The 185,631-nt window shown below is 69.8% G+C and carries 183 protein-coding genes and 1 riboswitch (1 of these 184 only partly in view); of the genes, 95 read left to right on the top strand and 88 right to left on the bottom strand.

Annotation, left to right across the window (positions count from 1 at the left end):
- Nucleotides 1–661 precede the first annotated feature (661 nt).
- From Pmi06nite_RS08650 to Pmi06nite_RS08640, 3 genes are all read left to right on the top strand, one after another.
- On the top strand, nt 662–1,267 hold the full coding sequence (locus Pmi06nite_RS08650; protein WP_239113760.1) for an RNA polymerase sigma factor: 606 nt from the start codon (nt 662–664) through the stop codon (nt 1,265–1,267).
- Nucleotides 1,260–2,390 (top strand): CU044_5270 family protein, encoded by a 1,131-nt coding sequence (locus Pmi06nite_RS08645; RefSeq protein ID WP_203952363.1) that lies wholly within the window; start codon nt 1,260–1,262, stop codon nt 2,388–2,390. Before Pmi06nite_RS08650 ends, Pmi06nite_RS08645 begins: the two co-directional genes overlap by 8 nt.
- Before the next feature lie 204 nt (nt 2,391–2,594).
- Nucleotides 2,595–3,029: a GNAT family N-acetyltransferase gene (locus tag Pmi06nite_RS08640; RefSeq protein WP_203952362.1), complete on the top strand. Its 435-nt coding sequence runs from the start codon at nt 2,595–2,597 to the stop codon at nt 3,027–3,029.
- A gap of 67 nt (nt 3,030–3,096) precedes the next feature.
- Here the strand turns inward: Pmi06nite_RS08640 and Pmi06nite_RS08635 are convergent, their stop codons facing one another.
- Nucleotides 3,097–3,321, bottom strand: a complete 225-nt coding sequence (locus Pmi06nite_RS08635) for a hypothetical protein (protein WP_203952361.1) — start codon at nt 3,319–3,321, stop codon at nt 3,097–3,099.
- Nucleotides 3,322–3,421: 100 nt separating this feature from the next.
- Nucleotides 3,422–4,369 (bottom strand): phosphoglycerate dehydrogenase, encoded by a 948-nt coding sequence (locus tag Pmi06nite_RS08630; protein ID WP_203952360.1) that lies wholly within the window; start codon nt 4,367–4,369, stop codon nt 3,422–3,424.
- Nucleotides 4,370–4,957: 588 nt separating this feature from the next.
- On the opposite strand from Pmi06nite_RS08630, the gene Pmi06nite_RS08625 reads away from it, so the two are divergent.
- The 7 genes from Pmi06nite_RS08625 (at nt 4,958) to Pmi06nite_RS08595 (ending at nt 13,253) form a co-directional block, all read left to right on the top strand.
- Nucleotides 4,958–6,064, top strand: coding sequence for an alcohol dehydrogenase catalytic domain-containing protein (locus Pmi06nite_RS08625; protein WP_203952359.1), 1,107 nt, complete (start codon nt 4,958–4,960; stop codon nt 6,062–6,064).
- Nucleotides 6,061–6,861 carry an SDR family NAD(P)-dependent oxidoreductase gene (locus Pmi06nite_RS08620; RefSeq protein WP_203952358.1) on the top strand — a complete coding sequence of 267 codons (801 nt, stop codon included), beginning with the start codon at nt 6,061–6,063 and terminating at the stop codon, nt 6,859–6,861. The genes Pmi06nite_RS08625 and Pmi06nite_RS08620 overlap by 4 nt, the downstream gene beginning before the upstream one ends.
- A 2-nt stretch (nt 6,862–6,863) precedes the next feature.
- Nucleotides 6,864–8,669 carry an IlvD/Edd family dehydratase gene (locus Pmi06nite_RS08615; RefSeq protein WP_203952357.1) on the top strand — a complete coding sequence of 602 codons (1,806 nt, stop codon included), beginning with the start codon at nt 6,864–6,866 and terminating at the stop codon, nt 8,667–8,669.
- Between the two features lie 87 nt (nt 8,670–8,756).
- Complete coding sequence (locus tag Pmi06nite_RS08610; RefSeq protein ID WP_203952356.1) at nt 8,757–9,665, top strand: fumarylacetoacetate hydrolase family protein; 909 nt, start codon at nt 8,757–8,759, stop codon at nt 9,663–9,665.
- Nucleotides 9,662–11,182 carry an aldehyde dehydrogenase (NADP(+)) gene (locus Pmi06nite_RS08605; protein ID WP_203952355.1) on the top strand — a complete coding sequence of 507 codons (1,521 nt, stop codon included), beginning with the start codon at nt 9,662–9,664 and terminating at the stop codon, nt 11,180–11,182. Before Pmi06nite_RS08610 ends, Pmi06nite_RS08605 begins: the two co-directional genes overlap by 4 nt.
- Before the next feature lie 60 nt (nt 11,183–11,242).
- A complete protein-coding gene (locus Pmi06nite_RS08600; RefSeq protein WP_203952354.1) occupies nt 11,243–12,244 on the top strand; it encodes a Gfo/Idh/MocA family protein in 1,002 nt (333 codons plus the stop codon).
- Between the two features lie 136 nt (nt 12,245–12,380).
- Nucleotides 12,381–13,253: an LLM class F420-dependent oxidoreductase gene (locus Pmi06nite_RS08595; RefSeq protein ID WP_203952353.1), complete on the top strand. Its 873-nt coding sequence runs from the start codon at nt 12,381–12,383 to the stop codon at nt 13,251–13,253.
- A 72-nt stretch (nt 13,254–13,325) separates the two neighbouring features.
- Here the strand turns inward: Pmi06nite_RS08595 and Pmi06nite_RS08590 are convergent, their stop codons facing one another.
- From Pmi06nite_RS08590 to Pmi06nite_RS08570, 5 genes are read right to left on the bottom strand one after another with little or no spacing between them, the layout of a single operon-like run.
- Nucleotides 13,326–15,689, bottom strand: coding sequence for a beta-xylosidase/alpha-l-arabinosidase (locus Pmi06nite_RS08590; RefSeq protein ID WP_239113759.1), 2,364 nt, complete (start codon nt 15,687–15,689; stop codon nt 13,326–13,328).
- Between the two features lie 48 nt (nt 15,690–15,737).
- Nucleotides 15,738–16,733, bottom strand: coding sequence for an aldo/keto reductase (locus Pmi06nite_RS08585; protein WP_203952352.1), 996 nt, complete (start codon nt 16,731–16,733; stop codon nt 15,738–15,740).
- A 1-nt stretch (nt 16,734) separates the two neighbouring features.
- Entirely contained in the window at nt 16,735–17,652 is a 918-nt protein-coding gene (locus Pmi06nite_RS08580; protein ID WP_203952351.1) for an SMP-30/gluconolactonase/LRE family protein, read from the bottom strand.
- Nucleotides 17,652–18,671, bottom strand: coding sequence for an NAD-dependent epimerase/dehydratase family protein (locus Pmi06nite_RS08575; RefSeq protein WP_203952350.1), 1,020 nt, complete (start codon nt 18,669–18,671; stop codon nt 17,652–17,654). The genes Pmi06nite_RS08580 and Pmi06nite_RS08575 overlap by 1 nt, the downstream gene beginning before the upstream one ends.
- Nucleotides 18,672–18,714: 43 nt before the next feature.
- Entirely contained in the window at nt 18,715–19,071 is a 357-nt protein-coding gene (locus Pmi06nite_RS08570; RefSeq protein ID WP_239113763.1) for a tautomerase family protein, read from the bottom strand.
- Nucleotides 19,072–19,595: 524 nt separating this feature from the next.
- Here Pmi06nite_RS08570 and Pmi06nite_RS08565 point away from each other — a divergent pair.
- Complete coding sequence (locus tag Pmi06nite_RS08565; protein WP_203952348.1) at nt 19,596–20,465, top strand: NAD-dependent epimerase/dehydratase family protein; 870 nt, start codon at nt 19,596–19,598, stop codon at nt 20,463–20,465.
- A gap of 51 nt (nt 20,466–20,516) precedes the next feature.
- Here Pmi06nite_RS08565 and Pmi06nite_RS08560 read toward each other — a convergent pair whose 3' ends face one another.
- Nucleotides 20,517–21,608 carry a LacI family DNA-binding transcriptional regulator gene (locus tag Pmi06nite_RS08560; protein WP_239113758.1) on the bottom strand — a complete coding sequence of 364 codons (1,092 nt, stop codon included), beginning with the start codon at nt 21,606–21,608 and terminating at the stop codon, nt 20,517–20,519.
- A gap of 613 nt (nt 21,609–22,221) precedes the next feature.
- On the opposite strand from Pmi06nite_RS08560, the gene Pmi06nite_RS08555 reads away from it, so the two are divergent.
- The 4 genes from Pmi06nite_RS08555 to Pmi06nite_RS08540 all read left to right on the top strand — a co-directional run bounded on the left by Pmi06nite_RS08555 (nt 22,222) and on the right by Pmi06nite_RS08540 (nt 26,824).
- Complete coding sequence (locus tag Pmi06nite_RS08555; protein ID WP_203952347.1) at nt 22,222–23,598, top strand: ABC transporter substrate-binding protein; 1,377 nt, start codon at nt 22,222–22,224, stop codon at nt 23,596–23,598.
- 43 nt (nt 23,599–23,641) lie between these two features.
- The gene (locus Pmi06nite_RS08550) at nt 23,642–24,592 is read left to right on the top strand and encodes a carbohydrate ABC transporter permease (protein ID WP_203952346.1); all 951 of its coding nucleotides are present in this window, start codon (nt 23,642–23,644) and stop codon (nt 24,590–24,592) included.
- Entirely contained in the window at nt 24,576–25,373 is a 798-nt protein-coding gene (locus Pmi06nite_RS08545) for a carbohydrate ABC transporter permease (RefSeq protein WP_203952345.1), read from the top strand. Before Pmi06nite_RS08550 ends, Pmi06nite_RS08545 begins: the two co-directional genes overlap by 17 nt.
- A 65-nt stretch (nt 25,374–25,438) precedes the next feature.
- Complete coding sequence (locus tag Pmi06nite_RS08540) at nt 25,439–26,824, top strand: glycoside hydrolase family 5 protein (protein ID WP_203952344.1); 1,386 nt, start codon at nt 25,439–25,441, stop codon at nt 26,822–26,824.
- Between the two features lie 144 nt (nt 26,825–26,968).
- On the opposite strand, the gene Pmi06nite_RS08535 is transcribed toward Pmi06nite_RS08540, so the two are convergent.
- From Pmi06nite_RS08535 to Pmi06nite_RS08525, 3 genes are all read right to left on the bottom strand, one after another.
- Complete coding sequence (locus Pmi06nite_RS08535) at nt 26,969–28,213, bottom strand: FG-GAP-like repeat-containing protein (RefSeq protein WP_203952343.1); 1,245 nt, start codon at nt 28,211–28,213, stop codon at nt 26,969–26,971.
- Nucleotides 28,214–28,454: 241 nt separating this feature from the next.
- Nucleotides 28,455–28,982, bottom strand: a complete 528-nt coding sequence (locus Pmi06nite_RS08530; RefSeq protein ID WP_203952342.1) for a DUF1697 domain-containing protein — start codon at nt 28,980–28,982, stop codon at nt 28,455–28,457.
- Between the two features lie 234 nt (nt 28,983–29,216).
- Nucleotides 29,217–30,092 (bottom strand): phytanoyl-CoA dioxygenase family protein, encoded by an 876-nt coding sequence (locus tag Pmi06nite_RS08525; RefSeq protein ID WP_203952341.1) that lies wholly within the window; start codon nt 30,090–30,092, stop codon nt 29,217–29,219.
- A gap of 226 nt (nt 30,093–30,318) precedes the next feature.
- Here Pmi06nite_RS08525 and Pmi06nite_RS08520 point away from each other — a divergent pair, with 226 nt between their 5' ends.
- Complete coding sequence (locus tag Pmi06nite_RS08520) at nt 30,319–31,233, top strand: cyclase family protein (protein ID WP_308442485.1); 915 nt, start codon at nt 30,319–30,321, stop codon at nt 31,231–31,233.
- A gap of 72 nt (nt 31,234–31,305) precedes the next feature.
- Here the strand turns inward: Pmi06nite_RS08520 and Pmi06nite_RS08515 are convergent, their stop codons facing one another.
- Together Pmi06nite_RS08515 and Pmi06nite_RS08510 are read right to left on the bottom strand one after the other, a co-directional pair.
- The gene (locus tag Pmi06nite_RS08515; RefSeq protein ID WP_203952340.1) at nt 31,306–32,040 is read right to left on the bottom strand and encodes an NPCBM/NEW2 domain-containing protein; all 735 of its coding nucleotides are present in this window, start codon (nt 32,038–32,040) and stop codon (nt 31,306–31,308) included.
- A 513-nt stretch (nt 32,041–32,553) separates the two neighbouring features.
- Nucleotides 32,554–33,420: an NAD-dependent epimerase/dehydratase family protein gene (locus tag Pmi06nite_RS08510; RefSeq protein WP_203952339.1), complete on the bottom strand. Its 867-nt coding sequence runs from the start codon at nt 33,418–33,420 to the stop codon at nt 32,554–32,556.
- 156 nt (nt 33,421–33,576) lie between these two features.
- Here Pmi06nite_RS08510 and Pmi06nite_RS08505 point away from each other — a divergent pair, with 156 nt between their 5' ends.
- Entirely contained in the window at nt 33,577–34,446 is an 870-nt protein-coding gene (locus Pmi06nite_RS08505) for a LysR family transcriptional regulator (RefSeq protein ID WP_203952338.1), read from the top strand.
- Nucleotides 34,447–34,469: 23 nt separating this feature from the next.
- Here the strand turns inward: Pmi06nite_RS08505 and Pmi06nite_RS08500 are convergent, their stop codons facing one another.
- Together Pmi06nite_RS08500 and Pmi06nite_RS08495 are read right to left on the bottom strand one after the other, a co-directional pair.
- Complete coding sequence (locus Pmi06nite_RS08500; protein WP_203952337.1) at nt 34,470–34,979, bottom strand: HIT family protein; 510 nt, start codon at nt 34,977–34,979, stop codon at nt 34,470–34,472.
- Nucleotides 34,976–37,234, bottom strand: coding sequence for an NACHT domain-containing protein (locus Pmi06nite_RS08495; RefSeq protein WP_203952336.1), 2,259 nt, complete (start codon nt 37,232–37,234; stop codon nt 34,976–34,978). The genes Pmi06nite_RS08500 and Pmi06nite_RS08495 overlap by 4 nt, the downstream gene beginning before the upstream one ends.
- Nucleotides 37,235–37,365: 131 nt before the next feature.
- Here Pmi06nite_RS08495 and Pmi06nite_RS08490 point away from each other — a divergent pair, with 131 nt between their 5' ends.
- Together Pmi06nite_RS08490 and wrbA are read left to right on the top strand one after the other, a co-directional pair.
- A complete protein-coding gene (locus tag Pmi06nite_RS08490) occupies nt 37,366–40,068 on the top strand; it encodes an ATP-binding protein (RefSeq protein ID WP_203952335.1) in 2,703 nt (900 codons plus the stop codon).
- 184 nt (nt 40,069–40,252) lie between these two features.
- On the top strand, nt 40,253–40,885 hold the full coding sequence (gene wrbA, locus Pmi06nite_RS08485) for an NAD(P)H:quinone oxidoreductase (protein WP_203952334.1): 633 nt from the start codon (nt 40,253–40,255) through the stop codon (nt 40,883–40,885).
- A gap of 123 nt (nt 40,886–41,008) precedes the next feature.
- Here wrbA and Pmi06nite_RS08480 read toward each other — a convergent pair whose 3' ends face one another.
- The 4 genes from Pmi06nite_RS08480 to Pmi06nite_RS08465 all read right to left on the bottom strand — a co-directional run bounded on the left by Pmi06nite_RS08480 (nt 41,009) and on the right by Pmi06nite_RS08465 (nt 44,919).
- Nucleotides 41,009–41,722 (bottom strand): ferritin-like domain-containing protein, encoded by a 714-nt coding sequence (locus tag Pmi06nite_RS08480; RefSeq protein WP_203952333.1) that lies wholly within the window; start codon nt 41,720–41,722, stop codon nt 41,009–41,011.
- A 434-nt stretch (nt 41,723–42,156) separates the two neighbouring features.
- Nucleotides 42,157–43,575, bottom strand: a complete 1,419-nt coding sequence (locus tag Pmi06nite_RS08475; protein WP_203952332.1) for a B12-binding domain-containing radical SAM protein — start codon at nt 43,573–43,575, stop codon at nt 42,157–42,159.
- Nucleotides 43,562–44,131 (bottom strand): AAA family ATPase, encoded by a 570-nt coding sequence (locus Pmi06nite_RS42950; RefSeq protein ID WP_203952331.1) that lies wholly within the window; start codon nt 44,129–44,131, stop codon nt 43,562–43,564. The genes Pmi06nite_RS08475 and Pmi06nite_RS42950 overlap by 14 nt, the downstream gene beginning before the upstream one ends.
- Entirely contained in the window at nt 44,128–44,919 is a 792-nt protein-coding gene (locus Pmi06nite_RS08465) for a hypothetical protein (protein ID WP_203952330.1), read from the bottom strand. The genes Pmi06nite_RS42950 and Pmi06nite_RS08465 overlap by 4 nt, the downstream gene beginning before the upstream one ends.
- A 1,254-nt stretch (nt 44,920–46,173) precedes the next feature.
- Here Pmi06nite_RS08465 and Pmi06nite_RS42945 point away from each other — a divergent pair.
- Nucleotides 46,174–46,359, top strand: a complete 186-nt coding sequence (locus Pmi06nite_RS42945; RefSeq protein ID WP_203952329.1) for a winged helix-turn-helix transcriptional regulator — start codon at nt 46,174–46,176, stop codon at nt 46,357–46,359.
- Between the two features lie 49 nt (nt 46,360–46,408).
- Here the strand turns inward: Pmi06nite_RS42945 and Pmi06nite_RS08455 are convergent, their stop codons facing one another.
- The gene (locus Pmi06nite_RS08455; protein WP_203952328.1) at nt 46,409–46,993 is read right to left on the bottom strand and encodes a hypothetical protein; all 585 of its coding nucleotides are present in this window, start codon (nt 46,991–46,993) and stop codon (nt 46,409–46,411) included.
- 189 nt (nt 46,994–47,182) lie between these two features.
- Complete coding sequence (locus tag Pmi06nite_RS08450) at nt 47,183–47,377, bottom strand: TenA family protein (RefSeq protein WP_203952327.1); 195 nt, start codon at nt 47,375–47,377, stop codon at nt 47,183–47,185.
- Nucleotides 47,378–47,558: 181 nt separating this feature from the next.
- On the opposite strand from Pmi06nite_RS08450, the gene Pmi06nite_RS08445 reads away from it, so the two are divergent.
- The 8 genes from Pmi06nite_RS08445 (at nt 47,559) to Pmi06nite_RS42940 (ending at nt 58,418) form a co-directional block, all read left to right on the top strand.
- Nucleotides 47,559–48,329, top strand: a complete 771-nt coding sequence (locus tag Pmi06nite_RS08445; protein ID WP_203952326.1) for a FadR/GntR family transcriptional regulator — start codon at nt 47,559–47,561, stop codon at nt 48,327–48,329.
- Between the two features lie 112 nt (nt 48,330–48,441).
- On the top strand, nt 48,442–51,729 hold the full coding sequence (locus Pmi06nite_RS08440; protein ID WP_203952325.1) for a discoidin domain-containing protein: 3,288 nt from the start codon (nt 48,442–48,444) through the stop codon (nt 51,727–51,729).
- 43 nt (nt 51,730–51,772) lie between these two features.
- The gene (locus Pmi06nite_RS08435; protein ID WP_203952324.1) at nt 51,773–52,870 is read left to right on the top strand and encodes an enolase C-terminal domain-like protein; all 1,098 of its coding nucleotides are present in this window, start codon (nt 51,773–51,775) and stop codon (nt 52,868–52,870) included.
- Nucleotides 52,871–52,899: 29 nt separating this feature from the next.
- Complete coding sequence (locus Pmi06nite_RS08430; RefSeq protein ID WP_203952323.1) at nt 52,900–54,288, top strand: ABC transporter substrate-binding protein; 1,389 nt, start codon at nt 52,900–52,902, stop codon at nt 54,286–54,288.
- 26 nt (nt 54,289–54,314) lie between these two features.
- On the top strand, nt 54,315–55,223 hold the full coding sequence (locus tag Pmi06nite_RS08425) for a carbohydrate ABC transporter permease (protein ID WP_203952322.1): 909 nt from the start codon (nt 54,315–54,317) through the stop codon (nt 55,221–55,223).
- 47 nt (nt 55,224–55,270) lie between these two features.
- Complete coding sequence (locus Pmi06nite_RS08420; RefSeq protein WP_203952321.1) at nt 55,271–56,125, top strand: carbohydrate ABC transporter permease; 855 nt, start codon at nt 55,271–55,273, stop codon at nt 56,123–56,125.
- Between the two features lie 437 nt (nt 56,126–56,562).
- Nucleotides 56,563–58,173: a GMC family oxidoreductase gene (locus Pmi06nite_RS08415; RefSeq protein ID WP_203952320.1), complete on the top strand. Its 1,611-nt coding sequence runs from the start codon at nt 56,563–56,565 to the stop codon at nt 58,171–58,173.
- A gap of 32 nt (nt 58,174–58,205) precedes the next feature.
- Nucleotides 58,206–58,418 (top strand): ketopantoate reductase family protein, encoded by a 213-nt coding sequence (locus Pmi06nite_RS42940; RefSeq protein WP_203952319.1) that lies wholly within the window; start codon nt 58,206–58,208, stop codon nt 58,416–58,418.
- 352 nt (nt 58,419–58,770) lie between these two features.
- Here the strand turns inward: Pmi06nite_RS42940 and Pmi06nite_RS08405 are convergent, their stop codons facing one another.
- Nucleotides 58,771–59,073: a hypothetical protein gene (locus Pmi06nite_RS08405; RefSeq protein ID WP_203952318.1), complete on the bottom strand. Its 303-nt coding sequence runs from the start codon at nt 59,071–59,073 to the stop codon at nt 58,771–58,773.
- A 69-nt stretch (nt 59,074–59,142) separates the two neighbouring features.
- Between Pmi06nite_RS08405 and Pmi06nite_RS08400 the strand changes: the two genes are divergently transcribed.
- Nucleotides 59,143–59,592, top strand: a complete 450-nt coding sequence (locus Pmi06nite_RS08400) for a DUF5131 family protein (RefSeq protein WP_203952317.1) — start codon at nt 59,143–59,145, stop codon at nt 59,590–59,592.
- Nucleotides 59,593–59,785: 193 nt separating this feature from the next.
- On the opposite strand, the gene Pmi06nite_RS08395 is transcribed toward Pmi06nite_RS08400, so the two are convergent.
- On the bottom strand, nt 59,786–60,541 hold the full coding sequence (locus Pmi06nite_RS08395; RefSeq protein WP_203952316.1) for an SDR family NAD(P)-dependent oxidoreductase: 756 nt from the start codon (nt 60,539–60,541) through the stop codon (nt 59,786–59,788).
- A gap of 240 nt (nt 60,542–60,781) precedes the next feature.
- On the opposite strand from Pmi06nite_RS08395, the gene Pmi06nite_RS08390 reads away from it, so the two are divergent.
- Nucleotides 60,782–61,609, top strand: coding sequence for a helix-turn-helix transcriptional regulator (locus Pmi06nite_RS08390; protein WP_203952315.1), 828 nt, complete (start codon nt 60,782–60,784; stop codon nt 61,607–61,609).
- Nucleotides 61,610–61,712: 103 nt separating this feature from the next.
- On the opposite strand, the gene Pmi06nite_RS42935 is transcribed toward Pmi06nite_RS08390, so the two are convergent.
- On the bottom strand, nt 61,713–62,117 hold the full coding sequence (locus Pmi06nite_RS42935; protein WP_373317276.1) for an RNase H family protein: 405 nt from the start codon (nt 62,115–62,117) through the stop codon (nt 61,713–61,715).
- Between Pmi06nite_RS42935 and Pmi06nite_RS08380 the strand changes: the two genes are divergently transcribed.
- Complete coding sequence (locus Pmi06nite_RS08380; protein ID WP_203952313.1) at nt 62,029–62,607, top strand: hypothetical protein; 579 nt, start codon at nt 62,029–62,031, stop codon at nt 62,605–62,607. The genes Pmi06nite_RS42935 and Pmi06nite_RS08380 overlap by 89 nt on opposite strands.
- A 373-nt stretch (nt 62,608–62,980) precedes the next feature.
- On the opposite strand, the gene Pmi06nite_RS08375 is transcribed toward Pmi06nite_RS08380, so the two are convergent.
- Nucleotides 62,981–63,484, bottom strand: coding sequence for a DinB family protein (locus Pmi06nite_RS08375; RefSeq protein WP_239113757.1), 504 nt, complete (start codon nt 63,482–63,484; stop codon nt 62,981–62,983).
- Nucleotides 63,485–63,765: 281 nt separating this feature from the next.
- Here Pmi06nite_RS08375 and ltaE point away from each other — a divergent pair, with 281 nt between their 5' ends.
- Nucleotides 63,766–64,770, top strand: a complete 1,005-nt coding sequence (gene ltaE, locus Pmi06nite_RS08370; RefSeq protein WP_203952312.1) for a low-specificity L-threonine aldolase — start codon at nt 63,766–63,768, stop codon at nt 64,768–64,770.
- Nucleotides 64,771–64,832: 62 nt separating this feature from the next.
- Here the strand turns inward: ltaE and tenA are convergent, their stop codons facing one another.
- Nucleotides 64,833–65,528, bottom strand: a complete 696-nt coding sequence (gene tenA / locus Pmi06nite_RS08365) for a thiaminase II (protein WP_203952311.1) — start codon at nt 65,526–65,528, stop codon at nt 64,833–64,835.
- A riboswitch (TPP riboswitch) is annotated at nt 65,526–65,637 on the bottom strand. Its footprint overlaps the gene before it by 3 nt.
- Before the next feature lie 58 nt (nt 65,638–65,695).
- On the opposite strand from tenA, the gene Pmi06nite_RS08360 reads away from it, so the two are divergent.
- The 9 genes from Pmi06nite_RS08360 (at nt 65,696) to Pmi06nite_RS08320 (ending at nt 74,041) form a co-directional block, all read left to right on the top strand.
- Nucleotides 65,696–66,616, top strand: a complete 921-nt coding sequence (locus Pmi06nite_RS08360) for a hypothetical protein (protein ID WP_203952310.1) — start codon at nt 65,696–65,698, stop codon at nt 66,614–66,616.
- A 265-nt stretch (nt 66,617–66,881) separates the two neighbouring features.
- Nucleotides 66,882–66,971, top strand: a complete 90-nt coding sequence (locus Pmi06nite_RS08355) for a potassium-transporting ATPase subunit F (protein ID WP_203952309.1) — start codon at nt 66,882–66,884, stop codon at nt 66,969–66,971.
- Between the two features lie 108 nt (nt 66,972–67,079).
- Entirely contained in the window at nt 67,080–67,748 is a 669-nt protein-coding gene (locus tag Pmi06nite_RS08350; protein WP_203952308.1) for a response regulator, read from the top strand.
- Between the two features lie 355 nt (nt 67,749–68,103).
- Nucleotides 68,104–68,793 carry a hemerythrin domain-containing protein gene (locus Pmi06nite_RS08345; protein ID WP_203952307.1) on the top strand — a complete coding sequence of 230 codons (690 nt, stop codon included), beginning with the start codon at nt 68,104–68,106 and terminating at the stop codon, nt 68,791–68,793.
- A gap of 171 nt (nt 68,794–68,964) precedes the next feature.
- Nucleotides 68,965–69,963 carry a FecCD family ABC transporter permease gene (locus tag Pmi06nite_RS08340; RefSeq protein ID WP_203952306.1) on the top strand — a complete coding sequence of 333 codons (999 nt, stop codon included), beginning with the start codon at nt 68,965–68,967 and terminating at the stop codon, nt 69,961–69,963.
- Nucleotides 69,960–71,000, top strand: coding sequence for a FecCD family ABC transporter permease (locus Pmi06nite_RS08335; protein ID WP_203952305.1), 1,041 nt, complete (start codon nt 69,960–69,962; stop codon nt 70,998–71,000). Before Pmi06nite_RS08340 ends, Pmi06nite_RS08335 begins: the two co-directional genes overlap by 4 nt.
- Entirely contained in the window at nt 71,000–71,836 is an 837-nt protein-coding gene (locus tag Pmi06nite_RS08330; RefSeq protein ID WP_203952304.1) for an ABC transporter ATP-binding protein, read from the top strand. The genes Pmi06nite_RS08335 and Pmi06nite_RS08330 overlap by 1 nt, the downstream gene beginning before the upstream one ends.
- A gap of 25 nt (nt 71,837–71,861) precedes the next feature.
- Nucleotides 71,862–72,836, top strand: a complete 975-nt coding sequence (locus Pmi06nite_RS08325; protein ID WP_239113756.1) for an ABC transporter substrate-binding protein — start codon at nt 71,862–71,864, stop codon at nt 72,834–72,836.
- 209 nt (nt 72,837–73,045) lie between these two features.
- Entirely contained in the window at nt 73,046–74,041 is a 996-nt protein-coding gene (locus Pmi06nite_RS08320; RefSeq protein ID WP_203952303.1) for a helix-turn-helix transcriptional regulator, read from the top strand.
- A gap of 83 nt (nt 74,042–74,124) precedes the next feature.
- Here Pmi06nite_RS08320 and Pmi06nite_RS08315 read toward each other — a convergent pair whose 3' ends face one another.
- Entirely contained in the window at nt 74,125–74,400 is a 276-nt protein-coding gene (locus tag Pmi06nite_RS08315; protein ID WP_203952302.1) for a helix-turn-helix domain-containing protein, read from the bottom strand.
- Between the two features lie 63 nt (nt 74,401–74,463).
- On the opposite strand from Pmi06nite_RS08315, the gene map reads away from it, so the two are divergent.
- The gene (map, locus tag Pmi06nite_RS08310) at nt 74,464–75,231 is read left to right on the top strand and encodes a type I methionyl aminopeptidase (protein WP_203952301.1); all 768 of its coding nucleotides are present in this window, start codon (nt 74,464–74,466) and stop codon (nt 75,229–75,231) included.
- Between the two features lie 17 nt (nt 75,232–75,248).
- Here map and Pmi06nite_RS08305 read toward each other — a convergent pair whose 3' ends face one another.
- Nucleotides 75,249–75,761 carry a MarR family winged helix-turn-helix transcriptional regulator gene (locus Pmi06nite_RS08305; protein ID WP_203952300.1) on the bottom strand — a complete coding sequence of 171 codons (513 nt, stop codon included), beginning with the start codon at nt 75,759–75,761 and terminating at the stop codon, nt 75,249–75,251.
- Nucleotides 75,762–75,822: 61 nt separating this feature from the next.
- Here Pmi06nite_RS08305 and Pmi06nite_RS08300 point away from each other — a divergent pair, with 61 nt between their 5' ends.
- The 3 genes from Pmi06nite_RS08300 (at nt 75,823) to Pmi06nite_RS08290 (ending at nt 77,868) form a co-directional block, all read left to right on the top strand.
- On the top strand, nt 75,823–77,094 hold the full coding sequence (locus tag Pmi06nite_RS08300; RefSeq protein WP_203952299.1) for an amidohydrolase family protein: 1,272 nt from the start codon (nt 75,823–75,825) through the stop codon (nt 77,092–77,094).
- Between the two features lie 67 nt (nt 77,095–77,161).
- A complete protein-coding gene (locus Pmi06nite_RS08295) occupies nt 77,162–77,503 on the top strand; it encodes a hypothetical protein (RefSeq protein WP_203952298.1) in 342 nt (113 codons plus the stop codon).
- Nucleotides 77,500–77,868, top strand: coding sequence for a GntR family transcriptional regulator (locus Pmi06nite_RS08290; RefSeq protein ID WP_203952297.1), 369 nt, complete (start codon nt 77,500–77,502; stop codon nt 77,866–77,868). The genes Pmi06nite_RS08295 and Pmi06nite_RS08290 overlap by 4 nt, the downstream gene beginning before the upstream one ends.
- A 93-nt stretch (nt 77,869–77,961) precedes the next feature.
- On the opposite strand, the gene Pmi06nite_RS08285 is transcribed toward Pmi06nite_RS08290, so the two are convergent.
- Nucleotides 77,962–78,825, bottom strand: coding sequence for a helix-turn-helix transcriptional regulator (locus Pmi06nite_RS08285; protein WP_203952296.1), 864 nt, complete (start codon nt 78,823–78,825; stop codon nt 77,962–77,964).
- 241 nt (nt 78,826–79,066) lie between these two features.
- On the opposite strand from Pmi06nite_RS08285, the gene Pmi06nite_RS08280 reads away from it, so the two are divergent.
- The 3 genes from Pmi06nite_RS08280 (at nt 79,067) to Pmi06nite_RS08270 (ending at nt 81,503) form a co-directional block, all read left to right on the top strand.
- Complete coding sequence (locus Pmi06nite_RS08280) at nt 79,067–80,095, top strand: aldo/keto reductase (RefSeq protein WP_203952295.1); 1,029 nt, start codon at nt 79,067–79,069, stop codon at nt 80,093–80,095.
- A 192-nt stretch (nt 80,096–80,287) separates the two neighbouring features.
- Nucleotides 80,288–81,103, top strand: coding sequence for a helix-turn-helix domain-containing protein (locus tag Pmi06nite_RS08275; RefSeq protein WP_203952294.1), 816 nt, complete (start codon nt 80,288–80,290; stop codon nt 81,101–81,103).
- Between the two features lie 79 nt (nt 81,104–81,182).
- The gene (locus Pmi06nite_RS08270) at nt 81,183–81,503 is read left to right on the top strand and encodes a plasmid stabilization protein (RefSeq protein ID WP_203952293.1); all 321 of its coding nucleotides are present in this window, start codon (nt 81,183–81,185) and stop codon (nt 81,501–81,503) included.
- Nucleotides 81,504–81,508: 5 nt separating this feature from the next.
- On the opposite strand, the gene Pmi06nite_RS08265 is transcribed toward Pmi06nite_RS08270, so the two are convergent.
- Nucleotides 81,509–81,913 (bottom strand): NUDIX hydrolase, encoded by a 405-nt coding sequence (locus tag Pmi06nite_RS08265; protein ID WP_203952292.1) that lies wholly within the window; start codon nt 81,911–81,913, stop codon nt 81,509–81,511.
- A gap of 208 nt (nt 81,914–82,121) precedes the next feature.
- Here Pmi06nite_RS08265 and Pmi06nite_RS08260 point away from each other — a divergent pair, with 208 nt between their 5' ends.
- The 3 genes from Pmi06nite_RS08260 to Pmi06nite_RS08250 are packed head-to-tail and all read left to right on the top strand — an operon-like array spanning nt 82,122 to nt 85,359.
- Nucleotides 82,122–83,009, top strand: a complete 888-nt coding sequence (locus Pmi06nite_RS08260) for an alkaline phosphatase family protein (RefSeq protein ID WP_203952291.1) — start codon at nt 82,122–82,124, stop codon at nt 83,007–83,009.
- A gap of 2 nt (nt 83,010–83,011) precedes the next feature.
- Nucleotides 83,012–84,346 carry an MFS transporter gene (locus tag Pmi06nite_RS08255; RefSeq protein WP_239113755.1) on the top strand — a complete coding sequence of 445 codons (1,335 nt, stop codon included), beginning with the start codon at nt 83,012–83,014 and terminating at the stop codon, nt 84,344–84,346.
- Nucleotides 84,343–85,359, top strand: coding sequence for a TolB-like translocation protein (locus tag Pmi06nite_RS08250; protein WP_203952290.1), 1,017 nt, complete (start codon nt 84,343–84,345; stop codon nt 85,357–85,359). The genes Pmi06nite_RS08255 and Pmi06nite_RS08250 overlap by 4 nt, the downstream gene beginning before the upstream one ends.
- Before the next feature lie 37 nt (nt 85,360–85,396).
- Here Pmi06nite_RS08250 and Pmi06nite_RS08245 read toward each other — a convergent pair whose 3' ends face one another.
- Entirely contained in the window at nt 85,397–85,921 is a 525-nt protein-coding gene (locus Pmi06nite_RS08245) for a P-loop nucleotide/nucleoside kinase family protein (protein ID WP_203952289.1), read from the bottom strand.
- A gap of 124 nt (nt 85,922–86,045) precedes the next feature.
- The gene (locus Pmi06nite_RS08240; RefSeq protein ID WP_203952288.1) at nt 86,046–87,035 is read right to left on the bottom strand and encodes a quinone oxidoreductase family protein; all 990 of its coding nucleotides are present in this window, start codon (nt 87,033–87,035) and stop codon (nt 86,046–86,048) included.
- An 82-nt stretch (nt 87,036–87,117) separates the two neighbouring features.
- Between Pmi06nite_RS08240 and Pmi06nite_RS08235 the strand changes: the two genes are divergently transcribed.
- On the top strand, nt 87,118–87,453 hold the full coding sequence (locus Pmi06nite_RS08235; protein WP_203952287.1) for an ArsR/SmtB family transcription factor: 336 nt from the start codon (nt 87,118–87,120) through the stop codon (nt 87,451–87,453).
- Between the two features lie 119 nt (nt 87,454–87,572).
- On the opposite strand, the gene Pmi06nite_RS08230 is transcribed toward Pmi06nite_RS08235, so the two are convergent.
- Complete coding sequence (locus Pmi06nite_RS08230) at nt 87,573–88,061, bottom strand: hypothetical protein (protein WP_203952286.1); 489 nt, start codon at nt 88,059–88,061, stop codon at nt 87,573–87,575.
- Nucleotides 88,062–88,155: 94 nt separating this feature from the next.
- Between Pmi06nite_RS08230 and Pmi06nite_RS08225 the strand changes: the two genes are divergently transcribed.
- The 3 genes from Pmi06nite_RS08225 to Pmi06nite_RS42550 are packed head-to-tail and all read left to right on the top strand — an operon-like array spanning nt 88,156 to nt 90,792.
- Complete coding sequence (locus tag Pmi06nite_RS08225; protein WP_203952285.1) at nt 88,156–88,836, top strand: response regulator transcription factor; 681 nt, start codon at nt 88,156–88,158, stop codon at nt 88,834–88,836.
- Complete coding sequence (locus Pmi06nite_RS08220; RefSeq protein ID WP_203952284.1) at nt 88,833–90,110, top strand: sensor histidine kinase; 1,278 nt, start codon at nt 88,833–88,835, stop codon at nt 90,108–90,110. Before Pmi06nite_RS08225 ends, Pmi06nite_RS08220 begins: the two co-directional genes overlap by 4 nt.
- 46 nt (nt 90,111–90,156) lie before the next feature.
- Nucleotides 90,157–90,792, top strand: a complete 636-nt coding sequence (locus tag Pmi06nite_RS42550) for a PepSY domain-containing protein (RefSeq protein WP_275409552.1) — start codon at nt 90,157–90,159, stop codon at nt 90,790–90,792.
- Nucleotides 90,793–90,856: 64 nt separating this feature from the next.
- Here Pmi06nite_RS42550 and Pmi06nite_RS08210 read toward each other — a convergent pair whose 3' ends face one another.
- Both Pmi06nite_RS08210 and ccmA read right to left on the bottom strand, forming a co-directional pair.
- Entirely contained in the window at nt 90,857–92,401 is a 1,545-nt protein-coding gene (locus Pmi06nite_RS08210; protein ID WP_239113754.1) for a DUF6297 family protein, read from the bottom strand.
- Entirely contained in the window at nt 92,398–93,024 is a 627-nt protein-coding gene (gene ccmA / locus Pmi06nite_RS08205) for a heme ABC exporter ATP-binding protein CcmA (RefSeq protein ID WP_203952283.1), read from the bottom strand. The genes Pmi06nite_RS08210 and ccmA overlap by 4 nt, the downstream gene beginning before the upstream one ends.
- A 158-nt stretch (nt 93,025–93,182) precedes the next feature.
- Here ccmA and Pmi06nite_RS08200 point away from each other — a divergent pair, with 158 nt between their 5' ends.
- A complete protein-coding gene (locus tag Pmi06nite_RS08200) occupies nt 93,183–93,383 on the top strand; it encodes a DUF3099 domain-containing protein (protein ID WP_203952282.1) in 201 nt (66 codons plus the stop codon).
- Between the two features lie 25 nt (nt 93,384–93,408).
- Here the strand turns inward: Pmi06nite_RS08200 and Pmi06nite_RS08195 are convergent, their stop codons facing one another.
- From Pmi06nite_RS08195 to Pmi06nite_RS08170, 6 genes are all read right to left on the bottom strand, one after another.
- Nucleotides 93,409–93,909, bottom strand: a complete 501-nt coding sequence (locus Pmi06nite_RS08195; RefSeq protein WP_203952281.1) for an isochorismatase family protein — start codon at nt 93,907–93,909, stop codon at nt 93,409–93,411.
- Between the two features lie 65 nt (nt 93,910–93,974).
- Entirely contained in the window at nt 93,975–94,481 is a 507-nt protein-coding gene (locus Pmi06nite_RS08190) for an HAD domain-containing protein (RefSeq protein ID WP_203952280.1), read from the bottom strand.
- Between the two features lie 87 nt (nt 94,482–94,568).
- A complete protein-coding gene (locus Pmi06nite_RS08185; protein WP_203952279.1) occupies nt 94,569–95,786 on the bottom strand; it encodes a PP2C family protein-serine/threonine phosphatase in 1,218 nt (405 codons plus the stop codon).
- Between the two features lie 146 nt (nt 95,787–95,932).
- Nucleotides 95,933–96,256: a hypothetical protein gene (locus Pmi06nite_RS08180; protein WP_203952278.1), complete on the bottom strand. Its 324-nt coding sequence runs from the start codon at nt 96,254–96,256 to the stop codon at nt 95,933–95,935.
- Nucleotides 96,257–96,381: 125 nt separating this feature from the next.
- Nucleotides 96,382–96,792, bottom strand: coding sequence for a VOC family protein (locus Pmi06nite_RS08175; RefSeq protein WP_203952277.1), 411 nt, complete (start codon nt 96,790–96,792; stop codon nt 96,382–96,384).
- Nucleotides 96,789–97,676 carry an AraC family transcriptional regulator gene (locus tag Pmi06nite_RS08170; protein ID WP_203952276.1) on the bottom strand — a complete coding sequence of 296 codons (888 nt, stop codon included), beginning with the start codon at nt 97,674–97,676 and terminating at the stop codon, nt 96,789–96,791. Before Pmi06nite_RS08170 ends, Pmi06nite_RS08175 begins: the two co-directional genes overlap by 4 nt.
- A gap of 213 nt (nt 97,677–97,889) precedes the next feature.
- On the opposite strand from Pmi06nite_RS08170, the gene Pmi06nite_RS08165 reads away from it, so the two are divergent.
- The 3 genes from Pmi06nite_RS08165 (at nt 97,890) to Pmi06nite_RS08155 (ending at nt 100,523) form a co-directional block, all read left to right on the top strand.
- Nucleotides 97,890–98,534: a carboxymuconolactone decarboxylase family protein gene (locus Pmi06nite_RS08165; protein ID WP_203952275.1), complete on the top strand. Its 645-nt coding sequence runs from the start codon at nt 97,890–97,892 to the stop codon at nt 98,532–98,534.
- A 182-nt stretch (nt 98,535–98,716) separates the two neighbouring features.
- Nucleotides 98,717–99,481: an SDR family NAD(P)-dependent oxidoreductase gene (locus Pmi06nite_RS08160; protein WP_203952274.1), complete on the top strand. Its 765-nt coding sequence runs from the start codon at nt 98,717–98,719 to the stop codon at nt 99,479–99,481.
- A 223-nt stretch (nt 99,482–99,704) separates the two neighbouring features.
- Nucleotides 99,705–100,523 (top strand): SAM-dependent methyltransferase, encoded by an 819-nt coding sequence (locus tag Pmi06nite_RS08155; RefSeq protein ID WP_239113753.1) that lies wholly within the window; start codon nt 99,705–99,707, stop codon nt 100,521–100,523.
- Nucleotides 100,524–100,977: 454 nt separating this feature from the next.
- Here the strand turns inward: Pmi06nite_RS08155 and Pmi06nite_RS08150 are convergent, their stop codons facing one another.
- Entirely contained in the window at nt 100,978–101,367 is a 390-nt protein-coding gene (locus Pmi06nite_RS08150) for a PPOX class F420-dependent oxidoreductase (RefSeq protein ID WP_203952272.1), read from the bottom strand.
- A 242-nt stretch (nt 101,368–101,609) separates the two neighbouring features.
- Here Pmi06nite_RS08150 and Pmi06nite_RS08145 point away from each other — a divergent pair, with 242 nt between their 5' ends.
- Together Pmi06nite_RS08145 and Pmi06nite_RS08140 are read left to right on the top strand one after the other, a co-directional pair.
- Nucleotides 101,610–102,446 carry an NAD-dependent protein deacetylase gene (locus Pmi06nite_RS08145; RefSeq protein ID WP_239113752.1) on the top strand — a complete coding sequence of 279 codons (837 nt, stop codon included), beginning with the start codon at nt 101,610–101,612 and terminating at the stop codon, nt 102,444–102,446.
- Between the two features lie 314 nt (nt 102,447–102,760).
- A complete protein-coding gene (locus Pmi06nite_RS08140; RefSeq protein WP_203952270.1) occupies nt 102,761–103,594 on the top strand; it encodes an alpha/beta fold hydrolase in 834 nt (277 codons plus the stop codon).
- Between the two features lie 10 nt (nt 103,595–103,604).
- Here Pmi06nite_RS08140 and rnhB read toward each other — a convergent pair whose 3' ends face one another.
- Complete coding sequence (gene rnhB / locus Pmi06nite_RS08135) at nt 103,605–104,363, bottom strand: ribonuclease HII (protein WP_203952269.1); 759 nt, start codon at nt 104,361–104,363, stop codon at nt 103,605–103,607.
- 187 nt (nt 104,364–104,550) lie between these two features.
- Here rnhB and Pmi06nite_RS08130 point away from each other — a divergent pair, with 187 nt between their 5' ends.
- Nucleotides 104,551–105,255: a hypothetical protein gene (locus Pmi06nite_RS08130; RefSeq protein ID WP_203952268.1), complete on the top strand. Its 705-nt coding sequence runs from the start codon at nt 104,551–104,553 to the stop codon at nt 105,253–105,255.
- On the opposite strand, the gene Pmi06nite_RS08125 is transcribed toward Pmi06nite_RS08130, so the two are convergent.
- Nucleotides 105,250–105,945 (bottom strand): alpha/beta fold hydrolase, encoded by a 696-nt coding sequence (locus Pmi06nite_RS08125; RefSeq protein ID WP_203952267.1) that lies wholly within the window; start codon nt 105,943–105,945, stop codon nt 105,250–105,252. The two genes, Pmi06nite_RS08130 and Pmi06nite_RS08125, sit on opposite strands and share 6 nt — an antisense overlap.
- 119 nt (nt 105,946–106,064) lie before the next feature.
- Between Pmi06nite_RS08125 and Pmi06nite_RS08120 the strand changes: the two genes are divergently transcribed.
- On the top strand, nt 106,065–106,781 hold the full coding sequence (locus Pmi06nite_RS08120; RefSeq protein ID WP_203952266.1) for a winged helix-turn-helix transcriptional regulator: 717 nt from the start codon (nt 106,065–106,067) through the stop codon (nt 106,779–106,781).
- A gap of 72 nt (nt 106,782–106,853) precedes the next feature.
- Here the strand turns inward: Pmi06nite_RS08120 and Pmi06nite_RS08115 are convergent, their stop codons facing one another.
- Nucleotides 106,854–108,314: an MFS transporter gene (locus Pmi06nite_RS08115; RefSeq protein WP_203952265.1), complete on the bottom strand. Its 1,461-nt coding sequence runs from the start codon at nt 108,312–108,314 to the stop codon at nt 106,854–106,856.
- Between the two features lie 128 nt (nt 108,315–108,442).
- On the opposite strand from Pmi06nite_RS08115, the gene Pmi06nite_RS08110 reads away from it, so the two are divergent.
- Nucleotides 108,443–108,934, top strand: a complete 492-nt coding sequence (locus Pmi06nite_RS08110; protein ID WP_203952264.1) for a MarR family winged helix-turn-helix transcriptional regulator — start codon at nt 108,443–108,445, stop codon at nt 108,932–108,934.
- A 69-nt stretch (nt 108,935–109,003) separates the two neighbouring features.
- Here the strand turns inward: Pmi06nite_RS08110 and Pmi06nite_RS08105 are convergent, their stop codons facing one another.
- Complete coding sequence (locus tag Pmi06nite_RS08105; protein ID WP_203952263.1) at nt 109,004–109,399, bottom strand: STAS domain-containing protein; 396 nt, start codon at nt 109,397–109,399, stop codon at nt 109,004–109,006.
- A 449-nt stretch (nt 109,400–109,848) separates the two neighbouring features.
- Between Pmi06nite_RS08105 and Pmi06nite_RS08100 the strand changes: the two genes are divergently transcribed.
- From Pmi06nite_RS08100 to Pmi06nite_RS08090, 3 genes are all read left to right on the top strand, one after another.
- Entirely contained in the window at nt 109,849–110,079 is a 231-nt protein-coding gene (locus Pmi06nite_RS08100; RefSeq protein ID WP_203952262.1) for a UBP-type zinc finger domain-containing protein, read from the top strand.
- Between the two features lie 67 nt (nt 110,080–110,146).
- Complete coding sequence (locus Pmi06nite_RS08095; protein WP_239113751.1) at nt 110,147–111,103, top strand: acyl-CoA desaturase; 957 nt, start codon at nt 110,147–110,149, stop codon at nt 111,101–111,103.
- Nucleotides 111,104–111,274: 171 nt separating this feature from the next.
- Nucleotides 111,275–112,228 (top strand): LysR family transcriptional regulator, encoded by a 954-nt coding sequence (locus Pmi06nite_RS08090; RefSeq protein ID WP_203952260.1) that lies wholly within the window; start codon nt 111,275–111,277, stop codon nt 112,226–112,228.
- Here Pmi06nite_RS08090 and Pmi06nite_RS08085 read toward each other — a convergent pair.
- The 3 genes from Pmi06nite_RS08085 to Pmi06nite_RS08075 all read right to left on the bottom strand — a co-directional run bounded on the left by Pmi06nite_RS08085 (nt 112,206) and on the right by Pmi06nite_RS08075 (nt 115,372).
- The gene (locus Pmi06nite_RS08085) at nt 112,206–113,120 is read right to left on the bottom strand and encodes a helix-turn-helix domain-containing protein (protein WP_203952259.1); all 915 of its coding nucleotides are present in this window, start codon (nt 113,118–113,120) and stop codon (nt 112,206–112,208) included. The two genes, Pmi06nite_RS08090 and Pmi06nite_RS08085, sit on opposite strands and share 23 nt — an antisense overlap.
- Before the next feature lie 86 nt (nt 113,121–113,206).
- Nucleotides 113,207–114,844 (bottom strand): ABC-F family ATP-binding cassette domain-containing protein, encoded by a 1,638-nt coding sequence (locus Pmi06nite_RS08080; protein ID WP_203952258.1) that lies wholly within the window; start codon nt 114,842–114,844, stop codon nt 113,207–113,209.
- A gap of 75 nt (nt 114,845–114,919) precedes the next feature.
- Complete coding sequence (locus Pmi06nite_RS08075; protein ID WP_203952257.1) at nt 114,920–115,372, bottom strand: MarR family winged helix-turn-helix transcriptional regulator; 453 nt, start codon at nt 115,370–115,372, stop codon at nt 114,920–114,922.
- 54 nt (nt 115,373–115,426) lie between these two features.
- Between Pmi06nite_RS08075 and Pmi06nite_RS08070 the strand changes: the two genes are divergently transcribed.
- From Pmi06nite_RS08070 to Pmi06nite_RS08055, 4 genes are all read left to right on the top strand, one after another.
- On the top strand, nt 115,427–116,299 hold the full coding sequence (locus Pmi06nite_RS08070; protein ID WP_203952256.1) for an alpha/beta fold hydrolase: 873 nt from the start codon (nt 115,427–115,429) through the stop codon (nt 116,297–116,299).
- A gap of 70 nt (nt 116,300–116,369) precedes the next feature.
- On the top strand, nt 116,370–116,804 hold the full coding sequence (locus Pmi06nite_RS08065) for a DUF2809 domain-containing protein (protein ID WP_203952255.1): 435 nt from the start codon (nt 116,370–116,372) through the stop codon (nt 116,802–116,804).
- Nucleotides 116,805–116,824: 20 nt separating this feature from the next.
- Nucleotides 116,825–117,643: a PIG-L family deacetylase gene (locus Pmi06nite_RS08060; RefSeq protein ID WP_203952254.1), complete on the top strand. Its 819-nt coding sequence runs from the start codon at nt 116,825–116,827 to the stop codon at nt 117,641–117,643.
- Between the two features lie 242 nt (nt 117,644–117,885).
- Nucleotides 117,886–119,259, top strand: coding sequence for a sensor histidine kinase (locus Pmi06nite_RS08055; RefSeq protein WP_203952253.1), 1,374 nt, complete (start codon nt 117,886–117,888; stop codon nt 119,257–119,259).
- Between the two features lie 70 nt (nt 119,260–119,329).
- On the opposite strand, the gene Pmi06nite_RS08050 is transcribed toward Pmi06nite_RS08055, so the two are convergent.
- Nucleotides 119,330–120,493, bottom strand: a complete 1,164-nt coding sequence (locus tag Pmi06nite_RS08050) for a winged helix DNA-binding domain-containing protein (RefSeq protein WP_203952252.1) — start codon at nt 120,491–120,493, stop codon at nt 119,330–119,332.
- Between the two features lie 61 nt (nt 120,494–120,554).
- On the opposite strand from Pmi06nite_RS08050, the gene Pmi06nite_RS08045 reads away from it, so the two are divergent.
- Entirely contained in the window at nt 120,555–121,565 is a 1,011-nt protein-coding gene (locus Pmi06nite_RS08045) for a helix-turn-helix transcriptional regulator (protein ID WP_203952251.1), read from the top strand.
- Nucleotides 121,566–121,742: 177 nt separating this feature from the next.
- Nucleotides 121,743–122,756, top strand: a complete 1,014-nt coding sequence (locus tag Pmi06nite_RS08040; protein WP_203952250.1) for a zinc-dependent alcohol dehydrogenase — start codon at nt 121,743–121,745, stop codon at nt 122,754–122,756.
- 77 nt (nt 122,757–122,833) lie between these two features.
- Here the strand turns inward: Pmi06nite_RS08040 and Pmi06nite_RS08035 are convergent, their stop codons facing one another.
- From Pmi06nite_RS08035 to Pmi06nite_RS08025, 3 genes are all read right to left on the bottom strand, one after another.
- Nucleotides 122,834–123,931 (bottom strand): ADP-ribosylglycohydrolase family protein, encoded by a 1,098-nt coding sequence (locus Pmi06nite_RS08035; protein ID WP_203952249.1) that lies wholly within the window; start codon nt 123,929–123,931, stop codon nt 122,834–122,836.
- Between the two features lie 71 nt (nt 123,932–124,002).
- Entirely contained in the window at nt 124,003–124,638 is a 636-nt protein-coding gene (locus Pmi06nite_RS08030; protein ID WP_203952248.1) for a class I SAM-dependent methyltransferase, read from the bottom strand.
- A complete protein-coding gene (locus Pmi06nite_RS08025; RefSeq protein ID WP_203952247.1) occupies nt 124,635–125,066 on the bottom strand; it encodes a DUF6069 family protein in 432 nt (143 codons plus the stop codon). The genes Pmi06nite_RS08030 and Pmi06nite_RS08025 overlap by 4 nt, the downstream gene beginning before the upstream one ends.
- A 186-nt stretch (nt 125,067–125,252) precedes the next feature.
- Between Pmi06nite_RS08025 and Pmi06nite_RS08020 the strand changes: the two genes are divergently transcribed.
- The 7 genes from Pmi06nite_RS08020 (at nt 125,253) to Pmi06nite_RS07990 (ending at nt 133,541) form a co-directional block, all read left to right on the top strand.
- The gene (locus Pmi06nite_RS08020) at nt 125,253–126,434 is read left to right on the top strand and encodes a sensor histidine kinase (RefSeq protein WP_239113750.1); all 1,182 of its coding nucleotides are present in this window, start codon (nt 125,253–125,255) and stop codon (nt 126,432–126,434) included.
- Nucleotides 126,422–127,084, top strand: a complete 663-nt coding sequence (locus Pmi06nite_RS08015) for a response regulator (RefSeq protein ID WP_203952246.1) — start codon at nt 126,422–126,424, stop codon at nt 127,082–127,084. Before Pmi06nite_RS08020 ends, Pmi06nite_RS08015 begins: the two co-directional genes overlap by 13 nt.
- A 107-nt stretch (nt 127,085–127,191) precedes the next feature.
- Nucleotides 127,192–127,590, top strand: coding sequence for a CBS domain-containing protein (locus tag Pmi06nite_RS08010; protein WP_239113749.1), 399 nt, complete (start codon nt 127,192–127,194; stop codon nt 127,588–127,590).
- Nucleotides 127,591–127,691: 101 nt separating this feature from the next.
- Nucleotides 127,692–128,318, top strand: a complete 627-nt coding sequence (locus Pmi06nite_RS08005) for an FMN-binding negative transcriptional regulator (protein WP_203952244.1) — start codon at nt 127,692–127,694, stop codon at nt 128,316–128,318.
- Between the two features lie 99 nt (nt 128,319–128,417).
- Nucleotides 128,418–129,305, top strand: coding sequence for an ACT domain-containing protein (locus tag Pmi06nite_RS08000; RefSeq protein WP_203952243.1), 888 nt, complete (start codon nt 128,418–128,420; stop codon nt 129,303–129,305).
- A 117-nt stretch (nt 129,306–129,422) separates the two neighbouring features.
- Nucleotides 129,423–130,688 (top strand): D-arabinono-1,4-lactone oxidase, encoded by a 1,266-nt coding sequence (locus Pmi06nite_RS07995; protein ID WP_203952242.1) that lies wholly within the window; start codon nt 129,423–129,425, stop codon nt 130,686–130,688.
- Nucleotides 130,689–130,769: 81 nt separating this feature from the next.
- Entirely contained in the window at nt 130,770–133,541 is a 2,772-nt protein-coding gene (locus Pmi06nite_RS07990; RefSeq protein ID WP_203952241.1) for an AfsR/SARP family transcriptional regulator, read from the top strand.
- A gap of 54 nt (nt 133,542–133,595) precedes the next feature.
- On the opposite strand, the gene Pmi06nite_RS07985 is transcribed toward Pmi06nite_RS07990, so the two are convergent.
- Together Pmi06nite_RS07985 and Pmi06nite_RS07980 are read right to left on the bottom strand one after the other, a co-directional pair.
- The gene (locus Pmi06nite_RS07985) at nt 133,596–134,258 is read right to left on the bottom strand and encodes a response regulator (RefSeq protein WP_203952240.1); all 663 of its coding nucleotides are present in this window, start codon (nt 134,256–134,258) and stop codon (nt 133,596–133,598) included.
- On the bottom strand, nt 134,255–135,382 hold the full coding sequence (locus Pmi06nite_RS07980) for a sensor histidine kinase (protein ID WP_203952239.1): 1,128 nt from the start codon (nt 135,380–135,382) through the stop codon (nt 134,255–134,257). The genes Pmi06nite_RS07985 and Pmi06nite_RS07980 overlap by 4 nt, the downstream gene beginning before the upstream one ends.
- Nucleotides 135,383–135,600: 218 nt before the next feature.
- On the opposite strand from Pmi06nite_RS07980, the gene Pmi06nite_RS07975 reads away from it, so the two are divergent.
- The 5 genes from Pmi06nite_RS07975 (at nt 135,601) to Pmi06nite_RS07955 (ending at nt 139,438) form a co-directional block, all read left to right on the top strand.
- On the top strand, nt 135,601–136,023 hold the full coding sequence (locus Pmi06nite_RS07975) for a DUF6223 family protein (protein WP_239113748.1): 423 nt from the start codon (nt 135,601–135,603) through the stop codon (nt 136,021–136,023).
- A 308-nt stretch (nt 136,024–136,331) separates the two neighbouring features.
- Entirely contained in the window at nt 136,332–137,222 is an 891-nt protein-coding gene (locus Pmi06nite_RS07970; protein ID WP_203952238.1) for an alpha/beta fold hydrolase, read from the top strand.
- Between the two features lie 42 nt (nt 137,223–137,264).
- Complete coding sequence (locus Pmi06nite_RS07965; protein ID WP_203974998.1) at nt 137,265–137,489, top strand: hypothetical protein; 225 nt, start codon at nt 137,265–137,267, stop codon at nt 137,487–137,489.
- Between the two features lie 208 nt (nt 137,490–137,697).
- Complete coding sequence (locus tag Pmi06nite_RS07960) at nt 137,698–138,474, top strand: alpha/beta fold hydrolase (protein WP_203952237.1); 777 nt, start codon at nt 137,698–137,700, stop codon at nt 138,472–138,474.
- A gap of 136 nt (nt 138,475–138,610) precedes the next feature.
- Nucleotides 138,611–139,438: a GNAT family N-acetyltransferase gene (locus Pmi06nite_RS07955; RefSeq protein WP_203952236.1), complete on the top strand. Its 828-nt coding sequence runs from the start codon at nt 138,611–138,613 to the stop codon at nt 139,436–139,438.
- A gap of 105 nt (nt 139,439–139,543) precedes the next feature.
- Here the strand turns inward: Pmi06nite_RS07955 and Pmi06nite_RS07950 are convergent, their stop codons facing one another.
- Complete coding sequence (locus Pmi06nite_RS07950; protein WP_203952235.1) at nt 139,544–140,110, bottom strand: cysteine hydrolase family protein; 567 nt, start codon at nt 140,108–140,110, stop codon at nt 139,544–139,546.
- A complete protein-coding gene (locus Pmi06nite_RS07945; RefSeq protein WP_203952234.1) occupies nt 140,107–140,817 on the bottom strand; it encodes a TetR/AcrR family transcriptional regulator in 711 nt (236 codons plus the stop codon). The genes Pmi06nite_RS07950 and Pmi06nite_RS07945 overlap by 4 nt, the downstream gene beginning before the upstream one ends.
- A gap of 75 nt (nt 140,818–140,892) precedes the next feature.
- Between Pmi06nite_RS07945 and Pmi06nite_RS07940 the strand changes: the two genes are divergently transcribed.
- Entirely contained in the window at nt 140,893–141,159 is a 267-nt protein-coding gene (locus Pmi06nite_RS07940) for a hypothetical protein (RefSeq protein WP_203952233.1), read from the top strand.
- A complete protein-coding gene (locus tag Pmi06nite_RS07935) occupies nt 141,156–142,178 on the top strand; it encodes an aldo/keto reductase (protein ID WP_203952232.1) in 1,023 nt (340 codons plus the stop codon). The genes Pmi06nite_RS07940 and Pmi06nite_RS07935 overlap by 4 nt, the downstream gene beginning before the upstream one ends.
- 16 nt (nt 142,179–142,194) lie before the next feature.
- Here Pmi06nite_RS07935 and Pmi06nite_RS07930 read toward each other — a convergent pair whose 3' ends face one another.
- A complete protein-coding gene (locus Pmi06nite_RS07930) occupies nt 142,195–143,034 on the bottom strand; it encodes a helix-turn-helix transcriptional regulator (protein WP_203952231.1) in 840 nt (279 codons plus the stop codon).
- 102 nt (nt 143,035–143,136) lie between these two features.
- On the opposite strand from Pmi06nite_RS07930, the gene Pmi06nite_RS07925 reads away from it, so the two are divergent.
- Complete coding sequence (locus Pmi06nite_RS07925; protein ID WP_203952230.1) at nt 143,137–143,838, top strand: SDR family NAD(P)-dependent oxidoreductase; 702 nt, start codon at nt 143,137–143,139, stop codon at nt 143,836–143,838.
- An 86-nt stretch (nt 143,839–143,924) separates the two neighbouring features.
- Nucleotides 143,925–144,704, top strand: a complete 780-nt coding sequence (locus Pmi06nite_RS07920) for an SDR family NAD(P)-dependent oxidoreductase (protein WP_203952229.1) — start codon at nt 143,925–143,927, stop codon at nt 144,702–144,704.
- Nucleotides 144,705–144,807: 103 nt separating this feature from the next.
- On the opposite strand, the gene Pmi06nite_RS07915 is transcribed toward Pmi06nite_RS07920, so the two are convergent.
- The 22 genes from Pmi06nite_RS07915 to Pmi06nite_RS07815 form a co-directional block, all read right to left on the bottom strand.
- Nucleotides 144,808–145,344, bottom strand: a complete 537-nt coding sequence (locus Pmi06nite_RS07915; RefSeq protein ID WP_203952228.1) for a phage tail protein — start codon at nt 145,342–145,344, stop codon at nt 144,808–144,810.
- Entirely contained in the window at nt 145,345–147,291 is a 1,947-nt protein-coding gene (locus Pmi06nite_RS07910; protein WP_203952227.1) for a putative baseplate assembly protein, read from the bottom strand.
- On the bottom strand, nt 147,292–147,717 hold the full coding sequence (locus Pmi06nite_RS07905; RefSeq protein WP_203952226.1) for a GPW/gp25 family protein: 426 nt from the start codon (nt 147,715–147,717) through the stop codon (nt 147,292–147,294). It abuts the gene before it with no gap.
- Between the two features lie 2 nt (nt 147,718–147,719).
- A complete protein-coding gene (locus tag Pmi06nite_RS07900; protein ID WP_203952225.1) occupies nt 147,720–148,010 on the bottom strand; it encodes a PAAR domain-containing protein in 291 nt (96 codons plus the stop codon).
- A 45-nt stretch (nt 148,011–148,055) separates the two neighbouring features.
- Nucleotides 148,056–149,777, bottom strand: coding sequence for a VgrG-related protein (locus Pmi06nite_RS07895; protein WP_203952224.1), 1,722 nt, complete (start codon nt 149,775–149,777; stop codon nt 148,056–148,058).
- Nucleotides 149,767–150,498: a CIS tube protein gene (locus Pmi06nite_RS07890; RefSeq protein WP_203952223.1), complete on the bottom strand. Its 732-nt coding sequence runs from the start codon at nt 150,496–150,498 to the stop codon at nt 149,767–149,769. The genes Pmi06nite_RS07895 and Pmi06nite_RS07890 overlap by 11 nt, the downstream gene beginning before the upstream one ends.
- 3 nt (nt 150,499–150,501) lie before the next feature.
- A complete protein-coding gene (locus tag Pmi06nite_RS07885; RefSeq protein ID WP_203952222.1) occupies nt 150,502–150,942 on the bottom strand; it encodes a phage tail protein in 441 nt (146 codons plus the stop codon).
- A gap of 38 nt (nt 150,943–150,980) precedes the next feature.
- The gene (locus tag Pmi06nite_RS07880) at nt 150,981–153,143 is read right to left on the bottom strand and encodes a hypothetical protein (protein ID WP_203952221.1); all 2,163 of its coding nucleotides are present in this window, start codon (nt 153,141–153,143) and stop codon (nt 150,981–150,983) included.
- Nucleotides 153,144–153,149: 6 nt separating this feature from the next.
- The gene (locus Pmi06nite_RS42545) at nt 153,150–153,281 is read right to left on the bottom strand and encodes a DUF6760 family protein (protein WP_275409551.1); all 132 of its coding nucleotides are present in this window, start codon (nt 153,279–153,281) and stop codon (nt 153,150–153,152) included.
- Nucleotides 153,278–153,808: a hypothetical protein gene (locus Pmi06nite_RS07875; RefSeq protein WP_203952220.1), complete on the bottom strand. Its 531-nt coding sequence runs from the start codon at nt 153,806–153,808 to the stop codon at nt 153,278–153,280. Before Pmi06nite_RS07875 ends, Pmi06nite_RS42545 begins: the two co-directional genes overlap by 4 nt.
- On the bottom strand, nt 153,808–154,251 hold the full coding sequence (locus Pmi06nite_RS07870) for a phage tail protein (protein WP_203886013.1): 444 nt from the start codon (nt 154,249–154,251) through the stop codon (nt 153,808–153,810). Before Pmi06nite_RS07870 ends, Pmi06nite_RS07875 begins: the two co-directional genes overlap by 1 nt.
- A gap of 30 nt (nt 154,252–154,281) precedes the next feature.
- Complete coding sequence (locus Pmi06nite_RS07865) at nt 154,282–155,796, bottom strand: phage tail sheath family protein (RefSeq protein WP_203952219.1); 1,515 nt, start codon at nt 155,794–155,796, stop codon at nt 154,282–154,284.
- 134 nt (nt 155,797–155,930) lie between these two features.
- Nucleotides 155,931–157,898: a hypothetical protein gene (locus Pmi06nite_RS07860; protein ID WP_203952218.1), complete on the bottom strand. Its 1,968-nt coding sequence runs from the start codon at nt 157,896–157,898 to the stop codon at nt 155,931–155,933.
- 2 nt (nt 157,899–157,900) lie between these two features.
- A complete protein-coding gene (locus Pmi06nite_RS07855; RefSeq protein ID WP_203952217.1) occupies nt 157,901–158,542 on the bottom strand; it encodes an eCIS core domain-containing protein in 642 nt (213 codons plus the stop codon).
- Nucleotides 158,543–158,658: 116 nt separating this feature from the next.
- Nucleotides 158,659–160,137 carry a COG1470 family protein gene (locus Pmi06nite_RS07850; protein ID WP_203952216.1) on the bottom strand — a complete coding sequence of 493 codons (1,479 nt, stop codon included), beginning with the start codon at nt 160,135–160,137 and terminating at the stop codon, nt 158,659–158,661.
- Nucleotides 160,134–161,156 carry a zinc ribbon domain-containing protein gene (locus Pmi06nite_RS07845; protein ID WP_203952215.1) on the bottom strand — a complete coding sequence of 341 codons (1,023 nt, stop codon included), beginning with the start codon at nt 161,154–161,156 and terminating at the stop codon, nt 160,134–160,136. Before Pmi06nite_RS07845 ends, Pmi06nite_RS07850 begins: the two co-directional genes overlap by 4 nt.
- Entirely contained in the window at nt 161,153–163,027 is a 1,875-nt protein-coding gene (locus Pmi06nite_RS07840) for a zinc ribbon domain-containing protein (RefSeq protein ID WP_203952214.1), read from the bottom strand. Before Pmi06nite_RS07840 ends, Pmi06nite_RS07845 begins: the two co-directional genes overlap by 4 nt.
- On the bottom strand, nt 163,024–165,099 hold the full coding sequence (locus Pmi06nite_RS07835; RefSeq protein ID WP_203952213.1) for an ATP-binding protein: 2,076 nt from the start codon (nt 165,097–165,099) through the stop codon (nt 163,024–163,026). The genes Pmi06nite_RS07840 and Pmi06nite_RS07835 overlap by 4 nt, the downstream gene beginning before the upstream one ends.
- Nucleotides 165,096–165,713, bottom strand: a complete 618-nt coding sequence (locus tag Pmi06nite_RS07830; RefSeq protein ID WP_203952212.1) for a Pvc16 family protein — start codon at nt 165,711–165,713, stop codon at nt 165,096–165,098. The genes Pmi06nite_RS07835 and Pmi06nite_RS07830 overlap by 4 nt, the downstream gene beginning before the upstream one ends.
- Nucleotides 165,710–166,324: a helix-turn-helix transcriptional regulator gene (locus Pmi06nite_RS07825; protein WP_203952211.1), complete on the bottom strand. Its 615-nt coding sequence runs from the start codon at nt 166,322–166,324 to the stop codon at nt 165,710–165,712. The genes Pmi06nite_RS07830 and Pmi06nite_RS07825 overlap by 4 nt, the downstream gene beginning before the upstream one ends.
- 97 nt (nt 166,325–166,421) lie before the next feature.
- Complete coding sequence (locus Pmi06nite_RS07820; protein ID WP_203952210.1) at nt 166,422–167,555, bottom strand: alpha/beta hydrolase; 1,134 nt, start codon at nt 167,553–167,555, stop codon at nt 166,422–166,424.
- Between the two features lie 163 nt (nt 167,556–167,718).
- Entirely contained in the window at nt 167,719–168,975 is a 1,257-nt protein-coding gene (locus Pmi06nite_RS07815) for an epoxide hydrolase family protein (protein WP_203952209.1), read from the bottom strand.
- Nucleotides 168,976–169,027: 52 nt separating this feature from the next.
- Here Pmi06nite_RS07815 and Pmi06nite_RS07810 point away from each other — a divergent pair, with 52 nt between their 5' ends.
- Nucleotides 169,028–170,044 carry a glycosyltransferase gene (locus Pmi06nite_RS07810; RefSeq protein ID WP_203952208.1) on the top strand — a complete coding sequence of 339 codons (1,017 nt, stop codon included), beginning with the start codon at nt 169,028–169,030 and terminating at the stop codon, nt 170,042–170,044.
- 144 nt (nt 170,045–170,188) lie between these two features.
- Here the strand turns inward: Pmi06nite_RS07810 and Pmi06nite_RS07805 are convergent, their stop codons facing one another.
- On the bottom strand, nt 170,189–170,782 hold the full coding sequence (locus tag Pmi06nite_RS07805) for a hypothetical protein (protein ID WP_203952207.1): 594 nt from the start codon (nt 170,780–170,782) through the stop codon (nt 170,189–170,191).
- Between the two features lie 56 nt (nt 170,783–170,838).
- Nucleotides 170,839–171,114 (bottom strand): hypothetical protein, encoded by a 276-nt coding sequence (locus Pmi06nite_RS07800; RefSeq protein ID WP_203952206.1) that lies wholly within the window; start codon nt 171,112–171,114, stop codon nt 170,839–170,841.
- 282 nt (nt 171,115–171,396) lie between these two features.
- Between Pmi06nite_RS07800 and Pmi06nite_RS07795 the strand changes: the two genes are divergently transcribed.
- Together Pmi06nite_RS07795 and Pmi06nite_RS07790 are read left to right on the top strand one after the other, a co-directional pair.
- A complete protein-coding gene (locus tag Pmi06nite_RS07795; protein ID WP_203952205.1) occupies nt 171,397–172,056 on the top strand; it encodes a response regulator transcription factor in 660 nt (219 codons plus the stop codon).
- The gene (locus tag Pmi06nite_RS07790) at nt 172,049–174,034 is read left to right on the top strand and encodes a sensor histidine kinase (RefSeq protein WP_203952204.1); all 1,986 of its coding nucleotides are present in this window, start codon (nt 172,049–172,051) and stop codon (nt 174,032–174,034) included. Before Pmi06nite_RS07795 ends, Pmi06nite_RS07790 begins: the two co-directional genes overlap by 8 nt.
- A gap of 94 nt (nt 174,035–174,128) precedes the next feature.
- On the opposite strand, the gene Pmi06nite_RS07785 is transcribed toward Pmi06nite_RS07790, so the two are convergent.
- Nucleotides 174,129–174,497, bottom strand: a complete 369-nt coding sequence (locus Pmi06nite_RS07785) for a VOC family protein (RefSeq protein WP_203952368.1) — start codon at nt 174,495–174,497, stop codon at nt 174,129–174,131.
- Between the two features lie 76 nt (nt 174,498–174,573).
- On the opposite strand from Pmi06nite_RS07785, the gene Pmi06nite_RS07780 reads away from it, so the two are divergent.
- Together Pmi06nite_RS07780 and Pmi06nite_RS07775 are read left to right on the top strand one after the other, a co-directional pair.
- Complete coding sequence (locus Pmi06nite_RS07780) at nt 174,574–177,711, top strand: ATP-binding protein (protein WP_203952203.1); 3,138 nt, start codon at nt 174,574–174,576, stop codon at nt 177,709–177,711.
- A gap of 45 nt (nt 177,712–177,756) precedes the next feature.
- Entirely contained in the window at nt 177,757–178,974 is a 1,218-nt protein-coding gene (locus Pmi06nite_RS07775) for an FAD-dependent monooxygenase (protein WP_203952202.1), read from the top strand.
- A gap of 111 nt (nt 178,975–179,085) precedes the next feature.
- Here Pmi06nite_RS07775 and Pmi06nite_RS07770 read toward each other — a convergent pair whose 3' ends face one another.
- From Pmi06nite_RS07770 to Pmi06nite_RS07760, 3 genes are all read right to left on the bottom strand, one after another.
- Complete coding sequence (locus Pmi06nite_RS07770) at nt 179,086–179,490, bottom strand: spore-associated protein A (RefSeq protein ID WP_203952201.1); 405 nt, start codon at nt 179,488–179,490, stop codon at nt 179,086–179,088.
- Nucleotides 179,491–179,787: 297 nt separating this feature from the next.
- Entirely contained in the window at nt 179,788–182,493 is a 2,706-nt protein-coding gene (locus Pmi06nite_RS07765; RefSeq protein WP_203952200.1) for a helix-turn-helix transcriptional regulator, read from the bottom strand.
- Nucleotides 182,494–182,605: 112 nt separating this feature from the next.
- On the bottom strand, nt 182,606–183,013 hold the full coding sequence (locus tag Pmi06nite_RS07760) for a hypothetical protein (RefSeq protein WP_203952199.1): 408 nt from the start codon (nt 183,011–183,013) through the stop codon (nt 182,606–182,608).
- A gap of 400 nt (nt 183,014–183,413) precedes the next feature.
- On the opposite strand from Pmi06nite_RS07760, the gene Pmi06nite_RS07755 reads away from it, so the two are divergent.
- A complete protein-coding gene (locus tag Pmi06nite_RS07755) occupies nt 183,414–184,577 on the top strand; it encodes a lactate 2-monooxygenase (RefSeq protein ID WP_203952198.1) in 1,164 nt (387 codons plus the stop codon).
- A gap of 4 nt (nt 184,578–184,581) precedes the next feature.
- On the opposite strand, the gene Pmi06nite_RS07750 is transcribed toward Pmi06nite_RS07755, so the two are convergent.
- Both Pmi06nite_RS07750 and Pmi06nite_RS07745 read right to left on the bottom strand, forming a co-directional pair.
- Nucleotides 184,582–184,839 (bottom strand): hypothetical protein, encoded by a 258-nt coding sequence (locus Pmi06nite_RS07750; protein ID WP_203952197.1) that lies wholly within the window; start codon nt 184,837–184,839, stop codon nt 184,582–184,584.
- 194 nt (nt 184,840–185,033) lie between these two features.
- Nucleotides 185,034–185,631: the 3' portion of a fasciclin domain-containing protein gene (locus Pmi06nite_RS07745; RefSeq protein ID WP_203952196.1), read on the bottom strand. 20 nt of this gene lie beyond the right edge of the window; 598 of the gene's 618 nt are visible here — the last part of the coding sequence; its start codon lies beyond the right edge, outside the window — the gene reads right to left on this strand; its stop codon occupies nt 185,034–185,036.

Below are 185,631 nucleotides of genomic sequence, written 5' to 3'. Positions count from 1 at the left end.
AGCAGTACATAAACTCGTGACGTAAAAACAGATAATTGTCGGAATTGCGCAAGTCGTGTAAATCGCGCCCGGAAGTCACGCGGCAGAGTGGTCTGGGTGCCGGGGTGGCGACCGCGCTGGCACACGTCCTGTCAGGCGGGCCCGCGCGGCAAGGAAGAGGACACGTCGATTCCGAGCCTCGCGGCGACGGGCCCCCTTTCCCGCTGGGCCGTGATGTCCTGCACCGCGCGTCGTGCGCTCTCCATCAAGGAGACCGGCGCCGTCTCCGGTGTCCCGCTGTCGAAAGGCGGTTCGGGGGCGTAAACCACGGCGAGCCGGATGGACTGGGCGGCCGCGTCGCCCCGCAGGTCAGCCGCGACGCGCAGGGCCCCGTCGATGACGCGTCTCGTCCGGGACCATCGGAAGGGCCTCCCGTCCTTCCGGCTTTCGCCGATCCTCCCGTTGAGCCTATCCTCCGGATGAGCCGCGCCCCGGTTGAGCCGAACCTCCGTTTGACCTGGCCTGACGCATCGGGGTGCTGGTCGCGAGCACCACTGATGCGGACGTTCCCGTCCTGAGCCGGACGACTCCCACGATGAGCGTGAAAGCAGATGCGGGGATCGGGCTATACACACTGACCGCTTTCACTCGTGGAGAGGCAACTGATGACAGGGAGGCCTTCGTGACCGCCCCACCCTGGCCGGACGAGTCCACCGAGATCCGGCTCTCCCACGACGAACCTGAACGGTTCGCCGCGATATTCGACGCTCACTTCACTGAGATCCACAGGTATGTGGCGAGCAGGCTCGGGCCGAGCGTCGCGGAGGACGTCGTCTCCGACACGTTTCTCACCGCGTTCCGCAACCGGTCGCGCTACGACGCGAGCCGAGGCGGCGTACGCCCGTGGCTGTACGGCATCGCGACCAACTTGATCAGCCGGCAGCGGCGGGTGGAGTTGCGCGCGCTGCGGGCGATGGGCAGGCAGGGCCCTGAGCCCCACGCCGAAGGGCCGGAGAACCGGGTCGTCACCGACGTCACGGCGCAACGACTGCAGCCCGCGCTGGCCGCCGCGATCGCCTCGCTGAACGACGGGGACCGGGACGTGCTCCTGCTGGTGGCACTGGCCGAGCTTAGCCACGAGGAAGTCGCCGCCTCCCTCGGCATTCCGTACGGGACCGTCGGATCCCGGCTGAACCGCGCCAGGAAGAAGGTGCGCGCGGTGCTGGGCGACAGCAACCCCATGAACGACCTGACGGACTTTTCGCGAAAGAAGGACCAGCATGGATGACCTGAAGATGGTGCGTGACGCCTACGGGGAGATCACGCCCAATCCGCAGCTGGAGACCCGGCTCCGGGCGAGGCTCGCCCACGAGGTCGGTCGTCCGTCGTCCCGGCGCGGATTCCTGCGCGGCCGGGCGGGCATCGGCCTGGGGCTGCTCGCCACGGCCGCCGCCGCGGCGGTCGCCGTCGCTGCCGTCGGGATCGGCGCGGGTGGAGGATCGGGTACGGCGCCCGTGGCGGGAGCCCCGGCCACGGAGTTGTCGGCCAAGTCGATCCTGCTGGCCGCGGCCGACCAGGCCGCGACCGAGTCGGCCGGCCGGTACTGGCGGCTGCACATGCTCAGCGGCTCCTCCGGCAGAGTGGAGGGCGTCACGCCGTACACGGTCTTCGGCCCGAACGAGTTCGACGGCTGGCGTTCGCCGTCCGCGCAGGAGACCGACTACACCTTCCAGCGCGAGCTGGCCGCCTACCCGCTGACGAACGCGGACAAGGCCGCGTGGAAGGCGGACGGCTCGCCGTCGTCCGTCAAGGTGCGCAACAACGAGGACTTCTACACCTACACGTTGACCGACGGCGGGTGGACCACGAAGCGGATCACCCCGGAGATCAAAAAGTCCGCCTCCGCGTCCTTCAAGCAGCTGTGCGCCCGGGCCGACGCCGCCGCCAAGTGCCCGCCGAGCGCCCAGCTGACCTGGGCCGAGAAGGAGAAGATCGCCTCCGACCCGGCGCGGTTCCAGGAACTGCTCTTCCCCAAGGCGGCCCCGGGGACGAGCCCGGCCAACAAGCTGATGCAGGGCTTCGACTTCCTCATCGAGCAGCCGGCCTCGCCTGAGATCCGGGCCAAGGCGTTCCGCATCCTCGCCGACCTGCCGGGCGTGCGCAGCGTGGGCAAGGTGAAGTCGCTGGACGGCCGTACCGGCGTCGGCATCGCGGCCGAGGGCGAGATGATCGACGACAGCGGCGCCACGTTCGAGTACCAGGTCATCCTCGATCCGAAGACCCACAAGGTGATCGGGGACAAGCAGACCATCGTGGGCGGAACCTACCGCGGCCTCGGCGCGGGCACGGTTTTGGTCGAGCAGAGCGTCATGCAGGCGGGCTGGACCGGCGACGCCCCGCACCACAGCTGATCGATCGCCTTCTTGAGACTGGGGGCCGGAGTGACTCGCCCACTCCGGCCCCCGCAGTGTCCGGTCGACGGCCCCCGCCGTGTCCGGCCGATGACCCAGGGGCCGGCCGGAGAGGCGCGATCCGGGGGCCCGCCCGCTTACATCACCGGTGAGGCGCGTCCGCGGAAATAGGGTGGAGCACTCGACCCCCTTGGAGGACATCACATGATCGGCATCGGCGGTATCACCCCGGCGGACCGTGACGACTGGCAGACGCTGTTCCGTGGCTACAACACGTTCTACGGGCGCACGCTTCCGCCGGAGATGTACGACAGGGCCTGGGACGCCTTCCAGGAGGACACCCGGATGCACGCCTTAGGGGCGAGGGTCGACGGCAGGCTGGTGGGCATCACGCACTTCCTCGTGCACGCCAGCACGACGGCGCCGGACGTGTGTTACCTGCAGGACCTGTTCACCGCGCCTGAGGCCCGGGGAAGGGGCGTGGCGCGCGCCCTCATCGAAGCGGTGACGGAATGGGCGCGTGCCCGGGGCTGCAGCCGGGTGTACTGGTCGACCCAGGAGACCAACACCACCGCCCGCAGGCTGTACGACCAGGTCGCCGTCAACCGGGGCTTCATCCTCTACCAGATCAGCCTGTAGGCGTCCGGGTGCGCAGAAGGGTGCCGCCGGACATCGGGGGCACCCTTCTTCTACGCGTGGTGGATGCTCACTTGGCGGAGTCCGCGAGGGCGACGAGAGCGGCCGCGTAGCGGAAAAGCTGGCTGCGGCCGAGGTCGCCGATCGTGACGATGCCGAGCGTGCGGGTCAGCGCCTCGGCGCCGGCCTCACCCACGCCGGCAAGGGCGGCGACGGGGGCGTCCACGAGCTTGTCCAGGGTGTACTCCTCGTACTCGCGGTCGAGCAGCTTGTCGAGGTTGGCAGAAACCGCCATGGGGTATCTCCAATGTTTACGATCTTTAAGGCCGCTTGTACGGCTTGATCGGAATCTTTGCAGATTCCGCCTATGCGGGTGATTCGTCCGCTCAAAGTCGTCAGCGGCCGACGACGTTGCGCAGGGGAGTGCCGTCCATCAGTGCGCGCGTGTTCTCGGCGATGAGGGCGTCGGCGCCCAGCGGTCGCCCGCCGGCGGCGTGCGGACTGATGATCACATCGGGTTCGTCCCACAGGGGGGAGTCGGCGGGAAGCGGCTCGCTCTCGAACACGTCGAGCGCCGCGCCGCCGAGCCGTCCGGCCCGGATGGCGCCGAGCAGGGCGGCGGTGTCCACGGTGGAGCCGCGCCCGACGTTGACCAGCCACGCGTGCGGTGGCAGGAGGGCGATTCGCGCGGCGTCCAGGGCGTGGTGGGTGGCGTCCGTGGACGGCAGGATCATGATCAGCAGGTCGGTGGCGGGGAGTTCGCGGGGCAGCCCGTCCACGCTGATCACCGGATGGCCGCCGCGTTCGCCTGCGGTGCGCGCGACTCCGGTGACGTGGGCGCCGAGAGCCGTGAGCAGCGGCGCGAGCACACCGGCGATCGAGCCGAAGCCCCAGATCAGCACGCGGGCGTCGCGCAGCGTGCGGAAGGTTCCGCCCGTGGTGATCGGCTGGATGCCGCCGAGTTCCCCCGCCCAGCGGTGGCCGATCTGTGCCCGCGTCAGCCGATGCAGCCGCCGCGCCGCCGCCAGCACGAGGGCCAGCGCGTGCTCGGCGACGGGCCTGTCGTGCAGCGAGCGGCCGGAGGTGACGACGACATCCGGTGCGAACCCGGCCGCCAGCACCTGGTCGGGCCCGGCCGCCAGGGTCTGCACCCAGCGCAGCGAGCCGAGCCTCCGGGCGGCGTCTCGGAGCATGCCGTCGGGATTCCCCCAGGTGACGAGAGCCTCGGCGTCCGCAGCGTGTTCCGGAATCGGTTCGTGCGGATCGTAGGAGGCGACGGTGACGTCGCCGGGCAGGCGTGGATCCAGCGGGATGGTGGTCGGAAGCAGGATCTTCAGGCTCATCGGGCTCCTCGTCGACGTCCGGCCGTCCTCGCCGGTGCTCACAGTTCGGTGCTCACAGTTCGGTGCTCACAGTTCGGTGCTCACCGTTCAGTGCTCACCGTTCAGTGCTCACCGTTCAGTGCTCACCGTTCAGTGCTCACCGTCCATCGGGTGCGGTCCAGATGGTGCCACCGCGGCGTGCGCGGGACGTGAACCCCCCCGGCATCCGCTCACTGAGCGGGCTGAAGCACCCTCGGTTCTTCGATAGTTGCGATCGTGTTCGGCAAGTTTCGGAGCGTTCTGGCGTATACGAACCTCGTCGGCGTTCCTGCTGGAGATGCGCGTCGTCCAAATGTATCTGCAGGTGAAACGGGTAATCGTCGTACGCCGCACTGAGTGCGCCCGAGCGTCGCGGTTGCCCGAACCTCCTCGCGTCGACGTGGTTGGCCGCCCTGAGGATCACGAATGTTTCCGAAACTGTTGACGACATCTGTTCGTAACACCTAGCGTGGCAGCGATCGAGTTCAGGGCCTGAGCGAAGGTCGCCGGCCGAGCGCCAGAGCCTGGTACGACGGCCGCGGCGAAGGCGGTCGGGGACGGATGGGTCAGATGAGAGCCGCGCTGCTGCAGAACTTCGGAAGTCCTCTTGAAATCGGCGAGCTGGAGCTCGACGAGCCGCACGCGGGCGAGGTCCTCGTCAGAGTCGAGGCGGCCGGTGTGTGCCACAGCGACCAGCACTATCTCGCCGGAGACCTGCGGTGCCCGCTCCCTGTCGTCCCCGGGCACGAGGGCGCCGGCGTGATCGAGGCCGTGGGACCGGGCGTCACCCGGTTCTCCCCGGGGGACAGGGTCTGCCTCATGTGGCGGCCCCGCTGCGGCCAGTGCCGCTACTGCCTGGTCGGACGGCCCGCCCTGTGCGAAGCGGCCGGCATCCAGTCGAGCTCGGGCGGCCTGCTCGACGGGACCAGCCGGCTGAGCGTCGGCGGCACGAAGGTCCATCACCTGCTGGGTGTCTCCTGCTTCGCCGAATACTGCGTCGTGTCCGAGCGCGCCGTGGTGCCGGTGCCCGACGAGGTGCCGGCCGAGATCGCGGCGATCGCGGGCTGCGCGGTCATCACCGGCGTCGGCGCCGTGCTCAACGCCATCGGCCGCTGTGCCGGCGACGGCATCGTGATCTTCGGTGCGGGTGGCGTCGGGTTGTCGAGCGTGCTCGGCGCGGTGCTGGCCGGGGCGAACCCGATCGTCGTCGTCGACGTCGTCCCCGAACGCCTCGAGATGGCGGCGCGGCTGGGTGCCACGCACACCGTGGACGCCTCCCGCGAGGAAACGGCGGAGGCTCTGCGTGCGATCCGGCCCGGCGGCATGGAGTGGGCGATCGAGGCGATCGGCCGCCCCGCCACGCTGGAGACGGCCATCGAGGTGCTTCGCCCCGGAGGGACGCTCGTGGCGGTCGGCCTCGGCGCGGTCGGCACGACGTTCGACGTTCCGCTCAACGTGCTGGTACAGCGGGAGAAACGTGTGGTCGGCAGCCTGTACGGCTCGGCCAACCCGCTCGTGGACCTGCCCCGGCTGTTCGATCTCTACCTGGCCGGCCGGTTGCCGCTCGACGCACTCGTCGGCCGGCGGTACCCGCTCGACCGCATCAACGAGGCCTTCGCCGACCTGGCCGACGGTTCGGTCGGCCGGGGCGTGGTTCTCCCGTGGGAGTCGCAGTGACCATCACGCACGACGCCGCCGAGGCGGACGAGCTTCGCTATGCCACCTATCCGAGCCTCCGCGACCGGGTCGCCTTCGTCAGCGGCGGCTCGACCGGCCTGGGGTCGGAGTTCGTCTCGGCGCTCGCCGCCCAGGGCGTCCGGGTCGGCTTCGCCGACATCGACGTCGCCGGAGCCGAGCGCCTGCTCGAACGGCTGAGCCGTACGGACTGTCCTGCGCCGTTGTTCGTCGAGGCGGATGTCCGCGACGTGGGCCAGGTGCAGGCGGCCGTCGCGGAGGTGGGGGACAGGCTCGGGCCGATCTCGATCCTCGTCAACAACGCGGCCAACGACGAGCGCCACGACAGCGCGGTGGTCGACGAGGCCTACTGGGACAACGCGATCGCGGTCAACCTGAAGCACCACTTCTTCGCGATCCAGGCGGTCGTCCCCGGCATGCGCGCGCTCGGCGGCGGGTCGGTCATCAACCTGGGCTCGATCAGCGCGCACGCCGACTTCGTGGGCCTGCCGGCGTACGTGACGTCCAAGGCCGGCATCGAGGGCCTGACCCGGACGCTGGCCCGTGAGCTCGGGCCTGACCGGATCCGCGTCAACTGCCTCATACCGGGTTGGGTCTTCACCGAACGGCAACTCGCGCAACTGGTCACGCCCGAGACGCTGGCGAAACTCGACCAGGTCCAGTCGTTGAAGGACAACATCATGCCGGCCGACGTCGCACGGATGGTGTTGTGGCTCGCGGCCGACGACAGCGCCATGTGCACCGGCCAGAAGTGGATCGTCGACGGGGGATGGATGTGAACATGTCGGACAACGCAGGCAGCGCAGGCAGCGCAGGCAGCGCTGACAACGCTGACAACACGGCAGGCGGCACTCAGCACGGCGGCGGCCGTACGAGGCGGAGCGCGCACTGGTTCGGCGCCGAAGGCCGGGCAGGCATGCTGTACCGGTCCTGGATGCGCAACCAGGGATTCGGGCCGGAGGTCTTCGACGGCCGCCCGGTCATCGGCATCGCGACCACCTGGTCCGAGCTCGCGCCCTGCAACTCGCACCTGCACCGGGTGGCGGAGGCCGTGAAACGCGGCGTCTGGCAGGCCGGCGGCTTCCCGCTGGAGTTCCCCGTGCTCGCGACCGGCGAGACGCTGATGCGCCCGACGGCGATGCTCTACCGCAACCTGCTCGCCATGGAGGCCGAGGAGCTCATCCGGGCCAACCCGCTCGACGGCGTCGTGCTGCTGTCCGGCTGCGACAAGACCACCCCCGGGCTGCTGATGGGCGCGGCCAGTGTCGACCTCCCGGCCGTGATGGTGACCGGCGGCCCGATGCTCAACGGCAAGTTCCAGGGCCGTGACGTCGGCTCGGGCACGCACGTGTGGAAGTTCGAGGCGGAGATCAAGGCCGGCCGGATGACCGTGGAGGAGGGCTACGCCGCCGAGGGTTGCATGGCCCGGTCGAACGGGCACTGCATGACGATGGGCACCGCCTCGACGATGGCCTGCATGGCCGAGGCCCTCGGCATGCAGCTTCCCGGCTCGGCGACCTGGCCCGCCGTGGACATGCGCCGGATGGAGGTGGCGCAGCAGGCCGGTCGGCGGATCGTGGACATGGTCGAGCAGGATCTGCGCCCGAGCACGATCCTCACCCGCGAGGCCTTCGAGAACGCGATCAGGACCAACGCCGCCATCGGCGGGTCCACCAACGCGATCATCCACCTGACCGCCCTGGCGGGACGGCTCGGCGTCGACCTGAACCTCGACGACTTCGACACCCTCGTCAGGGACGTGCCGACGATCGTCGACCTCATGCCGTCCGGCCGGTTCCTGATGGAGGACTTCTGCTACGCCGGCGGCCTGCCGGTGGTCATGCGTGAGCTCGACGAGGCGGGTCTGCTCAACTCGGACGCCGTCACGGTCACCGGCCGCGGCATCGGGGAGAACGTCGCGGACGCCGTCTGCTGGAACACCGAGGTGATCCGCCCGCTGACCGAGCCGCTGCTGCCGTCCGGAACCGGGACCGCGATCCTGCGCGGCAACCTCTGCCCGAACGGAGCGGTTATCAAGCAGTCGGCCGCGTCGCCGTCCCTCATGCACCACGAAGGCAGGGCGCTGGTCTTCGACTCGCCCGAGGCCTACCACGCGGTGTGCGACGACGACGACCTCGACGTCACCCCCGACGACGTCCTCGTCATCCGGGGTGCGGGCCCGAAGGGCTACCCGGGCATGCCCGAGGTGGCCAACGTGCCGTTGCCCGCGAAGCTGCTGCGGGACGGGGTGAGCGACATGGTTCGCATCAGCGACGGGCGCATGAGCGGCACCGGATTCGGCACCGTGGTCCTGCACGTGTCACCGGAGGCGGCGGTCGGCGGCCCGCTCGCGCTGGTGCGCACCGGCGACCGAATCGAGCTCGACGTGCCGGGCAGGCGGCTGACGCTGCACGTGAGCGACGAGGAGCTCGACCGGAGGCGCGCCGAGTGGCAGGCCCCCGCCACGCAGGAGGACGGCGGATACCGCTGGCTCTACCGCCAGCACGTCCTGCAGGCGGACGACGGGGTGGACTTCGGGTTCCTGCGCGGCAGCCGCGGGAGCGAGGTCCCGCGCGACTCGCACTGACGTCGGGGTGGCCCCTCCGGGCCCTCGCCGTATCCACCTCCGCCCCCTCTACCCCTTCGAACCGGCGTCCAGCGCCGAGGAGTCACCGTGAACATCGTCAGGTACCGGACGCGGGAATCCGCGGAGCCCCGGATCGGTCTGCACGACGACGGCCACGTCGCCGAGGTCGGGGGAGTGGGATCGCTCGCCGAACTGTGGGCGTCGCCGCTGGCCGACCTGCGGGCCCGGCTGACCGGAGGCCCGCTCGGCGACCGGGTACCTCTCTCGGAGGTCGACCTCCTGGCACCGGTCGACGGCACGACCGAGGTGTGGGCGGCGGGCGTCACGTACGAGACGTCCCGTGAGGCCAGGGTCGAGGAGAGCGAGCGGGCCGCGACCATCTACGAACTGGTCTACGACGCCGAGCGGCCGGAGTTGTTCTTCAAGTCGGTGCCGTGGCGGGTCGTCGGCCCCGGCGGCAGCCTGGCCGTACGCGCCGACTCGGCCGTCGACGTGCCCGAGCCCGAGCTGGCCCTGGTGGTCAACCGCTTCGGGGAGACCGTCGGCTACACGGTGTGCAACGACATGTCCTCGCGCAGCATCGAGGGGGAGAACCCGCTCTACCTGCCCCAGGCCAAGATCTACTTCGGCGGGTGCGGCCTCGGCCCGTGGATCACTCCGGTGTGGGAGATCGAGGATCCGTACGACCTCACGATCGAGATGACGATCGGCAGGAACGGCGAGCGGGAGTGGAGCGGCGAGACGAGCACCTCGCGGCTGCACCGGCGGCTGGACGACCTGGTGGCGTACCTGATGCGCGGCGACGTCCACCCCGACGGGGTCGTCCTGTCGACCGGGACGTGCCTCGTGCCGGAGGCGCCGTTCACACTCGCGGACGGCGACACCGTCGAGATCGGCATCAGCGGCGTGGGAGTGCTCCGCAACACCGTCGTCCGCGGCATGCCGCCCGGCGTGAACCCCGCGGACGGACACGTCGCAGAAGGGCGGCAGGCATGATCGACAGCATCGATCCGCGTACCGGGCGCACCGTCGAGCAGATCGACGCCGCCACGTCGCAGGCGGACCTCGACGACCTCTGCGCGCGGGCCGGGGCGGCCGCGCGGGAACTCACCGCACTGGGGCGTGCCGGGCGCGCGCGGCTGCTGCGCTCGATGGCGCGCTCGATCGAGGACCGCAGGGCCGATCTCGTCGCCGTCGCCGACCGCGAGACCGCCCTCGGCGAGCAGCGGCTGAACGGCGAGCTGACCAGAACCTGCTATCAGCTCGACCTGTTCGCCGACGTCGCGGAGGACGGCGCCTACCTCGAGGCCACCATCGACCACGCCGGGGACACCCCGATGGGGCCCCGTCCCGACCTGCGCCGCATGCTGCTCCCGCTCGGGCCGGTCGCGGTGTTCGGCGCGAGCAACTTCCCGTTCGCGTTCTCCGTCCCCGGCGGCGACACGGCGTCGGCGCTGGCCGCCGGATGCCCGGTCGTCGCCAAGGTGCACGAGGCGCACCCGGCGACGTCCGTGCACGCCCACGCGGCGCTCGCCGAGGGCGCGAGGGCGGCGGGCGTGACCCCCGACGTGGTCAACCTGGTCTTCGGCCGCGAGGCGGGCGTCGACCTGGTCAGGCACCCCGCCGTCCAGGCCGTCGGCTTCACCGGCTCCCTCGGGGCCGGGCGGACGCTGTTCGACGTCGCCTCGTCCCGGCCGTCGCCGATCCCCTTCTACGGCGAGCTGGGTGCGCTCAACACGCTCGTCGTGTGCCCCGCGGCGGCTGCGGCGCGCGGTGAGGACATCGCGGCGGGACTGGCGGCCTCCTTCACGCTCGGCGTCGGGCAGTTCTGCACGAAGCCCGGCGTGGTGCTGCTCCCCGCGGGGCCGGACGGCGAGGCCGTCCGGCGTTCACTGGCGGAGCGGGTCGGGGCGATGTCCGCCGGAATCATGCTCAGTGAGCGGACGGCCGACTCCTACCGGCGCGGCACGGAGACCCTCCTCGGCATGGACGACGTCCAGGTGCTCGCCCGTGGGCACGAGGGCACGGGCGACGGCTGGACCGGCGTTCCGCTGCTCCTGCGGGCGGACGCCGGCTCGGTGACGGGCGCCCTGACCGAGGAGTGCTTCGGTCCGGTCCTGGTGGTCGTCGAGTACACCGGCGCCGAGCAACTGCTGGACCTGCTGCGATCGTTCGGGCCGGCCCTCACCGGGACGGTCCACGCCGACGCGGCGGACGGGGAGTTGTCGGCTCTCCTGCTCGCCCAGCTCGCCGGCACGGTGGGCCGCGTGGTGTGGAACGGGTTCCCGACCGGTGTCGCGGTGGCCTGGGGCATGCATCACGGAGGTCCGTTCCCGGCGACGACCAGCGCTCTCCACACCAGCGTCGGCACCACGGCGATCCGCCGCTGGCTGCGCCCGATCAGCCTGCAGAACGTCCCGCAGGAGTTGCTGCCGGACGAGCTGCGCGACGTCCCCGTCGGCGCCACCGGCCTCGTCCGTCGCGTCGACGGAGTCCTCACCCCGGTCGCATAGCCCGATCCGCCGGACGACATGCTGGACACGCTGAATTCCCTCTGAAGAGACATGGCTGCAATGACGACACATTCCCAGGGGCCCGCACCGCTCCGCTGGGCGATCATCGGCACCGGCGGGATCGCGAGCGCGTTCGCCGAAGACCTCCGGCTGTCGGACGCCGGCGAGGTGGTGGCGGTCGTTTCCCGTTCCGCCGAGCGGGCCGAGGCGTTCGCCGCGAAGACGGGCGCCGCGCGCTTCTCCGCCGACCAGGCCGAGCTGCTGGCGTCCGACGACATCGACGCCGTCTACGTCGCGGTGCCGCACAGCGGGCACCGGGACGCGGCCGTCGCCGCGATCGAGGCTGGCAAGGCCGTGCTGGTCGAGAAGCCGTTCACGATCAACCGCGCCGAGGCCGAGGAGCTCGTGAAGCTGGCCCGCGCGAAGGGCGTGTTCCTGATGGAGGCCATGTGGACGCGCTTCCTGCCCCACATGGTCCGCATCCGCGAACTGCTCGCCCAGGGGCGGCTCGGCGACCTCCGGCAGGTCAACGCCGCGCTGGGCGTCTGGTTCGAGAAGGACCCGGCGCACCGGATGTTCGACCCGCACCTGGGCGGCGGTGCCCTGCTGGACCTCGGGGTCTACCCGGTGTCGTTCGCGTCCATGGTGCTCGGCGAGCCGACGACCGTGCTCGGGGCGGCCCAGTTCGGCGACACCGGTGTGGACGCGCAGACCACGGTGGTGCTCCAGTACGGGCAGGGTCGGCAGTCGGTGCTCGCCACCTCGATGGAGGCGTGGCTGCCGAACCGGGCCTCGATCTCGGGGACGGACGCCCGCATCGAGGTGGACCACATGTTCTTCACCCCGAAGTCGTTCACCCTGACCACGCGGACCGGGGCGGTGGAGCGGTACGACTTCCCCGTGGAGGGCAGCGGCCTGCGCCTCCAGGCGGAGGAGGTCGCGCGGTGCGTCCGGGACGGTCTGCTGGAAAGCCCCGTGATGCCGCTCGACGAGACCTGCCAGATCATGGGCACGATGGACGAGGTGCGCGCCCAGATCGGCCTGCGGTACCCGAGCGAGTGACCTCGGCGGCCGGTCGATGTCCGGCTTGTCATCGAGTGCGCGTTCTGTGAGAGACTGCGCAGTCGATTTCGGCGGGGGCGGGCCAGGGCCCGGGTGTGGAACCGCGGTCCGGCCGCCCCGCCAGGCAGAGGGGTACATGAAACTCGGTTTGCACTACTGGAACTTCTCGACCCCGACGGAACCCGAGTTGATCGCGCCGACGCTGGCGCAGACGGCCCGAATCGCCGAGGACGCGGGGATGTCGTCGTTCACGCCGATGGACCACTACTTCCAGATGCGGTACCGCGGGGGAAGCGCGAACGAGCCGATGCTGGAGGGATACACGACGCTCGGGTACGTGGCCGCGCTGACCACGCGGATGACGCTCGGCCTGATGGTCACCGGCGTGATGTACCGGCATCCCGGCCTGCTGGCGAAGATCGTCACCACTCTCGACGTGCTGTCGGGTGGTCGCGCGCAGTTCGGCATCGGCGCGTCCTGGTACGAGCGCGAGCAACGCGGGCTGGGCGTGCCCGTGGTTGCGATGGCCGAGCGGTTCGAGCGGTTGGAGGAGACGATCCAGATCTGCCTGCAGATGTGGAGCGACGACGACGGCCCCTACCGGGGACGTCACTACCAGCTCGAGGAGACCCTGTGCGTGCCGGCTCCGCTGGGCCGTCGGCGCCCGGCGATCATGATCGGCGGCGGCGGGGAGAAGAAGACCCTGCGGCTGGTCGCCCGATACGGCGACGCCTGCAACCTGTTCGCCACCGGCCCGGACGAGGTGGCGCACAAGCTGGGCGTGCTCCGGGCGCACTGCGACGCCGAGGGCCGCGACTACGAGGCCATCGAGAAGACCGTGATGTACAGCCGCCCGGTCCTCGAGGAGACCGGCGTGTTCCTCGCCGAGGCGGAGGAGTACGCCAGGCTGGGGGTCAGCGAGATCCAGGTGCTGCCGGACCGGCACCCGGTCGACTTCACCGAACAGGTGGCCGAGCACGTCTCCCCACGCGTCGCCGACATCGGCTGAGGCACGGGTGACCCGCTGACACACGGGTGACCCGCCGGCGCGACCAGGCACCGGCGGGTCACCCGAGGCGTCTCAGCCCTGGCCCGCCGCGGAGGTGACCGTGGCCTCCATGACCCGGTCGAAGCCGACGTGGCGCCGCGGCCCGGTCATCGACACCGAGAGGGTCTCCCGGATGTCGGCGCTCGAGGCCCCGACCCGCAGTTCGACCTGGCCCGGATCGACCTGCCGCCGTCCGGACGCCCCCGTGTAGGAGGTCTGGTCGGCGTGCAGGGAGATCGTGACCTCCCGCGTCTCATCCGGCTCCAGGTCGACCCGGTGGGCGGTCAGCAGCGACTGCACCGGACGGGCGACCTCCGCGACCGGGTCGTGCAGGTAGACCTGGACGACCTCCGACACCGGGCCGGTCGCGCCGTTGTGGAGCGTCACCCGCACGTCGAAGGCGCCGTCGGTCGGCCACGTCGCCGCCGCGTCGGCGGTGACGCCCTTCCACGTGATCGGGGTGTACGACAGTCCGTGCCCGAAGGGGAACAGCGGAGTGGGGTCCACCGAGCTCACCTCGCTGCGCCGGGCCAGCGGAGAGGCCAGGTAGGTGGAGGGCTGGGTGGCGCCGTCGCCGGGGAAGCTCACCGGGAGCCGCCCCGCCGGGTCGGCCCGGCCGGAGAGCACGTCGGCCAGGGCCCGTGCGCCCTCCTCACCGGGGAAGAACCCGCACACGACGGCCGCCAGGCGGTCGGCCTGCCGGGCCAGTTCGTACGGCCGGCCGACCAGAAGCACGAGCACGACCGGCTTGCCGGTGGCCAGCACGGCCTCCAGCAGTTCCTCCTGCCGCCCGGGAAGGCGCAGGCTCGCCACGTCGCAGCCCTCGCCGGAGGTGCCCCGGCCGAACAGGCCCGCCTGGTCGCCGAGCACGGCCACGCAGACGTCGGCGTCGGCCGCCGCCGCGACGGCCGCCGCGATTCCCTCGTCGTCTCCGCCGAGGACCGGGACACCCTGCTCGTAACGCACGTCGTAACCCGCCGGATCGGCGCGCAGCGCCTCGACCAGGGTCGGCACCTCGAGGCCGATGGGGACGTCCGGGTGGTGCACTCCGACGTGCATCGGGAACGAGTAGCACCCCATCATGGCCTGCGCGGTGTCGGCGCGCGGCCCGACCACGGCCAGCCGCAGGCCCGCGGCCAGCGGCAGCGAGCCCCCGTCGTTGTGCAGCAGGACGACGGAGCGGCGGGCCAACTCGGCCGCCAGGGCCCGCTCCTCCGCGCCGTCCAGCACCGCGTCGGCGCCCGTCTCTTCGGGCGCCGCCTCGTCGAGCACGGAGGGCTCGGGCGTCCATTCGGCGTCGAGCAGTCCGAGCCTGCACTTTTGCAGGAGCACGCGCCGCAACGCACGGTCGATGAGGGCGATGTCGACCTCGCCGCGGTCGATCGCCTCGATCAGCGGCGGGCCGAAGGTGTTCACCGTGGGCAGTTCGACGTCGATCCCCGCCGTGAGAGCGAGCCTGGCCGCGTCGCCGGGCGAGTCGGCCACGTTGTGCAGGGTCTGCAGGAAGGCGACGGAGAAGTAGTCGGCCACGACGGTGCCGGTGAAGCCGTAGGTGTCGCGCAGCAGGTCGGTGAGCAGGGTGGGGTCGGCAGCGACCGGCACCCCGTCGATGTCGGCGTAGGAGTTCATCACCGAGTCGGCCCCGGCCCGCAGCGCCATCTCGAACGGCGGCAGCAGGACGTCGGCGATCTCACGGCGGCCCACCGACACCGGGGCGAGGTTCCGTCCCGCCTTGGACGCCGAGTAGCCGACGAAATGCTTCAAGGTGGCGACCACGCCCGCGGACTGCACACCGCGGATGTAGGCGCTGCCGATCGTGCCGACGAGGACGGGATCCTCGCCGATGGTCTCCTCGACGCGGCCCCACCGCAGGTCGCGGGCGACGTCCAGGACCGGCGCGAGCCCCTGGTGGATGCCGAGGCGCCGCATGGTGGCGCCGATCTGCGCGCCCATCCGCTCCACGAGGTCCGGATCGAAGCTGGCCCCCCAGCAGAGCGGCGACGGGTAGACGGTGGCCTTCCACGCGGCCAGGCCGGTCAGGATCTCCTCGTGCACCAGCGCGGGGATGCCCCAGCGTCCCGCCTCCGTGATCGAACGCTGCGCGTTCGCGAGCGTGGTCGCCCCCGTGAGGACGCCGACGGGCGTCGTGCCGAACGGCCGGGTCAGCTGGCCGATGCCGTCCTTCACCAGTTCGTCCCACCCGACGGGCAGCGACGTGAACTCGTGCTGGTGCGGGGCCATCTCGCCGTCTTCGTCCTTGATGCCCACCCAGACGCCGTACAGCTGCGCGACCTTCTCGGCCACGCTCATCCGGGCCATCAGTGCCTCGACCCGGTCCTCGTCGGGGACGGCGGCGTCCTTCCACACCTCTGGCGACGTTTCAGTGCTCAAAGCCACGGTGCTCTCCGTTTGTCGTTGGAATCGCTCGTACGGCCGTCGTCGGCATCAGTCCAGCCACCCGCCGTACGCCGGGGTGCACTGGTCGAGCTCGTCCCACAGTTCTGGGGGAATCGGGGTGGTGGCGAGATCGAGGGTGGTGGCGATCCGCGCGGGCTCGGAGATCCCGACGATGGTCGACGTCACCCGCGGGTCCCGCAGGGAGAACTGCAGCGCGGCGGCCGCCAGGGGGACGCCGTGGGCGGCGCACGCCCGCTGCATCGCCCGGACCGCGTCCCTGACCGACTCGTCGGTGTCCCGGTAGGCGTAGCGGGGCTGCGCGTCCGGGCCCTTGACCAGCATTCCTCCGCCGTACGGCGCGCCGTTGACGAAGGCGACCCCCCGCTCGGCGGCGTCGTCGAGCAGCTGATCGGCCTCGCGGTTCACCAGGGTCCACCGGTTGTGGTTGATCACGGCCTCGAACACGCCGGTCCCGACGAACCGGCGCATCAGCTCCACCGGCCCTCCGGCGATCCCGAGGTGGCCGACGACACCGGCGTCACGCAGCGCCACCAGCGCCTCGACCGGGCCGCCGGGAGCCATGGCCTGCTCGAACGTGACGTGGAACTCCGGGTCGTGCAGGTACATCATCGGCACGCTGTCGACGCCCAGCCGGTCCAGGCTCTCCTCGACCGAGCGGCGTACCCGCTCGCCGGAGAAGTCGCCGGAATCGGGGTCGGCGTCGGCCTTGGTGGCCAGGACGAACCCGTCAGGCATGACACGCCGCCGCAGGACGGCGCCGATGCGCCGCTCCGCGCTGCCGCCGCCGTAGTTGTTGGAGGTGTCGAGGAAGTTGAACGGGCCGTCGAGGACGGCCTCGACCGTGGCCTCCGCCCGCTCCTGGTCGACCGCATAGCCGTACAGCGTGGGCATGCTCGCCAGGGGGCTGGTCCCGATGCAGATGGGTGTCACGGAGAGCCCGGTGCGGCCGAACGCGCGGCGCTCCGCGGGGTCGGGCAGCGGGTACGCGCCGGTGTGCCGGTCGTTCGTCAGGTCATCGGCCATGTCAGATCACGAATTCGGTCGTGCGGCGGCCGCGGCAGCCGGGCTCGGCCCGGAAGATCATGCCTGCCAGGGGCTGACGCCGCAGGTCGTCGGGGGAGAGGTCCTCGGTGGAGGTGCTGATGATGAGCTGGTCCAGGTCCTTACCGGCGAAGCAGCACGACGTCACCTGCGAGACCGGAAGGGTGACCGTGCGCTCGATCCGGCCGTCGGGGCCGAATCGGCAGACGCGCGATCCGCCCCAGAAGGCCGCCCACACGGCGCCTTCGGCGTCCACCGTCAGCCCGTCGGGCATCCCGGGGACGGAGGAGGTGTCGGCGAACACGCGCCGGTTCGACAGCGCGCCCGTCGTCACGTCGTAGTCGAACACGTCGATGCGACGCAGCGGGCTGTCCACGAAGTAGCACAGGGTCGCGTCGGGCGACCAGTCCACGCCGTTGCTGATCGTGACGTCGGTGAGCACCGTGTGCAGGGAGCGGTCGGCGTCGAGGCGGTAGAGGCTCGCCGCGCCCGGCTCCAGGTCGTAGGCCATGCTTCCGGCGAAGTACCGCCCCGCGGGATCGACGCCGGCGTCGTTCATGCGGATGCGCGGCCGTCCTGCCAGCGGGGCGGCCAGCCGTACGGCCAGACCGTCCCGCGAGGCCAGCGCGATGCCCTCGCCGTCCGCGACGACGACGGTCGCCGGGTCGGTCGTGGGGTGCACGGCGGTGACCGGCGCCGGCAGGTCGAACCACCTGACGTCGGCCGTGTCGAGATCCGTGTCGACGTCCGCGTCGAACACCCGCCCGCGGGGGATGTCGACGAAGCGCACCCGACCGAGGGCGTCGTCCCACACGACGCCCTCACAGTGGACACCTGAGACGTCCAGCCAGGGCCGCGCCTCCAGGTCTCCGCCCGCCGACCCGATAGGGGACTCCGCCATCACGGCGCCAGCGGCGCCAGAGCCGCCGCCGCCAGACGGTGGCCTTCGACGAGCCGCGCGAGCACCGCGTCGGTCTCGGCGTCGGGGCGGGTCTCCTCGAGGTGGGCGGACCGCCAGCTGAGCAGCCGCCGTACGCCTTCCGACCAGGTGACCTTCGGCTGGAACGACGGGACGAACCGCTTGATCTTGGTGTTGTCGAACACGGCGCTGTGCTGCAGGTCGCCGACGATCAGATCCGACCAGAACCAGTCCGGGGCCACGACCGGCAGGAGCTCCGACGGCAGGTGGAGGAGACGGGCCGGCGTCCCGGCCGTGCGGCCGATGATGTCGTAGATCTCGTTCCAGCTCAGCGCCTCGTTGGAGGTGATGTGGAAGTCCTCGCCGACGGCCTGCCAGTTGCCGATCAGGCCGACGAGGCCGACGGCGAGATCACTCGCGTGCGTCAGGGTCCACAGGCTGGTGCCGTCACCGGGGACGACCAGTTCGTCGCCGCGCACGATCCGGTCCCACGCCGTCCAGTCGCCGGGAAGCGGGGGATGGGCGTCGTCGTAGGTGTGCGACGGCCGCACGATCGTGACGGGGAACTCCCGCTCCTCGTACGCGTGCCGCAGGACGTCCTCGGCGGCGATCTTCTCCCGGGCGTACGCCAGGTAGGGGTTGCGCCGGGTGGTCGACTCCACGAACGGCACCTGCCGTACCGGCTTGTGGTAGATCGAGGCGCTGCTGATGTGGATGTACTGGTTCGTCCGGCCCTCCAGCAGTTCCACGGCCGCCGAGGCGTCCTTGGAACCGAAGCTGAGGAAGTTGACCACGGAGTCGAACGTCGTGCCGTCGAGGGCCCGGCGCATCGACTCCGGGTCCTGGACGTCGCCTTCGATCGTCGTGACCCCGGCAGGGAGTGGCCGGCGACCGGCGGTGCGGCCGCGGTTCAGGACGTGGACGTCCTGTCCCTGACGCACCGACTCCGCGACACACGACGAGCTGATCGTGCCGGTGCCGCCGATGTAGAGAACCTTCACTGCAGGACTCCGGATCTTGGATTCAGGGATGGGCAGGATGCGATCAGCTGCGGGACTTGCCGGCGTACCAGTCTTCGAAGCCGTTCTCCACGATGCTGATGAGCAGGTCGTCCGAGCGGATGCCGATGTCTCCCAGTCGCTTGGCGATCTGGTCGAACATCGCGTACTTGGTGGTCACGTCGTACATGTGCACCATCAGGATCTGGATGCTGATCAACTGTCGCCGGTCGACGCCGTTGTAGCCCGGATCGAAGACGATCTCTTCCGGCGCGTGGGTGCGGAAGATCTGGAACTTGTCGGTCGGGTCCATGCCGAGGCCGTCGACCAGGGCCTGGTGGATGCCGTCACTGATCTGCTCGCCCAGCCGTTCGGCGAGGGAACGGTCGAGGTCGATCTGCACAAGAGGCAAGAGGGGTTCCTTTCAGCGCCGGGCGGTCGACCGGATGTCCGGGCGCCACGGCGGGACGTGCACGAAAGCAGGAAGCCGAAAACTTTCGGAAAAACTATGAAACTTAAGGTCCGCAGTGACAACGTAGAACGATCGGTTGACGAACGTCAAGGGTGAAGCAGCCTGCGAAAGCTGACACAGCGACATCTTCGCCCGTCAGGGCACCTGATCTATGATCATTTCCGGTCGGGTGAGACCGATCGGGAGCCGACCCGGCAGAGGTCGCCGGGCGCCCGGGCGACGGACTTGAGCCAACGATACTCCGCGATTGTTTTTCCTGGTAGAGCGGATGATTCCGGTATCCGGCCCCGAGCGCCGGGCAGGCGGACGGCAGCCCCTCAGGGGTGGGACGTCGCCGTCCGCCGCTGGGAGCGGGCCACCGTGTCGGCCGCTTAACAACTTTCTATAAACTTTCGCATCGCCTGGCCGGCGCGGTCTCCTCCCGCCGGAACGACACGTGAGAGTGAGGCCGACCTGTGAACATCACGGTGACGGGCGCGAGCGGCAAGACGGGGCGCGCCGTGGTCCAGGACCTGCTCGCCCACGGACACGAGGTGCGCGCGGTCGACGTGGCGGGCACGCCCGGCGACCGAGGCGAGCTGGCGGACCTGGGCGCGCCGTTGCTGCGCGCCGACCTGACGGACTTCGGCGACACGGTGGACGCGCTGACCGGGGTCGACGCCGTCGTCCACCTCGCGGCGATCCCCGCACCCGGTTTCGTCACCGACGCGCGGACGTTCACCGCGAACACCGCGATGAACAGCAACGTCTTCCTCGCCGCGGCCAAACTCGGGGTGGGCCGGGTGGTGTGGACGTCGAGCGAGACCACGCTGGGATTCCCGTTCGGCGCGGCCGCTCCGCCGCGGTACCTGCCCGTGGACGAGGATCACTACCCCCATCCCACTTCGGCCTACGCGCTGTCGAAGGTCGTCGGGGAGACACTGGCCGAGCACATCGCCGCGTGGTCGGGCATCCCGATCATCGGGCTGCGGCTGTCGAACGTCCACGACGCCGCCGACTACCCGAAGATCCCGTCCTACTGGGCCGACCCGCTGACCAGGGTCTTCAACCTGTGGGGGTACGTCGACGTGCGCGACGTCGCCCAGGCGTGCCGGCGGGCGCTGCTCGCCGAGGTCACCGGCGCCCCGTCCTACGTCATCGCCGCCGGGGACACGCTGATGGACCGGCCCTCCGCCGAACTGGCCGCGGAGGTCTTCCCCGAGGTGCGGGCCCGCCGCCCACTGGACGGCCACGAGAGCCTGCTGAGCAGCGAGAAGGCCCGTGACGAGCTGGGATACGTCCCGCTGTACTCCTGGCGTGACGTTCTCGGAACGCCGCTCACGTGACCGTCGGTCATGTGACCGCCGCGGCGCGGGGCCGCGGTGTTCGGCGGGCCGTCAGACCCGGCGGCGGGCGGCGCGCCCCTTCCACGGCGCGGTGCTGTTCCTCTCCACCAGGCTGGTGGACAGCTCGAGGTGCAGCGGCTGCTCGCCGGGGGTGTGCGTGGTCTCCAGCACGTTGCGGATGGCCAGCACGGCCATCTGGGCGAGGGGCTGCCGGATGGTGGTGAGCCGGGGGAACATCCATTCGCAGACCTCGGTGTCGTCGAACCCGACGACGCTGAGATCCTCGGGGATGCGCAGCCCCCTGGAGTGGGCCGCGTCGTACACGCCGGCCGCCTGCTGGTCGGAGCCGGCGAAGATGGCGGTGGGCGGTTCCGGCAGGTCGAGCAGCTCGAGCGCGGCCCGCCTGCCTCCCTCGGCGTAGAAGTCGCCCTGCCGCACCAGGCTCTCGTCGAGCGGCAGCCCCGCTCGCCCGAGCGCGGCGCGGTAGCCGTCGAGGCGTTCCAGGCTGCACCGGACGTCCTCCGGTCCGGTGATCACTCCGATACGGCGATGGCCGAGATCGGCCAGATGCTCGGTGGCGGCGAACCCGCCGGCCCAGTTGGTGGCGCCGATGGTCGGAACGTCGCGGTCGTATCCGCCGACCTGGTCGATGACGACGAAGGGGGTGTCGATCGGGCGCAGCGTCTCCGCGGCCACCTGCCGGGTGTTCGTGACCACCAGGACCACGCCGTCGGTGGGCCGGGAGGCGATCGTCTTGAGCCATTCGCGGGGCTGGGCCTGCCGGTCGTGTGTCACGGTCAGCACCAGGCTGGCGCCCAGCCGGTAGGCCTCCTGCTCGGCGCCGCGCAGCAGCTCACAGGCCCAGGCCGTGTCCAGCTCGGTGATGACGAAGTCGACCAGGCCGACCTTTCCCGTCTCGGATCTGGCCCTGCGCTGGTAGCCCGTCGAGATCAGCGCGTCCTGGACCCGGCGGCGGGTCTCGGGGCCGACGGCTTCCCGGCCGTTGAGCACCTTGCTCACCGTCGGCGCGGACACGCCCGCCTCACGCGCGACCATCGCGATGGTCACCCGGTCGGCGTCGGCGCCACGGGGAGTTCCCGCTGCTGCCCGCTTATGTGTCCTCGTCCCCTGCTCGGTCGCCACGACACCTCTTCACGCGCTGAGCCTGTGCTGTCGAAAGTTTCTCTAACGGTAGCACCGCCTGGTGGGGGGCCTGTAGAACGTTCGACAGGTAAGCTGCACACGGCATGAATACCGGAATGTCCGAATTGGGGCCGTAACGAGGTCCGTCGGCACGCTCCGGCACCGGCCCGCACGGTGTTCCGGGGCGCCTGCGGTGTGGCTTCATCCGGTGATTACCTGCGGATACCGCACCGATGATCTCGACATGACCGTTCCGGGCGTCCGCGGGGACGCCGCCGGCGATAGGCCGCAGGGCCCGCCCCACGTAACTGAACGGAAACAAATTCGGCCGAAGTTATTGACACTGTCGCCGGGCCGGTGTTTTTCTCTCACCAGAAGACTTTCCGAAACTTTCGGTATCCGTGAGCAGTGCAGCTTTCGTCGGCCGGTGATCCCGGCCGAGGGGAGGACGCACGCCCTGTCCCGCGACCCCGTGCCGACATCGTCGCCGCGTGTGAGCGGGACCCCCGTGCTCATACGTGAGCACAGGCCGTCATGGCCGTCCCCATGTAGTGGAGGACGGCGCGACGTCGACACGACCAGTGCGTGCGAGTCACGTGCAAGGAGAGATCACATGCTGGGATCCTCGCGAATCTGGAAGCGCCGCCTCCCCGGAGCCGCAGCCGTGTTCACGGCCGCGGTGCTGGCGCTCGCCGGATGCGCCGGCGGAGCTTCGACCGAGACCACGGACAAGGGTTCGGCCGACTCGGGCAACATCACCTGGTGGGGGTGGACGCCCGACTCAGCCCCCGCCGAGGCCTACATCAAGGCGTTCAACAAGGTCTACCCGAATATCAAGGTCACCTATAAGAAGCTGACCATCGACGGCTACGACGCCGCGATCCGCCCGGCCCTGGCCTCGTCGGTCGGCCCGGACGTCTTCGACGTCGCGCCTGGCGCCGCCAACGGCTCCGTCGAGATCTACGGTGTGAACGCCGTCGACCTCGCCCCGGCCGTCCAGAAGCTCCTCGGCACGGACTGGAAGTCGAAGCTGGCCCCGATCGGAGTGTCCAGCCTGACCAACGACGGCAAGCTCGCCGCCCTGTCGGTCGGCTCGAACTTCGCCGGTTCGGTCTGGGTCAACCAGGACCTGTTCGACAAGTACGGGCTGAAGCCGCCCACGAACAACGACGAGTGGAAGCAGGTCTGCGCGGCCTTCAAGACCCACGGGATCAAGTGCTTCGTCCAGGGCGCGGCCCAGACCGCGTTCAACGAGGACACGCTGCAGGCGATCAGCAACAACGTCAAGCCGGGCGTGTGGGCGCAGGCGCTGGACAAGAAGGTCCCGTGGACCGACCCGACGATCGTCAAGGCGCTGACCCTCTGGAAGGGCCTGTTCACCGACGGGATCATGCAGGAGGGCGCACTGGGCACCCAGCAGTACCCGGACGCCAACAACGAGTTCATGTCCGGCAAGGCCGCGATGGTCATGATGGGCACGTGGTACATGCAGTACTCCACCGTCGACGGCAGCACCGCCGCGATCTCCGGCGCGGGCGTCGGCGACCCCAAGCCGTTCACCCAGCTCCCGATCGCGTTCCCCGACCTGGCGGGCACCGGTAACGTCGGGTCACTCTACGGCGACGCGGACTTCGGCCTGGCCGTGAACAAGAAGTCCAAGTCCATCGCCGCCGCCACCACCTTCGCGACCTGGCTCGGGACCTCGGAGGCGGGACAGCAGGCCGTCGCCGACATCCTGAACGACATCCCCGCCCTGGTCAGCGTTCAGCCGGACTGGAACTCGATCAAGCTGGTCAACCCGGAGGCGCAGCGCCCGGCGCTGGAGAAGCTGATCAGCGACGCGGGCAAGTCCGCCGAGCCGCGCCTGTCGACGGTGAGCGCCGACCTCCAGACCGCCATCGGTGTGGCTTCGACCACGGTGGCGGCGGGACAGGCCACCCCCGAGCAGGCCGCCGCGACTCTGCAGAGCACCGCCGAGAAGATCAAGTAGAGCCGCAGACGGCCCGTCTCATCCCATACGCGCAGGGAGACTCATGACTTCCATCACCTCGCAGAAGACCGGGGCGCGCCGTCCATCGCCCGCCCCTCTTCCGGATCGTTCCCGGAAGAGGGGCGGGAGGCCCTCGGGCCTGCCGTGGATCATGCCGGCGTTCGTCTTCGTGGTCGGTCTGCTCTATTACTGCATCATCGAGACCGGCTACCTCTCGACACTCGACTGGGACGGCACGAGCCCCACCCCCACGTCGGTCGGGTTCGGCAACTACAGCCAGATCCTCCAGGACCCCATCTTCTGGAAGGCCATCTGGCACACGGTGGTCTTCTTCATCGTGACCTTCACCGTGCAGACCGCCATCGGGTTCGTGTTCGCGGCGCTGCTGCACTCGAAGATCAAGCTGGGCGCCGTCTACAAGGTCCTCGTGTTCACGCCGGTGGTCCTCGCGCCGGCGACGATGGCGCCGGTGTTCCGGCAGATGTTCGCCGCGGACGGCCAGCTGAACTGGGCCCTGGACCACATCGGTCTCGGTTTTCTGTCCCAGCCCTGGCTGGCACAGTCGAGCACCGCGATGCCGGTGATCATGTTCATCACCGTCTGGCAGTTCACCGGTCTCACGTTCGTGCTCTACTTCGCCGCGATGGGGCAGATCGATCCCGAGACGCTCGAGGCCGCGCGCACCGACGGGGCGAGCAACCTCCGCGTCCTGATGAGCATCGTCTGGCCCGGTGTGCGGGGGACGACGGTCGCCCTGGCGATGCTCGGTGTGATCGGGGCGCTGAAGACCTTCGACGTTCCGTACCTGGTGACCATCGGCGGGCCGAACTACAGCACGGAGTTCCTCGGGACCTACATCTACCGGATCAGCATCCCGTCGGCCCACGTCGGCTATGGGGCGGCCCTGTCGATCTTGTTGCTCATCCTGGCGTTGCTCGGCGCGATCACCGTCGCGGCCCGCGCCAACCGTAAGGACGGTGAATCCAGTGTTTGAAGCGCGCCGTCTGTCCACCAAGCTGCTGCTTCAGCTCCTCGTCACCCTGATGATCATCCCCTACCTGTTCCCCCTGGTGGTCATGGTCCAGGGGTCGCTGGCGGGTAAGGGGATCGGCAACTACCAGGCCGTGTTCGCCGTCGGCACCGTGGGGACGTTCTTCAGGAACAGCGTCATCGTCTCGGCCTCGACGATTCTGATCGTCTACGTCCTCACGATGTTCGCGGCCTTCGGGTTCTCCAAGCTGCACATCCGCGGCAAGGAGGTCTACTTCTGGATGATCCTGGCCGCCCTCACCCTGCCCGAGGTCGTGCTGCTCACCCCGCTGTTCGCGACGACCCTCAGCATCGGCGTGTACGACACGTACTGGGCGGTGGTGTTGCCGCTGGCCGCGCTCCAGATCCCCTTCGCGGTCCTGCTGGCCAGGAAGTTCATCGACGGCGTCCCCGACTCGCTCTTCGACGCGGCGCGGGTCGACGGCGCCAACATCTTCACCGCGTTCCGCTACATCGTCGTTCCGATGACCCGTCCGATCGCCGCGGCGATCGTCGTCCTCACATTGATCGGATCCTGGAACGACTACCTGCTGCCGTTGGTGCTCATCCAGGACCCGGCCAAGCAGACGATCACATTGCTGCCGCAGTTCTTCGTCAGCCAGTTCAGCAACGACCAGACCAAGGTCCTGGCCAGTGCGGTCATCACCGCGATCCCGGAGATCGTGGCCTACCTGTGCCTGCAGCGCCTCTTCGAGCGCGGTCTGGCGGCCGGCGCGCTGAAGTAGGCGTCGCGCACCCCCCGATACCACCGTGTGATTCACCGCGTTTTCAGATTTGAGGAACAGAACACATGACGTCGGACAGCACGGCCTTCCTCCGTACGGCAGGCCGGGAAATCGTCGACCAGACGGGCACCCCCGTACGCCTGCGGGGAGTCGCCGTCGGCGGCTGGCTGAACATGGAGAACTTCATCACCGGCTACTCCGCCAACGAATCACTGATGCGCAGCACGGTCCGCGAGGTCCTCGGGGACGAGAAGTACGACCTGTTCTTCGAGCGGCTGCTGACCGCGTTCTTCGGCGAGGACGACGCGAAGCTGCTGGCCGACCTGGGCATGAACTGTGTCCGGCTCCCGGTCAACTACCGGCACTTCGAGGACGACGCCAGGCCGTTCGAGTTCAAGGAGGACGGCTTCCGCCACCTCGACCGGGCCATCGAGGCCTGCGCGCGGCAGGGGATCTACTCGGTCATCGACCTGCACGCGCTGCCGGGCTCGCAGAACCACCACTGGCACTCGGACAACCCCACCCACCGGCCCGCCTTCTTCGACCACCCCCACTTCCAGGACCGAGTGGTGACCATCTGGGAGCGCATCGCCGAGCACTACAAGGACAACCCGTGGGTGGCGGGCTACAACCCGATCAACGAGCCCGCGGACGAGTCGCGCAAGGTGGTCGGGCCGTTCTACACCCGCCTGGTCGAGGCCATCCGCGCGATCGACGACCGCCACATCCTGTTCCTCGACGGCAACACCTACTCGACCGAGTTCGACGTCTTCGACGCCGAATGGGACAACACCGTCTACGTCTGTCACGACTACGCCGCCCCCGGCATGGGCAACGGCGGCGACTACCCCGGCATCACCGACGGCAAGTACTACGACAAGGCGGCGCTTGAGGCCAAGTACCTCCAGCGCACCGAGTACAGCCGCCGCACCGGGACCCCGATCTGGGTGGGGGAGTTCGCTCCGATCTACACCGGGGACGAGCGCAAGGACGCCATGCGCCGGCAGGTCCTCGAGGACCAACTCGAGATCTACCGCCGCGACGGGGCCGGCTGGTCGAGCTGGATGTACAAGGACCTCGGACGGCAGGGCGTGGCCATGGTCCGCCCCGACTCTCCGTACATGAAGCGCTTCGGTGACTTCGTGGCGAAGAAGAACCGGCTCGGCGCCGACAACTGGGGCAGCGACGGGAACGGAATCATCGAGGTGACCAAGCCGTTCCAGGACATGATCGCGCGTGAGTTCCCCGACTTCGATCCGTACCCGTGGGGGCGGTTCGACTGGGTCAGGACGCTCATCCTGAACCTCACGGTCGCCCAGCCTCTGGCCTACGAGTACGCCGAGCTGTTCCGCGGGCTGGACGACGACGAGCTGATCGCCCTGGCCGACTCGTTCGCGCTGCGCAACTGCGACGTCCGGACGACCCTCGCCGAGCAACTGCGCGCCGGCTGAGGCCGTCCGTGCGGTCACCCGAAGGGTGTGATCGCGCATCGTGAGTGAACGGGGTGGCTCCGGGAATTCATGGAGCCACCCCGTTCATGCGGCGGGGCCGCTCCCCGGACCCATGGTCCGCGCGCGCCCGTTCACGCCCTCGGATCAGAAGAAGACCTCCCTGGAGTCCATGTTGTAAATCACGTCGTAGTAGACAGGGTCGCGCCTGACGCCCTTGCCGGTCCCCGAGAAGAGGAGCAGCTCGCCGTGGCCGGCCTCGAGCGGGTCCACGGCGTAGATGTCGTTCTTCCCGTCGCCGTTGACGTCGCCGGGAGCGAAGAGCTTCCAGGTCCGCGAGACGCCGGTGACGAGCCGGACGCGCTTGCCGAAGCCGCCCTTGCCGGTGCCGGGGTAGAGCCACAGGGCTCCGGCGTTGTCGCGGCCGACGATGTCGTCCTTGCCGTCGCCGCTGAGGTCTCCCGGCCCGAGAAGGGCCGTCATGGTGTTCCAGCCGCTGGCGACCTTGGTGCGCGCGCCGAAGCCGCCCTTGCCGGTGCCGGGGTAGAGCCACAGGGCCCCGGCCTTGTCGCGGGCCATCAGGTCGTTCTTCCTGTCGCCGGTGATGTCGCCGACGGCGGCGATGGCGGTCTTGTTGTTCCAGCCGTAGGCGAGCAGCTTGCGTGCGCCGAGGGCGTACTTTCCGTTGCCGGGGTAGAGCCACAGGACGCCGGCCTTGTCGCGGGCGATGATGTCCTCGCGGCCGTCGCCGGTGTAGTCCCCGTGCCTGACGAGCACGGTCATGCCGCTCAGGCGGGTTCCGAGGTTGGGCGGCTTGCTGAAGTCGCCCGGGAGCACCCACAGCCGGCCCTGCGCGGAGCGCATCAGTACCTGGCTCTGGCCGTTGCCGAGGAAGGAGCCGAACGGCTTCGGCGTGCCCGGCGGGCTGTCCTGCACCCGGCTCCAGTCGATGTACTGCTTGCGCCATTCGCATTCGTGCCGGGTGGGTGCCAGGGTCACCGACCCGACGTGATGGCGGTACATCCTCAACATCGAAGACGACGTGGTGTCGCCGTTCACCTCCGCCGGGTTGTCGGTGATGGGGACGGGGCCGTTGAACGTCGGCTTCAGCGTGTAGTTCTTCTCGGGCCACAGGCACGCGAAGTTGTTGGTCCGGTTGATCCAGGACAGAGCGTTGCGGCCCGGAGCACCTAAGTCGGACTGCGAGGTCCGGTACTTGTAGATGCCCCCCTTGCCCTCGATGCCGGTGAACAGGCAGAAGTACCCGCGCGGGCACCTCAGGTAGTCCTCCTCCGCCGCCGTGGCCGAACCGCTCATGGTCGCGCCGGCGGCGACCACCAGCACCAAACCGGTGGCGGAGGCGCGCAGCAGCCGTCCGCGTCTCGACGACACCGACCGGATCGAACGCGACATCAACGAGCGCGACGTCGACGGACGCGACATCAACGGCCGCGACTCAGACGGTTGCGACAAGGGGGGTTCCTCTCCATCATGCCCGACCTGTACGGCAGGGCATGATCCACCCGCCCGCGGCCGCCGGTTGATCAAGGTACACCGGAAGGTCGGTCACTTAGATCGGTCTGCGGACATGCGATATCAAGGTGTGATTTATCAGGAGAAATGGAGCGCGCGCTCAGTCCTCTGCCAGGGTGAGGAGCTTGGTGACGGTGTTCCAGTTGCGCATCGTGGCGATCATCGACGACCGCTTCTCCAGCAGGGGCGGCAACTTCGGGCGCCGGAGGCCGTCGGGGAAGTACATGTAGAGCTCGCGTCGGCCGACGCGCATCTCCTCCGGGGCGTAGCTCGCCGGGTCGATGCCCTCCAGCATCTCCCTGTCGGGTGGCTCGGCCAGGAACACCACCGCGAACTTGGCCGGCTCCCGCACGTCCAGGGGATTGTCCGCGACCACCGCGCGCAGTTCCTCGGCGGTCCGGACGATGACGGGCACCTCCATGCCCAGTTCGCCGGCGATCCGCCGCTCGATGGAGGCGGCGACCTGCTCAGGCGGCTCCTCGTCACCGGTGAACAGGGCGTTCCCACTCTGCAGGTGGGTGCGCACCTCCGTGTATCCGAGCCCCTCGAGCAGCGCGCGGAGGTCGGCCATGGCCACCCGGCTACGTGGATTGACGTTGATTCCGCGCAACAGTGCCACGTATCGCATGGCATCGCCTCTTTCGTCGGGGGAGCACCGGTGACGCTACCGCCCATTCCTGCCGTCCGATGTCATGTTTGAGCGGACGGTCGCCCGCGCGGTCGAGAGCCTCGACATCGTCGTGTGAAAGGCGCTCCCGCACGAAAACACGAAAACACGGAAACACGAGAGCAGGCCCGCTGGGGACGGGCCTGCTCTCTCCTGACGAGGGGGACCTCCGGGGCAGGGAACCGCGGAGGCTCGTCAGGGGATGAGGGGCGGGTAGGCGGGGTCGAGCAGACCCTGTTCCGCGAGTGCGCCGTAAAGCGGTGTCGTCTCCGGGAAATGGCCCCAGTTGTGGTCGCCGGAACCGTCGCCGGCGTGGCCGAGAAGCTGCCGCTGAATCGGGTTGAGCGTGTCGAACCAGTTCTGGCGGGGCAGGTCGGCCACCTCGTCACGGATGGTGATCCAGCGGTAGGTGTAGCCGAAGAAGGCGACCATCCGGGTGAAGTCCGAATAGTTGTCCGACCGCGCGTGCCACAGCCTGCGGTCGAACAACAGCACGTCTCCGGGATTGACGGTGACCTCCACCGCTCCTGCCGGCCGAGGATGCGACAGGTCGCGCCTGGGCGGACCGGGAAGCCAGTCGGTCTTGTGGCTGCCGGGCAGAACGGTCAGGTTGCCCCGTCCGGGGCGGGAGACGTCCGAGAGCCAGAAGGCCAGCTTCACCGACAGTCTCGGCCGGGGATTCACCTCGATCTCCCGGTTCTGCCTGCCGCCGTCCTGGTGCCACTCCCAGCGGAACGGCCTCGGCTTGCGCAACATCGGATGCACATCGAAATGCGAGTGGTAGACGTGCACGTTCCAGCCGAGGAGGGACCACACGTAGGGGAAGACGGCCGGGTGATCCAGAAGCCCGGTCAGCTCGCTGCAATGGGTGGCGGCGCTCAGTTGGTGCAGGGCGACGCCCGCGGCGCCTTCGGGTGAGTGCATGTAGGCGCGCTGGATCGCGCCCTGATAGTGATCGACTTCTTCAGAGCTGAGCGCACCGGGGATGACCAGGTAGCCGTCCTGTTCGAACTGCTCCCGCTCGGCGGCGGTCATGGGCGTCCAGGTGTCGATCACGGAAAACTGAGTCATGGTCACGTTCTTTCGGTGGTCCCCTCGATGATCACTGGGACCCGCGGGCTTCGACCGGCCTGCGGGCCGGCCGAAGCCGTGCACGGGTCATCCTGTTATTGGCCGAAGTCCTATTTTGCGTTCACAGCAGGAAGTGGACCGAACCGCCCAAACGTTACAAACGACTTGGTTGAGGGCGCCGTCGGCCAGGCGACACGTTCGTGCTCTCGTGGTAGGTCTGACCCTCATGACCGAACATCGCGCCTCCTTCGACGCCGCCATCACCTTCGGCAACGGCGGCGATCTGACCGTGCACGGCTTCCGGGTGGACGTCCCGGGCCCGGACGTCGGCCACGGCGAGATCGCCGCCCTCTTCGTCGCCTCACTCGGTCTGCTGATGACCGACAAGGTCGAGCTCGCCAACGTCGAGATCTTCGCCGAACAGCACAAGGGCACCCGGGGAGGGCCGTCGGATCGGCAGGCCGGGCCGGCGAGGGCGGGCGGCCGGTTCGTCGAGCTCGGCCATGTCATCCGCGCCGGCATGGTGACCTATCCCGGGCTTCCCGCTCCGGAGATCGACGCCCATCTGACCAGGGAGTCCTCGCGTGAGCTGTACGCTCCCGGCACCGAGTTCGCCATCGACAGGCTCACTCTGGTCGGCAACACCGGGACCTATCTCGACGCGCCGTACCACCGCTATGGCGGCGGGGCGGATCTCGCATCGATTCCGCTGGAGGCGACCGTGGACCTCCCGGCGGTCGTCGTCAGGGTGACGGACGACCACCGGGACGGCATCGGCGTCGGCGCGCTGGCCGGACTGGACGTCCACGGGAAGGCCGTGCTCCTGCACACCGGCGGCGACGCCCGGTTCGGCACACCGGGCTACGCGGAGGACCCGCACTTCCTCACCCGGGACGGGGCCGCCCACCTCGTCGACCGGGGCGCCGCGCTGGTCGGCATCGACGCGATCAACATCGACGACGTCGCCGACCTCGAACGGCCCGCCCACACGCTGCTGCTCGCCGCCGGCATTCCCGTCGTCGAGCACCTGACCGGTCTCGGGCACCTCCCGCCCACGGGCGCCCGGTTCACCGCCGTGCCGCTGCGCATCGAGAAGTTCGGCACGATCCCCGTCCGTGCCTTCGCGCGCCTGCCCGAGTGAGCGTGCCCGAGTGGGCCCGTCCGAGTGGGCCCGCCCGAGCCCGCCCGTGTGCCGAGCCGGGCCGGCGTCTCGTCAGGCGAAGGCCGGGGACGCCCACGCGACGCGGACGAAGTGGCTCGAGTCGAGTTCCTCGGTGCTGCGGACCAGCGTCACCTGAAGGCGAACGCGGCTTCCCCCGGCGACCGGCACCTTGATCGGTTCTGGGTTCTGGTACGTCGCGGTGGCGGAGGTCAGCTTCGTGCCGTCCACGGAGAGGACGTCGAACCGGACCACGGCCGTCGTGTTCGGCGACTTCCGGTCGATGCCGGCCTGGGCCGAGAACTCGTGCGCCCCAGCGGGCACGAGATAGTCGACGTATCCGGTCGTTGCGCCCGTCCAGGCGATTCTGCAGGTGAGCGCCGGCAGTTGGGTGCCGCTGCTGTCGAGCGAGACCGACTGGTCGAACCACGGGTTCCGGCCGCGGTTCGGCACGGAGCAGTCCTGGTGAGCCACGGCGTCCGTGTAGGCGAGAGCGGATCCCTCGCCGGTGTCGATCGCAGGGGTCGCGCCGGCGGAGGACGGGGTGACCGTCACGGTGGCCGTCGGCGTCGCGGTGACCGTCACGGTCGCCGTGTGCGTGACCGCGGCGTTGGGGACGATGGCCTGCGAGACCTCGCTCGGTGCGAACCGGACACCGATGACCGCCACCACGATGGTGCCTATCACCGAGATCAGGGCGGTGATGATCGCGCTGCGTGCGCTGATCCGGGCGACCTGAACCTCGGGCCCCTGGCCGATGAGCTTGTCAGTTGGGGCTTTTCCTGCCATTGCGGGCGTCCGTTCTCGTTCGTGGTGTCGCACCTTTGATGCGATGTGTCGCGGATACCGAGAACGGGGAATTCGTGTCGCGCCGCATGGCTCGCGTCGTCCACGGCTATTCGGCCGCCCCATCGGTCAGCGCGAATGTAAGGGAGTGAAAGACGGCCCTGCCGGTGAATCGTTCCATCGTTATTGCAGCGCAACTCATTTTATTTCCGATTTAAGCTATTTTGCGTTAATGCTCCGATTTCTAATGATCGTTGGTGGGCCGGGCACGGACTCGCCGAGGAGCACCAGGTCGAGTTTCACCACGTCAGCACCCGTGACGTGAGGCGTCGTCGTGCCCGCTCGCGAGGTCCCGCGTCCAAATGCTCTCCGACGCGGCCTGGATGGGGTGCCGCCAAGGATGGCGGCCGCGCACGCCTGTTCCGGGCTTTCGGAAATTCGTCCTGAAAAGCCCGGAAGGTCTGGCGGTGGCGTCCAAGAAATCCCGATTGTCCGAACTATTTCGCTGAGATCACCTCAGTGGCCGGACAGCTCTGCCAGCACGTCGCGCGGGACGGGCTTCCAGCCGAGTTCCGTGCGGGCCCGGGCGGAGCTGAACCGCTGGTCGAGCGCGAACGCGTCGGCGATCGGGCCCATCTGCTCCCGAGCCCGCGCGAGCGTGACGGAGGCGACCTTCCCCGGGTGCCCGGCCGCCGCACTGACGGCGTGGGCGATCTCCAGCACGGTCGGCGTCTCGTCGCCGACGCCCGCGTATCGCGTGCCGGCCTCGGCCCCGAGGGCCAGTACGTACAACTCGGCGATGTCGTCGACGTGCACGAGCGCCCACCGGTTCGAGCCGTCCCCGATGTAACGGACCTCGCCGTCGTCCCGGGCGGGGCCGGTGAAGAACGCCTCGATCAGCCCGCTCGCCCCGCCCCACACGACGCCCGGCATCACGAGCACCGGCCTGCCGCCTTCGGCCGCACGAGCGAGGACCCGCCTCTCGTTGTCCAGCCTCCAGGCGACGACCGGAGGCGGTGACAGCGGGGCGTCCTCGTCGGCGAGGCCGTCGGTTTCGCCGTAGATCCAGACGCCTCCGGTGTGCACGTACGGCCGGTCGCCGGCGCCGTCCTGCATCGCGGTGGCCGCGGCCAGATCCACTTCGGCCACGTCGGGGCCCTGGTGCTGGGCGAGATGAATGACGCCGTCCGCCCCGGCCGCGGCGCCGCGCAGGACGTCGAGGTCGGTGAGTCCGCCGGGGATGACCTCGGCCCCGAGGGCGGTCACGATTCGTGCGGCGGCGTCGCCCCGCGCGAGCGCGGTGACGGTGTGCCCGTGTTCGGTCAGCGCGCGGACGACGGCCTGGCCGATGTAGCCGGAGGCCCCGGTGACGAAGACCTTCATTTCCTGCTCCTTCAGATGGCATCCGGAAGATGGATCGGCGGACCGGCCGGATCCCGCCGTGGACGCGTGCGAAGACGCGTTCTACGAGGTCAACTGTGATGCCGAAGGGCGGTTGCCGTCCAAGACCTATATCCGGGCAGGTAATACCCTGAAGGTATGGCACACGCGGATGTCGACCTGCGAAAGCTGCGCTACTTCGTGGCGGTCGCCGAGGAGCTGAACTTCGGCCGGGCCGCCGAACGGCTGCACATCGCCCAGCCCGTCCTGTCACGGCAGATCCAGGCCCTCGAAAAGGAGCTGGACGCGCAGCTGTTCGTACGGGACAAGCGCCGCACGAGGCTGACGCCGGCGGGGGAGCAGCTGGTCACCGAGGCGGAGCTGGTGCTGGCCGGCGCGGAGGCGCTGCGCCGCCGGGTCGCCCAGGCGGCTCGGGCCGTCGACACGTTCACCGTCGGCTTCATGCCCGGCCTCACCGTCACCGGTCCGGTCCGGGCGCTGGGCGAGGCGCATCCCGGGCTCACGGTCGAGGTGCTGCGCACGAACTGGAATGACCAGGTGAGCGTGCTGCACGACGGCCGGGTGGACGTCGGCTACGTGCGGCTGCCGGTCGACTCCGCCGGGCTCGAGCTGCGTCCGCTCTTCGGCGAACGGCGGATGGCCGTCCTCCCCACCGATCATCGGCTCGCCGGCGAGACGTCGGTGAACATCGCCGATCTCGCCGACGAACACCTGCTGCAACATCCCGACTCGGTGCCGGAGTGGGGCCGGGTGGCCAGGCGGCAGCGGGAACGCGGGGAGACGCCCGTCGCGGAGACGCGCAGCGTGGAGGAGAAGCTCGAGCACGTCGCGGCAGGTCGTGGGTTCAGCATCCTGCCCGAGTCGACGGCCACCTATTACCAGCGGCCCGATGTGGTCTGCGTGCCCATCCTCGACATACCGCCGAACGAGGTGGCACTCGCCTGGGTGCCGGCCCGTCACAATCCGCTGATCGGCGAGTTCGTCGAACTCGCCGTCGCGATGCGCTGACGGTCAGCCCCCGTCCAGGACGGTCAGCCCCCGTCCAGGTGCGCCCGGATGCGGGCGGCCACCTCGGCGGCACGCTCGGGCGTCTGCGAGACGACTCCGTTCTCGGTCATCAGCGCGTAGTGCTGCTGCCGGCCGTACGGGACGCCCGGCGGGAGCGGCGCGACGTGCCAGTGCAGGTGCGCGTTGCCCTGCCCGCTGCCGAGCGACAACAGGTAGGTGCGCTCGGTGGGGACGCTCGCCTCGACCGCGAGGGCGACGCGGCGGACGAGCGCCATCAGCGCCAGGTAGTCCCGGTCGTCGAGGTCGCGGACGACGTGCTCGATGTGGGGCTTGGGCGCCACCAGCGTCTTGCCGACCATCGTGGGATGGCGGTCGAGGAACGCGATGTGCCGCTCGTCCTCGTAGACCACCTCGTGCCGGTAGCCGGAGTCGCCGGCGACGAGGGAACAGATGAAGCAGGGACCCTGCCGGGCGCGCAGCTCGTAGGCGGTCACGTCGAACGGCACGCGCCGATCGGGAACCGGATCGTTCATGACCTCTCGACCTCCCGGGTGTCGTGGGGCGAGGCCGGAGCGTTCCCGGCCGTGCCGTACCGCTGGTGGAGCTGAGCGAGGCGATCCTGAAGCTTGGCGTGGCGGAACTGGTAGACCGGGCCCGCCTGGCGGAGCAGGCCCATCCGGTGGGCGTCCTCCAGGAGGCTCATCAGCCGCCGCGGCGTCCGGCCCCGGAGGCGGAGCATCGACACGGCGACGAAGTAGATCGAGCTGGCGCCGGTGAACCCGAAGGTGAGCGTGAAGACCACCCCGCCCGCGATCCCGAAGGCGACCCCGGCCTCGACTCCCCGCAGAAGCCCGGAGAACCCGTTCACCAGCGTTCCGGCGATTCCGAAGGCGAGACCGAGCGCCAGCCCGAAGGTCAGCGACCGTCCGTACACCAGCTGGAGATCGCGCCGCAGGGTGATCAGCGGGGCCTGCGGCCGGTCGCTCGTCAGCGGGGTCGTCACCCACCGGTTGAGGCCGAGGGTGAGCCCTCCGACGGTCCCGACGACCAGTCCGAAGAAGATGAAGTCCCCGACCTCCGAGCTGATGCCGGCGACGCGCCACAACGCGAATGCGGCGAGCATGCCGACGGGCAGCACGAGGACCAACCCCAGTGTGAGCTGCCCGGCGAGCCGCCGGAGATGGCCGCCCAGCCGCAGGTTCGCGTAGGCCGGCTCGAGCGTGGAGCCCTTCAGCCGCTCCAGGATGAACCCGCCGGTGAGACCGCCCACCAGTCCGCCCACGGGACCTCCGGCGAGGCCGAACAGGAGTGCGTTCCACAGGCTGCCCTCGTGCGGGCTCCGGAGGGCGACGATGGCGTCGCTGGTCAGCCCGACCGTCAGGCCGACCGTGAGTCCCACGGTCACGCCGCCGACCAGGGTGCTCCAGCGCCGGGACACGGCGCGGTGCAGGTGCCACCACCGGAAGTCCCGGGTGCCGGTCGCGGACATGTGATGGGCGACGAAGGACAGCCAGCGTCTGGCGTCCTCGGGGTCCCACGCGCGGTGCGGCCGGAACGGGTGGTCGTGGTCGTGCGGGTCGGCGGGGTCGTGGTCGGGCGGAGTCGCCGCGAAGGTGGCCTGAACGAGGTTGTCGAGAAGGTGCTCGGTGACGGCCTCGGCCGTCGGAAAGCGCGCGGTGTCGCACAACGCGGCGGGGTCGGCGTGGGTCTCGATGTAGACCTTGCCCAGCAACCACAGCGCGAGCGGGGTGGACAGGGCGTCGGCGAGGGGTCCGTCCGGATCGTTCTTGAGGGCGGACAGCAGGCCGGTCCAGTCGGCCGCCTGCCGTGGTGCCAGGCGGTTGCGGACGTACGCGATCACATCGGCGTTCTTGACGGGACGGGGCTCGATGACGGCCCCACCGGCGAGCACGTCGCCGCCCGGGAGGCTGACGGCGGTCAGGTACTCCCTCGTGCGGCAGGTAAGGATCACCGCCTCCGTGGTCGGGGCCGCGTTCAACGCGGTGATCACCCTCGGCTGCACCTTGTCGGGCAACTCGTCCAGACCGTCGAGGACCGGCAGGATGCGCCGGTGCGCGACGAGGCCGCGCGCGGCGTCGGGCCCGAAGTCGGGGGCCCGGAGTGCGGAGTAGTTCTCGCGGAGCCGCCTGACCAGCCACGCGTGCACGGACTCGGCCTCCGGATCCCAGCCCGACATCGACAGCAGCACGGGAACGGGGTCGCCGGCCTGGGGATCCTCCAGGAGCTCCCTGAGCAGCAACACGGCCAAAGTGGTCTTGCCCATTCCCGGCTCGCCCAGAATCACCAGACGGCGCCGGGCGAGCTTGCGGAAACGACCGGCCATCTCCGGCATCCGGTCGGTGCGCCCGTCGAACCGCACGCGGCCCAGTCCGAACCAGGAGCGGAGGAACCTCGGCCGGTCGACCCGGTCGTCCTGGTCCATGACGTCGAGGCCGGAGATCCGCCAGCGGACCGGCAACGGGGACGGCTCGTCGAGCTCGCGGATGAGGATCTCCTCACGCCACTGGGCGCGCACGAGCACCCGCAGCGCCTGCTCCGCCCGGTCGACCTGGTCGGGGGTGCTCGTCCTGCCGGGCCGCCGCTCCCGCCACGTGCCGACCACCGGGGGGATCAGCGCCAGGACGCCGAGGGCGACGCTGGCGAGTTGCGCCCAGTTTGCGGCCTTGTCCGACTCGGACAACTCGGCCAGGGCGTAGCTGATCGCGATGATGACCGCCACGGCTGCGACCGGGACCGCGACGCGTCGCCACCCGGGCAGGCCTCTCATTCCCCCATGGTGACAGCGTTGAAGATTCACCGCGGAAATTGGCCGCATTAGGACAGTGCGGTCGATGTTGTCGAATTATGGGCCTGATCTGCAAAAACGTGGGATACGGCTCGCGCCGGGTAACCTCAATCGTGCTGTACGGGAGAGATCGGGAGACGGCGGAGCTCGACCGTCTTCTCGACGCGACTCAGCGGGGGCGGGGCGACGCGTGCGTGCTCTGGGGCGATCCAGGCATCGGCAAGACGGCGTTGCTTCGGTACATCGAGGGCCGGGCCGAAGGCCTCGCCGTCCTGAGCAGCAGGGGAACGCGGTCGGAATCCGCCATGGCCTTCGCCGCCCTGCACGAGCTGCTCTGGCCCGTGCTCGATCGCGTGGACGCTCTTCCCGCACCCCAGGCGGCGGCGCTGCGTGCCGCCCTCGGCCTGGGCGAGGGCAGGACCGACGGCCTTCTGCTCGGCGCGGCCACGCTGACTCTGCTTTCGGAACTGGCACGCAGGCGGCCGGTCCTGATCCTGGTGGACGACGCCCAGTGGATCGATCCGGAGTCGGCGAGCTGTCTGGCCTTCGTCGCCCGGAGGCTGCGCACGGAGCCGATCGCCCTGGTGGCCGCCCACCAGGGTGACCCGGCCGACGGCCGATGGAGCGGCGTTCAGGGACTCCGTGTCGAGCCGTTGGACGAGGCCGCCGCTCGTGAGTACCTGCGAGCCGAGCATGCCGAGCTCACCGAGCCGGCCGCCAAGGCGGTCCTGCGCTCCGCCCACGGCAATCCGCTGGCGCTGCATGAGTTCTCCGGGATGACCGACGTGGACCCTGCCGAGGGGGACACGCTGTCCCCGGGGCCGCGGCTGCGCCAGGCGTTCCTGGCCACAGTCGCGTCCCTTCCCCGAGCGGTGAGGACCCTGCTCCTCCTGATCGCCGCGGAGGACCGCGGCGACCTCGGTACGGTGAGCACCGCCGCCACCGCGCTCGAGATCGGTGCCGAGACGTGGGACCAGGCCATCGCGGGCCGGTTCCTCGACCTGTCGGGTACGCGGGTGAGTTTGCGGCATCCCCTGATCCGCGGCGTGATCTACGAGGCGGCGCTCCTTCCGGAACGGCAGGCCGTCCATCGAGCACTGGCCGCCTCGCTCACGGGCAGGGACGACACGGACCGCCGGGCCTGGCATCTTGCCGAGGCGACGCTGGAACCGGACGCGGAGGTAGCCGACCTTCTGCACCACTCGGCGCAGCGTGCCTTGGCCCGGGGCGGGTGCGCGACGGCCTCCAGAGCGCTGCGGCGTTCGGCCGAGTTGACACCCGACGCGGCGCAGGCGGGCGGCAGGTACGCCGTGGCCGCGCGCGCCGCCTGGGAGTCGGGGGAGCCTGAGTGTGCCCGTGACCTGCTCACGCGGGCGCGAAGCCGGGCCCCTGAGGCCGTGGTCGCGACGCTCAGCAGGGGGCTGCGGGGTCTGCTGGAGTTCGTCCACGGTGAGCAGGCGCGCGCCCATGGGCTGCTGCTGGCCGACGCGGTGATCGTCGAGGATCCTCGGCTCGCTGTGCAGCTCGCGGGCCTCGCGCTGCGAGCGGCGTGGAACATCGACTCACCTGAACACTGGGCTCGGGCACTGGGCGTCCTGGACGGATTGCCCGCGACGGGGGACGAACAGGTCGATCTGCTGGTCAAGAGCGTTCGCCATTGGTGGTTCGAGGAGGCGTCACCCGGCGGCCAGGCCACATCGGAGGTCACACAGGGAAACGACCTCGATCTGATCACCTGGCTGCTGCCCCCCGCTCCGATCGCCGTCGCCTGGGGGCTGGAGGAGCAGGCACGAGTCTGCTACCAGGGAGCCGCCGACCGGTCGAAGGAGACGGGGATGCTGTCCGCGCGGGCCTTCCTGCTGGCGCAGCTCGGCACGGTCGAGTTGGTGAGCGGTCAATGGGCGGAAGGACGGCTCAACGTGAGCGAAGGACTCCGGCTCGGTGAGGACATGGGGGCGGAGAGCGTGGTCGCTCAGGCCATGACCGTGGTGGGCTGGCTCAGGTCCACAACCGAAGGGGAGACCGCCGCGGAAGGGCTGATCCGCGATGTGCGGCGGAGCAGGTCAAGCAGGTCGTCCCGGGCGCTGATGAGCTCGTCCTACTGGCACCAGGGGGTGGCGGCGCTCGGCGCGGGACGTGCGGAAGACGCCTCGGACCTGCTGGACAGATTGATCACGCCGGGCGGCGAGGCGGCGCATTCGACCTTCGCGGTGCTGGCGGCGGCGGACGCGGTCGAGGCCGCGGTACGCGCGGGACGCCCGGACGGCGCCTCGGAGTGGGTGCGGCTCATCGAGGAGTGGGCGGAGCGGAGCGGGGCCGCCTGGGCGAGGGGCGCGGCCTTCCGCTGCCGGGCGTTGACGGCCGGACGCGCGGAGGCGGAGGCTCTTTACCCGCTGGCGCTGGCCGGATACGCCGAGGCCGGCCGGCCGTTCGACCACGCCAGGACCGAGCTTCTCTACGGCGAGTGGTTGCGCAGAGCCCGCCGCAGGGCTCAGGCCAGAGGACATCTGCGTGCTGCCAGAGAGACCTTCGCCCGGCTGGGGGCGCGTGACTGGCTGGCCCGGGCGACGACGGAGCTCGAACTGGCCGGCGAGGCGGGCATTCAGGCGGAGCAGGCCTCCGGTCCCGCCCCCTTGACGCCGCAGGAGACACGGATCGCCAGGCTCACCGCGCAGGGGCTGACCAACAGGGAGATCGCCGCCTCCCTGTTCATCAGCCCCCGGACGGTCGGCCATCATCTGTCCAGCGTCTTCCTCAAGCTGGGCATCACCTCGCGCGCCGAACTCAGGGAACTCGCCGCCACGCTGAGTGAATGACGGCCCGCCTGCCGTACGCGCTCGGCGGCGCTTGGTGGCGCTCGGTGGCGCTCGGCGGCCGAGAGCCGACGCCATGACCGACGCCATGACCGATGCGATGACCGATGCGATGACCGATGTGCGCTCCGACGGCCCGGCCTACGTTCTCATTTTGGTTTGGACCGAAATGAGAGAGAGATCAGCCATGTCCTTGAATGAGGCCGTCCGAGTAGCCGTCGTCTACTACTCGTCGACGGGAACGGTCTTCGAGCTCGCGAAGGCCGCCGCCACGGCCGCGGAGAAGGCGGGCGCCGAGGTGCGGCTGCGCAAGGTGCGCGAGCTGGCACCCGCCGAGGCCATCGCCTCAAACCAGGGATGGAGCGACCACGCGGCCGCCACGCAGCACATCGTGGAGGCGTCCCTGGACGACCTGGTGTGGGCCGATGCGATCATGTTCGGCACGCCCACCCGCTACGGACTGCCGGCGGCGCAGCTCAAGCAGTTCATCGACACCGCGGGCAGCCTGTGGGCGCAGGGCAAGCTGATCGACAAGATCGGCTCGTCGTTCACCTCCAGCGGCACCCGACACGGTGGGCAGGAGACGACGATCGTCGCGCTGAACAACACCTTCTACCACTGGGGATCGATCATCGTCCCGCCCGGTTACGCCGACCCGATCCAGTTCCAGATGGGCAACCCCTACGGCACCAGCCACACGTCCAACAACGCCGAGGTTCCGCCCGGCGAAATCGAGCTGGCCGCGATGGAGTTCCAGACTCGCCGTGTCGTCGAGACCGCGGCCACGTTCAAGCGTGGACGCGAGGCCCGGTTCGTGTGATGTGAGGCCCCGGTTCGGGCGCCCAGGCGCCTGCGCGGGCAGGGCGAGAGGGAGACGGTCCAGATCAGGCTTGACGGCGACCGTTCCTTCATCGAAGCGGAGGCGGACGGCAGGCCCTGTTCATCAGGGCGGTGACATCACGTTCGCGACGACGGCACGGAAGCCCGCCATGATCTCGCAGGCGAAGGCAGTACGGGAAACCCCTACCCCGCGCAGGGCGTGACCGTGGTCGAGCACGACCACGGTCACCACGCCGGCCAGCAACAACCACCACAGGACGGAGGCGGCCGCCCGCGACAGACGGGAGAACCCCTGGAAGGACCGCCGCAGCCGGTCGCAGTGAAACGGCACATGGCGAAGCTCGTCCGCGAGGATCCGGCCCGCCACCTCCGTGGCGAGGGGGTCGCGAACGCCGTCGTGCACAGCCCGGTAGTAGCCGAGAGCGACCACCTCGGCGAGCATCAGAACCATCAACTCCGTGCGCAGGCCGAGGAGCCGCCGCAGCCGGACGAAGACGGTGTCGGTCCAGTGGCCCGCGATCGTCGCCGCGCCCGCCGCCACGAGCAGGCGGCCCAGCAGGCGGGCGTGCTCACGCTCCTCCGCCACGAACAGGCGGACCGCGTCCGCGTACACGGGGTCGGCCGCCAGGTCGGCCTTTCCCATGAGAGCGCCGCCGTCGCCATCCTCTCCCACCTGGAACCGCTGAAGGCTTCGCACCAGGGCAGGCGCCAACTGCGCGCCCTGGCCCCAGTCGGGGTCGCCCCATGTCTGCCGGAGAAGCGCCGCGCCTTCGAAGTCGCGTAGCCAGGCAGTGAACTCGCCGGTTTCGACCGTCATGGCCCCCGAACCTACGAAACCGATGTGCAGATTCCTGGGGTGGGTTTGTAGAGGTTCGGCGTCCATGCGGTGCGTGGCGCATCGACACGAGGCTGCATGCGCGAGAGCAGATTCCAGGGCTCGGGGGAGGGGTCGTTGGCGATGTGCTCGTTCGGCAGCAACTTCAAGGAGAGCGTCGTTGAACGGGGCGCCAACCAGGCCGTTCGCGCATGTCGTCCCTGATGCTTAGGTCAGGTCTCCACGGTATGAGGGGAGAGCCCTAAGGGCCTGGTGGCGGCCTGCCTTTGCACATCGGAGCCGGTTGCTCGCCGGCACGCCCGGTCGATAGGCCCAGCAGGGCGTGGCAGCGGCTGACGTCGCTACTGATCCTGCGTCGCCAGGAGCGTCACGATCTCGTCGATCGCCGCCATATCGTCTGGATCCAGGCTTCACGATCAGCTAGCAGGACGACTGAACGGCAAGGTATCTGAAGCTGTTGCTGCTGCGATTCTATTGAAGTCTTCCCAGCTAAGACTTCGAGGAAAGTAACTGAAGGACTTGAGGTCAAAATAATCCCGGCTGGACATGAACATTCGAGAGAGCTCAAGTGAGGCTTCGACCGCATCATCGTGAGTCATTTCCTTACTCAAATGCATCAGACCGTACCCCTCTCGACGTAGGCTGCCTTCTTCCACGGGTCGTGCGCCTAATGACAGGAGTTCATGCAGATATTGATCCGGGTCGGCGTCCGATCGATACATGATAAGAGGACTTACCGACAGCCCCTTTATGCACTGACGATAATGGTTCAACCACAGAGTTGTCTCCTCGATACTGCTGCGCGTCTCTCCTGCGTAGAGCAGGATGTTCACCTTTGCCCAAACGCCGGCGTCGTGGCAGGCTTCTAGAAGTTCCCCCGCCTTCTTCAGATATCGTTCCGGATTCCGGGTCTTACCCATGGCCATGAGTTGTGTCGGGCTACCGGATTCGAGGCCGAGATCAATCACTCGGAGACCTGCGGCGGCCAGCTTGGTTATATCGGATGGGGGCCATGTGTCGACTCTCGTCTCGCAGCGCCATTGGATGTCGAGACCACTCGAGCAATATACATCTCTAAAGGCCTCTATCCAGGGCCGTGTTGGCCTGAAGTACGATGCCTCAAAGTACGGATGGATAGAAGCCGACCCATACAGATTTGCGTAACGGCTCAACTCGGCTGCCGTCGATTCTGGATCACGCATCGCTTCAAGTTTTACGTCGCGTTCGACGCAAAAGGAACAGCTGAAACCGCACCCTCTGGACATCTCTAGACTCGGATGGTATTCCTTGAAGTCTTTCATCAGCAGGTAATTAAGTTTTGGAAGATTCTGAAGTGGTGGCTCCGGCGTGCGATCGCGGGAGCCGCTGCTGGACGGCATCCCATGCCATGAGGATTGCCCCTGAAGTAACTGTAGGATGCGCCCTTCGGCTGTGCCATAGACAAAAAGGTCTACAGCAGGTAATCGAGCTTCCGCCCAAGACGCGTGTGGGCCGAGCACCCATCGCCCTCCGGCAACGATTGCAGACTTCGGGAACCGTTGCTTTATGCCGCGGGAAAAAAGGTCCGCCCACTCCAGGCAAAAACTGCTCGGCAACGACAGCATTATCGGCTGAGTGGTTCGTAATAGACCGGACGTCTCTAGATCATCAATTAGGTCCTCAGGGTGAGTGAAGCGTCCATGTACAACCTGAGCTGAATAGCCGGCTTCGTCTATTATTGATGCGAGACCCAACAACCCGTAGTTCAGGTAGAGATTGAGGCGGTGGATTTCGTTATCCGCCTTCTTGGGCTTGAGCATTCCCGCTGACACGAGAAGGACCTCATTGTGATGCACTGATTCTCCTCAGGTGTCGGAGTACAGTCTCAATTCGTTCGGTATGGCTTGGAGTCGCCAAGGTCACGTAATTTATCTTCCAAGCCTCCAGTAGAGAATGTATCCGTCGATCCACCCGTCTATGAAAATCCAAATCTTCAGATCGCCAGCCGTCCGACTGGAACGGGACGACATCAAATGGCAGATAGAAGTGGATCTCGTAAGACTTCGCCTCCATCTCGCAGGGATCCATGAGAATTCTTTGCTCGAATTGAGAACACCCCAATGTGTCACGCTCCATCCAATATGCAGCGATGTCCACGAATGATCTTTCGGTTACGAAGCTACTTCTGCCCCGCTCGCCGTATAGTTTGCGTATGAAATACGTGAGTTGAAAATACCGAGTCTCTTCCGGCGTCATCGGATCCATGGAATGAAATCCTAAATTTTGCAGAATATGCCTAGCATCCACGGTGTGATGGACCGAGACATATTCACTGAACGTAGGATCTTGAAGTAACGCTTCAACGAGGGTGGTTTTCCCGGTGGACGTAGACCCTGTAAAGGCGATCCTCATTTGACGCCACCCGCTTCCCAATAGACGGTACTGTGCTCCTTGCTACCCAATAGATGCGAGAGGTGGTGCAGTATGGCTTCTCCTATGCGTCCATCGGTGGCACATCGGATCGTGGGGTTGTTCGTACTGTCGGGCCCAGCGAGGAAGGGAAAGAAGAACACTTGATCATCCACTACCAGGCAAGTGAAGTTCGCTACATGCGCTATTTCAAATATGCGTATATGTCCGATAAGGGGAGTGAGCGGTTCGATCGCACTCCGGATCTGATCCTGTCTCCTGCGAACTGTTTGCGTTAGATCGTCATCCTGAATGTGCTTCCCCTCGAGGTGGCTCTGCAATGAAAGCAGACTGATCGGGGCGGTTGACCCTTCATATGATTGAGGCCTCAAAATTGAAGCCTCTGGGTCCCAAAAAGCAACGATCACGTCGAGCGGGCGCTTCACCATGCGCTCACAAATGGCAGGCAAGTGTTGGATCACGAAATGCCCATTCGTCATTCCGATTGCCCAGATTCGAGTTTCTGCATTAGATATTAATTTACGATATAGCTCGGTTACGCGATCATCTCCTCTTTGGTTATGGACATCCAAGATCCCCTGCTCGTGGACGAGTCGTCGGTAGAGCTCTTGCTCTACATTCTTTTCGGTAACATTTATGGCGCGCACGGTAGACTCAATGAACAGGAATAGCGCGGCGGCGAATATGGAGCCCACGACACTTAGCCACGTTGCTTTGCTTAAGCCGAACAGATCGTTGCGATCGGATAGCTCGACGAGCAGCAAAAGCAAGAACGAAATAAAAGAGGTGAGAGCTATTGCAGTGACGCGAACGTGCCGTATTAGGCCTCTGAGACTTAACCAATAAGAATCGAGGAAAAACCTGGCAACTTTAGATCGAGGAACTGGCACCACGGCCTCACCTTCTAGTTGTGGCCTGCAGGTCGAATTGAGTCTAGGCCCGGAGGCCAAGGCTGTACAGGCGCATACGCTTGGAAATCTGTCATAATCGATCTCACTCGAGGGCGGCGTCATCAAGAGAAGTCTTCATGCCTCTTAGTGCCCTAGAGCATCGCCTGGTAGTCAATGCCCGCCTAACTCCTACCGGCATGGGGTTAGGCGCCGCATAACGTAAGAAGCGTGGGACTGCAAGTTCATGAAGCGATTTCAACAAGGCTGTCTGAGGCATTAAGCCGCTTCTCGTCCTCCTCGCGGACTTGGAGAACGTGATGGTTTGGGCGATCTGAGGACAGCAGGAGTTCGGGCAGGTGAAGGTTGGCGGCATGCTGAGCCTCTCCTGAGGACCAAGGGCATGCCAGTCGACCAAAGCGACTCCACGAAACCGGAAACATCAGATCCTCCATAGCCCGTATGTCCGGTGTCCCCCATGATCCACCGATGAAACGGCCAACTGTCCTGTAAGTCGTATATAGAAGGGCCCAGGAGCAGTCGCTCGGGGCCTTTCGGTAGTGCTGCGGGTGGATCAAGCGATCATGGACAGGGGCGATTTGTCCACGGATGGGTCGCGCAAGAGTCCTCGGGACGGCGTGGACGCACCTCCGAGGCCAGTTTGGAGCCCGGTAGCCTCTGGTCCCGCTAATCCGCTGCTCCCCACGCGGGTTGCGCGCGACTGGTCATCACCCGAGGCGCCCGCAGCCCAGTGGAGATCCGCCCTGCGCACCCCGCCCCAGAAACCCATAAGGGCTACCGGCATCCGTGGCGTTGTGGTCGACTTTCATCATGGACGCAGTTCTCAGCGGCACTTTTGCCATCGTTGGCACTCTGTTGGCCAAAGCGAATTGTCGTAGCGGGCCGACAGGTTGAATGCCTTCCATATGAGGTGGTACCTCGAAGATCATCCCGCGCAGGTCCCGTGTTCTAGAGATCACTCATGTGTGCTCTCAGAGGCCTGCGTGAGCGGGTCTATGTTCTCCGGGACTAGCCAGTGATCGTGGCCACCGCTGTCATGGGATAAGGAGGATTGGCAATAAGAAGCCGGAAGCGGCACAGCAATCCTCGCCTGCGGGTCATCGTGGGGCATACGACATGCCTCACCGGACAGTGCCGCCATTACTTGTTGTCGTACCAAAGGTCCCGCCCCAGGTCGAGTACGGCATCACTCGAGCAGGGCGGGAGCTATTCGGCATCGTCAACACTGTCGTGCGCTGGACCGATGAAAACCTCGAAGCAGTTCACGCCGCCCGCGCGGTGTACAAGACCACCGACGGCTGACCGAACGGTGTGTACGGTGGCCCCGTACACCTACTTCGGCGGCAACTGATCAGCCCCAGCGCTTGGCGTGCAGCCGCAGGAAGTCGTCAAGGCTGGTCTGGCAGAAGACGTAGTCGCTGTCCAGCCGTTCCCGGCTGAAGCGTTCCGGTGACTCGCGGCGCGCGCTCATCCCCATCGTCGTCCAGAACGCCGAGTCCGGCATCTCATCGTCATCATCGAGGAATTTGGCGGCCTCGGACGTAGTGTCGCGCGCGAGCTTCCAGCCCGACACGATGCCCTGATACTTTTCGCCGTCGGTGGGATCCATGGCGAAGAACAGGCCCTCCCGCAGAGCGCGGCGCGCGTACACCGCGCTGATCTGCAGCCACTGGCCCGCGTCGATGACCTCGGACACTCCCCAGCCGAATGTCAGCGCGTCGCGTCTCGCCTCGGCCTCGGTCTCGTACCGTACGCAGATCGCGATTGGCGGAGCCCCGCCACCCGGCTCTTCGAAGCGGAGCGTCCAGGCGTTGGGTCCTTCAATCAGTGCCGTCAGTGCCTGGTGGTTGCGCGCCGCGTCCTCGCGGCTCCCGTCCGCGGAAAGAGTGAGGCTGATGTAGAGATGCGCCTCGACGAGCGTCCTCGCGTACCGCATCTTCTTCCGCCCCTTTCGCAAGTCGACCCGCGGGGACTGATCGCTCCCGCATGAGCCGGCGGATCTTCGCTCCGATCACGCTATCGGGCGGACGGCGACCCCGCGCGGCGAGTTTTACCCCGGCGATGTAGGAGTGCGCGGGCAGTACAGCCGGCAGATCGGCCGCGATTCCTGTCGCCAGGCGGCGTTTCAGAGCATCCATACGTAGCGGGAGGTGGTGGTGAAGTGCTCCCGGGCGCGGAAGCGTTGACCGTGGGTGGCTTCGTCGCCGGCGCGGTCGACCAGGGAGACCATCCGGCGGACCACGCTCTGGAACGCCTCGTCGCCGTTGATGCGATCCGCAGTGAACCTGGTCACCACGATGATCAAACCGCTGGCGCGCATCTTCTGGACTAGAGGGTAATAGATCTGGTCAATGAGTGTCTGTTTTGCCGGGTATGTGCATATATGTCTGCTATCACAGGAGGATGCTCAAGATTCTTGGCAGACCCTTCTTCTGTTTGCGGACCCATGGGTGCATACTCTCCTGAAATAGAGCAGATCTATCGATCCGAGGAGTGGCCCGATGACGGCAGGTATGGAGAGACTCGGCGACGGCGAACATGCCGGCGACTCCGACCGCTACCGTCCCGGCTATGAGCTGGTCGCGGAGCAGTTGCTGGCCTACATAGCCGAGCACCACCTGCGGCCCGGCGACCGGCTCCCCACGGAGAAGGGGCTCGCCGAGATCCTCGGCGCCACCCGCAACGTGACGAGAGAAGCGGTCAAGGTGCTCGCCGCGATCGGCAGGCTCAGTGTCCGCAAGGGCGCCGGCATCTTCGTCGCCTCCTCAGATGCGCCCGCCAGCCCCGCCGACGAGGAACTGGCGCACTTCCAGCCCACCGACCTGCAGCACGTGGTGATGCTTCTGGACTACCGCCGGTTGATAGAGGGGGAGACGGCCGCGCGTGCGGCGACCCTGGCCACACCGATCCAGGTGCGTTCGCTCCGGGAGCATGCCGAGCAGTCCATGTCGGCCGCTAACCAGGCCGACGCCAAGGGTTTCGCCGATGCCGACGAGCTCTTCCACAACGCGGTCAGCACCGCGGCGCAGAACGTGTTCCTCCAAGCCGCCGTCGCGAACATTCGCAAGTTCGCGCTGCAGTCTGACGTGCTCCTGTTCCACGGCGACGTGCCTGGATCGCTCGAAGTGGCCGGCGCGCAGCACGTCCGCATCGCCGAGGCGATCGCGGCCGGCGACCCCGAGACGGCCGCGAAGCTGATGATCGAGCACGTCGAAACCACACGTGACCAGTTCGAACGCCGGATCCGCGACCGGCTGGTCACCCGCACATAACCCGGTCACCCGGGTTCCGTTCCAGCCGATCCGTTCGGCTCACTTCAGTCCTCGGCCGGAGGACTGCCGCGTGATCACCCCTCCAGTTCCCGCACGCGTTGATTGGGATTCAATGTCGGCATTATCTGCGTCATTTCGTGCTGCCCGTAGAGCGTTCACTGCGGCGGCCGGGCTCGCCCTGGCCGTCACCGCACTGGTGCCCGCCGGCTCCGCCTGGGCCGCGGACGCGCATTCAGCGGACGTCAGCGTCTATGTCTCGCCGGTGACCGGCCGGGACGGCAACTCCGGGGCCAAGGCCTCTCCGTTCAAAACCCTCGACCGTGCCAGAGACTACGTCCGGGGCATTTCCAAGCGGGCAAAAGGTGACATCGATGTCGTGCTGGCCGACGGCGATTATCCGATCACGGATACCTTCACGCTGACCAGCGCCGACTCGGGCAAGAACGGACACCGGATTACCTACCGGGCCGCTCCCGGGGCCCACCCGGTGCTGGATGGCGGCAGCCAGGTGAGCGGGTGGGTGTTGTCGGATCCAGCCCGCAACATCTACAAGGCCCACGTCGGCGGCATCGACACGCGCCAGCTGTACGTCGACGGGGAGCTGGAAACACGCGCCCGTACCGGCGACAACCCGCCCGGCTTCTCCAAGACCTCGACCGGTTACGCGATCACCGACCAGAGCCTGCAGCATTTGAAGAACCAGTCGGCGATCGAGGTGGACAGCCGCTGGGGCTGGATGCAGTACCGGTGCCCGGTGCAGAGCATCACCGCGACCGCGATGACGATGCAACAGCAGTGCTGGCACAACGCGAACCTGCACCAGGGGCAGGAGATCCAGACGCCGAGCTGGCTGGAGAACGCCTACGAGTTCCTGGACACCCCCGGTGAGTGGTACCTGGACAAGACCACAGGCGACCTCTACTACATGCCCAAGTCCGGGCAGGACCTGTCCACCGCGAGGGTGACCGTGCCGCGGGTGCAGGACTTGGTCGACCTGGACGGCGACATCGATCATCCGGTGAGCAATGTCGGCTTCGAGGGGATCACCTTCTCTTACGCCACCTGGCTGGCGCCCAGCTCGGCGGACGGCATGGTGGAGGGGCAGGCGGGTTTCCGGATCGTCGGCACGGACAACCCCGACTTCGACTCCACGCGGCTCAAGTGGGTCAAGACGCCGGGAGCGGTGAACGTCACCTACGGCCATGGCATCTCCTTCGCCGGTAACACCTTCACCCACCTCGGCGCGGTCGGGCTGAACCTCAACACCGGTTCCCAGGGCACGGTGATCAACGGCAACGTGTTCAAGGAGATCGCCGGCACCGGCGTGCAGGTCGGCGGGACCGACGTGATCGACGCGCACCCGGACGACGCGCGGTCGATCACCAAGAACAACAGGGTCACCAACAACGTGGTGACGAACGTGGCCGACCAGTACGGCGGTTCTCTGGGCATCTTCGCCGGTTACACCGATCACACCGTGATCAGCCACAACAAGGTCTACAACCTGCCCTACAGCGGGATCTCGGTCGGCTGGGGCTGGGGCCTGACCGACAAGGGCGGCGACACCAACTACCCGGGCAACTCCGGCGTGCCGGTCTGGGACACCCCCACCACGGCGAAGAACAACATCATCACCGACAACCGGGTCTTCGACATCATGAAGCACCAGGCCGACGGCGGGGCGATCTACACGCTGAGCTCCAACCCGGGCAGCGTGATCTCGGGCAACTACATCTCCGACATCCCCACGCCCGCCTACGGTGCGATCTACCACGACGAGGGCAGCCAGTACTTCCACACGACACAGAACGCGTTCTGCAACGTGGCCTACCAGTGGCTGCTGATGAACCACGGGCTGAACATCGACGCGGAGTACAACTACACCACGCAGCCGCAGTATTCGACGCAGGCCAACACGTTGAACTCCACGGTCGCCGACAACACGACGGTCGACGGCTGCCAGCAGTTGCCCGCGTCCATCGTGGACAACGCGGGTCTGCAACCGAACTACCGTCACCTCGACCCGGACCAGCCGTCCGCCGACCACTCCGCGCCGTCGGTTCCCGGCACGCCCTCCGCGGTGACGGCGTTCCCGACCGTCGCCCAGCTGAGCTGGCCCGCCTCGCAGGACAACGTCGGCGTCACCGGCTACTCCATCTACCGCGACGGCGAGCTGGTCAGCGCCTCCAAGGGCCCGCAGGCACGCGTCACCGGCTTGATCGCAGGACGGAAGTACACCTTCACCGTGACCGCGCGGGACGCGGCGGGCAACCAGTCACGCACGAGCAAGAAGCTCACCGTGACGATGCCCTCCGGCACCGACCTGGCGCTGAACAAGCCGGTGACGGTGTCCTCGTATTCGGAGCCGAACATCCCGTCGCTGGCCGTCGACGGTGATCTGTCGACCCGGTGGGCGCAGGGGCTCGGCCTTCCCGACCCGTCGTGGATCCAGGTCGACCTCGGTGCGCAGTACAACGTCAGCGGCGTCATCACCACCTTCGAGAAGTCGAGTGGGTACAAGTATCGGCTGGAGGTCTCGACCGACCAGAGCCACTGGGTGACCTTCGACGACCACACCGCCACGAGCACGAACACCTCGGCGAACTACTCCTCACTCGCCCAGCCGATCGCCGGCCGCTATGTGCGGCTGACCGTCACCGGGTCCAACTTCAACGGCGGCAGTATCTACGAACTGCAGGTCTACGGCGCTCCACTGGCTACGGGAACCGACACGCAGGCCCCTGTCCTGTCCGGAAAGCCGTCGGCGAACGTGCTGCTGCCCAGCGCCCTGGACCTGAGCTGGCCCGCCGCGACGGACGACACGGGGATCGCGGGCTACACGGTCACCCAGGACGGTAGGCAGATCGCGCTGACCGGGCAGACGACACTGCGCGTGTCCGGGCTGACCCCCGCGACCGCGTACACGTTCTCGGTCACCGCACAGGACGCGGCCGGCAACACCTCCACGCCGAGTCAGCTGACGCTGACCACCCCGGCGGACAACGATCTCGCGTTGAAGAAGCCGGTGACGGTGTCCTCGTATTCGGAGCCGAACATCCCGTCGCTGGCCGTCGACGGTGATCTGTCGACCCGGTGGGCGCAGGGGCTCGGCCTTCCCGACCCGTCATGGATCCAGGTCGACCTCGGTCAGGTCACCTCCGTGAAGAGCATCGTGACGACGTTCGAGCTGACCAACGGCTACAAGTACCGGCTCGAGTACTCACAGGACGGAACGGCGTGGTCGACGTTCGACGACCACACCGCCACGGCCACCACGGACCGGACCAACCCCTCCTTCGCCCCGGCGCCGGTGCAGGCGCGGTATGTCCGGCTGACCGTCACCGGGTCGAACTGGAACGGCGGCAGCATCTACGAACTGCAGGTCTACGGCGGTTTCTGAAGCAGGCCCGGGGCGAACGGCGCCCCCTGAACAGAAAGTCAGTATGAAGATCACGCATGTTGAGGTCCACCGGATCCACGTCCCGGCGGCAGACCCTCCGTTCCAGTGGCGGCACGGACTGGGCGGCAGCGCCCCCGCGGGCGAGGGCGCGGTCCTGCGCATCGGCACCGACGAGGGCGCGGAGGGAGTCGCGCTGTTCGCCCGCCCGGGTGCGGCGGTGATGTTGCAGGACCTGGTGGACCGCGTGTTCCGGGAGGAGCTGCTCGGGCAGGACCCATTCCAGCGCGAGTGGCTGTGGCACCGGGTGTGGGAACTGGACCGGATCCAGGAGCTCCCGCTGCCCACCCTCGGCCTGATCGACATCGCCTTGTGGGACCTCGCCGGCCGGGTGAGCGGACAGCCCACCTGGCAGGTGCTCGGCGGCTTCCGTACGGAGATCCCGGCGTACGCGTCGACATCGACCTTCGCCACCACCGAAGAGTTCCTCGACGTCGCCGATCAGTGCCTCGACCTCGGATACCACGGCATCAAGCTGCACGCCTGGGGCGACGCCACCCGGGACGCGGCGCTGTGCGTCGCACTGCGCGAGCACGTCGGCCCGGACGTGCCGCTCATGTACGACGGCTCGGCCGGGTTCGACCTGCCGGATGCGATCCGGCTCGGCCGCGCCCTCAGCGAGGCCGACTACCTCTGGTACGAGGAGCCGATGCGCGAGTTCAGCATCACCGCATACCAGCGACTGGCCGAGGCGACGGACGTTCCCCTGCTGGTGGCAGAGACCTCCGACGGAGCACACATGAACTCCGCCGACTTCATCAAGTCCGGTGCGGCGACGTTCGGCGTGCGCACCAGCACGACCCTGCGGGGCGGCATCACCGGTGCGATGCGCACGGCCCACCTGGCCGACGCGTACCGGATCCGGGCGGAGGTGCACGGTTCGGACATCCCGAACCACCACCTCTGCATGGCCATCTCGAACACCACCTACTACGAATCGCTCGTGACGTCCCGCACCGTGGTGCGGGAGCGGCACGTCGACGCGGCGGGGTTGGTGCACGCCCCGCAGGGGCCGGGGATCTCCCTGCCCGCGCACTTCGACTACGGACCTGAGCTGCGACAATTCGTCGAGCCAGGCGCCTGAACCCCCCTAAAATGCAGGAAGGCATATCCATGAAGTCACCCGAGTCGGCGAAGCCAGGCATGCGGCGCCTGGTGTCGCGCAGTGCCTTCGCACTGCTGTCGCTGTCGGCAGCCACGGTGCTGGCCGGCTGCGCGAGCGCCACACAGTCGACCCCCACGGCGAGCCCGTCGGCCGCCTTCAAGCCCGCCGCGCAGACCGCCGGATCGCAGATCACGGTATGGGCGGACTCGACCCGGCTTCCAGCCGTGCAGCAGTACCAGAAGTCGCACCCCGACGTGAAGATGAACATCGTCACCTACGACGGCAGCGCGAACGGTTCGACCTACCTGCAGACCAAGGTGCAACTGTTCGACCGGACCGGCAACGGCTGGCCGGACGTCGTGTTCGGCAGCCCCACGGACGTCACGTGGGCCTCCCAGCCGACCAGTCCGTCCGCCACGGCTTTCGCCGCCCCGCTGGATGCGAACCTGGTGCCACAGCAGACGCTCGACGGCTTCGCCAAGGGTTCGCTGGCACCGTGCCAGTTCAACGGGCACACCTACTGCCTGCGCAACGACATCGCGCAGGTCGTGCTCTGGTACAACAAGACGCTCATGGACAAGTTCGGCTACCAGGTGCCCACCACCTGGGAGCAGTACGAGGCGCTGGGGGAGCAGGTCGCCAAGGAACACCCCGGGTACCTGGTCGGTGCCGTCGGCGACACCAACTCCCAAGAGTCCTACTTCTGGTCGAGCCAGTGCCCGGCGTTTCAACTGGAGGACCCGGCCACACTCAAGGTCGATCTGACGGACGGAAACTGCACCCGGATGGCGACCCTGCTCGACAAACTGATCGCCGCCAAGGCGGTGACCACGCAGGGCTTCTTCAGCCAGGGCTTCGCGAAGGACCCTGGCGGCAGCAAGGTGGTGATGGCCAACGGCCCGTCCTGGTACGGGCAGTACCTGTTCAACGCGGCCTTCAAGGTCCCGGCCGGACAGATCGCCGCCGCGGCCCCGCTGACCTGGGAAGGGGAGACCACCGCGGCCACCGGCAACGTGGGCGGCGGGGTCTGGATGGTGTCCTCGCACAGCAAGAACCTGAAGGCGTCCACCGACCTGGCCACCTGGCTCACCACATCCAATGACTTCCAGGCGAACGCGCCGACCTACCCCGCCTATGTCCCGGCGGCCAAGGCGTGGCTGGCCAACCCCGCGAACAGCAAGTACTTCGCGACCGACATCAGCGCCGTCTTCGAGCAGGCGGCCGATCTCGTCTGGACCGGCTGGTCGAACACCAAGTTCAGCGACGCCACGGCCTGGTCGAACGTCGTACTGCCGGCGTTGACCCAGGGCAAGACCCTCACCGAGACGCTTCCGCAGTGGCAGACGGCGATCACCGACGAGGCGAAGTCCGTCGGATACACGATTGCTACCAAATGACCGCATTGAACACTGGACATGAAGCAGTGTCCTCTGTCACGCCGGTCCGTCGTCGCGCCACCACGCGACGACGGGCCGGCCTGGCCGGCTACCTGTTCGTCTCCGGCTACGCGATCCTGCTGCTGGCCTTCGGGATCTTCCCCACGGTGTACGCGTTCTTTCTGGCGCTGACCAACGACCGCGGCCAGTTCACCGGGCTCAACCAGTTCATCAAGGTGGCGCAGGACTACCGGTTCGCGCCCGCCTTCCTCAACATCTCGCTGTACCTGGTGATGTGGCTGCTGTCGGTGGTGGTGCTGACAGTCGTCGTCGCCATCGTCCTGCGCAGCCGGATGAGACCGAGACTCTCGGCGATCTTCCGCTTCCTGTATTACCTGCCGGGCGCGCTCGCGGGCGTGGCGAGCGTGCTCGTGTGGCTGTTCATGCTCGACCCGGCGGTCAGCCCGGTGTCGTGGCTGCTGCGTTCCCTGGGTTTCGCCGACTTCGCGGCGGTGCTGTCGCCGGGCGATCTCCCGGTGATCCTCGTGCTGATCGCATTCTGGACCGGTGCCGGCGGCTGGATCGTGGTGATGTACGGCGCGCTCAACAACATCCCCGACGAGGTTTTGGAAGCGGCCCGGACGGACGGCGCCGGCCCGTGGAAGACCGCATGGCACATCCAGATCCCGATGATCCGCAAGTGGATCGCCTACATGGCGATCCTCGCGTTCGCCGGCGGCACACAGCTGTTCGTCGAGCCGCAGATGCTTCAGACCGCCAGCCTCGGCCGAGTCAGCCCGACATGGTCACCCAACCAGCTGGCCTACGTCTACGCCTTCCAGCACGGCGACTTCAACGGCGCCGCCGCGATCTCGATCTTCCTGCTCGCGCTCGGGCTGATCTGTGCCGCGCTGCTGGTGACCCGCTCCGACCTGTTCAAGGTGGACGAATCATGACGAACACCTCTCACGCGTCGGCGACACGGCGCCGCCAGTCGACCCTGGTGCCGAACCTCATCGTGATCGTGCTGTTCGCGGCACTGCTGCTGTTCTTCATCGTTCCGGTCATCTGGCTGCTGCTCGCCCCGACCAAGACGGCGAACGAGCTCATCCATGACAACCCGCTGTCTTTCGGGTCTCTGGCCAATCTCGGCGCGGCCTGGCGGCACCTGATCACGTTTCAGGACCACGCGCTGTTGGTCTGGCTGCGCAATTCCGCGGTCTACTCCATCGGGGCGCTCGTTGTCACCCTGGCCACCAGCGTGCCCGCCGGATACGCGCTGGCGCTGACGAAGTTCCGGGGCCGGAAAACCCTGCTCGTAATCACACTAGTGGTCATGATCATGCCGACGGCGACCCTGGTGCTGCCGATCTTCCTCGAGCTCAACCAATTCGGGCTGATCGGCACGATCTGGTCAGTCATCCTGCCGTTCTCGTTCTACCCCTTCGGCGTCTATCTGGTGTACATCTACTTCGCGACGACCCTGCCGAGGGAGATCCTGGCCGCGGCGCGCATCGACGGATGTTCGGAATGGCAGCTGTTCACCCGGATCGCGCTGCCGCTGGCGAAACCGGTCGCCGCGCTCGTCGCGTTCTTCAGCTTCGTCGGCAACTGGAACAATTTCTTCCTCCCGTACCTGGTGTTGCCGAACAGCGACCAGTTTCCGATCCAGGTGGGGCTGAACCAGTTGCTGTCGTCCACCCCGTCGTTCAACCCGGTGGCCGGTGCCGGCCTGAACATCACCAGCCCGGAACTGGCACTGGCGATCATCATCGCCATCGTGCCGGTACTGGTCCTCTTCCTGTTCTCGCAGCGCGCTCTGGTCTCCGGCATGCTTGCGGGTGCCACCAAGGGATGAACCGCCGGTCGGCCGGTGGCTGTCGGTGCCGTTTTTCGTGTCACCTCAGGCGACCGGGAGTATTCGTGTAGCAGGCTGCCGAGCCGGTCTCGTCGGATGACCGTGATGCCGGTGTCGAGGGGGACAGGGAGTGCCGGACCTGGCCTGGTTCAGCGCACGGTGTGAACGGTGCTCGTTGAAATAGGCCTCATAGTCGTGAGGACCGCGCAGGATTGTGCGCCCAAGGAACAGCGACAGACGGCAGGCTATTCAGCACTCGGTAGGGGAGTACTCCAGTTCGCGCATTCCTATGTCAATCAAGCCTTCGAGAAGGAGTGGGAATCGCTGCAGACCGTCGTTCCAATAACGATCAGCATCTTGACCAAGCGTTTGGGTTGTGGAGTACATTCGCTCTGGCTGCGGTGTCGTAGTCGTTCATCGTCGCTTGCGAGGGCCACATGGATGAGTCCGCCGACTATGTCATCGTTGGGGCCGGGAGCGCCGGATGTGTGCTGGCCAGACGGCTCGCCGACACCGGGGCCCGCGTCATTCTGCTGGAAGCAGGCGGATCCGACCGGTCGAGGCTCGTGCGCAAACCCGGGCTGATCGCCGTGTTCCACAACATCCCCGAGCTGAAGAAGCGGCTGGACTGGGGCTACTACAGCAGCCCGCAGGCCGCCGCGCTGGACCGCAGAATCCCGCAGACCCGTGGGAGGGTGCTCGGCGGCTCGGGGTCGATCAACGGGATGGTGTTCGTGCGCGGCCACCGCCGGAACTACGACGACTGGGCGGCCGAGGGCTGCCAGGGCTGGAGCTACGCCGACGTCCTGCCGAGCTTCAGGCGGATGGAGAACTGGGAGGACGGCGGCACCGACCTGCGCGGATCCGGCGGCCCGATCCAGGTGACCCGCGCCAAGGACATCACCCCGGCCTCGCAAGCCTTCATCGAGGCCCTCGCCGACACCGCGGGCGTCATGAAGAACGACGACTACAACGGCGAGTACCAGGAAGGCGCCTCGCTCTTCCAGCAAAGCGCCCACCGCGGGCTGCGTTACAGCTCGTCGGTCGGGTACCTGGACGGCCACGGCCTGCCGAACCTCAAGATCGAGACAGGCTGCCTGGTGACTCGCGTCGTGCTCAGGAACGGCCGGGCCACCGGGGTGGACGTGATCACCAAGGAAGGGCACCGGACGATCCGGGCGACCCGGGAGGTGATACTCGCTGCCGGCACATTCGGCTCGGCGCAGCTCCTCATGCTCTCAGGCGTCGGCCCCGCCGCGCACCTACGCGAGCACGGCATCGAGGTCGTCGCCGACCTGCCGGTCGGGGACAACCTGCACGACCACATGTTCGTCCCGATGACGTATCTCATGAAGTCGGCCCGCAACAGCGGCACCGCGCGGTACTTCGCCGCAGGACTGATCAGGGAGACGCTGCGCGGCGGCACCACCTGGGTGAGCCGCAGCGTCTTCGAGGCCGTCGGCTTCGTCCGCAGCTCCATGGCCTCCGGCGATGTCCCCGACATCCAGATCCACGCCCTTCCCTGGGGGTACCCCGGCCCCAACCAGGACGCGCCCATCAGGCACAAGGTCGACCCGCGCCCGTCGCTCACCCTCCTGGCCACGCTGATCTACCCCAAGAGCCGGGGCACCCTCCGGCTCTCCTCCGCCGACCCCACGGCCGCGCCGGTCATCGACCCCGCCTACCTCGCCGAGCCGGACGACCGCAGGCTGCTCCTGGACGGGATGGATCTCGTCCGCGACGTGATGGCCAACAAGATCATCTCTGCCGATGTGACCGGCGAGCTCGCCCCCGGCCCCGCCTACCCGGACCGGTCCGCTCTGGCCGCCGAGGTGCCGAACCGCGCCACGACGGTGTACCACCCGGTCGGCACGTGCCGGATGGGTGCCGACGAGCGGGCGGTGGTCGATCCGGAACTTCGGGTGCGCGGCGTCGAGGGCCTGCGCGTCGCCGACGCCTCGATCATGCCGTCCATCACCGGAGGCAACACCAACGCCCCCGCGATGATGATCGCCGAACACTGCGCATCCCTCATGCTCCAGCCCTGAGTTTCGTGGGCCGCTGCATCCCAGGACCTTAGGTGATCCGTACGTTCGTCGAACGGGCTCGTGAGTCTGGACCGCCTTCGACGCCGAGTTACACCTCGATGGCGCGCGACGTCATGGCCGGTAGGCCGACTGAGGTCGGCTTCATGTTCGGCGGCCTCGTCCTTCGCGCGGCCAAGGTCAGCGTCGGGGTACCGCGCGTCACACTCGCACACGAGCTGATATCAGCGATGGACCCGGATCGCTGAAGTGGCGATAGGAGCTCTGGTGATGCTTGATCTCCGCGCCGTGGAACCAAGCGGAGGTGAAAGAGACTAGGTCAAGGTCTACCGCCTGACAGGCTGCGAACTTGCGGCGCCCGCTTTAGGAGAGCGCTGGTCACACATCTGGCCCTTACGGCCTGAGCTTCGGGGACGCGCCATACACCTGTCGTGTATTACATGATCATCCCGTGCGTGTCCCGCAACGGCGGAGTCGGGCAGCTACGTTACTCACTGACAAGCAGACGAAGGGCGGTCACGGCAGCTCCATAGTTCTCCACGGCAGTTGGCGCCGAAGCCTAGGTGAGCGTCCCCGGAATGCTGCGGCTCGGAGGCGGATCTACGAAGTCCATAGGGGTTCCTGGGACTTCGCGTTGGTCTGGTGGTCGCCGCCGATGTCGAGGGGCGGTGGGGGCCCGGTGTCGACGCTGGTCCGCAGCTGCAGGGCCTCCTGACGGCCGCGGGTAGCGAGGCTGTCGGCGAGTTCGTTGTCCGAGCGGTGGGGCCGCGGGCCGTGCGGCTGGCTGCGCAACATGCGCGAGCAGGGCGCCCCACCGTACGGGGTCACCATCACCATGGACGACGGATTCCAGTCCAAGGCACCCCAGGCGACCGGGCGGTACGTCCACGCCTGGAACAACATCGGCCGCCTCATCCTGGACGACGAGGGCACGTTCGCCTACACGTCGTTCGGCCTGCGACCAGACGCCAGGTGCAACCCATCGACTGGGTCATCGTCGGAGGCGAATCAGGCCCCGACGCCCGCCCGATGCACCCCGCCTGGGCGCGGTCTCTCCGGGACCAGGCCGTCGCCGCCCAGGTGCCTTTTCATTTCAAACAATGGGGGGAATGGGGGCCGGCACCGTTCGTCGTCCGCGTCTGCGACCCGAAGGTGGGCTGGCAGGGCACCGACGCCGAACTCGCCGAGGCGAAGAAGCAGTCGGAGGCCGCCGGCGCGACCCACGTCCACACCGGCAACTACTACGTCAAGGACGGCCGGACCATGTGGCACATCCACGAGATCGGCCACAAGCCGTGGTCCCTCGAGCGGGTGGCGCTATCTGACGGGATGGAGCCGATCCGCAGGTGGGGCAAGAAGGCGGCGGGCCGGGTGCTGGACGGCCGCATCTGGGACGAGCAGCCCCGGCGGGTGACCACGTGAAGGCGATCACCGTGAGGCCGCCTTGGTCGTGGAGCATCGCCCGCCGCGGCAAGCGCATCGAGAACCGGTCATGGATCACGGACTACCGCGGGGTGCTCGCGATCCACTCGGGTGAGCGGTGGGACAAGGACGGCGCCGTGCACGGGGCCCTGCTGACCGCGGCCCCGGCCGACCTCCCTCATGACCTTGAGGGTCAGCAGCTGAAACCGCCGTCGACCGGAAGGCTGGCTCCGGTGATGAATGCAGCCTCCGGCCCGACGAGGAAGGAGACGGCGGCCGCGATCTCCTCGGGGCGCCCGAACCGCCCTATCGGGGTGCGTGAGGTGACGAACGAGGCATCTTCCGCATCAGCCGGGTTCATATCGGTATCTATCGCGCCGGGCTGAATCGCGTTGACGGTGATGCCGCGTGGGGCGAGATCGCGCGCCCAGCCCTTGGTGTAGGCGACGACCGCAGCCTTCGTCGCGATGTAGTCGGAGATACCGGGGAAGGGCGCGCTGGTGGTGGCGGATCCATTGGAGGCGATAGACACGATCCGCCCTCCCTCCGGCAGGAGGGGCGCCGCAGCGACCACCGTACTGACAACTGCTTGAAGGTTGATGGCCAGCTGGCGGTCGAAGGCGCTCTGGTCGCGATCCGGCGCGTCGACAGTTCCCGTGACATGCACCCCCGCATTGTTGACAAGGATGTCGAGTCGACCGAAGTGATCGGCGACCTGGCGGACAAGTTGCTGTGCTCGGCTGGGGTCGGCCTGGTCGGCCTTGACAGCCAATCCGCGACGGCCGGTCGCTTCGATGGCCGCGAGGGTCTTCTTGCCCTTCTCGGGGTCGGCGGCATAACTGAACGCCACGTCGGCTCCATCAGCCGCGAGCCTGACGGCAATGGCTGCCCCCATTCCGCGCGATCCGCCCGTCACCAGGGCGACTTGGCCTGTGAGCTTCCGATGCATGGGTGTCCTCACAATCATTTACCGCAGTTCGGTGGGACTGCTGCCGGCGCGCCAACACGTGTGCTACCCCGGCATCCGCAGCCCGGCGACGATCTCCCGGGCGACGGTCCACGTGACACAGGTGGGCTGCTTGGTCATGCCTACGAGACTGGCCCGGCGGGTGGGTGCGGCGCCTCACCACGTTGTGGGTACCCATGGCGTGGGTTGGTTGTCCCGGGGGTGCAGGAGCAGGATGGGGGCGTGAGCGAGCAGCGGAACACGGAACTCGGGGACTTCCTGCGGTCGCGGCGGGCGGCGCTGGCCCCCGCCGAGTCGGGCGTTCCGATATACGGGACGGTTCGGCGGGTTCCGGGGCTGCGGCGCGAGGAGGTGGCTTTGCTCGCGGGCGTGAGTGTGAACTACTACGCCCGCATCGAGCAGGGGGAAAGCCACCAAATGTCCGAATCGGTAGTGGAAGCGATCGCCAACGCGCTGCGTCTCGACGACAACGAGCGACTTCACCTGCTGCGCCTGGCCTGGCCCGGGCAGCGCGCCCAACGGGACCCCGGGCCCGAAAAGATCCGCGACTCACTGCTCGCACTGGTCGAGAGCAACAGCGAGCAGGCGGCATTGATCGTCGGACGATACATGGACCTGCTCGGCGCGAACCGGCTCGGCTATGCGCTCTTCGGCCTCACTCAGGGGCAGCGGCCTAATCTGGCCAAACAGGTGGTCCTCGAACCGGCGATGCGCGACCTCATGGTCAACTGGGCCGACCAGGTCCGTAATGTGGCCGCCTACCTGCGGATGGCCACCGGTGATCTGTCCGACGATACTCAGCTCGCGGAATTGATCGGCGAGCTGAGTATCAAGAGTTCGGAGTTCGCCCGATTCTGGGCTGTCCACCCAGTCAGTCAGTGCACGAACGGAGTGTACGAGCTCGACCACCCCATGGTCGGCCGCCTGACTCTGAACGAGGAAACCTTGGGACTGGGGGAGAACTCCGGGCAACGCATCATCTTCCTCGGCGCCGCACACGGCTCCGATTCTGCGCAGCGCCTGCGACTGCTGGACTCCCTGATCCCTTAAGCCCATCGCGGGGAACGTCAGCAGGTGTGGTGCTGGTGGAGCAGCAAGCACTCCCCGCCGGGGTTCCCCGACCTTGTCCTGGTCCACGTGGGCAAGAAGCGCATCATGTTCCGTGAGCTGGATCGCGTGGTGTCATCTCGGCGGCGCAGGCCGCGTGCATGGCGGCGCTCACCGCGGTTGGGATGGACGTCGCGGTGTGGCGGCCGGAGGACTGGCTGGACGGCGTTCTTGCGGCTGTTGTCCAGCCATTGAGGTGCCAGCGCGGCACCCATTCGGTGATGCCTTGACGTACGTACTGGCTGTCGGTGTGCAGGCGTACCGTTGCCGGTTTGGTGAGGCTTTCCAGTGCTCGACAGGCAGCCAGAAGCTCCATGCGGTTATTGGTCGTCTGCTCGGGCTCTCCACCCCAAATGTGCTTGATGCGCAGTATGTTCGCCCAAGCAGATGACGAGTTCCCAAGCGTCCAAGGCGTATCGGCGATGTTGAGCGCCTTTGAGGGCGCGGACAACGATCGAGTGACCTACTTGCTGACTGATGCACTGGATATCTTCCGCGCCACCTATGCGGCGCTGAGCCTGCCCGATGTGCAGGCCGACCGCTCGCTTCAGATGGCCATTCGACGGCTCGTATTTGCCGGATCACGCCGTGTCGACGCCGACCGCCTGATCGACCTGATGATGTCCGCGGAAGCTCTTTTCATCAAGCGCGCGAACCTGCCGCAAGGCACCAAAGGGGACAAGATCGCTGCGGCTGCGGCTGCTCTACTGGCCGGTGACCCAGAACTGAAGGCTGACGCTCTTCAAATCCAAACGTTTATGAGGACGGTGTACCAAGCGCGCAACGCCGAGATGCACGGCGACGACCGGCCCTACTCGCAATTTCGCCTGCTGGACGGCTCGGCGACGAACTCCATGCCGAGCGTGCTCAACGATGCGGAGAAGCTCATGCGCCGCGCAGTCCTAGCCGTACTCGCCGAGTACACGGCAGTCGCTAAGTGACCAGGATCCGGCCCCCGGAGCCGATCTTGGTCAAGCCTGCGCGTCCGCTGTAGGAGAGCGCTGTCCGTCTTGGCTTGTCAGGCTGTCTGACCTGCTTGGACGTTTCGGATGGTGCACACGCGTCACTTGATCATCCCGGGCATGTCCCACGCTGAAACGGTTACCTGATGTCCTAATCATCCCCACATGCTCGCCGTACTGGATGGCGTGTCGTTCTGGTCTGCCGCGCTTCTGCCCTTGAGTCGAACGGCATGGTGATCGGTGGCTCGATGGCGCTTTGGTGGAGCTGCGTGCGGCAGTCATGGGGCGGTGTGTTGCCGCGGAGCGGGCCCTGCTCATTGGACCTGTGCGTGATCACGGTGGTGGGATCGGACTATTCGCCGGTGACGCCGTCGATCCGCTCGCGCAGCAGGTCGGCGTGGCCGTTGTGCCGGGCGTACTCCTCGATCATGTGGACGAGGATCCAGCGGTGGGAGCAGTCCTGCCCATGGCGCTGCTGCTTTCCGATGGCGTCCAGCGGCACCTCGGCCGAGAGCTTGCGGGCGTGCTCGACCTCGGCCCGCCAGGTGGCGAAAGCCTCCTCGGCGGAGGCGGTGTCCACGTCGTTGAATTCGGCGTCGGGGTCGTCGGTCTTGTAAAGGAGGGGGACGTCCTCGTCGTTCAGCACGCGGCGGAACCAGGCGCGCTCCACGTGTGCCATGTGGCGGACCAGCCCGAGCAGCGACATGGTCGACGGCGGCGCGGAGCGTTCGCGGAGTTGCTCCTCCGAGAGCCCCGCGCATTTGACGGTCAGGGTCTCGCGGTGCCAGTCGAGCCAGTTGTTCAGCATGGTGCGCTCGTCGCCGATGAAGGGAGGGGGAACGCGGTTGTCGGTCACGGCTCACGATCCTCTCACCGGTGAAGTACCGTCTGGCCACGGCCGAGGATTCGCTGCGCCGGCTCCGCCTCGCGCTCCCGAGACCACCGAACGACCCAGCCATGGCGCGCCGGCCTGGTCATCCAGGGCAAGAAGACACCATCCGTCGATACGTGACCAGGTTTGACCCGCTCAAAGGCGTATTTTCGGATCGCACTACACTCCTGTGACCCGTCGTCTGGCCCGCACGAGCGCTTCGAGCGGCTGTGGGCCGTTGATGTCATCCACAGGAAGGCCCTGACGTGATCGACTTGCGCAGCGACACTGTTACCCGTCCGAGTCAGGCGATGCTGGCGTCGATGGTGGCGGCCGAAGTCGGTGACGACGTCTGGGGCGACGACCCGACCGTCCTGCGCCTGCAAGCGACCGTCGCGGAGCGTGCCGGCAAGGAAGCGGGTCTGTTCTTTCCGAGCGGCACGCAGAGCAACCTCGCCGCGTTGATGGCGCATTGCGGCCGCGGTGACGAATACATCGTCGGCCAACTGGCGCACACGTACAGGAATGAAGGCGGCGGCGCGGCCGTGCTCGGCAGCATTCAGCCGCAGCCCATCGAGAACGCCGCGGACGGTTCCCTGCCGCTCGACGAGATCGCCGCGGCGATCAAGCCGATCGACGATCACTTCGCACGAACGCGTTTGCTCGCGCTCGAGAACACGATCGGCGGGAAGGTGCTGCCGGCCGGGTATGTCACCGAAGCGGCCGCGCTGGCGAAGAGCCGCGGTCTCGCGACGCATCTCGACGGCGCGCGCGTTTGCAATGCGGCCGTCGCGTCGGGTCAATCGATCGCCGCGCTGTGCGCGCCGTTCGATTCGGTCTCGATCTGCTTCTCGAAGGGGTTGGGGGCACCTGTCGGTTCGGTGCTGGTCGGCAGCCAGGCCTTGGTCGAGAGCGCGCGCCGGTGGCGCAAGATGCTGGGCGGGGGCATGCGGCAGTCGGGCGTGCTCGCGGCGGCGTGCTTGTACGCGCTCGAACACAATGTCGATCGTCTCGCGGAAGACCACGAGAACGCCGAGCATCTCGCGCGCGGGCTCGCGGAAATCGACGAGGTCCGCGTGCGATCGCACGCGACCAACATGGTGTTCGTCCAGTTCCCGCAGGAGCATTGCGCGGCGCTCGAAGCATCGCTGCACGAGCGCGGCATTCTCACGCAGATCCTGTACGGCACGCGCTTCGTCACGCACATGGACGTCAACCGGGCGGACATCGATATGTTCGTGTCGGCAGTTAAGTCGTATTTCGCGAAATAAGAGTCACTGCCCGGTCGAGACGAAGGCCTGCCAGGAGGCGGGCCGGCCACTTCCATCAGGCGTCAGATCGGCCAGGACTCGCGTCGCCAGGCGGCGTCCCAGAACATCCATTCGTAGCGAGACGTGGTGATGAAGTGCTCGCGGGCGCGGGAGCGTTGAGCGACGGTCGCCTCGTCCCCGACGCGGTCGGCCAGGGCGACGACCCGGCGGACCACGCTCTGGAACGCCTCGTCCCCGTAGGTGGCGATCCAGCGGCGGTAGAGCGGGTCGGGTGACGAGCGTTCGAGCAGTGCCTCGCCGACACGGGCGTAGATCCAGTAGCAGGGCAACACCGCAGCGAGGCCGTCAAGGAACGATCCGCCGTGCACGGTCGCGAGCAGGTAGCTGGTGTACGCCCGAGTGGTCGGCCCCACGGGCAGCGTCGCGGCCTGCTCGGCGGAGCCGCCGAGATCGGCCATGAACGCTCCGTGCATGTCCTGCTCGGCGGCGATCGCTCCCGCGGCGTCGCCGGCGAAGGCTCGTACGTCGTCCTCGGTCGGCGCTTTGGCCGCGCACAGCGCCAGGGCCCGGGCGTAGTCGCGCAGGTAGTGCGAGTCCTGCACCACGAAGTGCCGGAAGGAGTCGTGCGGCAAGGTGCCGTCGACCAGGCCCGTGATGAACGGATGGTCGAGGATCGCCTGGTAGATCGGGACGATCGCATCCCACAGCTCTTCGCTGAAGGTCCGTTGGGTCGCTTGCGGAAAGGTCGACTCGGACATAGTTTCGGACCAACTCCCTACGCCGGCATGACCCGGTCAGGTTCGAGCGGTCTGTGGCCGCGCCAGCCACACTCTCAGCCCGGTGCGCCGGGCTCCCGCGGTGTCGTGGTCGAGGCTAACGCACGGAACCCCCGTTACCGCAACTTCTCCGCCCTAAGATCGCGTATATGGGGAAGGACGACATCGCCGACATCGCCCGGTGGTTGTGGCGCGAGGTGGACCCCGGCGACTGGTCCGGTGAGGTGCTGCGTCCGCTGGCTGAGGGGCGTGGCCGGTTGGTCCCGGTGCAGGAGCATGAGCGGCGGTACGCGGGCGACCGGGAGTATCGCGGTCTCGTCGTCCCCATTTCCTTGGACGGAGAACCGGCCGCTGCTTTCCGGCGGCATGCCGGGGCGGTGGAGGAGGCGATCGGCGCCGCCGACAGCGTCGGCAGTCATGGCCCGATAGGCCCCTGGTACGAGCGGTCGCCGGACTGGGGAGCCCCTTTCCTGCGCTGGCGGCGGCCCGGCGCCGAATCGCTCGAATTGCGCGCCGCCGAGACCGGCGCGGAGCTTTCCCTGCAGCCGACGGAGCCGTATGAGGAATGGCGGCAGGCCGCCTTCGAGTGGGGGGAGCCGTCGCAACTGCCGGGCGGTTTCGTCATCGAGTATCTGGACGCCGCCAATGAGGGGCTCAGCACGCCGGGCGGGTGGCGGGTACCCCGGTGGACGGCACTGCCGGCTTTGCTGTCGGCGTTCCTCCGCACGCTGCCCGCCGAGACGTACGCGATCGGCAGGAACGTGGGCGTCACCGCGTTCGGGGGAAGCCGCGAGATCATTGCCATCCGTTCCGCCGAACGGCTGACCGTCGAGGGCTGGTTCAATTACTTCTCGCCGGGCGAGGGACTGGGCTGGTCGCAGCGGGTCGAACGGACCCGGCGGTCGTGGACGTTCGACGCGGGCGGTCCTGGCGACGTGGATGGTGACTGGCTGGCACGCCACCTCGTCGAGGTTCTCAAGACGGAGAAGGTGTCCTCCGTGGCGAAGCTCGGGAAACATGTCCACCGCCTGGAGAACGCCCACACGGTGCTGCTCGGTCTGGGGTTCTAGCGTCCTGCCGATGGCCGCTTGATCCATCGAGGCCGCCCCGCCGCAGCGGGCGGCGTCGCCTGCCCTCTCGCTGACCGAGCAGGGCGGCGGTGGGCGCCGGACGGCTCCTGCCGTTCACCGATTCTCTACTGGGATGGGCCGGGGCTTCACCTCGCCTCCACCGGCCTGGTGCCGACACTGTCTTCGTGGCTGACGTGCTGGTTGTGCTGGGAATCGTTGGGTTCACGCTCGCGATGCTGGGCCTGATCAAGGGGCTCGATCGCGTATGAGCGTCGTCAACGTTCTGTTACTCACTGTGTCCGTCGCGGTGTTCATCTATGTGGGCATCGCGCTCTTCAAGGCGGAGTGGTTCTGATGGGGCGACGGGCGGCACGCTCGTGCCCGATGACACGCCAGGGGGAGGTCTCGCCATGACCCCTACTCTGTCCGCAGCGCCGGCGGCGCGTTCCGTTCAGGTGTCGTCGTGACGCGCGTTCTCGTCGTCGACGATGAACCGCAGATCCTCCGGGCGCTCCGGATCAATCTGGTCGCCCGCCATTACGAGGTCGCCGTCGCGACGGACGGGGGATCGGCGTTGAGGAGCGCCGCCGACTGGCATCCCGACCTGGTCGTGCTCGACCTCGGGCTGCCCGACATCGACGGAGTCGACGTCATCCACGGCCTGCGCGGATGGACCACCATCCCGATCGTCGTCCTCTCCGGTCGCACCGGAAACGAGGACAAGGTCGACGCCCTCGACGCCGGCGCCGACGACTACGTCACCAAGCCCTTCAGCATCGACGAACTGCTCGCCCGCGTCCGGGCCGTGAGCCGGCGCGCGTCCATCCGGGAGACCGAGCTCGCCAGCATCCAGGTCGGCGACCACACGATCGACCTGGTCAGCAAGACGGTCACCGGTGAGGTGCGGTTCACGCCCACCGAATGGCATCTCCTGGAGATCCTTCTGCGCAACCCGGGCAAGCTGGTCAGCCAGCGCCAGTTGCTGACCCAGGTCTGGGGCGCCGAGTTCGTCACGGCCACTCACTACGTGCGCCAGTACATGGCCCAGATACGCCGCAAGCTCGAGCGGGATCCCGGCCACCCCGTCCACCTGATCACCGAGCCGGGCATGGGCTACCGATTCAGTCCCTGATCGGAGTGGTGAAAACGCTTCCTTCTGAATTCGAGTGGAATTGGAGCGGAATTCGACTCCGATTTCGTTCGGACTGATTCGGCCGGACCGGCGAAGGTGATTTTCGGGGGAGCGGCTACGTCGGGCCGAGTCCCCGAATCCGGAGAGGTGTGCCCCGGCCGCATGAACCAGGCCTGACCAGGGAGATCATCCACGCCGTGAGGTCTGTCCGATTACCGCGGAAGACTGGCCACATAGCGCATCACTCCCAAATCTTCAGCAAGTCAGGAATTAACATCACACGAGCGATGTCAATCGTCTTGGGCTCGTTGACGTCGCCTCGTTTCCTGAACCGAAGATTAATCTGGAGAGCGCTATGACGATTGCCGCCGCGTCGCACTTCGACGGCCGCGAAATGTACATGCTGCACAACATGTTCCGGCGTGAGTTCGCGCTCATGCCGGGTCTGGTCCGCGCGGTCGCGGCCGGCGACCACGAACGGGCGCGGATCGTCGCCGGCCACATCGAGGGCGTGGCGACCGTCCTCCACCATCACCACCACAGCGAGGACGAGCACGTCTGGCCCCTGCTGCTGGAGCGTGTCCCCGAGGATCTGGCTCCCGTCGTCCGCCTGATGGAGAGTCAGCACGAGGAGGTCGCCAGGACGGCGGCCGAGATCGACGAGGCGATCGCCGCCTGGCGCGGCAGTGCGGGCCCCGAGCCCCGCGAGGCTCTGGCCGACGTCCTCGACCGGTTCCTCCCGCTGCTCAAGGAGCACCTGGGGGTGGAGGAGGAGCACGTGGTCCCGCTCATGGAGAAGCACATCACCATCACCGAGTGGAATCGGATGGTCCAGGCGGGAGCGGCGGACGTCGACCCGGAGAGCCTGCCCCTCGGCTTCGGCATGTTGATGTACGAAGGCGATCCCGAGATCGTCGAACTCGCCATCTCCAACATGCCGCCGGAGGCCCGCTCGGTCATCGGGCCGTTGGCCGCCCAGGCCTTCGCGGCCCATTCCGAACTGATCCACGGGACCCCGACCCCGCCGCGCAGCACCGAGTTGTGACCCCGTCACGTCAGACGTCGTCGGACTGACACGCCCTCGCTCCGACGGGCCGTCAGGTATCGGATATTTCGTGATTTGTCGTCCGCAATGGTCATCCCCTAGGATCCCCCCGGTTAGGTAAGCCTTACCTGGTTTGATCGGGCGAACGGGGCACAGGGTGGGCGGCGGGCGATGAGGACGAACAGGCGCCTCGCCGTACTGGCGGGGTCGGCGGTGCTGCTGGCCGCCACCGTGGTGCTGAGCCTGGCGGCGGGCAGTCGGGGGATCGCACCCGGCCGCGTGCTGGAGGTGTTGCTGCGGCCGGACGACAGCGACGCGAGCGCGATCCTGTGGTCGCTCCGGGCGCCTCGGACGATCATCGGGATCGCCGTCGGCGCGGGACTGGCGACGGCCGGAGTCCTGATGCAGGCGCTCACCCGGAACCCGCTGGCCGACCCGCGGATCATGGGCGTCTCCTCCGGCGCGTCGCTGGGCGTGGTCGCGGCGATCAACGTCTTCGGGATGACGACGCTTCCCTCCTACATCTGGTTCGGCATCGCCGGCGCCGCGCTGGCCGGGACCTTCGTGTACGCCCTCGCGGCCCGTGCCCGCGACGGCGCCTCGCCGGTCACCCTCGCGCTGGCGGGCACCGCACTGGACGCCTCCCTCACCGGCGTGGTGATCGGGGTCCTCACGGTCAATGTGAAGACCTTCGACCAGTATCGCTTCTGGGCCGTCGGGTCGTTGTCCGGCCGCCCGATCGAGGTCGCCCTGTGGGTGCTGCCGTTCGTGGTGGCCGGAATCGTGCTGGCCTTCGGCGTCGCCGGCGGATTGGACGCCCTCGCCCTCGGCGACGACGTCGCCCGCGGCCTCGGCCAGAACGTCGGCCGTGTACGGCTGACGGCCGCCGTCGCGGCGATCGTCCTGACCGGCGCCGCGGTGGCCGCGGCCGGGCCCATCGGGTTCGTCGGGCTCGCCCTTCCACACCTGGCCCGCGGGCTGGTCGGCGCCCACCACCGGTGGGTGATGGCCGTGTCGCTGCTGCTCGGTCCCGTGCTGCTGCTGGCGGCGGACGTGATCGGCAGGCTGGTCGTTCCGCCCGCCGAGATCAGAGCCGGGATCGTCACCGCGCTCGTCGGCGCCCCCTTCCTGATCCTGCTCGTCCGGCGCGGACGGACGGTGACCGCATGAGGACCGGCGTGCCGTCTTATCCGGTGGCGGGCCGTGGCGTCGTGAGCGCCGGGCCGCTGACCTTCGTGCTTCGCCGCCGCGCGGCGGGGATGTTCCTGCTGCTCCTCGCCCTCACCGCGGTCGCCGTGGTGGTGTCGCTCGGCGTGGGCAGCACGTTCGTGGCCCCCACCGACGTCGTGCGCGCGCTCGCGGGCGACGGGCCCTTCACCGTCGTCGTCCAGGATCTGCGCCTTCCGCGGATCGTCGTGGCCCTCGCCGTCGGCACCCTGCTCGGGCTGTCCGGGGCGCTGCTGCAGGCGGTCAGCAGGAACCCGCTCGCCAGTCCTGACATCATCGGCGTCAGCCAGGGCGCGGGATTCGCCGCGACCGTCGTGATGAGCACCGACCTGGGCGCCGCGTGGCTGGGGCCGTTCGCGCTGCTGGGCGGCCTGGCCGCGGCCACGGCGGTGTTCACGCTGTCCTGGCGCTACGGCCTGGCCGCCCGCCGCTTCGTGCTGTGCGGGATCGCGGTCGCGCTGGCGACGAAGGCGCTCACCGAGATCTTCATCGTGGGCGCCGACGCGATCGACGGGCAGCGCGCCCAGGTCTGGCTGGCGGGCAGCGTGGCGGGGACCGGCTACGCCGAGGCGCGGATCCTGCTGATCCCGCTGGTGGTGCTCCTCCCGGTGCTGCTGTGGGCCGGACGCGCGATGGACACCACGGCCCTGGACGACGGGGTCGCCCGCGGCCTCGGCGTACGGGTGACGCAACGGCGTCTTCTGCTGGGCGTGGTGGGGGTGGTGCTCGCCGCGCTGGCCATCTCGCAGGCGGGGGCCGTCGACTTCGTCGCGCTCGCCGCCGCCCAACTCGCCCGTCGCCTCGTGCGCGCCGAGCGCCCGCCGCTGGCCTGCTCGGCCGCCGCCGGGGCGCTGCTGACCGTGGTCGCCGACCTGATCGCCCGCACGGCGTTCGCACCCGTCCAGCTTCCCGTCGGCGTGCTCACCGCCGTCCTCGGGGGCCCCTATCTGCTGTGGCTGCTCGTACGGAGGACGCCCTGATGACAGACGAGCACGTGCCGCCGTCCCCGACGGACGGCGGCGAGTCGCGCGCGCCGGTACGGCTGGCCGCCCGCGACCTGAGCGTGGGATACGGCAACCGGCTGGTCATCGAGGGACTCGACCTGGAACTGCCGGCCGGCGCCTTCACGGTGATCATCGGTCCCAACGCCTGCGGGAAGTCCACCCTGCTGCGCACGATGGCGCGACTGCTCGCCCCTCGCGGCGGCGCGGCGCTCATCGACGGGGCCGACCTGCACGCACAGCCCACCCGGGAACTCGCGCGCCGGCTCAGTGTCCTGCCGCAGAGCCCGGTCACTCCCGAGGGGGTGACCGTGGCCGACCTGGTGGCCCGGGGGCGCCAGCCGTACCAGCGGTGGTTCCGGCAGTGGGGCGCGGAGGACTCCGCCGCCGTCGAGCGGGCGCTGGCCCTGACCGGCCTGACGGATGTGCGCGACCAGAGCGTGGAGGCGCTCTCCGGCGGCCAGCGGCAGCGGGTGTGGATCGCCATGACGCTCGCGCAGGACACCGACGCGCTCCTGCTCGACGAGCCCACCACATATCTGGACCTCGCCCACCAGGTCGAAGTCCTCGACCTGCTGCGGCGGCTGAACCGCGACGGCGGGCGCACCGTGATCGCCGTCCTGCACGACCTCAACCAGGCGTGCCGATACGCCGACCACCTCGTCGTCATGAAGGACGGCCGGGTGGTCGATCAGGGCACGCCGGACAAGGTGATGAGCGCCGAATGCCTGGCCGACGTGTTCGGCCTCGGCGGCGTGGTGGTGCCGTGCCCGGTGACGGGGGCGCCGATGGTCGTGCCGGACGCACCGGCGTAGCAGGAAAGCGAGAGGAGAAGACACAGTGAGGTTCCACGGATTCAGCCGGCTGGCCAGGGGGGTGGCCGTCGTGGCGATGGCCGGCCTGGCCCTGACCGCGTGCGGCGGCGGGAGCGGCAGCGGCGACTCCGGCTCGGCGGCCGGCGCCACGCGTACCGTGAAGCACGCCATGGGTGAGACGAAGGTGCCCGAGCACCCGTCGCGCATCGTTGTGCTCGACACCGACAAGCTGGACTCCCTCTACACGCTCGGCATCACTCCGGTCGGCGCGGCCCTGCCGGACGAGCAGTCCGGTATCCCGAAATATCTGGGTCCGTCCTTTGCCACGATCAAGTCGGTCGGAACGCTCCAGGAGCCCGACCTCGAGGCGATCGCCGCGCTGCAGCCCGATCTGATCCTCGGCTCGAAGTTCCGGCAGGAGAAGTTCTACGACGAGCTGTCGAAGATCGCGCCCACGGTGTTCACCGAGAAGGTCGGCATCACCTGGAAGGAGAACTTCCTGCTGGACGCGGAAGCGGTCGGCAAGAAGGCCGAGGGGGAGCAGAAGCTTCAGGCGTACGAGGCGCAGGCCAAGGCGGTGGGGCAGGAGCTCGGCGACCCGGCCAAGCTGAAGATCAGCCTGATCCGCTTCAGGCCCGCGGAGATCCGCGAGTACGGCCCCGACTCGTTCGCCGGGATCGTGCTGAACGACATCGGCGTCGGCCGTCCGCAGGAGCAGCTCCTCGAGGGCAAGGCCGACCGGCGGTTCGCCCCGATCAGCCCGGAGCAGATCGACCAGGTCGACGGTGACATGATCTTCGTGAGCGCGTTCGGGGCGGACGCCGCCAAGCAGCAGGCCCAGGTGACCGCCGGACCGCTGTGGAACAAGCTCAGCGCCGTCAAGGCCGGGCACGTGCAGGTCGTGGACGACGAGGTCTGGATGACCGGCATCGGGGTCACCGCCGCAGGGAAGGTCGTCGACGACGTCAAGAAGTTCCTGACGCCGCTGATCCAGAAGTGACGGTCCGCGTCCGCACTCGCTGATCCGCGTACTCGATCGCCTGCTCGATCCAGGACGCCCCGACAGGGCCGGCCGCCGGTGACCCGGCTGCCGGCCCTGAGGCCTGCCGGGAATTGCCGACTTTTTGCAATAAACCGCCCTTTTGTCAATATCCGTCACGTACGTTATGGCGCGGAGAACCGTGGACCGATGAACAGATAGCCGTTCACATGGAACAGAGCACCTCACAGTCGTCGGCGCAGCCGACTTCGCCGACCGGCGCGGCCTCGGCGGAACCACCCGGCGACGACTGCCGTACCGCGTTGCAGAGGTTACGGGTCACCGTGCTGAGCAAGCCGACCACGGTCACGCCGGTGCAGCGCTTCGGGTGGATCGGGCCGGTCTCGTTCGGTGAGGCCATCCACGGGGTGGATCTACGGGTGGAGGGCAGCGAGCTGCGTGCGAGCTACCACCTGAACCTTCCGATCTCCGGCCACGTCGAGTCCCGGCATCGTGGTGTGGACGTCGTCGCGACGCGGGACAGGGCCGTGGTGTACCGGCCCGAGGGCGACACCGCCCTGACGAGGTGGGCCGGGGACTGCCGGCTGGTCTGCGTGGGGTTCGAGCGGACCGCGCTCGACCGGGCGCTGGAGGCCCTGCTGGGGCTGCCGGTGACCTCACAGATCCCCTTCGCGCCGAGCCTGGACATGACGACAGGTCGCGCCCGGAGCTGGGCTCGGATGCTCATGATGCTCAACCACCAGCTCGGCGACGCCGACAGCGTCGTCCTGCAGCCACTGGTCGCGCCGCCGCTCGTGGACGGCTTCATCCGCGGCTTCCTGCTGGCCGCGGATCATCCGTACCGCGAGCTGCTCGACGCGCCGGCCGAGGCGGGCCGTCCGATCGCGATCCGCACGGCGATCGACATCATGGAGGCCGAGCCCCAGACGCCGCTGACGATCTCCACGCTCGCCGCGCGATGCCACGTCAGCGTCCGGACGTTGCAGGAAGGCTTCCAGCGTCATGTCGGGATGCCGCCCATGGCCTATCTCCGGAAGGTCCGGCTCCGTCGCGCGCACGACGACCTGCGCGCCGCGGACCCGTCCGTGCAGACGGTGGCGTCGATCGCGCGTTCCTGGGGGTTCACCCACCTGGGCCGGTTCGCCGCCGCGCACGAAGCGGAATACGGCATGTCACCGGTCCGGGTCCTGCGTACGCCGCGCTGAGCGGCGATGCAGGGTGGCCTTCGTGTCCTGCCAGACTGCGCGTCGGCGGTGCGGCTCGGCAGGCAGGGCCCGCGCGCGCACGATCAGACCGGCAAGGCCTGCGCTCGCCCGTCGGCGCCCTTCGAACAGGCTCCGGCCAGTTCGTCCAGGGACATCTCCAGAGCGGCGGCCAGGGCCGCGACAGTGAAGAAGGCCGGGGTCGGCGCACGCCCGGTCTCGATCTTGCGCAGCGTCTCCGCGGACACTCCGGCCGCCGCCGCGATCTCCACCATGCTGCGCTCGCCGCGCGCCTGGCGCAGCAGCGAGCCGAACCGTTCTCCGCGCTGCCGCTCCCACGGAGTCAAAGGAGTTCTCACCATGCCCGTGATACTAATACCGGTATAAGAATTGGACCGCCAGTCGGGGATTGGGAGTCGCACGAGATGGTCGAGATCAAATCCGACACGGCGCTGGACGCGATGCGGGAGGCCGGACGCGTCGTCGCCCACGCGCTCGCCGCCGCCCGCGAAGCGGCGGACGTGGGAGTGTCACTGCGCGAACTGGACGAAGCGGCCCGCGCCGTCCTCGGCGAGGCCGGGGCCGGCTCACCCTTCCTGGGCTACCGGCCCGCCTTCGCCTTCAGCCCCTTCCCCGCGGTGATCTGCACGTCGGTCAACGACGCCATCGTGCACGGCATCCCCACCGACTACCGTCTCCGCGACGGCGATCTGGTCAGCGTCGACTGCGGCGCGGAACTCGACGGCTGGACCGGTGACGCCGCCGTCAGCTTCATCGTCGGCACCCCCAGGCCCGCCGACCAAGCCCTGATCGACGCCACGCAGAAGGCCCTCGACGCCGGCATCGCCGCGGCGATGCCGGGCAACCGCATCGGCGACATCGGCCACGCCATCGGCGCCGCCGCGCGGTCGGCTCGCTGCGGCATGCCCCGGGATTTCGGCGGCCACGGCATCGGCCGCCGCATGCACGAGGACCCCCACGTGCCCAACCGGGGACGGCCCGGGCGCGGCTTCCCCCTGCGTCCCGGCCTGACGCTCGCCATCGAGCCGATGCTCATGGCCGGCGGGCGCGACGACTACCGCACCGCCTCCGACGGGTGGACCCTGCTCACCGTCGACGGCAGCCGGGCGGCCCACATCGAGCACACCGTCGCCGTCACCGAGGAGGGCCCCCGCATCCTCACCCTGCCCTGAGTGGCACCGCGCCGCCGTCAGCGGAAACGCCGGCCGCCGATGACCAGGAGGACCTCGCGGAGGGCGTCGGCGGCCTGCCGTACGGCGTCTTCCGGGACGTCGCGCAGGATCTCGCCGTGTGCCCGGACCGAGGCGGCCAGCGCGGCCTCCGTGACCCGCACGCCCTCCTCGGTCAGGCGGACCCAGCGGCTGCGCGCGTCTCCCGTGTCCGCCTCGCGCTCCACGTGGCCCGCCGCCGCCAGTCGCTGCAGGACGTTGCTCGTTCCGCCCGAGGTGAGGAAGAGCGACCTGGTCAGCTCACTGGGCTTGAGCCGGTACGGCTCGCCCGCGCGGCGCAACGCGGCCAGCACGTCGAACTCGGCGTAGGTCAGGCCGAGCTCGGCGAGCGCGTTCCTGATCGCCTGCTCCAGCAGCCCGCCGACGCGCGAGACCCGCTTGCTGAGCTCGAGCCAGGCCACGACGTGCGGCGCCATGCTCGACTCCCACGCCGGAACAAGCGCGTCGACCTCGTCTCGTTCCCCTTCGTGCACGGGTCGAGAGTACCTCTCTCACTACATTGCTTTTAAAAAAGCTTTTCTCTAAGCTTTTTGCATGACTACAAGACTGCTCATCAAGGGCGGCGTCGCCGTCGACACCGACCCCGTCACGGTCGCTCCCGCCGACGTGCTGGTCGAGGACGGCCGGATCGCCGCCGTGTGGCCGGACCTGTCCGAGCCCGAGGGCGCCGAGGTGATCGACGCGCGCGGCATGCTCGTGCTGCCGGGCTTCGTCGACACCCACCGGCACACCTGGCAGGCGGGGATCCGGGCGATCGGCCCCGACATCGCCTTCTCCGGTTATCTCGAGCGCGTCCTCGGGCGACTGGCTCCCGCCTACCGGCCGGAGGACGTCTACGCGGGCAACCTGGCAGGAGCGCTGGAATGCCTCGACGCCGGCATCACGACACTCGTCGACTGGTCGCACATCCAGTTCACGCCGGATCACACGGCGGCGGCCGTCGAGGCGCTGAGGCGTTCCGGGATCAGGGCCGTCTTCGGGTACTGCCACCCCCAAGGCGGCGATCCCGAAGCGTTGGCCGCGCAAGGACGCCGGGTGCACGACGAACACTTCGGCACGGCGGGCGGCACAGTGACGATGGCGATCGCCCCCCTGGGCCCGGAGATCGTGAGCGAGGAGGAGGCGCTGCACGAGTGGCGACTGGCCCGCGACCTCGACCTGGCGGTGACCGTCCACATGGGTTATGACACCGAGCGGGCCGACCGCGGCCTCGACTTCCTGGAGCGGAACGGCCTCCTGGCCCCGTCGACGAGCTACGTCCACGGCAACCACTACTCCGACGAGGCGCTCAAGCGGATCGCCGCCAGTGGCGGCGCCGTCTCCGTCTCACCCGTCGTCGAGGTGGAGCTGGGGCTCGGCTACCCGATCACCGGGCGTGCGGTGGCGGCAGGCGTCCCGGCGGGGCTCGGCGCGGACACCGTGGTCAGCGGCCCCGGCGACATGTTCAGCCTGATGCGGGCGGCGTACGCCCTGGAGAGGGCACGGCCGAACATCGGCTTCACCACGCGGGACACGCTGCGGGCGGCCACCGTCGACGGAGCCAGGACCGCCGGGCTCGGCGACCTGGTCGGAACTCTCGGCGTGGGCAAACAGGCCGACCTGGTGCTGCTCAGGACCGACCTGCTCGGAGTCGCCCCGGCCCACGACGCGGTGGGCGCGGTGGTGCTCTCCGCCGACACCCGGTCGGTCGACACCGTCATCGTCGGCGGCCGGATCGTCAAGCGGGACGGCCGGCTCCTCCATCACGTCGTCGAGGACGTCCTCGGCCCCCTCGCCGAGTCCGCCGCCCGCCTGGCCGCCGTGTAGTCATCCTGATCGGGCGCAGGCGGCCTCGGCCACCCGACGCCGCCAGTCGGATCTGCGGCCGTCGACGGTGATCCTGGCCGTCGGCGGCATGGCGGCGGTGGCGGTCGTCATGTGGTCGGCGCGACGGCTCATCGTCGGCCGTGCCCGGCCGGTGCTGCCGGCCGACCTGGGAGCGGCGGACGACGCGATCCGCTCGAGCTCCCTGCAGACCATCAGCGGTGCGTCGCTCGCCCTGATGTGCTTGGCCGCCGGCAATGTGATGTGGGCGATCCAACTCGATCTCGACGCCCCCGAGCCGTTCAACTGGATCCTCACCTGGCTGACCATCGGGATGTGGTTGTCGGCCGGGTACGCCTGGTTCGGAGTCCGGGTTCGCGCCCGCCGGTTCGCGCCGAGGGCGTCGACATGATCGTCGAGATCGACGTCGAAGCGTCCGTCCCGCCCTACGAGCAGCTGAGAACGCAGATCGCCGCGTTGATCCGCGCCGGTGAGCTGAAGGAGGGGTCCAGGTTGCCGAGCATCCGGCAACTCGCCGGCGACCTCGGCCTCGCGTCCGGGACCGTCGCCCGGGCCTACCGCGAGCTGGAGAGCGCCGGATACCTGCGGGGCCGGGTGGGGCAGGGCACCGTCGTGCGGGCGATCCCCGAGATGACCGACAAGGAGCGCGACACGCGGCTCGCGGAGGCGGCGCGGGCCTACGCGACGGCCGTGCGCGAACTCGGCGTGGATCTCGACGCCGCCCTTCTCGCCGTCAGGCGCCGGCTCGCGGGCTAGGTGTTCCGGCGTCGCGGGACGGTCAGGCCGCGGTGAGCCGGCGCGGCGTCGACCGGCGGTGCGTCCACCCGCGCGGCGTCGACCGTGCGGGCGTCAGGCGACGCCCGCGCCGACCCGGTCCGCCAGCATGCGCAGCCGCTCCTCCGTCGCCGACCCATTCGGCGCCGTGTACGTGCACAACCGCTGACCCGGGTCGGTGGGGAGCGGGAACGACTCGAAGGTCACCATGAGGTCACCCACCTCGGGGTGGCGAATGTGCTTGGTGCCGATGTCGGGATCCAGCACGGTCTGCTCGCCCCAGAAGCGCCGGAACTCCTCGCTGGCCTCCCGCAGGTCGCAGATGACCTCCCGCACGCGGGCCCGGCCGACGTGCTGCCCGGCCTCGGAGCGCAGGATCGCCACGATCCCTTCCGCCACGTTCTCCCACTCCGGATACAGCACCCTGGCCTCGGGGCGGAGGAAGATCAGCTGGGCGAAGTTGAGGTCGGCCCCCGTGAGCGCGTCGAAGTCGAACGAGAGCCGGCCGGCCAGCCGGTTCCAGGCCAGCAGGTCCATGCCCGGGCCGTACACGAAGGCGGGGACGACGTCGCCCATCGCGTCCAGCAACTCCCGGATCTGCGGCCGTACCTCCGGGCGGGGACCCGATCCCTCGCAGGTGCCCCTGCCGGCTCGCCGCCCGGGTGCGGTGATGTTGCGCAGGTAGGTGTGCTCCGCAGAGGTCAGATGCAACGCCCGCGCGACGGCGTCGAGCACCGCGTCGGAGATGGCGGGCGCGCGGCCCTGCTCGATGCGCGTGTAGTAGTCGACGCTGATTCCGGCCAGTTGGGCGACCTCCTCGCGGCGCAGGCCGCGTACCCGCCGCCGGGCGATCCCGTCAGGGAGACCGAGCGCGGCGGCGTCGAGCGCGGCCCGCCGCGCCTTCAGGAATGGAGTGATCTCGTCCTCGGCATGCCCCATGCCTGCCATACAAGCACATGTATTCACTGCAACGCCTCTGACCTGCGAGCCCACGGCTACAGGGTCATCGAACCTCCGGACGCCTCCCGGCATCGCCGCGATGTGTGCTCGCCGTCAGGTGTCGGCCTCCGCGATAAGTGGTTCTGACAGACCCAGGTTGAGCCAGGCCTGGTGCGCGGTCGGCGGTGTAGCGGAGGCTGTGTCCGTATCCCCGAAAACGATCTGCTGGAGGCAGCACTCAATGAAGCGCAGAATCCTCGGTGGCACCGGGATCTCGGTGAGCGAGTACGCGCTCGGCACGATGATGTTCGGTGGCCTGGGAAACAAGGACCACGACGAGAGCGTCCGGATCATCCACCGCGCCCTCGACGCCGGGATCAACTTCGTCGACACCGCCGACGTCTACTCGGCGGGGGAGTCGGAGGAGATCGTCGGGAAGGCCCTCAAGGGCCGCCGTGACGAGGTCGTCCTGGCGACCAAGGCCGGCCTCCCCATGGACGAGGAGGTCAACCACGGCGGTGGCTCCCGGCGCTGGCTCGTCCGCCAGGTGGAGAGCAGCCTGCGGCGCCTGGGCACGGACCACATCGATCTCTACCAGGTTCACCGGCCCGATCCGCGCACGGACATCGACGAGACCCTCTCCGCCCTCACCGACCTGGTCCGGGCGGGCAAGGTCCTGGCGGTGGGCAGTTCCACCTTCCCCGCCGAGCAGATCGTCGAGGCGCAGTGGGTCGCCGAACGGCGTGGCCACGTGCGTTTCCGCACCGAGCAGCCGCCGTACTCGATCCTGGCGCGCGGCGTGGAGGCGGCGGTGCTGCCGGCGACGCAGAAGTACGGCATGGGCGTGCTGACCTGGGGGCCTCTGTCGGCCGGATGGCTGTCCGGCAAGTACACGCAGGCGGCGGACATCGACCTGGCGAGCCCGGGACGCGCGGCCGTCGAGCGGCACAAGTTCGACCCGTCGCTGCCGGAGAACGCGCGCAAGCTGCAGGCCGTCGGCGAGCTGACGAAACTCGCGGAGGAGGCGGGCCTGCCGCTGCCCCACCTCGCGCTCGGATTCGTCCTGGCACACCCGGCCCTCACGTCGGTGATCCTCGGGCCGCGCACCATGGAACACCTGGACGGCCTGCTGGCCGGCGCGGGCACGGTGTTGAGTGAGGACGTCCTCGACCGGATCGACGAGATCGTGCCGCCGGGCACCGATCTGAACCCGGCGGACAACTACTTCGTGCCCCCGGCGCTCGCGGACAAGGCGCTGCGCCGGCGGTAGCCGCCGGGTCGCGGCGTCCCATGCCGGCGACCACCTCCGCGGAGGGCGGTCGCCGGCATGTGGCCACCGTGGTGTCCGGAACGCGGAAAGGAGGGAGCGCTCGGCAAATTGCCCGCAAAATCTCCCGGTGAGGAGACGTCCTCAACGCCCCCTTTTAATCGTTTTTACCCGAGTTTTTCTAGTCTGCCTGGCATGAAAAGTCCCTTGGGCGAGTTCCTGCGCGCCCGACGTCAGGCCGTCACCGTTGACGAGGTGGGCCTGCCGGACGTCGGACGCCGGAGGACGCCGGGGTTGCGGCGCGACGAGGTGGCCCTGCTCGCAGGGGTCAGCGCCGACTACTACATCAGGTTGGAGCAGGGGAGAGAACGCCATCCTTCCGATCAGGTGCTCGCCTCTCTTGCCCGGGCGCTCCGGCTCAACGCCGATGCCACCGAGCATCTGTACCAGCTGGTCAACCCGCGCCCGTCCAAGCGCAGGGAGCGCCAGTCGGCCCACGTCGACCGCAACGTGTTGCGGCTCATCGGCAGCCTGGACCGCATACCCGCACTCGTGACGAACGACCGGCTGGACGTGCTCGCCCTCAACGCGGTGGCCCGCGCCCTCTACGAGGGGCTCGCGCACACCGACAACCTGTTGCGGCTGACGTTCCTCAACCCGGAGTCGCGCAAGCTCTACCCGGACTGGGAACAGGAGGCATCCTCCAAGGTGGCGCACCTGCGGGCGGTGGCGGGGCCGGGACTCGATCCGTCCCTCCTCCGTCTGGTGGAGGAGTTGTCCCGTGCGAGTGAGGACTTCCGCCGTATCTGGGCCCGTCACGACGTGGGTGCCAGATCACAGGAGTTCAGGCGCATCGTCCACCGCGAGGTCGGCGAGCTGATCCTCTGGCATGTGACGTTCTCCATCGACGGTTCCCCCGGCCAGCGGATCTTCATCGCGCAGGCCGAGCCGGGCAGCTCGTCCGAACGCGCTCTGACCAGGCTGTCGATGACCCACCCCGTCGGCGGATGACCCCGGGCCATGGGGCGTGTCAGCCCGGGCTTCACGGGTAGCCCGGAATGAGACGAGCCGATTCGGCGAGGTGAGGAACATGCCACGTGGTTCCAGTCCCAAGCGGGAACGCCAATACGAGCACATCAAGGACAGCGTCAAGAAGCGGGGGAAGAGCGAGAAGGTGGCCGAGGAGATCGCCGCCCGCACCGTGAACAAGGAACGGGCCCGCGCGGGGGAGTCCCGCACCAAGAGCCGTACCTCCATCGACGACATCTCCTCCTCCCGCCGCGGAGGGCTGCGCTCGCATTCCGGTGCCGGTGGCCGCACCAAGGAGCAGCTCTACGCGGAGGCCAGGCGGCGCGGCATCAAGGGTCGCTCGGCCATGAGCAAGGCGCAGTTGGAGAAGGCGCTCGGCTGACAGGGTCAGGGAAGAAGGAGACCGGCTTCGTGGAGATGGTCGAAGATGATCTGGTCGACGGGTGACACGCGGTCGCGGTCGGCGTAGGTCAGCCAGATGACCTCTTCGATCTCGCCGCTGGCCGTCGGCGTTCCCCGGTGGTCGGCGGTGTAGCAGGTCATCCGTACAGTGACGTCGCCGGCGTGACCGTGCGCCCGAGCCTGGAAGGTGCCCAGGAGTTCGGCGGTCGCGGGCAGGACGGCGACGGCCAGTTCCTCGTCGATCTCGCGCGTGAGGGTGTCGAGGTCGGTCTCGCCGGGCTCGCGCTTTCCGCCGGGGAAGTAGTAGACGTCCTTACCCCGCGTCCGGGTGCTGAGGACCTTGCCGTCCTCCAGGTGTATCCATGCGATCTTGTCGATGGTCGCGGTCATCGCCGTTTCTCCGGGGCTCGTTTCCAGGGACGTCGAGGAGTCTCCCACCGGCGAAGGCGGCTCCGCCGCGCGCCCTGGTCGGCCGCCGTCCCGCGGCGAGAGATGGAACCCCAATGTTTGGGCGCTATTCATCTCGCTTCACTGAGTGAATCTTTCTGAGTGGATCTACCCTGACATCGCCTCGCAGCCCCCTGTACGAAGGACAGTCATGGTCGTATCCGTCAGAAAGACGCGTGCCCGCAAGGCGCTCGTCTCGGTCGCCTCCGCTCTCGGGATCGTCGCCGCGATCGGACTGTGGACCGGTACCCAGGCGAGCTCCGCCGCCACGGTGCCGTCGCCGAGTCACATCGTCGTGGTCGTCATGGAGAACCACGCCTACTCCCAGGTCATCGGCAGCTCCAGCGCCCCCTACATCAACTCGCTGGCGAAGGGCGGTGCGAACCTCACCAACATGTACGCCGAGACGCACCCGAGCCAGCCGAACTACTACGCCATGTTCTCCGGCTCCACGCAGGGCATCACCGGCGACGGCTGCGTCACGATCGGCTTCAGCTCCGCGGCCAACCTGGCCTCGGAGACGATCGCGGCCGGCAAGACCTGGGCCAGCTACAACGAGGGCCTGCCCAGCCAGGGCTCGACCGTCTGCACCAACAGCTCCGGCAAGTACGCGCAGAAGCACAACCCCTGGTTCGGCTTCAAGAACATCCCGACCTCCTCGGCGTACACCTTCGCGCAGTTCCCGACGGACTTCACGAAGCTCCCGAAGATCTCGTACGTCACCCCGAACCTGTGCAGCGACATGCACGACTGCTCGGTCTCGACCGGCGACACGTGGGTGAAGAACAAGCTCGGCGCGTACGCGACCTGGGCGAAGGCCAACAACAGCCTGCTCGTCGTCACCTTCGACGAGGACAACAGCCTGAGCGGCAACAAGATCGCGACCGTCGTGTACGGCCAGCCGGTCAAGGCGGGCAGCACCTCCGCCACGAAGTACAACCACTACAACCTGCTCCGCACCCTTGAGGACATGGTCGGCACGAGCACGCACGCGGGCAACGCCGCGTCGGCCTCGGACATCACCGGAATCTGGAGCTGAGCTTGTACCTGGCTGATCGCGGCCCGACCGCCGCCACCGCTCCCACAGACGCGGACCAAGGTCGGACTGATCGGGCCGCTCAGCCGGGCCGGGCCCTGCGGGCGATCCCGGCCACGGTTCTCGCGCTGGGAACGGTCAGTCTCATCACGGACGTCTCCTCGGAGATGGTCACCGCCGTGCTGCCGCTCTATGTGGTGGCCGGTCTCGGCCTCAGCCCGCTCGGGTTCGGCGTGCTCGACGGCGTCTACAACGGGGTCAGCGGGCTCGTGCGCCTGTTCGGCGGCCACCTCGCCGATCGGGGGCGCCGCCACAAGGCGGTCGCCGTGGTCGGCTACGGCCTGTCCGCCCTCTGCAAGCCGCTGCTCCTCTTCGTGCACACCCTGCCGCTGATCAGCGGGGTGCTGGCCCTCGACAGGACCGGAAAGGGGATACGCACCGCTCCGCGCGACGCGATGATCTCGCTGGCCTCGACCCCGGAGAACAGGGGGCGGGCCTTCGGCGTGCACCGCGCGATGGACACGGGCGGAGCCCTTCTCGGCCCCATCGTCGCGTTCCTGGTCCTGGGCATGGCCGCGGACGGATACGACGCGGTCTTCACGGTGAGTTTCTGCATCGCCGCGCTGGGCGTCCTGGTCCTCGTGCTCTTCGTCCCCGGAGGACGTGCCCCCGCGGTCACGGCGAACCCCGCCGTCACCGACGGCACCGACGGCGCCTCGGGCGGCGACGACGCCGCGGCCGCCTCGCCGCCCGTCACGCTGCGGTCCGCGATGGCGCTGCTGCGGATCCCCGACGTACGGCGGCTGACCGTCACCGCGACGCTGCTCGGGCTCACCACGGTGAGCGACGCGTTCGTCTACCTGATGGTGCAGCACCGGCTCGGGATCTCCGAGCGCCTGTTCCCGCTGCTGCCGCTCGGCACCGCCTTCTTCTTCCTCGTGCTCGCCATGCCCCTGGGCGTGCTCGCCGACCGGGTCGGCCGCAGGCGCGTGTTCCTCGGCGGCCATCTCGCGCTGCTGCTCGCGTACGGCCTGCTGCTGACGCCGCTGCACAACGACGCACTGGCGTTCGTCGTGCTCGCCCTGCACGGGACCTTCTACGCCGCCACCGACGGTGTGCTCCCCGCCGCCGCGGCCGGTGCCGTACCGGCCGAGTTGCGGGCGAGCGGGCTCGCGCTGATCGGGACGGGGCAGGCGCTCGCCCGGTTCTGCTGCTCGATCGCCTTCGGCGCCGCGTGGACCGTGATCGGAGACCAGGCCGTCCTCGGCATCGCCATGGCGGGTCTCGCCGTGTGCGCCGGGTGGGCGGCGTACGCGCTGCGCGGGCCGGAGACCGCATGACGGCCCGGGCACGTCTGATCACCCTGGTGGTCGCGGTGGCGCTGCTGGGGACGGTGGCGTTCGCCTCGGTGATGCGCGCGTCCCACCGGGCGGGCGCGCTCGACACGGCACAGCCGGGCGGCCCGCCGGTCTCGGCCGGGGCCGTCAGCCTCGCGGGCGCGGGGCGGATGGTCTTCCGGAACATGGCCTGGGGGCCGTACCGGGACGACCTGGTCTCCGTGCCGGTGAACGACCCGGGCGGAGCGCGCGTCGCCGCGCCGGTCCGCTGCCTGCGCTTCTACGCGGCGGCCGGGACCGGGGTGTGCCTGCGCAAGGAGGACGGCCCGCTGCAGGAGACCTACTTCGCATCGATCCTCGACTCCCGGCTGCGGACGCTGCACGACTTCCCGATCGCCGGCATCCCGACCCGGACGCGAGTCTCGCCGTCCGGGCACATGGCCGCGTGGACGGTCTTCGTGGGCGGCGACTCCTACGCGGGGAGCGACTTCTCCACCCGGACCTCGATCGTCGACACGCGGACGTGGGCGCTGACCCCGAGCCTGGAGACCTACAAGATCATAAAAGAGGGCAGGCCCTACCACGCCGCCGATGTGAACTTCTGGGGCGTCACCTTCGCCGACGACGGACACTTCTACGCGACGCTCGCCACCAAGGGCCAGACCTACCTCGTGCACGGCGACGTCGCCGCGCAGACGTTGACGACGATGCGCACCAACGTCGAATGCCCGTCGTTGTCGCCGGACGCCACGCGTCTGGTCTTCAAGAAACGTGTCCCCGACGCGGACCCGGACGAGCCGTGGCGGCTGTACGCGCTGGACCTGAAGACCATGGAGGAGACGCCGCTCGCCGAGTCGCGCAGCGTCGACGACCAGGTCGTCTGGTCGGACGAGCACACCGTGATGTACGGCTTGGCCGGCGACTACGGCGACGACCTGTGGTCCGTCCCCGCCGACGGCACCGGCAAGGCCGAACGGGTGGCCGTCGCCGCACTCAACCCCGCCTTCATCGGCTGACGGCACCGGGGCCTCCAGGTCCTCGTTCCGGTCAGAGTCACTTGAACGACGGCCACCGATCGGCGGCCCACTCCAGCCAATCCGACCACCCAGGAGGCGGACCGCCGATCTCATGTCCATCGAGTTCCGCGGCGTCGGGCTCCTCGAACAGCGCCCTCCAGCGCAGGAGGTCCGCCTCACTCATCGGGAAGGTCTGATCCGGAGTGGTCGACCGGCGATGGGCGATCCGAGCGCGTTGGGTCTCATGGTTCACCGGCACGTACACGAGGTGGCAGGACGCGCCCACAGACTCCGTCAACCAGCGGATCGCGGATCTCTCATCACGAGACCAGCATCCGAAATCCAGGACCACGTCGGTTCCCACCCTCAGCGCCTCCAGGCCGAGCCAGAGCAGCCGTCCTTCCAGCACATCGCGCTTCCCGTCCGCCTCCGGCTCGCCGAACAGCGGAATCATCCACTCATCAGGGGTCAGCCGCAGCGCGCTGTGCTCCTCGGCCAGCTGCCGCGCCCTCGTGGTCTTTCCGGCCCCGGGCAGGCCGACTGTCAGGAACAACGTGGTCACCCTCCGGATCGTTCACGGAAACCACGTGGAGGACAACTGCCTTCTCCGTCGAGATCGCCGGGGTCGCGGCCCCGGCAGCGAGTGACCGCCACCCACGACGTTCTGATCGGCGCACCGATGAGGGTCACCCCTGAAGGCGGGCGACGTACTTGCCGTCACCGCGCCCCTCGGCGAGCAACTGGTGAACCGCGGGCACGTCGGTGAGCGAGCCGACCTCGGTGGGTGTGATGTCCAGCCGGCCTTCGGCGATCAGATCGAGGACCCGGCGCAGGCCGGCTGAGGCGCGGTGCGGCGCCGTGGCCCACAGACTGCTGATGCTGAAGCCGCTGATGGCGAGGTTGCCGCCGATCAGCCGTCCGGCCGGTGGCAGCGGAACCTGCTTCCCGCCGCCCGCGTTGCCGAACAGGACGATCCGGCCGCCGGGAGCCGTGACGGTCAGATCCGTCTCCAGCATGGCGGTGCCCAGCGGGTCGAGCACGATGTCCGCCCCGGCGCCGCCGGTGGCCGCCCGCACCGCCTCGTCCAGGTCCTCACCCCGCGTCACCGCCACGTCGTACCCGCTCTTCAGCGCCGAAGCGACCTTGCCGGGACGGCCCACGGTGCCGATGCGCAACCCCCCGCCGAGCGTCGGCACCAGTTGGGCGACGGCGCTTCCGACGCCGCCGCTGGCGGAATGCACCAGCACGGTCTCGCCCGGCCGGAACCGTGCGGCGTCGCAGAGGAGAAGCAGCGCGGTCGTGAGCATGAGCGGAGCCGCCGCAGCGACAGTCGACGGGACCCGGTCGGGCACCGGCACCGTGTGCTCCGCCCGTGCCCGGGTCACCTCTGCCAGACCGCCGCCCGCGGTGAAGGCGGCCACACGCTGTCCTACGGTCAGACCCGTGACACCGGGGCCGACCTCCCGGACCGTCCCCGACACCTCGACTCCCGGCGCGTACGGCCAGGCGCTGCCGTAGCCGGTGTCGCCGCGACGTGCCATCACATCGACGAAGTTGATCCCGGCGTATGCCACGTCGACGGTCACCTGGCCCGGGCCCGGCTCTGGCACCTCGATCTCGTGGATCACCGTGCGGTCCACTCCCTGCGACGGCCCGGTCATCATCAATGCGCGCATGGTCATCTCCTATTTCGACGTTCGTCGTATGACGAAAGTCGTATCACTCTTGTACGATGAATGTCGAATGAGAGGTGTTGAGATGCCGAGATCACCGCGCAACCGTCCAGCGCTCACCCATCCGGAGCCGGACGAGTTCGACGTGCTGGACATCCTGCACGCGCTCTCGGACCCCACTCGGATGACGATCGTTCAGACTTTGCGCGCCGCGCCGGAGCGTGCGTGCGGCACATTCGCGGTGGACGTCGCCCCCTCCACGCTCACCCACCACTTCCGGGTGCTCCGCGAGGCCGGAGTCATCCGCCAGAGGGAAGACGGCAACCGCCGGTGGACCGCGCTCCGCGACGAAGACCTCGAAGCGCGTTTCCCCGGTCTCATGGACGCGATCGTGACCGCCTATGAGAACGGGCTCGCATAGGCCCGATGACCGCGATCGGAAGCAGCGAGGCATGCGCGCTCCAGCTGTCGCACACCGACTCATCTGAATCTACGTTGTAAAGGCCGCGAGGACGGTTCACATGCCCGTCGTGGCCCAGGTCAGTGGTCCTTGACCGTTTCCACGGGGCGGTCGCCGGAGCACCGCACCTCGATCTCGGACTTGGAGCCGTGCCGCTCCTCGCTTTCGAACTTCACCCGCACCCTGTCCCCTGGGCCTCGTTCGGCGTCGTCGACCTGGTATCCCGGGGCCGGGGTCAGCGACTCCAGTGTGACTACGCCTCCGGAGCACCGGGCGACGACGACGCCTCCGGACAGTGTCATGACGCGGGTCGTACCCGCCCTTCTGGGGGACGCGGACGGGGACGGCGCCGACGCGGTCGGGGAAGGCGGCGGCGCGGCCGACGGAGTCGCGGTCGGGGTGGCGTCCGAGGTCTCGAGCGCCTGCCGGACCTCGTCGGCGGACAGCGCGCGACTCCCGGCCCCGGTGACCGTGTCTCCCAGAACGGCCGTCAGGGTCAGGCCCGCGCCCGTGGCGATGAGCCCGACCGTCAGCCACCCTGTGACCACGAGGAGCAGGCGCCGGTTCATGGGGCCGATCCTTCCTGCCGGAACGATAAGACGGGGTTAAGGGCGTGATAAGCCCCTTATGTCAGCGGCTCGGGACCAGTTAGCGTAAATCCACATGGCAAACGTCCTGCTCGTCGAGGATGACACGACCATCCGTACCGCCCTGACGCGTGGGTTGCGCGACCGGGGGCACGCGGTGTCGTCCTCTCACACCGCGCTCGACGGGCTGCGGCTGGCACTCGCGGAACGCCCCGACCTGGTCGTGCTCGACCTCGGCCTGCCCGACCTGGACGGCGCCGAGATGTTGCGCATGCTCCGCGCGGTCAGCCGTGTCCCGGTGATCGTCGCCACGGCGCGGGACGACGAGGCCGAGGTGGTCCGCCTGCTGGACGCGGGAGCCGACGACTATGTCGTCAAACCCTTCAGCGCGGCACAACTGGACGCCCGCGTCCGGGCGGTGCTGCGGCGGATGGCCGAGAGCCGTACGGACTCCTCGGTCAGCATCGGCGACCTCCGGCTGGACCTGCGCAGTCGCGAAGCCGCCCTCGATGGGACGCCCCTCGACCTCACGCCGCGCGAGTTCGACCTGCTCTACTACCTGGCATCCCGGCCGGGGGAGGTCGTCACGAAGCGGGAACTCCTCACCGAGGTCTGGCTGGTGCCGTACGGGGGAGCCGACAAGACCGTCGACGTCCACCTGTCGTGGTTGCGGCGGAAACTGGGAGAGAGCGCGCAGAATCCCCGTTATATCCAGACCGTTCGCGGCGTCGGGGTCAAGCTGGTCGAGCCGTCATGAGGCGCTGGCTGGCCGTGCTGGTGGCCGCCACGACCTCGCTCGTGCTCATCGCCCTGCTCGTCCCGCTGGGACTGCTGGTCCGCCAGCTCGTCGAGAGCGGCGCCGTCAGCCAGGCGACCGCCGAGGCGCAGTCCGTCGCCGCGGTCGTGGGGACGGCGGACGCCGACGGCCTCGCGCTGACGGCCGAGCGCACTTCGGCGTCGAGCGGGCATGCGATCACGGTCTTCCTGCCGGGAGGAGACGTCGTCGGCTCACCCGTGCCGCGATCTCCCGCGGTGGACCTCGCCGCGCGTGGACGCAGCCTCGTGGCCGAGACATCCTCCGGGCTGGAGGTCCTGGTCGCCGTCCAGGGTGTCTCCGGCGGCACCGTCGTGGTCCGGACGATTCTCACCCGGGGGGACCTCACCCGCGGCGTGCCGGAGGTCTGGCTCGGCATGCTCGTCCTCGGGCTCGCGCTGATCGGGGTGGGGATTTTCGTGGCGGACCGCCTCGCGCTCGCCCTGACCCGGCCCATGACCGGGCTCGCCCGGGTGTCCCACCGGCTGGCCGGCGGCGACCTGACCGCGCGGACCGCCGTGAGCGGGCCTCCGGAGGTGCGCGACGTGGGGCTCGCGCTCAACCATCTCGCCGGGCGCATCAGCGACCTGCTGGCCGAGGAGCGCGAGACCGCCGCCGACCTCTCCCACCGGCTCCGCACCCCCCTCACCGGGTTGCGGCTGGAGGTCGAGTCGTTGTCCGACCCGGAGGCGGCCGCGCGGCTGCAGACCCGGGTCGACGCGCTGGAACGTGCCGTGACCTCGGTCATCACCGACGTACGCCGCAGGTCGCAGGAGAGCGCCGGTTGCGACGCGGCGGAGGTGGTGCGCGAGCGCGTGACGTTCTGGGCCGTCCTGGCCGAGGACCAGGACCGGCCGATGGAGCTCGACCTGCCGCGGGGACCGCTGACGGTGGCCGTCAGCGGCGCCGACCTGTCCGCCTGCGTCGACGCCCTGCTCGGCAACGTCTTCGCCCACACGCCAGAGGGCACCCCCTTCGCCGTACGGCTCGCGCCCGCGCCGGAGGGCGTACGGCTGCTGGTGGCCGACTCGGGGCCCGGATTCCCGTCCGTGCAGGGTGCCGGGGATCCCCTCGAACGGGGCAGGAGCGGCGCGGGATCGACCGGGCTGGGCCTGGACATCGCCCGGCGAACCGCGGAGACGTCGGGCGGATCGCTCCTGCTCGACGCGACTCCCGGGGGCGGCGCCACCGTGATCCTCGAATTAGGAACCCCTTAACGACGCGCCAGCGCGGGCTTAGCGTGCTCTCGCCGACTCTGGCGACATGACGAACACACCACGCATCAGCAAGACGGCGAAGCTGGCCCTCGCGGCGACCGGGTCGGTCGCCCTCATCGGCCTGGTGGCCACGAGCACCTTCGCGGCGGCCTCTCCCGGCGCACCGTCGGCCATGGAGAACACGGGCACACCCTCACCGTCCGACGGCACGAGCACCGGGCCGGCGGACACCACTCCCACGGACGCGGCCGCCGCTCCCACGCCCACTCCGGAGACCGCGACCGCGACGCCGGCGGGGATCACCTCCCGGCAGGCGATCGAGATCGCCGGGGCGCGGGTCCCCGGGGCGCGCGTCACCGGGGTGGAACGTGAATTGGAGCACGGCCACCGCGTGTGGGAGGTGAAACTGGTCAAGGGCGGTATCGAGTACGACGTCCAGGTTTCCGCGGACAGCGGGACCGTCGTGCGGCTCCGCCAGGACCGAGGCGACGACGGCGTTCGCGCCGCCCGCGGCCTCGGCGACGATCCTGCCCGGCACGACGTGGACGACGACCACGGTCGGCGCGGAGGCGGGAACGACGATCACGGAAGCCACGAGGCAGGCGACGACCATGGACGCCACGGCCATGGGAACGACGACCGCGGGCTCGACGACCACGGGAACGACAGGCACGGCGCCTGACGCGTCCGCGGTCGCCGGCGTACACCCCCACCTGCGGCCTGGCGCCGTACCGCAGGTGGGCGGTTCACCCTCGCCGGACGCCCGTCTTCGCACCCAGCAGGAAGGCGGCCAGAACGGCGATGCCGCAGACGGCCTGCGCGGCGACGAAGGCGCCGGGGTCGGGCGGCCGGACCGCCAGGGCGTAGAGCATGGGCGCGCAGCCGATCGCGGCGACGTCCACTCCCGTCAACGCCCAGACGACCCAGCCCGTGGGGACGGCTCCGCTCGGAGTGTCGATCACCGGCATCGAATGGTCGATCGGACGCCGCCGTGCCATCCGCAGTGCCCCCGCGGCCAGCGCGGGTGCGGCCAGCGGGCCGAGAAGCCACCACGGGCCCGTCAGGGCACCGGTCACCGTCAGCACCCCGAGGGCGAGCGTGAGCCAGGCGGCGCTCATCAGGAAGGGCAGCAGAGCCCGTGCGGCGAGTACGGCACGGACGTTCACGCCGAACAACCGCGCGAGGCCGGGGTCCTCGCCGTCGCGGCGGGCACCGGCGGTGCAGACCGCCGCCGCAGTCAGCGCCCCTGCGATCAGCACGGTCACCGCGACGGCCGACAGTCCGCCCTGGGCCTGCGCGGCCAGGGCGGGCAGCGCGGCGGTCCCGAGCAGGGCCGTCAGCCGCCCGGGTCGCCGGGCCAGCCGTCGCCAGTCATGCCAGGCCAGCGCCATCGGGGCGGACACGGCATGCCGCGACCACGGCGCGCCTCGGGACAGCAGCGCGGGCCACGGGCGGGACCTGAGGACGCGTGCCCTCCAGTGGTTGTCCTCCGCGGCCCAGGTCAGGGCGCCGGGATCCATGACGACGGCCGCGGCGGCGAGATGGCCCGCGCGGGTGGACGTGGCCAGAAGGGAGCTCACGTGGATGCGGCCGAGGGCTCGCCAGGCCTGCCGTACCAGGAGGAGTGCCGCGGCGGCCGACAAGCCCGCCAGGGCCGCGCCCAGTGACCGCGGCGCGCCGGTGACGGCGGCGAGCACCTGCCGTCCGGGGCCGCTTCCCGCCACCGCGGTCAGCACGGCCGCGACGACGAGGGAGACCACCGCCCCGCGCAGCCACGACTCCCACGTGGGGGACGACTGGGCCACGACGGCCGCGGCCATCCCGCCCACCGCCGCGGACAGCCCGACGAGCACCGCGACGGCCAGGACCAGCGTGTCGTGGCCCGCGGACCCGGCGAGCACGGCGAACAGCGCCAGGCTCAGCCCGGCCCCACTCGCCAGAGAGGCCGCCAGCAGGATCGCCGACGTCCGGCGCAGCACGTTCCGGCGTGGAAGGGGGGAGAGCAGCAGCCAGGCCGCGTCGGTCGCGGGCAGGACGACCGGGCCGACCCTGCGGGCGAGCGAGAGGAAACCCGCGTAGGCGAGCGCGACCAAGGCGATCCCGGCACCCAGCCTGGACGGATCCACCTGACGGGAGGTGGCCGTGAGAGCGGCGAACGCGGTGGTCAGGGGATCGGCCAGAACGGCCGCCGCCACCGTCAGCGTGAACAGGGAGACATAGCGGTCGGACCAGCTCGTGGGCCCACGGCCGCGCGACCGGATGAAGGCGCGTGCGGTCCGGACGTCGTTCACGCCGCGGCCTCCAGCGTGAGCTCCCGGGCGCGGGCGTGTCGGGCGAACTCGAGGTCGTGGGTCGCCATCACCACGGTGCCGCCCGCGGCGGCGTACTCCGTCAGGATCGCCGCCAGCCGGCTCCTGAACGCCGAGTCGAGCCCGCGCTCGGGCTCGTCCAGCAGGAGGAGCAGGCTGGGCCGGAGCAGCGCCATCGCCAGCGACAGTCGTTGCCGTTGCCCGGTCGACAGGGTCGCGGGTGCCATGTCGCGCCGTTTCTCCAGGTCGAAAAGGTCGAGGGCGACCTCGACGTCCAGGCGGGACGATCGGTGGACGGCGTGCATCAGTTCCAGATGTTCCTGGACGGTCAGCCCCGGGTACCAGGCCGGTTCGTCGCCGACGAGCACCACGTCACGCCAGAAACCAGAGTCGTCGGACGGCGGCCGGTCGAGGACCCCGAGTTCCCCGGACGCCGGCGGCTGGAGGCCCGCGATGCAGCGCAGCAACGTCGACTTGCCGACGCCGTTGACGCCGAGCACGGCCACGATGTCGCCACGGGCGACCGTGAGGTCGACATCGCGGAGAACGGCGGTGCCGCCCAGTTCGACGTGCACGTCCCGTACCACGATGATCGGTTCAGTCACCGTCCGAGCCTATGGACCCCGTCCGGTCGGCGCGCATGCCGGTCCCTGTTTCCGTTGATCCGCCCGCGTGTGCCGGTCCTGTCCGTCGGGAGCCGGTGCGGGTAGTGATGAGGTGGACAGGTTCGGACGATGCCGGGGTTCGGAGGCGGGAGGACGTCATGCGGAACCGTCGTCGGGTCTACTTCATCCTGATGGGGACCTGCCTGGCGCTCTTCGTCCTGGCCGGAACGGTGATCGCGCGTTTCTCGGTGCCGGCGGCCATCGCGGTCTCCATCGTGGCGCTGGCGATCCCGCCCTTCGCGGTGATCATCGCCAACCGCGGCAACGGCGACGGCAACGGTAACGGCGACCGCGGCTAGCGCGTCCGGCCGACGCCGGTGCCGGTCAATGGCCGAGGGCGACGTAGGCGTCGGTGTTCCGCACCATGCCGAACCGGGGGAAGATCTTCTCGATGGTGAAGTCGTGCTCGTCGGCGGCGAGCCCGGACATCGCGTCGGCGACGAACTCCAGCTCATAGCCATGATCACTGGCCGCCCGGGCCGTGGACTCCACCCCCATCGTGGTGACCAATCCGGCGAGCACCAGCGTGGTCACGTCGCGACGACGCAACTGGTCGTGCAGATCGGTCTCGTGGAACGCCCCGATGGTGCGCTTGACGACCACGATGTCACCCTCCTCGACCAGGCCGTCGACGAGGTCGCTGCCAGGCGGTTGCTCGGTCACATTCGGCCGTTCGACCCGGACCAGCGCCACAGGGCGGTCATTCGCCCGGAAGACCTCAGCCAGCCGACGGCTGCGTCGGAGCACCTCCTCGCCGGAGTGCGGGGCAAGGGGCAACGCGATGATTCGGGGCATGAGGTCGATCAGGACGAGCGCGGAGGTCATGAAGATGATCATAGGCCGAAGCGGCGCGCCTCGCTCGGCGGCCCTGACACCCGGATACGTCAGCGTCAGGAAGCGCCCGCCGTACGCGTGAGCCATTCGCGCGCCTGGGCGAGATGACCCTCGTCGAGGCCGTGACGTGCGTCGACGTCGACCAGCAGGAAATCGCCCACCCCCTCGTGGGCCCGGAGATAGTCGTGGTCGGCGGAGGTGAGCCCGTCGTCGAACCACGCGAACGGCCGGCCGTTCACGTAGTCGGCGACCGCGCGGGTCTTGAAGTGTTCACCGGCGGTCGAGACGGGGTCCCCGGTCACCTGGATCACCGGAAGGCGCGGCAGCCCGACGCGCGGGGCGATCTCCACGTTGGCGTGCTCCTCCCAGGTCGTGGCCCAGACGAGCTCGGCGTCCGTTTCGCGGGCCAGCGCGAGCAGCAGGGGACCGTGCCGCTTGTCGAGCAGCAGTCTGTACAGACCGCCGTCGACCACGCAGGTGTGACGCCGATACCGGAGCGACGACCGGCGGGACGGGTTCAGCACGCCGTCCACGTCCAGCAACAGGAGGGGTTTCGACCGCATGGTCCAATGATCACTCATCGGCGCGTGGTGCGTGCGCCCTCGTCCCGGTCGTCCGGTGTCTCGATCTCCGATCGCCCCGCCGCCGTGTCACACCGTGAGCCGGTCATGGCGCTGGGCGTGCCACTCGACGAGCACCACTGTGGCGTCGTCCTGCAGGACCCCGTGCTGATGGTCCAGGATCGTCTGGATGAGCCGGCGCAGCGTCTCCGGTGCGGGCATGCCGTCGGCCTCGCGGCGGATGACGAAGTCGATGAACCGCTCCAGCCCGAACACCTCGTTGTCGGGGTTCCTGGCCTCGATGATCCCGTCGGTGTAGAAGAGCAGCCGGTCGCCCGGTTCGAGCTGGTAGTTCGCGGGCCCGACGGTGGCCCCCAGCCGCAGACCCATGGGGGGCGACGGCGTGGTCTCCAAAGTGGCGACCTGCCGTCCGTGGCGGATCACGAGGGGCGGATGGTGGCCCCTGTTGATCCAGGTCAACGAGCCTGTCCTGGTGTCCAGGGTGGCCAGGATCCCGGTGGCGAAGCGCTGGACGGCGAACTGCTCGGCGATGGCCTCGTCGATGGTCTCGCTGACGGTCAGCAGGTCGGTGCCCTTGCGCCGGGTGTTGCGATAACAACCGATCGCGACGGAGGCGGTCAGCCCGGCCTCGGTGTCGTGCCCCATGGCGTCGAAGATCGACAGATGTACCTTGTCGCCGTCGGTCGCGTAGTCGTAGGCGTCCCCGCCCACCTCGTAGGCCGGTTCGAGGACGGCGCTGACCACGATCTCGTCGGTGGCGACGGTCCCGGGAGGCATCAGGTTCCAGAGCACCTCGGCGGACAGTGTCATCCGCTCCGCCCGGAGGAGCCGCGCGTAGGCGTCGCTGGAGTCTCGTTTGCTCACCACCAGCAGGCCGATCAGCGAGGCGAGCGATGTGGCGTGCCGTTCGGCGTGCTCGTCGTCGACGGATGCGGTCAGCCCCAGAACACCGACCCGGTCGGTGCCGTTGAGCAACGGCACCCACATCTTGCGCGACGCCCCGCCCTCCGCCGCCTCGGCGGCCGGGACCCGGACGACCTCCACATTCCGGTACGCCCGTCCGGCGACGGTGGCATCGACGCCCATGGAGCCGAGCGGCCGCCCCGCCTCGTCGTGCTGACCCGGCAGGGGAGCGAGGAACCGGCCTTGAAGGTCCGACAGATAGATCATCGGCTGGGAGATGCCGACGACGGCGGCGTGCTCGGCGACCAGGGCGGGGAGATCCTCCAGGGCGGCCAGATGACTGGCGGCCAGCAGCCCGCCCAGCATCCGCTCATCGTCGCGCATCGCAGCACTTCCCCCCGGCCGCGTACCCCCCTTTGACGACGGTACGCCTGCCGGCCGCCCGCGAGACCGGCGTGTGGCGGAGCTTCCGGATTCCGTGTGATCACATGGTCTGCCGCAGAGGGAGCCCTCCCCTGTACGGGGCCGGGTCAAATGATCTTCCAGGGGCGGACGCCCCGGTCGGTCGCGAGGGTTCCCGGGCTGAGTGTCACCGACAGCGCCCCGGCCACGGCGGAGATGGAGGCCAGATGACGGAGGACAGGGGCGGACATGGCCTCAGGCGTGGGGGAGACGGTGTCCGGATGCGGGGAGGGGGCGGGCCGCCGCCGTGACGCGTCGACGGAGATGACCACCGCAAGCACGGCCGCGGTGACGGCGACCGCGAGCACGCTCAGCAACACGGTGAGACGCTTGAGGCGGGTGTGTCCGGGATCTCGGTCATCCTGGCCGCGCCGCCGGTCGAACGTCCCCATGTCATGAAGGTAAACGGACTCGGCGGGATCGTCACGACCCGGCGATCAGGCCCGTAGCCCGCGACCGCGATCCGGACCATGCCCGTGCGGGTGGTCGCGATCAGGCCCGTGGCCGGCGGTCGCGGTCAGGTCCTGCGGGGCTCGCCCCGGTAGGTTCCGAACGACCACAGGTTGCCCTCGGGGTCGACGACCGTGAAATCGCGGGAGCCGTAATCGGTGTCGTGGAGTTCCTGGGTCACCTTGGCGCCGGCGGCGGTCGCCCGCTGGTAGAGGCCGTCCGGATCGTCGGTCACGACGTACGCGCCGAATACGCCCGCCTGTAGCGGCCATGGGTCGTCGGGGGTGTCGCGGACGCTGCCGAGCATGATGCCGCCACCGAGCGGCCATGAGAGCTGGGCGTGGTCGACGCGGTCGCCTTCGCCGTAGACGACGGTCTCCTCGAAGCCGAAGGCGTCGACGAGGAACCTGATCAGGCCGCGTGCGTCGCGGGCGCGCAGTGAGGGATAGACCTGGGGTGGTGGGGCTGCGTCTGTCATGAGGCCGAGTCTGGCACCGGGTCGCCGGCCACGCCTTGGACGTATCGGAACTCCTCGTCGAGCCATCGGGTGGGTGAGCAGCCGGCGAACTCGCCGAAGTCGCGCGCGAGATGGGCCTGGTCGTAGTAGCCGTACGCCGCCGCCACGGCGGACAGCGGGAGACCGCGATCGTCGCCGGCCTGCCGCTGGATGAACCGGCGGGCCCGGTCGAACCGTACGACCCGCGCGGCCGCCTTCGGGCTCAGCCCGACCTCGACGCCGAACCGGCGGCTCAGGTAGCGGCCGCTCCATCCGACCTCGCGGGCCAGTTCCGAGGCGGGTACGGCTCCCGCCGTCGTCAGCAGGCGGTTCCAGGCGTGCACGACCTCGTCCTGGAGGCGCACGCCCGCGTCGAGCCGTGCCGACAACGCCTCGTCGAGCACGGTGAATCGCGCCGCCCAGCCGGAGACGCACAACACCTGCTCCCTCAGCCGGTTCGCGAACGGTCCCACGACGTCGGCGGCGTCGAGGACGGCGCCGGCGAGCTCGCCGGAGGGCAGGCCGAGCAACGCCCGGGCGCCGAACGGCGAAAGGCTCAGCTGGATGCCCGACTGCCGGCCGTCGTGCGTGATCAGAACAGGGGTCGTGTGGAGACCGCCCACGAGCGTGCCGTACTCGGCCGGCGGAGTGCGCGGGTCCGGGTGGGCGGCGATGACGAGCGGCTCGTCCAACGCGATGATCAGGGTCAGATACGGGGACGGCAGGCCTCGGTGCCGGCCAGGACCCATGCCGGCCTCGCGATATCCGGTGTACCAGGTGACATACGGTCGCAACGGCGCCGCGGGACGCCACTGGACGATCTCGGATATCGGCTCTCCCGCCATGACCGTCACCGCCTGACTCACGCGTCGCCGCTCGTGCTCCTACGATCCTCGCCGCCCGCGCATCGGGGAAGACCGGATTTCTCAGCACGGATCACCCGGTTCGCCCGGGCCGGGCCACGCGGCTCGTGTCCTGAATGTCTTGACCGCCGCTCCGGCGCTGGTGCAGCATCGGGTGTGCAAACGATTGCGGCGTTCTGAGTCGGGGGCGGGACGACCACCAGATGGGAGCGCACTGTGACGAACACGAATCGCATCAGCTACGTACCGATGGAGTCGATGGACGAGGCGATGCGGGAGGAGATGCACAGATGTGCTCGTGAGGGCACGCCCCGGCCGGAGAGCTCGGCCGTCCGAGCGCACGCGCCGAACGCCTTCTGGGCGTTCGCCGACTCCTGGAAGGCCCTGTTCCACAGCGGAGTCTGCGACCACGCGATCAAGGAACTCTGCCGCGTCTACATCTCCCGCACGGTGAAGTGCGAGTTCTGCGGCAACCAGCGCTCGATCAAGGCGAGCGCCGCGGGCCTGGTCGAGCAGCAGTACGACGACCTGCTGAACTTCGAGTCGTCCTCGAAGTACGACGAGCGGCAGCGCGCCGCGCTCTCCTACGCCGAGGCCATCGCGTGGGGGCTCGAGGCCGACGACGCGTTCTGGGAGCGGCTGCACCGGCACTTCTCCGAGGCCGAGCTCGTCGAGCTCGGCTGCTGCATCGCGCTGACCTATGGCCAGCAGAGCTGGATCAGGCTGCTCGGCATCGACCACCATGAGTACCTGCCGGGCACGGCCGCGTCCATGGCTCCGGGCTTCGAGACGGCCGAGGCCTCGGCGGCGTCGAGGGCCTCGGGCGACTACTGGGCGGCACAATCGAGCGACCGGGCCTGACTGCCCGTCCGGTCTCTTCTCGGTTCGTCTCGACTCCGCCGCGGAGACCGGCGTTCTGACGCGGGACCGCCTGGAATAAGGTGTCGCGGGCGCCGCCGGACTCTTGCCCGGGCATCGTCTGCTGTCCGGTCGCGATACGGCTTCAGCGTGGCCGCATCGGAGCACCGGGGGAGTCGCTGATCATGGTGAAACCGTTCGAAGGCAGGACCGCGCTGGTCACAGGAGCCGGCCGCGGAATCGGCCGGGCCGTCGCAGTGGAGCTTGCCCGGGCCGGTGCGCGGACCGTCCTCCTGGCGCGCTCGCAGAGTGAGCTCGCCGAGTCCGCGCACCTGGTCCGGGCCGAGGGTGGCGAGGCGCTCGTCGTACGCGGGGACCTCGCCCACCCCGACCGGATCGCCCACCTGCTCGGCGGCGTGGGTGACGATCTCGGTCACGTCGACATCCTCGTCAACAACGCCGGTGTCGTCTGGCCGCTCGGCCCCACTGCCGCCGTGGACGCCGCAGAGTGGGCCGCCGCGATCGACGTCAACCTCGTGTCCGCCGCGACCCTCACCTTCTCGCTGCTGCCGGCCATGATCGGCCGCGGGTGGGGGCGTGTCGTCAACGTCTCGAGCGGAGTCGCGGAGCGCCCCACGGCCATGATCGGGGCCAACGCCTACGCCACGGCCAAGGCGGCGTTGGAGGCCCACACGGTCAACCTCGCCGCGGAGTTGGCGGGCAGCGGCGTCACCGTGAACGCGTTCCGGCCCGGGCGGGTCGACACCGCCATGCAGGCGTGGATCCGTGAGCAGGACCCCGACCAGATCGGCGCGGGCCTGCACGAGCAGTTCAGTCGCTATCACCTGGGCGGGACGCTGATCAGCTCGGAACAGTCCGCCCGATCGCTGGTCTCCCGGCTGCCGGGAGACGCCACCGGCCAGATCTGGAGCGTCTCCGACCCCGCATGACCGCCGGTGCGGCCGCGAGACCGGACGGTGCGGCTGTCTCGCAATCGAATGCACCTGCGCGTTGATCGCCGTGGCCCCGAGGCCGATCTGGATCCACTACGGGTTGCCTTCCCTGTCCTGCAAACGATTGATGATCGAATGGATCCGGAATGGCGATAAAGATCCACAAGGGAAGGCGGATGGCTTACGATCTTCTCTGACCGGGATCAGCGTGAGGAGTGGCGTGAACGACTTCAAGGCACCATCCGGGGTTGATCCGTTCACACCGAGCGTCGCGCGGATGTACGACTACTACCTGGGTGGCAAGGACAATTTCGCGGCCGACCGCGAGGCGGCCGAGAAGATCATCGAGATCCTGCCCAATGTCCGGGACGTCGCCAGGGAGAACCGCGAGTTCCTGGTTCGCGCCGTGACCTACCTCAGCGGGCAGGGGATCCGGCAGTTCCTGGACGTCGGGGCCGGGCTGCCGACGCAGCGGAACGTCCACCAGGTCGCCCAGGAACTGGTGCCGGATTCGCGTGTCGTCTATGTCGACAACGACCCCATCGTGCTCACCCACGCGAGGGCCCTGCTCTCGGAGAACGTCCACGTGATCGCCGTGGACGCCGACATGAGGAAGGCGCAGGCGCTCCTCGATCACCCGGACGTCCGCGGCCACCTCGATTTCTCCCAGCCCGTGGCGATCCTGCTGCTCGGCGTTCTGCACTTCGTCCCCGACGACGACGAGGCGGCGGACATCGCGGCGACGTTCAGGTCCGCCCTCGGGCCTGGCGGCTATCTCGTCGTCTCGCACGGATCCATCGGAGCGCTGAGCGAGGATCAGGAGCGTGAGGGGCGGCAGGTGTTCAGCCGCACGTCGGCACCCGGTGCCGCGTCCCGGACGCCGGCACAGGTGGCGGCCTTCTTCGAGGGACTCGACCTGGTCGACCCCGGAGTCGTCGCCCTGCAGGATTGGCGTCCGCGGGATGTCCCGATCGTCAAGCAAGGCGAAGCCGGCGCCGTAGGCGGCCTAGGCCTAGCCACCCGCCGCCCCTCCGCGTGATCATGCACAGGTTCGGCGATGTACGCCCTGACCTGCCCCCCCTTTGCGCGTGATCATGCACACCTTCGTGAAAACCATCTCTGAGCTGGCCGGACACGTGGCGTGATCATGCACACCTTCGTGTAGATCCCCCTTGAGCTGGGGCGATTCAGGTCGTGATCATGCGCACTTTCGTCTGGGGTATCGCCGGCCTGGCCGTACGCATGTTGTGATCATGCAGCGGGATGCCCAGGCCGCAGGGTGCGCATTTGCATGATCACGTCAGGCGTTTGTGCAGCTCAAGCGGCACATCTCCGAACCTGTGCATGATCACGGACGGTGAGTGTGCAGGTCAGGGCGTACATCTCCGAACCTGTGCATGATCACGCGGGTATGACGCTCGCTCGGGAACGAGGCGAGGTTCCGGATCGTGCTCACCACCGGCCGGTGAGACGATCCGGAACCGCCGGCTCGCCTACTTCCTCGCGCTCTTCTTCACGGCCATCACGAGGATGACGCGGTCCTTGCTGTCCGCCGGCGGCGGCGTGTCCGGATCCCCGTAGCGCCGGCCGAGGCGCACGTAGAACGCCCCCTCGGGGTCCGGTACGACGTCGACCAGGCTGCCTCGGACCTCGAGGAAGCGCAGCGGGTCGTCCGGGTCGATGATCAGCAGACTCATCGACGGGTTGTGCTGGAGATTGCGGTACTTGGCGCGGTAAGTGGTGTGGGTGAACCGGATCTGATCACCGTCGAACTCGAACCACATCGGGTTCACCTGCACGGTGTCGTCGGGCCGGATCGTGCCGAGATTGCCGAAAATCGGCCGCTCGAGCAGGTCAATCAGGTCATCGGGAATCACGCTCATGGCGAGGTAACGATCGCCGGCGATCATCGATTCCCGGTGGCCGGGCCGTCCTCTCGGCGGCCGGGGCGTTGTCCCGGGCAGGTGCGGATGTCGGGCACCATGGAGGAGTGACTCGGGCGATAGATGAGCCTCGTGGCGTTATGTCCGATGCGTTCGCGGACCGTACGGATCGAACAGATCGAATGGACCACAGGCACGGCGCGGACCCTGCGCACGGCACGGACCCCACCGATCGAACAGGCGTGCCCGATGGCCCCGCGTTCAGGACGCTGGTCGACCTCGTCGCGGACGGCGGGGTGGTGATCCTCAGCGGAGCCGGCCTGTCGACGGAGTCCGGCATCCCCGACTACCGAGGAGAGACCGGTAGAAGGCGGCAGGCCGATCCGATGACGTACCAGACGTTCATCGGCAGCGCCGAGGCCCGCCGCCGCTACTGGGCCCGGAGTCATCTGGGCTGGGGGCACATCGCCCGCGCCGCGCCCAACGCCGGTCATCACGCGGTCGCGGAGTTGCAGGCTCGCGGCCTGGTCGCCGGGATCATCACCCAGAACGTCGACGGCCTGCACCAGGCCGCAGGCGCCCAGCAGGTGATCGAACTCCACGGCGCCATCGACCGGGTGATGTGTCTTTCCTGCGGTCAGCGCACCGCCCGCAGGCTGCTCGACCAGCAACTGCGCGAGGCCAACCCTGGCTGGCGCGCCCAGGTGAGTGCGATCAATCCCGACGGTGACGCCGTGATCGCCGATGACCAGATCGACGGCTTCGAGATCGTCGACTGCCACAGCTGCGGCGGCATGCTCAAGCCCGACGTCGTGTTCTTCGGCGAGAACGTGCCGCGCCCTCGCGTCGACGAGTGTTACGCGCTGACGGGGGACGCCAGGACGTTGCTGGTTCTGGGGTCGTCGCTGACCGTGATGTCCGGCTTCCGGTTCGTCCGTCACGCCGGCGAGCGCGCCATACCTGTCGCGATCATCAACAAGGGCGCGACCCGGGGCGACGACCACGCCCTCGTGGCTCTGGACGCTCCGCTCGGCTCGGCCCTCACCGCCCTGCTGGCGGAGCTCGGCACCGCCCGCTGAAACACGGGCCCGCTGAAACACGGCCCGCTGAAACACGGCCCGCTGAAACACGGGCCCGCCGAAACCCGGGCCCGCCGAAACCCGGCCCCCTGAAACACGGCCCGCTGAAACACGGCCGCTGAAGCCTGGGCGTCCGACGTCCGGCCCGCCGACCTCCGGCACACGATCCTCGGCTCCGGCGGCAAGCCGCAAGGCGGGGCCCACGCGGGGTGCCCGGCCGACCGGCCCGGCAGGAGGGCATCCTTGGTTGGGGGGACCACGTGGTCTCACCGGCCCAACCTGCGATGTGGTCATGAGATTCGGGGGAAGAAGCCATGCCCAGAGTCACCGTCGGTCAGGAGAACGGCTCCGACATCGAGATCTACTACGAGGACAACGGCACGGGCGAACCTGTGGTGCTGATCCACGGATACCCGCTCAGCGGGCAATCCTGGGAGAAACAGCAGAGGGTCCTGCTCGCCGCCGGTCACCGGGTGATCACCTATGATCGCCGCGGCTTCGGGCGGTCCAGCCATCCGACCGTCGGATACGACTACGACACCTTCGCCGCCGACCTGGGCACCCTGCTCGACGAACTCGGTCTCGACAGCGTGGTGCTGGTGGGTTTCTCGATGGGGACGGGCGAGGTCACCCGTTACATCGGCACGTACGGCACGGCGCGCGTGAAGAAGGCCGCGCTGCTGGGGGCGATCCCGCCTTTCCTGCTCAAGAGGGACGACAATCCCGAGGGCGTCGACGGAGCGGTCTTCGAGGGGATCCAGAAGGCGATCGTCGCGGACCGGTTCGCCTACCTCAAGGACTTCCTGGACAACTTCTACAACACCGACGTCCTGGCCGGCACGCGCATCAGCGACCAGGCCTGGCAGGCGAGTTTCAACGTGGCCGCCGACGCGTCGGCTCACGCCACCTACGCGTGTGTCGGAACGTGGCTGACCGACTTCCGTGAGGACTTGCCGAAGTTCGACATCCCGACCCTGGTCGTGCACGGCGACGCCGACCGCATCCTGCCCTTCGAGGCGACCGCCGCCCGGCTGCCCGGGCTGATCAAGGATCTGCGGTTCGTGAAGGTCGAGGGCGGCCCGCACAACATCGCCTGGACGCATCCGGAGCAGGTCAACGAGGCCTTGCTCGCCTTCCTCGCCGAGTAGGGGCAGGGAATCAGAGCAGTGTCATCTGGCCGGAGCCGGCCAGCGGATCACGATGCTTCCTGAGATGCCGCCACTGGGGGAGGTCGTCGAGGTAGGACCAGGAGAGCCGGTGGTGCGGGGTCGGCCCGGCGGCCGCCAGGGCCTCCTGGTGCACTGGGGAGGGATAGCCCGCGCTGTCGGCGAAGCCGTACGCGGGATGATCGGAGGCCAGTGCCGCCATCAGGCGATCGCGATGCACCTTGGCCAGCACCGACGCGGCGGCGACGCTGACCGAGCGCTGATCGGCCTTGATCTCGCACCGCACGCGCCACGGCCTGCCCAGGAAATCGTGCTTGCCGTCGAGGATCACCATGTCCGGACGCCGCGGCAGGGCGTCGAGTGCCCTGAGGGTCGCGCGCCGCAGCGCCTCGGTCATGCCCACCTCGTCGATCTCCGCCGGGCTCGACTCGCCGATGGCGTGACCGGCGAGCCAGCCCGGCAGGACTTCGGCGAACGCCTCGCGATGCGCGGGGGACAGCAGCTTGGAGTCGTTGAGCCGCACGGTCCGGCCGGCCCTGCCCGGCAACTCCGGCGCCGGGCTCAGATCGGTGACGGCCGCGCAGACCACCAACGGCCCGGCCCAGGCGCCGCGGCCGACCTCGTCCACGCCGGCGATGAGGGTCGCTCCGCCCGCGGCCAGTTGGCGCTCGATCTCGTAACCGGCGGCCGGGCGTGCCGCGGCCCGTTTCCCGGCGGGGACGCCGGGGACGCCGGGCAACGTGTCGCTCACGAGGTCACTCCAATCGTTCAGCGTCGGCCCATCATGGCAGGCGGCCACGGTTCCGCATCACGGGAAACATGAGTGCGACAGGCACGCGCCGAGGCGGCCGAAACATCACACGCGTTTCATCTGGCGCCCCGTCACCTTTGACCGGAGAATTCCCCTGATCAACTGATAAGTACGACGGGGGATGCGAGTGCGGCTGTACCAAGAACTGCCGGTGATGCGCCAGGTGGACCGGATCACCGCGGTGTTCGTCCGGGTGATCCTGCTCGTCGTGCTCCTGTGGGGCACGCTGCTCGCCTTCTTCGCCGCACTCCCTCAGGAACGTTCCGCCGCGGAGTTCCACGCGACCCTGTACGCCGGACAGGTGTCCGCCGTGATCTATCGCCACGTCGATCACGATGTCGATCTCCGCTGGTCCACCAGCCCGTTCACCTGGTACCACTCGGTGGACCCCAACCTGAAGCACGGCCTGACCAACCTCGTCTGGCCCGGGGGGACCTATCCGTACGTGGTGGGGGCGAAAAGCCTGACCCACCCCCGGTGGCTCGCCGCCATGTGGACGCTCCGTGTCCCGGATTTCTTCGGCTGGCTGGTGACGCTCGCCTGGATCATCTCGTTCGTCATGATGCTCCGTACGAAAGAGCATCGCGTGGGCAACCGGTGGGCCTGGCTCTGGCTGTTCGCCCTTGGCCAGATCGGCGCCGTCCTGTACCTGCTCCTCGAACCGCGATCGTTGTGGTGGGGAGTCGAGGCCCAGGAGCCGCTGGCCAACCCGATGGGCGGCATCCGGGGCTTCGTCCTGTCCCTCTGCGTTCCCGCGATGATCGCGGTCTCCTTCGAAGGGGGTCTCGGGTCCGCGGCGCGCGCCGTCGTGGACGTTCTGGCGGCCCTATGAGTCGCTGATCGAGATCCGGTAGGCCTCCAGCCGATCGACGAGTTCGGCGGGACGCGCGAGCGCGGGCAGGTGACCCCCGCCCATCTCGTCCGGGTCGAAACCGAGCCGTTCCCTGACGACGCGCCGCTGGAAGGCCGCGGGGAAGAACCGGTCGCCCCGGCAGAGCAGGAACCGCGTCGGCACGTCCGGCCAGGCGGGAAGCGGCCACGGCTTCTCGAACGGCGTGCCCGACTGTTCCCGCACGTGATGGGCCGACTCGGCCGCGACCTCAGGGGGAACGTCGTGGAGGAAGGCCGTGACCGGATCGAACGGCGCGTCCGGGTCACGGCCTTCGAGTTCCTCGTTCTCGCGGCGGGCCTGCTCCTGACCCGTCGCGGTCCACCAGTCGCCCGGGCTCTCACCCGGCCGCGGGACCATCGCGGCCACCAGGACCAGCAGGTCGACGGGAATCCGGTCGCAGACCATCGGCGCGGTGAATCCCCCCATCGACTGGGCCACCAACACCAGGCCGGTGCGGCCCCCGACGGCGTCCACCACGGCGTCGGCGTATTCGGCCAGCCCGGCGCGGTCGTCGTCGCACGGCAGGTCGACCGCCACGACGTCGTGGCCTCGTTCGCGCAGCAGAGGGGTGACCCGATGCCAGTACCAGGAGGTGGACGCGGCACCGGGGATCAGGACATAGGTCGTCACGTGCTGGGGGCCTCTTTCGTGCCGGACCGGACGTCGGGAAGGAGCCTGGACTTCACAATCTGCTCCTAACCTAGGAGTGGACGCTCCTGATATGCAAGCGCTTTGGCTACACTCCTGCCATGCCGGGCAAGCGCACCTATGACGACCCGTGCGGCATCGCGCGCGGACTGGACCTGGTCGGCGAAAGGTGGGCCCTCCTCGTCGTCCGTGAGCTCCTGCTGGGCCCCAAACGGTTCTCCGACCTGCACCGCGGCCTGCCCGCCTTGAGCCAGAACGTCCTGACTCACCGGTTGCGTGAACTGGAGGAGGCCGGGGTCGTACGGCGGCGCAGGCTCGGGCCTCCGGCCGTCTCCTGGGCGTACGAACTGACGGCCTGGGGACGTGAGTTGGAGCCGGTCCTGTTCCATCTGGGCCGCTGGGGGAGCCGCGCGCCGATGACCACGGACGGGGAGTTGAGCGCCGACGCGCTCATCATCGCGATGCGCACGGCCTTCGACGGCGAGGCGGCCGGTGAGTTCAGGGCCCAGGTCGAGTTGTGGCTGGGCGACGACCGCTTCCATGCCGGGATCGCTGACGGCCGGGTCGACCTCAGCCGCGCCGCCCTCGGCCGGACCGGGCCGGATACGGGCGGGAACGGGGATGGGCCGACTGTCGCGCCAGGCACGGCCGACGCCGTTCTGCGAATGACCGGGCCGGCCACACTGCGGGCCCTGGTGTTCGGCGGACGCGACCTCGATGACGCACTGCGGACGGAAGACCTCGATCTCCTCGGCGACCAGCGCGTCGCCGAGCGGTTCCTCGCCTTGTTCCCGCGCCCCGCACCCGCAGTGGGGTGAGGCGCCGAGACGGCGCCGGCCGCCGCCCCACCAGAGGGGCTGCCTGGTCCGGCGCCGTCCACGTCGGGTTCTCTACCGGAGGGCGGACCCTTCCACGACGGCGTCCTGGGCGCCCTGCCGGGCGGTGCGCCGCGCGAGCGCGCCTCCCGCGCGGCCGGGGATGGCAAGGACGACGAGAGCGGCGAGCAGGGCGACGCCCGCGGCGATCATGAAGTCGGCGCGGAACCCGGCCTCGGACGGCACGCTGACCGGACCCAGTTGGACGGTCATGTGGGCCAGGACCACGCCCATGACGGCGCTGGCCGTCGAGGTGCCGATCGAACGCATCAGGCTGTTCAGGCCGTTGGCCGCGGCGCTCTCCGAGGCGGGGGCGGCACTCATGATCAGGGCCGGCATGGCCGCGTAGGCGAAGCCGACACCCCCGCTGATCACCGCGGCGAAGACCAGCACGCCCCACGCGCTGCCCATGAGCGTGAGCGCCACGCCGTACCCGCCGGCGATCACGAGCGCGCCGATGAGCAGGGAGATCTTGGGCCCGCGCGCGGCGGAGATTCTGGCGGCGAGCGGTGAGACGGCCATCATGACCAGACCCGCGGGGGCCATCCACAGTCCGGCCTCGAGCATGGTCTGGCCCAGGCCGTAGCCGGTGGCTTCGGGAAGCTGGAGCAACTGCGGGGCGACCAGGGACATCGCGTACATCGCGAAGCCGACCACGATGGACGCGAGGTTCGTCATGAGGATCGGGCGGCGCGAACTGGTGCGCAGGTCGACCAACGGTGCCGTGTGGCGCAGTTCCCACGCGCCCCACAGGAGGAGGATCACGGCCGCGGCGGCGAACAACCCGAGCGTGGTGCCGCTGCCCCAGCCCCAGTCCCCGCCCTTGGAGATCGGCAGCAGCAGGCAGAGTAGTCCCGCGGACAGGCCGATCGCGCCGACGAAGTCGAAGCGCCCCCCGGCCCGTACGGAGGACTCGGGGATGAAGAACAGGACCAGCACGCCCGCGATGAGGCCGAGGGCGCCCGAGCCCCAGAAGAGCACGTGCCAGTCGGCGTTCTGCGCGACGGCGGCCGACGCCGGCAGACCGAGGGCGCCGCCGACTCCGAGCGAGGAGCTCATGATCGCCATGGCCGATCCCAGCCGCTCGGCGGGCAGGACGTCGCGCATGATGCTGATGCCGAGGGGGATGACGCCCATCCCGAAGCCCTGCAGCGTCCGGCCGATGACCATCGGGGCGAGCGAGTTCGCGGGCGCGCACACCAGCGAGCCGATGACCAGCAGGGCGGTGCTGATCAGCAGCAGGCGGCGCTTGCCGTAAAGGTCGCCGAGCCGGCCGACGACCGGTGTGGCGACCGCTCCTCCGAGCAGAGTGGCGGTGATCGCCCACGTGGCGTTGGCCGCCGAGGTATGCAGGAGCTGAGGCAACTCTGGGATGAGGGGGACGACCAGGGTCTGCATGACCGACACCGTGATTCCGGCGGCGGCCAGCACGCTCACGATCGCGCCGGTGCGCGATACGGGGGCGGTGGTGCTCATTACGTCTCCGCTCGACGTTGACAAAGCCGGCCAGGATCCCCGGACCAGGCGATATGCATCATACATATGCTGTGCAGCATGCATAATCAGGGGGTGGGGTCCAGTCGAGGCACGAGGGAGGTGCGGGCATGGACAGAGAGATCACGGAAATCGAGCGTGAGCTGAGGCTGATCGGCCGCAGTGTCGCCATGGGCGCGTTCGGGACGAGAGGTCGTTTAGAACGCAGCGCCTACCTCCTGCTCAGCCGGATCGAGATCGAGGGGCCGATGTCGATCGGCCAGCTCGCGGAGGCGTTCGGGCTGGACACGTCGACGGTCAACCGTCAGACCGCGGCCCTGCTGCGCTCCGGCGTGGCCGAGCGGATCCCCGACCCGGACGGCGGGATGGCGCGCAAGGTGCGCATCACGGCCGAGGGACTGCGCCGCCTGCACGCCGACCGTGCCTGGGCCACCGACGGGCTGGGTGTCGTGCTGGCCGACTGGACGCCGGAGGACCTCGCCGACTTCGCTTGCGTTCTGACCCGGTTCAACATGGCGGTCGAGGACCACGAGGGGCGCTCCTGGCCTCGCCCCGGCCTGCCCGGACCAGCGGGCTCGCTCAACCGGGCCCCTGACGGCTGATCATTCTCCGCCGTGGCGACGGCCGTCGATCTGTTCGGCTGTACGCGTTCATGAGTTTCGCCTGAGGGGCTACGCCGGCTCATCCACGTAGAGGTGGGGCGCGTCATGCCAGCCCGTGAGGTCGAGCAGGCGTCGCACTCGCGGCGGCACCGAGCGCAACGTCAGAACGTGGTCGCCCTCCAGCCGGGTGGCTGCCGTGACCAGGGCGCGGAGGGCGCCGATGTCGATGAACACCAGGCCGCCGAGGTCGACGAAGAGGCTGCCGCCCCTCGCCGGCGAGGCGAGCGCGTCAGTCAGGGCCGCCATGGTGGTGCGGTCGAGGTCACCCTCTATCCAGAGTCCCTGCGGATAGAGGGACGGGGTGATGCGCAGGCGCGGCCCGGAGGCCTCGAAAGGTCCGGCGACGCGGCCGCCGATGATGCCGAGGGAACCCCGTGGTCCGCTGGTTCTGTCGCTGGCGTTCATGCCGCCTCCTCGATCACGGCGGGAGGGTCCGTCACTCTCTCGAGCAGGCAGAGTGCGGCCTGTCCGACCGGCCGTGAACATCCGGCGTACAGGCCTGAAGGCGGGAGCCGGGCACCTTGAGTCAACGACATCCACCGGCGAACGGAAACGGCCGATGTCAGCAAAGCTCATCGTGGTGGCAGATCACCTGGGTCGCACGCCCCCGGGGGCTTCCGCTTGACGGGACGGTGCTCGGCGGCAGGCCCGCTATCGCGGCCGGTGATGACCTTTGCTGAGATTGCCTGTTTCCGCCCGGCCCGCCGGTCACGTTGACTGGCAGGCAGGTCAGTCGGCGCAGCTCGCGTCACTGTCACCTTGAGGGGGTCGTGATGGCCCTGAATGTGGGGGGCGTGAATGTCCGCGCCCAGGGCGCTCCGAACGGTCGGGCGCCGCGCTGCCAACACCTCAGTATGCCGCTGGGGGTCGAACAGGGTGCCCCCGAATGCGCGATGTGCCTGATCCTCGGCCTGACCTGGGCGCGACTGGTGGTCTGCCTGACGTGCGGCTGGGTCGCGTGTTCCGACGATTCGCCGGGCGGCCACGCCCGGGCGCACTACCAGGAGACCGACCACCCGGTGGTCGGCGCGCTGGAGACGGATACGGCCTGGCGATGGTGCTACGTGCACGGACGAGCCGTGTGAAGCGAGACGGAAGAGGCTCATGACTGTTTCTGAACAACCGGTGAGACGCCGGGAGGACTATGACGGTGTGTCACCATTCCCCGGGACCGTGGAGCACGCTCCAGCCGGCCGGGCCCAGACGTGGCTGACCGGGACCATCGTGGTGGTGCCGTTCGTCGCGCTGGGGCTCGGGATCTGGCTGGCGTGGGGCCACGGCGTCGTGCTCACCGATCTGCTGCTGGCCGGAGTCTTCTACGTGGTCACCGGGCTCGGGGCGACCGTGGGGTTCCACCGGCTGCTCACCCACGGATCTTTCACCGCACGCCCGGGGCTTCGGGTGGCCCTGGCGGTCGCCGGCTCGATGAGCTTCCAGGGCAACGTGATCGACTGGGTGGCGATCCACCGCCGCCATCACGCCTTCACCGACCGACCCGGCGATCCGCACTCCCCCTACCGGTACGGCACCAGCCTGTACGGCCAGCTTCGTGGACTCGCCCACGCTCATCTCGGCTGGATGTTCACCGACGATCCGACCCCGGCGTCGCGCTACGCACCCGACATGCTCGCCGACCCGGCGATGGTGAGGGTGGCACGCGCCTTCCCCGCCCTGTGCGCCGTGTCACTGGCACTGCCGTTCCTGGCCGGGTGGGCGATCAGCGGCAGCCTGTTCGGCGGGATCACCGCGTTCCTGTGGGCCGGGCTGGTCCGCGTCGCTCTCCTGCAGCACGTCACCTGGAGCGTCAACTCCCTCTGCCACGTCATCGGAAGCAGACCCTTCACCACACGCCGCCACGACCGCTCGACCAACCTGTGGCCGCTGGCCCTGCTCTCATTCGGGGAGAGCTGGCACAACGGCCACCACAGCGAACCCACCTGCGCCCGGCACGGTCTGGACCGGTTCCAGATCGACCCGGCCGCCGGACTGATCCGGATCTTCGAGCGTCTGGGCTGGGCCACCGACGTCCGCTGGGCCGACCACGACCGCATCGAAGGCCGCCGCAGGACCGACGTCTCCGCGGACGCCCGCGCACCGGCCGGACTCTGACCGGCGCCTCCGGAGGCCGCCGTCGGCGATGTGGACGATCATCATCCGTGGTGATCGTGACGGTCTCGTTTCCCCGATCCACGCGCCTGGACGGCTGCCGGCCCTCTCGGGGACCTAGGGTGTGGAGAAGGGTCCGCCTCGGCACCGCCCTGCGGGAAGGGGGTGGCGGCCATGGAACTACGCCAACTCCGCTATTTCGTGACGCTGGCTGAGGAACTGCACTTCGGCCGGGCAGCCCTTCGCGAGCACATCGTCCAGTCCGCCCTGAGTCAGCAGGTGCAACGTCTCGAACGTGAACTCGGGGTGCGACTGCTGAACCGCAGCACCCACCACGTCGAGCTCACCCCGGCCGGCGCCGCCTTCCTCGTCGAGGCCCGCCAGATTCTCGACCACGTCGGCCGGGCGGCCCATGCGGCCCGGAACACCGCCGAGTCGCCGCCAACCCTCCGGGCGGGCATCGTCGACGCGAGTTACGACTCCATGCCGCAGATCCTGCGAGCCGTGCAGCGGCGCCACCCGGAACTGACGATCCACCAGGTCGAAGCCGGCACGCCCGAGCAGTACCGCCAACTGGCCGACGGGCGCCTGGAGATCGGGATCGGCCATGCCTCCCAGCCCTCGCCCAGCGTGGTCTCCGAGCTCATCCGGCTCGATCCGCTGGGCGTGCTTGTCCCCGCCACCCACCGCTTCGCCCTCCAGGAGGGCGTGCCCGTCGCCGCCCTGGCCGAGGAACAACTCCTGCTCGGCGAGGAGACCCACACACCGGAATTCAACCAGTTCGTCGGGGAACTGTGCAGCTCGGCCGGATTCGTCCCCTCCATCTACGAGGGAACCGTCGAGAGCAACCGCGCGGCCGCCGATCTCGTGCTCCAGCATCGTTGTGTCCTGTGCGTGCCGGCTTCCTCCCGCACGTCCAGCCGGCCGGGCACCGTATGGCGGCCGCTCATCGAACCGGTGCCGCTTTACCCGTGGTCACTCCTGTGGCGCGCGGGGGATCCGTCACCCTACGTGGCCGCCGTCATCGATACGGCTCGCCAAATCGCCCACCGACTCCACTGGCTGGATACCACCCGCCGGGTGCCAGGCGAAGCGGCACCGGACGTCACCTGTGACGAACCTGCCTGAACGGTCGCTCGTCCTCGCCTCTGCGCCCGGCGACGTTCGGAACGGCACGGCGAACGGACCGGGGCACGTGAGCGTCGCGTTCGAGTATGGCCAGGCGTGCGAGGGCCCGTTCGGAGGGGCTGCCGGGCTCTGCTGAGCTGACGAATATGCGCAGGTCAGGAGCGCTGGCGATGGCCAATGTCTCGTGCCAGAGGACCAGGTCGCCGACGACTGGGTGGTGAAGGCGTTTGAGTTCGTCGGTCTTGGCGCGGACGTCGTGGCGGGCCCACATCCGGCGGAAGTCCGCGCTCGCCTCAGAAAGCTCCTCCACCAGTTCGGACACGGCGGGGTCGTCGCGGTCCGCGCCCAGGAAGGCGCGCAGATCGGCCAGTTTGGCCAGGGCCTCGTCTTCCCAGTCCAGGTAGAACTCGTGCGATGCGGGATTGAGGAAGGTGAACCGCAGCAGGTTGTCGCTGTGGTCCAGCCATCCATGGAGGCCGTCGGCCAGATGGTTCCTGGCCAGCACGTCCTGCCGGTGGTTCACCACGAACGCCGGAGCGTGGTCCCACCTGTTCAGAAGCCGCATCACGCCCGCGCTGACCCGGTCGCTCCCGCCGGGAGTCCGGCGCCGGTGGGGCCGGGGGCTGGCGAGATCGTACATGTGTTCGGCGGCTTCCGGCGTGAGGTCGAAGACTCGCGCCAGAGCCTGGAGCACCTGGTCAGAGGGATGGCGCTCCCTGCCCTGCTCCAGCCGGATGTAGTAGTCCGTGCTGACGCCGGCCAGCGTGGCGACCTCCTCGCGGCGCAGTCCCGGGATGCGGCGGCTGCCTCCGCCCGCGAGCCCCACCTGATCGACACTCGTGACCTGGCGCCTGGCTCGCAGGAAATCGCCAAGCGGCTTCTTGGCGCTCATAGTGACACGTTATGACTCAAATCACACAAAAGGGTGCTGTTGCCCTTTTGATTGGGTCACGTGTGCTTCTACATGTCGTGCCGTACTCAGACTTCGGAGATCCGCCCGGCCTCGACCCGCAGGCGGCGGTCCACCTGGACGGCCGACAACATCCGCCGGTCGTGCGTGACCAGAAGTAGTGTGCCCGGGTAGTTCGCGAGGGCGGCCTCCAACTGCTCGATCGCGGGCAGGTCGAGGTGGTTGGTCGGCTCGTCGAGCACGAGCAGGTTGACGCCTCTCGCCTGCAGCAGGGCCAGCGCGGCCCGGGTCCGCTCGCCGGGGGACAGGGTCGCCGCCGGGCGGGTCACATGCGCGGCCCTCAGCCCGAACTTCGCCAGCAGGGTCCGCACCTCCGCGGGCGGCATCGGTGAGACGAGCGCGGCGAAGGCGTCCAGCAGCGGCTCGTCTCCCAGGAAGAGCCCGCGGGCCTGGTCCACCTCGCCGACCACGACGCCGGGGCCCAGTGAGGCGTGGCCCTCGTCGAGCGGGAGCCGGCCGAGCAGCGCGGCCAGCAACGTGGACTTGCCCGAGCCGTTGGCGCCCGTGATCGCCACCCGGTCCGCCCAGCCGATCTCCAGGTCGACGGGTCCGAGCGTGAAGGAGCCGCGCCGGACGACGGCGCCGCGCAGAGTGGCGACGACCGCGCCGGCCCGGGGCGCCGCGGCGATCTCCATCCGCAGCTCCCACTCCTTGCGGGGCTCCTCGACCACGTCGAGCCGCTCGATGAGCTTCTCCGTCTGGCGGGCCTTGGCGGCCTGCTTCTCGGTCGACTCGATGCGGACGTTGCGCCCGATCTTGTCGTTGTCGCTCATCTTGCGGCGGGCGTTCCTGACGCCCTTCTCCATCCAGGAACGCTGCGCGCGGGCCCGGGACTCGAGCTGGGCCCGGGTGTCCGCGTACTCGTCGTACTGCTCCCTGGCGTGTGCCCGGGCGACCTCACGTTCCTCCAGGTACGCCTGGTAGCCGCCGCCGTACAGCCGTATCTGCTGCTGGGCCAGGTCGAGTTCGAGCACGCCGGTGACCGTCCTGGCCAGGAACTCGCGGTCGTGGCTGACCAGCACGGTGCTTGATCGCAGACCGGTGACGAACTTCTCCAGCCGGTCGAGCCCGTCGAGGTCGAGGTCGTTGGTCGGCTCGTCGAGAAGGAACACGTCGTAGCGGCTCAGCAACAAGGAGGCGAGGCCCGCGCGGGCGGCCTGGCCGCCCGACAGCGAGGTCATCGGCTGTTCGAGGTCGATGGTGAGGCCCAGGTCGGCGGCCACCTCGGCGGCCCTCTCGTCGAGGTCCGCGCCGCCCAGCGTGAGCCAGCGCTCCAGGCTCGTGCTGTAAGCGTCGTCGGCGCCCGGGAGGCCCTCGACCAGCGCCTGGGTGGCGGCGTCGAGGTCGTGTTGCGCCCGGGCGACGCCGGTTCGGCGGCCGAGGAAGTTCTGGACGGTCTCTCCCGGCCTGCGGTCCGGCTCCTGGGGAAGGTGGCCGACGACCGCCGTGGGCGGGGAGAGCCGGATGGCCCCCTCCTCCGGCTCGTCGATGCCGGCCAGCAGGCGGAGCAGCGTGGACTTGCCCGCGCCGTTGACCCCGACAAGCCCGATGACGTCGCCTGGGGCGACCACGAGGTCGAGCCCCGAGAACAGGACCCGGTCCCCGTGCCCGGCGGCCAGGTCTTTCACCACGATCGTTGCGCTCATATCCCGACCGATGCTAGTGCCGTGTCGCGGATGCCGCCGCTTTCGCGGGCGCCGGTGATCGTGTCGGCCCGATGATCAGTGATCACGCGCGTGCGCGCTGTACAGCCGCTGAAGCAGGTCGTTGAGGCTCCCGCGCTCCTCGTCGTCCAGCACCTCGAGGAAGTCGTCCTGAACTGAGGACGCCGTGGCGGCCAGGGTGCCGGCGAGCGTGTCCCCGTCGGCGGTCAGGGTGACCGTGCGGCGGCGGCCGTCCAGCGGGTCGGCCTCCCGTCGGATCAGTCCCTTGACGGCCATCTGATCCAGGACCGGCACGATGTTGCGCGTGTCCACGGCCACCAACTGCGCGAGCCGTCGCTGACCCAGGGGCCCCTGGTCCTTGAGGACCACCAGGACCGAGTGCTGACTCTGGGTGAGGCCGTGAGCGGTGAGGAACGCCGTCCAGGAGCGGGCGGCCAGCGATCCCAGGCGCGCCAGCAGGAACCCGGTGCCGCGTTCGTACGAGGGACGGTGGTCGCCACTTCCGATCATGACTGTCACGGTACCAGGTAGACATGAATCATGTCTTTTCGATATACATGATTCATGTCTATTGAGCTACGTCACAGCCGGGTGGGCGTCGGAGACTGCACGCTGCACGTCGTCGAGGCCGGAGACCCCCGTGGCCGGCCGTACGTGTTCCTGCACGGCTGGCCGGAATCGTGGCGCACCTGGAAGGAGGTCATGGCCCTCGCCGGGCGGGACTCCCGCGCCATCGCCATCGACCTGCCGGGAGTGGGGGAGTCGACCGCCACGGCGGGCGGCGGCGGCAAGCGGGCCCTGGCCGAGACGGTCCACGAGCTGATCCAGGCCCTCGGGCTCACCGACGTCACCCTGGTCGGGCACGACGCCGGCGGGATGGTCGCCTACGCCTTCCTCCGGAGATATCCGCAGATCGCTCGCGTCGTCATCATGAACACCGTGATTCCCGGGGTGGAGCCGTGGAACGAGGTCATCAGGAACCCCCACATCTGGCACTTCGGCCTGCACAACGTCCCCACGCTGCCCGAGACGCTGGTGCGGGGGCACCAAGCCGACTACTTCGCCTACTTCTACGACGTGTTGTCGGTGGATCCGTCGAAGATCACCGCGGAGTCGCGCGCCGCCCATGCCGCCGCCTACGGCAGCGACGCCTCGCTCACCGCCGGGTTCGACCTCTACCGGGCGTTCGCCCAGGACGCCCGGGACAACGCCGTCGCGAGCGCCGCCGTCCACACCCCGGTGCTCTACCTGCGTGGGGGAAGTGAAGGGGGTGACATCGCGACCTACGCCGCCGGATTCCGCGCGGCCGGGGTGGAGGACCTGACCACGGCCCTGGTGCCGGACGCGGGCCACTTCGCCCAGGAGGAGGCTCCCGCGGAGGTCTGGCGGCTCATCCACGGCTTCGCCACCGGACAGTCCTCGCCGGACGGTGAATGATCCGGCCCGGCGGTCGCCGCCGAGGAGGAGCCGCGCGGTATCTGTCGGAGGCGGCCGCTACGGTCGTCACATGTCGCGCGCCCCCGTCGCCGTGGCCACGATCGTGACGATCGCCGCCGGGCTGTTGATCAGAGCGTTCCTGGGCGGTCCGTTCGCCAAATACGCGGGGGACGCGCTCTACACCGTCCTGCTGTATCTGCTCGTGCTGCTCGCGGTCCCGGCCGCCCGGCCCTCGCGGGTCGCGGCGATCGCGGTCGCCGCCAGCTGGTTGATCGAGTTGTCACAGCTTCTCGATCTGCCCGCGCTCGTGCGCCCGATTCTCGGCAGCACGTTCAACCCCCCTGACCTGCTCTGGTACGCCGTGGGAGCCGGGGCGGCCTGGGCGGTCCACGCCGGGCTCGGCAGAGCAGCTCGCTCGGGCACGTCGAGCGGAGTCCAGGATGGAGACCACGAATGGGACGGCCCGGCCGGCGAGGACCCCACGCCGTCTCCGGGCCGGCCGTGACGAACGGAACTGAGGATCGAATGGCTCGAGAGTTGACGGTGATGGCGGTCCACGCCCACCCGGACGACGAAGTGATCAGCACAGGCGGGATCCTGGCCCGCTACGCGAGGGAGGGAATCCGCACGGTTCTGGTGACGTGCACCAACGGGGAGCAGGGTGACGGACCCGGAGGGGTGAAGCCCGGCGAGGACGGCCACGACCCCGAGGCGGTGGCCGAGCATCGGCTCGGCGAGCTCCAGGAGTCGGTCGGGCACCTTGGCATCGCCCATGTCGAGCTGCTCGGATACCGGGATTCCGGCATGGAGGGCTGGGAGGCGAACAAACACCCCGACGCCTTCGCCAACACCCCGGTAGAGGTCGCCGCCGCGAAGCTCGGCAAGCTCATGGAGCGCTACCGGCCCCAGGTCGTCGTCACCTATGACGAGAACGGCGGCTACGGCCACCCTGATCACATCCAGGCGCACCGGATCGCCGTGGCCGCGACCGAGAGCACCGGGATCCCGGACAAGCTGTACTACGCGGCGATGCCCCGCGCCAGGATGCGGGAGATGTTCGAGCACATGCGCGCCCTGGGCGCGGACTGGGCCGAGGGCGAGATGCCCGACGACTTCGGCACCCCGGACGAGCTCGTCACCACCGCCGTCGACGTCTCGGCGTACTTCGAGAACAAGGTCAAGGCTCTGCGGGCGCACGCCAGCCAGGCGGACGGCGCGTTCATGCTCGGGCTGCCCGAAGACGTCCAGCCACGTGTCTTCTCCCCGGAGTACTTCACCCGTCACTTCTGCCGCATCAGTGCGCCGGATCGGGAGGACGACCTGTTCGTGGGGCTCCGCGCATAGGTGCGAGCGGGAGGGTCGAATGGTGGCTGGCGGTAACGACGAGCGCCCCACGGGCTGGAATCGTGGAGGAGTCACCACCGGCGTCCGTCCGCATCAGGGCGACGGCCGGTTCGACCAGTGGGGATATGTAGCATCCATAAGGCGCATACAGTATGCAATTCCCTCTATCGGGGGAGATGGGGTATCTGCGAGGGGGAAGCGTTACGGCCGGCAGGCCCGGGCGCGCGGCGCGCGTCCGGCGCGTGTTGTTGTATGCGCGCCCGCGCTCCATCCGTGGCCGCATCACCGCTCTCGTCACGCTGCTGGCCCTGGCTCTCCTCGTCCCCACGGCCGTCGCTGAGGGAGCGGTGGGTCGCCAGGCCATCGCCGACGCCATCTGGCTGGAGGCCAGGCAACAGGCCGACCTCACGGCGGCGGCCGTCCGGGCGGGAACCACGACCGATCCGATTCTCCCGCGGGTGGGGGGCGCGCCCCTGATCCAGGTGGTCGCGCCGGACCGCCATGTGATCGACGCCTCAAAGGACGCCCGGGGGCTCCCGCCCCTCAGCTCGGTCTGGCCGAGTGCGAGCGATCCGGAGCGCGACGTGCAGACCTGTGCCTCCGCGCAGGTGGGGTGCGTCCGGCTGTCGGCGCTCCGCGTACTGCCGTCGGCGAACTCGCCGGTCGTCTACGCGGGCCGGCCGGTCGCCGCGCTGACCTCGACGGAGATCTTCGCCCGGTTGTTCGGGATTCAGGACGCCGTGCTGGTGCTCCTGGCGGCGTGGGCGACGTGGCAGGTGACCGGTCGCACGCTCAAGCCCGTGGAGGTGATCCGCACCGACCTCGCCGCGATCAACTTCAACGACCTGAGCGGACGGGTCCCCGAGCCTCCGGGAGACGACGAGATCGCCCGGCTCGCCCGGACCGTGAACGGCACGCTGGGCCGGATCGAGAACGCCAAGCGTTCCAGCGACCGGATCCTGAGCAGGCAGCGCCAATTCGTCGCCGACGCCTCGCATGAGCTGCGCACCCCGCTCGCGGGATTGCGGACGGAGCTTGAAGAGGCGCAGATGCATCCGAAGGAGACCGACCTGGTCGCCCTGCTGGACGACGCGATGGGTGACGTCGACCGGCTCGAGCAGATCATCACCGATCTGCTGCTGCTGGCCAGGGTCGAGTCCACCGGTGAGGGCGAGAGGGCGCACGTGAACCTGTCGGACCTGGTCCAGCGCGAGGTCTCCGAGCGGCCGGGAAGGCCGCAGGTGCGGCTGTGGGCCGAACCTGACGTGTTCGTCAGCGCGGTCCAGGCCCAGATCGTCCGGGCCCTGCGGAATCTGCTCGACAACGCCCAGCGGCACGCGCGGAACAGCGTGGAGGTCCAGGTGGGACGGTGCGGCGGCTTCGCGGAACTGGTGGTGTCCGACGACGGGCCGGGCATCCCCGAGACCGATCGCGAACGCGTCTTCGAACGGTTCACCCGGCTGGACGCCGCCCGCAGCCGCGACCACGGGGGCACCGGCCTCGGCCTGGCCATCGCCCGCGACGTCGCCCACGCGCACGGCGGATCGTTGCGGGCCGGCGAGTCACCCGGCGGCGGGGCCAGGTTCGTCTTCAGGATCCCCCTGGCCGAGTCCTGACGGCTTCCTCCCCGGGAATCCGATGACCGGTTCTCTCCCCGGGAATCCGATCACGGCACCTCCGCGGCGTCTACGCGTGACCGCCGACGGTGACGGTGCCGATCGTCAGCCGGGCCCTCGCCTCGAGGATCTCGCCGACTCGTTCCGCCTGGTGGCCGAGCTCGTCCTGCTGCGAGGCGTCGAGCCGCACGAGCGGCTCGACGGTCAGGTCGACCCGGCCGCCCGAGCGGCGCTGATGCCACAGCCCGGCGACCACTCCGTCGACGATCAGGGCCTGGAAGTTCCCCCGGAGCACCCGCTCGCCGGCCCGGCCCGGATAGAGCAGCCCCGGTGGCTGGTTGCCGACACGGTAGGCGTAGGTGTCGAAGTAGGGGAGCAGCCGTACCGACGGCGCCACGGGGGCGGGCACCGCGGTGTCACCCGCGACCACCCACGCGGCGACTCCTTCGACCTCGACCTGCTGGAGGTCACCGGCCAGGGACGCGAACAGGTCGGCCGCCCAGCGGGCCGGGGCGTTGAGCCAGTGCGCGAACCGCTGGGGCGTGGCCGGGCCGTACGCCCGCAGATAGCTCTTCACCACGTGGGCGAGGGCAGGAGGCGTCTCGGCGGGTTCGAACCCCGGCGACCACCGGCCGGGATGGGTGTAGGTGACCTTGCGGCCCCTGTTGGGTCCGAAACACAGAACGCCCCGCATCCCTGCGAGGTGGACGGCCTGGCGCCAGCGCGCCCACCTGCCCTGGAACGCGGGCATGACCAGGTCTCCCGCCCAGGACCCCGCCCGGTGGATCACCTCGTCGTTGAGCTCGTCGATCGTCAGCTCTCCGTCCTGCAAGGCCTCCGCGATGGCCGCGAGGACCTTCTCGGTCTGCTCCGGGGTCATCCGTACGTCCTCGGGGAACCCCTCGCGCGGGGGTGGGACGGCCGACAGCGCCGCGACCCACAGGGGCAGGTCGTCACGCGGCAGCAGATGGACGGTGCCGCGCGGGCCGAACGTCTTGATCAGACTGTGGTCGCCCCACAGGGCGGTCCGGACGTCGGTGCGCGTCACGCCCGCGATGCGCAGGCCGACGCCGAGCTCGGCGCCTGAGATTACCTGCGCGTGCACGCCCGCCATGGCGCGGGCCACGTCGGCGGGCCGTGATCCGGCCGACGGGCGCGCCAGCCCATGCCACTCCAGCCGCCGGGCGCACACGTCGCGGAAGGAGAGGCGGACGGGGTCGGTCTCGGTGCTCATGAGGCGACCCTAGGCATCATGTAGGTCAGATCCTGGCCCAAATGGTCGGCAGGATGGATCCATGGGCGACACCTCCGCACGGCTGCTCACGCTCCTGTCCCTCCTGCAGACCACCCGGGAGTGGCCCGGCACCGAGCTGGCCGAGCGCCTCCAGGTCAGCCCCCGCACCATCCGGCGTGACATCGACCGGCTGCGTGAGCTGGGCTATCCGGTGCGGGCGACGATGGGCGCCGCCGGCGGCTACCGGCTCGCCGCGGGTACGGCCATGCCCCCGCTGCTGCTGGACGACGAGGAGGCGGTGGCGATCGCGGTGGGTCTGCGCACCGCGGCGTGGCATCCGGTGGACGGCATCGAGGAGTCGTCGGTGCGGGCGCTGGCCAAGCTCGAGCAGGTGCTGCCGTCTCGGTTGCGGGCCCGGGTGGGAGCTCTCGGCGCCGCGACCGTCCCGATGCCGTCGGCGGGCGGGCCGAGTTTCGACCCCCGGCACCTGGCGGTCCTCGGTGCCGCCGCGGTCAATCGGGAACGGCTGCGCTTCGCCTACGAGGCGGCTGACGGGAGCGAGAGCAGGCGCCTGGTCGAGCCGTACCGCGTGGTCGCGGCCGGGCGCCGCTGGTACCTGCTGGCCTACGACCTCGACCGGGACGACTGGCGGATCTTCCGGGTCGACCGGATCGGCGACCCCTTTCCGACCGGCGTGCGCGTCCCGCCGCGTGAACCGCCTGAGAAGGACGCGGTGGCATTCGTCAGGAGCAGGATGTACTCACTCGCGCCTTCCTACGAGGTGGCGGCGACCGTGCATATGCCCGCCCGCCAGGTGGTGGCGGCCCTCGGCGCCGCCGCCGGCGACGTCGAGCCGATCGACCGGCACTGCTGCCGCCTGCGCGGGCGGGCCGACACCCTGGAGTGGCTGGCCGCGCGGTTGCTCATGCTCGGGTGCGAGGTGGAGGTGCACGACCCGCCTGAACTGGTGGCCTACCTGCGAGAGCTGGGTGCCCGCGCCGTCCGTGCGGCGGGAGCGGGTCCGGCGTCACCCCGGGATCACGCCGGGCGGAGTGAGCCCGGCGAGCCCTGACGGGTCGCGGCCCACACGTCCCGCCGTCGGGACCCATCGGAACAATGCTCTGATAAACGGAACGCCGGTACGATACCGCCCTGTGGAGCCCGAAGACGTGCACAGGCCGCCTCGGCCAAGGTCGGAAATCGGCAGGCGCGCAGGACGCGCACGGCGGGTTCCGGCACCGCGATGACCATGCGCGCGTTCGTCATCACCGGGCCCGGACGGGGCGAGGTGCGGGACGTCCCACGGCCGGAGCCCCTTCCCGACGAGGTGATCGTCGACGTCGAGTGTGCCGGCGTCTGCGGAACCGACGCCGAGTTCTTCTCCGGTGAGATGGCCTACCTGCACACCGGCGAGGCGCGTTACCCGATCCGGATCGGCCACGAGTGGGCCGGCGTCGTCTCCGCCGTCGGCGACGCGGCAGACCCCTCCTGGATCGGCAGGCGGGTCACCGGCGACACCATGCTCGGCTGCGGGCACTGCCACCGTTGCCGCGCCGGTCGCCGGCATCTGTGCGCCGACCGCTATGAGATCGGCATCCGCAACGGCCGGCCGGGCGGCCTCGCCGAGCAACTCCCGGTGCCGGTGCGTGCCCTGCAGTCGCTGCCCGACACGCTCGATCCCGCGCTCGGCGCCCTGGTCGAGCCGGGAGGCAACGCGCTGCGCGCCGTGCGGGGGGCGGGCCTCCAGCCCGGTGAGCGGCTGCTCGTCCTGGGACCCGGCACGATCGGGCTGCTCGCCGCCCGGATCGCCGCGGCGGAAGGAGCCGAGGTCCACCTGCTCGGCCGTACGAGACAGTCGCTGGACTTCGCCCGACGTCTCGGCTTCGCCCATGTGTGGACCACGGAGACACTGCCGGCGCTCCGGTTCGACGCCGTCATCGACGCGTCGAACGCCGCCGCGCTGCCCGCGCTCGCCCTCGAACTGGTCGAGCCGGGACGGCGCGTCGTCTACATCGGCCTCGCCGGTGAGCCGAGCCTCGTCGACACCCGGACCATCGCACTCAAGGACGTCACCGCCGTCGGCGTGCTCAGTGCCTCCGGCGGTCTGGAGGGCACCGTCGACCTCTACGCCTCCGGCGCCGTCGATCCGCGGCCGCTCGTCGCGGCGACCGTCGCCCTGGAGGACCTCGCCGCGGTCCTCGGCGGCGAACGCCGTCCCGAATGGGGCGACGCCCCGAAGATCCATGTGGATCCGCGCCGCTGACCGCCGCGCGAGGTCGTCGCACGCGGGTAGAGCAGGCGGGAGGAACAGGCAGGAGGAAAGAACGTGCCGGCCCGCAGTCAGGTGCCGGGATACCTGTCCGGTCGCGGGTCACCGGAACCGGTGAGCAGGTCGGTGAGGTCGTCGGCGAGTTCGGTGATGGTGTCCCCGCCCTCCAGCCGGGACAGCCAGGGGCGGGGCAGAGCCGCCTCGCCGTGGCGGGCGCCCAGGAGGTTGCCGCAGAGGGACCCGGTGGAGTCGCTGTCTCCGGAATGGTTGACGGACAGCAGCAGCGCCCGCTCGATGTCGTCCTCGCTGACGAGGGCGCAGTAGACGCCGATCGCGAGTGCCTCCTCGGCGACCCAGGCGCCGCCGAGGCTCTCTACGGCCTCCGGCGACGGGCGTCCCTCGCCCGCCAGCGCGACCGCGGCCTCGACCGCGACGGTCGTCTCCTCGTGTGCGGGCTGCCCGCCGAGCAGGCCGAGTGTCTGCTGTACGGCCTGGCTCACCGTGTCGCCACGCGACAGGAAGAAGACGATCGCGGCGAAGGCCCCGGCCGCGACGTATCCCGTCGGATGTCCGTGGGTGATCTGGGCGCATTCCGCGGCGAGCCGGAAGGCGCCGGACGCGTCGGATGCGGCCAGGCCGAAGGGGGCGGAACGCATGACGGTGCCGCAGCCCTTGGATCCGGGATTGACCGGGCCCGGCATGCCCGGCGCGGCGAGCGGGCCGAGGTTCTGATGCAGGCCGGACAGGCAGGCGTTGCCGGGCGCGCGTCGCGAGTACAGCCAGGTCTGCTCGCGGAGCCATCCCGTGCGGACGAGGCCGTCCGCGGGCGGCGGCGAGCGGTGGTCCTGGGTGTCGAGCCAGCGCAGATAGGCGTTCCGGACGACGTCGACCTCTGCCCCGGCGATGCCCTTCCCTCTCCGGCGCACACCGGCCCGGATCAGCCCCTCGACGGTGAACAGCGTCATCTGGGTGTCGTCGGTGACGAGACCGACCTTGCCGCGCCAGTCGTGCACGAGGCCGGTCAGTCCGTCCCGGCCATGGACGCGCCGGATGACCTGGAGGGAGTCGAACTCGACGGGCGCACCCAGGGCGTCGCCGATCGCACCGCCGAGCAGGCAGCCGCGCACCCTGCTCCGGAACCTCTCACCATCTGTCTCTTCGTCGCTCATGCGCATGATCTCCTCTCGCTGGAGCGACCGTAGCGAGACGGGACGACATTCGCGATCATTCGGGTCTGAGGTCAGCGGATGAACGCCTGCCCGGCGATGTACGGCCCGTGCACGGCGAGGCGCCTTCCGGAGGAGAACCATCGCAGGTCGACGCCCTCCCAGCCCGCACGCCCGATGGTCTTCCAGGTCTCCCGGCAGGGATCGCACCCGTCCCCGCTGAGCCGGGAGAGACCGGACCAGAGACGTTGCGACCGCCGCGCCCATGTGCCCGCAGGCGCCGCGACGTGTTCGAAGAACAGGAAACGGCCGGGGCGCCGCAGCACTCGCCGGATCTCGGCGAGGACGCGGCCGGGGTCGGCCACCGAGCACAGGACGACGGTCGACAGGACGGCGTCCACGCTCCCGTCAGGCAGCGGGATCGCCTCAGCCGGGGCGTCGAGGATCGTCGGTCGACGGCCGTGGGCGGCGGCGGCCCGTGTCAGCCGTCCATGCTGCCGCCGGTCCGGTTCGAGGCCGATCCAGGCCACGCCCGCGGGGAGGAGGCCGAAGTTGGCCCCCCTGCCGGCCCCGACTTCGAGAACCGTGCCGGTCAGGGAGCCGAGGAGCCGGTGCTTGCGCCTGGTGTAGGCGGCCATGTCGCCGATCGGCTCGCGCGCACCCGCCGGGCCGTGATCCGTGTCCGGCCCGGTAGTGCGTCCCGCGTTCACCCGCGGCGCCGTACGGTCAGGCCCGGGATGAGCACGGCGCCGACGGTCAGATGCATGCACGCGAGTGCCACCAAGCTCGCGGCACCGACCGCGCCGAGGGGGCCGCTGAGCGAGAGCGCGAGCACCACGACGGCGAGCACCGTCCATATGCGGCGGCCCCTTCTCATGAGGCGCTCCAGGAGCGCGAGTGACGCCCAGGCCGCGAACCCGGCGACGAGGCTCGCGGCCACGACGGCGCCCGCGCCGACGTGCTGCTCGGCACCGCTGAGCCGTACGGTCAGGTCGATCCCGGCGAGGGGGTCGGCGACCGCCCAGACCGCCAGGGCGGCGACCGAGGCGCCGGCCACGACGACGAGCCGGCGGACTTGGGTGGGCCGGTCGGTCGCCGGGGTGGTGGAGGCGGGTGCGAGATCGGAGCGAGCGGACATTTTCGTTCCCTTCGGGGGGTGAAGCGCCGTGCCGCCGGGGTTGTTTCCCTGCGGTCCAGTGCAGAATGACCCGCTTGCGACGGCCGGCGCATCGGCCGCGAGGCCGCGGACGGTACGACTCAGGTCGGGCGGAGCATCGACTTTGGTCGGTGTCGGGGATCCGGCGCTCCGATCTACTGTGAGCGGGTGAATGAGTGTGCACCGGCCGAGATGATGAGCCCTCGCGCGGGCGTCCCCGGACGGGCCGTCACGGTCGCGGTGACGCTCGGGATGACCGCGATGACCGCGCTCGCGTTCTGGGGCCAGACCGACGCGCACGGAACGACGACGGCTCTGGTCGTCGACCTGGTGGTCGGGACGGCGGCCTGCGCCCTCGTACCCTTACTGCTCCACCGGCCTGTCACCGGGGCCCTCGCGCTGACGGTGCTGGTCGCGCTGTCACCGGTCGCCACGCCGACAGCCACCATGAGCGCCTGGTACGTCGCCCGATGGCGCCGCTTCCCCGTCGCGGGCGCGGTGGCGGCGGCGGGGATCGCGGCGCACGCGATCCAGGCCCTGTCGCGACCGCCGGGAGGGCTGTCGTACGGCTGGTGGGTGTTCATGACCGTCGTCGCGTACGCCGCGCTGGTCGGCTGGGGCGCGCTGGGGCAGGCCCGGCACAGCCTGATCGTGTCGCTGCGTGAGCGCGCCGACCGCGCGGAGGCGGAGCAGGGCCGCCGAGTCGCGGAGGCGAGGATCGCCGAGCGCGCCCAGATCGCCCGTGAGATGCACGACGTCCTGGCCCACCGGCTCTCCCTGGTCGCCACCTACGCGGGCGCGCTGGAGTTCCGTCCCGACGCGTCTCCGGAGAAGCTGTCCCGCGCCGCCGGCGTGGTGCGGGCGGGGGTGCACCAGGCGCTCGACGAGTTGCGTGAGGTCATCAGCCTGCTGCGCGACGACGGCCCTGAGGAGACCGCCGGCGAGGGACGGCCGCAGCCCGTGCTGACCGACCTGCCCCGGCTGGTCGGCGAGTCGCTCGACGCGGGAATGCGCGTGCGGTTGGACGACCGGACGGCGGACCCGGCGGCGCTTCCGGCCACGACCGGGCGGACGGCCTACCGAGTCGTCCAGGAGGGGCTGACCAACGCCCGCAAGCACGCTCCCGGCGTTCCCGTCGAGGTGTTGCTCGATGGCCGGCCGGGAACGGGGCTGGTCATCGACCTGCGCAACCCGCTGCCGGACGACCCGTCGACCGTGCCCGCCATCCCGGGCAGCGGCACCGGCCTGATCGGGCTGACCGAACGGGTACGGCTCGCCGGAGGACGGCTCGACCACGAGATCACCTCGGGGGAGTTCCGCCTCCGCGCCTCGCTACCATGGCCCGCGTGAGCCTTGCTGTACGCGTTCTCATCGTGGACGACGACCCTCTGGTGCGTGCCGGGCTCTCGCTGATGCTCGACGGCGCGAACGGCATCGCGGTGGTCGCCGAGGCGGCCGACGGGGACGAGGTCCCGGCCGCGATCGACGCGCACGCCCCCCAGGTCGTGCTCATGGACCTGCGGATGCCGCGAGTGGACGGGATCACGGCCATTCACCGGCTGCGGAGGCGGCAGAGCCCCCCGGAGGTCATCGTGCTGACGACCTTCGACACCGACGAGAACGTCTTACGGGCGCTGCGCGCCGGCGCCAGCGGATTCCTGCTCAAGGACACCCCGCCCGCCCAGATAGTGGACGCGGTGCGCCGGGTCGCGTCGGGGGACCCGATCCTGTCTCCGGCGATCACCCGCCGGTTGATGGAGAAGGTGGCCACCGCGTCCGGCGCGTACGAGCGGGCGCGTGACGCCCTGGCCGGACTGAGCCCCCGCGAGCACGACGTCGTCCTCGCCATCGCCCAAGGGCTGACGAACGCCGAGATCGCCGCCGATCTCCTCATGAGCGTCGGCACCGTGAAGGCGCACATCACCCACATCCTGACCAAGCTCAGTCTCGGGAACCGCACGCAGATCGCGCTCCTCGCCCACGACGCCGGTCTCGCCTGACGCCCGGAGCGCTCAGGACCGGATGCCCTGGGTTAGCCCTCTCCTCTCCGGGTAGAGCGGCTAACCGGAAGGAGGGGTGGAAGATGACGCAAAAAGTACGAGATGTCATGACTCCGGGTCCGGTAATGCTGACCAGGGAGGCGACCGTCGCGCAGGCCGCCAAGCTCATGCGCGACCAGGGCATCGGCGACGTCCTGGTCATCGAGGACGGCGAGCGGCTGTGCGGCGTGGTGACCGACCGCGACATCGTGGTACGTGCCGTGGCCGAGACCCGCGACGTGACGGCCACTCCGATCGGGGTGCTCTGCAGCTCCGACGTGGCGACCGTCACCCCCGACCAGGACGCCGACGAGGTCGTGCGCCTGATGCGCCAGAAGGCCGTGCGCCGGGTTCCGGTCGTGGAGAACGGCCACCCGGTCGGGATCGTCTCCATCGGCGACATGGCCGTGGACCGGGATCCGTCCTCGGCGTTGTCCGACATCAGTGCGGCCCCGCCGAACAACTGACGGCCCGGCGTGCCTGCCCGCCCCGCATCTCCCCTCCGGGAGGCGCGGGGCTTCCACATCTCGATTGCCGTTCATGCTGGAATGTACATACATTTCACCGTGTGTTGATTCACCCTTGGGACGCTGCCGCCGACGACGAGGCGCTGGCCTTCGTCCGTGCCAACGAGTTCGGCCATCTGGTCGCCTCCGGCCGCGACCGGGAGGTGCCGGTCGTGGTGCCGACCCAGTTCCTCGTGACCGGTGAGTCCGCGATCGTGCTGCACCTGGCCAGGCCCAACCCGATCTGGGCGGCGATCGAAGAGAACCCCATGGTCGTGCTGTCCGTCGCGGGTGACTGGGCGTATGTGGAGGGCGCGTGGAAGGCCCTGCCGGGGACGGACGAGGAGCCCGGCCTCGGCGTCCCCACCACCTACTACGCGGCCGTGCAACTGGTCTGCCGGGCGGAGATCGTCACCGACGCGGACGGCGTGCTCGAGATCCTGCGGGCCCAGTTGGCCCGCCTGGACGGCGGCCTGGCCGATCCCCGCGAGCACTCCAGGAGACTTCCCGGCATCCGCGGCCTGCGCCTGGCCGTCCAGAAGATCAACGGCAAGTTCAAGTACGGCGGCAACGTCGACGAGGCCCACCGCCGGTACGTCGCGGACCGGCTCGCCGAGCGGGACGGTCCCGGCGACGCGGCCGCCCGCGGCCATGTGCTCCGCCGTACGTCATCGAGCGAAGCGGGGTGACGCCGGCCCGGAGGAGGCGGCCCGGACGTGCGGACGGTTTAATGCTGCCGTAATTGCACACTGCGTGATCGTGAAACAACCGACGGTCAGCCTGGCCCCATGAGTGAAGCACACGGTGCCGATCGGGCCCGCACCCCGGACGAGGTCTCCGCGTCATGGAAGCGCGAGGCCGTGGAACTGGCGGTGCTGTTCATGACAGTGGGCCTGGCCCATCTGCTCGCCATCCTCCTCGGGCACACCGACCCCGGTCCCATGGTGCTCGTGGGCCTGGGTGTGGCGGTGATCGCCGGGGCCTTCGTCCATAAACGGCTGAGTACGCGGCGGGGGCGCGTCCGCCCTCTCGGTGAGCCGGGGCGCGTCCGCCCTCCCGGTGAGCCGGGGGACGTCGACGAGGACCGGCCCATGAGCCTGTGGCGCATCCGCACCCGCGTGGTCGACAGGCCCGGCCGCCTGGCCGGGCTCGCCGGCGCCTTCGCCCGTCTGCGCTGCAACGTCCTCGCCCTGCACATCGCGGCCACCGGCAGCAGCGCGACGTCGCCCTCCGGATGCGACGCCCTCGACGAGTTCGTGATCGAGGCGCCCACCGACCTCACCATGCGGGACCTGCGGTCGGCCGTCGGCGAGGCCGGGGGCCTCGACACCGTGATCGTGCGCGCCCATGTCGAGGATCTGGTCGATCCCGGGGTCCAGGCCCTGGTCCTGGCGCATCGCGTCAGTGAGGAACCCCATCGGCTGCCCGAGGCGATGGCGGAGTTGTTGCGTGCTCCCGCGGTCCACTGGCGGCGTCCCGGCGACACCGTCGACGGCACGGGGGAACTCGGGACGACCCTGGTCGTGTCCGTCCATCCGGAACGCGCGCTGCTGGTGAGCCGCCCGGCGCTGCCGTTCACGCCGACGGAGGCGGCGAGGGCCGCCGCGCTGGCCACATCCGCCAGGCGGCGGCGGTATCACTCCGGCAGGGCGCCCGGCCGTACCGTCGGCGAATAGGACGCCCGCCGCCGGGACGGGGTGTGAACACGGCGCCCGGTCTCCGTCTGTGCTCGTGCTCTATCGTGCACGTACGGCAGATCCGACTTCGTGAGCTGAATCAGAGGAACACCTCAAGTGACCCATACAGTGACGAATTGGGCGGGCAACGTCGCTTTCCGTGCGGAGCGCGTCGAACGGCCCTCCTCCCTGGAGGAGCTGCGCGGACTGGTCGCGCGCAGCCAGAAGATCCGCGTGCTGGGCAGCGGGCACTCGTTCAACGACATCGCCGACTCGGCGGGGTCGCTGGTCGCACTCGACGGCCTGCCGCCCGAGGTGGAGATCGACAGCGCGTCCGCGACCGTCAAGGTCGCCGCGAGCGTGCGCTACGCCGAACTCGGGCGCCGTCTGCACGAAAAGGGCTGGGCCGTTCCCAACCTCGCGTCTCTGCCGCACATCTCCGTCGCCGGGTCCTGCATGACGGGCACGCACGGCTCCGGAAACGCCAACGGAGGTCTCGCCACCGCGGTCGCGGCGATCGAGATGGTCACCGCGGACGGCGACCTCGTGACGTTGAGCCGTGACGAGGACGGGGACCGCTTCCGCGGAGCCGTCGTGGCGCTCGGCGCGCTCGGCGCGGTCGTCACGATGACGCTGGACATCGCCCCCGCGTTCGAGGTGCGCCAGTACGTCTATGAGGGGCTCGCGGGCGAGGTCCTCGACGATCACTTCGAGGACATCGTCTCCTCCGCCTACAGCGTGAGCCTGTTCACCGACTGGCGGTCGTCCCGGATCAACCAGGTCTGGGTGAAGGAACGCCTCGGCGGGGAGGCGGGCACCCCCGTGCAGAGCCTGTTCGGGGCCACGCCCGCGGACGGCCCGCGGCACCCCGTTCCCGGTGTGGCCGCCGACGCCTGCACGACCCAGATGGGCGTCCCCGGCCCCTGGTTCGAGCGTCTCCCGCACTTCCGGCCCGACTTCACCCCGAGCAGCGGTGAGGAGCTTCAGGCGGAGTATCTGCTGCCCCGGCGGCACGCCGTCGCGGCGCTGCGCGCGCTGGACGACATCCGTGACCGGATCGCCCCCGTCCTGCAGATCTCGGAGATCCGCACCGTCGCGGCGGACGACCTGTGGCTGAGCCCCTCCTACGGGCGCGACACCGTGGCCTTCCACTTCACGTGGGTCAAGGACACCGAGGCGGTGCTTCCCGTGCTGACCATGATCGAGGAGCGGCTGGCGCCCTTCGACGCCAGGCCGCACTGGGGGAAGCTCTTCACCGTGACCCCGGAGGCCCTGCGGTCCCGATACGACCGGATGGACGACTTCCGCGAGTTGGCGCGTCAGCTCGACCCCGCCGGCACGTTCGCCAACGAGTTCGTCAGCAGGTACGTCCTCGACGTCTGAGCGGCCCCCACCTCGGGGACGGGCGGTTGGGTAGGGGGCTACTCATGCGCGGCCCCGCGGGTCCGGGTCACGCTGGGCCCCATGATGCGGGAGCTGGACGGGCTGGTGCGGGGCCGGCTGGTGGCCGAGCTGAGCGGAGCGTCAGGAAGCGGTCCGGCGCGCCGGGTGACGGTCGTCACCGGGCCCGCGGGATGCGGGAAGACGACGCTCCTGGCCCACCATGCCGCGAGCTTTCCCGGGCCGGTGGCCTGGCTGCGGCTGGAGCCCGGCGACGCGGCCCTGCCGGCGCTGGCACGCCGGCTCGGAGCCGCGCTCGCCCCGCTTCTGCCCGATCCGGGCGAGGACGCCGGCCCCCTGGTCGACGCGGACGCTGTCGCCCTCGTCGACGCGGCACGAGAGATCCCCGCGGGGAGCCTCCTGGTCGTGGACGACCTCCACCTCCTGTACGGCACGGCCGCCGAGGCCCACATCGAGCGCCTGCTGAGCGCGGCCCCCGTCCAGGCCGTGCTCGCGAGCCGCCGGGTGCCCGGCATCAACCTGCACCGTCACGAGCTCGGCCCGGTGAACCTGATCGGCCAGGACGCGCTGCGCTTCCGCACGTGGGAGGTCGAGCGACTGTTCCGCGACGTCTACGCCGAGCCGCTGCTGCCCGAGGACGCGGCCGTGCTGACCAGACGCGCGGGCGGCTGGGCGGCCGGACTGCACATGTTCCACCTCTCGACGTCCGGGCGGTCGCAGGTCGAACGCCGGGCGGCCGTGCGCGCCCTGGACGGCAGGCTGCCCCAGTCGCAGGCCTACCTGGCGCGGACCGTTCTGGCCGACCTGCCCGAGGGCGCACGCGACTTCCTGGTGCGCACGTGCGTCTTCACCGTGCTGACGGCGGAACGGTGCGACCTCCTGCTCGGGACCGACGACGCCCGCAGGCACCTTCACCGGCTCGCCGCCCTGCAGGCGTTCACGCTCAGCCCCGACCACGGCCGCACCTACCGCTACCACGAGGCGCTGCGCGCCCACCTGGAGATCGAGCTCGCGGAGGACCTCGGAGAGCAGGGCGCACGGGAGTGGCACGGCAGGGCGGCCGCCCTGCTCGAGGCCGAGGGCGCCTACGCGGACGCCGCACAGGCGTACGCGCGGGCCGCCGACTGGCCTGCCGTACGGCGTCTCATCCCGAGGACCGGACTCGGCGAGGGACCCCGGGAGTCGGAGGTGCCCGGCTCGCCCGAGACGGGTCCGCGGGAGGCAGGTGATCTCTGGCATGACGTGCTGCCTGCCTGGCTGGTCGCGGAGGAGCCGCTGCTGCTGCTCGCGCAGGGCCGCCACCTGTTCAGCCGCGGGCGCGTGGACCAGGCCGTGGACGTGTTGCGGCAGGCGGAGCAGCGGGCGAGGCACCCTTCGGCGCTCGCCGCCTGCCGGCGCCATCGCGCGCTCGCCGCGATGTGGTCGCCGCGTGCCGCCGTCGGCGGCACGCACCCGCACTGGACGGCCGAGTTGCGTGCGGCGACGCGGGCGAACCCCGCAGAGGTGACCTGTACGCGGCCGGTGGCCGTGCTCGCCGCCCGGCTGCTCTCCGGGGACGTGGCCACGGCGCGGCGACTGGCCGCGACCGCCGACCCGGACGCCCTCGACCTGGACGGCCTGGCGCTGCGACTCGTACGCGGAGCCCTCACGGCCGTCGACGGCGATCCCGGTGCGGCCGTCGCGCTGGAAAGGCTCGCCGACGATGCCGAGCGGGCCCGCCTGCCCTGGTTGTCGCGGATGGCGAGAGTCGTGCCCGCGCTCGGCGGCGCGGATCCCGACAGGAAGGAGGCCCGCAGGATCGCCGAGGAATGCGAGGGCGACCGCGATCCGTGGGGGGCGCTGCTGGCCGCCTCGGTGTGGTGCCTCGCCGACCTGCTGTGGGGCCGGCCGGATCACGAAGCCGCCGACGAGGTCGTACGGCTCGCGCTGCCGCTCGGCGCGGGCGTGTTCGCCGCCTGGGCCCGGGCCGTTCGAGCCGTGCTTCCTGGGGCGGGGGCGGAGGAGGCGAGGAAGGCGGACGCGCAGGCACGGGCCGCCGGGGTGCCCGCGGCGCGCACGCTGGCCACGGCCGCCCGCATGGTTCACGCGTCCCGCCCCGCGCACGTGCCGGAGGCTCCTCGTGCACCGGTGCGGGGGCGGGCGCACACCGATGACATGCCGGAGGAGGGTGACCTCCTTGTGCGGTGTTTCGGCGGTTTCGCCGTCGAGGTCGGCGGAGACGCGCTGGACCTGTCCGCCGTACGCCCGAAGGCGCGCACCGTGCTCCGCCTGCTCGCCGTCAACGCGGGCCGCCCGGTGCACCGTGACGTGCTGCTCGCCGCGCTGTGGCCCGAGAGCGATCCCGCGGCGGCCACGCGCGGGCTGCACGTCGCGCTTTCCGCGCTGCGCACTTCGCTCGCCGCCCACCGCCTGGCCCGGGTGGTCGCCCGGCGCGGGGAGGCGTACCTCCTCGACGCGCCGTGCGACGTCGCCGAGTTCCGCCGGGCGCTGCGCGGGCCGCGCACGGCCCCGGCTCTGGAGAGCATGCTCGCGACGTACGGCGGTGACCTGCTGCCCGAGGACGGCGCCGCCGAGTGGGTCGTGCACGAGCGTGACGTCCTGCGCACGCAGGCCGCCGAGTGTGCGAGCGAACTGGCCACCCTGCGGCTCGCCGCCGGCCGGCCTGACGCGGCGGTGCTCGCGGCCGTCCGATGCCTGGAGATCGACGAGTGGCACGACCCGGCGTGGCGGACGCTCATCGCCGCCTACGAACGGCTCGGCGACGTGATGGCCGCGGCGCGGGCGCGCCGGCGCTACTCCGCGATGCTGGACGACCTGGAGGTCCCCGCCTTGTGACTCCGTCCGTACGCGGCCTCGCGGACCCGGGGACCGGGGGATGGGGAGGGGATATCAGGAGCTGCGCGGGGCTACCAGGCCGGATTCGTAGGCGAGGACGACGAGCTGAGCGCGGTCGCGGGCGTGGAGCTTGGCCATGGCCCGGTTGATGTGGGTTTTCGCGGTCATGGGGCTGATCATCATGCGGTCGGCGATCTGGTTGTTGGACAGGCCCTGCGCGACAAGAACGACGGCCTCGCGCTCGCGGTTGGTCAGCTCCTCCAGCCCCGTGCCGGCGCCGACGGTGACCGGCTGGGTGACGTACCTGTTGATCAGCTTGCGGGTGATCGAGGGGGCGAGCAGGGCGTCACCACGCGCGGCGACGCGTACGCCGTGCAGGAAGTCTTCCGGCACGATGTCCTTGACGAGGAATCCGGCGGCGCCGGCGCGCAGCGCGTTGAAGACGTACTCGTCCAAGCCGTAGTTGGTCAGGATGACGACGTGCACCCCGGACAGGGCCGGGTCCGCGGCGATGCGCCGGGTCGCCTCGATGCCGTCGATGACGGGCATCTGGATGTCGATGAGAGCGATGTCGGGCAGGTGTTGCCTGACCAGAGCCAGGCCCTCCTTCCCGTCGGCGGCCTCGGCCACCACCTCGATGTCGTCTTCGAGGTCGAGGAGCGCGCGGAATCCGCTGCGAAGCAGTGGCTGGTCGTCGACCAGCAGGACGCGGATCATGCCGTCTGGTCCACGGGGAGTTCGGCCTGGACGGTGAAGCCGCCCTCGCCGCGTGGTTCGGCACGCAGCCAACCGCCGAGGGCGGTGACTCGTTCGCGCATGCCGAGCAGCCCGACGCCGGACGTCGGAGTGGTGTTCGCCGCTGCCTTGCCGTCGTCTTCGATGCGTATCGCGAGGGCGTCCGGACGATAGTCGATCCGGACCGACGCCGTGGCGGCGTCCGCGTGACGGGCGATGTTGGTGAGCGACTCCTGAACGATCCGGTAGACGGTCCGGTCCACCGCGGCCGGTACGTCGTGTCGTTGTCCTTCGATCGTCAGCGTCGCGTCCAGGCCGATGGTCCGGGCCCGTTCCACCAGTTCCGGGACGTGGTCGAGCCCACGCGGCGGGGTCGTGTCGTCGTCGCGCAGCGCCTCCAGGGTCGCGCGCAGCTCCCGGGTCGCCTCACGTCCGGCCTCCTGGATCGCCAGCAGGGCCTCCGGCACCTGTTCGCCACGCTTGCGGGCCACGTGGACGGCGACCTCGGCCTGCACCTTGATGACCGAGATCTGGTGGGTGAGCGAATCGTGCAGCTCCCGCGCGATGTGCAGCCGCTCCTCGGCGGCGCGGTGCCGCGCGGTCTCCTCCCGGGTGCGCACGGCTTCGTCCGCCCTCCGTTCAGCCTGCCGCAGCGCTTCACCCGCGGCGCCGGCGGCGATCAGCCAGGCCAGCTCGAGGGCGCCTCGTGCCTGCGCGAACGCCTCGCCCGTGTCGTGCAGGCCCGAGGCCAGGGCCGCGAGGGGGAGAGCCGCCAGCATGCTCACACTCGCCACTACCGTGATGGCGCGGTGTCCTGCTCGTACGGCTGAGTACACCGCGAACAGGTACGCGACGGCAGGCACGTCGAAACCGGCCGCCTGGTAGCCCACCGCGCACAGCCCGGTGACGGCCAGGACGAGAACCGGAGCCCGGCGGCGCGCGGCCAGCCCCAGGCCGCCGGCCGCCAGCAGCGCGTAGCCGAGCAGGTCGAGGTACGTGGCGGAGTGCTGCCCGGACAGCCCGGTGACCAGCAGCGTCGCCGCCACGCCGACGGCGATCGCCCAGTCTGTGACACCTGCCCGGACACCGAACCGGACTGTGCTCATGCGCGCACCCTAACCCGATGTTCGCGCGGGCGACTCCTGCGCACGGATGAACAGCCTTCTACCGCACGCGCGGTACCTTCCCGGCTCCTGCGGCGTCCGCGGCAACCGGCTATGGCATCGGCGGCAGCGCGAATCGCCTACGTCTGCTGGACGACCGGCGGTGGGTCCGGCGGACATGATCAGGCGACATCCAGTCGTGGGACGAGAAGGAGCACCTCATGTCAGTCCGATTTGCGCTTGCGGTGGCCGGAGCAGCCCTGATCGTAGGTTTCGGGCTTGCCTCGCCTGCGGCCGCGCACGTCGTGGTCCAGCCGGACCCCGCCACTGCTTACACCTTGACCGCCGGGCGTCTCTGGTCCGTGGTGGCCGCACTGCTGGGGCTGGCCGGCGTGGTCATCGGCGGGCTGGCTCTGGCCCGCTCCGCCGGTCGCATCGGCACCGGCACCGGGAGAAGGGGGGGCATCGTGGCCCCGGTGGCGGGGCTGGCCGGCGCGGTCATCGGCGGACTGGTCGTGGCCGCGGCCGAGGGTGGTCCCGGCACCGGCTACGGAATAGTCGGGGGCTTTGTGGCCGTGGTGGTGGGGCTGATCGCCATGGTCCTCGGCGGGCTGGCTCTGGCCCGTTCCCGCCGCACCGGCTAGGGGTCGCGTTCGGCGTGGCGTCATCGTCCGGACGCTCCGGCGATGAAGCTGACGTGGCGTTCTTCCATCACGCGCTGGGACTGATCCCCGGCGTCGTCGCCTTCGCCGGCGAGTTGCGCCGGGCCGAATGCGGCCGAAAAGGTTCCGGCCCGATGTAGAGATGTGGCCGCCTGCTCCGACTGCCCTGTGAAACCTCGCAACAGGGGAGAGAGTGATGAGCAAGGTGTTCTTCACGCTGGGAAGACCGCGGAGAGGGTCGCCCACGTTCCGTGTTGCCGAGACCCGCTGAGTTCCGAAGGAGAACGACCGTGGCAGCCACGAAGACGGACATGCTGAGGGTTCCAGGCGCGACCCTCTACTACGAGGTCCGGGGCTCCGGCCCGGTCCCGTTGTTGATCTGCGGCGGGGTCTACGACGCCGCCGGGTACGCCGGCCTCGCCGACCGCCTGGCCGACCGGTACACGGTGGTGACCTACGACCGGCGCGGCAACTCGCGCAGCCCGCTGGACGGGCCGCCCGAGCACCAGAGCATCGAGGTCCACGGCGACGACGCGCACCGCGTCCTGAAGGCCGTGGGCGTCACGGCGGACGCGCCAGCATACGTGTTCGGCAACAGCTCAGGCGCGATGATCGGCCTGGAACTGGCCGTCCGTCATCCTGCGCAGGTGCGCCTGCTGGTCGCCCACGAGCCGCCCCTGTTCGATCTGCTGCCCGACCGTGACCATTGGCGCGCCGTCGTGCAGGAGGTGGAGGACGCCTTCCTCAAGGAGGGTGCCGGAGCCGCCAATCAGGCCCTCGCCGCCGGGTTGCGGATGAGCGGAGGCGAGCCGGCGGAGGAGTCCTCCGGCGAGGAACGCCGGATCCCCGGCGGCGAGGAGGCCCCGCAGGGGGAGCCGGACCCGGAGACGTTGGAGATGATGGCGCGTCTGGGGCGGAACATGGAGTTCTTCATCGGCTACGAGGTGCCGCCGTTCTCCAGGTACGTCCCCGACCTGGCCACTCTCCGGACGTCGCGGGTGCGGGTGGTGGCCGCGATGGGCGAGGCGTCGGAGGGCGAGCCGCCCAACCGGGCCGCGGCCGCGGTGGCCGAACGGCTGGGGACGACGCCCGTGCCCTTCCCCGGCGACCACGGCGGCTTCGGCGCGCTGCCCGAGACGTTCGCCGCCAAGCTGCACGAGGTGATGGCGAGTGCGCCCTGATGGCCGGCGACCGCGGCGCGGCAGGCGATTAGGCTCCCCAAGGTGAATGACTTCAAGTGCACACAATGCGGTGAGGTCGGTCTGGAACCGGGCTTCGTCGAAGACGCCGGTCAGAGCTCGCAGGGATACCTGCGCTGGATCGCGGGCGCCCTCGAACGAGGCCCGTTCGGGGGCGCCAAGAGAATAGGCCGCCAGCGGTGGCAGGTCGACGCCTACCGATGCCCGCGGTGCGCCCACCTGGAACTTTTCGCGGCCCAGGAGATCTGAGGAGAGCCCCACCACGTCCGGGGCCGCCGCGTCTTCGCACGAGCTCCAGGAGATGATCAAGAGGGCGGGGGAGCCCACTCAGAAGTTCATCGGAGAATCTCTCGAAAAAATCAGTCCGGAGTGTCGAAACGGCCGTTCGCCGATCGAGGCGTGGTCGAAGGCACAACGAGCCCGGCCGCGAGGCGGGCGTGAAGACCAGGAGAGAATCATGAACAAGGTCATCTCGGCGGACGGCACCCCGATCGCGTTCGACCGGCTCGGTCACGGGCCCGCGCTCATTCTGATCGGTGGGGGCCCGACCGACCGCTCGGCCAACGCGACCCTGGCCGACCTGCTGTCCGAGCACTTCACCGTGTACAACTACGACCGCCGCGGCCGCGGGGACAGCGGCGACACCACCCCGTACGCCGTCGACCGGGAGTACGAGGACATCCAGGCGCTCATCACCGAAGCGGGCGGATCGGCGCTGGTCTACGGCACGTCCGGCGGCGGCATCATCGCCCTGGAAGCCGCGGCGCGCGGTCTGTCCATCACCGGGCTCGCCGTCTGGGAGCCCCCGTACATCCTTCCCGGAAGCCGCCCGGCCGTCCCCGCCGATTACGCGGACCGGCTAGCTCGCCTTCTGGACGAGGACCGCAGGGGCGACATGCTCGACCTGTTCTTCATCGCCGCCGTCGGCATTCCCGAGGAGTTCGTCGCGCCCATGCGCGCCATGCCCGGCCGGTCGGCCATGGAGGCCATCGCGCACACCCTCGTCTACGACGCCGCGATCACCGGTGACTTCTCCCTGCCCGCCGACCGGATCGCGACGGTCACCGTCCCCACCGTGGTCATCGACGGAGGCACCACCCCGTGGCTGACCGTCGCCGCCGAGGCCGTCGCCGCCACGCTGCCCGGCGCGCGACGCCACACCCTGGACGGTCAGCCGCACAACGTCGACCCCACCGCCATCGCCCCCGCGCTGACGGCGTTCTTCACCGGCTGAACCGGCCGCACCCGCGCACGTATCTGGGGAGCGCGACGAGGAAAGTTCGTCGGCCCGGGGCCACGAGCCGCCTGAGCGGCGGCGCGGCGAGAAACCGAGTGGTCGCGGCGGCGTCGCGTCTGGTTGAGTGCTCCCCGTGACTGTGGAGGATATTGATCATCGGGACCTGTTGGACCGGCTCGAGTGCTACTACGACGCGGTTCCCCGATCTGCGGCGCGGGCGGAGGAGTTCGGGCCCCTGACCCTGTTCGTGCGCGAAGGCGAAGGCTTCCCGTATTACGCTCGCCCGACCCGTGGCCGGGCCGGCGCGGCCGGTCTCGACGATGTGCTGCGCGTGCGGGAACGTCAGCGGCAGCTGGGGATCCCGGAGAGTTTCGAATGGGTCGCCGAGACCACGCCCGGCCTTCGGGCGGCGGTGGAGGCGTCGGGGCTCGAGGTGCATGAGCACCCGCTGATGGTTCTCGGCCCTGGCGGGCCGGCGGCCGCGAACGGCGGGGCGCGGGTGCTCGACGTGAACGATCCGGCTCTGCCCTCCGCTCTGGCGCTGGTGCACCTGGCGTTCGCCGACCCCGGCACGGGCGTCGGCCCGGCCGGTGTCGCCGAACTGGCGGCGAAGGTCGCCGAGAGCGGCGACGAGCCCGTGGAGGCCGTCAGGAAACGCATGCGCGCCGGGCTGACCGTCGTCGCCGTGTCGACGACGGCCGACGGCGTCGCGCTGTGCTCGGGCCGGCATCAACCGGTCGGGGAGGTCAGTGAGATCGTCGGTGTCGGCACCCTGCCCTCCGCGCGCCGCCGGGGCCTGGCGTCCGCGGTCACCGCCGCTCTGGCCGCCGACGCCCACTCGCGAGGGGTCACCACGGTGTTCCTCTCCGCGGGTGACGCGGACGTGGCAAGGATCTACGAACGGCTCGGCTTCCGCTCCGTCGGCACCGCGCTGATCGCCGAAGCCGGCCCCGACTCGTGATCCGTCCACGCCGAGACGTCGTTCTTCTCGAGTGGATCGAGTGGATTGCGGGCGCACCGGCCTCTCACCTGGGGCGACCGCGGCACTCGCGGCGGCCGCCCGGGCTCAGCCCGCGTCGCCCGCCGCGAAGGTGACCTCCGCCGTGTCGACGGTCCCCCCGCGTCGTCCGGGTGCGCTCTGCCACTGCCAGTAGAGATTGGTGTGCGCGATCACCTGGTCCGGGGGCGGCGCGCCGTACGCGCTGAGGTCCTCGGTCGAGTGCGCGTCGCCGACCAGCGTCACGTCGTACCCGCGAACGAACGCCCCGTGGAGAGTCGAGCGGATGCACGCGTCGGTCTGGGCGCCTGTGACGACGAGCCGGCCCACCCCGCGCTCGGCGAGCAGCGCCTCCAGGTCGGTGCCCTCGAACGAGTCGCCGTAGGTCTTGTGGACGAGGGGCTCCGAATCGAGGCGGACCAGTTCCGCCACGTACTGCCAGCTCTCACTGTCCCGCTTGAGCTGGTCGTCTGAGTGCTGCACCCAGACCACGGGCACATCCTCGGCGCGAGCCTTGTCCACCAGGGTGTTGACGTTCGCGATCACGCCGTCTCGGTCGTGGGCGCCGGCCATCACCCCGTTCTGGACGTCGATGACGAGCAGTGCGGTGTTCGGCCGATCGGGCAGGGTCGTCATGAGGACCTTCTGTCTCTCGTCGCGGATCCTGTGTCGTCACCCACAGTAGGCCGGGCCTCCGACAACTGTGCGGGGTCGCGCCGGCCGTAGAGGATCGACGTCCACGCGTCGGTGAGGACCTCGACGAGGGTCTCCTCATCGTCGAAGGGCGGCACCCCGGCTGCGGCGAGGTAGTAGAGCCGTTCGCCCATCCAGGTCAGTGAGGCGGCGACGGCGCGCACGTCCGCGTCGCCGAGTCGTCGGAGGACGTGCGGGTCGGATCGGATGCGCGCCACGGCGGCGTCGGTGAACAGGTCCATCTGCTCGAGCCACAGAGCTCGCAGATCCTCGTCCGAACCCCAGCTCTCTACGATCGCCATGAGAACGCCCGCGTTGGCGCTCCACAGACGGGCGCCCTCCCGCACGCCGGCGCGGAGGGCGGCGACCGGGTCCTGCCGTCCGTCGATCCAGGGTTGTGCCGCCTCCTGCCCCTGTGTCACCGCTTCGCGCACGAGCTCGCCGAGCACGGCCTGCTTGCTCGGGAAGTAGAAGTAGAAGCTGGCCCGGGACACCTCTGCGGCGGTCAGGATGTCGGCCACGCTGAGGGTGTCGAAGCGGCTCTCCTGCAGCAGTTCGCGCGTCGCGGAGAGTATCCGCTCCCGCAGCTCGGCCGATGCGGGCGCCGCACCGGATCGGCGGGCAGTGCGTGCGGAAGGCTTGGCGGGCATGCGCCTCAGCATACGACAAGCTATATGGACATATCGTATGGACGCGCTATCCGGACAGTGTGTATGGTCATGGTCATGACGCAGATAGCGATCCACTTGGTCGTCACCGACCCCGACCAGGCCGCCACCTGGTACACCGAAGCCGCCGCCTGGGCGCGGGCACTGGGGGCGGGAGCCTCGGTCTTCGAGCCGGTGCATGACGCCTTCTGGGGTGACCGCACAGGCCAGCTGTTAGATCCGTTCGGGCACCGCTGGGCATTGGACGAGCACGTGCGGGACGTGTCGCACGATGAGATCGTCTCCCGGGCCGCGGAGCTGTTCACCGGATCGGTGACGGCATGAGGTATCGGACTTTGGGCGCGAGCGGCCTGCGTGTGTCCGATCTGATCCTGGGCGCGATGACCTTCGGCGAGCAGGGCGGAGTCGGCGCGCCGCTGCCGGAGTGCCGCAAGATGCTGGACCAGTACGCCGAGGCCGGCGGCAACATGATCGACACCGCCATCAACTACCGCGACGGAGCCAGCGAGCAGATCCTCGGAGAGCTGCTGGACGGCCGGCGGGAGTCGTTCGTCCTCGGCACGAAGTACACCGTGTCCCGCGACCGCGCCGACCCCAACGCGGCCGGGAATCACCGCAAGAATCTGCGGGCGTCGCTGGAGACCAGCCTGCGCCGGCTGCGCACGGACTACCTGGACCTGTACTGGGTGCACATGTGGGACCGTGAAACGCCGATCGAGGAGACCATGCGGGCGCTGGACGACGCCGTCCAGGCGGGCAAGGTGCTGTACGTGGGCATCTCCGACGCCCCCGCCTGGGTCGTGTCCCGCGCCAACACGCTGGCGCAGTGGCACGGCTGGAGTCCGTTCATCGGCCTCCAGGTCCCCTACAGCCTGCTGCAGCGGGACATCGAACGTGAGTTGCTGCCGATGGCCGAGTCCCTCGGGCTGGGCGTCACCGCGTGGAGCCCGCTGGGCGGTGGGGTGTTGTCCGGCAAGTACACCCGCCCGGAGACCGCATCCGGTGGCCGGCTGAACGCCGAGTCGCTCTCGGCTCGCGATCACGCCGTCGCCCGGGTCGTGCAGGAGGTCGCCGACGACCTCGGCGCCACGCCCTCACAGGTGGCGATCGCCTGGACGATGAGCCGCTCCCGCGCCGTCCATCCCATCGTCGGGGCACGCAGTGCCGACCAGCTCCGCGACAACCTCGCCGCCGCCGACCTCTCCCTTCCGCCGGAAGCCGTCGCCCGCCTGGAGGAGGCCACCGGCTTCACACTCGGATTCCCGGCCGACTTCATCGCCCAGACCTCTCCGTGGGTCTTCGGCTCGGCGTTCATCGACCCGAATCCCGCCACGACCACGTGAGGACGCGGGCGGGGGCTCATCCGACGAGTGACTGTGTCCCAACTACGGACAGGAGGGCCAGGCGCTCCGCGTCCTGGGTGCCGGGTTCGGCCGTGTAGATCATGATCCGCAGGTCGCTGCCTGCGACGCTGAGCACGTCACAGTCCAGCGTCAGAGGGCCCACCTGCGGGTGCTCGATGGTCTTGCGTGCGGCCTGCTGCTCGCCGACGACGCCCGCGTCCCACAGCTCGGCGAACCGCTCACTGTTCGTGCGCAACTGTGCGACCAGGCGCCGCAGTCGCTGGTCGGCGGGATACCGGCCGGCGGTCACGCGCAGGTCGGCGACCACCGCGGCCTCGAAGGCGCGCTGTTCGTGCGGTGTGTGACGGACCCGGCTGCCCGGGCCGAGGAAGTTGCGCCACACGGCGTTGCGTTCGTTGCCGCGCCACCCGGACGGATCGCCCATCAGCGCCGCGTACGGCGGGTTGGCCATGAGCAGCGTCCAGGACGCGTCGTAGATCCCGACGGGAATGCCGGCCAGTCTGTCCAGCATTCGCTGGACGCTCGGGGTGATGTACGCGGGCACTGTTTCGGGTCCCGGCGGCACGAGCCCGGCCAGCCGGAACAGGTACGCGCGCTCGTCTCCCGACAGGCGCAGCGCCCGGGCCAGGGCCTCCACGACATGAGCCGACGGGTTGGTCGCCCGGCTCTGTTCGAGGCGGGTGACATAGTCGACGGAGATCCCGGCCAGCAGAGCCAGCTCCTCGCGGCGCAGCCCTGCCGCGCGCCGCTGTCCGCCGGCGGGCAGGCCGGCCGTCTCAGGCGAGACCCGGTCGCGCCAGCGGCGCACCGCCTGTCCGAATTCCGTCGCCCTCATGCCCACCAGTGTGCCCGGTCGGCCCCTGACCTGCCTGGTACCGGAAGTCCCAGGAAGGCGGGACGACTGGCTGATCACGCCGCCGCACCGAAACCTGGGGGCATGACAACAACACTGATCACCGGGGCGAACAAGGGCCTGGGCTTCGAGACCGCCCGCCGACTCATCGCGGCGGGCCACACCGTCTACATCGAGGCGCGTAGCATCGCGCGAGGAGAGGCGGCCGCGGCCGAACTCGGCGCGCGCTTCCTGCGGATCGATGTCACCGACGACGCGTCGGTGGAGGCCGCCATGCGGGTGATCGAGGAACGCGACGGCCGTCTCGACGTCCTCGTCAACAACGCCGGCATCGGGGACGGCTTCGTCGGCGTCGACGGGCTCACCGGCGCGACCGCGCTTGTGGAGTTCGACACCAACGCCGTCGGCGTCGTCCGCGTCACCCAGGCCGCGCTGCCTTTGCTGCGCAGGTCCGACAACCCGGTCGTGGTGAACATCTCCAGCGGCCTCGGCTCATTCTGGGCGGTCACCAACCCGGAGCGCCAGGAGTCGCACAACGCCTTCGTCGTGTATGGGGCGACCAAGGCGGCCGTCTCGATGCTCACCGTCCAGTACGCCAAGGCGCTGCCGGATATCAAGTTCAACGCGGTCGAGCCCGGCTACACCGCCACCGACCTCACTGCCCCCTTCGGGGGTGGTGGGCGTCCGGTTCAGGAGAGCGCCGAGGTCATCGTGCGCCTCGCGTCCATCGGCAAGGACGGCCCCACCGGCACCTTCCAGGAGACGACGGGCGAGCTCGCCTGGTAGCCAGGGCTGACGCCGACCGAATCGGGGGTGCTCGTCTCCGCGGAGGGGACGAGCGGCCCGGCCTGAAATCGAAAGGAATACCGCTCATGAGCAGGCTCGCACTTGTCACCGGCGCCACCTCGGGAATCGGCAGGGCATTCGCCGAGCGCCTGGCCGCCGACGGCTACGACCTCGTGATCGTGGGCCGCCGACGGGAACGACTCGAAGAGTTCGCCGCCGCCCACCCCGAGGTCGAGGTCCGCACCGTCGCGGCCGACCTGTCCACCGGCGAAGGCATCGACACCGTCGCCGAGATCTGCGCGGGGGAACCACTGACCCTGCTGGTGAACAACGCGGGCGTCGCCCACTACATGCCGCTCGCCGACCTGCCCGCCGACAAGGCCCGCGAACTGGTGACCGTCAAGGTCCTCGCCCCCACCATGATCAGCCGCGCCGCCGTCGCGGGAATGCGGGACCGCGGCCAAGGCGCCATCATCAACGTGGCCGGCATGATCGCGTTCAGCGGCCCCGCCCCGCACTCCCAGATGCCCCGCCGCGCCGTCTATGCGGGAACCCTGGCCCACCTCGTCGCCATGTCCCAGTGCCTGAGCGCAGAACTCGAAGGCACCGGCGTCAAGGTCGAGGTCCTGTGCCCCGGCGTGGTCGCCACCGAATTCCATGAGCGCCAGGGCCTGGACATGAGCGCCGTCCCCCGGATGACCGCCGACGACGTCGTCACGGCCGGACTGCGCGGACTGGAACTCGGCGAAGTCGTCTGCGCCCCCGGTGTCGAGAACGCGGGGCTCCTCTACAGCGTCTTCGAGGCCGACCTGGCGGCCTTCAAGGCCCAGAGTCCTGACCTCGCGACCCGCTACCGGACCAGCTGAAACGGATGCCGGCCCCTGACCTCGTCATTTCGGGCCGTTCACGGCCCGGCACTGACAGGGGCGGCGTCCCCCGTAGACCACCCAAGCCGTGGACGCGGACAGGTCACGCGTCCGCGGGAGCCGTACCGCCGTCGACGACCACGCGGACGTGGGCAGGCAGCATGCGCTCGGCCAGGGCGCGCACCCGGTCGGGATCCAGCCCGGGCGCCTTGATCAGCACCTGGTTGGCCACGGAGCCGGGAAGCGGGGCGCCCGGCTCGTCCGACCAGACGCATCCGCCGGTGTCGACGACCTCCAGGTCCGTGCCGGTGAGCAGCCGCAGCTGATCGCGCAGCCCGTGCAGCGTGCCGCGGGCGCGCGAGTCGGTCACCGCGCGGGCGATCATCGCGCGGCGCTGCCGTACCGTCCAGTGCTCGTCCAGGCTCAGCGCCACCCACCCGGCCAGCCACTCCAGCAGGTCCTCGGGGGCGAGCTCGGGACTCAGGTAGCTGTCCAGGCAGTCGAGCGTGGTGAACACGGGCGCGAGCACCTCGTCGAGCGCCTCGGTGAGCCGCTGGGTGTACCCGTCCTCGGCGTAGAGGGAGGGGAGCGCCTCACCGATGGGGAACGCGGTGCCGAGCCCGCTCAGGCCGCCGCGCATCTAGACCTCCACCTTGATCTGGTGGCCGTAGGAGAAGACCAGCGCGTTCGGCGTGAGGTCGATGACCTGGGCCTGCGTCGTGCGTTCCCCCGTCACCGGGTCGGCCTTGAACAGCAGGACCTCCTCGACGAGCTCGACGCCCGCCACCCGCTGCAGCACCGCGAAGACCTCCCCGGTCTGTACGGCCCTGCCGAACGGCCAACCCCTGCCGTCCGGGCCGCCGACCAGCGGGTTGAGATAGGTCCGCAGCGCCAGCAGGGCACGGTCACGGGCGCCGTCGCGCGAGGCGTCCCGCGACGCCCTGAGCCGGGCCACGACCGTGATGCCCTGGTAGAACGGCGGCTCGACGACGACCCTGGCGCCGACGCACCGGCGCTCGTCGAGGTAGGCGGTCACCCGGTCCCGCAGAGGGGCGGGGACCCGGAGGTCGCGGAAGGCCACCTCGACCGGGTCGGGCACGGCGGGCACCAGCAGGACGCGCACGCCCGCGGCGACCCCGCGCTCGTCCGCGCCCACGGGGACGCACCGCACCCGCGCGAGGTCGGGCGCCGCCTCCCTCGCGAGCTGCTCGTAGTCCCCGGTGGTCACCGCGCGGTCCCGGGTGCGCAGCAGCAACGGCCCGCGCACCGCCGCGTCCCTGACGGACTCCGCGTCCACGCCGCCCGTGGCGGGCCTGCGGTTGGTCACCGAGGCGACGTACGGCACGGCGTCGCGCTGGACGACGAGCGCGTTGCGGGCGACATTGCCCCGCCGTCCGCCGCCCGTCCGGTAGACGGGGATGCGGACGACGCCTCGTTTGGGCGGTACCGCGCCGTGCTGCCGCAGCGACCCGTCGGCCTCCCTGACGGCGGGCCCGAACTCGATCGTCCCCTCCGCCCGGTCCACCCGGATGTGCCGGTCGCCCGGCCCGGACTCGGCGAACGAGGCGACCTCCCACCACTCCTGGAAGCCTCCGTGGCCCACCACCAGCACCACCAGAGGCTTGTCCGAGCTGATGATCGGCGCGTGCTGGGTGCCGAACCGCTGACCGGGGATGCCCTCACTCGTCCCGAGCACCTCGTCGTACACGAAGTCGGAGTGCACGGCGGCCACGGTGCCCCCGATGGTGGAGGCGGCCGCGGCGTGCAGCCGGGGCGAGGAGGTATAGAAGGGCTGACCCTCGGCGGGCTCGGACACGACGCAGCGCAGCCAGCCGGCCGCATGCTGGCCGACCACCGACGTGACGTGCCCCTCGGGCACGTGCAGGACCACGTCACCGGGCCGGTTCAGCCCTCCGGTGGTGTCCCGGTCCACCTCACAGGCCGTCCAGTCGGAGCCCGTGTAGGCCTCCCACACCAGCGGCGGATCGCGCGGGTCCACCCCCGCGCCGGTGAGCTCGCACTCCACGCGCAGCAGAACGGCGCAGCGGGGGACCGCCACGGACAGGCCGAAGTACAGCAGGTCACCGGCGACCGGCGCCTCGGAGAAGCAGGCGAATCCCTGGCCGGTGGCGAGGTCGTCTCCCCGGTCGACCGGTTCGCCGCCCCCGTTCCGGGTCACCACGCGGACCAGCGCGGACGGCGGCATGGCCAGCTCGTCCTCGGTGGTGAAGACGACCGGCTCGTCGCCCTCCTTGCGCTCGGCCGCGATCTGCGCGCCCGACCGGATCACCACCGGCTGCCGCTGCGCGGCGGACAGCCAGTAGGTGACCTGGGTGCGCGCCGCCGTCGGCGGGAACAGGCGCACGCCGATCAGCTCCAGATAGCGCAGGTAGTGCAGGTCGGTCACCTGGTTGAGCCGGTAGAGAAGCTGGTCGACCATGAACGCGAACGTCTCGATCAGCGTCACGCCCGGATCGGAGACGTTGTGGTCGGTCCACTCGGGGCAACGCTGCTGGACCAGGCGTTTGGCCTCGTCCACCAGGTCCTGGAACCGCCGGTCGTCGAGGTCGGGCACGGGCAGGGTCATTCAGATCTCTCCCTCGTCACCGGTGGGGGCCGCGTCGTCGGGGATCACGTAGAACGGGAACACGAGGTTGCGGGGATCGTTGTCACCGCGCAGCGCGTACCTGATGTCGAGGAGCAGGATCCCCTCGTCCACCTGGTCGAAGTGGACGAGGACGTCGTCGAGGTCGATGCGCGGCTCCCACCGTTCGAGCGCGAGGCGCACCTCCGCGGCGAGCCTGCCCGCGGTGCGGGCGTCGGCCGGCGCGAAGACCAGGTCGTGGATGGCGCAGCCGAACTCGGGCCGCATCGGCCGCTCGCCCGGCGAGGTGCCGAGGATGAGCCGGATGCTCTCCGCGATCTCCCGTTCCCCCCGGACCAGCGCGATCGAGCCGGTCGCGTCGGTGCGCACGGGGAAGGTCCAGCCCGCGCCGATGAAGTCGGACGTCATGGTCAGCCTCCGATCAGCACGGTGGGGCAGCCCATGACGACGGGCGCGCCGCACCCCGTCATGTCGCCCACGACGGCGGCGGGCATGCCGCCGATCAGCACGGTCGGCACGCCGGGTCCGGCCAGCGGGGTCGGCGGGTGCGGGGGAGCAGGGGGGACCGCGGGGAAGGCGCAGGCGTGCATCGTGCCCACCGTGGCGGCGGGCATGCCGCCGATCAGCACGGCCGGCACCCCCGGCCCGCTGATCGTTCCCGGGTGCCCGGTCGGGTCTCCCACGCGTGCGGCGGGTGGCATCTCGCGTCTCCCCGTGGTCAATTGGGTTCGGTCAGTTGAGTTCGGTCAGTTGAGTTTGATGATCGCGCCGGTGACCGTGACGTCGGCCTGGCCGCTGACGGTTACCCGGCTTCCCTTGAGCTCCAGCGGCCCCGTGCCCGCGTCGAGGGTGATGCCCGAGGTCGCCGTGACCTCCATCGCGCCGGTCCCCGCGTCGACGGTCACGCCCTTCGCCCCCTTGATCACGACGGCTCCCGACTTCCCGTCCAGCGTCAGGGTCACCTGCTCGTCGCCGGTGCTGAGCCGTACGGCACCGGGCTCTTCCAGGAACTCCAGCCGGTGGCCGACGCGAGACACGAGCGCGCGCACCGCCACCTGGCCGCTCGTGCCGTCGACCACGGGGGCCGACAGGCTCGGTGCGGTGTCGGTCCCGTTGCGCAGGCCGCCCAGGACGTAGGGGCTGTCGAAGTCGCCGTTCTCGAAGCCGACGAGGACCTCGTCGCCCACCTCGGGGAGCAGTTCCAGCCCGCGGTCCTTGCCCGCGCCCGGCTGGGCCACCCGGGCCCAGCCGCTGGTGAACTCGCCGCTCAGCCATGGGAACGTGAGGCACACCCGGCCCATCGTGAGCGGATCCTTGATGTTGCTGACGATGGCGGGGACGAGCCCGTGGGCCACGGCGGAAGCGCCCCGCGAGGCCAGGCCGTACAGCGAACGGTCCTGGCGGCCCGAGACCGAGAAGGCGGTCGTGTACCCGGTCTCGGGCGAGAACAGATGGCGGGTGCCGCTCAGCGTGTACTTCCCCGCGAAGGGCGCGCCGACCCCGGCCAGCGAGACCGCGGCGCCGGCACGCAGCCGAGGGTTGCCCTTGGCCACGCCGTCCAGTTCGACGGCCGTGCCGCCGAGGTCGGCGGCGAGCGCGTCCGCCGCGGCCTTCACCTCGGCCTGCGTCCGGTGCCCGCTGACTCCCGCCAGCACCGTCGGCGCGCCGAACGTCCGGCCGAGCTCGGCCGGATCGGCGCCCGCCTCCTTCAGCGCCGGTGTGGCCGTGGCCGTGATCTCCTGCTTGTGCTCGTAGTCCCACCCGCGCACCTCGACCTCGGCGGTCTGCGAGGCGGCGGTCACCGAGGCGCGCAGCGAGATCAGGTTCGCGTCGGCCTCCAGCACGAGCGGGTTCTGCTCGGCCTTCTCCGTCGGCCCCGGAGCGTCCGACGGGGGAGCGGGCAGGCGGAAGAAGAGCCTGCCGCCGGAGACCCCCACCTGCGCGCCGACCCGGTCGGCCAGCCGGGTCAGGAACGTCCAGTCGCTCACGTTGTCCTGGCTGAGCTGGGTGTGCAGCCGCCCGCCGACGCCGGGCAGCGGGTCGATCTGCCCGACCGGGATGTTCGCCCGTCTGGCGACCTGGCGGACCACGTCGCTGACCGTCATGTTCGGGTACGCCGCGACGCGGCGGCCCCGCATCAGCCGGTGGGCCTCGTCGAACCCGCGCACCTCGGTGATCGTCCCCGCCGCGTCCAGGTCGAGCGTCAGCCCGGCCACCTCGCCCGTCATCAGCGTCACCGGCGGGCCGGGGTCGGAGGTCTGCGCCTTCAGCGTCACCTTCGCGCCCACGGTCAGGCCGCCCTTGTCCACCACCAGGTGGCCCGGGTCGCGGAACCGCAGCAGGAACGTGTCGAGCAGGTTCCTGCTGTCCTCCACGTAGCCGTGGACGAGCAGCGCCGCGATCTCCGGCGGAAGCTCGGCGCCGCCCACCTCCACCAGCAGGGCACTGGAGAACGTCTCACCCGCCACCGAGTTCCTCCCTCGCGGGGATCAGCAGCCGGGCGCCCGGCCGGAGCCGCATCGGGTCCCCGATGTCGTTGGCCTTGGCGATCTCCCGCCAGAAGCCGGGCTCGCCGTAGTAGGCGTAGGCCATGCCGGCCAGGGTGTCCCCGGCGACCACCACGTGCACGTCCCTGGCGGCCAGGGAGCCCGATGTCGGGTTCTGCCGCTTCGTGGTGCCGAACACCTCCTCCACGGCGATCGTGCACAGGGCGCGCACCGGCATCCCGCCGGGGGTGAACAGGGTGTACTTCGCGGTCACGCTGCTGACGAACGCGGGAAAGCCGGTCAGCCCGCCCCAGTTGAAGATCACCCAAGGGGGCGTCGGCTTGCCCTCCGCGCAGACCATGCAGGAGAACAGCCGCTCCACCGCCTTGACCACGCCGTCGTCCATCTTCTCCGTGGCGTCGAGGAACATCTCCAGCTGCAGCTTGCAGGGGTCCGACCCCAGATACTGCGGGCGGGCGCTGCGGTCGGTCTTCTTCTGCGCCTTGCGCTCCCAGCTCGCCGACTTGGTGAGCGAGAGCTCCTTCGGGTTGTACTGGAACTTCACGGTGCCGATCTGCGCGCCGGGGTTGCGGTCCGTCGGCGTCTTCGGCGGCTCGTGGATCGCGAGGAACGCCTCCTGCACGCTGGCCGGAGCCGCGCCGGTGACGCCGGGGGCGCTGAACGTGACGGGAGCGGCGGCCATCGCTCAACCCCCCCATCCCGGTCCGGTGAACCCGTGATGGGCGAGCTCCAGCGTCTCGGTGGCCACCTTGGGCGAGTCGAGCGTGAACTGCGGCCCGGTCCATCTCACGGGGACCACCCCCGTGAGCCCCCAGGCGACGATGACCTCGCCCATGGCCGTACGCGCCTCGATGGTCGCGGTCTTGCGCTGCACGCCCTTGGCCAGGCTCGTCAGCCACATGGGGATCTTGTCGGCGGTCGCCTTGGTGATCGGCCTGGTCAGCTTCACGTTCGGATACTTCAACCGGGTCGGCAACTGCAGCACCATCCCGTTGTTGCCGCCCACCTCACGCTGCTCGATCATGACCTCGCAGCCCAGGCCCTCGCAGCTGTTGAACGCCCCGATGTTCTTGCCGTCGATCGTGACGACGAAGCACACCGAGACCGCGATCAGGTCCTCATCCATGCGGACCACCTATCCGAGTCGCCCATTCGAGTCGCCATTCAAAAACGCCTTCCGCCCGGTTCCGACAGGTCGCCGCGGCGCTCGCGTTCCAGCCAGAGCTCGGCCCTGAGGCGGCGCAGCAGCGGTTCGAGCAGGCGTCCCACCAGTTCCTGGTCCTGCTTCGCGTCCCCGGGCGCGCGTCCCGCCGGTTCCGCCGGCGGCGCTACCTGGGGTGGCGGTTCCACGACTTCCGGCCGGTCGGCGACGGGATCCTCCTGGCGGGCCACCGGGATTCCCGACGCCGCCAGCCGCATCACGACGTGCTCCGCCATCTCCGCCATGCCGTACGGCGCCGCGCGGCCGGACTCCGCTCCGGTGCCGGAGGAGTCCGCAGGAGTGCCGAGGGCCTGCACGGTCTGCACGGTCGGCATGGCGTGCGCGCTGAACGCTTGTACGGCAGGCATGGCTTGTGCGCTGAAGCCGGCCGTCCGGATTCCCGGGGGACTCGCCGGCCAGGCCGCTTCCCGGAGCGGGGTACGCGCCCCCATGCCCGTAAAGCGCTGGAGCCCCGGCTCCTCCGTCTGCCTGATGGCCGGTCGCGTGACCGGGGGACCGCCTGCGGCGGGATCGCCGGGGGTCCGGTGCGCGCCGTCGTCGAAGAGCAGACCGGAAACGGCCTGTGGCGCCTCTGGCATCAGGCTCAGGCCCAGGAGGGGACGCGTCGGCTCCGCTTCCAGTCGTACGGCTCGCGCGACGACATCCGGCCGATCGCCGGCCGGGACTTCGGTTCCAGCTGTGGTCCGACGAACAGGTTCGCCCGGACCTCGGGAGGTGACGGTGCCCGCCGGCGTCCGTTGAACGGGTTCGCCGAGCCCCTGGGCGGCCGTGGTGCCCGCTCCTTCCGCTCCGGTGGTGGTGCGACCGGAGTCGGCCGAGTGCACGGGTATGTCGAGCCGATCCCACCCGAGCGTGGGCGCGACGGGGTCCGCGTCCACCGGTGCCCGCACGCCGGACGGCGTCTCCGCCGGGTCACGGGTGGCCGATCGGATGAGTGTGCGCGCCTGGATCGACGAGTCCGTGGGGCTGGGGGCGCCGGGCGCTTCCATCCGCGCGACCGTGGGCGTGACGTCCGACCCGCTCGTCCGGCCGGACGACCGTCCTGCGCCGGGTGTTCGAGTCGGCGAGCCTCCCAGTGCGTGCGCAGACAGGCCGTTTCCCGGCGCGTCCACGGGCAGGCCGTTGCCCCGCGCGTCGCCTTCGAGGGGTGGGCCGAGTCCGAGCCGCCGTCCGGCCGTCCGCTGCACAGAGGGAAGACCCTCTGCCTGCGGTTCGCGGTGGCTCCGCGGCCCGGCCTCCTTCGCGGAGACCTGCCCTGAGGCGGTCTCGTGAAAGAGCGGCGGAGCGGCCTCGGCGGCATACGTGCTCAAGGACGTGTCGCCCGCGAGCGCACGCATGCCGCCTCCCGCGAGGTCGGCGTCACCCGCGTGAATGTGCGCCGAGCCGTCCCCGGTGCCGATGGCGTGAGCGCCCCCGGCGTCGTGTGGGGCGTCGACCGTGTGGGCACCCCAGGAGTCGTCCTGGGCGCTCACCACATGGCGGAGGCCGTCGCCCGAGGATTCTCCCGGGAACGCCTGCGTGCTTCCATGAGAAACCTCGACGCGCACGCCTTCCCCCATCGGGCCGTGCGACCCCGCGTCCACGAGCGAGGATCCGTCCTCACGGCTCACGACCGGCAGCGCGCCGGGAGAGGGTGCCGGAGCCGCCCACCGGGAGATCGTCACCGGCTCGGGCCCGGCCGGGGCCGTGGACGCGTGCCGTACCGGCGCATGGTCGTCGTCCGGCGTGCCCGGTCGTTCGGCGGGAGCCGTACCGGGGGAGAGGGAGCCGATGAGGCCGCCGGGCCGGTCCACGACGTAGTGGCCGAGCGGCGCCAGCGACGACGGGTTCCGCCAGGCCGTCAGCGCGCCGGAGAACGCGTCGCCGGGATTGACCAGCGGGTGCGGGCCGACGACTCGCTGGAGCGGTGGCAACGATCGCCACTCACCGCGATGCACCGGCCGCGTCTCCACCAGGGCGTCCGGCCGGGTCCCGGCCGGTGTCCCGGCGTGTGCGTCCGGGAGCGCGGCGGCCGTCGCCTCGGCTCGCGCGTCCTCCCGGGTCCCGGTCCGTGCGCCGTCCTCGCCGGGTCGCCCGGGCTCGGAGCGCGTCCATGGCCACCGCATCGCGGCCTACCCGGCCAGCCGGCCGGTCTCGGCGACGAACCGGCGGCGCTCGTGATGCTCCAGGTCGAGGAGGTCGTCGAGCGGCCAGTGCAGGTGGTACGCGAGATAGGTGATCTCCTCGTACAGCCGGTCGGTCACGGTTCCCCCAGGCGGCTGCCCGAGAGGTCGACCGTGAACTCGTGGCGGCACTCGGGGCAGGCGACGGCCGCCCGCGACTGGCCCTCGCTGTTCACCCGCCGGTACAGGTCCTGCAGGAAGGCCAGATCGGAGGCGAAGAAGTTCTCGATCAGCCCGGGATGGACGTCGGTGATGGTCCCGATGCGCGTGACGACCCGGCCGAGCAGAACCACCGTGAGATAGGCGCGGTTCTCGCGCACCCGGTCGTCCCTGAGCGGGACCAGTTCGTCCCGCGCGGTGGCCAGACGCATGACGCCGTCACGGTGGACCGTGCCGTACTCGTCGACGTAGCCTCGGGGCAGTTCGAACGCGAACTCCGTGCGCATGGTCTCGCGCCGGGGCCCGCCGTACGGCCGGCCGTCCTGTGCGTGGTCGCCCGTGTCGGCCGCGGCCCTGCCGGGATCGCCCGCACCCGGGACGGCGACGCCGGACATCTCCGCAGTGGACATCCCCACTGGCGACATGGCGGCCGGGGCGGTGCGGCGCATCACGCGGGCTCCATCCCCTCGTGCACGATGACGAGCTTCTCCATCAGCACGGTGGTGTCGCCGGCCTTGAGGGTGCCGATCTCCAGGCTCTTCGGCCAGGCGTTGTGCAGCTTGTACCGCTTGATGGCGACGCCCTCGAAGTCGTACACGATGATGGCGCCGCCCTTCCTGGCGTCCTTCATCTTGCCGAACTGGGCGTCCTTGGCCCATTTCTCGAAGCTCTGGTCGTTCGTGAGACCGCGCGAGAGCGTCACCTCTCCGGGCTTCGGACGGCCGGGCAGCTTCTTGCGCATGAACTTGCCGTCGGCCGTGTTCTGCGGCAGGTCGATGACGTCCTGCTCCATCTTGAGCCCGGACACCTCGCTGATCTGCTTGATGACGATGCCGTCGATCTCCAGGCCGAAGGAGTGACCGACAGAGGTGTCCATCTCGGGGAGTGCCATCACCTAACTCCTTGAGTGCTGTTCGGGGTGCTATTCGCCGATGAGGCCGGCGCCGCCCGATATCTGGGCGAGCCGGAAGACCACGAACTCGGCCGGCTTCACCGGGGCGACGCCGATCTCGCAGATGACCTGTCCCGCCTCGATGCTCTCCGCGGTGTTCGTCTCGCCGTCGCACTTGACGTAGAAGGCCTCGTCGGGCGTGCGGCCGAACAGCGAGCCCTGCTGGTAGCCGAGGATCAGGAAGGCGCTGATCGAACGCCGGATCCGGGCCCACAGGGCGTCGTCGTTGGGCTCGAACACCACCCACTGGGTGCCGGTGAGGATCGACTCCTCCAGGTAGTTGAACAGGCGCCGCACGTTGAGGTAGCGCCAGGCCGGGTCGGAGGACAACGTCCGCGCGCCCCAGATCCGGATCCCGCGGCCGGAGAACGCCCGGATGCAGTTGATCCCGATGGGGTTCAGCAATTCCTGCTCACCCTTGGTGAGCTGGGTCTGCAGGGCCACCGCGCCGCGCACGACCTCGTTGGCCGGGGCCTTGTGCACACCGCGCGTGGCGTCGCTGCGCGCCCAGATCCCGGCGACGTGGCCGCTGGGCGGCAGGAACCGGGTGGCGTTCACCGCCGGGTCGAAGATCTTGACCCAGGGGTAGTAGAGCGTGGCGTACTTGCTGTCGTATCCGGCCAGGTCGGTGCGCCATTCCTTCACCTGGTGGGCCGTCATGCCGGGAGGCGCGTCGAGGATCGCCATGCGGTCGCCCATCAGCTCGCAGTGCGCGATGATCGCGTCCTGGACGACCTTCACTCCCTCGAGGTCGATCGCCCCCCGCTCGTAGGCGCCCATCAGGTCGGGCACCGCCACCATGGTGATCTCGTCGACGGCCTCCAGGCCGCCGAAGCCCGTGCGCTCCGCGACGTTGCCGACGTAGTCGTCGGCCGAGATGTGGTCGGGCACGGCGGCGGGGGCCGGCGGCGTCCGCAGGGTGACCGACTGGGGCGACGGCACGGCGGCGGTGGTGCCGGTGTCCACGAGCGTGATCAGCCGGGACTTGCTCTGCACCTGGGTCGCCACGTTGTCCTTGCCGCGCTTGGCGGTGACGCCCTCGTAGGTCTCCTCGACCTTGCCGTCGCGCTTCACGACCAGGTTGAACCGGTCGCCCGCCTCTTCCTGCCCGGCCGGCTGCGCCACCTCGACGACGATCTCGGGCTTGCCGTTCTCCAGTTCCTTCGCGGCGACGCGGTAGGTGCCGAGCATCGCCTGCGGTTCCGGCAGGGTCCCCGCGCCGTCGCCGCCGATGCGGACGACGTAGCAGGTGCCGCCGCCGTTCAGGAAATATCCGTAAACGGCGTGTGCGAGGTTGCACCCCGGGATGAAGTCCCCGAAGGTCTGGGTGAACTGGCTCCAGCTCGTGACGAGGGTCGCGGTGTTGTACGGCCCGAGCGCCGCGAAGCCGACGAACGCGGCGACCGCCGTACCGACCCCCTCGATCGGCCGTGAGCCCGCCTCGACCTCCTCGACGTACACACCCGGGGTCAGATATGTGGGCATCCTTGCCTCCGTTCGCGGAATCTCGTCCCGCATCCAGAATCAGACGCCCAGGCCGGGAGCGCAGCGTCCGCCCGCCCACCCTTTGGTCCCTCGTCCGCTGCCCCAAGGGGCAGGCCCGCGCCTTGTCCGCCGAACTATCGCGGTCCTCTGACGAGGGTCATCGGCTCGAAGGATCTGTGCCCGCCCATCCAGTGGTAGTCGATCCGGATGCCGAGCCGGTCGGCCGCCAGCCGCATCCGTGCGACACAGGACCCGCAGGGGTCGTACTGCCCCATGATGGTCATGGTGTCGCCGCGCTGCAGGTCCGGATTGCGTACGGCACGCGCCTCCGTGTGGGTGAGCAGCGCGCTCTCCGGCCATCCCTCCGCGGCCTCGAGGTCCGTCATGTTGCCGCTGTTGAGCGTGTCCCTCGAGACCTCGCCCACGCCGGGCCGAGTGACGATCACTTCGGCGGTGTGAGGGGGACGGTAGTCGCTGCCCTGCGCCTTCCGCAGTGCCTCGTCATTGGGGTTGATCCGCTGTTCCAGCACGTACTGCGCCGTCCCGTCGCCGTTCCTGGCCTTGCCCTGCAGCTTCTTCTTCGGCATCGTCCAGTAGCGTCTGATGAGTGCCTCTGCGGCGGCCTTGTCCGTCGTGGCCAACTTTCTCAGTGCGGAGTCGCTGAGCTGCTCGAACGGAGCAGGCGCCGGCCCTCCCGTCGACTCGAGCACCGCCAGTTGTTCGGGCGAGGCCTGGACGAAGCGCGGTCCGTCCCCGGCCATGACGAGGGCCGGGACCAGTTGACGTTGTCCCCGCATCGGCACCGCGGTCTTCAGGAACTCGCCCGCCGCCCGCGCTCCCGCCTGGATCTTGGGAGTCGCCATCTTGGTCGGTTTGTGCAGCAGGACGGCGATCAGGATGTCGATGCTGATCGCCACAGCCGCCTTGGCGAAATGGCTTCCGGCCAGGTCGAGGTCCATCTCGTCGTTTGCGCCGGCCGCCGTGGTGATGAACGCCTTGATGTCTCCGGCGATGGTGTAGACCTCCGGGCCCACCATCAACGCCGACAGTCCGAGCATGACGAGGCCGGCGGTTCCACCGGTGCCCATCTCCAGCACCGCGAACAGGATCGTCGTGCCCGCGATCATCGCGAGAGACGCGGGCGCGAGCAGTTCCTCCAGCTTCCCGCTGACCTCGGCTCCGCCGTACTTCTCGGACCGTCGGATCGATTCGGCGAGCTTGTCCATCGTGGACATCGCCGCGACGTTCCGTCCCGAGACGGTCGGCGCCTTCGGCCAGGGTGGTTCCACCCCCGGGAACTGTGCGCGCCAGGTGGCGTCGAGCGACGCCTTGACCCGGTCGCCTTCGGGGAAGCGGTCGGCGCTCCGGCCGTTCTTGAGGAGGAGGATCAGTTCGGACTGCCCGAGAGCGCTCACCGCCTGGTTCGTCTCGGCGGTGGGCAGGAAGTCGAGCACCCGGAAGACGTCGTCCGCCACCGTCAACTCGACGAGTGGTCCCAGGTGGGCCATCTCGAAATACTGATGGAGGAGTGTGTTCCAGCCGCCTGCAGGTGGCCGCACCTTGGCACGGATCGCGAGGTACTGATCAGAGAAGTGCTGACGCAGCCCGGATCGGCTGAGTGCATCCAGCAGGGGGATCAGCAGGTCGGAGAAGGTGCCCGTCTGCCGGATGCCGGTCGTGCGAATCGCCGCTTCCAGCCGGGCGACCGAAGGACCTCCGAGCCCGGCCACCGTCCCCAGGTTGGCCAGCAGGTAGCTCGCGTTGGCGAAACCCAGCTTCTCCAGGTAGTCCAGCATGTACTCGATCGGAAGCCCGTTGAGGTAGAGCAGCGCCTCTTTGAACTGGCCCGCGACGACCTGCTCGGTGAGAGTCGCGACGGGGGACTTGGCCGCGTTCTCGGCGGCGGGCGGCGCCGACGTGGGCGGCGCGGTCTGAACGGCCGGTGACTGGAGTGCGGGAGCCCGTGACATCAGGCCTCGCACCGCGGTGTTGCCGGCTGCCCTCTGCAGGTGGGCGAGCCCCTCGTCGGACGCTTGCGCCGTCCGCTTCGCCGCCCGGGTCTCGTCGTCCGAGGAGTGTCCGCGTTCCGTGTGCGCGCGCACGGCTACTCCGCCTGCTCTTCCTCGGGTTCTTCCTGGCGCTGGACGTACGTCTGGGCCGTCGGCTCCTCTTCCTCCGGCGCCTCCTCGCGCTGAACGGCGGGGGCAGGCGCCGACATCACGTGGTCGGCGGTGGCCGAGGCCTCGCGCTCGAAGCGGTCGGACGGGTCGCTGACCCGCACGCCGCCCCCCGCCTCCGTGCCGTCCACCGGGCCGTTGCGCTGCTGGATGACGTGCGTGAGCTCGTGGGCGAGCATGTGACGGCCGGCGTCGGAGGACGGGTCGTAGTGCTGGAACACGACATTCGACCCGACCGTGTACGCCTGGGCGTTCACGGAGGTGGCCGAGTGCCGGGCCTGCTCGCCCGTGTGGATCCGCACGTCGGAGAAGTCCGCGCCGAACCTGCCCTCCATGTCGGCCCTGACCTCGTGGTCGAGGGCCTGACCGCCCGAGGAGATCACATCGTGGACCGGCGAGCGTTCCTCCTCCAGCATCCCGCTGACCGCCGCGTTGCCCGCCGTGCGCTGCAGGCCGAGCAGGCCGCGCGGATCCATTCCCCCCGCCTCGAGAGCCGCCCCCTCGTCGGCTCGCGCGCGGTCGCCCGGCGGCCGGAACTCCGCGCCGAGGTCACCGGCATGCCTGTGCATAGCGCCCCCTGGGAGCAGTGTCGTCTCCCCGACGCTGACATGCTCCGCAGCGGGCAAGAAGGACCGGAGGTCCGTACGAAGGGGCGGCGGAGACCGCCCCTTCGGGCACGGCACCCCTACTGGCGCTCGATCACCTGGTCGAGGATGGCCGTCACGTCCTGCCAGTCCTGCGGCAGGGCGTCGTAACGGACGGACCGCTCACCGTTCACGATCAGCTCGTACGTGATGTGGTCGGCCCCGCCGGGCTCCGGCGCGGGTTCGCCGAGCTCCAGTCGCCCGAGATTCTCGGTGAGCCCGGCCAACTCCTCGGGCGTGAGTGTGGTGTCCACGTTGGTCGTCACCCGGGTGACCGTGGCGCGGCCGTCCCCGAACACCGTGATCCGATCGGCGAACCCGGCGAAGCCGCCCGACCGGTGATACTCGACGAGCAGTTGCGACGCGGGGTTCACCGGAGGAGGTGCGGGGGTCTTCACCCGTGGCGACGGCGACGGCGACGGCGACGGTGATGGTGATGGTGATGGAGGCGGAGGGGGAGAAGGCGACGGCGAGGGGGGTTCGGGAGACCGCATCGTGACCCCCGGCGCCGGAGAGGCGTCCTCCTGCGTGGGCGATCCCGCCACCGCCATCGGGCCGGAACCCGTCTCGGACGAGGACGGCCGCAGGTTGAGCGCCAGGCCCCCGGCGAGGACGGCCACCAGGGCGCCGGCCAGAACCAGCGGCAGCACGCCCAGCCGCGGCCGGACGATCCGTACGCCGTCGGCGCTCACCGGCTGACCCTCCTCCGGTGTGGCCACGATGTGGAACGGAATCCGCTGCGGCTTGCCGAGCCATTCCTGCCGGGCGTGCACCTGGAACGGGACCGCCGACCTGCCCGGCTCGACGGTCGTGCCTGCCGGGAGTTCGAAACTCAGCAGCCCGTCGGTGTCGGACGCGGTGAGCCGTAACCGCTCGGGAACGTTGCCCTGGTTGTCGATCAGCAGCGTCTGCGTCGTACGGCTCCCGCCGCGAGCGGCGCCCGGTTCGAGCGTCAGCGTGAGCGACCGGTAACCGCCCAGGTGCACCGCTCCGACGGCGCTCGCCTGCAGGCCGGAGGTGACCTGCGAGTCGGCGAGCACACCGAAGCTCCACGTGCCCGCGGACGAGGCCGCCTGGCGGGAGGGCGCGAACCTCACGGTGCAGACACCCGGACGGCCGGGATAGACGGTGAGGTCGGCGGGCTCGACGCTCGCCCAGGACGCCGCGGGGCCGGAGACGCGGACCAGGAACCGCTCCACCCGGTTCCCGGTGTTGTGGATGGTCGCCTGGGTCTCCGCGATCTGCCCCGGGTCGACCGTGAGCGTGGGATCGGCGAGCTCGATCCGCGCCCCCGACCGCTGCTCCTGCTCCACCCGCTCGTGCCGGGCGGTCTGCGGTTGCGCCTCGGGCTGCGGCGGGTGGGAGGTCGAACCCCGCTGGTCCGGTGGCGGCGGCTCCTGGGCGGGTGGGCGGTGGGTCGCCGTCCGGTCCCACGGCAGGTACGCGCCGCAGGAGGGGTTGACGCAGAACTGGGTGCCTTCGGCGTTGACCTGGCCGCAGACCGCACACGTGACGCTCATTGCAGGCCCTCCAGCCACGATCGCACCTGGTCCTGGTTGTCGTATGCCCAGGATGCGGCCGCGAGCAGCAGGGCGATGACGACACACCAGAGCACCAGTTTGACCAGTCCGCCGAGGCAGCCTGCCCTGCGCTGCCGCTGCGCGCCCGACGGGACGTACACGACCTGCGGCCGCGGGGGTTCCGGCGGCGGCTCGGGCCGCGGCGGCGGGGGCGCGGGGGCCGGCTTCGGCTGGGGCCGCGGCGGAGCCGGGACCGCGCGAGAGCCGTTCACGGCGATCGGCGCGCGGTCGCGCGCGGCCGCGGTGACGGTGAAGCGGTAGGTCCGGCCGTCGTCCTGGCCGCTCACCACGGTCACCCTGATGGGCACGGTCGTCCGGCCGGGAACGGCGGAGACCGATGTGGGCAGGTCGAGCCGGAGTTCGCCGGACTCGTCGGTGGCGCTCAGCTTCACCACCTCGGAGAGGTTGCCCTGGTTGTCGAGGATGAGGGAGTGCTCCGTCGTTCCCCGGCCACGTGTGACCTGCGGCCACAGCTCGGCCGTGAGCGCGGAGAACGTGCCGACCGTGAGCCAGCCGGTCGCGTCCGCGTGCAGACCGGTGTTGACCGACGACTCGACGAGGACGCCGAAATCCCACCGGCCGGCACCGGCCGCCGACGAGCGGGGTGGGGTGAAGCGCAACGCGCAGGTGGCCTTGGTGCCCGGATAGACGGCGAGCTCGGCCGGGTCGGCCTGCCCCCACGCCGCGGCAGGCCCGAACAGCCGCAGCTGGAACTGCTCGACGCGGGTCCCGGTGTTGTGGATCGTCACCTGGGTCCCGATCGTCTGGCCCGGCTCGACCGTCAGGGACGCCTCCGCGAGATCGATGCGCAGGCCCGCGCGCTGCTCGGCGACGGGTACCCGGCCCGTCTCCGGCTGCCGGGCACGGTCCCACGGAAGGTAGGCGCCGCACGTCTGGTTCGCGCAGAACTGGGCTCCGCCGACGTTCTGGAAGCCGCACTTGGCGCATGTCAAAGTCATGTCACGACCAGCCAGTCATATGGGATCTTCACGAATGGTCGCCGGGTGTAGAACGGCTCGACCTCGGCGAAGCCGTCGCCCTGGCTCAGCACGCAGACGTCCGTCAACGCCGAGGCGTAGAGGCCGGTGTCGTCCCGGTAGCTCGTGGCGTCCGGCGTGAGGAGCACCGCCGATCGGAGGCCGATCACGTCGTGCTCAAGCCGGGGAGCGGCGACGCCGACGTTGCCCGGAACGGTCCTGGCGAGCCCGGCGGCGGCCTTCACCTGCCCCTTCCCGTCCCCGGCCGGGTCCACGACGAGATAGTCGAAGGCGACCTCGGACGTCGCGGCCGAGGCGTCGAGGGTCGACGCGATGAAGCCGCCCTGCTCCTTGTCGTCGATCCGCACGGCCTGGCCGCCGTCCCGCACGGTCAGGATGATCACGCTGTCCGGAGTCGCGGTCTCGATGCCGGAGACCTGCACCCGTTGCTGGCCGGTTCCGATGCGCGCACTGCCCGCCTCGTACGGCAGGCCGCCGAGGGTTCCCCGCTGCCGGTCGACCACGAGATAACTGAAACGCAGGCCGTCGGGCGAGTCGCCGGTGACCGGCCCGACCCGGAACGAGCTCTTCTCGCGCCCGGTCACCCGCAGCGCCGCGGCGGGGAAGTTGCCCCCGGTGCGCGGGCGGTCGTCGCCGATGGTCGTGCCCGCCATCGTGATGGCGGTCAGATCCGGGGTGAGGAAGATCCTCGCGCTGGAGGCGAGGTTCCGTACGGCGACCTCCGCCACGCCGCCCGTGAGCTCGCCCTTGCCGGCGACGTACGCCGGAGGGGTCACCGGTTTCGGCGTCTTCTTCACGGTCGCCTTGGGGGTGGGCTTCGCCCCCTCGCCCGGTGCGGCCGAGTTCCCGTTCGTGGCCTCCTCCGGGGCGGTCGTGTCCGAGCCGCCGTCCGGGGCGGTCGTGTCCGAGCCGCCGTCCGGGGCGGCCGTGCTTCCCGCCCCCGCCGTGGCGGGCGGGCCGGTGGAGGAACGGGTCAGCGCGAGGACGCCCGCGACGAGGGCGATGACCAGCACAGGCGCCACGACGAGCGGCCAGCGGCCGAACCGGGGGGTGACGATGCGGGTGCCCTCCGCCGTGACGGGTGGTTGGCCCGCCGGGGTCACGACCACCGTGAACGGCACCCGTTTCGGCATGCCGAACGTCGCGGGCGCCGCCCCGACCTCGACGGAGACCGCCGCCTTGCCGGGGTCGAGCCGCACCTGGGCGGGCAGCCCGATGCGCAACTCGTTCTCCGCGTCGGTGGCGGCGAGCCGCAGGTCCTCAGGGGCGTTGCCCTGGTTCTCCAGCATCAGCGAGTGCCGCGTACGGACGCCGCCACGGGACGCGGCGGGTGACAGTACGGCCTTCAGCGCGTGGAACCTCCCGATCGTGAGCCTGCCGGGCACGTCGTCGCGGAGGCCGCCGCTGACCATGGAGGCCGCCGCCACGACGAAGTCCCAGGTGCCCGCCGGTCCGGCGGGGGAGCGGGGCGGCGTGAAGGTGATCGTCGCGGTGGCGGCGTCGCCCGGATAGACCGTGAGCTCCCCGGGGTCGACGGCGGCCCAGCGGGCCGCGGTGCCGGTGACGGTCAGCGCGAACCGCTCGACCCGGGTCCCGGTGTTGTGCACGGTGGCCCGCGACTGCGCGCCGGTGCCGGGCTCGGCCGTCAGGTCCGTCGCGTCGAGTTCCATCCGCATGCCCGTCTTGCCGCCCGCCTGTGGCCGCAACGCGGTCTGCGGTTGCCTCTCCTCGGCCGGGGCCTGCCCGGACCAGGAGAGATACGCCCCGCAGCCGGGGTTCGCGCAGAACCGGGCTCCGGGTGGATTGCTGGTGCCACAACTGGCGCAGTTCATCGGCGCTCCGGGGTGACGAGGGAGAGATAGGTCCCGAACTCCCGCTCCAGGCAGAGGCGTCCGAGTTTGCGGTACTCCCGGGCGACGGCCCCGACGAGGTCCGCCATGCACACCGGTTCACCTGACGTCGCCGCCAGGTAGGCGGCCGTGATCGCGACCGACCGGATGTGCCCGCCCGCGAGTTCGAAGGAGCGCGCGAGGAAGTCGAGGTCCACGTCGGGGTCGCGTGGCAGACGCGCCCCCAGGCACCGGTCCCACAACGTGTGCCGCAGGTCGGAGGAGGGCACGGGGAAGTCCACCACCTGGTCGAGCCGCCGGGTGAAGGCCTCGTCGAGGTTGGCGCGCAGGTTGGTGGCCAGGATCGCGAGGCCGTCGAAGGTCTCCATGCGCTGCAACAGGTACGCGCTCTCGATGTTGGCGTACCTGTCGTGCGCGTCGCGGACCTCCGACCGCCTGCCGAAGATCGCGTCGGCCTCGTCGAACAGCAGGACGCCGTTGACCCCCGCCGCCTCGGCGAAGATCCGCTCCAGGTTCTTCTCGGTCTCGCCGACGTACTTGTCGACGACCGTCGCCAGGTTCACGGTGTACAGGTCGAGACCGAGCGACGCGGCGATGACCTCCGCCGACATGGTCTTGCCCGTGCCGGAGTCGCCCGCGAACAGGGCGGTCACGCCACGGCCGCGGCCGCCTCCCGGCCGCATCCGCCATTCGCCGAGCACCGTGTCCCGGTGCCTCGCCCGCGCGGCGAGCTCCCGGAGTTGTGCTGTGACGTCGGGGGGAAGGACGAGGTCGTCCCAGCCCACGGCCGGCTCGATCCTGCGGGCCAGCCGTTCGAGGCCGCCCGCGTTCTGGGCGCGTGCGCCGAGCCGCAGATGGTCGGCGCGCAGCGGGCTCTCCTCCGCGAGCGCGATGAGGGTGGCCGCCGTCGCCGCCCGGGTGATCTGCTGGGGGCCCAGCGTGAAATGGGCGGTCGCGGCGTCCGGGTCGGCTCCTGGCGCGAGCAGGCCGTTCAGCGCGTCGCGCCACAACTCCGCCCGCACCGCGCCGGGTACGGCTTCCACGTCGGCGGGCAGCGGGGGAGTGGAGCTCCAGTGCGGGTCGAAGGGGGCCGTGCCGTACATGATGACGACGACGTTCGCGCTCGGTGGCGCGGGAAGCGGGCCGGAGATCGGACCGATGACGATTCCGCGTCCGGTCAGCAGCGCCTCACGGTAGAGCGAGCGCGCGAGGTTGGGGGTGAGCCGGGCGGCGTCCGCGCAGAGCGCCCCGGCGCCCGCTCGGGACAGCGCGGCCACGGCGAGTGCGTGCCCGCTTCCTCCGGCGCGTTCCCGCAGGTAGACGAGACGGACACCGTTCTGTACGGCTCGCGCCAGCCGTTCGGCTCCGGGAAGCGTCACCGCTGCCCGCCCCCCGGCTGCCGTGTCGATCGTCGTGTCGATGGTCGTGCCGGCTGTCGTGTGGGCGGCGGGGAGGGTGAGAACCGCCGCGAGCGCGGCGTCGGGCCGGTCGTCGCCGAGCAGGTGCGCGACCACTCGGTCCGGCACCCGGAGCGTGCGGGACAGCAGCGGCCGCTCGGGCTCCTCCACGACCAGGAGCCCGAGATCGGCCAGCGCGTCCAGCCGGGCCCGCGCGTGTGCCGAGGCCTCCTGCATGCCGCAGAGCCGGAGGGCGAGCCCGACCGTGGCCCGCCGCCGTGTGACGTCGTCGTTCAGGTAGCCGTAGAGCTGCTCGTAGCGGCTGTCCACGTCGGGCAGCACGGCGGCGAGCAGGAGTTCGACGTCGAGGTGGCTCAGGCCGGCGGCGGCGGTGAGGTCGCGGAGCCGGGACCGCCCGCCCGCGGCCTCCGCCTGGTCCGCGGCGGCCTCCACTTCGGCGAGACCGGGATCGCCGTCCCCGATGGGCAGCCGTCGCGAGCGCAGGATCTCCTCGACCGCCTGGTCGGAGAGGTAGAGGCCGCGGAAGGGGTCGTCCGGGATCGGATCGCGGGCGCGGAAGGCGGCGACGGCGCCGCGGACCCGCCGCTCGACGAGGCCGAGCCGCCCGAACAGGTGCGTCACGCCGGGGTCGGTCACGGTCGCCGGTCCTTCGCCTGGCGGGACATCGCGATGCGGGTCTGCCTGTTCACGACCCGGGCTACCAGGTCCTCCGTCACCAGCGGGGCCGCCGGCTCCGGCGGCACGGCAGGGACGGGCACGCTGACGACCACGTCCAGCGAGGGCTTCAGCTCGCCGCCGAGAGCCGTCCAGACGTCGGCGAACGCGCGGTCCTCCGGAGGCGGCGACGCCACGGTCATCGGCACGGGAAGCCCCAGTTCGGCGAGGGACCCGGTGAGCCGCGACGGCGGCATCATCTCGTTGGCGAGCAGGACGACCAGCATCGACGAGAGCAGCCGGTGCTCGTCCTCCGGCCGCTGCGTCCAGGCGGTGACGAGGTAGGACAGCTTCATGTGGCGAGGCGGCCGGTGACGTGCCGTGATCCGGCCGTCGGAGTCGTACTCCGGGATCCGGCCCAGTTCGCGCCTGCGCAGGTCCTCGCGGATGTCGTAGAGGTACATGTTGACGGTGGGGGTGTTCCGCCGGGCCGCCCACTCCTTCGTCGGCGCCTCGAGCAGCACCTCGATTCCGCTGCCGGCCAGCGCGTTCTCGCGGATCAGGTTCCGCAGGGCCTCGTCGATTTCGTGGATCACAACAGGCCGTTCCTGAGCGCGTAGGCGACCGCGTGCGAGCGGTTGCGCAGGTTGAGCCGCGTCGTGACGTCATGCATGACGCTCTTCACGGTGCGCTGGGAGTAGCAGAGCCGCGCCGCTATCTCGGCGGTGTCGTAACCATCCGCGACCAGGCGCAGCACCTGCACCTCCCGGTCGGCGAGGCCGGTGAACGACAGGCCGCGCGGGCCGAGCACGTCGCGCTGGACGCTGCCCACCTGGGAGAGCAGCCGGCCCAGCAGGTCGGGCGGCAGGGATCCCTCTCCTTTGGAGGCGGCCTCGACGATGGCCAGGAGCCGGTCGGGTGTGGCCTCCGCCCGGCGGACCAGCCCGGCGACCCCGATCTCCATGACCGCGATCAGGCCGGCGTCGTCGACGTGCCGGGAGATCACGAGAATGCGCAGGTCGGCCCGGCAGCGCAGGGCCTTCAACGATCGCAGCAACTCCTCGTCGACGGTGTCGCCGACGACGAGGGCGACCCGCGCCTCGTCCTGGCCCACCAGTCGCACCTCGGGGCGCTGGCGGAGCTGACTGGTCACCCCGGCTCGGAGGATGGGGTCGTGAGCCTGGACGTACACCGCGATGCGATTCACGCGGTCAGTATGCGAAGCGGGCCCTAACGTGCGGTCAACGTGCACCTAACGCCGCCTCTTCGGGTGCCCGACCGGGCATCCGAAGAGGGGCGGCGTTCTATCGCCGGTGGGAGAGCACCCAGGCGGCGAAGGCCTCGACCCCGTCGACGACCTTTTCGAAACGCAGGGAGTGGAACAGGTCGAACGCGTGCTGCGCGCCGGGCAACTCCGCGTAGACGACCGGGGCGGACGAGGTGCCGCGCAGCTTCCCGGCGAAGAGCCGCGCGGCGTCGACGGGCGCGATCGAGTCCCGGTCACCGTGCGCGATGAAGAACGGTGGCGCGTCCTGCCTGATGTAGGCCATGGGCGAGGATTCGGGGCCCTGGCCGTAGTAGTTCCCGTACCAGCCGTTCAGGGAGACGACGGCGGTGACCGAGGTGTCCGCGTGCTCGAATCCCGGCTGGAAGTCGGGGTCGTTGGGGGTGAGGGCGGCGATCGAGGCGAGGTGACCTCCCGCGGAACTGCCCGACACGAAGATCATCGACGGGTCGGCGCCGTACTCGTGCGCGTGTTCCCGCGCCCAGGCGATCACCTTCTTGAGGTCGACCAGGTGGTCGGGGAACTGGGCCGCAGGCCTGAGGCGGTAGTTCGCGCTGATGCACACCCACCCTCGGCGTGCGAGCCGGTGGATGAGAGGGAGCGACTGACTGTTCTTCCTCCCGCTGTTGAACCCACCCCCGTGCAGGTGGATCAGCAGGGGACCGCCCGAGGGGTGGGAGCGATGGCGGTAGACGTCGAGGAGATTACGCCGGCCCGCGTCGCCGTAGCTGATGTCCGCCCGCCGCTCGACGTCGCGGGGGCGTATCGCGACCGGCAGGAAGAGGATGCGGAGGAGCGGGAGCCGGCGACGCCGATTCACGTCGGCGGCGCGCCACCCGCTGCCGAGGCCTTCGGCGAGGGCATGGTCGATGACCGGACCCGTCCGCAGCCCCCGCCGGACGACGACCGCCAACAGGGCCAGCACCACGGCGGCCGGCCATCCGCCCAGTATGTCGATGGAGCCCTGGCCGAGGGCCAGCGCCGTCGAGGCCAGGAGCCAGTAGAGGACGACGAAGGGCAACTCGTTGATCACGATGCCGATGCGGAAGCTCAGATAGGCGAGCGACCACGGCCTGCCCACCGGTCGCAGGCCGAGCACCACACAGACCGCGGTGAGAGTCACTGTCGTCAGGTAACCGATGGGGGGAGTCATGTGGACATCGTCGCCGTCACGGCCTGCCACCGCATCGGGCGCGCGGTCATCCCGAGTCCGACTGAGGTGACGCCCGCCTACGACTTTGGTCGGGGCGGCTGACGAAGCCGTTGCCGAGTTCGAGGCGATTTCGGGCCTGGGGCCAAGCCGCCGAGCGCACTGGCTAACGGCGGCCGCGGAAGGTTCGCCGGAGGTCGTCGACCCACAGCTCGGGGATCTCCCAGGGGATGAAGTGGCCGCCGTGGTCGTGGGCGGTGAGGTTGACGTGGTTGTACCAGGCGGCGCGGTCACCGTCGAGGAAGCTCTGGACGCGCCGGTCGGTGCTGACGCCGGGCGGGTTCTCGTAGCCGACGAAGGTGATACCGGTGGGCGCCTCGACAGTCGGCCGCCGGTCGTGGGACGGGGTCCACGGGTAGCGGTTGTTGTTGGCGTAGGTGCGGATCGAGGTGCCGATCGTGTTGGTGACCCAGAAGATCATGGCGTGGGTGAGCAGGTCGTCCTTGGTGAAGACGGTCTCGACGTCGCCGCCGTTGTCGCTCCAGTTCACCCAGCGTTCGAGTATCCAGGCGAGCATCCCGGCGGGTGAGTCGGACAGCCCGTAGGCGAGCGTGCTCGGGCCGAGCACGTGCGCGGCGAGGTGGACGGCGAACCGCTTCTCCCACGCGACGATCTGGGCGTGGACGTCGGCGGGCAGGCCGTCAGGGATGGGCCGGCCGCCGCTCAGGTCCCAGGCCCGGTCGCCGTCGAACAGGGTGAGCTTCTGACCGGAGCCGATGTGGATGGCATAGAGCTCATCGGCGTACTTGTGCCCGAGTTGGCCGGTGACCAGGGCTCCGACGTCGCAGCCGGCGGCGGCGTACTTCTCGTGGCCGAGCGTGCGGGTCATGAGGGAGTGCCAGAGGTCGGCGACCTTCCAGAAGTTCATGTCCGGGTCGTCCGGCAGCGGGGCGGAGAACCCGAAGCCGGGAAACGAGGGGACGATCACGTCGAACGCCTCGGCGGGATCGCCGCCGTACGCGCCCGGGTCGGCCAGCGGGTCGACGACCTTGGACCAGTGCCAGAACGTCCAGGGCCAGCCGTGCGTGAGGATCAAAGGTGTCGGATTCGGGCCGACTCCGGGCTTGCGCATGAAGTGCACCGGCACGCCCTCGACCTCGACGTGATGGTGCTCGTAGGCGTTGATCGCAGCCTCGGCCTTGCGCCAGTCGTAGCCGGTGCGCCAGTAGTCGACGAGTTCTTGCAGGTAGGTGCGGTTCACGCCGTAATGCCAATCGTTGTTGCCCGCGTCGTCAGGCCAGCGAGTCAGCTCCAGGCGCTGCCGGAGGTCGGCGAGCACGTCGTCGGGCACGTGGATCGGCGTCGGTTCCAGCGGGAACGGCCGGGCCTCGGCACCGTGCAGCGGGGTGGTTTCGTGGCTCATCGTCGTCTCCTCGACCACTACAGGGATCCGCACGCCACGTATGGTCGTCGGCATGCGTGTGCTCTTCGCCAGTCTTGCGTCGGTCGGTCACACCTACCCGCTGATCCCGCTCGCGATCGCCGCACGAGATGCCGGGTACGAGGTGCATTTCGCCGCCGGAGAGGACGTGCACGCACCGCTGGCCGCGAACGGACTGCGGCCCTTCCGCCCGGCGGATTCGTTCTACGAGATGTATGCCGAGGATCTCGAACCGGAACTGGCACGGTTACGGCCCGACCTCGTCGTACATGAATGGGGACTGCCGGGGGCGGCGATCGCCGCGCACCGTGCCGGAATCCCCGGTATCTGGCATGGGTTCGGCCGCCTGTTCCCCGAAGGAATCGGTCTCGAACTGCCCACGAAGAACGCCGAGGCTCCCGGACGGCCGCACATCGACATCTGCCCGCCCTCCTTGCAGGACAAGGACTTCCTCGCCGCCGAAGACCGACTCGAAATGCGTCCCCTCCCGTATTCCGCACCGGCCGCACTGCCCGCCTGGGTCAGCCGGCGCGATTCCACGCCGCTGATCTACCTGACGCTCGGTACCGCGTTCGGCACCCCGGAGTTGCTCATCGCGGCCATTGAGGGTTTGGCGACGCTGAACGCACGCGTGGTGGTAGCCGCCGGCCGGGTGCGCCCGGAGCAACTCGGCGACCTGCCCGGCAACGTCACCGTGCAGACCTGGGTGTCGCAGGCGGACTTGTTGCCGCACATCGACGCTGTCGTGCACCACGGTGGCAGCGGCACCACCCTCGGCGCGCTCGCCGTCGGCGCCCCGCAACTGATCCTCCCCCAGGGAGCCGACCAATTCGCCAACGCCGATGCGATCAGCTCAGCGGGCGCCGGGCTGCGCCTTCTTCCCGACGAAGTGAGCGCGAACGCCGTCGCCGAACACGCCCGGAAGCTGTTGCCACAGCAGGGACAGGCCGGCTACGGCGACGCGGCCCGGGCGATCGCCGAGGAGATCGCCCGCATGCCCTCCCCGGACGAGGTCGCCCGCCGGTTGCCGGAATATGCCAAGCGCGGATGAGTCCCCGGACCGAACCACGCTGGTGCCGTAGCAGGCAGCGGTCCCGCCGGATGAGGCGGAACTCGTCACCGACTCGTGATTGTGACTCTTCCTCCCGCGTCATGGGCGGCCGCGCCTGCGGCCGCCCCCGACACGTAGGCGGACTCAGCCCGCCGACCGTGCTGCCCCGGTTGTGCTGTCCACGACCGCCTGGTGTTCCTTCGCCCCCGCAAGGAGCGCGACCCCGACGGCAAGGAGCAGGAGGTAGGTCACCAGGTCGACGATGTTGGTCAGCAGGTCGTGCCGGTCGCTCTGGGCGAAGGTGAGCAGAAAGCCGCCGACGCCGTAGACGAGGGGCGCCCATCGGCGGCCGCGTGACAGGTCGGCCCTTCGGGCGATGAGGATCCCCGCGACGAGCGCCACGAGCACCGACAAGATGCCGCCGACCGGCAGCAGTGCGTTGTCATGGCCGGTCGTGAGCATGATGACCCCGCCGATGCTCAGCAGCAGCCAGCCGACGGGCCACAGAGCCAAGGTGATTCGTGCGGGAAGGCCTGGTCCGGCCTCCTTCAACAGGGCGAGCCCGCCGGTCAGTACGGCGACGGCGGTACAGGCGATGGCGCCGAGCGTGTTGCCGATGTACCAGGAGGTCGTCCGCACGGCCGGGTCGCTGAACACGACGGCCCAGCCGGCGAGGAAGAGCACCCCGCCGACGATGCCGACGGCACCGAAGAAACGGGCGCGGGGAGAGTGTCGCATGGTGATCCCTGTCTGCCATGGCCGCGGAGAAGTCGGCCGGTTCGTGTACGTGGGTGTCAGATGTCCGGGTGTGTGGTCGTGAGCAGCAATACCGCGACGATCAAGGCTGCGATGAGCCGCGCAGCGGAGATCGTGACGTCGATCGGCGGGATTTTCGGGAGCACGAACGCCGGCACGCCTGTCAGCCCCGCCATCGCCTGGGCGGAGACGACCGTGTTGCGAGCCCACACCGCGCCCCGCCATGTCGGCCAGGTCGCCGCGAGGGTCAGGACTCCGATGCCGAGGACCACGGCCGCTGCCGTGGAGCCCAGCAGCAGTCGGTAGACGGACACGGCGATATCCGTACCGGCGCATGCCACGGCGAGGACCAGCCCCCAACGTGCGGTGGCACCCTTCCGTGCCTTCCCGGGAGATCTGGCGTCGCGCATCGCGGGTCCCTTCCGGCGGCGTGTGGACGTCAGTCTGCGACGGCGGGCGGTACGAGCGGATGAGGCGAGGTTCCCTGTCGGACATGCGAGGAGGGGACAGATTCCCGGTTCGATCGGGAATGCGCACCTATGGCGACTGAGGCTGTGCACTCCTGCGGCCGCGCCGCCCAAGGTCATACTTTGCGCATGGAGACAAGTCGCGGCGCGCCCGCTGCAATACGGGTGCTCCTCGCCGACGATCACCCGGCGCTACGGCGCGGACTCGCGCTTCTGCTCGAAACAATTCCGGGTATCGAGGTGGTGGCACACGCCGGGGACGGCGAGGCGACTTTGCGGGAAATCGCGCTGCACGGCCCCGATGTGGTCGTCATGGATCTGCGCATGCCCGGAATGGATGGCATTGAGGCGACCCGGAGGGTGATGCGCGATTACCCGAGTACGGCGGTTCTGGTCCTGACCATGTTCAACGAGGATGCGATGGTGACGGAGGCGTTGCGCTCCGGCGCCCGCGGTTACCTGCTGAAGACCGCCGAGTCGGACGAAATCGAGCGTGCGATCCGCGCGGTGGCCGCGGGTGATGTGATCTTCTCTCAGGCGGTGGCAGGCCGGCTGATCGACCGGCTTTCGGCGCCGAATCCACCTCTTCCGCAGTTGTCCCCCCGCGAGCGGGAGGTGCTGGACGAGATAGCCACTGGAGCGACGAACGGGGCGATAGCGCTGCGGTTACACCTGTCCCACAAGACGATCGCGAACCACGTTTCGGCGATCTTGCTCAAGCTGGGCGTCTCCACCCGGGGTGAGGCGATCGTCATCGCCAAAGACGCCGGGCTCGGTCGCCGTGGTTGACTCGCGCGTCCGCGTCACCGCAGTCGGAATCGCCGGCGCCGTTCTGGCCGCGACCGCGATCGTCTTCGCCAACCTCGCGGGCGTCTCGTGGCGGGACTGGATAGACACATACGCGATCACCAACATCGTGTTCGGCATCGGGTTCACCCTGCCCGGCTCGATCATCGGATGGCACAGGCCCGGTCACCGGGTCGGCACACTTTTCATGATCAGCGGGCTGGGCCATCTGGTCACCGCTACCAGCGGGATGCTGCTGACCTATGGGCTCGAACACGGCTGGCCACTGCCGATGGAGCGCACGTTGGTCACCTTCTACTTCGCGGGCTGGCAGTTGGGGATCGGCTTCCTCGCCAACATCGCGTTGTTGCTCTTTCCCGACGAACGGTTGCCGTCACGCCGCTGGCTTCCGGTCTTATGGCTGACGATCCTCGCCGGACTGTATGAGGCTGTCAGCAGTGTCCTGTCGACCGGCACGTTCTTCGACCATCCCGGCGTCACCTCGGTCCTCAACATAGGCCTCGTCCAGCCCAACCTCGCCGACACGATCTTCGGCCTGTTGTTCATCCCCCTGAACCTCGCCTGGATCGCGGCTCTCGTGGTCCGGTATCGGAGCGGCGACGAGCGTACGAAGCGCCAACTGCTCTGGCTCATCCTCGCGCTGATCGCCATGCTCCTGCTCAACACACAACGCTGGATCACCGGCAACGGGCCGATCCTGTTGCTGCTGTCGTTCGTGCTGATCCCCCTGGCCGTCGGTGTCGCGATCGTGCGCCACCAACTGTTCGACATCCGGCTGGTGCTCTCCCGGACACTGCTTTACGGCCTGACACTCACAGTGATCGTCGCCGCGTACGCCGGCCTCGTCGCCGCCTTCTCCATGCTCGTGCCTCCCACCGCCGAACGGGGTGTGCAAGCGGGCGCGGCGATCGCGGTGGCGATCGGATTCACCCCTGTACGCCTGCTGATGCAACGTCTCACCGGCCGCGCCTTCTACGGCGGCCGGTCCGACCCCGCCCGCACCGCACAACAGATCGGGCAGACCTTGAACCACGACGACGACCTCGTGGAGGCACTCGACCGCACCCGCATCGCCCTACGCATCCCGTGGCTGGCGCTGTACGCCTCAGACGACGACGCGGTCCTCTCCCAAGCGGGCACACCACAAGACGGCAACACCACCGAGATCGAACTGCACTACCGCGGCGACCACGTCGGCACGCTCCGCGTCGAGCTACGCCGCGGCGAAAGCAGCCTGCACACCGCCGATCGCGACACGCTGAGCCTGATCGGCACACCCCTCGCGGTCGCACTGCACGCCCTCCAACTCACCGAACAGGTGCGTCAAGCCCGCGCCGCCACCGTAGAAGCGACAGGAGCCGAGCGGGTACGCCTGCAACGCGAGCTGCACGACGGCCTCGGCCCTTCACTGACCAGCCTGGCATTCCGTGCCGACGCGGCATCTCGCCTGCTGCGATCCGACATCGAAGCCGCCGGTCAGCTGATCGGTGAGCTGCGCACTGACCTGCGAGTGGTCATCGACGACGTGCGGCACATCGTTCAGGGCCTGCGCCCCATGGAACTCGATCAACTCGGACTCGACGGCGCCTTGCGCGAACACGTGGCGGCCATCCCCAGGCAGGCTGCCCGAGAGGTCGCCGTCGAAGTCAAGGCACCCCATCCCATGCCCGCCCTGTCCCCGGCGGTCGAACTCGCGGGCTACCGGATCGCGAAGGAGGCGCTGACGAACGTGCTGCGCCACTCCAGCGCCCGCAACTGCCGCATAACGCTACGCGTCGACGACAACCTGCACGTCGACGTGAGCGACGACGGAAGCGAACCCGCCACATGGCACCCCGGAATCGGGCTCCGCTCAATCGCCGAACGTGCGGAGGAACTCGGCGGCACAGCCACCGCAGGACCGGCCACCAACGGCTGGCGGGTCACTGCATCCATTCCCATCCACGACAGCAAGGCATGACAGCTCCGGGCCCCTCTTATGCGACTCGCGGCAGAAGAGGGCATGGTCGGTGGGACGCGCATGCGTGCTCCGGAGCGTGGATGAAGCGGTGAGTTCAGCGGGATCGGTGGCAGACCGCCTCGACGTTGTTGCCGTCGGGATCGCGTACGAAGGCGCCGTAGTAGTCGGGGTGGTACTCCGGCCAGACTCGGGGCTCATGCAGGACCTCCGCGCCGGCGCCGATGGCCGCGGCGAAGAAGGCATCGACGAGCCGGCGGTCGGTTGTCGCGAAAGCGATGTGCGACTCGCGGAAACCGTCGCCGGTCGACTGCCGGCCAATCCAGAACGTGGGGCGGTCAACGCCGTATCCGATGACTGGACCGAATTCCATGATCCGTCGACCGCCGAGCGGCGCCAGAACAGCGTCGTAGAAGGCCGCGCTCTTGACGAGATCTCCGCACTGAATCGACACGTGATCAAGCATGGCGGCAGTCTGCCAGACGGCACCGACAAGCTCGGAGATCTCCATCGGGTGAGGGCGAGGGGAGATGATGGAACGCATGCGGATCGGGATCCTGGGTGTCACGCGGGTGTGGCGTGATGACGGGAGTGAGGTGGCGCTGGGCGGGCCGGTGCGGCGGGCGCTCCTGGCTCTGCTGTCGATCCGCGCCGGCGAGGTGGTGGCGCTCGACCGGCTGATTGACGATCTGTACGGCGGGCAAGCCCCCGACGGGGCGGCTCACGCCTTGCAGTCACAGGTGTCACGGCTCCGTCAGGTGCTGCGCCCCGGTGCCGCGATCGAGTTCGTCCCCGCCGGTTACCGGCTGCTGGTCGATCCTGGAATCGTCGACGCCTACCGTTTCGAGCGGCTGTCGGACGAGGGGCGGCAGGTCCTCGGGCGGGGCGACCCCGCACGGGCCGCGGAGCTCCTTCGCGCGGCGCTCGACCTTTGGCGCGGTCCCGCGCTCGCCGACGTCGCCGACGCCGACTCGGTACGGGCCGCGGCGGCTCGGCTCGAAGAGCGCAGACTCGGCGCCCTGGAGGACCGGATCGAGGCCGAACTCCAGCAGGGCGGGCATCGGGCGGTCGTCCCGGAGCTGCGGGAACTGACCGCCCGGCATCCGCTACGAGAACGGCTGTGGGGCCTGCTCATACGCGCGCTGCGAGCCGACGGCAGGCAGGCCGAGGCACTGGTCGCGTTCGAGGAGATCCGGCGGCTCCTGGTCGACGAACTCGGCGCGGACCCCTCACCCGAGCTCGCCGCGATCCACCGTTCCCTGCTACGCGGCGACCCGGTCGCGCCCGCACTCCCCGCCCAGCTCACCACCTTCGTGGGCCGTGCGGACGACCTGGCCGCGGTCAACGGCCTGCTGGCGCGAGCCCGCCTGGTCACCCTGCTCGGCGCCGGCGGCGCAGGCAAGACCCGCCTGGCCATCGAGGCCGTGAGCGCGAGCGCGGAGCTCGAGGTGTGTCTAGTGGAGCTGGCGCGGGTGCGTGACGGGGCGGAGGTGCCCGCGGCCGTGCTCGGGGCGCTCGGATTGCGGGAGAGTGGCTTTCATGCCGGGCGGGCTGGGGTGAGGCCGGAGTCGCGTCTGGTCGCGGCGCTGGCCGAGCGGGCGGTGCTGTTGCTGCTCGACAACTGCGAGCATGTGGTCGACGCCGTGGCGGCGCTGGCCGAGCGGCTGCTGAAACGCTGCCCTACGCTGCGGGTCCTGGCGACGAGCCGGGAGGCGCTGGGTATCACCGGCGAGAACTTGTGGCCGGTCCGGCCGCTCGCGCCGGCCCCGGCCGAGCGGCTGTTCGCCGACAGGGCCGCCGCGGTACGGCCGGGCTTCGTCGTGGACGATGCCAACGCCGAGGCCGTGCGGCGGATCTGCCATGCCCTCGACGGCCTGCCGCTGGCGATCGAACTGGCGGCGGCGCGGCTGCGCACGCACGATGTGGAGGAGCTCGCCGCCGGGCTGGACGACCGGTTCCGGCTGCTGTCGCGGGGCAGCCGTACCGCCGAGGCCAGGCACCAGACGCTGCGCGCGGTCGTGGCGTGGAGCTGGGATCTGCTGTCTGAGGCCGAGCGGGCGATGGCCAGGCGCCTGACCGTCTTCCACGGTGGCGCCACCGTCGAGTCGGCGCGGTGGGTCTGCGCGGTGCCGGGTGCCGAGGACGTGCTGGACTCCCTCGTCGGCAAGTCTCTGATCGAGATCGCTGATGGGCGCTACCGCATGCTGGAGACGATCCGCGCCTACTGCGCCGAGCGGCTGGAGGAGGCGGGGGAGGCCGGCGCCGTGCGGCGCGCGCACGCCGACCACTACCTGCAGCTGGCCAGAACCGCCGATCCGCACCTGCGAGGCCCCGAGCAGCTCCGGTGGCTGGCGACGCTCAAGGCGGAGGAGGGGAACCTGCACGCGGCGCTGCGGTGGGCGGCCGAGTCGGGCGAGACCGAGCTGGGGCTCGCGCTGCTCGCGTCGATGGCCTGGTACATCTGGTTGAGCGGCACCCGCGCCTCGGTGACACCCTGGGCGACCGCACTGCTGGAGGCGACCGGCACCACTCCGCCCGCGGGGCTGGAAACCGACTATGTGCTCTGTGCGCTGATCGCGGCCGCCGGTGGCGGACTGCGAGTGTGGGACCGGTGCCGGTCGGCGGTCGAGTCGATCGTCGCCGGCGAGGATCGGCCGCTGGGCCATCCGGCCATCGCGTTCCTCTGGCCCGTGATCAATACCCCGATGGGCGATCCCGCGGTGGTGATATCGGTGATCACACGTGGGCGTGCGGCATCGGATCGGTGGCAGGCGGCGATCAGCAACGTGGTGTGGGGTTATCCGCAGCTCCTGACGGGTGGGTTCGCGGCGGCCGAGGAGGCGTTCGCCACGGCTGTCGAGACCTTCCGGGCGCTCGGCGACCGATGGGGGACCGCGCTGGCGCTGGACTCGCTGGCCGGCCTGGCATATCTGCGCGACGACCCCGACAAGGCGATAGTCCTGACCGGCGAGGCCCTCGCCCACACCGAGCAGCTCGGTGCGATGGAGGACGTCACCGACCTTCTGTGCAACCGGGGCGACTATCGCGTCCATCGCGCCCGGACCGGGTCGGCGAGAGACCTCGCCGCAGCGCGCTCGGACTATGAGCGGGCCGCCGAGATCGCGCGCCGCGCGGGCAGTCCCACCTACCTCGCCGCCGCAATGACCGGCTTCGGCGACATCGCCCGGCTGAGCGGCGACCTGTCCGGGGCGCGCCGGCTGTACGAGCAGGCACTGGAGCGATTCGAGACACACTGGCTCAAGAGCAGCAAGAGCCGTCTCAACACGTTTATGGGACTTGGCAAGGTCGCCGAATCGTCCGGTGTACCCCGCGAGGCCCGGGTCTGGTACGTGCGCGCCGTCGAGGTGGCGCTGGCCGGCCCGCTCCCCGAAGGCTCCCGCGCGGTCGAGGCCCTCGCCGGGACCGCTCTCGCCGAGAACGACGCGGCGCGGGCGGCGCGGCTATTGGGTGCGGCCACCGTACTGTGGGGAAGCGCCGCCGGGCCCGATCCCGATGCCGCGAAGGTCGCCGCCGCCGCCCGGACCGCTCTGGGCGGCTCGCCGTACGAAGCCGCCTACCAGGAGGGAGCGCGGATGTCTCTGGCCGACGCTCTTCGCCTGGCGGGCGTACCGGAGTCGGCCATCAAAGTCCTGGCCGTGAGCAGAGCCCCAGACCAGTGAGCCAGCGGTGAGCGGCCGGTGAGCGCTGTCGGCCACGCTCGTCGCATGACAACCAAACCAGCGAACGCGAACATTCTGATCTCGGGGGCGAGCATCGCCGGCCCGGCACTTGCCTACTGGCTGCGCCGGCACGGGTTCACTCCCACGGTGGTCGAACGGGCCCCCGCCCTGCGCGACGGCGGCTACGCAGTCGACTTCCGTGGCGACGTGCACTTCACCGTGCTCCGGCGGATGGGTATCCTGGCCGACATCGAGCGCCTGCAGACCCAAATGGGCGACGTGTCTCACGTCAACACCGCGGGCAAGAAGGTCGCCACCATTCCCTCCGACATGTTCAGCGGCGATCTCGAGATCCTGCGCGGCGACCTGGCCCGCATCCTGTACGACGCCACCAAGGACCACACCGAATACCTCTTCGACGACTCCATCACCGCCATCGCCGAAGACGCCGACGGCGTGGCGGTCACCTTCGAGCGGGCCGCGCCCCGGCGGTTCGACCTGGTCGTGGGGGCCGACGGGCTGCACTCCAACGTGCGCGCGCTGGCCTTCGGCCCCGAGCGGGACTTCGTCGAGGACCTGGGCCTCTACCTCGCGATCTTCACCCTGGACAACCATCTGGGGCTGGACCACACCGGGCAGATGTACGGCGTCCCCGGCAAGATCGTCAACGTCTATAGCGCCCGAGACAATACCGAGGCCAAGGCCCTGTTCTACTTCGGCTCGCCCCCGCTGGCCTACGACCGGCGCGACGTCGAACAGCAGAAGAAGATCGTCGCCGAGGTGTTCGACGGGGTCGGCTGGGAGACTCCCCGGCTGCTCGATGCCATGCGGGACGCGCCCGACTTCTACTTCGACTCGATCAGCCAGGTCCATCTGGACACCTGGTCGCGCGGCCGGGTCACGCTGCTCGGCGACGCCGCCTACTCACCCTCGCCGCTGTCGGGCATGGGCACCGGCCTGGCCGTGGTCGGCGCGTACGTCCTGGCGGGCGAACTGGCCGCGGCCGGCGGCGACTACCGCGCCGGCTTCGCCGGCTACCAGGAGACGATGCGCAACTACGTCGCAGGCTGCCAGAAGGCAGGCCAGGGAGTGGCCAAGTGGACGGTCCCCGAGAGCAGATTCATGGCCTGGTTCCTCAACCAGAACTACCGCCTGATGCCCTACATCCCGTGGAAGGGCCTCCTGATCAAGAGCATCAGAAAGACGGCGAGCGCCATCACCCTGAAACCGTACGACCATGATCTTTCCGCCACCCGTGGATAGCGGTAGGGAACGACACCCGCTCATGTTCGGGCCTGCCGTACGGAAATCAGTGATCGGAAAGACCCCGCATCCCATCGGCTGGGAGCGGGGTCCACGCACCGGGGCGACGGGTCAGTCGCAGAACTCCCAAGGGCTGACGTAGGTACCGTCGTCGATGCCGGAAAGGCCGCTCCACTCGATGCACTTCGACGGGGCGTGCACATACACAGGGCCGGCGTAGGTGCTGTACATGTCCACGTCCTTCTGCATCGTGCCACCCTGGTACCGAAGGTAGACGCCGAGCTGGTGCTTCTTGCCGTCCGGCTTCTTCAGGAGGGTGACGGCGCAGTTGTCGCCGCCGCTCTTGTACAGCACGTAGACCGTCGCGTAGGCGCCGACGGCGTGGGAGTCGAGCACGTAGTAACCGGAGCCGCAGATGCCGGCGGGGGTGGCGGCGGAGGCCGGAGCCGCCATCACCGTGCCGGCCAGGGCCGCGGCACCCGCGAGCACGGCGGTCCGCTTCAAGATGTTCTTCATGGGGGCCTTCCCGTCGAATTGGCCGTTATCCATCGGCAACGCTATGAGGGCGCGATCTTGAAATGAATCCGACGGAATACTCAAAATCGCCACGAGGGCGGCTCCGGCCGTTCACCGGCGGTCCGTGGCGGGTTAAACCGGTCGCCATTTCGAATTCGACCGCGATCGGAGAACTGAGTCAGATGACTCAATTCGTTCCCCCGCGTGCGTTTGTGCGACCGAAGAGCGTGTGAAATGTCCGGCGGGCCGCTTGCATCCGCCGGCATCGCCCCCACACGGGCACGTGCCCGGACTCGGTCAGAGATCGAGGTCGAGGGCGGCGAGTTCGGTACGGGTGGTGATGCCGAGCTTGGGGAACGCCCGGTAGAGGTGCTGGGCCACCGTGCGCGGACTGAGGAACATCTGCGCTCCGATGTCACGGTTGGTGGCACCGGTCGCGGCGAGCCGTACGACCTGGAGTTCCTGAGGGGTCAGCCGGCCGACCAGGCGGGACTCGGGGACACGGGTGGCAGAGCGGTCGCCGGTGGCCCGCAGTTCGGCCTGGGCGCGGCTCGCCCAGAGCTCCGCCCCGGTGCGCCGGAAGATCTCCAGGGCCGCCCGGAGCTGGACCCGCGCCTCGGTCTTGCGATGCTCACGCCGGAGCCACTCGCCGTAGACGAGTAGTGTGCGTGCCCGCTCGAACGGCCGGTCCTCGCACGCTCCCGGCCCCAGGGCCGTCCTGAAGTGGTGTTCGGCCTCCTCCGCCGGGCTGACCAGGGCGCGGCAACGGGCCACGATGGACGGGCCGCACGGGTCGAGGAGCTTCCCGATGTCGGCTTCGAGTTCGCCGACGAGCCGGGCCGCGATGCCGGGCTTCCCGGCCCGGATCGCGGCCTCGACATGGTCGGCGGTGCTCCGGGCCCAGGCGGTGCTGTACGGCCAGGAGCGCCACCGGTTCTCCATTCGGCTCAGCGCGGATTCGTAGCGGCCGCGACCGAGATCGAGCAGGGCCAGCGCCCAGGTGGCGTCCGCCGCGCTGGGCGGGGCGCGATGGTCATCGGCATGGCGGATCGCCTCGTCGGCGTAGGCGACGCAGCGCTCGTCGTCCCCGTCCAGCGCCGCCAGCCAGGCGAGCAAGCCGCGCAGATAGGTCGCGACTGAGCCCTGGCCCGTGTCGGCCGCGATCGTGAGGGCCTGTTGGGCCGACTCGGCCGCGGCCTGATGCCGCCCGAGCAGCGCCTGAGCGCAGGCCTGGTGAAAGAGCGCGTTGGCGAGGTGCCCGATGAGGCCGGTCGTCCGCGTCTCGGCGACCATGGCCGCCGACATCTCCAGCGCCGCCGACGCGTGCCCGGCGACGGTGAGCACGCGCGCCGTCCAGGTCCGCTCCCAGACCGAGGTGGGACGGAGCGCGAAGAACATGGCGGGGTCGGCGACATCACCCGCGATGATCTTGTAGAACCCGCGTGCCTGACGCATGTACGGCTGGAAGTCGTGGTCCGCCGGCAGATCGAGCGTGTCCAGGATCGCCACCGCCTGGCCCGCGAGCGGGAGGTCCACACCGTGCCCTGCGTAGTAGGTCGCCATCACCAGCATTCCGGCGGCCTCCGCGGGCGCCTCGACGGCGATTTTGACGGCTCCGTCGAGCATGAGGCACGCGGCGACTCGCGGGCTGCCATGCTCGAACTCCAGCCGGCCACGGGCGTTGGCCAGCCGGGCGAGGACGACCGGCTCATCGGTGAGCCGCGCGGCCGCGTCGCACAACTCCTCGGCCCGCTGGAACAGGCCGGCCTCGATCGCCGCCACGGCGCCGGCCGACAGGCGCCGGCTCTGCGCCGCGCCGTCCTCGCTGAGTTGTGCCGCCCGCTCGTAGGCCGCGACGGCCGCGGCCTGGCCGTCCCGCTGTACAGAGCTCTCCGCCGTCCGTTCCAAGGCGGCGGCGGCCCTCTCGTCCGGTCCGAACGCCGCGGCGGCGAGATGCCAGGCCCATCGGTGCGGATCGCTCCCGGCGACGATCCCGGCAAGGGCTTGGTGCACGGTACGCCGTTGGGTGAACAAGGCACCCCGGTAGGCCGCGGTCCGCACCAGCGGATGCCGGAACCGCACCGAGCCGGCGGTGACGACGACGAGTCCGGCCCGCTCGGCTTCGGCCAGGGCCGTCGTCGGCACATCGAGGAGGTCGGCGGCCCGCATCACCGTGCCCAGCTCACCGGTGCCCTCCGCCGCGACGATGACGAGGAGATTCCTGGTGGCCTCCTCCAATCGGTCGATCTGCCCGGTGAAGGCGCGTTGCAGGTGTTCGGTGATCGGCAGTGGATCAGTGGGCGAGTCCTCGTCGCCCACCGTCTTGGGCAGTTCCCGCAGGGCGAGCGGATTGCCGCCCGCGGCGGCCAGCACCCGGTCCCGGAGCCGCGCCGGCAAACCGGGGGCCTCCTGGGCGAGCAGGGCCGTCGCCGCGTCGTGCGGCAGCCCGCCGAGCCACATGACCGGAAGGTCCGTGGAGGACGACGCGTGGCCGGCCGGTCGCCCGCCCTCCCTGGCCGCCATCATCAGGCCGACGGGGTCGTGCTCAAGGCGGCGTCCCGCGAAACGCAGGGTGTCGGCGGATGCGGTGTCGACCCAGTGGGCATCGTCGACCAGGCACAACAGTGGCTGCTCCGTGGCCAGTTCGGACAGCAGGGTGAGGGTGGCGAGCCCGACCAGAAACCGGTCGGCGCCTGCGGCGGGTCCCATCCCGAAGGCGCCGCGGAGCGCGGCCGCCTGGGGAGCGGGCAGCACGCCGATCCGGTCGATGACGGAACGCAGCAGGAGGTGGAGGGCGGAGTAGGGCAGCTCGGCCTCACCCTCGACACCCGCCACCCGGAGCACACGCATGTCCCGCCCGGCTCGCATCACCGCATGGTCCAGCAGAGCCGACTTGCCGATTCCCGGCTCGCCCTTCAGCACGAGGGCCCGGCCCGTGCTCGCCCGGACCTCATCAACCAGCCGATCGATGACCCCGAGCTCCGGGTCTCTCCCCAGCAACACCCCTGTGATCTTACGGCGAGACGATCACAGGGACACCGATTGTCGTCAACCTCACCCAATGCGACATTTTCGGGTCTTCGAAGGGGCGGGCTCGTACGGCAGGCCGGGTTCGTCAGGGGTGATAGCCCCGGCCGCCGGGCTGGGTCTCCTTCCACTCGTCGTAGAAGCCGTATCCGAGCGCGTAGAGGGACATGAAGGAGACGGCGACGATCACGAGGACGCCCAGCAGCGCGAGGATCCATCCCCGGCGCAGGGTCGCGGCCCGGCGGGAGCGCGACCACAACACGGCCGCTGCCGGGTATCCGACGAGGGGGGCCACGCCCATCGTCACCAGTCCGAGCCAGTTCCCTTCGGAGCCGCGGAGCAGCGATCTCACGCATGCCACCACGATGAACGCCGCCCACGGCAGCGTGATCATCCCTACCGGCACGGCCACGCAGGCCAGCAGCGCCGCGGGGAGACGAAGGGCGAGGGGCCGGTGCGGGCTCAGTGCGGGGGCCGTGTCCGTGGTGCCGCTCATCGCGTCTGGGCGGACGCGCGTGCCCGGCGCCGGGCACGCGCGGACACCAGGGCCGCTGTGCCGTCGGACGACATCAGGCCCGCGCTGCTCAACCGTCCAAGATTCATACCGGTGAGACTACGGTCCGAGTCCCGGACGTGGGCGCCGGCGCCGACCGGCTGCCGTACGGCTCGGCCGGACGTCAGGGGCGCGGCCACGACTCGTCCGTACCGCGGTGGAGAGAGCCGAGCTGCCTTACCCGGGCGAAAACCGGAGGCGTAGGGTCGACGGTATCGAGATCTTGCGGAGTGCAAGTTGCGAGGTGGGGCGGTCGATCATCGCCCAGGAGACTCGCTGATCGCCCGATGCGGCCACACGGCCCGACACCCGCCTGAGCCGCGTCACAGGAAGGGGAGCGATCATGGCCGTGCTCGCCGATTATCAGCGCGAAATCTACTTCCGCGGGCTCGAGGGCGTGCTGCCCGGCCTGCCGACCGACCTCGACGCGCTGGAACGGACGGCGGAGGAGCGGCTCGAGCCCCGGGCGTTCGCCTATGTCGCCGGGGCCGCCGGCACGGAGTCCACCGCGCGCGCCAACCGCGCGGCCTTCGAGCGTCACCGGATCGTCCCGAGGATGCTGAGCGGCGTCGCGGAGCCGGACACGTCGCTGGAGCTGCTCGGCGAGCGGATGCCCGCGCCGGTTCTGCTCGCCCCGGTCGGCGTTCTGGCGATCATGCACTCCGAGGGGGAGCTCGCCGTGGCCCGCGCCGCGGCAGGCCTCGGCACGACCATGGTGCTGAGCACGGCCGCCGCCCACTCGATGGAGCAGGTGGCGGAGGCGAGCGCGGGCGGCCCCCGGTGGTACCAGCTCTACTGGCCGAAGGACCGCGACCTGGCGGAGAGCTTCCTCGACCGCGCGCGGGCGGCCGGCTATCGGGCCCTCGTCGTCACGCTGGACAACCACACGCTCGCCTGGCGGCCGCGTGACCTGGACCAGGCGTACCTGCCGTTCCTCCGTGGGATCGGCATCGCCAACTACGTCACCGATCCGGTGTTCCAGAAGGCGGTCGGCTCTCCGATCGGCGACCACAACCTGCACGACGCCGTCCTCGCGTGGACGGCCACCTTCGGCGACGCGTCACTGAGCTGGAAGGACCTTCCGTTCCTGCGGGAACGCTGGGACGGCCCGATCATCCTGAAGGGCATCCTGCACGCCGACGACGCGCGCCGCGCCGCCGCCGCGGGGATGGACGGCGTCGTCGTCTCCAACCACGGCGGACGGCAGGCCGACGGGGCGATCGCCTCGTTGGACGCCCTGCCCGCGGTGGCCGCCGCCGTGGGGGACCGGATCAGCGTGCTGTTCGACAGCGGGATCCGCACCGGGTCCGATGTGGTCAAGGCGCTGGCCCTGGGCGCCCGGGCCGTGCTGCTCGGCCGTCCCTACGTCTACGGGCTCGGGCTCGCGGGGGAGGCGGGCGTCCGCCACGTGATCCGCAGCCTGCTGGCCGACCTGGACATCACGATGATGGTGTGCGGCATCCCGAGCCTCGGGGAGATCACTCCGGAGGTTCTGGCCGATCCGTGACCCGCTAGGCCGCCTCGGCGGCCTCGCCCACCCCTTGCAGCGTGGGGTACCGGCGCTGATGGGCGAGGAAGTGGCCCGCCCCGACGAGGAGCACGATCGGCCACTCGACGATCTCCAGGACCCCGAGCAGTCCCAGCACCGCATAGAAGGCGAGGCGGTCGGGCGGAGGCACGGTCACCGTCCCGACCAGCGGCAGGGTGACAAGGTGCGGCTCGTCCAGTTGCCTGCGTGCGCTGGTGATGACGTGCGATGTCTGGGCCATGGCGTCCTCCGAGGGCGACATATCGAGCGTGAGTCGAACGGCGGTGATGAATCACGTCGTATGCCCGCGATGCCCGGCGTGGAGTCTCCGGTAACACCAGTTGACGAGCACTTTGCCCCTTATGTGCGAGTGAGGGCGGCACCGCCCTCCCGGAACAAAGGGCGGTGCCGCGGCCCCGCGGGAGCCGGAGACGGTCAGCTCTTCGGCATCAGGACGGTGTCGATGATGTAGACGGTCGCGTTCCTGGTCGGGACGTCGCCGCAGACGACGTTGGCGCCGCCCGCCGTGAAGTTCTCGCCCGAGCCGGTCGTGGTCACCTTGGCGCCCTCCAGCGTGGTGAACGACCCGTTCTCCAGGTCGGCAGGAGTCTTGCGGCCGGCGACCACGTGGTAGGTGAGGATGCTCGTGAGCGTCTTCTTGTCGGCCAGCACCTTGTCCAGCGTGTCCTTCGGGATCTTGGCGAAGGCGTCGTTGGTCGGCGCGAAGACGGTGATGTCCTCGGCGGAGTTGAGCGTGTCGACGAGCCCGGCCTTCTTCACCGCCGTGACCAGGGTGGACAGCACGGGGTTGTTGGAGGCGGCCGTCGCCACCGGGTCGTCGGCCATCCCGGTGAAGCTGCCCTCACCGGAGGCGGGCACGGCCGAGCAGGCGGTGCCGAACGGCATGGCCACGGCGGGCGCCGGTGACATGGGGGCCTGGGTGGCCGGCGCGGCGGCGGTGGACGCCGGGGTCGCCTCCGTGCCGCCGCCGCACGCCGCGGACAGGCAGAGGGCTCCCGCGAGGACGGGCAGG

The organism is Planotetraspora mira (assembly GCF_016863275.1).
In the GTDB taxonomy this organism is placed as follows: domain Bacteria; phylum Actinomycetota; class Actinomycetes; order Streptosporangiales; family Streptosporangiaceae; genus Planotetraspora; species Planotetraspora mira.
This window is presented reverse-complemented; position numbering and strand designations above follow the sequence as displayed.

Bases quoted from the DNA above. Each gene is read 5' to 3' on its own strand.
- Pmi06nite_RS07935 (WP_203952232.1), top strand. From the start codon at position 141,156: ATGAGGTATCGGACTTTGGGCGCGAGCGGCCTGCGTGTGTCCGATCTG.
- Pmi06nite_RS08120 (WP_203952266.1), top strand. From the start codon at position 106,065: ATGCCGGGCAAGCGCACCTATGACGACCCGTGCGGCATCGCGCGCGGA.
- Pmi06nite_RS08200 (WP_203952282.1), top strand. From the start codon at position 93,183: ATGCGGAACCGTCGTCGGGTCTACTTCATCCTGATGGGGACCTGCCTG.
- Pmi06nite_RS07925 (WP_203952230.1), top strand. From the start codon at position 143,137: ATGACAACAACACTGATCACCGGGGCGAACAAGGGCCTGGGCTTCGAG.
- Pmi06nite_RS07985 (WP_203952240.1), bottom strand. From the start codon at position 134,258: ATGATCCGCGTCCTGCTGGTCGACGACCAGCCACTGCTTCGCAGCGGA.
- Pmi06nite_RS07880 (WP_203952221.1), bottom strand. From the start codon at position 153,143: ATGCGGTGGCCATGGACGCGCTCCGAGCCCGGGCGACCCGGCGAGGAC.
- Pmi06nite_RS07905 (WP_203952226.1), bottom strand. From the start codon at position 147,717: ATGACGTCCGACTTCATCGGCGCGGGCTGGACCTTCCCCGTGCGCACC.
- Pmi06nite_RS07915 (WP_203952228.1), bottom strand. From the start codon at position 145,344: ATGCGCGGCGGCCTGAGCGGGCTCGGCACCGCGTTCCCCATCGGTGAG.
- Pmi06nite_RS08065 (WP_203952255.1), top strand. From the start codon at position 116,370: ATGTCGCGCGCCCCCGTCGCCGTGGCCACGATCGTGACGATCGCCGCC.
- Pmi06nite_RS08040 (WP_203952250.1), top strand. From the start codon at position 121,743: ATGCGCGCGTTCGTCATCACCGGGCCCGGACGGGGCGAGGTGCGGGAC.
- Pmi06nite_RS08190 (WP_203952280.1), bottom strand. From the start codon at position 94,481: ATGCGGTCGAAACCCCTCCTGTTGCTGGACGTGGACGGCGTGCTGAAC.
- Pmi06nite_RS08500 (WP_203952337.1), bottom strand. From the start codon at position 34,979: ATGAACGATCCGGTTCCCGATCGGCGCGTGCCGTTCGACGTGACCGCC.
- Pmi06nite_RS08035 (WP_203952249.1), bottom strand. From the start codon at position 123,931: ATGAGCGACGAAGAGACAGATGGTGAGAGGTTCCGGAGCAGGGTGCGC.
- Pmi06nite_RS42950 (WP_203952331.1), bottom strand. From the start codon at position 44,131: ATGAGGATCGCCTTTACAGGGTCTACGTCCACCGGGAAAACCACCCTC.
- Pmi06nite_RS08290 (WP_203952297.1), top strand. From the start codon at position 77,500: ATGATCGTCGAGATCGACGTCGAAGCGTCCGTCCCGCCCTACGAGCAG.
- Pmi06nite_RS08340 (WP_203952306.1), top strand. From the start codon at position 68,965: ATGAGGACGAACAGGCGCCTCGCCGTACTGGCGGGGTCGGCGGTGCTG.
- Pmi06nite_RS08000 (WP_203952243.1), top strand. From the start codon at position 128,418: ATGAGTGAAGCACACGGTGCCGATCGGGCCCGCACCCCGGACGAGGTC.
- Pmi06nite_RS08515 (WP_203952340.1), bottom strand. From the start codon at position 32,040: ATGGCAGGAAAAGCCCCAACTGACAAGCTCATCGGCCAGGGGCCCGAG.
- Pmi06nite_RS08585 (WP_203952352.1), bottom strand. From the start codon at position 16,733: ATGGCCGATGACCTGACGAACGACCGGCACACCGGCGCGTACCCGCTG.
- Pmi06nite_RS08530 (WP_203952342.1), bottom strand. From the start codon at position 28,982: ATGCGATACGTGGCACTGTTGCGCGGAATCAACGTCAATCCACGTAGC.
- Pmi06nite_RS07760 (WP_203952199.1), bottom strand. From the start codon at position 183,013: ATGAGCGGCACCACGGACACGGCCCCCGCACTGAGCCCGCACCGGCCC.
- Pmi06nite_RS07775 (WP_203952202.1), top strand. From the start codon at position 177,757: ATGACAACCAAACCAGCGAACGCGAACATTCTGATCTCGGGGGCGAGC.
- Pmi06nite_RS08195 (WP_203952281.1), bottom strand. From the start codon at position 93,909: ATGACCTCCGCGCTCGTCCTGATCGACCTCATGCCCCGAATCATCGCG.
- Pmi06nite_RS07950 (WP_203952235.1), bottom strand. From the start codon at position 140,110: ATGACGACCCTGCCCGATCGGCCGAACACCGCACTGCTCGTCATCGAC.
- Pmi06nite_RS08360 (WP_203952310.1), top strand. From the start codon at position 65,696: ATGGGGAAGGACGACATCGCCGACATCGCCCGGTGGTTGTGGCGCGAG.
- Pmi06nite_RS07815 (WP_203952209.1), bottom strand. From the start codon at position 168,975: ATGAGCCACGAAACCACCCCGCTGCACGGTGCCGAGGCCCGGCCGTTC.
- Pmi06nite_RS07865 (WP_203952219.1), bottom strand. From the start codon at position 155,796: ATGCCCACATATCTGACCCCGGGTGTGTACGTCGAGGAGGTCGAGGCG.
- Pmi06nite_RS08480 (WP_203952333.1), bottom strand. From the start codon at position 41,722: ATGACGGTCGAAACCGGCGAGTTCACTGCCTGGCTACGCGACTTCGAA.
- Pmi06nite_RS08275 (WP_203952294.1), top strand. From the start codon at position 80,288: ATGAAAAGTCCCTTGGGCGAGTTCCTGCGCGCCCGACGTCAGGCCGTC.
- Pmi06nite_RS08285 (WP_203952296.1), bottom strand. From the start codon at position 78,825: ATGGGGCATGCCGAGGACGAGATCACTCCATTCCTGAAGGCGCGGCGG.
- Pmi06nite_RS07820 (WP_203952210.1), bottom strand. From the start codon at position 167,555: ATGACTCCCCCCATCGGTTACCTGACGACAGTGACTCTCACCGCGGTC.
- Pmi06nite_RS08625 (WP_203952359.1), top strand. From the start codon at position 4,958: ATGAGAGCCGCGCTGCTGCAGAACTTCGGAAGTCCTCTTGAAATCGGC.
- Pmi06nite_RS08380 (WP_203952313.1), top strand. From the start codon at position 62,029: ATGCGCAGTATGTTCGCCCAAGCAGATGACGAGTTCCCAAGCGTCCAA.
- Pmi06nite_RS08415 (WP_203952320.1), top strand. From the start codon at position 56,563: ATGGATGAGTCCGCCGACTATGTCATCGTTGGGGCCGGGAGCGCCGGA.
- Pmi06nite_RS08115 (WP_203952265.1), bottom strand. From the start codon at position 108,314: ATGAGCACCACCGCCCCCGTATCGCGCACCGGCGCGATCGTGAGCGTG.
- Pmi06nite_RS08085 (WP_203952259.1), bottom strand. From the start codon at position 113,120: ATGAGCGCCAAGAAGCCGCTTGGCGATTTCCTGCGAGCCAGGCGCCAG.
- Pmi06nite_RS08435 (WP_203952324.1), top strand. From the start codon at position 51,773: ATGAAGATCACGCATGTTGAGGTCCACCGGATCCACGTCCCGGCGGCA.
- Pmi06nite_RS08345 (WP_203952307.1), top strand. From the start codon at position 68,104: ATGACGATTGCCGCCGCGTCGCACTTCGACGGCCGCGAAATGTACATG.
- Pmi06nite_RS42945 (WP_203952329.1), top strand. From the start codon at position 46,174: ATGCCTCACCGGACAGTGCCGCCATTACTTGTTGTCGTACCAAAGGTC.
- Pmi06nite_RS07750 (WP_203952197.1), bottom strand. From the start codon at position 184,839: ATGGCCCAGACATCGCACGTCATCACCAGCGCACGCAGGCAACTGGAC.
- Pmi06nite_RS08320 (WP_203952303.1), top strand. From the start codon at position 73,046: ATGGAACAGAGCACCTCACAGTCGTCGGCGCAGCCGACTTCGCCGACC.
- Pmi06nite_RS08580 (WP_203952351.1), bottom strand. From the start codon at position 17,652: ATGGCGGAGTCCCCTATCGGGTCGGCGGGCGGAGACCTGGAGGCGCGG.
- Pmi06nite_RS08510 (WP_203952339.1), bottom strand. From the start codon at position 33,420: ATGAAGGTCTTCGTCACCGGGGCCTCCGGCTACATCGGCCAGGCCGTC.
- Pmi06nite_RS08635 (WP_203952361.1), bottom strand. From the start codon at position 3,321: ATGGCGGTTTCTGCCAACCTCGACAAGCTGCTCGACCGCGAGTACGAG.
- Pmi06nite_RS08010 (WP_239113749.1), top strand. From the start codon at position 127,192: ATGACTCCGGGTCCGGTAATGCTGACCAGGGAGGCGACCGTCGCGCAG.
- Pmi06nite_RS08045 (WP_203952251.1), top strand. From the start codon at position 120,555: ATGGGCGACACCTCCGCACGGCTGCTCACGCTCCTGTCCCTCCTGCAG.
- Pmi06nite_RS07840 (WP_203952214.1), bottom strand. From the start codon at position 163,027: ATGAACTGCGCCAGTTGTGGCACCAGCAATCCACCCGGAGCCCGGTTC.
- Pmi06nite_RS08330 (WP_203952304.1), top strand. From the start codon at position 71,000: ATGACAGACGAGCACGTGCCGCCGTCCCCGACGGACGGCGGCGAGTCG.
- Pmi06nite_RS07845 (WP_203952215.1), bottom strand. From the start codon at position 161,156: ATGACTTTGACATGCGCCAAGTGCGGCTTCCAGAACGTCGGCGGAGCC.
- Pmi06nite_RS08070 (WP_203952256.1), top strand. From the start codon at position 115,427: ATGTCTATTGAGCTACGTCACAGCCGGGTGGGCGTCGGAGACTGCACG.
- Pmi06nite_RS08520 (WP_308442485.1), top strand. From the start codon at position 30,319: ATGACCGAACATCGCGCCTCCTTCGACGCCGCCATCACCTTCGGCAAC.
- Pmi06nite_RS08160 (WP_203952274.1), top strand. From the start codon at position 98,717: ATGGTGAAACCGTTCGAAGGCAGGACCGCGCTGGTCACAGGAGCCGGC.
- Pmi06nite_RS08455 (WP_203952328.1), bottom strand. From the start codon at position 46,993: ATGCGGTACGCGAGGACGCTCGTCGAGGCGCATCTCTACATCAGCCTC.
- Pmi06nite_RS07975 (WP_239113748.1), top strand. From the start codon at position 135,601: ATGTCAGTCCGATTTGCGCTTGCGGTGGCCGGAGCAGCCCTGATCGTA.
- Pmi06nite_RS07890 (WP_203952223.1), bottom strand. From the start codon at position 150,498: ATGGCCGCCGCTCCCGTCACGTTCAGCGCCCCCGGCGTCACCGGCGCG.
- Pmi06nite_RS07885 (WP_203952222.1), bottom strand. From the start codon at position 150,942: ATGGATGAGGACCTGATCGCGGTCTCGGTGTGCTTCGTCGTCACGATC.
- Pmi06nite_RS07875 (WP_203952220.1), bottom strand. From the start codon at position 153,808: ATGCGCCGCACCGCCCCGGCCGCCATGTCGCCAGTGGGGATGTCCACT.
- Pmi06nite_RS08640 (WP_203952362.1), top strand. From the start codon at position 2,595: ATGATCGGCATCGGCGGTATCACCCCGGCGGACCGTGACGACTGGCAG.
- Pmi06nite_RS08505 (WP_203952338.1), top strand. From the start codon at position 33,577: ATGGCACACGCGGATGTCGACCTGCGAAAGCTGCGCTACTTCGTGGCG.
- tenA (WP_203952311.1), bottom strand. From the start codon at position 65,528: ATGTCCGAGTCGACCTTTCCGCAAGCGACCCAACGGACCTTCAGCGAA.
- Pmi06nite_RS08240 (WP_203952288.1), bottom strand. From the start codon at position 87,035: ATGCGCGCATTGATGATGACCGGGCCGTCGCAGGGAGTGGACCGCACG.
- Pmi06nite_RS08260 (WP_203952291.1), top strand. From the start codon at position 82,122: ATGGTCGTATCCGTCAGAAAGACGCGTGCCCGCAAGGCGCTCGTCTCG.
- Pmi06nite_RS07940 (WP_203952233.1), top strand. From the start codon at position 140,893: ATGACGCAGATAGCGATCCACTTGGTCGTCACCGACCCCGACCAGGCC.
- Pmi06nite_RS08595 (WP_203952353.1), top strand. From the start codon at position 12,381: ATGAAACTCGGTTTGCACTACTGGAACTTCTCGACCCCGACGGAACCC.
- Pmi06nite_RS08050 (WP_203952252.1), bottom strand. From the start codon at position 120,493: ATGAGCACCGAGACCGACCCCGTCCGCCTCTCCTTCCGCGACGTGTGC.
- Pmi06nite_RS07755 (WP_203952198.1), top strand. From the start codon at position 183,414: ATGGCCGTGCTCGCCGATTATCAGCGCGAAATCTACTTCCGCGGGCTC.
- Pmi06nite_RS08075 (WP_203952257.1), bottom strand. From the start codon at position 115,372: ATGATCGGAAGTGGCGACCACCGTCCCTCGTACGAACGCGGCACCGGG.
- Pmi06nite_RS07805 (WP_203952207.1), bottom strand. From the start codon at position 170,782: ATGCGACACTCTCCCCGCGCCCGTTTCTTCGGTGCCGTCGGCATCGTC.
- Pmi06nite_RS08225 (WP_203952285.1), top strand. From the start codon at position 88,156: ATGGCAAACGTCCTGCTCGTCGAGGATGACACGACCATCCGTACCGCC.
- Pmi06nite_RS08250 (WP_203952290.1), top strand. From the start codon at position 84,343: ATGACGGCCCGGGCACGTCTGATCACCCTGGTGGTCGCGGTGGCGCTG.
- Pmi06nite_RS08270 (WP_203952293.1), top strand. From the start codon at position 81,183: ATGCCACGTGGTTCCAGTCCCAAGCGGGAACGCCAATACGAGCACATC.
- Pmi06nite_RS08495 (WP_203952336.1), bottom strand. From the start codon at position 37,234: ATGAGAGGCCTGCCCGGGTGGCGACGCGTCGCGGTCCCGGTCGCAGCC.
- Pmi06nite_RS08440 (WP_203952325.1), top strand. From the start codon at position 48,442: ATGTCGGCATTATCTGCGTCATTTCGTGCTGCCCGTAGAGCGTTCACT.
- Pmi06nite_RS08630 (WP_203952360.1), bottom strand. From the start codon at position 4,369: ATGAGCCTGAAGATCCTGCTTCCGACCACCATCCCGCTGGATCCACGC.
- map (WP_203952301.1), top strand. From the start codon at position 74,464: ATGGTCGAGATCAAATCCGACACGGCGCTGGACGCGATGCGGGAGGCC.
- Pmi06nite_RS08220 (WP_203952284.1), top strand. From the start codon at position 88,833: ATGAGGCGCTGGCTGGCCGTGCTGGTGGCCGCCACGACCTCGCTCGTG.
- Pmi06nite_RS08100 (WP_203952262.1), top strand. From the start codon at position 109,849: ATGCCGCTGGGGGTCGAACAGGGTGCCCCCGAATGCGCGATGTGCCTG.
- Pmi06nite_RS08445 (WP_203952326.1), top strand. From the start codon at position 47,559: ATGACGGCAGGTATGGAGAGACTCGGCGACGGCGAACATGCCGGCGAC.
- Pmi06nite_RS08525 (WP_203952341.1), bottom strand. From the start codon at position 30,092: ATGACTCAGTTTTCCGTGATCGACACCTGGACGCCCATGACCGCCGCC.
- Pmi06nite_RS08355 (WP_203952309.1), top strand. From the start codon at position 66,882: ATGAGCGTCGTCAACGTTCTGTTACTCACTGTGTCCGTCGCGGTGTTC.
- Pmi06nite_RS07920 (WP_203952229.1), top strand. From the start codon at position 143,925: ATGAGCAGGCTCGCACTTGTCACCGGCGCCACCTCGGGAATCGGCAGG.
- Pmi06nite_RS07960 (WP_203952237.1), top strand. From the start codon at position 137,698: ATGAACAAGGTCATCTCGGCGGACGGCACCCCGATCGCGTTCGACCGG.
- Pmi06nite_RS08280 (WP_203952295.1), top strand. From the start codon at position 79,067: ATGAAGCGCAGAATCCTCGGTGGCACCGGGATCTCGGTGAGCGAGTAC.
- Pmi06nite_RS08335 (WP_203952305.1), top strand. From the start codon at position 69,960: ATGAGGACCGGCGTGCCGTCTTATCCGGTGGCGGGCCGTGGCGTCGTG.
- Pmi06nite_RS07910 (WP_203952227.1), bottom strand. From the start codon at position 147,291: ATGACCCTGCCCGTGCCCGACCTCGACGACCGGCGGTTCCAGGACCTG.
- Pmi06nite_RS08060 (WP_203952254.1), top strand. From the start codon at position 116,825: ATGGCTCGAGAGTTGACGGTGATGGCGGTCCACGCCCACCCGGACGAC.
- Pmi06nite_RS08025 (WP_203952247.1), bottom strand. From the start codon at position 125,066: ATGTCCGCTCGCTCCGATCTCGCACCCGCCTCCACCACCCCGGCGACC.
- Pmi06nite_RS07795 (WP_203952205.1), top strand. From the start codon at position 171,397: ATGGAGACAAGTCGCGGCGCGCCCGCTGCAATACGGGTGCTCCTCGCC.
- Pmi06nite_RS07785 (WP_203952368.1), bottom strand. From the start codon at position 174,497: ATGCTTGATCACGTGTCGATTCAGTGCGGAGATCTCGTCAAGAGCGCG.
- Pmi06nite_RS07810 (WP_203952208.1), top strand. From the start codon at position 169,028: ATGCGTGTGCTCTTCGCCAGTCTTGCGTCGGTCGGTCACACCTACCCG.
- Pmi06nite_RS08430 (WP_203952323.1), top strand. From the start codon at position 52,900: ATGAAGTCACCCGAGTCGGCGAAGCCAGGCATGCGGCGCCTGGTGTCG.
- Pmi06nite_RS08175 (WP_203952277.1), bottom strand. From the start codon at position 96,792: ATGACAGACGCAGCCCCACCACCCCAGGTCTATCCCTCACTGCGCGCC.
- Pmi06nite_RS08180 (WP_203952278.1), bottom strand. From the start codon at position 96,256: ATGGGGACGTTCGACCGGCGGCGCGGCCAGGATGACCGAGATCCCGGA.
- Pmi06nite_RS08600 (WP_203952354.1), top strand. From the start codon at position 11,243: ATGACGACACATTCCCAGGGGCCCGCACCGCTCCGCTGGGCGATCATC.
- Pmi06nite_RS08105 (WP_203952263.1), bottom strand. From the start codon at position 109,399: ATGAACGCCAGCGACAGAACCAGCGGACCACGGGGTTCCCTCGGCATC.
- Pmi06nite_RS08605 (WP_203952355.1), top strand. From the start codon at position 9,662: ATGATCGACAGCATCGATCCGCGTACCGGGCGCACCGTCGAGCAGATC.
- Pmi06nite_RS08405 (WP_203952318.1), bottom strand. From the start codon at position 59,073: ATGTTGTTCCAGGCGTGGACGTACCGCCCGGTCGCCTGGGGTGCCTTG.
- Pmi06nite_RS07900 (WP_203952225.1), bottom strand. From the start codon at position 148,010: ATGCCACCCGCCGCACGCGTGGGAGACCCGACCGGGCACCCGGGAACG.
- Pmi06nite_RS08395 (WP_203952316.1), bottom strand. From the start codon at position 60,541: ATGCATCGGAAGCTCACAGGCCAAGTCGCCCTGGTGACGGGCGGATCG.
- Pmi06nite_RS07855 (WP_203952217.1), bottom strand. From the start codon at position 158,542: ATGCACAGGCATGCCGGTGACCTCGGCGCGGAGTTCCGGCCGCCGGGC.
- Pmi06nite_RS07870 (WP_203886013.1), bottom strand. From the start codon at position 154,251: ATGGCACTCCCCGAGATGGACACCTCTGTCGGTCACTCCTTCGGCCTG.
- Pmi06nite_RS07780 (WP_203952203.1), top strand. From the start codon at position 174,574: ATGCGGATCGGGATCCTGGGTGTCACGCGGGTGTGGCGTGATGACGGG.
- Pmi06nite_RS07945 (WP_203952234.1), bottom strand. From the start codon at position 140,817: ATGCCCGCCAAGCCTTCCGCACGCACTGCCCGCCGATCCGGTGCGGCG.
- Pmi06nite_RS08015 (WP_203952246.1), top strand. From the start codon at position 126,422: ATGGCCCGCGTGAGCCTTGCTGTACGCGTTCTCATCGTGGACGACGAC.
- Pmi06nite_RS08315 (WP_203952302.1), bottom strand. From the start codon at position 74,400: ATGGTGAGAACTCCTTTGACTCCGTGGGAGCGGCAGCGCGGAGAACGG.
- Pmi06nite_RS08090 (WP_203952260.1), top strand. From the start codon at position 111,275: ATGGAACTACGCCAACTCCGCTATTTCGTGACGCTGGCTGAGGAACTG.
- Pmi06nite_RS08235 (WP_203952287.1), top strand. From the start codon at position 87,118: ATGCCGAGATCACCGCGCAACCGTCCAGCGCTCACCCATCCGGAGCCG.
- Pmi06nite_RS08150 (WP_203952272.1), bottom strand. From the start codon at position 101,367: ATGAGCGTGATTCCCGATGACCTGATTGACCTGCTCGAGCGGCCGATT.
- Pmi06nite_RS07850 (WP_203952216.1), bottom strand. From the start codon at position 160,137: ATGAGCGTCACGTGTGCGGTCTGCGGCCAGGTCAACGCCGAAGGCACC.
- wrbA (WP_203952334.1), top strand. From the start codon at position 40,253: ATGTCCTTGAATGAGGCCGTCCGAGTAGCCGTCGTCTACTACTCGTCG.
- Pmi06nite_RS08645 (WP_203952363.1), top strand. From the start codon at position 1,260: ATGGATGACCTGAAGATGGTGCGTGACGCCTACGGGGAGATCACGCCC.
- Pmi06nite_RS07930 (WP_203952231.1), bottom strand. From the start codon at position 143,034: ATGAGGGCGACGGAATTCGGACAGGCGGTGCGCCGCTGGCGCGACCGG.
- Pmi06nite_RS08450 (WP_203952327.1), bottom strand. From the start codon at position 47,377: ATGCGCGCCAGCGGTTTGATCATCGTGGTGACCAGGTTCACTGCGGAT.
- Pmi06nite_RS07980 (WP_203952239.1), bottom strand. From the start codon at position 135,382: ATGAGCACAGTCCGGTTCGGTGTCCGGGCAGGTGTCACAGACTGGGCG.
- Pmi06nite_RS08550 (WP_203952346.1), top strand. From the start codon at position 23,642: ATGACTTCCATCACCTCGCAGAAGACCGGGGCGCGCCGTCCATCGCCC.
- Pmi06nite_RS08300 (WP_203952299.1), top strand. From the start codon at position 75,823: ATGACTACAAGACTGCTCATCAAGGGCGGCGTCGCCGTCGACACCGAC.
- Pmi06nite_RS08540 (WP_203952344.1), top strand. From the start codon at position 25,439: ATGACGTCGGACAGCACGGCCTTCCTCCGTACGGCAGGCCGGGAAATC.
- Pmi06nite_RS08140 (WP_203952270.1), top strand. From the start codon at position 102,761: ATGCCCAGAGTCACCGTCGGTCAGGAGAACGGCTCCGACATCGAGATC.
- Pmi06nite_RS08080 (WP_203952258.1), bottom strand. From the start codon at position 114,844: ATGAGCGCAACGATCGTGGTGAAAGACCTGGCCGCCGGGCACGGGGAC.
- Pmi06nite_RS08265 (WP_203952292.1), bottom strand. From the start codon at position 81,913: ATGACCGCGACCATCGACAAGATCGCATGGATACACCTGGAGGACGGC.
- Pmi06nite_RS07990 (WP_203952241.1), top strand. From the start codon at position 130,770: ATGATGCGGGAGCTGGACGGGCTGGTGCGGGGCCGGCTGGTGGCCGAG.
- Pmi06nite_RS07770 (WP_203952201.1), bottom strand. From the start codon at position 179,490: ATGAAGAACATCTTGAAGCGGACCGCCGTGCTCGCGGGTGCCGCGGCC.
- Pmi06nite_RS08185 (WP_203952279.1), bottom strand. From the start codon at position 95,786: ATGCGCGACGATGAGCGGATGCTGGGCGGGCTGCTGGCCGCCAGTCAT.
- Pmi06nite_RS08110 (WP_203952264.1), top strand. From the start codon at position 108,443: ATGGACAGAGAGATCACGGAAATCGAGCGTGAGCTGAGGCTGATCGGC.
- Pmi06nite_RS08230 (WP_203952286.1), bottom strand. From the start codon at position 88,061: ATGAACCGGCGCCTGCTCCTCGTGGTCACAGGGTGGCTGACGGTCGGG.
- Pmi06nite_RS08555 (WP_203952347.1), top strand. From the start codon at position 22,222: ATGCTGGGATCCTCGCGAATCTGGAAGCGCCGCCTCCCCGGAGCCGCA.
- Pmi06nite_RS08615 (WP_203952357.1), top strand. From the start codon at position 6,864: ATGTCGGACAACGCAGGCAGCGCAGGCAGCGCAGGCAGCGCTGACAAC.
- Pmi06nite_RS42550 (WP_275409552.1), top strand. From the start codon at position 90,157: ATGACGAACACACCACGCATCAGCAAGACGGCGAAGCTGGCCCTCGCG.